Raw genomic sequence first — 229,922 nt, 5'->3', positions numbered from 1 at the left:
ACTTCTACTCCCTCGCCGACGAGCACGGCCTGCTGGTCCAGCAGGACTTCCTGTTCGCCTGCGCGGCCTACCCGGAGGAGGAGCCGTTCGGCACGGAGGTCGAGGCGGAGGCGCGGGAGCAGGTGACCCGGCTGGCCGGGCACCCGTCGCTGGTGCTGTGGACCGGCAACAACGAGAACATCTGGGGCTGGCACGACTGGGACTGGCAGGGGCCGCTGGCCGGGCGCAGCTGGGGGCGGGGCTTCTATCTCGACCTGCTGCCCCGGGTGGTGGGTGAGCTGGACCCGACCCGCCTGTACTGGCCGGGCAGCCCGTGGTCGGGTAGCGAGGCGGTCCACCCCAACGACCCGGCGCACGGCACCACGCACATCTGGGACGTCTGGAACACCGACGACTACACGAAGTACCGCGAGTACGTCCCCCGGTTCGTCGCCGAGTTCGGCTACCAGGCGCCTCCGGCGTACGCGACGCTGCGCCGGGCGTTGTCCGACGAGCCGCTCGCGCCCGACTCGCCGGGAATGGCCCACCACCAGAAAGCGGCCGACGGGGACGCCAAGCTGCGTCGGGGGCTCGACGCACACCTGCCCGCCCCGGCCGACTTCGACGACTGGCACTACCTGACCCAGCTCAACCAGGCGCGGGCCATCCAGCTCGGGGTGGAGCACTTCCGGTCGCACCGGGACGTCTGCTCCGGCACGATCGTCTGGCAGCTCAACGACTGCTGGCCGGTCACCTCCTGGTCGGCGATCGACGGTGACGGCCGCCGCAAACCCCTGTGGTACGCGCTGCGCCGGGCGTACGTCGACCGGCTGCTCACCGTCCAGCCCCGCGACGGTGGGCTGGTGCTGGTGGCGGTGAACGAGACCGGCACCCCGTGGCGGGCCCCGCTGACGGTGACCAGGTCCACCCTGCACGGCGAGCCGAGGGCGAAGACGTCGTACCCACTCGACGTGCCGGCGTACGCGGCGGTGACGGTGCCGCTGCCGGCGGACCTGGCGGTGGCCGAGGAGGAACGCCGGGAGCTGCTGGTCGCCGAGGCCGGTGACACCACCGGGCGGGCCCTGTGGTTCTTCGCCGAGGACCGGGACGTGCACTGGCCGGCGGCCCGCTACGACGCGGCGGTGGAGGCGGTCGACGGCGGCCGGCGGGTCCGGGTGACCGCGCGGACCGTGCTGCGGGACCTGACGCTGTTCCCGGACCGGCTCGACCCGGCCGCCGAGGTGGACACCGCGCTGGTCACCCTGCTGCCGGGGGAGTCGGTCACGTTCACGGTGAGTTCCGGGTCGCCGCTGGACCCGGCGGCGTTGACCACCCGGCCGGTGCTGCGCTGCGTCAACGACCTGGTCGACGACGCGACCGGGACCCCGGCGGGCTGACCGGACGGGGTGCCGCCCCGCCCCGGCTGTCAAGGGGCGGACCGCCCCTTGACAGCCCCGGTGCGATCAGCGAAGGTCGATGCATTCCGGGTGCGGCGGCGCGCTCCTTCCCCTCGCTCGAAGGGCAGCCGTGATGTCGTCCGCGTTCACCCGCCGCCACCTGTTCCGCCTCGGCGGGGCCACCCTCGTCGTCGCCGCCGGCACCGGTCTCGGCCTGCCCGCCCTGGCCGCCGGCACCGTCACCGTCGACCTGGTGGTCTACGGCGCGACCTCGGCCGGCATCATGGCCGCCGTGCAGATGCGCCGGCTCGGCGGCACCGCCGTGATCGTCGAACCGGGCCACCACGTCGGCGGGCTCACCACCGGCGGGCTCGGCTACACCGACAGCGGCACCAGCGCCGCCATCGGTGGCCTCGCCGGGGAGTTCTACCGCCGGGTGTACGCCCGCTACCAGGGCACCCCGGTCACCCCCGACTCGCCGATGCGGCTGGTCTTCGAGCCGCACGTCGCCGCCGGGGTCTTCGACGACCTGCTCACCGAGCACGCGGTCCCGGTCTACCTGGACGCCCCGCTGGCCACCGTCGAGCGGGCCGGCGACCGGATCACCGGGCTGGTCACCGCGCACGGGCAGCTCTTCACCGGCCCGATGTTCGTCGACGCGACGTACGAGGGTGACCTGATGGCCGCCGCCGGGGTGTCGTACACGGTCGGCCGGGAGGCCAACACCGCGTACGGCGAGACCATCAACGGGGTGCAACTGCGCGGGGCACACCAGTTCACCCTGCCGGTCGACCCGTACGTGGTGCCGGGCAGCCCGGCCAGCGGGCTGCTCCCCGGCATCTCCGCCGCCCCGGTCGCGCCCAACGGCACCGGCGACGAGCGGATCCAGGCGTACAACTTCCGGATGTGCCTGACCCGGGACGCCGGCCGGGTCCCGTTCCCGCGGCCGGCCGGCTACGACCCGGCCGACTACGAACTGCTGCTGCGGTACGTGCAGGCCGGCTACACCGGACCGTTCTTTACCACCCAGAGCGTCGGCGGCGGCAAGACCGACTCGAACAACACCGGGGCGTTCTCCACCGACTTCATCGCCGCGAACCACACCTACCCGACGGCGACCCGGGCCCAGCGGGACAGCCTGATCGCCGACCACCTGACGTACCAGCAGGGGCTGATGTGGTTCCTGGCCAACGACCCCCGGCTGCCGGCGTCGGTACGGTCCGGGGTCGCCAGTTGGGGCCTGGCCGCCGACGAGTTCACCGCCACCGGCAACTGGCCCCCGCAGCTCTACGTCCGCGAGGCCCGCCGGATGGTCTCGGCGTACGTGATGACCGAGCGGGACTGCCGGGGCAGCGTGCGGGCCGCCGACTCGGTCGGGTTGGCCAGCTACACCATGGACTCGCACAACTGCCAGCGGGTGGTGGTGAACGGGTTCGTGAAGAACGAGGGCGACGTGCAGGTCGGGGTGCCCGGCCCGTACCCGGTCAGCTACCGGTCGATCGTGCCCGCCGCCGGGCAGTGCGCCAACCTGTTCGTGCCGGTCTGCCTGTCGGCCACCCACATCGCGTACGGGTCGATCCGGATGGAACCGGTCTTCATGATCCTCGCCCAGTCGGCGGCGACGGCGGCGAAACTGGCGCTCGACACGGGCGTGTCGGTGCAGCAGGTGGACGTGGCGGCCCTCCAGGCCCGGCTGCGCGCCGACGGGCAGATCCTCACCTGGCCGCCCACCGTCGACGGCGAGATCGTGGTGGACAACCGGTCGGCCGGGGTCACCCGGGCCGGTGTCTGGGTGGGCAGCACCGCGATCGGCGGCTACTGGGGGTCGGACTACGAGCACGACGGCAACACCGGTAAGGGCGTCAACCGGCTGCGGTTCACCCCGTCCCTGCCGACGGCCGGGAGCTGGGCGGTCCACCTGCGCTGGACCGCCGACCCGAACCGGGCCGGCGCCGTCCCGGTCGACGTGGTGCACGGCGGCGGGGTGACCACCCGGGTGGTCGACCAGCGCACCTCGGGCGGGCAGTGGGTGTCGCTGGGGACCTACCAGTTCCCGGCGGGTACGGCCGGCAGCGTGCTGATCCGCACCGAGGGCACCGACGGCTACGTGGTCGCCGACGCGGCCCGCTTCGTCCCGGCCTGACGGTCGTCACTTCTCGAAGACGGCGAGGACGTTGAGCCCGGGGCCGGACTTCAGGGTGCCCACGATCCGCAGCCCGTGCTGGTTGCCGCGACGGATCATGGAGTACGCGTAGATTCCCGTCTCGAAGCTGCGCCGACCCCGTAGGGAGAGTTGGAGCGACCTGTCGTTGAGGTGGACCCGGTAATCCACCCACTGGACCGGGCCGCCGTCGCCGATGCCCCGTTCGAGCACGTTCATCGCGGCGATGGCGCTGTAGTTGTCCGAGAACCAGCGCCAGTACTCACGCCTCGTCGCGGGATCCTCGGTCGCCGGGTAGTGCGGCGGCAGCGTACGGACGGTGCGGGAGATCTCGGCCACCAGGTCGTCGAAGACCGCGATCACTCTTCCGGTCGCCAGTTCCGCCGCCAGCGGAATGATCGCCTGCCCGGCGGGAAGGTCGACGAAGACGAGTGCCCGGGGGCTGTCCCTGACGTAGGCCCGGTCGAGGTCGTCCAGCCAGCTCTGGTCCTGGACGAATGTCACCCTGTCGGGCAGGTGGGCCGCATAGTGCAGGGCGAGTTGGAGGAGTTGCCGGTGCGGATTCCTGATCGGGTGAAGCTCGATCGAGTCCCCCTGCTCGGCCTGCGTCGACTTCTCGCGACCGTGCGTCCCCTCCAGGGCGACGTGGGCATCGAGGAACGGGAAGAGGGAGGCCAGCAGGTCCCTGGTGCCGATGCGGGCCCCCAGCTTTCCGCTGGTGCTGCTCCTCGAAACCCGGATGTCCCTGGTCGACAGGGTGATCTTGCCGGTCTCGTGTTCGGGCATGACCACCGCGTCGTAAAAGGCTGACACCTGATCCCGGTCGATGAACAGCGGGGCGTCGGCAAGCCAGGAGAACGGGAGTTCCGGTTCTGCGTCCAGGTGCGGATGAGCGCTCATCTCTCTCCAACGGTGCTCGGTGACCCGTACTGTTTCCGGTCCTCACGGACCGTCCACCGTAGAACACGGCGTCAGCCCTGGACGGCCCCCACGGACGGTCGCCGCGAGAGCGGTGTTGCGGCCGTGCCGCCGCGTTGGGTACGTTTTCCGGCACGCCGTCGAGCCGGAAGGAGGTCAGAACGATGTCCGATGTTCTGCGCCCCCTCCGCGTCCCGGCGTCCACGCGGATCTGACCGGGGCGTTCGCCTTCCGGAGGATTCCCCATGACCCACCTGGTCATCCGCCCGCTCGTCGCGGGCGAGGAAGATCTGTTCGAGTCCATGCCCGACCCGCTGCCCAACCTGCGCAAGGTCCGTTACGCCGACGGTGTCGCCGGGGGTGGCTACCGGCCCGAGCGCACCTGGATCGCCCTGCGGGACGGCCGGGTGGTCGGTCGGGCCGCGTGGCTCCTGCCGCCCGGGGCCGCCGGTGCGCCCTGGCTGGACCGCTTCGACCTGACCGCCGAACCTGAGGTGGGGGCCGCGCTGCTGCGGGCGGCCCACGAGACGCTCGGTGGCCCGCACCCGTACCACGCCGGGCTGCCCGCGTACTGGCGGCGGCGGCCGGAGGTGCTCGCCGTGGTCCGGGCGCCGCTGGCGGCGGCCCGGCTCGCCGGGCTGGTCGAGCGCGGCGAGCGGCTCCGCTGCTCGTGGGCGGGCACCCCGCTGCCGACGACCTCCGGCCGCTACGCCGTCCGCCCGGCCGCCGATGGTAGCGAGGTCGACGCCCTCGTCGCCCGGATCGCCGAGCCGGACGTGCTGACCGGCCGGGAAATCGCCCGGGCGGTGGCCGGGGTGGACCTGGCCACCGATCCACGGGCCTGGCTGACCGCCGCGACCTGGCGGGTCGCCCTGGTCGACGAGGAGCCGGTCGGGCTCGCCGGGACGACCGGGGACGCCTGTTTCCCGCAGCTCGGCTACCTCGGGGTGGTGGACGGGCGAGTTGCTCGCCGACTCGGTCGCGGCGTTGGTGGCCGACGGTGCCCGGGAGTTGGTGGCCGACGTGGACGCCCACCGGGTCGCGGTGGTCGCCGAGATGGAACGCACCGGGTTCCGGCAGTTGCGTACCCGGCTGTTCTTCGAGCCCACCACGGCTGCGGTCGACTGACCCGTACGGCGTGCCCCCGGCGTACCGGCCGGGGGCACGCCACCTGACCGGCCACGAACCGGGAGTCACGAACCACACGACAGGTCAATTGAAGAGTTTCGCAACTGCTAAAGTGTTCATGACGTCGACGGAAGAAGGTCCCGGGTGTCGGTCCCGCTGTACCAGGCCAAGGCGGAGCTGTTCCGCACCCTCGGGCACCCGGTGCGCATCCGGGTGCTCGAACTGCTCCAGGACGGCCCGAAGCCGGTCCGCGACCTGCTCGCCGTCATCGAGGTCGAGCCGTCCAACCTCTCCCAGCAGCTCGCCGTGCTGCGCCGGGCCGGCATGGTCACCTCCTACCGGGACGGCCCGCTGGTGATGTACTCGCTGAGCACCCCCGACGTGGCCGACCTGCTGGCCGCCGGCCGACGCATCCTCGGCACCGTCCTCACCGACCGCGACGCCCTCCTCGACGAACTCCGCACCGCCACCGCCACCGCCACCGCCACCGCCACCGCCACCGCCACCGCCACCGCCACCGCCACCGCCACCGCCGACCCGGCCGCCGGCAGCCCCGCAGCCGCACCCGCCGCCGGACCGTCCGGTCCCGTCATGGCCGGCGACAGGCCCCGTAACCCCACGGACGGCTCGCCGACCCGGCCCGGCCGGTGAGCATCGCCGCCGTCGCCGACCGGGTCCTCGGCCTGCTGCCCGACCGCGCCGACTGGCAGGCGGTACGCCGCTCACCCCGGCGGGACCTGGCCGCCGGGCTGACCGTTGCCGTGGTGGCCCTGCCACTCGCCCTCGCCTTCGGCGTCACCTCCGGGCTGGGCGCGCAGGCCGGCCTGGTCACCGCCGTCGTCGCCGGAGCGGTGGCGGCCGTCTTCGGCGGCTCCCACCTCCAGGTCTCCGGCCCCACCGGGGCGATGACCGTGGTACTGGTGCCGGTGGTGCAGCAGTTCGGCCCGACCGGGGTGCTGATGGTCGGCGTGCTGGCCGGGCTGCTGCTGATCGCCCTCGCCCTGGCCCGCCTCGGCCGCTACGTCCGCTACCTGCCCACCCCCGTCATCGAGGGCTTCACCGCAGGCATCGCCGTGGTCATCGCCCTGCAACAGGTGCCCGCCGCGCTCGGCGTCACCGACGCGCACGGCGACCGGGTGTGGGCCGTCGCCGCCGACGCCGTCGCCCGGTTCGCCGTACACCCCCGGCCGGTGGCGCTGGCGGTCGCGCTCGGGGTGGCGGCGCTGATGCTGCTCGGCGCACGCTTCCGGCCCGGCGTACCGTTCTCGCTGCTCGGGGTGGCCGTTGCCACGGTGCTCGCCGAAACCCTCCCGCTCGACCTGGCCCGGATCGGTGCCCTGCCGCAGGGGCTGCCCGCGCCGTCGCTGGGCTTCCTCGACCCCGGCGCGGTCGGCGTGCTGCTGCCGTCGGCGCTGGCGGTGGCCGCGCTCGCCGCGCTGGAGAGCCTGCTGTCGGCCACCGTCGCCGACGGGATGACCGTCGGGCAACGGCACGACCCGGACCGGGAACTGTTCGGTCAGGGCCTGGCCAACCTCGCCGCACCCGTGTTCGGCGGCATCCCCGCCACCGCCGCGATCGCCCGTACGGCCGTCAACGTCCGCGCCGGGGCGGCGTCGAAGCTGGCCGCGCTCACCCACGCGGTGGCGCTCGCCGCGATCGTGCTCGCCGCCGCCCCGCTGGTCGGCCGGATCCCGCTCGCCGCGCTCGCCGGGGTGCTGCTCGCCACCACGGTACGGATGATCGAGGCCGGTTCACTCTGGGCGCTGGCCCGCGCCACCCGGGGCGACGCCCTGGTGCTGGTGCTCACCTTCGTCGTCACGGTCGCCTGGGACCTGGTCACCGCCGTCGCCGTCGGGGTCGCCGTGGCGGTGGTGATCGCGCTGCGCGCGGTGGCCCGCAGCGCCCGGCTGGAACAGGTCCCGCTCGACCGGGGCGAGCACAGCGACGAGGAACACGCCCTGCTGGCCGAGCACATCGTGGCGTACCGGCTGGACGGGCCGCTGTTCTTCGCCGCCGCGCACACCTTCCTGCTGGAACTGTCCGAGGTGGCCGACGTCCGGGTGGTCATCCTGCGGATGTCCCGGGTGTCGGCGCTCGACGCCACCGGCGCGCACGTGCTCGGCGACGCCATCGGGCGGCTGCGCGGACGGGGGATCACCGTGCTGCTCTCCGGCATCACCCCTGACCACGACCAGGTGCTTTCGACCCTGGGAGTGGCCGACGAGCTGCGCCGCGAGGGGCTGGTCTTCCCCGACACCCCGGCCGCCATCGCCCACGCCCGGGAACTGCTGCGGGGCACCGTCACCACGTGAGGCGGGTGTGACCCGATCGGGAGGACGGGTCGTCGCGCGGCGCGCGGAAACCGAGCCGGCGGCGATGCTCGGCGCAGCATCGTAATTGCCGTTTGTTCGGCGGGAAACGTGGTGGCAGATATACGACAGGGTCCACACGACTCGATGTGTCTTATCGGAATCGAATGTGCGACCGTCGAGGCCGTTTGCCGGCTGAATGTCCGACGGCAGCTCCCCGGATTGGTCGTTCGACAGGCAGACCCGTCGGGCGGCTCAGGCCAGCCGGACGACGATTACCGGGCGTCAACTATGGCACCGTGAGGGCCGCTTCGCTCATTGCGCGGCTGCTGCGCGAATCACGACCGGGGAGAAACCACTCAATGACGGCACCCTACGATCCTGCCCACAACCAGCCGCCCGCCGGCCAGCCGCCGATGCCACCGACCGCCCATCTCCCGCAGGTGCCCGCCGGGCAGTTCCCGCCGCCCCCGGTGGGCCAGTTCTCCCCGCCGACGCCCGGCCAGTTCCCGCCACCGCCCGCCCCGCGGAAGCGGGCCTCCTGGCTGGTGCCCACCCTCATCGGTGTCGGTGCCTTCGTGGTGCTGTGCTGCGGTGGTCCGATGGTGCTGGGCCTGGTCAGCGAGGACACGAAGCCCGAGGCTGCCTCCGTGGGCGGCGACGCTCCCGCCGCCAGGAGCAGTGCCGCACCGGCGGCGAGCACCGCGCCAGCTTCCCCGGCGGCACCGGCACCGGCCAAGAAGACCGAGGCACCCGTGCCGCCGAAGCCGAAGACCCCGGGTATCGGTGACAAGGTGCGCGGCGGGGACTTCGAATTCACCGTCAAGAGCATGAAGTGCGGGATCTCCCGTGTGGGCAACGATTTCCTCAACAAGAAGGCGCAGGGCACCTTCTGCAAGGTCAGTGTGACCGTCAAGAACGTCACCAAGCGCGCGCACACCTTCCACGCCGACGGCAGCCTCAGCGCCCAGGATTCCAGCGGCCGAGAGTACGAGGCCGACGGAGAGGCCGGAATCTACGGCAACAGCGACGGCCAGGGTTTCCTCGACGAAATCAACCCGGGCAACTCGGTGACCGCCAACGTCTACTTCGACGTGCCGAAGGGCACCAAGCTCAAGACGGTCACGCTGGATGCCGGCCTGTTCACCTTTGCGGAAGACGCTGTCGTCACCCTCTGAACCGCCACCGGCAGGCCATGCTCCGGGACGGCTACGGCTGTAGCCGGATGGCGGCCCGGTCCCGGTGTCGAGGTAGCGGTGTCCCGGTCGGGGGATACCGCTACCTCGCTGAGGTGGAGACGATCAACCCCACTCGGCCGGTCACTCCGGTACGCGGCGGTACGCGCCGTCGCTGGCCGACGTCGCCATCGAGGCGTACGCGCGCAGGGCGGCGGACACCGGGCGCTGCCGGTCGAGCGGGGTGTATGGCCGCTCCCGCTTCTCCTGCGCCACCCGGCGGGCCGCCAGCACGTCGTCGGGCACGTTCAGCTCGATCGACCGGGCCGGGATGTCGATGACGATCTCGTCGCCCGGCTCGACCAGGGCGATCAGCCCACCGGAGGCCGCCTCGGGGGAGGCGTGCCCGATGGACAGCCCGGAGGTGCCGCCGGAGAACCGGCCGTCGGTGAGCAGCGCGCAGGACCGGCCCAGCCCGCGCCCCTTGAGGAACGAGGTGGGGTAGAGCATCTCCTGCATGCCGGGGCCGCCCTTGGGCCCCTCGTAGCGGATCACCACGACGTCGCCGGCGACGATCTCCTTGGCGAGGATCGCCGCGACCGCGTCGTCCTGCGACTCGTAGACCTTGGCCGGGCCCCGGAAGGTCAGGCACTCCTCGGGCACCCCGGCGGTCTTCACCACGCAGCCGTCCGGCGCGATGTTGCCGTGCAGGATGGCCAGCCCGCCGTCGGCGCTGTAGGCGTGCGCCAGGTCCCGCACGCAGCCCTGCGCGGCGTCGGTGTCCAGGGTGGACCAGCGGTTGGTGGTGGAGAACGGCTCGACGGTACGCACCCCGCCGGGCGCGGCGTGGAACAACTCCACCGCCTCGGGGGTGGGTGAGCCGCCCCGGACGTCCCAGTCGGTGAGCCACTGGGCCAGCGAGGGGGAGTGCACGGCGTGCACGTCGCGGTGCAGCAGGCCGGCGCGGTCCAGCTCACCGAGGATGGCCGGGATGCCACCGGCGCGGTGCACGTCCTCCATGTGGTAGTTCGGCGAGTTCGGGGCGACCTTGGCCAGGCAGGGCACCCGCCGGGAGATGGCGTCGATGTCGGCGACGCCGAAGTCGAGTTCGGCCTCACGGGCGGCGGCGAGCAGGTGCAGGATCGTGTTGGTCGACCCGCCCATCGCCACGTCGAGGGCGACCGCGTTGTCGAACGCCCTGCGGTTGGCGACGGCGCGGGGCAGCACGGAGGCGTCGTCGTCGTCGTACCAGCGCTTGGCGATCTGGACGGCGGTCCGGCCGGCCTCCACGAAGAGCGACCGGCGCGCGGCGTGGGTGGCCAGCGTCGAGCCGTTGCCGGGCAGCGCCAGGCCGATCGCCTCGGTGAGGCAGTTCATCGAGTTGGCGGTGAACATGCCGGAGCAGGAGCCGCAGGTCGGGCAGGCGGAGCGCTCGATCTCGCCGAGCTGGTCGTCGGTGACGGCCTCGTTCGAGGAGGCGATCATCGCGTCGATCAGGTCGATCTTGGAGTGCACGATGCCCTCGATGGCCACCGTCTTGCCGGCCTCCATCGGGCCGCCGGAGACGAAGACGGTCGGGATGTTGAGCCGCAGCGCGGCCAGCAGCATGCCGGGGGTGATCTTGTCGCAGTTGGAGATGCAGACCAGGGCGTCGGCGCAGTGCGCGTTGACCATGTACTCGACCGCGTCGGCGATCAGCTCCCGGCTGGGCAGCGAGTAGAGCATGCCGCCGTGGCCCATGGCGATGCCGTCGTCGACGGCGATGGTGTTGAACTCGCGCCCCACCCCGCCGGCCTCGGCCACCGCGTCCGCGACCAGGCCACCCATGTCCTTCAGGTGGACGTGACCGGGGACGAACTGGGTGAAACTGTTCGCGATGGCGACGATCGGCTTGCCGAAGTCGTCGTCGGTCATCCCGGTGGCCCGCCACAGGGCCCGGGCGCCGGCCATCGTCCGACCGTGGGTGGAGGTCCTCGACCGCAGCTCAGGCATGGGTACCAGTCTTACACCGCCCGGCGGGCGGCTCCTACCGCTCGCGCCGTGTCCCAACAGTTGCACACCCGGTACCCCGTAGCGGGTGCCGATCCGGCACAGTTGAGGTCGTGCGTTTACCCCCGGGCATGGTCGCCGTGGCGGTGTTGAGCGGCCTGCTCGCCGTCGCCGCCGCCGCACTGTTGGCCGACTCGGCCCGGCGGCGCGGCGGGCCGCACCGCCAGGCGCACCTGTTGTTCGCCGTGGCCGCCACGATCGCCCTGGCCACCGTGGTCGCCGGCGTCGTCGCGGTGCTCGGCGCGACCGAGCACGGGGCGCACCGGCGCGGTCAGGGAATGGGCTGGGCGTCGCTGATCGCGGTCGGCACCGCGCTGAGCGGGCTGGGCTACTGCGCGGGTCTGCTCCGCCTGCCCGGCGCGATGGTGGCCCGGGCCGCCGCCGCGCGGCTGCTGCTCGACGGGCTGACCGTGGCCGCCGCGATCTGGTTCGTCGGCTGGGTGCTCCTGTCGGAGCCGACCCGGCTGCTCGGGCCGGCGACCCCGAGCTCCTGCCCGGCGATCCTGCTCGCCTCGGTGACCGCAGCGATCACCGCCGGCCTCACCGGCATGGTGGTGGCCCGCGCCGACGGCCCCCGGACCCGGCTGGCCGTGCTCGGTGTCGGCATCACCGCGACCGCCACCGGTGGCCTCGTCCTGGCCGCCGGGGTCTGCCAGGGCGGCTCGGCGATGGCGCTGACCGGTGCCGCACTGCTCGCCGTGGGCATGCTCGCCGGGGCGCTCGCCGTGCACCGGGTGGACGCCCCCGGCCAGGTCGACATCGACCTGATCAGCCGCGACGGCGAGTACGCCTTCATCCCGATGGTGGCGATGGCCGGTTCGGCGATGTACCACCTCGTCCAGGGCGGCCGGTTCGACGCGCTGGGCATCATCGCCGGCAGCCTGGAGGGCTTCGCCCTGGTCACCCGGCAGTACCTCACCCTCAACGACGTACGCAGCTACGCCCACCGGCTGGCCGACCGGGAGGCGCACTTCCGGGAGCTGGCCCACACCGACCCGCTGACCACCCTCGCCAACCGGCGTGGCCTGCTGCGGGAGATGCAGCGCTGCGCCACCGAGGGGGGTGGCTGCGTGCTGCTCGGCCTCGACCTGGACGGCTTCAAGAACGTCAACGACATGCGTGGCCACGACGTCGGCGACATGGTGCTGGCCGAGGTGGGCCGGCGGCTGCGGAGCAACCTGCGCCCCGGTGACCTGGCCGCCCGGCTCGGCGGCGACGAGTTCGCGGTGCTGATGCGGGGCCGGCCGACCGACGCGGACGTGGTGGCCGAGCGGCTGCTGGGGGTGCTCGGCCGGCCCTACGACCAGGAGGGCGGGGCGGTCTTCCTCTCGGTCAGCATCGGGGTGGCCGGCCAGGGCGGCGACGACCCGGACGTGGTCGGCCTGCTGCGCCACGCCGACCTGGCCCTGCGCTACGCCAAGCAGCGCGGCAAGAACCGGATCGAACGCTACGACGGCAGCTACGACCAGCTGCTGACCCGGCGTACCCGGCTGGAGCACGAGATGCGTGGCGCGATCGAGCGCGACGAGCTGCGGCTGGCCTTCCAGCCGGTGGCGTCGCTGCCCTCGGTCCGGCCGGTGGGTGCCGAGGCGCTGCTCCGTTGGCACCACCCCGAGTTGGGCAACGTCCGGCCGGACGAGTTCATCCCGCTGGCCGAGGAGTGCGGGATGATCGCCAAGCTGGGGGCCTGGGTGCTGCACCAGGCGTGCTGGCAGCTGTCCCGTTGGCTGGCCGACGGCCACGACGTCTGGGTGTCGGTCAACGTCTCCCCACGCGAGCTGCACGCCCCGGAGTACGTGGTGCAGGTGGCCGAGGCGTTGCGCGCCCACCACGTGCCGCCGCAGCGGCTGGTGCTGGAGGTCACCGAGCATGCCGTCGCCACCGACCTGGACGAGCTGATCCGCCGGCTGACCGCGCTGCGGCGGACCGGGGTGCGGATCGCGCTCGACGACTTCGGTGCGGGGTACTCGTCGCTGGGGCAGTTGCGTCGGCTGCCGATCGACATCCTCAAGATCGATCACAGTCTGGTCGCCGAGCACGAGCCGGTCCGCCCGGTGGGCCGGGACGGGCCGGCGTTCGCCCCGATGGTCGACATCGTCATGCGGCTGGGCCACCAGTTCGGCCTGGAGGTGATCGCCGAGGGGGTCACCAACCCGGCCGAGCTGGCCGCGGTGGTCGCCGCCGGCTGCCGGTTCGGGCAGGGCGCGCTCTTCGGCTGGGGGGTGCCGGCCGAGCATCTGGAGGCGATGCTGGAGGCGGCCACCTCGCCGGGCGCGCGCCCCGCGTCGGCTCCGCCGGCCCCGCCGCCCCCGCCGCTGCGACCCACCCCGTCGCCGCTGCTGCCCCGGCTGCGATCCCACCCACCGGCATCTCCGTCGGTGCCCGCCCCGCGCCCCGCGTATGAGGAGTCCACGCAGGCCGGGCCGGTTGACGAGACCCCGAACGGGGACGGCATCCCTCGTTCGTGAACCAACATGTGGGATCAGTTGACTCATCGCGTGAGATGCGTCAGGCTTGGCCCATGTCGTCGAACCGGTCGCTGCGAGTACTTACCTGAGCGCACTCTCCCGCTGTCGAGAGTGCGCTGGCCCCGTGCATCTGCACGAGGGCCGTTTTTATTGCCGTCGGAACCACCGGGGCGGGCCGCCGCCCCCGTCGCACCTGTCGTAGCAGCTCCACCCAACTCCAGCCGAAGGCCTGAACCGCCATGACGAGACCCACGCCAGAGACCCTCGCCCACTCCGCCCGGCGGGCCCGTACGGTCACCGAGCCGGCCGGCGACGCCGACCACACCACCCCGCCGCGCGCCGCCGCGCCGGCCACCCCGGCCGTAAAGCCGTCCGGGCCGGTCCCGGTCTCCGGTGCCGGCTCCCTGGTGCGGTCGTTGGAGGCGCTCGGCGTCGACGTCGTCTTCGGCATCCCCGGCGGGGCGATCCTGCCCGCCTACGACCCGCTCTACGACTCCTCGGTGCGGCACGTCCTGGTCCGGCACGAGCAGGGCGCGGGACACGCCGCCACCGGGTACGCGCAGGCCACCGGCCGGGTGGGCGTCTGCATCGCCACCTCCGGGCCGGGCGCGACGAACCTGGTCACCCCGATCGCCGACGCGTACATGGACTCGGTGCCGATCGTCGCGATCACCGGGCAGGTGGCCCGCCCGATGATCGGCACGGACGCCTTCCAGGAGGCGGACATCCAGGGCATCACTCTGCCGATCACCAAGCACAACTTCCTGGTGCAGAACGCCGAGGAGATCCCGCAGGTCCTCGCCGAGGCGTTCCACCTGGCCGCGACCGGGCGTCCCGGGCCGGTGCTGGTGGACATCCCCAAGGACGTCCTGCAGGCGGCGACCACCTTCTCCTGGCCGCCCACCCTGGACCTGCCCGGCTACCGGCCGACCCTGCACCCGCACGGCAAGCAGATCCGGGAGGCGGCGCGGCTGATCAGCGGCGCCCGCCGGCCGGTGCTCTACGTCGGCGGCGGGGTGCTCAAGGCCGGTGCGACCGAGTCGCTGCGCCAGCTCGCCGAGCTGACCGGCATCCCGGTGGTGACCACGCTGATGGCGCTGGGCGCGTTCCCCGACTCGCACCGTCAGCACCTGGGCATGCCGGGCATGCACGGCACCGTCGCCGCCGTCTACGGCCTGCAGAAGGCCGACCTGATCGTGGCGTTGGGGGCCCGGTTCGACGACCGGGTGACCGGCAAGCTGGACTCGTTCGCCCCGGACGCCACGGTGGTGCACGCCGACATCGACCCGGCCGAGATCGGCAAGAACCGGCACGCCGACGTCCCGATCGTCGGCGACGCCAAGCACGTCATCGACGAGCTGATCGCGGCGGTGACCACCGAGCAGAAGGCCGGCCGTCGCACCGAACTGCACGACTGGTGGCACCAGCTCGACGACCTGCGCGAGCGGTACCCGTTGGGCTACGACGAGCCGGCCGACGGCACCCTGTCCCCGCAGTACGTGATCAAGCGGCTGGGCGAGATCGTCGGCCCGGACGCGATCTACGTGGCCGGGGTCGGCCAGCACCAGATGTGGGCCAGCCAGTTCATCTCGTACGAGAAGCCGGGCACCTGGCTCAACTCCGGCGGCCTCGGCACCATGGGGTACGCCGTCCCGGCGGCGATGGGCGCGAAGGCCGGCCGGCCGGACACGGTGGTGTGGGCGGTGGACGGCGACGGCTGCTTCCAGATGACCAACCAGGAGCTGGCCACCTGCGCGCTGGAGGGCATCCCGGTCAAGATCGCGGTGATCAACAACGGCAACCTGGGCATGGTCCGGCAGTGGCAGACCCTGTTCTACGAGGGGCGCTACTCCAACACCGAGCTGGGCACCCACAAGCACCGCATCCCCGACTTCGTCAAGCTGGCCGAGGCGCTCGGCTGCGTCGGCCTACGCTGCGAGAACGCCGAGGACGTCGACAAGACGATCGAGGCGGCGATGGCGATCACCGACGCACCTGTCGTGATCGACTTCACGGTCGGCAAGGACGCGATGGTCTGGCCGATGGTGGCCGCCGGCACCAGCAACGACGAGATCATGTTCGCCCGGGGCGTCCGCCCGACGTTCGACGAGGACGACATCTGAGATGAGTGACCGATTCCCCGGGACCGTGCACCGGCACGGCCCGACCGAGCGAAGCGAGACGGTGGCATGACCCTGCACACCCTGTCCGTGCTGGTGGAGAACAAGCCGGGTGTCCTGGCCCGGGTCTCCGGCCTGTTCTCCCGGCGCGGCTTCAACATCGACAGCCTGGCCGTCGGTGAGACCGAGAACCCCGACGTCTCCCGGATCACCATCGTGGTCAACGCCGACTCGTCGCCGCTGGAGCAGGTCACCAAGCAGCTCAACAAGCTGGTCAACGTACTGAAGATCGTCGAGTTGGACCCGCAGGTCTCGGTGGCGCGGGAGCTGCTGCTGGTCAAGGTCCGCGCCGACCGCGCCGCCCGCGCGCAGGTGCTGGAGACGGTCGCCCTGTTCCGGGCCCGGGTGGTCGACGTCGCGCCGGACACCCTCACCGTCGAGGCCACCGGCACCCCCGACAAGCTCGACGCGCTGCTGCGCGACCTGGAGCCGTTCGGGATCAAGGAGATGGTCCAGTCCGGCACGGTGGCGATCGGGCGCGGCTCGCGGTCGATCACCGCCGGCCCGGCGCTGCGCGCCGCCTGAGCGCGCCGCCCACCCGCCACCGCACACAGTCCACGACGGTCGACGAGACCGCCGTACGAAAGGGAAGTCAATGAGCGTTGAGGTGTACTACGACGACGACGCCGACCTGGGCCTGATCCAGGGCCGCAAGGTCGCCGTGATCGGGTACGGCAGCCAGGGCCACGCCCACGCGCTGTCGCTGCGTGACTCCGGTGTCGACGTGGTGATCGGCCTGCCGGCGGGCTCCAAGAGCCGGCCCAAGGCCGAGGAGCAGGGCCTGCGGGTGCTCACCCCGGCCGAGGCGGCGGCCGAGGCCGACGTGATCATGATCCTGGCGCCGGACACCGCCCAGCGGACCATCTACGCCGAGTCGATCGCCCCCAACCTCGCCCCCGGCAAGGCGCTCTTCTTCGGGCACGGCTTCAACATCCGGTACGGCCTGATCACCCCGCCGGCCGACGTGGACGTGGCGATGGTCGCCCCGAAGGGCCCCGGCCACCTGGTCCGCCGCCAGTACGTCGACGGCAAGGGCGTGCCCTGCCTGGTCGCCGTCGAGCAGGACGCCAGCGGCAACGCCTTCCCGCTCGCCCTGGCGTACGCCAAGGGCATCGGCGGCACCCGGGCCGGCGCGATCAAGACCACCTTCACCGAGGAGACCGAGACCGACCTCTTCGGCGAGCAGGCGGTCCTCTGCGGTGGCGCGGCGGCCCTGGTGCAGACCGGGTTCGAGGTGCTCACCGAGGCCGGCTACGCCCCCGAGGTGGCCTACTTCGAGTGCCTGCACGAGCTGAAGCTCATCGTCGACCTGATGTACGAGGGCGGCATCGCCCGGATGCGGTACAGCATCTCCGACACCGCCGAGTACGGCGACCTGTCCCGGGGCCCGCGCGTGGTCGACTCGCGGGTCAAGGAGGAGATGCGCAAGATCCTCGGTGAGATCCAGTCCGGCGAGTTCGCCCGCGAGTGGGTGGCCGAGGACGACGCCGGCCGGCCGAACTTCGCCAAGTGGCGGGCCGAGGGCGCGGCGCACCCGATCGAGGAGACCGGGCAGAAGCTGCGTTCGATGATGAGCTGGGTGGACCGCCCGCTCACCGAGACCGCCTGACCCGTCGGTCCTGACCGGGTCGCCGGCGCCCTCGGGCGGGTCGCGGACCGGTCGACGTGGTTACGTGAAGCGGTATGACTGGCAGGCATATTTATGCCTGCCAGTCATACCGCTTTCTGCGTGACCATCTCCCGGGCGGCCGGCCCTGCGCCGGGGCCGGGTCACTGTCGCCCGTCCCGTCGGGCCGCCACCGGACCCGCCCCGGCTCACCCGTCCCGCCGGTCGCCGTCGCCGTGCGCGGTGGCCGGTTCACCAGGCGGGACGGGGTGATCGTCGCCTCATCGACCGCGATCGGCCCCCGCGCCGTGCTCCCGGACCGGATGAACGGGGGATGACAGGCGTGCGACAACCCTGTGTGAGGGCCCTCACCCCGTAGACCGGGACCTGCTGGCGGGAGCGACCCCTACCATCCTTGGTGAGGTGCGTGACCGGCACCTGACGGCCATGGCACGGATCGGCGCAGGGCGCATCGCGGCGCCCGGTCGCCCCGGCCGAACCTAATACGACGTCTACGAGGACCGATGAATCCTGTCGTACTGATCGCCGAAGAACTCGCCCCCGCCGCCATCGAGGTGCTCGCGCACGACTTCGACGTGCGCCACGTCGACGGCACCGACCGCCCGGCCCTGCTCTCCGCGCTGGCGGAGGCCGACGCGGTCATCGTGCGCAGTGCCACGCAGATCGACGCCGAGGCGGTCTCTGCCGCGCCGCGCCTGAAGGTGGTCGCCCGGGCCGGCGTCGGGCTGGACAACGTCGAGGTCCCGGCCGCCACCGCGCGGGGCGTCATGGTCGTCAACGCCCCCACCTCCAACATCGTCTCCGCCGCCGAGCAGGCCGTCGCGCTGCTGCTCGCCGTCGCGCGCAACACCGCCAGCGCCAGCGCCGCGCTCAAGGCCGGCGAGTGGAAGCGGTCCAAGTACACGGGTGTCGAGTTGCAGGGCAAGACCGTCGGCGTGGTCGGCCTCGGCCGCATCGGGGTGCTGTTCGCCCAGCGCATCGCCGCCTTCGGCACCCGGCTGATCGCGTACGACCCCTACATCCAGCCGGCCCGCGCCGCCCAGCTCGGCGTCCGCCTGGTGGGGCTGGAGGAACTGCTGCGGGAGGCCGACTTCATCTCGATCCACCTGCCGAAGACCCCGGAAACGGTCGGCCTGATCGGCGAGAAGGAGCTGTCGATCGTCAAGCCGGGCGTCCGGATCGTCAACGCCGCCCGGGGTGGCCTGGTCGACGAGCAGGCCCTCGCGGACGCGATCGCCGAGGGCCGGGTCGCCGGCGCCGGCGTCGACGTGTACGCCAAGGAGCCGTGCACCTCCTCGCCGCTGTTCGCCTTCGACAACGTGGTGGCCACCCCGCACCTGGGCGCCTCCACCCACGAGGCGCAGGACAAGGCCGGTCTGGCCGTGGCCAAGAGCGTCAAGCTGGCGTTGCAGGGCGAGTTCGTGCCGGACGCGGTGAACGTGCAGGCCGGCGGGGTCGTCGCCGAGGACGTCCGGCCGCTGCTGCCGCTGGCCGAGAAGCTGGGCCGGGCGTTCACCGCCGTGGCCGGCGGGGTGGCCGCCAGCGTCACCGTCGAGGTGCGCGGCGAGATCGTCAACCACGACGTGTCGGTGCTGAAGCTCGCCGCCACCAAGGGGCTGTTCAGCTCCGTGGTCGAGGACCAGGTCACCTACGTCAACGCGCCGCACCTGGCCGCCGAGCGGGGCGTCGAGGTGACCCTCGCCACCCTGGCCGAGACGGTCGACCACCCGAACCTGGTCACCGTGCGGGGCGCGCTGCCCGACGGTCGTACGGTCAGCGTCTCCGGCACGGTCGCCCACACCGGCGCCCGCGACGTCATCAAGCTGACCGAGGTGGACGGCTTCGACGTGGAGATCGGCGCGGAGGGCATCCTGCTCTTCCTGCGGTACGTCGACCGGCCGGGCGTGGTCGGCACCGTCGGCACGCTGCTCGGCGAGGCCGGCATCAACATCGCCGCCATGCAGGTGGCCCGTCGGGAGGCCGGCGGCGAGACCCTGATGACCCTCACCGTCGACCAGGCGCTCGGGGCGGACCTGCTCACCTCAGCCGCCGACTCGATCGGGGCGACCGCCGCCAGCGCGGCCGACCTGCGCGACGAGTAGTCGCACCCGCACGGTTCACCACGGAGGGCCCGGCCGCACGGCCGGGCCCTCCGCCGTCCACACCCGAGCGTCCCGGGTGGTGCGGTCAGCGGGCCAGGCGCGACGGCGGCGGGTAGACCGAACCGTCCTGCGGGTCGAAGAGCATCAGGTCGTACTCCCCGGCCAGCCGTTCGATGTCGAGCAGCACCTGGTCGTCGCAGGTCGGTACGAGGTTCAGCGCCACGTGGTCGGCCGCCGCGTGCAGCGGCGACACCTCCCACGGGGTGCCCTGATGGGCGGGCCGGTCGGGGTACGAGGCGGTGATGGCGCGGTAGAAGGCGACCACCCGGGGGTCCGGATACCGCTCGCCGTGCCGTCCCTCGTGGCACTGCCGCACCGCGGCCCGGACGTCCTCGGGCGTGGCTCCGTCGTGCAGGGCCCACACGCTCAGATCGAAACTCACGGCGGACAGCGTGCCATCACCCGGACGCCCGAGCGACACTGACCCGCCGTGATCGCCACGAGTGGTCGAGAGTGTACGGAGAAACACGGTCCGCTGTGGAGACTCTTGCGTCGAGTTGCGTCGATTCGCTAGCGTACCGGTGCGGTCATCGGGAAAGTCGGAAGTCGACCCGTCTTCGGGTGACGGGGCCGAGCGTCCGGCCGGCCGGTCCGCACCCCTCGAATGCGCGAGCCACGCGCACTCGTCGCTGACCGGCCCCCACGGTCGTTGCCGAGACCGTGGGGGCCGATCGCCGGCCCGTCGACCGCGCCACCCCGTGGACCCCCTCCACAGGTCGGCCGACACGCCGCGACACCGCTCAGCGGCGTCGGTGGGCGAAGAGAGCCTGATAGGCCGAGTCGGCGCGGAACCACGACAGTCCCACCGGCCCGGCCGCGTACAACGCGGTCGCGTAGGCGTCGGCCACCGCCAGGTCCGGGCCGACGACGGTCGCGGCGACCAGCTGTCCGGCCGGTTCGCCGGTGTGCGGGTCGACCACGTGCCCCTGCCGGCCGGTGACCCCGGAGGTGCCCACCGCGCCGGCCGTCATCTCCAGCACCAGCGGGGTCCGCCGGCCGTCGGTCGGGTGGTGCACCGCCACCCGCCACGGGCCGCCGTGCGCGGCGTGCCCGCGTACCGTCAGGTCGGCGCCGGAGAGCACCGCGTAGTCGGTGATGCCGGCGGCGCGCAGCCGGGTCGCGGCCCGCTCCACCGCCCAGCCGTTGAGCAGGCCGCCGGGGTCGAAGCCGCCGGGGACGGCCCAGGCGTCGAACCAGCCGTCGGTGGCGGCCCGCATGGCCGCGCAGCGGTCGACCAGGTCGGTCAGCGGCGGGTACGACTCGGGGCTGATCTCGCCGCGCCGCAGCCGGGAGACCAGGCTCTGCGGCCGGTTCGGCCCGTAGGTGAGGTCGATCGCCCGCAGTTCGGCGACGGCGTCGCGTAGCGCGTCGCCGACCGCCCGGCGGCCCAATTCCTCGGGGGCGTTGAGCAGGAGCGAGTATTCGGCGGTGCCGGTCCGGACGGAGTGCTGCACGGCGATCCGGCCGCCGGACGGGTCGCCGGCGCGGTCGAGGCGGTGGCTGCGGGTGCCCAGGCGCAGGTCGGGACGGCGGCGGGAGAACGCCTTCTGGTCCACCCAGCGGGTGCGCGGTTGCTCGTCCAGTCGGCCTGGCCCCCGCTGCTGCTCGGTCCGCATCATCCTGCTCCTTCGCCGACGGTGCCGCGCCGTCGCGGCCGGTCCGTCCCGGGCCCCCACGACCCGTCCTGCACCGACCCTAGGCAGTGGAGATGACCGCACCATGAATGCCGCCTGGGAGCCTGCTGAGCATTTCGTTCTCCCAGATGGTGGAAGGCGCGTACCGGGAGGCGGGACGGGGACGTACCGTTGCGCTCAGCGGACGAGGTGAGGAGCAGCAGGTGGCACGGATCGCGGTGGTGGCCGGGGACGGGATCGGACCCGAGGTGGTCGCGCAGGCCCTCAAGGTCCTCGACGCCGTGCTTCCCGGCGTCGAGGCCACCCGGTACGACCTCGGCGCGGCGCGGTACCACCGCACCGGCGAGGTGCTGCCCGACTCGGTGTTGACCGAGCTGGCCGGCCACGACGCCATCCTGCTCGGCGCGGTGGGCGACCCCACCGTGCCGCCGGGCGTGCTGGAGCGGGGCCTGCTGCTGAAGCTGCGCTTCGCCTTCGACCAGTACGTCAACCTGCGCCCGTCCCGGCTCTGGCCGGGGGTTCCCGGCCCGCTGGCCACCGTCAAGCCGGGCGAGGTCGACCTGGTGGTCGTCCGGGAGGGCACCGAGGGGCTCTACGCCGGGGCCGGCGGCAGCCTGCACCGGGACACCCCGGCCGAGGTGGCCACCGAGGAGAGCCTGAACACCCGGCACGGGGTGGAACGGGTCATCCGGGACGCCTTCGCCCGCGCCGGTCGCCGTGAGCGGCGCAAGGTCACCCTGGTGCACAAGACCAACGTGCTGACCCACGCCGGCTCGCTGTGGGCCCGTGCCTTCGCGGCCGTCGCCGCCGAGCACCCCGACGTCACCACCGAGTACCAGCACGTCGACGCCGCCGCCATGTTCCTGGTCACCCAGCCCCAGCGGTACGACGTGGTGGTCACCGACAACCTGTTCGGCGACATCCTCACCGACATCGCCGCCGCGGTCACCGGGGGGATCGGCCTGGCCGCCAGCGGCTGCATCAACCCCACCGGGGCGTACCCGTCGATGTTCGAGCCGGTGCACGGCTCCGCGCCGGACATCGCCGGCAAGGGGGTCGCCGACCCGGTGGCCGCGGTGCTCTCCGCCGCGCTCCTGCTCGACCAGCTCGGCCACGCCGACGCCGCCGCCCGGGTGACCGGCGCGGTCGCCGCCGAGCTGGCCGGCCGGACGCCGGGTGTGGCGTTGCGCACCGACGAGGTGGGGGACCGGCTCGCCGCGCAGGCGGTGGCCTGACCCCGCGGGACGTGGAGCTATCCACTGAACGACCGTTCGGGGTAGGTTTTCTGGGACGTCAGCCCGGTGCGTGGTTCCCGCGTGCCGTCGATCCGCAGGGAGGTCAGCGCGATGAGCGGTGGTGACATGCTCGATTTCGAGATCCGTCCGAATCCCGCGCCGGTATCCGCCGCCGAGCGGGCCGCCCTGCTGGTCGACCCCGGCTTCGGCCGGGTCTTCACCGACCACATGGTGACCATCCGGTACGCCGACGGCAAGGGCTGGTACGACCCCCGGGTCGAGGCCCGCGCGCCGATCCCGATGGACCCGGCCAGCGCCGTCCTGCACTACGCGCAGGAGATCTTCGAGGGGTTGAAGGCGTACCGCAGCGCCGACGGCTCGGTGACCATGTTCCGGCCGGAGGCCAACGCGGCCCGGTTCATCGCCTCCGCCCGGCGGCTGGCCATGCCGGAACTGCCTGCGGAGCTGTTCGTCGAGTCGCTGCGCAAGCTGGTCGAGATCGACCGGGACTGGATCCCCGACGCCGCCGACGCCAGCCTCTACCTGCGGCCGTTCATGTTCGCCAGCGAGGTGTTCCTCGGCGTCCGCCCGTCCCGGGAGTATCTCTACTGCGTCATCGCCTCACCGGCCGGTTCCTACTTCGCCGGCGGGGTGAAGCCGGTCACCGTCTGGGTCTCGCCGGACTACACCCGGGCGGCCCCCGGCGGCACCGGCGCGGCCAAGTGCGGCGGCAACTACGCGGCGTCGCTGTCGGCCCAGGCCGAGGCGATCGAGGCCGGCTGCGACCAAGTGGTCTTCCTCGACGCGGTCGAGCGTCGCTACGTCGAGGAACTGGGCGGCATGAACGTGTTCTTCGTCTACGACGACGACACCCTGGTCACCCCGCCGCTGACCGGCACCATCCTGCCGGGCATCACCCGGGACGCGCTGCTCGCCCTGGCCGCCGCCTCCGGGCACCGGGTCGTCGAGCGTCCGGTGAGCTTCGACGAGTGGCAGGCCGACGCCGCGAGCGGCCGGCTGCGCGAGGCATTCGCCTGCGGCACCGCCGCGGTGATCACCCCGATCGCCCGGGTACGGCACCCCGGCGGCGAGTTCGTGATCGGCGGCGGTGAGCCGGGCCGGGCCAGCGCGGCGCTGCGGGAGCAGTTGGTGGCGGTCCAGCGGGGTGACGCACCCGATCCGCACGGCTGGGTCACGCACATCCGCTGACCACCCCGGCCGTCCTCCGGCCCGCCCCTCGTCGCTGGCGTGGGGGTGGGCCCCGACGGTCGGCCGCCTGCGTCCGGAGCCGGAGCCGACGGGCTGCTCCGGACAGCGTGCTGTGGCACTCCCCGGCCGGGCAGGTAGCCATGTCTGTGCGTCCTTTCGAGCTGATGACGTCAACGAATCAGCCGAGCTGTGGCCGCTCTGCCTGCGCCAACGGTCGGGCCGGCGGTGACAGCCGGTAGGGGACGCCCGTCGCTCGGTGGGCTACGCCGCACCGGCCCACTCGGGCTGCGCCCTTCCACCCCGGCTGCGTGTCCCGCTTGGGCTGCGTGTCCCGCTCGGGCTGCGCCCTTCCACCCCGGCTGCGTGTCCCGCTTGGGCTGCGTGTCCCGCTCGGGTCGAGCGTCCCGCTTGGGCTGCGTGTCCCGCTCGGGCTGCGCCCTTCCACCCCGGCTGTGTGTCCCGCTCGGGCTGCGTGTCCCGCTCGGGCTCGTCCCGGCTCGCTTCGGCGTGCTGCGGGTGTCGCGGTCGCCGGGGTGATGCTGACTCGTTTGCGTCATCAGCTCTAAAGGACGCACCCGGGCATCTGGAGGGTCTGGGCCCCGACCTGTCACCCCGCCCCGCCGGTGGCGATTCTCAGGGCTGGCAGGGCGCGTCGGCACAAGCGGGCACGGGTGGCGCGGGGCGCGTCGGCAGAAGCGGGCGTCGGGCACCGACGTGCCCGACGCCCGCTGCCGGAACGTCGGCGGTGCGCTCACCGCAGCGCGGGCGGCTCCAGCAGGTGGTCGCGCAGGGCGGCGAGCTGGTCGTCGGTGACGCCCGCGTGCCGCAGGTAGTCCTCGATCGAACCGTGTCGCTGGCGCAGCTCGGCGAGGAAGAGCGACATCGCCTCGGCGGGGGAGCCCAGGAAGGGCGCGGGCGGTGCTTCGGCCTCCGGCATGGACGCCGCCAGCCAGGCGCTGAACCGCTGGGACGCCTCGCTGCTCAGCGCGTAGTCCTCGGCGATCTGCTCGTCGTCGACGCCGAGCACGGACAGGGTCAGCGCGCAGACGATGCCGGTGCGGTCCTTGCCGGCGACGCAGTGCACCAGGACGGGCGCGTTGGCGCTGTCGGCGATCAGCCCGACCGCCTCGGCCAGCCCGGCGGTGCCGGTCTCGGCGAGGTCGGCGTACCGGTCGGCGAGGTAGCGGGCCAGGCTGGCCTCCGGCTCGTGGCGGCTCAGCGCCCAGTCGGCGTGCTCGGGGTGGATGTGCCGGTAGGCGAGGCCGTCGAGGTCGGGCACCCGGCCGTCCCGGTCCACCTCGGTCGGGCGGCGCAGGTCGATCACCGTACGGATGCCGAGCGCGGCGAACGCCTCCCGGTCGGTGCCGTCGATGCGGTGCGGGGAGTCCGAGCGGTAGAGCCGACCCCAGCGGACGGTACGGGCGTCGTGGCCGGGATAGCCGCCGACGTCGCGGAAGTTGAACATCGCGGAGAACGGGATACGCCGGCTGTTCTCGGTGGGGTTCACCCGCACACGGTAACGGCCGGCGGGGCGAGCACGCCGCCCCGCCGGCCGTTACCGTCGATCGACAGTTGTGCCTGCCGGCTACCGGGCGGTGCCGGGCGGCAGGTTGCCGTAGGTGTCGTCGTAGTAGCCGCCCAGCTTGTCGCGGTAGGCCGCGTCGCCGTGGCTGGTCTCGTCGTACTCGGGAGCGGCCTTGATCTGGTCCCGGGTGCGGTCGACGTGGACCTTCCGGTCGTCGTGGTCGACCTGGTTGACGGTGCCGGCGGGGAGCATCACCTTCTTGCCGAAGATCCACGGGCCGGTGTCGACGACGAGGTAGCTGCCGCCGACCTCGTGGCTCGCCTCGTCGATCTTGCCGATGCCGCCGTCGGTCGCCTCGACCTTGTAGCCGACCAGGTCGGCGTCGGCGACCCCGGCCTCGTCGCGGTAGCTCCAGGGGTTGAACGCCCCGCCGGGGGCACCGCCGGCGATCGCGCCCTGGCCGTCGTCGACCATCGGGTCGGTGGTGCCGTGGGCGGTGTGCGGATCGAGCCTGTCCATGGGAACTCCTGCCTCGACTGTCGTAGTCGTTATCGGAGAAAAGCGCTTCGTGTCCGCATCTGAGGTACCCGAGGGGAGACGTCCCACACACCCCGTCCCGGGATGTGGATTCTGTCTCCCAGATTCGGGTGGGAGTGGCAGAGTGGCGACCGTGACCAGCTCCGCCCGCATTATTGGCAGCTAGCGCGCCGGCCTCCCCTCTGCCGAGCGCGCAGACCTCCCGCATCCGCGGGGGGTCTTTTTGTTGCCCCCGCAAGGTTCGACGGTCCGAAGGAAGGGACTCGCGATGACGTTCCAGGTCTACGACACCACGCTGCGCGACGGCGCCCAGCGCGAGGGGCTCAGCTACTCGGTGATCGACAAGCTGGCGGTGGCCCGGCTGCTCGACGAGTTCGGCGTCGGTTTCATCGAGGGCGGATGGCCGGGTGCCGTGCCGAAGGACACCGAGTTCTTCCGTCGGGCCCGCACCGAACTGGACCTGCGGCACGCCCTGCTGGTCGCCTTCGGGGCCACCCGCAAGGCCGGGGTCGCCGTCGCCGACGACCCGCAGGTGCGGGCGCTGCTCGACGCGCAGACCCCGGCCGTCGCCCTGGTCGCCAAGGCCGACATCCGGCACGTCGAACGCGCCCTGCGCACCACCGGCGCGGAGAACCTGGCGATGGTCCGGGACACGGTCGCCCACCTGGTCGCCGAAGGACGACGGGTCTTCGTCGACGGCGAGCACTTCTTCGACGGGTTCCGGCACGACCCGGCGTACACCGCCTCGGTGGTCGAGGCCGCGCTCGCCGCCGGTGCCGAACGGTTCGTGCTCTGCGACACCAACGGCGGGATGCTGCCGTCCCGGGTGACCGCCGCGATCGCCGACCTGACCGCCCGGACCGGCATCGCCCCGGAACTGTTCGGCATGCACGCCCAGAACGACACCGCCTGCGCGGTGGCCAACACCATCGCGGCCGTCGAGGCCGGGGTCCGGCACGTGCAGGGCACCGCGAACGGGTACGGCGAGCGCCCCGGCAACGCCGACCTCTTCGCCGTCGTGGCCAACCTCCAGCTCAAGCTCGGGCTGCCCGTCCTACCCGACGGCTGCCTGGAACAGATGGTGCGGGTCTCGCACGCCATCGCCGAGATCGCCAACATCGCCCCCGACACCCACCAGGCGTACGCCGGGGCCGCCGCCTTCGCCCACAAGGCGGGGCTGCACGCGAGCGCGATCAAGGTCGACCCGTTGCTCTACAACCACGTGGACCCGTCGGTGGTGGGCAACGACATGCGGATCCTGGTGACCGAGATGGCCGGCCGGGCCAGCATCGAGCTGAAGAGCCGCGAGCTGGGTCTTGACCTGGCCGGCCATCCGGACGCCGTGTCGAAGGTGACCACCCGGGTCAAGGAGCTGGAGGCGGGCGGCTGGTCGTTCGAGGCCGCCGACGCGTCGTTCGAGTTGCTGGTCCGCTCCGAGCTGCCGGACGCCGCCCCGGTGCGACCGTTCGCGCTGGAGTCGTACCGGGTGCTGGTCGAGCACCGGGAGGACGGCGCGGTGGTCTCCGAGGCCACCGTCAAGATCCGGGTACGCGGTGAGCGGGTGATCGCCACCGCCGAGGGCAACGGCCCGGTCAACGCCCTCGACGAGGCGCTGCGGGTCGGGCTGACCCGGTACTACCCGGAGCTGCGTCACTTCGAGCTGGCCGACTACAAGGTGCGCATCCTGGAGGGCACCCACGGCACCGGGGCGGTGACCCGGGTGCTGGTGGAGACCGCCGACGGCACCGGCCGGGACTGGACCACCGTCGGCGTGCACCCCAACGTGGTCGAGGCGTCCTGGCACGCCCTGGTCGACGCCCTCACCTACGGCCTCGACCGCGCGGCGGTGTGAGCCGACCTCCCGGCGTCAGGGGGCGGGCAGGCGCAGGGTGGCCAGCACGGCGCGGTGGTCGGTGGCGGGGACCCGGTGGACGGTGACCGCACGGACGGCGATCCGGCGGTCGACCAGGACGTGGTCGATGGTGACCGGCGGGATCGGGTCGCCGTCGTACGGGCCCCACGTGCCCACCAGCCCGGCCCCGACGGCGTCGGCGGCGTCGACGTAGCCGCTGGCCAGGAGGGCACGCAGCGGGGAGTGGTCGAGGGTGGCGTTGAAGTCCCCGGCGAGGATGCCGAGCTGTCCGTCGGGGGTGGCGCGCGGCTGGCCCGCCAGGTCGGTGCGCCACTCGTCGACCACCCCGACCGACCAGGGTGCCGCCGGGTGGGCCGACTCCACCCGCAGCGCCGGTGCGCCGGGCACCGCCACCGTCGCGTACGCCTGGGTGAACGCGAACCCGGTATTGCGCCGGAAACCGCCGCCGGTGAGGGGGAACCGGGCGTAGAGCCCGGAGCCGGTGGTGCCCACCTCGGGGTTGAGTTGGCGGTGGGGGAGCAGGTCGGCGAGGCCGGCCCGGTCGAGGGCGTCCCGCGCCGCCGGGGTGAACTCCTGCACGGTGAGCACGTCCACCTCGTTGCGGCGGACCAGTTCGACCAGGGTGGCCGCGTCGGCGTTGCCGGCGAGCAGGTTGGCGGTGAGCACCCGCAGTTGCGGCCCCCGGGTCGCCTGCTGCCGGTCCGGTAGCGCACGGGGTACCACCGCGCCGAGGAGGGCCAGCGCCGCCACCGCCGCGGCCACCGCCGGCCACCGGCACCGCAGGGCGAGGGCCAGCATCAGGGCCAGCAGGCTGCCTCCCGCCACGTACGGGGTGAAGGCGAGCGCCTGCACGAGCGGGCCCCGGTCCAACCCGACGAGGCGGACCACGGCCCAGACGAGGCCGGGTGCCACCGCCAGCCAGCAGATCAGCGGGACGGCGCGAGGGCGGGTGGTGGCCGGCGCCGGGGTCGTCAGCACGGCGGCCAGCCTAGCGGCCGATGCCCCCCCCGCCGGGCGCGGAGCCGTTCCGTGAACGGTCGAGACTTCACGTTTCGCAATTTCCAACATCGTTTTCGAGATGGCAAAACGGGTTGGTGTGCTATTGACGCTCCGCTTTTCGCGGTGCTACGTTCCTCCTCGTTGAGGTGCCGCAACAGAGCGTAGTTTTCCCAGCTCAGGCCGGTCGGAAATGTTTCTTCTTCACTATTTCCGGCGCGGGTGGAAGGCTTTCCGCCCGCGTCCATTCCGGCTCGATCGCACCATCTCCATCCGGCTCGCCGTACGGTGGGTCGGCCGTATTGCCACGGTCACAAAAGGGAGACCTGTCATGGCCACATTCTTCAGGCGTAAGGCGGCGGCGGTGACGCTCGGCGTCCTGGCGCTCACCCTGGCCGGCGGCGGGATCGCCGTCGCGCAACCGGCGACCAAGGCCCCGGCCGAGGTGGCTCAGCCCGGGGCGCGGCTGGCCGGTGCCACCGGCCAGCCGCCGGTGACGGCGGCCGAAGCCAAGCAGGCCCGCGCGGCGCTGAAGGCTTCGCTCGCCCCGCCGGCCTCGGGTTCGGTCGCCTGGGCGGTCGTCGCCAGCGACGGCACCCTGCTCCAGCACTCGGCGAACGTCGTGTCGTCGACCAAGTACGGCACCGGCCAGTACCAGGTGCTGCTCGACTACAGCGTGGTCGGAAAGGCGTTCCAGGCCACCATCGGCACCAACGACCAGTTCAACGTGCCGCCGGCCGGCGAGATCGCGGTCGCCCCGCGCAACCAGACACCGAACGGCGTCTTCATCCAGACGTACAGCTCCAGCGGATCGGTGTCGAGCAAGCCGTTCCACCTGTTCGTCGCCAACTGAGGCGCGGACCCGTCGGCGGTGCCGGCCCCCACCGGGGGTCGGCACCGTCCGTTGTGGACCTCCTGTCCGTGACGGGTGGGGCGCGGATCGTCCGGTGACACCCGCATTGCGCCGCCGCACGGCGTTGCCGCCCCGCCGGGCCGGTCGTCCCTGTCCGGGGCGAATCGGCCCGTCGGGGCCGGAAATTCCGACGTTTGCCGGGCGGTGACCCCGGGAAGCAAGCACCGTGACGGACATCTCGGACACCCTGGCCAGCCTGTCCCGCCCGGTCGATGCCGACGCGGCGGGCGCCGAGTTGGAACAGACCCTCTTCGAGGTCAAACGCGTGATCGTCGGGCAGGACCGACTCGTCGAACGGCTGCTCACCGCGCTGATCGCCGACGGCCACTGCCTCCTTGAGGGGGTGCCCGGCGTGGCCAAGACGCTGGCCGCGCAGACCCTCGCCACCGTCGTCGGCGGCACCTTCACCCGCATCCAGTTCACCCCCGACCTGGTCCCCTCCGACATCGTCGGCACCCGGATCTACCGGGCCTCGACCGAGAACTTCGACGTCGAGCTGGGCCCGATCATGGCCAACCTGGTGCTCGCCGACGAGATCAACCGGGCCCCGGCCAAGGTGCAGTCCGCGCTGCTGGAGGCGATGGCCGAACGGCAGGTCACCATCGGCGGGCGGAGCTGGCCGGTGCCGGAGCCGTTCCTGGTGCTGGCCACCCAGAACCCGATCGAGTCCGAGGGGGTCTACCAGCTCCCCGAGGCGCAGCGGGACCGCTTCCTCATGAAGATCGTCGTCGACTATCCGGGCGACGCCGACGAGCTGGCCATCCTCTACCGGATGAGCAGCGACCGGCCCCGCCCCCGCCAGGTGCTCGACCCGGTCCGGCTGCGTGACTACCAGCGCCGGGCCGCCCAGGTCTTCGTACACCACGCGCTCGCCGAGTACGTGGTCCGGCTGATCCTCGCCACCCGCGACCCGGGCCGCTTCGGGCTGCCGGAGATCGCCCCGCTGCTGGCGTACGGGGCGAGCCCCCGGGCCACCCTCGGCCTGGTCGCCGCCGCCCGCGCCCAGGCGTTGCTGCGGGGCCGCGAGTACGTGCTCCCCGACGACGTCCGCGAACTCGCGGTCGACGTGCTCGCCCACCGGCTGGTGCTCTCGTTCGACGCGGTCGCCGACGGGGTCAGCGCCGAGGCGGTGGTGCACCGGCTGGTCCAGGCGGTGCCGCCCCCGGTGCTCGCCACCGGCCACCCCGAGTACACGCCCGACCTGGCGGCGGCGTGAACGCCCCGGCACCCCTGGCCGGCCCGACGCTTGCCGACCTCGCCCCCGAACGGCGGCTGCGCCGCCTCGAACTGACCGTCACCCGCCGGCTGGACGGGCTGCTCCAGGGCCAGTTGCGTGGTCTGCTGCCCGGCCCCGGCAGCGAGATCGCCGGCAGCCGCGAGTACCGCCCCGGCGAGGACGAGGTACGCCGGATGGACTGGGCGGTCACCGCCCGTACCACCGTCCCGCACGTCCGCGAGGTCGACGCCGACCGGGAGCTGACCACCTGGCTGCTGGTCGACGCCAGCCCCAGCATGGAGTACGGCACCGCCGAACTGGACAAACGGGAACTCTCGGTGGCGGCCGTCGCCGCGGTCGGGTTCCTCACCGCCGGCACCGGCAACCGGCTCGGCGCACAGGTGCTCGGCCGCGACGGGCTGCGCCGGTTCCCCGCCCGCAGCGGGCGTACCCACCTGCTGAGCCTGCTCCGCGCGTTGCTGCACGCCCCCCGGGCGGACGCCGAGCCACCGACCGGCCCGCCGGTCGGCCCCGACCTGGCCGCGGCCTTCGCGGCGATGCACCGGACCGCCGTCCGGCGGGGGCTGGTGGTGGTGGTCTCCGACTTCCTCGACGGGCTGCCCGACGACCCCGACGCCCCCACCCCGTGGGAGCCGGCGCTGCGTCGCCTCGCCGCCCGGCACCAGGTGCTCGCGGTCGAGGTGACCGACCCACGTGAGCTGGAGCTGCCCGACGTCGGCCTGATCACCCTGGTCGATCCGGAGACCGGCCGGCGGCGCGAGGTGTGGACCGGTGACCCGGAGTTGCGCCGCCGGTACGCCGACGCCGCCGCCGCGCAACGCGCCCAGGTGACCCGCGCGCTGCGCCGCAGCGGGGCCGGTCACCTGGCGTTGCGCACCGACCGGGACTGGACCGCCGACATCGTGCGGCACGTGCACGCCCAGCGTCGGCTGGCGGCCGCGCCCGCCGCCTCCCGGGGAGGTGCCGCGTGAACTGGCAGTCACCCGTCCGGCTCCTGCTGCTGCTCGGGGTGGCCGCGCTGGCCGCCGGCTACCTGCTGGCGCAGCGCCGCCGCAGCCGGTACGCGGTCCGCTTCACCAACCTGCGGCTGCTCGACCGGGTCGCCCCGCAACGCCCCGCCTGGCGGCGGCACGTGCCAGCCGGGCTCTTCCTGGCCATGCTGGCGCTGCTGGTGGTCGGCTTCGCCAGGCCCACCGCCGAGGTACGGGTGCCCCGCGAGCGGGCCACCGTGATGGTCGCCGTGGACGTCTCCACGTCGATGCTCGCCACCGACGTGGAACCGGACCGGTTGACCGCCGCCAAGGAGGCCGCCCGGACCTTCGCCGACGGGCTGCCCGACGAGTTCAACGTGGGGCTGGTCGCCTTCGCCGGCAGCGCGGCGGTGCTGGTGCCGCCGAGCACCGACCGGGGTGCCCTGCACGACGGGATCGACCGGCTCGCCGAGGGGATCACCGGGGTGCAGGGCACCGCCATCGGCGAGGCGATCAGCGCCTGTCTCGGCGCGGTCAAGAGCCTCGACGAGAAGGCGGCCAAGCAACCGCCGCCGGCCCGGGTCGTCCTGCTCTCCGACGGGGCGAACACGTCAGGCGCGGACCCGATGGAGGCCGCCGCGGCGGCCGTCGAGGCGAAGGTGCCGGTGCACACCATCTCGTTCGGGACCCCTGGCGGGTTCGTCGACCGCGGTGGCCGCCCGATCCAGGTGCCGGTCGACGGGCAGACCCTGCGGGAGGTCGCCGACCAGACCGGGGGCGGGTTCCACGAGGCCGGCAGCAGTGCCGAACTGCGTGACGTCTACGAGGACATCGGCTCCTCCGTCGGCTACCGCAAGGAACGCCAGGACATCTCCGCCCGGTTCATCGGGCTCGGGCTGGTCTTCGCCATGGGGGCGGCGGCCGGGTCGATGCGCTGGTTCTCCCGCCTGCCCTGAGCGGGACGACGCGGGCCCACCTGCCCCTGATCCGTCGCAACAGTGAGGAGCGGACGTATGGCAGTACAGACCGGTCTGGGGGAACCCCGGGGTCCCTGGTTCCTCTCACCCGACCTGGGGCCGGACGGCCGGCACCGGTGGGACGTACCCGATCCGGGGGAGGACCCGTCCCGGCGGCGCTGGCGTGGCCGGTTGTGGACCGCCGTGGCGGTGGTCGCCCTGTCCACCGTCTCCGGGGCGGCGGCCGGCGGTTGGGTGGCCGGCCAGGGCGGGGCGGGTCCGACGGCGGCCTCCGCCGCCCCGGTGCCGGCGGAACTGGTCACCGCCGCCCAGAAGACCGTTCCCGGGGTGGTGTCCGTGCTGGTCGGCGGCGGTGCCAACGGGCAGTCGGCGACCGGCTCCGGCTTCGCCATCGACAACGAACAGCACATCGTCACCAACGACCACATCCTGGCCAAGGGGGGTGGTGGCGCGGTGACCGTGGAGATGCCCGACGGCCGCCGGTACGCCGCCGAGGTGGTGGGCCGGGAACCCGGCAGCGACCTGGCCGTGCTGAAGGTGCCGTCGGCCGCCGGGTTGGCCCCGCTGCCGCTGGCCAAGCCCCGGTCCACCCGGGTCGGCGAACCGGTGCTCGCGGTCGGCTCGCCGCTCGGCCTGGCCGGCACGGTGACCGCCGGGATCGTCAGCGCCCTCAACCGGCAGGTACGGCTGGGCACCAACCGGCGCAGCGCGGTGCAGACCGACGCGTCGATCAACCCGGGTAACTCCGGCGGCCCGCTGGTCAACGCCCGGGGCGAGGTGGTCGGGGTGAACACGGCGATCGCCACCATCGACGGCAGCGGCTCGATCGGCATCGGCTTCGCCATCCCCATCGACCAGGTGCAGCAGACCGCCGACACCATCATCGGCAAGGGCGGCTGAGCCCGGAGGACCCGGGCCGGGCCGCCGTGCCCACCGGCGCGGCGGCCGGTGCAGGTGGCGCTGACCGCCCACCGGCGGCCGGCGAGCGGGGGCGCTAACCTCGCCGGATGGACGACGGACTACGGGTGACCGACCGGTGGACCGTGCCCGCCGCCGAGCTGCGGGAACGGTTCTCGCGTTCGTCCGGGCCGGGTGGGCAGGGGGTCAACACCACCGACTCCCGGGTCGAGCTGAGCTTCGACGTGGCCGGCACCACCAGCCTGCCCCCGGCGCTGCGCGAGCGGGTACGGGAACGCCTCGCCGGCCGGCTCGTCGACGGGGTGCTCACCATCGCCGCCAGCGAGCACCGCGCGCAACTGGCCAACCGGGAGGCGGCCCGGGAACGGCTGGTCGCCCTGCTGCGCGAGGCCGTCGCCCCGCCCCCGCCGCCCCGGCGGCCCACCCGCCCCTCCCGGGGTGCCAAGGAACGCCGGCTGGCCGACAAGAAGCGCCAGTCCCAGCGCAAACGGGACCGTCGTGCCGACGGCGACTGACCGCCGCCCGCACCGGTCGGGTCCCGGCGGCGGCACCGTCGACGCGGTGCGGTGCGCCGGTGACGGAAAACCCGGGCCGGGGCGGGCCGGCGCTGCCTAGGCTGGCGGGCATGTCCACCGACACCCTGGTCACCCTCGCCGGCGTCACCGCGCTCGCCGGTGCCCCCGACGGGCCGAGGATCTGCGGCGGCGACGACGCCACCGACGTGATCGGCGCGGCGCTGGGTCACGGGGTCGACCTGGTGGTGCTTCCGGTACGCCGGCTCGCCGTCGAATTCTTCACGCTGCGTACCGGGGTGGCGGGCGCGGTGGTGCAGAAGTTCGTCAACTACCGGCTGCGGCTGGCCGTGGTCGGAGACATCTCGGGGCACGTCGGGCGGAGCACCGCCCTGCGCGACTTCGTCGTCGAGGCCAACCGGGGCGGCCAGCTCTGGTTCGTCGACACCATGGCCGAGCTGGAGGAACGGCTGCGTGTCGAAGCGCTTCGCCAGGATGCGGGAGGGCGTTGAGCCGGGGCGGCCGGTCTGGTGGGATGTCCGTGGGAGCAACCGGGCCGTCACCGACCGCACGTCGTCACGTGACAGGAGTCCCCTCACCATGCTCCGAAGGCCGTTCCTCTCCGCTCTGCTCGCCGCGTTCGCGGCAGTTCCGCTCACCCTGCTCGTCGGGTTGGTCGCCACCCCGGCGGCCCACCCTGCCGCCGCCATCCCCGTCCGTGTGATGCCGCTCGGTGACTCGATCACCGGCTCGCCCGGCTGCTGGCGGTCCCTGCTGTGGAACCGTCTCCAGTCCACCGGCCACACCGACGTCGACTTCGTCGGCACCCTCGGCCCGCAGGGCTGCGGGCAGCCGTACGACGGGGACAACGAGGGCCACGGCGGCTACCTGGTGACGAACGTCGCCAACCAGAACCTGCTGCCCGGCTGGCTCGCCGCGACCCACCCCGACGTCGTGCTCATGCACTTCGGCACCAACGACGTGTGGAGCAACATCGCCCCGGCCACCATCCTCGCCGCGTACTCGAAGCTGGTGGATCAGATGCGGGCCAGCAACCCGGCGATGCGGATCATCGTCGCGAAGATCATCCCGATGGCCCCGTCGAGCTGCGCCGAGTGCGGGCAGCGGGCGGTGGCCCTGAACGCCACGATCGACGGCTGGGCGGCGGGGAAGACCACCGCCGCGTCGCCGATCGTCGTGGTCGACCAGTGGACCGGGTTCAGCACCACCACCGACACCTACGACGGGGTGCACCCCAACGCGGCAGGCGACCAGAAGATGTCCGACCGGTGGTACCCGGCGCTGGTGGCCGCCCTCGGCGGGGTCACCCCGAGCACCACCCCGACCGGCTCGCCCACCCCGACCGGCCCGCCGAGCCCGACGGTCAGCCCCACGGTCCCGCCCACCGGGTCACCCACTGTCGACCCGCCGACCACCTCGCCGCCGGCCGGGGTGGCCTGCACCGCCAGCTACCGGATCACCAACCAGTGGCAGGGCGGGCACCAGGGCGAGGTGACCGTCCGCAGCACCGGCACCGCACGGACCACCGGCTGGCGGGTCACCTTCACCCTGCCCGCCGGACAGCAGATCACCCAGACCTGGAACGCCGAGCTGACCCAGACCGGCAGCGCGGTCACCGCCCGCAACGTGAACTGGAACGGGGCGCTCGCCCCGGCCGCCGAGGCCACCTTCGGGTTCCTCGGCACCCACACCGGCACCGCCACCGCCCCCACGGCGACCTGCACCGCCAGTTGACCCGCCCGGGGGTCCGGGCCCCGGCCCGGACCCCCGCCCGGGTCAGCCGGCAGCCGACATGGCGTGGTCGAGGGCGGTGAGCAGGCGGGCGCGCAGCACGGCGGCCCGCTCGGCGAAGCCGCGCTGCGCCGCCGCGTACTCGGCCCGGCCCTCGGCGGTCTCCACCCGCACCGGCGGGTAGCCGAGGGCGGCCAGGTCGTAGGGGCTGGCCCGCATGTCCAGCGTCCGGATCTGCCGGGCCAGCGCGAAACAATCCGCCACCAGCTCCGCGGCGACCAGCGGGGAGAGCTTGTACGCCCACTTGTAGAGATCCATGTTGGCGTGCAGGCAACCCGGCTGCTCCAACGCGTGCTGGGACTCCCGGGTCGGTTGGAGCACGTTCAGCGGTCGGGCCGGCGTGGTGAAGAACCGGAACGCGTCGAAGTGGCTGCACCGTACGCCCCGCTCGCGGACCACGGCGGCGGTGTCGTCCGGGCTGAGCCGCAGCGGCCAGGCGTTGTGCCGGACCTCCTCCTGGGTCTGCCGGTAGACCATCGCCCACTCGTGCATCCCGAAGCAGCCCAGGTGCGCCGGTCGGCCGGCGGTCGCGGCCAGCAACGCTCTGATCCAGCCGATCGAGTCGGCGCGGCGTCCGCGTACCGCCTCGGTGTCGAGGGTGACCCCGGCGGGGCCGGCGCGGTAGTCCTGGCCGAACTCGGCCGGGTCCGCGCCGCGCAGCAGTACCCCCGCGCCCGGATGCCAACGGCGCAACTGCGCCGGGCGGTAGGAGTAGTAGGTGAAGAGGAAGTCCTCCACCGGGTGCCGGCCGCCGGTGCGGCGGCGGGCCAGGTGCGGGTCCAGCCAGGTGGCCACCCGCGCCGCGTGGGCCGCCCGCCGGGCCTGCCAGTCGGCCGCGTCGAGGGCGGTGGGGGCGAGGGCGGCGGTCACACCCCTGAGGGTACGACCGCCGCCCGCCCCCGGTCAGGGCACGTCCACCCGGACCCCGGCGGAGAACACCCCGCTGCGCAACTCCAACTGCTTCGGCTTCTGCGCGCCGTGCACGGTGAAGACCAGCGGCAACACCACCCTGCTGCCCGCCGAGACGGGCTGGGCGAAGACGTCGCGTCCCAGGTTCGCCAGCCGGGTGGCGTCCTCGTCGGTGCTCACCCAGCTGCCACCCGGCAGGTACGCGCGCTGGAGCTGACCGTGCCAGCTCTGCTGCTCCGGGGTGAGGTTGCGCACCCCGACCGTGGCCTGGCACTGCTGGCTGGCCACCCGCGCGGTGGCGCAGGCCACCCGGTAGACGGTGAACTCGAACGCCTTCTCCCGCAGCGGGGTGCCCACCGGACCGGTCATCGTGGTGCCCGTCCACGCCCCGGCAGTCGGCTGCTTGGTGGTGTCGATGGCGGCGACCTCGCGGGTGGCCGTCCAGGCGGCGGCGAAGACCACCCCGGCCAGCACCGTCGCGGCCACCCCCACCACCAGCCACACCGACGGGCTGCGGCGTCGCCTCACCTGTCCGGGTACGGCGGGGCGCGGGTACACCGTCCCGCCGCCCGGGGCCGCCGGGCCGCCCGCGTACGGCGGGGTGCCGGCCGCCACCGGCGCGGTGCCGGTCGGCTCGATCCCGCCCGCCCGTCGCCGGGCCCGCCGCCACCACCAGAGCGCGCCGGCCAGCAGCGCCAGCACCACCAGGGCCGCGCCGAGCAGGATCGGCGGTTGCCGCCAGGTCGGCGTCGCGGGCACCATCGCCTCCGGGGTCGCCCCGCTGTGCCAGGTGGCCGTCGCGCAGTCGTACGGCTGGTCGCCGTCACCGGTGTACGCGCAGGCCGGCGCGGTGAGCGCCTGGCCCGGCGCGGCGGCGGCCAGGGCGGTGTCCAGGGTCCGGGTCGCCCCGGCCGGTAGGACGAGCCGCCAGGTGACCTCCCCGCCCGCGCCGGCCCCGCCCGGCCGGGTGACCAGGCCACCCGCGCTGACCGCGGTGGTCGAGGTGCCGGCCGGCAGCTCCTGCCGGACCATGGTCTGCACCGTCGAGCCGCCCGTGTTGCGCACCATGATCCGGTAACCCGGCACCGTGGTCGCGACGGGTGCCACGGCCACCGTGACCTGGGGTGCCGGCCGGGGCGCGCCCGGGTTGCCGGCGGTGGTCATCCCGGGGGCGGGCGCGGTCGGGGTGACCGGCACGACCGCGCCGCTGGCCGCCACGCCGGGTGCGGCCCGCGCCGGCCGGGGAGACGGCGTCTCCCGGGCGGCGAGGCGGGCCGGTACGGCGGGGCGGGCGATGGCCGTCGGCCGGGCCCGGGTGACCGGTTCCGCCGGTGCCGGACCCTGTCCTGCCGGTGCCGGACCCTGTGTCGGGCCCTGTTCCGCCGGGCCGGTGGGTGCCGCCGCCGGTGCCCGACCCGCTTGCGGGCCGGTCGACGTGGTGGCCGCCACCGGGGTGGCCGCCGGCGCGCGGGGCGCGGGGTCCGCGCCGGGCAGCGCCGGCACGGCGGCGAGAATGCCCAGGCAGTTCACGAAAACCGCGAGGGCCCTGTGGTGTCGTCTCGATGCAGGCATACCAACGAACCTCCGGAGCCGACGTTAGGAGCGCGCACCCTCCGGGCGGGTACGAAGCGCCGAACCCCGCCCGCCGCGCCGACCGATGGCCTACGCTGCGCCGACGTCCCGGTGGTCGACGGGCGACGCCGGGGGTGGGGATAGATTGGCCTGGTGCGTATCGCTCGTTTCGCTCATGCCAAGGGAATGTCGTTCGGGGTCGTCGAGGGCGAGCCGGAGGCCGGGCCGCAGGGCCTGACCGTCGCCGAGATCGAGGGCCATCCGTTCGGGCAGATCCAGTTCTCCGGCGCCCGGTGGGCGCTCTCCGACGTGCGGCTGCTGTCGCCGATCCTGCCCAGCAAGGTGGTCTGTGTGGGGCGTAACTACGCCGAGCACGCCGCCGAGCACGGCAACGAGGTGCCGAAGGAGCCGTTGCTCTTCCTCAAGCCGTCCACCTCGGTGATCGGTCCCCGGGACGCGATCCGGCTGCCGATCTTCTCCAAGCAGGTGGAACACGAGGCCGAGCTGGCCGTGGTGATCGGCGCGCCGGGGGCCCGCCGGGTCGACCGGGCCACCGCGGCGAAGGCCATCTTCGGCTACACCTGCGCCAACGACGTCACCGCGCGGGACCTCCAGCGTTCCGACTCGCAGTGGACCCGGGCCAAGGGCTTCGACTCGTTCTGCCCCATCGGCCCCTGGATCACCACCGGGCTCGACGTCTCCGACCTTGAGGTGCGCTGCGAGGTGGGGCGCGACCCGGACGAGATGGAGGTACGTCAGCTCGGCCGGACCAAGGACATGGTCTTCGACGTGCCGGCGCTGGTGTCGTACATCTCGCACGTGATGACGCTGCTGCCCGGGGACGTGGTGCTGACTGGCACCCCGGCCGGGGTTAGTCCGCTCACGGACGGGGATACGGTCACCGTACGGATCGAGGGGATCGGCGAGCTCACCAACTCGGTGGTGCCGGTCGCCTGACCCGTACGACACCCCTGTTTCCGCAGCTCAAGGGCGGTTTGGGGGATTGGATTTGGCCTGTTGGCGCGGGGAGGGTAAAGTTCCTTCCCGGCGCCACAAGGGGCCAATGGGGTATGGGGTAATTGGCAGCCCAACTGATTCTGGTTCAGTTAGTCTAGGTTCGAGTCCTGGTACCCCAGCGCAACCGCGGGTTCACCCGAATACGCGGACGCTGGATTCTGACGGCGATCGCTCCGTCCCGTTCGTCGGGGCGAAGTTGATCTCTGATAGAGTGCAGCTTCCCCGCCCGGCAGGGCAGGGAAGCACTAGCTATGTTCTGGCCCCGTCGTCTAGTGGCCCAGGACGCCGCCCTCTCAAGGCGGTAGCGCCGGTTCGAATCCGGTCGGGGCTACAACGCTGACAGCCCGTCCCACGTTCGCCTGGGACGGGCTTCTTCGCGTCCCGGGCAGTCCCGGCCTTGCGCGTGCCCGGCCGGCCCGATCGGCCGTCCCCGGCTCGTGCGCCCAGCCCCGCTCGTTCGGCCCGCTCGGCTTGTGCGGATCCGCTCGTGCGCCCGGCCCCGCTCGTGCGCCCGGCCCCGCTCGTGCGGCCCCGCTCGTGCGCCCGGCCCCGCTCGTGCGGCCCGGCTCGTGCGCCCGGCCCGGCTTGTGCGGCCCGGCTCGTGCGCCCGGCCCCGCTCGTGCGGGGCTGGGCGTGCGGCGGAGCCCGCTCGGGTGGTGATGTCGCGCTGTCCCGGCCGCTGGACACCCCTGTTTCGCCACCCGGGCACCGACCTCGCCGGGATGCCGACCCCCGTCTCGGGGGCCGGGTGCCGGTGCCGTTAGACTAATGCCGCACCGCCCCACGGGGTGGTGAAGCAGGAAAAAGTGCCTGGCCCCGTCGTCTAGTGGCCCAGGACGCCGCCCTCTCAAGGCGGTAGCGCCGGTTCGAATCCGGTCGGGGCTACCACACGATCGGCCCGTCTCGCCCCGCGAGGCGGGCCGATAGCCGTTTCCCCTCGCTTCCAGCCTTCCCCCGCGCCGCCCGCCCCGCCGGTCACACCGCCCCCGCCCCCGGTCTCACCTGCGCCCCCGCCGCTCTCGCCTCGGTGATCAAGAGGTTTGCGTCACGTGATCAAGAGGTTTGCGTCACTTTGATCTCTAAACATGACGCAAACTTCTTGATCACCGAGGCAGGGCGAGGCGAGGCAGGGCGCGGCAGGCGAGGCGAGGCGGGGCGGGGGAGGCGGGGCAGGGCGGGGTGGGCGGGGTGGGCGGGGTGGAGAGGGGGTGGGTGGTTAGAGGCCGGAGAGGCGTTGGCCGGCGCGGACGACGGCCATGGCGTGGCGTTCGCCGGGGCGGCGGCCGAGGCGTTCGATCGGGCCGGAGATGCTGATCGAGGCGATCACCCGGCCGGTGCGGTCCCGGATGGGGGCGGAGACGCTCGCCACACCGGCCTCCCGTTCGGCGACGCTCTGCGCCCAGCCCCGGCGGCGTACCTCGGCGAGGGTGCGGCCGGTGAACTTGGACCGGGGCAGCAGCGGCATGACCGCCTCGGGCGGCTCCCAGGCGAGCAGGATCTGCGCGGCGGAGCCGGCCGTCATGGGCAGCACCGAGCCGACCGGCACGGTGTCCCGCAGGCCGCTGGCCCGTTCGGCGGCGGCCACGCAGACCCGTTCGTCGGCCCGGCGCAGGTAGAGTTGGGCGCTCTCCCCGGTGGCGTCGCGCAGCGCGGCCAGGAGTGGCTCGGCGGCGGTCAGCAGGACGTCCGGTGCGGCGTTGGCCAGCTCGCCGAGCCGGGGCCCGGGGCGCCATCGCCCCTGGGTGTCCCGGACCAGCATCCGGTGGATCTCCAGGGCCTGGGCCAGCCGGTGTGCGGTGGCTCGGGGCAGCTTGGTGCGTTCAACGAGTTCGGCCAGGCTGGCGCCGTCGACACAGGCGGCCAGGATGACCACCGCCTTGTCGAGCACGCCGACACCGCTCATACTGTGTCCCACAAGCCGAAATTTACCTCCCAGAATTTAGGATGTCCAGATGGTGGGAGTCACTCAACCGAGGACCCTGGCCGAGAAGGTCTGGGACGCGCACGTCGTACGGACCGCCGAGGGTGAGCCGGACCTGCTCTACATCGACCTGCACCTGCTGCACGAGGTGACCAGCCCGCAGGCGTTCGACGGGCTGCGCCAGGCCGGCCGGCGGGTCCGCCGCCCCGATCTCACGCTCGCGACCGAGGATCACAACACCCCGACCGGGTACGACGATCCCGCGTTCCGGCTGCGCCGGGGCGACCTGCTGACGATCGCGGACCCGACCTCGCGTACCCAGATCGAGACGTTGCGCCGCAACTGCGCCGAGTTCGGCCTGCGGCTGCACCCCCTGGGCGACGAGAACCAGGGCATCGTGCACGTGATCGGCCCCCAGCTGGGCGTCACCCAGCCCGGCATGACGATCGTCTGTGGCGACTCGCACACCGCCACCCACGGCGCGTTCGGTGCGCTGGCCTTCGGCATCGGCACCAGTGAGGTCGAACACGTCCTGGCCACCCAGACCCTGCCGCAGGCCCGTCCGAAGACCATGGCGGTCAACGTCACCGGTCAGCTCGGCCCCGGCGTCACCGCCAAGGACCTGGTCCTCGCGCTGATCGCGCAGGTGGGCACGGGCGGCGGACGCGGCCACATCGTGGAGTACCGGGGCGAGGCGATCCGGGCGCTGTCGATGGAGGGCCGGATGACGGTGGCGAACATGTCCATCGAGTGGGGCGCCAAGGCGGGCCTGATCGCGCCGGACGAGACCACCTTCGCGTACCTCAAGGGCCGGCCGCACGCGCCGACCGGGGCGGACTGGGACGCGGCGCTGGCCCACTGGCGGACGCTGCCCACCGACGAGGATGCGACCTTCGACGCCGAGGTGACCCTGGACGCGAGCCGGATCACCCCGTTCGTCACCTGGGGCACCAACCCTGGTCAGGGCGCTCCGCTCGGCGCGGCCGTGCCGGACCCGGAGGAGTTCACCACCGACGCCGAGCGGACCGCCGCGCGCCGGGCCCTGGAGTACATGGACCTCACCCCGGGCACCCCGCTGCGCGACCTCGCCGTCGACGTGGTGTTCGTCGGTTCCTGCACCAACGGCCGGCTGGAGGACCTGCGGGCCGCCGCCGACGTGCTGCGCGGCCACCGGGTCGCCGACGGGGTACGGATGCTGGTGGTGCCCGGCTCCGCCGCCGTGCGGGAGGCCGCCGAGGCGGAGGGCCTGGACAAGGTCTTCGCCGACGCCGGAGCGGAGTGGCGGTTCGCCGGCTGCTCGATGTGCCTGGGCATGAACCCGGACACCCTGAAGCCGGGCGAGCGTTCGGCCTCGACCTCCAACCGCAACTTCGAGGGCCGGCAGGGCCGGGGCGGGCGTACCCACCTGGTGTCGCCGCCGGTCGCCGCCGCCACCGCCGTGACCGGCCGGCTCGCCGCCCCGGCCGATCTGTAGAAGGGCAGCCGAGAGATGGACAAGTTCACCACCCACACCGGCACCGCAGCACCGCTGCGCCGTTCCAATGTGGATACCGATCAGATCATCCCGGCCGTGTACCTCAAGCGGGTGACCCGTACCGGCTTCGCCGACGGGCTCTTCCGGGCCTGGCGCGACGATCCCGCATTCGTGCTCAACAACCCGGCGTATTCCGGGGCCACCATCCTCGTGGCGGGGCCCGAGTTCGGCACCGGGTCGTCCCGGGAGCACGCTGTGTGGGCGCTGCGCGACGGGGGTTTCCAGGCGGTCATCTCGCCCCGGTTCGGCGACATCTTCCGGGGCAACGCACTCAAGGAAGGGCTCCTCCCGGTCGAATTGGAACTGGCCGCGGTCGAGCAGATCTGGGACCTGGTGGAGGCCGATCCGACCACTGCGGTGACGGTCGACCTGACCACCCGTGAGGTCCGGGTCGGGGATTCCACCTGGTCGTTCCCGCTCGACGACCACAGCCGCTGGCGGCTGATGGAGGGCCTCGACGACATTGGACTCACCCTGCGGCACGTCGCCGACATTGAGGCGTACGAGGCCGGCCGACCGTCGTTCACCCCCGCCGTGGTCTAGCCGTACGCCGGGCCACGGCACCGTTTTCGCCCCCACCGGTTCATCCGGTGGGGGCGAATCCGTTACGACACAAGGGCTTTTTTCCACCGAATGTTTGTGTCCAGGCAGCACAGGGCATACGGTGCGCGCAGAATGGCTCGCGTCGAGTCAGTTGCACAATCGGGAGGAAGTCGTGAACAAGGCCGAGCTCATCGAGGCACTCGCCGCTCGCCTGGGGGACCGCAAGTCGGCGACGGCGGCGCTCGACGCGGTCCTCGCCGAGGTCCAGGCGGCGGTCACCAAGGGCGACAAAGTGGCGATCACCGGTTTCGGATCGTTCGAAAAGCGTGTCCGGGCGGCGCGAACAGCGCGCAACCCGCGTACCGGTGAGGCGGTGAAGGTCAAGAAGACATCCGTTCCGGCCTTCAAGCCGGGCGCCGGTTTCAAGGAGATGGTGGCCACCGGCAAGGTGCCGAAGACCGCCGCTCCGGCGAAGAAGACCACCACCACGGCGGCCGCCAAGGCCACCGGCACGAAGGCGACCGCCGCCAAGGCGACCGGCACCAAGGCCACGGGCGCGAAGGCGACCACGGCCAAGGCGACCACGGCCAAGAAGACGACCGCGGCCAGCAAGGCGACCGGAACCAAGGCCACCGCGGCCAAGAAGACGACCGCGGCCAGCAAGGCCACCGGTGCCGCCAAGACCACCGCGGCGAAGGCCACCAAGGCCGCCACCGCGACCAAGGCGGCCACGAAGAAGGCCGCTCCGGCGAAGAAGACCGCCACGGCGACCAAGTCGGCTCCCGCCCGGAGCGCGGCGGCCAAGAAGACGACCGCGGCCAAGAGCACCACCGCCAAGGCCACCACCGCGAAGGCCACCACCGCGAAGAAGGCGCCGGCGAAGCGGACCGCCGCCAAGCGCTGATTTCCCGGTACGACGCGACGGGCGCCCACCGCCATGGTGGGCGCCCGTTTCCGGTATCCAGCCCCGGTCGGCTCGCGAGTGTTCAGAGCCGGTCGGCTCGTGAGTGTTCAGCCCCGGTCGGCTCGTGAGTGTTCAGAGCCGGTCGGCGGCGAGCAGCCCGTCGGGGGTGAAGGCGAGCAGCCAGCCGCCACCCTTGGCGGTGCCGAAGTCGTCGTCGCGCCCCGCCAGCCGGGCCAACGCGCCCGGGATCACCTTGCCCTGGCTGCACACCCCGACCGGCTGCCCGGTGGCGGCCAGCTCGACCAGCCGGCCGGCGGCGGCCAACGCGCACTCGTCGACCTGCTGGCCCGGCTGCGGCTCGTCGAAGTCGCCGCACACCTCGATCGGCAGGTCCAGCAGGGCGGCTGCCGGATCCAGCGTCTGCACGCAGCGTCGGGGCGAGGCCGACAGCAGCCGTACCGGCCGGACCAGGGCGACCAGCGGGGCCAGCGCCCGCGCCTGGGCGACCCCCTCGGCGTCCAACGGGCGGCCGGTGTCCGGCCCCGACCAGGTGGCCCGCCTGCCGGCATGCGCGTGCCGCACCAGCGCCACCGTGCCGGTGACCGCCGGCAGGGCGGCGAACGCGGCCAGTACCTGCGCGTCGTGCGGGTAGCTCACCCGGTCGACTGCCGCGTCGACGTCGAGCCAGCACACGTCGTCGACCTCGGTGCCCGGCTGGAACCCGCCGGTGCCCACGGCCCGCATCGACCAGTAGTCGACAAGCTTCGGCCGGCCCTCACTGCGGTACCGCACGGTGGGCAGGCGGACCTGTGGCACCGCGCGTACGTCGGACTCCTCGGCCACCTCACGGACGGCGGCCAGCAGCGGATGCTCGCCCCGTTCCAGCTTGCCCTTGGGCAGCGACCAGTCGCCGTAGCGGGGCCGGTGCACCAGGCAGACCTCGACCCCGCCGCCGTCGGCCGGTCGCCACGCCACCCCACCGGCGGCCCGGATACCGACCGGTTCCTCGTCCACCATCCGATCACCCTACGTCCGTGGAATACCGCGTACCTGTCGCCCGCCGCGAGCACCTGGTGGATCAGCCGGCGGAACTGCCCACCCGGCGCAGCAGCAGCTCCTGCAGGTCGTGCAGCGGTTCCTCGGCGGTGCCGGTCCGCCGGGTCCAGCTGCCGTCGGCGGCGAGCTCGAACGCGTCCACGTCCGGGCTCATCGCGGTGGTCATCACCTGGTCCAGCTCGGCGCGGGCGACCGGGTCGCTGACCTGCACCAGCGCCTCCACCCGGCGGTCGAGGTTGCGGTGCATCAGGTCGGCCGACCCCATCCAGAACTCGGCGTCGCCGTTGTTGCCGAACCGGAAGATCCGCGAGTGTTCCAGGAACCGGCCGAGGATCGAGCGGACCCGGATGTTCTCCGACAGCCCCGGCACCCCGGGCCGCAGCGTGCACATGCCCCGGATCAGCAGGTCCACGTGGACGCCGGCCTGCGACGCCCGGTAGAGCGCGTCGGTGATCTCCTCGTCGACCAGCGAGTTCACCTTGAACTGCACCAGCCCCGGCATGCCCAGCCGGACGTGCGCGATCTCCCGCTCGATCCGCTCCACCAGCCCGCTGCGGATGCCCTGCGGGGCCACCAGCAGCCGCCGGTACGCGGTCTGCCGGCTGTAGCCGGTGAGCACGTTGAACAGGTCGGTCAGGTCCGCGCCGATCTCCGGGTCGGCGGTGAGCACGCCGAAGTCCTCGTACAGCCGGGCGGTCTTGGGGTGGTAGTTGCCGGTGCCGATGTGGCAGTACCGGCGGATCTGGTTGCCCTCCTGGCGTACCACCAGGGCGGTCTTGCAGTGTGTCTTGAGCCCGACCAGGCCGTAGACGACGTGGCAGCCGGCCCGTTCCAGGGTGCGCGCCCAGCCGATGTTGGCCACCTCGTCGAAGCGGGCCTTGAGCTCCACCAGCACCACCACCTGCTTGCCGGCGGCGGCGGCGTCGACCAGCGCGTCGACGATCGGGGAGTCCCCGCTGGTGCGGTAGAGGGTCTGCTTGATGGCCAGCACGTTCGGATCGGCGGCGGCCTGCTCGACGAACCGTTGCACGCTTGTCGCGAACGAGTGGTACGGGTGGTGCACCAGCACGTCGCCGTCGCGCAGGGTGGCGAAGACGCTGCGCGGCACCTCGCCTTCGGTCAGCCGGGGGTGGGTGGCCGGCACGAACGGCTTGTCCTTGAGGTCGGGGCGGTCCGCCTCGCCGTAGAGCTGCCACAGCGCCGACAGGTCCAGCAGGCCGGGGACCCGCAGCACGTCGTGGTCGTCCATGTCCAGCTCACGGACGAGCAGCTCCAGCATGTGGTCGGAGATGGAGGCAGCCACCTCCAGCCGGACCGGGGGGCCGAAGCGCCGCCGGGCCAGCTCCCGCTCCAGGGCCTGGAGCAGGTCCTCGTCGCGGTCCTCGTCGACCTCCACCTCGGCGTTGCGGGTGACCCGGAACAGGTGGCACTCGACCACCTGCATGCCGGAGAAGAGCTGCCCCAGGTGCACCGAGATGAGGTCCTCCACGGGCAGCATCCGCAGCCCCGGCTGGTCCCGGCCGACCCGGACGAAGCGCGGCACGTTGTTGGGGACCTTGACCCGGGCGAACAGCTCCGACCCGCCGTCGGGGTCCCGCACCGCCACGGCCAGGTTCAGCGAGCGGCCGGAGATGTACGGGAACGGGTGCGCCGGGTCCACCGCGAGCGGGGTGAGCACCGGGAAGATGTGTTCCCGGAAGTAGGTGCGCAGCCGCTCCCGCTCCGGGTCGTCCAGCTCGGCCCAGCGGATGATGCGGATGTCCTCCCGGGCGAGCTGCGGCAGCAGGTCGTCGACGAAGCAGGCGGCCTGCCGGGCGACCAGCCCGGCGGCGCACTCGGTGATCCGCTCCAGCTGGGTGCGCAGCGGCAGCCGGTCCCCGCCGCGTACCGGCAGGCCGGCGGAGAGCCGCCGTTTGAGCCCGGCCACCCGCACCATGTAGAACTCGTCGAGGTTGCTGGCGAAGATGGCCAGGAACTTGGCCCGTTCCAGCAGCGGCGTGCGCGGGTCCTCGGCCAGGGCCAGCACCCGGCCGTTGAAGTCGAGCCAGGACAGCTCCCGGTTGAGGAACCGGTCCGCCGGTAGCGGTGTGACGGCGGGCGGCCCGTCGGTCGCTGTCTCCTCGCCGCCGGCCGGCCTCTCGGCGGTGGCCGGGCGGTCGTCGGCGTCGAGCACCTCGTCCAGCCCGGCGGAGGCCCCGGCGGCGCTGGCACCGGGGGAGTCGGGGGCGGTGGCGGAGACCTCCTCCGGGGCGCGGCGGGTCCGGGAACCGGTGCGACGGCGGGTGCCGTTGCGGGCGGGGTCGGCGGCGGTGGACGGGCTGGTGGGGTGCTCGCGAGGGGTGCTCACCCGCTCATAATCACCCGATTACGGTTAACGCAAAATGAACTTGGGCTTGGTTGTTCAGACCATCGTCGGCAACGTCACCCGGACGACCGCGCCGTCCGGATCGGTGTGCACCGTCAACCGTTGGCCGAGGCGCAGCAGCCGCAGCCCGGAGGCGTCGAAGGCGCGGGCCGGGAAGGGCAGTTCGGTGCCGTCGTCGAGGAGCAGCACGCCGGTGCGGCTCTGCGCGTCGAAGGTCGCCACGGTGCCCTGCATGCCAGCACCGTACACCTGACCGTCGGTGCGCGGCCCCCGGCCGGTGCGGCCGGGGGCCGCCGGGACGACGCCGGTCAGCGCGGCGGTCGCCGGGCCGAGACCGAGCCGGGCCGCGTCGGCCAGGTCCGCGGCGGTGTCCACGTCGCGGCGCAGGCTCGGCCAGACGCCGGGCAGCGGGACCGCCCCGGAGGCCAGGTGCGCCGCCGCCGAGCCGGCCCCGAACCGGGGCGCAAGCGGCACCCCGGGGGGTGTGGTGAGCAGCACGGTGCCGGTGCCGGGGGCGTCGGCCACGAACCGGCGTACCCCCGTCGGGCCGATGCCGGCCGCGTGCAGCGCGGCGGCCAGTTCGGCCGGGCGCAGCGCCGGCAGGTCGGCGGTGAGGGCGGCCAGCCAGCTCCGGCCGTCGTCGGCCGCCGCCTGCACGCCGTGCCGTAGGGCGGCGTTCAACCCGGCGTCCGGATGGTCCGGCACCACCCGCGCGCCCGCCGCGCCGACCGTCGCCGCCACCTGCGGGTCGGCGGTGACCACCAGCACCTCGGCCACCGCCGGGCAGGCCAGCGCCGCGCCGACCGTGTCGGCCACCAGCGCCAGCGCCAGCTCCTCGTGCGGTACGGCCGGCAGCGCCCCCCGCAGCCGGCTCTTCGCCGCGCGGAGCCGCTTCACCGGCACCACCACCACCCACCTCGCCTGGCCCACGTCGACAATCCTGCCAGCGGCGGCGGCGGTACCCGCACTGGCCGTACCCGGGACGAGCAGGCATGATTTCCGCTGCGGGCACGCAACGGTGGGGGTGCGGCACGCGGGTGGGGTGACGAGGAGGCACGGTGGCGCGGCGCAGGCTGGGTTTCTGGCGACGGTTCGCCGTGGCGCTGGTCAAGCCCGTGATGCTGGCCTGGACCCGGCGCACCTGGCACGGTGTCGAGCAGCTGCGCCGCCCCGGGGGCGTCATCATCGTGCCCAACCACATCTCGCACGCCGACCCGCTGGTCTGCGCCCACTTCATCTACGACGCCGGCCGGTGGCCGCAGTTCCTCGGCAAGGCCAGCGTGTTCCGGGTGCCTCTGGTCGGCTACATCCTGCACCGTTGCCGGCAGATCCCGGTGGAACGGGAGACCGCCACCGCGGTCAAGTCGCTGGACCGGCTGGTCGCCGCGCTGGACGCCGGAGGCGCGGTGGTGATCTATCCGGAGGGCACCATCACCCGGGAGCCACAGCTGTGGCCGATGAAGGGCAAGACCGGGGCGGCCCGGCTGGCCCTGGCCACCGGCGCGCCGGTGGTCCCGGTGGTGATGTGGGGTCCGGAACGTCTCTTCGACCCGCGTACCAGCCGGGTGGGGCTGCGTCCCCGGACCCCGGTGACGGTGGTGGCCGGTCCGCCGGTCGACCTGGACCGGTGGGCGGGGGCCACCCCGAGCCGGATGGTGCTGGAGGAGATGACCGACCAGATCATGCTGACCCTGCGGGACCTGCTCGCCGGGGTCCGGGGCGGCACACCACCGCCGCTGTGGGAACGTCCCGTCCGTACGCGTACTCCCGAGGGGACCGAATGAGCGAGTGGATCGACCGGCGCGACGCAGGGGCAGGGGTGGCGTGAGCGGGCACGTGGCGGTGCTGGGGGCCGGTTCGTGGGGGACGGCGTTCGCCAAGATCCTCGCCGACGCCGGTCGGGAGGTGACCATCCTCGCCCGGCGCGAACAGGTCGCCGAGGCGATCCGCGTCCACCGGCGTAACCCCGACTACCTGCCGGAGCTGCGGCTGCCCGACCGGGTCACCGCGACCGGCGACGCGGCCAAGGCGATCTCCGGCGCGGAACTGGTGGTGCTGTCGGTGCCGTCGCAGACGCTGCGCGGCAACCTCGCCGAGTGGGCCGGCCACCTCGCCCCGGACGCCACCCTCGTCTCCCTGATGAAGGGGATCGAGCTGGGCACCACCAGGCGGATGAGCGAGGTGATCGTGGAGACGGCCCGGGTCACCCCGGACCGGGTGGTGGTGGTCTCCGGCCCCAACCTGGCCCCCGAGATCGCCGTCGAACAGCCGGCCGCGACGGTGGTCGCCGGCACCGACGCCCGCCGCGCCGAACTGGTGCAGCAGTCGATCCGCACCCCGTACTTCCGGCCGTACACCAACGACGACGTGATCGGCTGCGAGCTGGGCGGAGCAGTCAAGAACGTGATCGCCCTGTCATACGGGATCGCCACCGCGATGGGCTTCGGCGACAACACCCGGGCCATGCTGATGACCCGGGGGCTGGCCGAGACCGCCCGGCTCGGGGTGGCGCTGGGCGCCGACCCGATCACCTTTGCCGGCCTGGCCGGGATGGGTGACCTGGTGGCCTCCTGCTCGTCGCCGCTGGCCCGTAACCGCACCTTCGGCGAGCACCTGGGCCGGGGGGAGACGCTGGAGCAGGCACAGGCGGCCACCCGGCAGACCGCCGAGGGCGTGAAGAGCTGCCTGGCCATCCGGGACCTGGCCCGCGCGCACGGGGTGGAGATGCCGATCACCGAACAGATCGAGCGGATCTGCCACGAGGGGATGGACCCGAGACTCGCGGTGGACGCCCTGATGAGCCGGACCGCCAAGCCGGAGTCGTACGAGTGAGCGGCGGACCCGTCGACCCGGCGACGCCCTGGCACGACGGCACCCGGTGCGTGCACGCCGGGCTGCCCGCGCCGGAGCCGGGGCAGCCGTTCCTGCCCGGCCCGGTCTTCGCCGCGCCCTACCACCTCGACCCGTGGCAGGGGCCGGCCGCGACCCCGAACGGCTACGGCCGCCCGGACAATCCGACCCGACGGCTGCTGGAGGCGGCCATCGGCGAGTTGGAGGGCGGCGAATGCCGGGTCTTCGCCTCCGGTCAGGCCGCCATCACCGGGCTGCTGCTGGCCGTGCTGCGCCCCGGTGACACCGTGTTGCTGCCCGCCGACGGGTACTTCCCGGTCCGGGCGTTCGCCACCGCCACCCTCGCCGCCCTGGGGGTGCGGGTCGGGTTCGTGCCCACCGCCGGGCCGTACCCGTCGTTCGACGACGTACGGCTGGTGCTGCTGGAGACCCCGGCGAACCCGGGCCTGGACGTGGCCGACATCGCCGCGGTGGCCGACGTGGCGCACGCGGCAGGCGCGTTGGTGGCGGTGGACAACACCACCGCCACCCCGCTCGGGCAGCGCCCGTTGGACCTCGGCGCGGACCTGGTGGTCGCCTCCGGCACCAAGGCGTTGACCGGCCACTCCGATCTGCTGCTCGGCTACGTGGCCGCCCGGTCGACCGAGCTGCTGGAGACGGTGACCGGGTGGCGCACCACCACCGGCGCGGTGCCCGGGGCGTTCGACGCCTGGCTGGCCCACCGCTCGCTGGCCACCCTGGACCTGCGGCTGGCCCGGCAGTCCGCCAACGCGGCGGCCCTGGTCGAACTGCTCGCCGCCCGGCCCGACGTGACCGGGCTGCGCTGGCCGGGCCGCCCGGAGGATCCGGCGTACCCGGTGGCATCGCGGCAGCTGCGCCGGATGCCGGGGGTGCTCTCGTTCGACCTCGGTGACGCCGACCGGGTGGCCCGGTTCGTCGCCGCGTCCCGGCTGGTCGCCGCCGCGACCTCGTTCGGTGGCCTGCACACCAGCGCCGACCGGCGGGCGCAGTGGGGCGACGACACCGCCCCCGGGTTCGTCCGGCTCTCCTGCGGGGTGGAGGACACCGCCGACCTGGTCGCCGACGTGACCGCCGCACTGGACGACGCGGGGGCGGCCGGTCCGCTATCGTGATCCCGGCCCGCACGGGCCCCGACCGGAGGAGGTGAGTCCGATCCATCAGACGTCAGGACCGGCGCTCCCCGTCGAGTCCCGTCGCCGCGGCAACGGATCCCCGTCGCCGCGCTAGCGACGGTGGGAGCGCCGACGTGCGCTCCCGAAAGGCATCACCATGGCATCCGATCCGTTCCCCCACGACCCCGCCGCTCTCGTCGCCCGGCTGCGCGCCGCCGGCTGCGTCTACGCCGAGGACGAGGCCGCGCTGCTCACCGCCGCCGTCGACTCGCCGCAGGCGCTCGCCGCCCTCACCGACCGGCGGATCGCCGGTGAACCGTTGGAACACCTGCTCGGCTGGGCCGAGTTCTGCGGCCGGCGGGTCGCCGTCGACCCGGGGGTGTTCGTCCCCCGGGCCCGGACCGCGCTGCTGGTGGAGGCCGCCGCGTCGGTCGCCGGGCCGGCCCCGGCGCTGGTCGACCTCTGCTGCGGGTCGGGGGCGATCAGCGTCGCGCTGGTCGACCGGCTCGCCCCGCGCTGGCTCGCCGCTGTCGACGTGGACCCGGCCGCCGTCGCCTGCGCCCGCCGCAACCTGGCCGGCCGGGACGTCACCGTCGTGCAGGGCGACCTGTACGACCCGCTGCCGGCGCACTGGCGGGGCCGGCTGGACGTGGTGGTCGCCAACGCCCCGTACGTGCCGACCCCGGCGGTGGCGCTGCTGCCGCCGGAGGCCCGGCTGCACGAGGCGTCGGTGGCGTTGGACGGCGGCGTCGACGGGCTGGCCGTGCTGCGCCGGGTCGCCGCCGGTGCGGTCGACTGGCTGCGGCCCGGCGGTCACCTGGTGGTGGAGGTCAGCGCCGGGCAGGCCGAGGCGCTCAGTGCCGCGATGACCGACCTGGGGCTGCTGCCGACGGTCCTGCACGCCGACCGGTGGGACGCGACAGGCGTCCTGGCCCGCCGCCCGGAGTGAGCGCCGCGCCGGCCGGCCGCGTGCCGTCTGCGCCGGTCGACGCCGCCGTCCGCGCCGGTCCCGTGCCATACGCGCGGGGCCGGTCGCCCCGGTGTGGGCGGTCGGTCGGTGGGCTGGCCGCACGTGGGGCGTGACGGGCGCCGGGAACGGGAACTAACCTCGCATCAGGCCCGGTCGGAGGTGGCGGATGGTCAGCGTGGACGTGCCGGTGGTGGTCGGCCTCGACAACGGTGGCACCAGCAACAACGCCACGGTGCTCCGCCTGGACGGCCGGTTCCTGGTCGACGGCTTGGTGGAGACCCCCAGCAGGGTGACCGCCGGCCCGCAGGCGGCCATCGAGGCGCTGGCCGACGCGTTCGACGGGGTGCTGGCGCACGCAGGTGTCTCCCCCGGCCAGGTCCGGGCGGTGGGGCTGGACACTCCCGGCCCGGCCAGCGCGACAGGCGTCATCTCGTCGCGGGGCTCGACGAACTTCGCCCAGCCCGCCTGGCACGGCTTCGACGTGCGCGGCGCGCTGGAGCGGCGGCTCGGACTGCCGGTGATCTATCACAACGACGGCAACGCCGCCGCGCTCTACGCCCACCACGTCCATTTCGGAGCCGACGCGGCGGCCCGGTCGTCGGTGGCGGCGATCGTCGGCACCGGCCTCGGCGGCGCGGTGGTGGTCGACGGGCGGGTGGTCACCGGGGCCGCCGGCATGGCCGGCGAGTTCGGTCACGTGCACATCCCGCTGGCCGGACTGCTCGCCCCCGACCAGCCCGAACCGCGCTGCGCCTGTGGGTTCGCCGGGGACGCGGAGAGCGTCGCCTCGCTGACCGCGATCCGGCGCAACCTGCTGCCGTACTGGCTGTCGCGGTATCCGGGGCATCCGCTGGCGCAGGAGCCGCCGGATCGGGCCGCCACCCTGCTGCGTGGGTACGCCGAGCGGGGCGACGCGCTGGCCCGGGAGGTCTTCGCCCAGCAGGCGACGGCGCTCGGCCGGCTGTTCACCATCGCGGCCAACTTCACCGATCCGCACGCGTACTTCGTCGGTGGCGGGGTGGTGGAGGCGGCACCGGAGTTCCGGGACTGGTTCCTCGACACCGTCCGCGCACACACCGTGCTGCGGGAGGAGCAGGCCGCGCTGGCGACGTTCGCGCTGGTGCCGGACCGGGACATGGCCGGCGCGCGCGGGGTTGCCATCGCCGCCGCCGAGGCGGTCCGGTCCGCCGCGACCCGGCCCGGCTGACCCGCCGAAGGGCCGGCCCCACCCGCCGACGCGCCCGGCCCCGCCCCGCACCCTGTCATGACGGGTGCGGGGCGGGGCCGGGGTGTTCAGCGGCGCGGTGGGGCGGTGGCGAAGGCGGACCAGGCGGCGGGCGGGAAGAGCAGCACCGGCCCGCCCGGGTCCTTGGAGTCGCGGACCGCGACCCGGCCCGGCAGCGACGCCAGCTCGACGCAGGCCCCCTCGTCCCCGCTGTGGCTGCTCTTGCGCCAGGCGGCCCCGGACAGGGCCCCGCCGATCGTCGGTGTCATCGGTCTCCTACCGTCCCTTCATCAGTTGCACGAGTTGGTCGCGGCTGTCGGCCGGGCTGAGCGCGACGGTCCGCAGGTGTTCCATGATCTTGGTGCAGGTACGCAGGTCACCCGGCCGGTCCAGGACCATCTGACCGGCGACCGTCTCCACCGAGGCGATCAGCGGGTCCTCCGGGTCGGCGAACTCCAGGATGTGCAGCGAGCCCCGGGTGCCCCGGTGGTAGCCGGCGGCGAGCGGGATCACCTGGACGGTGACGTTCGGCAGCTCCGAGGTCTTGAGCAGGTGGCTGAGCTGTGCGTGCATCACCGTCCGGTCGCCCACCGGACGCAGCAGAGCGCCCTCGTCGATGATCGCGTCGAAGATCGGCGGTTCGGCGGAGGTGATCCGCTGTTGCCGGTCCAGCCGGAGTTTGACCCGCTGTTCGACCTGTTCGTCGGTGAGGGTGTGCGGCCCGCCCCGCATCACGCCCCGGATGTAGTCGGCGGTCTGGAGCAGCCCCGGGACGATGGACGGTTCGAAGTTGGCGATCGCGGTGGCCTCGGCCTCCAGCGCGATGAAGTCGATGGTGCGTTTGTCGAGCAGGTGTGAGTAGGGCACCCACCAGCCGGGCTTGCGGGTGTCCTTGGCCAGCTGGACCGCGGCGGCGATCTCGTCGGGCCGGACCCCGTAGAGGCTGAGCAGCGCGCGGACGGTGGCCGGGCTGACCAGCGTCTGCGCGTTCTCGTAGCGGCTGAGCGTGCTGCGGGTGCTGTTGATCTCGTCGGCGGCGGCCTCCAGGGTGAGGCCGGCCGCTTCCCGGTGGGCGCGCAGGGCGATGCCCAGGCGGCGAGCCCGGGCGGTCTTCGGTGCCATACGTCGATGGTGACACAGGTCTATGGGAAGACGTGCATGAGAGAAGGTCGATGAGAGTTGCATTCACGCCTGTCCACCTGTCACTCTGTAACGGAGTCCTCACCAGCGGTTGTCGTGGCGACGGCGATGGTGAGTGACCGGAGGGGATGAGGCGCGTGGCGATCGGGTTTACTCCCCCGTTCCCGATCGCCACGTGCCGCCGCCGCATGCGTCGAGAAAGGACTTCCAACAGTGAGGGGTCTGGTGACGGCGATGACGCGGTTCCTGGTGGTGCTCAGCGACGTCCGGCCGGTGGAGACACCCACCCGCGACGAGCGGGCCCGGCCCGAGCGTCGGCGGCAGGTGGTCGGCACCAGCAGCCGGGAGGCCGCCGACCGGATAGCCGGGGCGTTCATGGCCCTCGGCATGGTCCGGGCCGGGCGGCAGCGGGTGAAGGTGATCGCGGTCGGACGGGGGCGCGGCAACGGCCTCCACCGGCCCTGATCGTGACGTAACGTATCGGGTCGGATGACCGTTTGCGAGGGTCGCTCGCTTCCTGCCGGGTATCACCATCGGCGCCCCGCAACCCACAGTAAGGTCAGTCGGGTGAGCGCAACTGACGGCTCCGCAGTCGCGTACCGAGAGGTGACCCGAGTGACCACCCCAGGCAAGACCCGCGTGGCGATCGTCTTCGGCGGACGCAGCCCCGAGCACGGCATCTCCTGCGTCAGCGCGGGCAGCGTGCTCGGCGCGCTCGACCCCGACGAGTACGACGTGGTGCCGGTCGGCATCACCCGGCAGGGCCAGTGGGTGCTGACCAGCGGGGACCCGGGCGAGCTGGCGATCCGGGCGCGCAAGCTCCCGGAGGTCACCGCCGGGGCCGGGGCCGAGGTGGTGCTCCGCGCCGACCCGACCGCCGGTGGCCTGCTGGTGCTCGACCCGACCGAGGGCCCCCGCGCGCTCGCCGACGTGGACGTGGTCTTCCCGGTGCTGCACGGCGCGTACGGCGAGGACGGCACCATCCAGGGCATGCTGGAGATGGCCGACATCCCGTACGTCGGGGCGAACGTCTTCGCCTCCGCCGCCGCGATGGACAAGGAGTTCACCAAGAAGCTCTGCGCCGCCGAGGGCATCCCGGTCGGTCCGTACGCGGTGCTGCGCAACGGAATGACCCTCAGTGAAGCCGACAGGCAGCGGCTGGGCCTGCCGGTCTTCGTCAAGCCGTCCCGGGCCGGCTCGTCGTTCGGCATCACCCGGGTCGACGACTGGGCGCAGCTCGACGCGGCCGTCGCCACCGCCCGTGAGATCGACACCAAGGTGCTGGTCGAGGCCGCGGTCGTCGGCCGGGAGATCGAGTGCGGCGTGCTGGAGGGCGAGGCCGGCGGTGCGCCCGAGGCGTCCGTGCTGGCCGAGGTCCGGATGGTCGGCGACCGCGAATGGTACGACTTCGAGGCCAAGTACCTCTTCGCCGACGAGGTCTGCGAGTACGACGTCCCCGCCGGCCTGCCCGACCGGGTCACCCGCCAGGTCCAGGAGTACGCCACCCGCGCCTTCACCGCACTGGACTGCGCCGGCCTGGCCCGGGTCGACTTCTTCGTCACCCCCGACCTGGACGTCTACCTCAACGAGATCAACACGATGCCCGGGTTCACCCCGACGTCGATGTTCCCCCGGATGTGGGCGGCCAGCGGCCTGGAGTACCCCAAGCTGGTCAACCGGCTGATCCGCACGGCCCTGCACCGGCACTGACCAGCGCGCCGGCCGTCCCGCTGCCTCGGCGGCACTCGCCCGGTGTCCATGAACGGTCAGGGCCTGCGGGCCGTCGTGGGGTGGGCAGGCCGCCGGGTGGCGCTCTGCGGCGGCGGGTGCCCCGGGTCCGCCGGCCGCACCCCGGCGCGCCGCACGAAGATGCTCCGCCGGGTCACCGCCCGGTCCCGGGCGTCGAGCTGGTAGACCTCAAGCCAGACCCACCCGTCGTACGTCGGCCGGTCGTCGATCCGGATCAGCCGGCACCTGATCGGGCGGATGAACTGCACACTGGCGGCCCGGGTGATCAGCAGCAGGTCGCCGGGTCTCACGGCGTACCCCGGTCGGTCTGCGCAGGTCGGTGGGTCTGCGCGGGCCGGTCGGTCGACGCGCCGGGTTCGTGGGTGGTGGGTTCCCGGGGCTGCCGGTCGGGGCGGTCGCGCCAGACGCGGAGGGTTTCGGCGGCTGCGGCGAGGCGGCGGCAGGAGCCGTCGGGCAGGCAGCGGGTGCAGGCGTCGCGGTGGTGGAAGTCGACCACGTAGCCGGCCATCAGGACGCGGAACGGCGGTTCGGGCCGCCCCTCAAACACGGCCGGATCCCCGCCCGACTGGTCCGTCCACCCGGGCCGGTGCATCGGGCGGAACGGCCTGTCGCGCAGGGGACGGCTGGCCGATGACATCGATCGGATGATCTTTGCGCTGGAACCACTTCCGTCGGGCCACGTGGCCACCTCCATTGATCGTCGACAGGCCGCTCTGCCAGCCACGATCCGAGATCAGAGCTGATCCGTGCAATGCTCCCGATGAGACACTCGCCCGAACGGTGCGCCTTGCGGGTGGCGAAGCGAAAACCGTCGCACGGCACGTCTGGTGACGTGTCGTGGTGAGACAGGAAGGATGGTGTCCGTGACGGAGATCGGCTCGACCGTGCCGAGACGAGAACTCGGCCGGCTGCTCAGACAGGCCCGGGAAGTCGCCGGCTTCGGCCTGGAGGCCGCCGCGTCCGACCTGGAGTGGTCACGTGCCAAGATGTACCGGATAGAGGCCGGGCAGACACCGCTGCGCGCACTCGACGTCGACCAGATGTGCCGCCTCTACGGCACCCCGTCCGAGTTGACCGAGGTCCTGGTCAGCCTGGCCAAGGAGTCGAAGAGCAAGGGTTGGTACCACGCCTATGGCGCGGTCATCCCGCGCTGGTTCCAGTTGTACGTCGGCCTGGAGGTGGCGGCCAGTCGCATCCGCACCTACGAACACGCCCTGGTCCCGGGCCTGCTCCAGACCCCGGAGTACGTCGCCGAGGTGGCCCGCACCAGACCTGGTATCGCAGACGAGGACGTGGTGAAACTCGTCGAACTCCGACAGGAACGTCAACGCCTCCTCACCAGGAAGCGGCCCGCGGCTCCCGAGTTCGAGGCGATCATCGAGGAATCAGCACTACGTAAGCGGGTGCCTAGTATGGCTGGGCAGATAGACAGGCTGATCGAAGCTGGCCGGGCTGAGAACATCACTGTCAGGATCATTCCGGTCGCCTCGGGGCTGAGTCGCGCAGCGATCGCAGGGAGCTTCGTCATCCTGGATTTTCCCACCAAGGGAGCCCGGTCTGCCGAGCCGACGACGGTCTACAGCGAAGGGCTCTCCGGAGCGCTCTATCTCGATCGCCTCGACGAGGTCAAGGCTTACGCCCAGGTGTGGAACACGCTCAATCTTCAGGCACTGAGCGCGGAGGAGTCGTGCAGGCTGATGCAGAATATCAAGGAGGAGTGCCATGGCTGAACTCAACAGGCTGATCTGGCGTAAGAGCAGCCGTAGTAGCGACCAGGGCAACTGCGTCGAGGTCGCGGACAACCTGTCCGCTGTGGTGGGAGTGCGGGACAGCAAGGACATCGCTGGGCCGGTGCTGGTCTTTTCCGTGTCCTCCTGGCGGAATTTCCTCTCTGTCGTCCGTCAGGCCGACTGAGGAGCCACTCGGACGATCTCGCCCCTCTGCCCAGGCTCGTCGGCGGAGGGGCGCTCGATTGACGTGTAACGCGCGGCTACCGCTGACCGCTCTCGTCGGGTAAGTCATCCAGTAATTCCCCGATCTGCTCGATTATGGCAGTCGCGCCTATTTTTTCCGCAGCGGCGAGGCTGATTTCCCACAATTGGCGGGCCTGGTCGGTCTGGCCTGCGGATGCCATTAGCTGCCCGAATCTAAAACCTACGATCGCGATCCCGTCGGCACGTTGAAGCCAGCGCAGGATTAGTAGGCACTTGTCTAGGTGCTCGGTGGCCGACTGGTAGTTCTGCTGGGCCAGATCGATTTGTGCCAGGCCCCATCTCGCCGACGCGATACCAGCGAGATCGCCGTGCTGCTCGTGTACTTGAAGTCGATTTTGGTGCAGCTCTCTCGCTTTGTCATGGTTGCCGCGTTGGTAGTGGATGTCGGCGATTCGGCCGTGGGTGATGGCGGTTTCGCGGGTGTCGCCGAGTCGTTGGTAGACGGGTAGTTGTATTTCTTGGCGGATGCGGAGTGCTTCGTCGTAGTTGCCGCGTCGGTGGAGTATGTCGGCGATCTGGCCGTGGGTGATGGCGGTGGCGCAGGTGTCGCCGAGTCGTTGGTAGACGGGTAGTTCGATGTCGCGGCGGATGCGGAGTGCTTCGTCGTAGTTGCCGCGTTGGTAGTGGATGTCGGCGATTCGGCCGTGGGTGATGGCGGTTTCGCGGGTGTCGCCGAGTCGTTGGTAGACGGGTAGTTGTATTTCTTGGCGGATGCGGAGTGCTTCGTCGTAGTTGCCGCGTTGGTAGTGGATGTCGGCGATCTGGCCGTGGGTGATGGCGGTGGCGCGGGTGTCGCCGAGTCGTTGGTAGACGGGTAGTTCGATGTCGCGGCGGATGCGGAGTGCTTCGTCGTAGTCGCCGCGTTCGTGGAGTATGTCGGCGATTTTTCCGTGGGTGATGGCGGTGGCGCGGGTGTCGCCGAGTCGTTGGTAGACGGGTAGTTCGATGTCGCGGCGGATGCGGAGTGCCTCGTCGTAGTCGCCGCGATAGAACAGGATGTCCGCAATGTTGCCGTGGCAGGTCGCGGCCTCCTGCTCTGATCCCCCCTCGGTAAAGAGGCGTTGGGCGTGTCGCAGTAGTTGTTCGGCCCGGTCGGGTTGACCGCGGGTTATCAGAAAAGTGGCCCGCTCACCGATAGCCCGGGCCTGTTCGAGTCGATCCACTTCCGACGCTTCGGTGTTCTGCGCCTGCCGTACCGCACGGTCGAACATCTCCTCTGCGGCGTCGCCGTCACCGCTGGTCATCGCGGCGTCGGCGACCGCACGGAGCAGGTGGGTCGGCACCACGGTGCGATGTCGGTCGAGGAAGGCGATCGCCCCTTCACCGAGCCGGAAGGCATCCCCGGCATGGCCAGTACGTAGCTCCCATACCGCGTCGGTGCCGCAGGCTGCGACCACGGCGGCCGACGTGTCGGCGGTCAGGGCCAGGCGGGTTAGTTGTAGGCCCAGGGCCGAGTCTCGCCGTCGGGATGCGGTACCGCCCCAGGCGGTGAAGAGTGGTTCGACCGCCAGCGCGGCCAGCGTGGTGTGTTCCTCGTCGGTGAGCGGGGCGAGCCGGCCGGCGGCGAGCGCGTTGACGGCGACCGCCGGCCGTTGTGGGTCGTACCGGTCGGGGAAGGTGTCCAGCAGGCCGAGCCCGCGCAGCCGCTCCGTCGACCCGCCGACCTCGCCGGCCAGCGCGTCGACCACCGGCACGGGCACCGGCAGGTCGAAGAGGGTGACCGCCCGCAGCAGGGCGACGTGCGGCGGGCCGGCCTGCGCCAGCAGCTCGTCCAGGGCGAGGTTCTCCAGGAACGTCCGCACCTCGGCGTCCGGGGGCAGGTCACCCTGGCGCAGGTACGCCTCCATGCCGGCCACCGCCGCCTCGGACCGTTCCGTCGGCACCTGCTCGCTGTAGACCAGCCGCAGCACGATCAGGTCCTGAAGGCCGGGGTTGCCCCGGCTCACCCACAGTGCCCGTCGGGCCAGCCTGGCCCGTTCGGCCTGCCGGTCCGGTGGTACGAGTGCCTGCTGGCGACGGTGCAGCTTGCCCTGGGCCACCCCGGACAGCGGGCGCAACTGCACCGGGGTGAGCCGGCTTTCCAGCCCGTCGAGGGTGAACAGGAAGCGGCTGGTGAGCACCAGACGGCTGTCGGTCTCGGCGGCGTCGAACGCCCGCAGCACCGCCGCCAGCACCGGCGCGGCTTCGGCCGTCACCCGGTGCCGTCCCGCCGGGTCGGGACGGAGGATCTGTTCCAGGTCGTCGATGATCAGCAGCAGTGGGCGCTGTCCCTCGCCGGTCTGGGCGCACGGGCCGGTCAGCAGGTCGATGAGCACCGCCTCCAGCGCGTCGGGCCGGCTGCGCACCTCCGGCAGCCGCCTGGCGATCAGCTCCCGCGCCTGTTGGTTGGCCCGTACCGCGTCGGCGACCGCGTCCAGCACCGCCAGCGCGCCGTAGTCGCCGAAGACCACCCCGACGGCCCGGTCCGGGAAGCGGTCGACGATCCGGGCGGCCAGGCTGGACTTGCCCAGCCGGCCCTGCCCGTGCAGCAGCACGCCGGCCCGGTCGCCGGACCGCAGCGCCCGCAACGACTGCTGCAACTCCGGCCGTCGACCGACGAACATGTCCGCCGTGGCCACCGGCACGTGCTGCTTGCGGTCGAGGAACTTCTTGGTGCCGCGTACGGCGGACACCAGCGACCGTCGCCGGGTGCCCGCCACCAGCGGGCCGCCGCCGGCCGGCCCCAGCCACAGGCGGGCCAGGTGCCAGTCGGCCCGCAGCCGCGGTGTCGTCGACTCCAGCAACGTCCGACGGGCGTCGGCGACGGCCACCGCGAGGTCGGCCCGGTCGCCCAGCCGCCCGTACAGCCGCTCGGCGAACACGGTGGCCGACCGGTCGCCGACCGAGCCGTCCCAGCCGAGCACCGCCGGCACGCCGGCCGACACCAGGGCGGTGGCCAGTGAGTGGGCGAGCAGCTCGGCCCCGGCGGTCGGCGTAGCGGTGCCGGCACGCCGACCCGGTCCGGGCGGAAGTTGGCCGGTGGCGTCGGCGGCGGTCGCGGTGAGGCAGGCGGAGACGAAGACCAGCCGGGGCATCGTGGTGAGCAGCCCGACCAGGTCGGTGGCGGTGGTGGGGCGCTCGTCGCCCAGCTCGTCCTCCAGCATCAGCACCGGCTCGGCCTTCCGGTCGGGCTGCTCCCGCCAGTTGTTCTGCCCGTGGCAGGACAGGTGCAGCACGGGCAGGCCGCCCAGGTCGGCCAGCCGGTGCGCCAGCTGCGTCGGGTCGCCGGTGTCCTCGACCATCAGGTCGAGCCGGGCCTCGCCGACCGCACGCAGGATCGCCGCCTCCTCGGCCTCGAAGTCGAGTTCGCGCTGCCCGCGTGGTGCCGCCGCCATGAATCCCAACCCCAGCCGGTACGGGTCGAGGGCGGGCCGTACCCCGGGCGGCCCCAGCCGTCGGACGACACCGAAGCGCAGCAGGGCGTCCGCCGCGAGGAACCCGCCGTCGGGGCGGGCCAGCAGCTCGAACGGCGCCCGCAGCACCGCCCACTGCCGCTCGGACGGGGTGCGCGGCCCCTGCACCTCGAAGGTCAGCGGGGTCGCTGCCCGGTGCAGCAGGTCGGTCAGCTGCCCCAGCTCGCCGTCCAACCAGGCGTACAGCGACCGGCCCAACCCGGTCAGCACGTCGTCACCGGCGTCGGCCTGGACCGCCTGCGCGTAACGGGTGCCCAGGTCGCCCACCAGGGTGGCATCCTCGGGGCCGAGTGGTCGGCGCGGTCCGATCCGTTCGCCGTCGACCAGGATCTCGAAACCGGTGTCGTCGAGCACCAGACCAGTTGTCACGCGACCCTCCCCGTGCCGACGCCCACTCCGCTGCGCCGGGTGTTCCCGGTGGCAGGCCCCGTGTCGGAAGGCGACGAGTCGGAAGGGACGTGCCGTCGACGCGTCGACCGGCGTCAGGGAGGGGATTGATCGCCACATTACCCAGCGGGGGAGCGGGCACAACGAAAGTCGAGAAGCCGACAGTCATCGGCGGCGTGAAGCCGTCCCCTGTGGAGCTCGGTCGGGGAGTGGCGGTGCCGGGGCGGTCACCGGGGGCGGGCTCCCCGGAGGAACTGGTCGACGGCGGTTCGGGTGATCCCGTCGAGCAGTTCGGCTGCGACCAGGTTGCCGTTGACCAGCGTGGCGATGCCCTGCAAGGTGGCGAACAGCACGGTGCCGGCGCGGTCCGGGGGGCCGGGTTCGAGCATCCCCTGGGCCTGTCCCTCGACGATCAGGTCGTGCAGGAGCCCGAATGGTCCGGCGGCTGCGGCGACGAGGTGTTCGGCCCCCTCGCGGTGCTTGCCGGTGAACATCAGCTCCAGCAGGGCGGCGTCCTCGGTGGCGAACCGCAGGTAGGCGGCGGCGACGGCGTGCAGGCGTGCCCCGAAGTCCGTCCCGGCGTCGGTGAGCGCGGCGCGCAGTTCGGTGTGCAGCCTGGCGAATCCGGCCTCGGCGAGAGCGTCCAGCAGCGCCTGCCGGTCGGCGAAGTGCCGGCGCGGCGCGGCGTGGCTGACGCCCGCCTCCCGGGCCAGTTCGCGCAGCGAGAGCTGGCCCGCGCCGTGCTGGCGCAGGCTGCGCTCGGCGGCGGCGAGCAGCGTCGACCGCAGGTTTCCGTGGTGGTACGTGGGCACGGCGTCATCGTAGCCGGATTAAAGTCGCTGTTGCCAACATTGTTGTCGCCGGATACATTGTTTCCCATGACAACATTCACGACCGCCCAGATCCCCGCCCAGACCGGCCGCACCGTCATCGTGACCGGCGCGAACAGCGGCATCGGCCGGGTCGCCGCGACGGCGCTCGCCGCCCGGGGCGCCCGGGTCGTGCTCGCCGTCCGCGACCCCGCCAAGGGTGCCGCCGCCGCTGCGGGCATGACCGGTGACGTCGAGGTGCGCCGGCTCGACCTGGCCGACCTGGCTTCCGTCCGTGCCTTCGCCGAGGGCTGGACCGGGCCGATCGACCTGCTGATCAACAACGCCGGCGTGATGATCCCGCCGCCGACCCGGACCGCCGACGGGTTCGAGCTCCAGTTCGGCACCAACCACCTCGGGCACTTCGCGCTCACCAACCTGCTGCTGCCGCAGATCCGGGGGCGGGTGGTCACCGTCGCCTCGTCCGCGCACCGGGGCGGAAAGATCGACTTCGCCGACCTCAACTGGGTGCGCAGGCCCTACCGGGCGTTTCCCGCATACGCCCAGTCGAAGCTGGCGAACCTGCTGTTCACCGCCGAACTGCACCGCCGCCTCACCGAGGCCGGCTCACCGGTGCTGGCGACCGCCGCCCATCCCGGCCTGGCCGCCACCAACCTGCTCGGGCACCTCGACAACGACCGTACCTGGTGGAACCGGCTCCAGACGGCCATGGTCGACCGCTTCGCGCAGAGCGACGCCGACGGCGCGTCGCCCACCCTCTTCGCGGCCGTGGCCGACATCCCGGGCGGCAGCTACGCCGGGCCGGACGGCCTGTTCGAAGGGCGAGGTGCGCCGAAGCTCGTCGGCCGCTCGAAGGCCGCCCGCGACGGTGCCGCCGCCCGTCGGCTGTGGACGGTCTCCGAGGAGCTGACCGGTGTCACCTTCCCGTTGGCCGCCCAGCTCAGCCGGTAGGCGACCCGGGCCGGTCACCGTCCGTCGTTTGTGGAGGATGGAACCGGGGAACAGGGCCGGTATGGCGAACGGACAGATGAAGACCTTCGGTGGTCTGCTCATGCGGGTTCTCGGTGTGCTGCTGGTCGTGGTGGGTGTGCTGGGCGCGCTGGCCTCGTTGACCCAGGGCAACGTGGTCGGGGTGGTCCTCGGCGTCGGCTTCGTCGCGGGTGGCGCGGTGCTGCTCAAGCGTTCGGGGCGGGCCGGCCGACCGGGGGCGGTGGCGTCGACCCGGTGACCGCGCGGCGCGTGGTTAGGGTGGGGCCATGGTGTTCTGGCAACTGACTGTCGACGCGAACGACCCGGCCCGGCTGGCCCGGTTCTGGGCCCGGGCGTTGGGTTACCAGCCGACGCCGCCGGCCGAGCCGTCGACCACCTGGAACGCGCACTTCCGTGGCCGGTTGGGTGGGGCGGCGGCGTTCGAGGACCGGCTGTTCGACCCGGCCGGGCTGCGTCCGCCGCTGTGGTTCCAGCGGGTGCCGCAGGAACAGGCCGGGAAGAACCGGCTCCACCTGGACATCTACCCCACCGGTCGGGACGATGCCATGCCCCAGGCGCAGCGGATCGAGATCGTCGAGGCGAAGGTGGCCGAACTGGTCGCGTCGGACGCGACCGTGCAGCGCCGCACCCGGGGCGACGACCCGGCGGACCTCTACTACTACGTCACCATGCACGACCCGGAGGGCAACGTGTTCTGCGTGAGCTGACCCCGGGCCGGTCGACAGGTGCGCTGCGCCGGCACTCAGCGGCGGCGCAGCGCCGGGTCGAGCAGGGCCGGCGGGGTGTCGTGCTTCTCGCCGGGGGCGAGGTCGACGCCGGGGGCGACGATGGCGTCGATGGCGTCGAGCACGTCGGGGGTGAGCACGGTGTCGGCGGCGGCGAGTTGGCTGTGCAGGTGCTCCAGCGTCCGGGGACCGATGATCGCGCTGGTCACGGCGGGGTGTGCGGTGACGAAGCCGAGCGCGAGCTGGATCAGGGTGAGCCCGGCGGCGTCGGCGACCTTGGCCAGCTGCTCGACGGCGTCGAGCCGGGCCCGGTTGGCGGCGATGCTGAGGTCGAAGCGCTCGGGCAGGACGTCGGCGCGGTGGGTGGTGATCTCCCGGCCCGCCCGGACCGCGCCCGACAGCCACCCGGAGGCGAGCGGGCTCCAGGCGAGCACGCCCAGGCCGTACTGCGCGGTGACGGGCAGGACGTGGGCCTCGATGCCGCGTTGCAGGATCGAGTAGCTGGGCTGCTCGGTGACGTACCGGCCCAGGTGGTGTTCCCGGGCGGCCCACTCGGCCTGCACGAGGCGGTACGCGGGGAACGTCGAGCAGCCGAAGTAGCGGATCTTGCCGGCCCGTTGGAGGTCGGTGAGGGCGGACAGCGTCTCCTCGTCGCTGGTCGTCGGGTCCCAGCGGTGGACCTGGTAGAGGTCGATGTGGTCGACGCCGAGCCGGCGCAGGCTGCCGTCGAGCGCGGTGTGCAGCCAGCGGCGGGAGGTGCCCCGGTGGTTGCGTTCGTCGCCCATCGGCATGGCCGCCTTGGTGGCCAGCACGATGTCGTCGCGGCGGCCGGCGATGGCCCGGCCGACCAGTTCCTCCGACTCGCCCTGGCTGTAGCGGTCGGCGGTGTCGATCAGGTTGATCCCGCCTTCCAGGGCGGCGTCGATGATCGCGGTGGCCTCGGCCTGGCCGGTGCGGCCGATGACGCCGAAGTTCATTGCGCCGAGCACGAGGCTGCTGACCTGGACGCCGGTGCGGCCGAGGGTGCGGTACTGCATGAGGGTTTCCTCCACGGGGTGACGGGGTGACGGCCGGTCGGTGCCGCCGGGAACCACGGCGCGTGCGGACGCGCCGTGGGCTGATGGGGGAGGGGACGGGGCGCGGCTGGTGGCCGGCCGTCCGGCTCTGGCATCATGGTTCAAGCGGAACCGTGTTCCGCTCTGAACTATACGGAACGCTGTTCCGTTTGCCAAGGGTGTGTCCGGAGGTGACGGCGCGATGGTCGACGGTGAACCGGTGCCGCCCACCCCACCCGGGCGCACCGACGCGCCCCGGAAACGGGCCGACGCCCGACGCAACGAGGCGGCCCTGCTGGAGGCCGCCGCCGAGGCCTTCCTCGCCGCCGGGGTCGACGTGCCGGTACGCGACATCGCCGCGCGGGCCGGCGTCGGCGTCGGCACCATCTACCGCCACTTCCCGACCCGGGCCGACCTGATCGTCGGGGTCTACCGGCACCAGGTGCGGGCCTGCGCCGAGGCCGCGCCGGCCCTGCTCGCCGAGGGCGGCACGCCACACGCCGCCCTGACCGCCTGGATCGACCAGTTCGTCGACTTCCTGGTCACCAAGCACGGCCTCGCCGGGGCGATGAACTCCGACACCGCCGCCTTCGAGACGCTGCACGGGTACTTCCTCGACCACCTCGTCCCGGCCTGTGCCAGCCTGCTCGACGCCGCCGCCGCGGCCGGCGAGATCCGCCCCGGCACCGACCCCCGGGAACTGCTGTTCGCCGTCGGCAACCTCTGTGCCGGTCGTGCCCCCTACTACGACGCCCGCCGGATGGTCGGCCTCCTCGTCGCGGGGCTGCGGCTGCGCTGAGGGGCGACGTCCCCGGAGTCGGGGTCGTCCGCGCCGCGGCTCAGCGCGCGTAGTGCGCGGCGACCGCGGCGAACGCGGCCTTCGGTTCCCAGGGCAGACCGGGGTACGTGTCACCGGTACGACCGTCGAGCACCCTGACGATGCCGGGGCTGGCGAGGTCCAGGTCGTCACGCGGGTCGCCGTCCGGTCGGTGCGGAAGGCTGGGCAGCGCGAAGAGGTGGACGAAGGCGCTGTCGACGCCCTCGCTGTCGAAGATGTCGAGCAGTTCGCTGAGATACGCGGCCTGGCCGTGTTCGTCGCGTTCGTACACCCCGTTCAGCCGGTGGGGTCTGCCGCTCGGGTCGTACTCGATGATCTCCATGCTGCGCGGCGCGACGTCGCCCGCGCCGCGCCAGGTGGCGGTGCCGAAGCCGGTGACGGCGACCGGCTTGGGCTGGTCGACGAGCCGGCGTACGCCGTCGCGGAACTGGTCGGCGACCTCGGCGGAGCGGATCAGTTCGACGGTCACCACGTCGAACAGGTCCCAGTCGACGCCCTCGAACGGGATCGCGGCGTAGGTGACCCTGCCGTGGAAACGTTCGCGGACCGCCGCCACGGTGGCGCGCAGGAAGCCGTCGAGGCGGGTACGGACCCCGGCGATGCGCTCGGCCCGGCCGTCCGGATCGGTGAACAGGTGGGTGAGGCGGTCCGCGAGGCGCTCACCCTCGATGAATCCACGGTTCATGATGCTCAGCTCGGCACCGGTGACGAAGACGATCTCGGCCCCGGCCGCGCGGAGCCGCTCGGCCCGCTCGGCGCAGTCGAGGAACAGGGCGCGGATCAGGTCGGGTTCCAGCTCCAGGGGGTACGGCGAGAACCACACCTCCAGGCCGAGCCCGGCGGCGATCCGGGCGGCGGACTCCAGCCGCCCGGGATCGCCGCCGACCAGGTGGACGGCGGTGCAGTGCAGGTCGTCCCGGATGATGGCCAGCTCCCGCCGGACCATCTCGGGGTCCCACTGCGGCACCGAGCTGACGCCGTCGGTGACGAATCCGGTGTCGTAGGCCATGCCCTTGGCGCGCATGTCGGTCCCTTCGGTCGTGGTGCTCCCGCGGTTCGGAGGGACCGTAGCATAATTTTGCGCGCACGCAATTTTGCGTGCGCGTACCGAAGGTGGGACAGTGGCACCGTGACCGATCCATCGACGCTGCGGGAACGCAAGAAGCGGGCCACCCGGGAGGCCCTCCAGACGGCGGCGCTGCGCCTCGCGCTGGAACGGGGGCCGGACAACGTCCGCGTCGAGGAGATCGCCCAGGCGGCGGGCGTGTCGCCCCGGACCTACAACAACTACTTCCCGAGCCGGGAGCAGGCGATCGTCGCCGGGGTCGCCGCCGACCGCGCGGCAGGCGTCGCGGCGGCGGTGCTCGCCCGGCCGCCGGAGACCGGCCTCGCCGACGCGGTCGTCGACGCCGTCGTGGGCCTGTACGCCGACCCCGGCGACCAGCCGCCCGCCGCGTTGCTGATGATCGCCGCCAGCCCCGCGCTGCGGGCCTGCTACGTCGAGGCCGTCACCACGTTCGAGGAACCCCTGGCCGGGGCGGTCGCCACCCGCTGTCCCGGGATCGGACCGCTGGTCGCCCAGGCGCTCGCCGCCGCGGTCGGCGCGGCGACCCGGGTGGCGCTGCGGCAGTGGCTGAACGGCACGACCGAGGTGCCGACGATGGCCGGTTTCGTGGTGCCGCCCGAGCCGCTGCCGGACCTCGTCCGGGCCGTGCTGCGACCACTGGCCCCGGCGCTCGACGCCGCCGTGCCCTGACCACGACCACGGTGGGCCCCGCCCCCGCCGGGCGGACGCCGGTCGCGCGTGGTGCCGACGCGCGGTCCGGACCCGGCCCGACGGGGGCGGGGGTACCGCGGGGCGGGACCGCATCGGTCCCGCCCCGGGCGAGGTGGTCAGGTACGCGACAGGGCGCGGTCACTGACCGAGGACTGGAGCCCGAACTGCCGGGCCCGGCGCTCGGCGAAATCGGTCAGGCCCTGACTGTCGGCGTAGTCGAGGCTGTACAGGTCCAGCTCCAGCTGGAGCAGCTGCTCGGCGATCTGGGCGTGGAACTCCAGCACGTCGGGCGGCCACGGCGCATAACCCTGGTCGGTCCACCGGGCCGAGAACGACTCGAAGACGATCCCGTCGACGATTTCGGCCAGCCGGGGCAGCATGCCGAACCCCCGGTTCGCCAGCAGGTACGCCGGTTGCGCCTCCTCCCGGATCGCGGCGACCAGGGTGAGCAGGTGCGGCACGTCCTCCGGGAAGGTCAGCTCGACGTTGAGCGTGTCCAGGAACAGCCCGGCGAACCCCTGCGCGATCGCCCGCTTCGCCTGCCCCACCACGTGCGACACCCACAGCGGATGGTCGACGTGGACGAACGCGCCGCCCCAGTCCGGGTTGCGCTCCTGCCGCTGCCAGGGCGCGGGTGGCCCCTGGTCCTCCGACAGCGACAGGTACCCGAGGGTCTGCACGTCCTGCGCCGCGAGGTAGCGCAGCTCGGCCGGACGGTAGAAGTCCGGTTGCAGCACCACCCGTACGTAGCGGGTGAGTTCGGGCAGGCGACCGTCGCCGTAGTAGAAGCAGATCGGGCGGCGGTCCATCACGTCCACCCGTGTTCCCGGTACCAGGCGAACGTGCTGCGGACCCCCTCCTCCAGGCTGACGGCCGGCTCGTAGCCGGTCAGCTCCCGCAGCCGGGACAGGTCCGGGCAGCGCCGGGCGACCGATCCCGGCGGCGCGTTCCCGGGTGCGATGGCCGGGCTCACCCCGGCCACCCGCAGGACCAGCTTGGCCAGGTCGCCGATGTTGGTCTCCTCCCGGTCGTTGCCGATGTGCACGATCTGCCCGGCGGCGGCCGGTGCCGCCATCAGCCGCACCATCGCCTCGACCGCGTCGTCGACGTGGCAGAACGCCCGGAACTGGTCGGCCCCGGGGACGGGGAACGGGTCGGCCCCGCGCAGGGCGCGCAACGACATCTCCGGGATGACGTGGTCGGCACCCATCCGGGGGCCGTACACGTTGTGGAACCGGCCCACCACGGTCGCGAAGCCCTTGGCGCGGGCCGTGTGCAGGAAGGCGGCCTCGCCGAGCAGCTTGCTGGCCGCGTACGCGAACCGGGGCGCGGCGATGTCGGAGATCATCGGCGGCACGGTCTCGTCCGTCGGCACCGGCACCACCCCGGCGGTCACGCCCCCGGCGTAGACCTCGCTGGTGGAGGCGAAGAAGACCCGCTCGCCCGGGGCCACCCAGTCGAGCAGGTGCAGCGCCGACAGGGTGTTGACCCGGATCACCCGGGCCGGGTCCTGCTCCACGTTGCGTACGCCTACCACGGCCGCGAGCAGGTAGATCTGGTCCCAGCCGGTGGGCAGCGCCGCCCAGGTGTCCGGGCTGGTCAGATCGCCGGAGACCACCTGCACGGCCGGGTCGGCGCGCAGCCGGTCGAGGTCGGCGTCGTCGCGGCCCCGGGAGAAGTCGTCCACGATCGTCACCCGGTGCCCGTCGGCGACGAGCCGGCGGGCCAGGTGCAGGCCGATGAAGCCGGCCCCGCCGAGCAGCAGCGCCCTCATGCCGACACCGCCGCGGTGGCCGCCGCGTCCGCGCCGGCCGCCCCGGCGGGGGCGGGCGGCAGGTAGCCGAGCCCGGCGTAGCGGACCCCGGCGGCCAGCACCGCGTCGGCGTCGAGCACCCGCCACGAGTCGTAGACGAACGCCGGTGGCGTCGCGCCGAGCACCTCGGGCACCCGCAGCGCCCGGTAGTCCGGGTGGTCGTTGATGATCAGGACGGCGTCCGCCTCGGTGAACGCCTTGTCCAGGCTGACCGGTTCGCCGCCGTACTGGCGGATCACGTCGTCGGTGACCATCGGGTCGTGGCCGAGGACGGTGACCCCGGCGGCGGAGAACACCCGCATCATCGGCTCGATCGGCGTGCCGCGCATGTCGTCGGTCGCCGGCCAGCCCTTGTACGCCCAGCCGAGCACCGCCAGTCGGGCGCCGAGACTGCGCCCGCGCGCCTCGATCAGCATCCGGACCACGGTCTCGCCGACGTGGATCGGCAGGTACTCGTTGAGCTGGCGGGCCTTGCCGACGAGGAACGGCCGGCGGTCACCCGCGCTGTCGATCATGATGTACGGGTCCTTGGAGAGGCAACCACCGCCCACGTACCCGGGCTTGGCGAGATCGGGGCGCGGATAGTCGACGTTGGCCGCCCGGATCACCTCCAGCGGGTCGAGGCCGTGCCGCTCGGCGACCAGCGCGATCTCGTTGCCGAACGCGTAGATCAGGTCGGTGTGGCAGTTGTTGGACAGCTTCACCAGCTCGGCGGCCTCCAGGCTGGAGACCGGGACGATGGTGCGGACCAGCCCGTTGAAGAACTCGGTCGCGGCGACCAGGCTGTCGTCGTCCAGACCACCGATCACCTGCGGCAGCTCCACCAGTTCCCGCAGCGCCTGCCCCTGGATGGTGCGCTCCGGGGCCATCACCAGCTTCACCCGCTCACCCCAGGCGGCCTGGAGCTCCGGCAGCACCACCCGGCGGCTGGTACCCACCGGCACCGTGCTGCGCACCACCACCAGGGTGTCCGGGCGGCAGCTCGCCGCCACCACCCGGGCGGCGGCGGCCAGGTTCGCCAGGTTGGGCCGGTGGGTCATGTTGTCCACCGGCGTCGACACGCTGATCACCGCCACGTCGACGGTGTCCTTCGGCAGGTCGGCGGCGACGTGGATGCGGGTGCCGAGGTGGGCGGCGAAGACGTCCTCGATGCCCGGCTCGAAGATGTGCGGCCGGCCGTGCGACAGCGCGTCCAGCACCGCCGGTGACACGTCCGCGCCGTACACCGTGAAGCCCTTGTCGGCGAGGGCGGCGGTGAGGGTGAGCCCCACGTAGCCCAGGCCCACGACCCCGATCTTCATGCTCATCTGCTGTCCTCTCGTGTGCGGGTGTGTCGTGAAGGGGGAGCGGTCCGCCGGCTCACCGCGCCTCGCCGGCGGCCCAGATGTCCTTGATCGAGGTGGCCAGGTCACGCACCGGCGACCAGCCCAGCCCGGCGGCCCGGCCGATGTCGGCCTGGATCCAGCCGACCGCCTGCGAACGCTGCGGCCCGGACCCGACCTCGCGGACCCGGCCCCGGTAGCCCGCCGCGTCGGCCAGCAGGGCGACCGCCTCCCGGGCGGTCACGGCCCGGCCGCTGCCGGCGTTGACCACCCGGTGCCGCAGCTCGGGCGCGAGGACCGCCGCGACGATCAGCGCGGCCAGGTCCCGCACGTCGACGAAGTCCCGGTACGCCGACAGCGGCCCGAGGGTGATCTCGGCGGCCCCGTCGTCCAGGGCGGCCCGCAGCCGGGCCGCCGCCCGACCGAGCAGGTTCTCCTGCGACATGCCGGGGCCGATCGGGTTGAACACCCGCAGCGAGACCGCGTCGACCTCGCCGGCCTCCCCGGCGAGCTGGAACAGCCGGGTGCCGGCCAGGTGGCTGACGCCGTACGCGCTGACCGGCCGGGCGGGGGAGTCCTCGGTGACCGGGACCCGCTCCGGCACCGGCCCGTACTCGCCTGCCGAACCGAGCCGGACCAGCCGAGCCCCCGGTGCCGCGACGGCGGTCGCCTCCAGCAGTTTCGCCGCGACCAGGGTGTTCGCCGTGACCAGTTGCCCGGCGGAGCCGGTGAGCGCGCCCACGCAGTTGACCACCGCGTCCGGGGCGACCTCCCGCAGCAACCCGGCCAACGCGTCAGGCGTGCCGTCGAGCAGGTCGTGGGTGGTCCGTCCCGGGCAGACCACCTCGGCCACCCGGGGGTCCGCGGCCAACGCGTCGCGGGCGTGTCCGCCGATGAACCCGGACGCCCCGAACAGCAGCACCCGGGTCACGTCAGCTCCCCGGCGCCCACCACGCCCGTCAGGTCGACGTCCACCGGCTCCCCGACGGGCACCTCCACCGGTGCCGGTCCGGCCGGCAACAGGATCGGCTTGAGCTGGTGGAACGACCGGTTCGCCTCGTCGTAGTCCTCCGGCCGCCCGATGTCGAGCCAGAACCCGTCGAACGGGTACGTCATCGGCGGATCGCCGCTGGCGAGCAGGTCCAGCACGAGCTGGTCGAAACCGAGGGCCAGCCCGGCCGGGTAGGGCTCCAGGGTCCGCCGCGACATCCCGTAGACGCCCATGCTGACCGGGTAGCGCAGCGCCGGCTTCTCCCGGAACCCGACCACCCGGCCGGCGTCCACGTCTAGCACGCCGAAGTCGATCCGGTGCACCCGTTCGGAGGTGGCCAGGGTCAGCCCCGCCCCGGAGAGCTGGTGGCTGCGCAGCAGGTCGCCGTAGTCCAGGTCGGTGAGGACGTCCCCGTTCATCACCAGGAACTCCTCGGGCAGCCGGTCCTTGAGGCCGAACAGCGGGCCGACCGTGGACAGCGGCCGGTCCTCCTCGACGTAGTCGATGGCCAGCCCCCACCGGTTGCCGTCGCCCACGAACGCCCGGATCAGCGGGCCGAGATGGTTGATCGCCAGGGTCACCGAGGTGAACCCCCGCGAGGCGAGCTGGTCGAGCACGATCTGCAGGATCGAGTGGCTGTCCCCGATCGGCATCAGGGGCTTCGGCAGCGTCGTCGTGTACGGCCGGAGCCGCACCCCTTTGCCACCGGCAAGGATCACCGCGTGCAACCGGACCTCCCCATAGGTCTCAAGTGGAACTACCGGTAGTGCCGAACCTGCCCGATCACCGGAACCAGACCGAGCGCGAACAGCGCCTGGAGCAGCAGCACGCTGCCCAGGTGGAGCGAGGTGTCGGTGACCGGGTCGCCGCCCTGCCCGAGCAGCGGGGCGACGCCGAGCAACGCGCCGAGGCCGACGTGCAGCACGATCACCACCGTCATCGACAGGCACAGCCAGCCGTACCGGCCCTGCCCGGCCAGCAGGAACGCCAGGTAGTACGCCCCGGCCAGGGCCACGTGGGCGGCGGTCATCACCACCCCCGCCGTGGACAGCACGCCCGCCCGGCCGAGGACGACGAGCAGCAGCACCCCCAGTGCCGCCGGCACCGCGAGGCACACCACGAACTCCCGGCCGATGGTGCGCCAGATCCCGACGACGAAGGCGTGTGGGAGCCGGGCCCGCCGGGACAGGGCGACCCCGCCCGCCCAGAACCGGCTGGTCCGCCACTCGACGAACCCCATGGACAGGATCAGCGGCACCGCCGACGCCGCGACGTCCCACTGACCCAGCAGGTAGGGCGCCTGGGCGTGGAAGAGCAGCGTCGCCGAGCAGAGCCCGTACCCGGCGACGCCGAGCAGGGCGGGCCACGTCGGCCAGAGCGGGTCGCGGGGGGCCGGCTCCGTCGACCGGGCGGCGGCCCGGGTGGCCCAGAGCCCGGCGGCGAACGCGGCCAGCACGCCGAGGGCCGCCGCGCCCACCGCCCAGCGCCGCGCCACCATCCCGCCGTCGACCAGGAAGACCGCGCTGGCCAGGACGACCGGGACCAGCGCGGCGGCCAGCCACCCCTCCCGCCGGTAGAAGACCAGCAGGGTGCTGGCCAGCTGGTAGGCGAGTTGGCAGACCATCATCGTGGCCAGCGGCAGGCCGCCGTACGGCAGCATCAGGGCGCCGGCGGCCAGGCCGAGCAGCACGGCGGTCAACGCGGCGATCCGCAGCACCCGGCTGGCCGAACGGGCCCGGCCCAGACCGAGCAGGCGGAACGCCGCGTAGGCGACCACACCCGACCAGACCCAGCCGAGGGTCCCGGCGAGGATCATCCCGGCCACCAGGCCCGGTCGTCCCACCACCGACAGCACGGCCGGGAACGCGGCGCTCGGCAGCACGTACAGCAGGCCGTGGGAGATCGTCCGCAGGTCGCCCCGCCGGTCGCGGCCGGCCCCCGGCGCGGCGGCGGGCCGCTGGTCGGGTGCCGGGGCCGGACCCAGCCGTCGGAACACCTCGGCGGCGAGGACGAAGACGTCGCGGTAGCCGTACTCGACCTGGGCACCCCGGTCGGTGTGCCCGTCGGCCTCCAGGGCGGCGGCGACCTGGAGCGCGTCCACCGCGCGGGCCAACTGCGGCCGTACCCGCTCGACCAGGTCGTCCACCGGGTCGGTGGAGATCCGGGGCAGCAGGATGGTGCGTTCGGGGCCGTCGGACGACCCCGGCTCGGTGGTCATCGTGGCGACGGAGCGGAACAACGGATCGGTGACGTCCGGGTCGGTGGCCTCGGTCATCAGCGGCCACCGGGGGTACGCACGATGGCGATCGTCGTCTCGTCGTCGTCCGGTCCGGGCGCGGCCGGCTGCGGCAGCTCCGGCGTGGCCGAGTTCGGGTCGTGGCGGGTCCGGTACGCCGCCGCCGAGTACTGCTCGGGTCCCCGCTGGCGGGGCACCCGCCCGGCCAGCGGCGACACCTCGGGGCGGACGGCAGCGGGCGTCGGCTCGGGTCGGGCGGCAGCCGGCGTCGCGGCGGCGGGGGTGAGCCCGGGCCGGGCGGTGGGCACGGCAGCGGGGCGGGCGGTGACCGACGCCACCCCGGGGCGGGTCGGCCGGTTCGGGACCCGGACGAAGCCCTGGGCCTGACCGCGCAGGTGCTTCGGCGCGGGCGACGCCCCGCGTGGCGCGGCCAGCCCCTCGTAGATGTCGCGGTACGCCTGTAACGACCGTTGCAGGGTGAACCGCTCCAGCACCCGCTGCCTGGCGGTCGCCCCCAGCCGCAGCCGCAGCTCCCGGTCGTTGAGCATCCGTACGCAGGCGGCGGCGATCGCGGCGACGTCGCGCGGCGCGACGACGAACCCGGTGTCACCGACCGCCTCGGCGACCCCGCCGACGTTGGTGCACACGGTCGGCCGGCCGCACGCCATCGCCTCCACCACCGTGTAGGGGAAGCCCTCGGAGATGCTGGTGAGCGCCACCAGGCTGCCGGCGTGGTACGCCTCGACGGCGCTGCCGACCCGGCCCTCCAGGACGGCGTGCCCGGTCAGCCCGAGTTCGTCGATCAACGCCTCGCAGCTGGCGTGGTAGACCTTGTTGGCGGCCGGGGTTCCGCCGAAGATGCGCAGCCGGGCGTTCGGGATCTCCGCGCGGACCAGCGCGAACGCCCGGATCAGGGTGTGCAGGTCCTTGAGTGGGTCGATCCGGCCCATGAACGAGATGGTGGGCACGTCCGGTTCGCCGGCCGCGGGCGGGAACTCGTCCGGGTCGACGCCGTTGTACATCGTCCACATCCGCTCGGGGTCGGCGCCATTGTGCAGCTGCCACCGCCGGTTGTACTGCGAGTGCGGGGCGAGCGCGCCGGTGATCAGGTAGGCCGCCCCGGCCAGCGAGCGGAAGAAGCTCAGCACCAGCACCCGGACCGGGTGCGGGGCGTCGTCGTGCAGGTAGGAGATGTAGCGTTCGCGCAGGTAGATGCCATGCTCCGAGAGCACCAGCGGGGTGCCGTACGTCCAGGTGGCGGCCATCCCGACGAGGGTGGCGAGACCGTTCATCGACGAGTGCACGATGTCGGCGCGGACCGGGGGCGCGCTCAACGGCCGCAGCATGTGCGCGATGAGCCAGGCCGCCTCCAGCGCGTCGGCGACGGTGGGGGCGGGCCCGGTCTCCTCGACCCGCAGGGTGTGCCAGGCCTCCAGCATCATCCGCAGCGCCTCGTTGGACAGCAGGGCCGCACCCAGGTCACCGCCGCCGGAGGCGTACTCGAACATCCCGCGCAGGGCGAGCAGGAAGGTGCTGCGGTTGACCGCCCCGGCCTGGGAACGGGTCGATTCCAGCGGGGTGACCAGGGCCCGCAGGAACACCTCGTACGACTCGATGAACTCGGCGCCGGGCCGCCCGGAGGGGACCAGCACCCCCCGCCGGGGGCGGCGGCCTTTCGGCCGGCCGCCCCACAACGGGATCGAGTGCACGCGGTCGAGGTTGGCCGGCCGGTCGAACACCGGCTCCTCGGTGCCGTCCACGGTGAGCGCCACCACCTCCCACCGGTAGTCAGGCATTCCCCGGATGAGCTGTTCGCACCAGATGCTCACCCCACCCATCGCGTACGGGTAGGTGCCCTCCGAGACCAGCGCGATCCGCACCGGTTTCCCCCGTTCCTCTGTGCTTGTCTGAGCCGCTGTCCGCGCTACGGACGGGGAGCGGCGTTGAACGTCACGGCGGTGTTGGCCGCCAGCGTCACCGGCACGGTGACGTCGGTGCCGTAGGTGCCGGCACCGGTGGTGGTCGCGGCGACGCCGCCCAGTTGCAGCGAGCCGGCGGCAGGAGAGCTCACCGTGATCTCCCCGGTGGTCCGGTCGTAGATCGCCGACGCCCCGGCGGTCAGCGCCGCGAAATGGGCCGTCCGTGCCCTGCTGTAGGCGGCGATGTCGGTCCACGCCGAGTTGAGCAGCGGCACCGAATAGAACGAGTCGTACTTGGTCAGTACGGCGTCGAGCCAGTCGGTGAGCAGGGTGTTGCCCGAGCCGTAGTCACGCACGTTGGCGATGTGGAACGTGTGCGAGTAGATCGAGCCCGACGACACGTGCTGCAGGCCCACGGTGGACTCGTAGTCGAGGACCTGGGCGTACGTGCGGTCGGTGGGCCAGTACGGGAAGGCGCCGTTCGGGCCGTAGAAGGAGTTGTAGAAGTGCGCCTCCTCCGCCGGGTTGGTGGTGTGGTAGGCGATATTCGTCGGCCAGCACGGCACCACCGCGATGCTCGGGTCCAGCGGGTGTGGCGTCGACCCGTTGAAGTTCGCCGGCACGTGGCTGGCGAACGACATGTTGCCGGCGACCGTGTCGATCCCGAGATCCGCCGCCGCCTCGATCAGGTCCGGGTTGGACGCGGTGAGGCCGTGGTCGGTGAGCACCCCGCCGGAGTTGTTGTAGACGCCGAGACCTGAGTACTCGGGGGTCTTGAGCACGGTGGCCGGGGGGGTCAGCCCGATGGCGGTGCCCGCGGTCAGGTTCTCGGAGATCTCTTCGTGGTTGGTGGCGTAGTCCGTGGTGTTCATCGCGGGGTGGTTCAACGTGTGGTTGATCCACCGGAAGTTGTTCTTGAGGCACTTGGTGGTGGCGGTGAGGGTGTTGGCGTCGCCGTTCGGGCTGCACGTGTTGCCGGCGAACGGGTCGATCTGGGCGCCGTTGTAGGGGATGTTGAAGGTGAAGCCCGAGGCCAGCGGGTGCGCGGTGCGCAGCGCGGTCTGCTTCGCGTCGAGGTTGACCGCGTCGTGCCCGGTGACCCTGATCGCGGGGCCGTAGTCGACGGTGCCGTCGTCCATGTAGTGGGCCGAGGCGGCGAACCAGTCGTCGATGTCGACGTTGAGGTGGTGCTTCTGCTCACCGAGGAACAGGCCCTTGGTCGCCCACCGGAACAGGCCGTAGACCAGCAGGTCCGCGTGGAGGAGGTACTGGTTGGCGGTGAAGGTCAGCGCGATCCGCTCCCGGCCGTCGGTCGAGGTGGTGCTCACGGCCAGCACGTCGGACCCGTTGGTCATCAGGGCCTGGGCGTTGCAGCCGGCCCGGATCGAGGTGCGGTAGACGTACGACTGGGTGATCGGGATCTGGGCGGTGCTCTTGAGGTAGTCGAAGACCGCCGCGCCGCTGGTGGTCAGCGAGACGGGCAGCGGGGTCTCACCGACCGCGCCCTCCCCGGCGGAGTTGAGGCAGTAGTCCTCCGGCCAGGTGCCGTAGCTGGTGTAGAGGGCGACCTGGCGCACCTCGAAGTTGCGCTCGTAGGCCCAGAGGGTGTTCCACTCCGTGCTGGTCAGGCCGCTGAGGTAGTTACCGCCCGACTCGTAGAGCTGCATGCTGTTGGTGAGCAGGACCGCGTTGTACTTGCCCACCCCGTTGCCGTCGACGAGCGTGTTCGCCGAGAGCGTCTGGGTGGTGGTGTAGAGGATGTCGTAACCCGCACCGACCCGGTTGAGGGTAGTGGTGAGCGTGGCCACGCCGAAGTCCGCCGGGTCGGTGGCCAGGATCAGCGCCTTCAGCGCGACCTTGTCGTTGATCGCCTGGGTGCCCACGCCGCCGCTGCGGGCACCCGTCGGGGACGGGGCGACCTTGACGGTGCCGGCCCGGGTGGGCAGCGGGCCGGGCCGGGCCTCCTTCTTGCTCGCCACCTGGCCGAGGCCGGGTGCGCTCGGCGGCTGGGCCAACGTGCGCGGCGCGGTCGGCGGCTGGGCGAGGCCCGGGGTCTGGGTGCCGAGCAGGACCGTGAGTGCGGTCAGCCCGGCGAGGGCGAATCGGTTCGCGCGACGGCGCTTAGGTCCGGTGTGGACCATGTGGTGACCTCCGATGAGGAGATGTGAACAATGCCGCCGGTCCTGTATGGACGACGGGGTTGCCATCGAAGGCTAGCAATTGTTGGTGCGGATTCCGCGCATGATCCTGTCGTATGTGGAGCATTGACGCAAGCGGGGTCGGGTGTTAGTGCCGTTCGTCCGGAGGTGACTTCCGGTAACGCGCTTTCGGTTGATCTTGATGGTGTTGCTGGTCGGTTCCTGGTGTGTTGACGTGCTCTTTTCCGGAGGAGCCGAAACACCTCATTCACGTTCACTTCACACGCGTGAAGCCGGCCGTGGCCAGAATGTGGACCGTGGGCGGGTGCGGAACCGGGCGAACCTCAGCCATTCGCTCCGGCTGCGGCAATTGAGGTGCGGTAAGAGTGGCCGATCAGTCCATGCTGGCCCGCCGATCAGCCGATTACCCGACCATCCCTTCGGTTGACGGTGCCCCGCGCGGTCGGCACGGGGTGGGCCGGGGTCCGGAATGATCGCCGTTTTCCCAGTTCAGAGCACCTTCACGGGGGTGGGCCGGGGGTGGGACGTGCCTTTTGTCGGGCAATCGCTTGATCGACGGCACATCGTGGAGAATGTTGAGTTTCCGCGACCGGGACGGCGGGTTAACCCGTACGGAAATGGCGAATACCACGGCGCTGACCCTCGAATCAGCCAGTTTCGGCGGAAGCGGTTCCCAGCCTCAGGAGTTGCCCATTGCCGGTCACCGGAAGCCGTCCGCTGTCTCCCCTATCAACACCGTCCGGGCCAAATCGTTTTACTATCCGATCGGTTTCGTGGAACTTCCACGGGGCGCAAATGCAGGAGTGGATGTGCGCGTCCTGAGTCGACGGTGGTGCCGGGACAAAACGCCAGACGGCGGATCGGCGCATCCCCGGCGCGGTCCCACTCGGCGGCGCGGTGGAGAGGGCCCGACACCATCGGCCGTGCAGTTTCGTCCGGGCCCTGCCGCCCGGCTGTCCGCCCCGGCGAGGACCAGGCCCGGCGACGCGTGGGACAGCGGCCAGGCGAACACCGCGCCGGCCGGGACCGGCACCACCGACTCGGCGGCGGCACCGATCCCGGTCAACGCCCCCTGCACGGTGCTCTGCTCCTCGGCCCGGACGATCCGGGAGAGCCACGCCTGCACGGCGACGCCGCCGACCGTGGCGAGCACACCCACCGCCTCGCCACCCACGGTCAGCCGCAGGTACGGAGGATCAGATCATCGGTGCCGGCGCATGATTCTCCGGACCGTCGGGTCGCCGTCACCCCGGTCCGGTCGGGTGGGGCGGGCACGGGCCGGAGCCCGGTCGGGCGGAGTGGAACCTCAGCGTCGGCACCCGGACGGGCTGTCGCCGCCGGACGGCACGGACGCGACCACCGCGTCGGAGACCGGGGTGAGCCACTGCAACGGCCCCTCGTACGCCCGGGGCACCGTCACCGTGACCGCCGTCTCCCGGTCGAGCGTGGTGAGCACGGTGGCGTCCGACCGCTCGTCGGCGTACCAGCAGACCCCGTTGACGGTCCACACGTCGGCGGTGGCGTCCACGGTCGGCTCAGGGACACCGCAGGCGACGGTCAACGCCGGATCGCCATAGGCGGCGTTCTGCTCGGCACCGGCCGTGACCGGGCGCTGGGCGAGTTCCCGGACGGTGGCCGGCAACTGCGAGACCAGCGCCCGGCACACCACCCCGGGGCGCTCGGCCAGCGCCGGGGCGGCCATCTCGACCGGGGCGCCGGACTGGGGGCGCAGGCTGGTCGGCGACGCGCTCGGCGCGGCGACAGGGGTGTCCGGGGACAACTGGGCGAAGGTGAAGCCCGCCACGGCCACCGTCACCGGCACGGCGACCAGGGTGGCCCACAACGCGGCCCGCCGGGTCGACCGGTCCGCCGCAGGCCGGTCGGTGGTGGGTGCACCGGTGCTGGCCCGCTCGGTGCTGGTCTGCTCGGTGCTGGTCTGCTCGGTGCTGGGCACGGCGTCGGTCGGGATCTCGGGGGAGGAGGTCTTCTCGTCCACTTACAGGCGCACCACCGAACACGTGAGGGTGCGGGTGATGCCGGGCACCATCTGCACGTTGCTGACGATCAGTTTGCCGAGCTCGTCGACGGTGTTCGCCTCGGTGAGGACGACCACGTCGTACGGCCCGGTGACGGCGTCGACGCGTACCACGCCGGTAAGGTCCGCGATCAGACCGGCCACGTCCCGCGCCCGGCCCACCTCGGTCTGGATGAGGATGTACGCCTGTACCACGACTCGACCTCCGTCCGTCGCCGCCCAGGGGCGGCCCGAAGGGTGAAAATACCCTACGGAGCAGGCGTGATCCCTATCGGTGGTCGAGGTCAAGCAGCTAGCGAGCGTGTCGGAAGGAAGACATGGGTGTCGCGGACGTGGGCGAGTTCGGCCTCATCGACCGGGTGACCGCCCGGCTGACGTACGGATCGTTCTGCCTGCTCGGGCCGGGCGACGACGCCGCCGTGGTGGCCGCCGGCGACCGGCGGGTGGTCGCCTCCACCGACGTGCTGGTCGAGGGGCGGCACTTCCGGCGGGACTGGTCGAGCGCGCGGGACGTCGGGCACCGGGCGGCGGCGGCCAACCTTGCCGACATCGCCGCCATGGGGGCCACCCCCACCGCCCTGCTGGTCGCCCTCTGCATCCCCGCCGACCTGGACACCGCCTGGGTGGAGGAGCTGGCCGACGGGCTGGCCGCCGAGGCGGCACTGGTCGATGCGGGGGTGGTCGGTGGGGACATGTCCGCCAGCCCCACCCTGACCATCGCGGTGACCGCCCTCGGCGACCTGGCGGGCCGGGCCCCGGTGGTCCGCTCCGGCGCCCGGCCGGGTGACGTGGTGGCGCTCGCCGGCCGCGCCGGCTGGGCCGCCGCCGGGCTGACCGTGCTCTCCCGTGGGTTCCGCACCCCCCGGGTGCTGGTCGAGGCGTACCGGCGGCCGGAGGTGCCCTACCCGGCCGGACCGGAGGCCGCCCGGCTCGGCGTCACCGCCATGATCGACGTGTCGGACGGGTTGCTGGCCGACCTGGGGCACCTGGCGAAGGCCAGCGGTGTCGGTGTCGACCTGCGCCGGGACGCCTTCGAGGTGCCCCCGCAGATGCGGGACGCCGCCCAGGCGCTCGGCGTCGACCCGTACACCTGGATCCTGGCCGGTGGCGACGATCACGCCCTGGCCGCCACCTTCCCCCCGACGGTGGCGTTGCCGCCCCCGTGGCGCGCGGTGGGCCTGGTGGTCGAGGGCGGCGGGGTGACAGTCGATGGTGACGCGTACGACGGACCGGCCGGCTGGGACCACTTCCGGTAAGGGGCGGTCGTACCCTTCACCCCGTGAGTGAGATCGAGATCCGGCCGGTGGGCTTCGACGCGCCGGTGGCCCAGACGCTCATCCGGGCGACCATGGCCGACCTGGGCGTCCGCTACGGCGGCAGCGGCGACGAGACCCCCGTCGACCCCACCGAGTTCGTCCCGCCGCACGGCGAATTCCTCGTCGCCCACCTCGACGGCGAGCCGGTCGGCTGTGCCGGGTGGCGCAGCCACGGCGCGGACGCCGCCGAGCTGAAGCGGATGTACACCACCCCGGTCGTGCGGGGACGCGGGGTGGCCCGCGCCCTGCTCGCCGCCATCGAGGAGTCGGCCCGTCGGCACGGGCGCGAGCGGGTCATCCTGGAGTGCGGTGACCGGCAACCCGAGGCGGTCGCCCTCTACACCTCGGCGGGGTACGAGCGGATCGCCAACTTCGGCTACTACGCCGACGCCCCCGGCTGCCTGTCGTTCGGCCAGACACTCTGACCCGCCCGCCGGGGCCGGATGAATCCGGATTCACCCGGCCGGTGCGGCGGTGTCAGGCGACGGTGAACCGGAGCCGGTCGGCGCCGGCGCGGGCGGTGGCCGCCGCCTCGGCCGGGTCGACGCCCCAGGCCAGCACGTGCCCGCCCCGGCGTACCGACGAGGTGACCTCGCCGACCCGGTCCCCGACGGCCACGTCGAGCTGCACGGCGAGGACGCCGGACACCCGGCGGGCGTCGCGCAGCCCGTCGACCGCGGTCAGCGTCCCCGGCGGCGGCAGCAGGAACTCCACCGCCGCCGCCCCGGACGGCCGGGCCGGCAGCCGGGGCCGCTCGCCGCGCAGCGTCCGCAGGTAGGCGTCGATGAAACTGCACTCGTACGCCACCGAGATCAGCGCAGCGATCATGTCGCCGGGCAGCCGGGCGGCGCACTCCACCAGCGTCGGCACCCCGTCGGCGACGATCCACTCGCTGTGCAGCACACCGCTGCCGAAGCCGGCCGCCGCCGCCAGCCGGGTGGCCGCCGCGACGAGTTCCGCGCGGCCGTCCGCCGGCAGCGCCGAGGGGACCGTGTGCCCGGTCTCCACCGGGCGGCGACCGGGCAGCACCCGCTTGTCGGTGACGTTGCCGAAACACACCTCGCCGTCGGCGACCAGCAGTTCGACGCTGTACTCCGGACCGACCAGGGTCTGCTCGACAAGCACCTCGGTGGGCAGGTCGGTGGCCGCCTCCACCGGTGCCTCCGGGGCGGCGGTCGCCGACCAGGCCGCCGCCACGTCGTCGGCGGCGTCGACCAGCTGCACGCCGAGGCTGCCGGAGCGACGGGTCGGCTTCAACACGCACCGGCCACCGAACCGGGCCGCGAACGCCGCCGCCCGCTGCGGGGAGTCGACCAGCTCGTACGCCGGATTGGCCAGCCCGGCCCGGTCGGCCAGCAGGCGCATCCGGTGCTTGTCGGAGAAGACGTCGGCGGCGTGCGATCCGGCACCGGGCAGGCCCAGCCGTTCGGCGAGCCGGGCGGTGGCCCCGACCGCGTACTCCAGGCCGGGCATCACCAGCCGGGCGGAGGCCAGCCCCGGCTCACCGGCGAGCAGCTCGTCGACGTCCAGGCCGGTCTGGTAGCGGGCGGGCACCACCCGGGAGACCACCGGCAGCCGGGCGGCCGTCGTGGTGAGGTTCCGCCGGGCGATGATCTCCGGCTCCTCGACGAGCACCACGCTGCCCGGCGGCAACTCCTCGGCGAACCAGTGCAGCATGCCGAGCGAGGCGCCCACGACGATCATCTCGTCGCGGCCCAGGTCGAGGTCCAACGGTCGTCCTCCGTACGGGTCGGCCACCGGATTGCGGGGACACGACAGTACCGGCGGGCCGCAAGGCCCGCCGGTACTGATCGGAGCTGGGGCGGTGGAGGCGTCGCCAGGTCAGGCGCGGGTGACCTTGCCGGCCTTGATGCACGAGGTGCAGACCTGGAGCTTCTTGGTGGTGCCCCCACCGGCCGGGGTACGCACCGACTGGATGTTCGGGTTCCAGCGGCGGTTGGTCTTCTTCTTGGACCAGGGCACGTTGTGGCCGAAGCCCGGCCCCTTGCCACAGACGTCGCACACGCTAGCCACGGGATACTCCTGAGATTGATACGTTCATGAGGTCGCCGGCAGGCGCTGCCCGGACAACCTGGCCAGGGTACCCGATGCACTCCGGGCAGGACCAACCGCCCGTCCCGGCCCCCGCCGCCCGGCCCGGTCGGCCACCCCGGACCGGGACGTCACGCCCGAACCGGACCGGGACACGCCAGCCGACCCCGGCGGGTGTCGGTTGCCGCCAGTAGGCTTCTGGCCGTGCTGGACACCCTCGACGCCGCCGCGGTACGCCGCTGGTGCGCGAGCGGTCTCGCCGCGCTGCGCCGGCACCAGGGCGAGATCGACGAGCTGAACGTCTACCCCGTGCCCGACGGGGACACCGGCACCAACCTCGTGCTCACCCTCACCTCTGCCCAGCAGGCGCTGACGATGGAACCCGGCACCCTGCCCGAGGACGGCCCGACCGCGCACGGGCGGGCGCTGCGGCTGATGGCCCGGGGTGCGCTGCTCGGTGCGCGGGGCAACTCCGGGGTGATCCTCTCGCAGCTGCTGCGCGGCCTCGCCGACGCCCTCGGGGTGGTGCCCACCGTCGCCGGCCGGGCGCTGGCCGCCGCGCTGCGCGCCGCCAGCACCGCCGCCTACGCCGCGGTCGCCCAGCCGGTCGAGGGCACCGTGCTCAGCGTGGCCGCCGCCGCCGCGACCGCCGCCGAACGGGCCGACAGCGACGACCTGCGCACCGTGGTCCGGGCCGCCGCCGGGGAGGCCGCCCGCGCCCTGGCCCGCACCCCCGAGCAGTTGCCCGCGCTGGCCCGCGCCGGGGTGGTCGACGCCGGTGGCCGGGGGCTCTGCCTGCTGCTCGACGCGCTGGTCGAGGTGGTCACCGGGGAGGCCCCGCCCGGGCCGCCGCCGGTGGCCCGCCCGGTGCGCCCGGCGTCGACCGTCGTCCGGGAGACCGGTTCCCCCGAGTACGCCTACGAGGTGCAGTTCCTGCTCGACGCCCCACCCGAGGCGGTGAGCCGGTTGCGCGCGGAACTGGCCACCCTGGGCGACTCGCTGGTGGTGGTCGGCGACGACGGCTCACCCACCGGGTCCACCACCTGGAACGTCCACGTCCACGTCAACGACGTGGGGGCGGCCGTCGAGGCGGGGGTGGCGGCCGGCCGGCCGTACCGGATCTCGGTGACCCGCTTCGCCGACCAGGCCCCGCCGGCCCCCGACGGCCGGGCGGCCGTGGTGGTCGCGACAGGCGTCGGCATCGCCGACCTCCTCGGCGGGGAGGGGGCGACGGTGGTGCCGGGCAACCCGTCCACCGGCGAACTGCTGGACGCCATCCGGGCCACCGCCGCCGCCCGGGTGGTGGTCCTGCCCAACGACCCGAACACCCAGGCGGTGGCGAACGCCGCCGCCCGGGAGGCGTACCGGCTCGGGGTGAAGGTCAGCGTGGTGCCGACCCGTTCACCGGTGCAGGCGCTGGCCGCGCTCGCCGTCCGCGACCCGCAACGCCGCTTCACCGACGACGTCATCGCGATGGCCGAGGCGGCCGGTGCCTGCCGGTACGCCGAGGTGTGCCACGCCAGCCGGGAGGCGCTGACCGTCGCCGGCCCGTGCCGGCCCGGCGACGTGCTGGCGCTGGTCGAGGGGGAGGTGCACCTGATCGGCAGCGACCTGGTCGACACCTGCGCCGCCGTGGTCGACCGTATGCTCGGCGGCGGTGGTGAGCTGGTCACCCTGCTCACCGGCGCGGACGCCCCGGCCGGGCTCGCCGAGGCGGTCCGGGAGCACGTGGCCCGGCGTTGGCCCTTCGTCGAGGTGCAGGCGTACCCGGGTGGGCAACCGCACTATCCGCTCCTGGTGGGGGTCGAATGACGACGTCCGAGCCGGCCACGGTGGACACCGCGCTGACCAAGCTGGTGGGGGAGAAGACCGCCAAGGCGCTCGCCGGTCATCTCGACCTGCACACCGCAGGTGACCTGATGTACCACTTCCCGCGCCGCTACGACGAGCGCGGCGAACACACCGACATCCGTTCGCTGGACGTCGGTGAGCAGGTCACCGTGCTGGCCCAGGTGCAACGCACGGCGGTGCGCCCGATGCGGCAGCGCCGGGGCAACCTGCTGGAGGTGACCGTCGGCGACAACTCCGGCGGGACGCTGACGTTGACGTTCTTCGGCAACCAGGCGTGGCGGGAACGCGAGCTGCGCCCGGGTCGGTGGGGGTTGTTCGCCGGCAAGGTCACCGAGTTCCGGGGCAGGCGGCAGCTCAACGGCCCCGAGTACGTGCTGCTCGGCGAGGGGGGCGAGGGCGAGGTGGCGGCCTCCGAGGAGGTCGAGGAGTTCGCCGGGGCGCTGATCCCGGTCTATCCGGCCGCCGCCGCCGTGCCGACCTGGGTGATCGCCAGGTGTGTCCGGGTGGTGCTGGACACCGTCACCCCGCCCGACGACCCGTTGCCGACGTCGCTGCGGGTCGACCGGAAGCTGGTCGGCATCGGCACCGCACTGCGCGAGATCCACCGGCCGTCCAGCAAGGAGGAGCTGTACCGGGCCCGTCGCCGGCTCAAGTGGGACGAGGCGTTCGCCGTGCAGCTGACCCTGGTGCAGCGCAAGCTGCGGGCGGCCTCCTGGCCGGCGAAGGCGCGCCCGGCGAAGGCGGGTGGCCTGCTCGACGCGTTCGACGCCCGGCTGCCCTACGAGCTGACCCCCGGGCAGCGCGACGTCGGTGTCGAGATCGCCGCCGACCTGGCCACCCCGCATCCGATGCACCGGCTGTTGCAGGGCGAGGTCGGGTCGGGCAAGACGGTGGTGGCGCTGCGGGCGATGCTCCAGGTGGTCGACGCGGGCGGCCAGGCGGCGCTGCTGGCCCCGACCGAGGTGCTCGCCGCCCAGCACCACCGGGGCATGCTCGACCTGCTCGGCCCGCTGGCGCAGGCCGGTGAGCTGGGCGCGGCCGACGACGCGACCCGGGTGGAGCTGGTCACCGGCTCGCTGGGCGCGGCGGCCCGGCGGCGGGCGCTGGCCGAGGTCGCGCAGGGGCGGGCGGGCATCGTGCTCGGCACCCACGCCCTGCTCTACGAGGGGGTCGACTTCGCCGACCTGGGCCTGGTGGTGGTCGACGAGCAGCACCGGTTCGGCGTGGAACAGCGCGACGCGCTGCGCGCCAAGGCCGACCAGCCGCCGCACGTGCTGGTCATGACGGCCACCCCGATCCCCCGCACGGTGGCGATGACCGTCTACGGCGACCTGGAGACCTCCACCCTGTCCCAGTTGCCGCAGGGGCGCTCCCCGATCGCCTCGCACGTGGTGCCGGTGGCGGAGAAACCGGCCTTCCTGGACCGGGCCTGGCGGCGGGTCCGCGAGGAGGTCACCGCCGGCCACCAGGCGTACGTGGTGTGCCCGCGGATCGGTGAGGGGCCGGCGGCCGAGGAGGAACCACCGCGCGAGGACGACAACGGTCGACGTCCACCGCTGGCGGTGACCGAGGTGGCGCCGCTGCTCGCCGAGGGGCCGCTGCACGGGCTGCGGATCGGCGTCCTGCACGGCCGGCTGCCCGCCGACGAGAAGGACGCGGTGATGCGGTCCTTCGCCGACGGCGACCTCGACGTGCTGGTCGCCACCACGGTGGTCGAGGTCGGCGTGAACGTACCCAACGCCACCGTGATGATCGTGCTGGACGCCGACCGGTTCGGCGTCTCCCAGCTGCACCAGCTCCGGGGCCGGGTCGGCCGGGGGTCGGCCCCCGGGCTGTGCCTGCTGGTCAGCGAGGCGGCCGAGGGCTCGTCGGCGCGGGAACGGCTGGACGCGGTCGCCTCCACCACCGACGGGTTCAAGCTGGCCGAGCTGGATCTGGAGCAGCGCCGGGAGGGCGACGTGCTGGGCGCGACCCAGTCCGGCCACCGTTCCCACCTGCGGCTGCTCTCCCTGCTGCGCGACGCCGACCTGATCCGCGACGCGCGGGCCGAGGCGGTCACCCTGGTCGACCAGGACCCGGAGCTTTCGCGGCACCCGGCGTTGGCCGCCTCGGTCGCCGCCCTGGTCGACGAGGAGCGCGCGGAGTACCTGGAGAAGGGCTGACCCTCACCCGCGTCGGGTGCCGCCGTCGGGCCGCAGGTTGGGGCGGCACCCGGCCACCGGGTGCCGAAAACCGCCGCCTCTCCACCGGCCCGGCGGGCGTCTCAGGGCCGGCGTTTCTCGACGACGGTCCAGCCGGTCCAGCCCCGGTCGGCGACGAGCCTGCGCAGCCGCCTGACGACCGGATGCGCGGCGTCGGCGAACGCGTCCATCAACCGGACGAAGGCGGGGTCGGGGGTGACCTCCTTCTGTATCTCCAGTTCCCCGTCGGCCTCCGCCTGGGCGAACAGCTCGGCCATCAGGTCGGCCGTCTCGTGCAGCAACTCCTCGTCCTGCCAGTTCTCGGCGACCCGACCGATCAGCCGGTAGAGCTGGACGACCTGAGGATTGTCCAGCTGGGCCACCTTGTCGGCCATCAGCGTCGGGATCGCCTCCGGCCAGCGGGCCGCCATCAGGATCCAGCCGTCGCGTTCGGCCTGCACGGCGACCGGAGGCACCCCGGCGGCGCGCAGCCGGTCCAGGTAGCCGACCACCTCCGGGGGGACGGCGAGGGTGTCGCCGTCGCCGAGCCGGGCGATTCGCCGCCGGTGTTCCTGGAGCGTGCGGATCTGGCTCCGCAACTGGCGGTCGATCCCTTCGATCGCGGCGGCGAACGTCTCCGCGTCGGCGTCGAGCAGTTCGCGGACCCGGGCCAGCGGCACACCGGCCTCGGCGAGGGTGCGGATCCGGACCAGCCGCACCACCGCCGCCGCGTCGTACGTCCGGTAGCCGGAGGCGTCGCGTTCCGGCTCCGGCAGCAACCCGATCTGGTGGTAGTGCCGTACGGCGCGGATGGTCACCCCGGCGTACGACGCCAGCCGTCCGATCGTCAACATGGCCTCAGCCTGCCCGATTGGGGAGCACCGTCAACCGACCCGGCGGCGGTGCACGATCATCGCGCCGCCGTACGCGACGACGAGGAGGCCGGCGCACCAGGCGAGCGCGGTCCACACCTCGCCACCGGTCTGCTGCCCGCCGAGCAGCCCGCGCAGGGCGTTCACGATGGAGGTCACCGGCTGGTGCTCGGCGAAGGCCCGCACCGGGCCGGGCATGGTGTCGGTGGGCACGAACGCGGAGCTGACGAACGGCAGCAGGATGAGCGGGTAGGAGAACGCGCTCGCGCCGTCCACCGAGGTGGCGGTCAGTCCCGGGATGACCGCGAGCCAGGTCAGCGCCAGGGTGAACAGCAGCAGGATGCCGGTGACCGCGAGCCAGGCCAGCGGGCCGGCCCCGGAGCGGAAGCCCATGGCGAGGGCGACCAGCAGCACCACCACGAGTGAGATCACGTTGGCGACCAGCGACGTCAGCACGTGCGCCCAGAGCACGGCCGAGCGGGCGATCGGCATGGACCGGAACCGCTCGAAGATGCCGCCCTTGAGGTCCAGGAAGAGCCGGTACGCGGTGTAGGAGATGCCGGAGACGACGGTGATCAGCAGGATGCCGGGCAGCAGGTAGTTCACGTACCGGTCGGACCCGGTCCGGATCGCGCCGCCGAACACGTAGACGAAGAGCAGCAGGAACGCGATCGGCATGATCGTGGTGGTGATGACGGTGTCCGGGCTGCGGCTGATGTGTCGCAGCGAGCGCCCGAGCAGGGCGGCGGTGTCCGCCAGGAAATGTCTGGTCATCGGGGTCCTCAGTGGTTCGTGCCGGCGGGGCGGGCGGGATCCGGGGTGTGGTCGGTGGCGGCGGTGGGCGCGTCGTCGCCGACGATGGCGAGGAAGACGTCCTCCAGGGTGGGCTGCTTCTCGACGTACTCGACCGTGGCGGGCGGAAGGAGCTGCTTGAGCTGGGCCAGCGTGCCGTCGGCGATGATCCGTCCGTGGTGCAGCACGGCGATCCGGTCGGCGAGTTGTTCGGCCTCGTCGAGGTACTGGGTGGTGAGCAGGACCGTGGTGCCCCGGCGGGCGAGTTCCCGGACGGCCTGCCACACCTCGATGCGTGCCTGCGGGTCGAGCCCGGTGGTGGGTTCGTCGAGGAAGATCACCGGTGGGTCGCCGATGAGGCTCATCGCGATGTCGAGGCGGCGGCGCATCCCCCCGGAGTAGGTGCCCACCCGCCGCCCGCCCGCGTCGGTGAGCGCGAACCGGCCGAGCAGGTCGTCGGCGACCCGGCCGGGGTCGGACAGGTGGCGCAGCCGGGCGACCAGCACCAGGTTCTCCCGGCCGGTGAGGATCTCGTCGACGGCGGCGAACTGGCCGGTGAGGCTGACGGACTCGCGTACCCGCGCGCCCTCGGTGGTGACGTCGAAACCGTGCACGTGGGCCGTCCCGCCGTCCGGCCGGAGCAGGGTGGCCAGGATGCGGACCAGGGTGGTCTTGCCCGCCCCGTTGGCCCCGAGCAGGGCGAAGATGCTGCCCGGGGCGACGTCGAGGTCCACTCCGCGCAGCACGGGCAGTTCGCCGAAGGACCTGGTCAGGCCTCGGATCTGGATGGCGGGCCCGGGGGCTCGCGTCGAGTCTGTCGTGGACATGGCGTCAGCATGCGAGGTTGACGCTGCGGCAGGGTCAAGCCCGAACCACGCAGGGCGCGTCGACCGGTCGGTCGACGCGCCCTGCGGGCGTGCTGTGCGGGTCAGCGCCCTACGGGCGCGCCGCGGGTCAGACGGTGAAGCGGATCCGCCGACGTCGGGCGACGAGGAAGAGCACCGCCCCGGCCACCAGCAGGGTGGCCGCGCCGGCCGCGATGGCGCCGGCCGCCGCACCGGTCACCGGGAGGCCGCCGTCCTGGTCGCCGCCGCCACCGCCGCCGCCGGTGGACGGGCAGTCCTTCGGCTGCTCCCACTTCAGCGGGCCGCCGGAGTCGAGGTCACCGGTGACGGTGACGGTGAGCCCCTTGCTGGCCGGGAAGCTGACCGTCCCGGTCCGGCCGGGCTCGACGGTGAGCTTCTTCGGCTCGCCCTTGTTGGGGGTGAACACCGAGGTCAGCGGGGTGCCGTCCTCCGGGTTGCTGATCCGGAAGGTCATCTTGTCGCAGCTCGACTCGTAGCTGGCGTCGGGGGTGCCGGCCTCGGGCTGCTGGCAGTCGGCGGGCTTCTGCCAGCCGCCGGTGAAGTCCTTCATGCCGGGGGCGGTGACGGTGATCTCCTGCGCCTCGCCGGCGCTGAGCTTGCGGGTCTCGATCTTGCGGAGCGGGACGGTCACCTTCTCGGTGAAGCCGCCGCTGCCGACGATGGCGAAGGTCGCCTCGGCGTTGCCGCTGCGGTTGACCAGGGTCAGCTCGACGTTGCCGTCGCAGTCGGACTCGGCGATCACCTCCGGTGCCGCCGAGCAGGTGCCCGAGCCGCCGTTGTACCAGGCGCTCGGGCCGGTGGAGCGGGCGCCGATGCCGCTCGGGCTGCCGACCTTGCGGTCGCCGTACCGGTCGCTGGTGTCGGTCAGCGGGTCGATCAGCTTGCTGCCGAAGACGAAGTCGACCTGGGTGTAGCAGTTGGGCACCTCGACGGCGAAGTCGAGGGTGGCCACGCCCAGTTCGCCCGGGGCCACCCCGGTGAACTTCTTGACCGACTTGTCGAGCACGTACTGCGGGACGGCGAACTTCGCCGACGGCGTCACGTACGACACCAGGGCCAGGTCCTGCTCCTCGCCCCGGCACAGCGGGCCGTTGGTCAGCGTGATCGACGCCTTGCCCGCCGGCCCGTCGAAGGTGTGCGTGTAGCGCGCGTCGGCGGCGGCGACGCAGGACGGCGCGGGCTCCCCGCCGGGCGGGGTGGTGGCCGTCGCGCTCGGCGTGGCGGTCGCCGTCGGCGTGGCCGTCGGCGACGGTGAGGCTGAGGTGGCGCCCGCCGGGGCGGTCAGGGCGAGGACCGTGGCCAGGCCGGCCAGCGCGGCGGCGGTCACGGCGAGCGGTCGCCGTGGCGACAGCGGGGGACGGATCACGCGTACTCCCGGGGTGAAGATGCGTCAGGGCGCGGCGGGGGTGGCGTCTGCCGGGTCACGGCAGGATTTGGGAGTGCCGTGACGACGCCGGTGCGGCGCCCTGGCCGGCGGAGCGGCACCGGCACCGGGCCGACCCTAGTGGGCCCGTCGATACGGACACAGTGCACAGCCGGCACCCGGAGTGTTGTTATACATATGAGATCATTGATATACCCGAAGTGATCACTCCGTCACCCGGTCGGGGTGCACCGCGTCGCCGGCCCGCGCTGCCCGTCGCGTAGCGTCACAGGCATGCACAGGGGCAGACCGTGACCCGGATCGTGGCCGGCACGCTCGGCGGACGCCGGATCGCCGCACCCGCCGGCGGCGGCACCCGGCCGACCTCCGACCGGGTCCGGGAGGCGCTGTTCAGCGCCGTCAGCGCCGAGGTGGACCTGGACGGGGCACGCTTCGCCGACCTGTACGCCGGCTCCGGCGCGGTCGGCCTGGAGGCGTTGTCCCGGGGTGCGGCGCACGTGCTGCTGGTCGAGTCCGACCCCCGCGCCGCCCGGGTGATCCGGGAGAACGTCGCCGCGCTGCGGGCCGCCCCTGCCGCCCGGCTGGTCACCGGCAGGGTGGCCGGGGTGGTCGCGGCCGGGCCCGGCGACGCGCCGTACGACGTGGTCTTCGCCGACCCCCCGTACGCGGTGCCGGACGACGAGATCACCGCCCTGCTGACCGGGCTGGTGGAGCACGACTGGCTGGCCCCCGACGCGCTGGTGGTGGTCGAGCGGTCCACCCGGGGCGGCCCGGTCGACTGGGTGCAGGGCATCACTGCCGGGCGCAGCCGGCGTTACGGCGAGACCACTCTTTGGTACGGTCGCCGATCATGAGACGTGCGGTGTGTCCCGGCTCGTTCGACCCGGTCACCAACGGCCACCTCGACATCATCGGACGGGCCAGCCGGCTCTTCGACGAGGTGATCGTCGGCGTGCTGGTGAACCAGTCCAAGAGCGGCCTGTTCACCGTCGAGGAGCGGATCGACATGCTCCGCGAGGTGACCTCCTCGTACGGCAACGTCCGGGTCGCGTCCTTCCGGGGGCTGCTCGTCGACTTCTGCCGGGCGCAGGAGGCGAGTGTGCTGATCAAGGGCCTGCGGGCGGTCAGCGACTTCGACTACGAGTTGCAGATGGCGCAGATGAACATCGGCCTGGCCGGCGTGGAGACGCTGTTCATGCCCACCAACCCGCTCTACTCGTTCCTCTCCTCCAGCCTGGTCAAGGACGTGGCGAAGTGGGGCGGCGACATCTCCTCCCACGTGCCCGACACCGTCCGCCGGGCGCTGCAGGCCCGGCTGACCGTCCCGCGTCCCTGACCGTACGCCCCCGGCCAGCCGGAGGCGGGGCCGCAGCGGACCGGGCGGCGCGTCGGGGCGGGGTGGTGGCGGCGGTGGTGGCCGGGGCACGACATCATGTGGTGCAGCGCCGAAGTCGGGCGCAGGCCGCATCATGTAGGTCGGCAGACGAACGACAGGGGTGAGGTACCGGTGGACCCGCTCGATCGCATCGACGAACTGATCGGCGTGCTGGAGCAGGCGCGCTCCGTCCCGATGTCGCGCAACAACTGCATGGTCGACCGGGGCGAGATGATCGCCGCTCTCGACGAGATGCGCGCCGACCTCCCCGCCGACCTGCGCCGCGCCGCCGCCCTGCTGGAGGAGCGGGACAAGATCATGGAGGCCGGTAAGCGGGAGGCCGACCGGATCATCAGCGAGGGTGAGGCGGAACACGCCCGGCTTGTCTCGGTGAACGAGATCACCGTCTCCGCCGAGCACGAGGGGGCCCGGATCATCGCCGAGGCCCGCGCCGAGGCGCAGCGGCTGCGCGAGGAGGTCGACGACTACGTCGACACCGCGCTGGCGAACTTCGAGCAGTTCCTCACCCGGGCGCTGGCCTCGATCGAGCGCGGGCGGGACAAGATGCACGCGCTGCGGGAGATCGGCACCTTCGGTGGGGACGAGGCGGAACGCCCGTTACCCTTCTGAGCGGCACCTCATCCCACCGACGGACGGGTCGGGCGTCGCCCCCGGTTCGACGACCCGGCGGTCGCCCAGGTAACCTTTTTTGTCGGCCTCTCACCGGCCGGAGTCTGACTATGCCCAAACACTCGCCTTCATCACTCAACCCCAGGGCGCCGCTGGTCCTCGACACGAGGGACCTGCCGCGTCGCCCTGGCGCGTTGCGTACGCATCGGCGGGTCGTGCCGGCACCGGCGGACCTCGGCGTGGAGTTGATCAGCGTGCCGGAGGGCGCGGACCTCGACCTCGACCTGAGGTTGGAGTCGGTGTCCGAGGGTGTGCTCGTCTCCGGGACCATCACCGGTCCCGTCCAGGGCGAGTGCGGTCGTTGCCTGCGCGCGATCGACTACTCGTTGACCGTGAACGTCCAGGAGCTGTACGCGTACGAGAACAGCACCACGGACATCACGACCGACGAGGACGAGGTGGGCCGGATGCAGGACGATCTGATCGACCTGGAGCCGGCGCTGCGGGACGCGGTGGTGCTCACGCTGCCGACCAACCCGCTCTGCCGGGAGGACTGCCCGGGACTGTGCCCCGAATGCGGGGTGCACCGGGACGATCTGCCGGCCGATCACAGCCACCAGCAGATCGACCCGCGTTGGGCGAGCCTGTCGCAACTGAACCGTACAGAGGAGTAGGAACCGTGGCCGTCCCCAAGCGCAAGATGTCGCGCAGCAACACCCGGTCCCGCCGGGCGAACTGGAAGGCGGCTGTGGTCGCGACCGTGGCCTGCCCGCAGTGCAAGTCCCCCAAGCTGCCGCACGCGGCGTGCTCCGTCTGCGGCACGTACAACGGCCGCCAGGTCCTCGAGGTCTGACCTGGACGCCGAGTGACACCCCCGACCACAGGTCGGGTGGCGCGCGCACCCCGGCGATCGCCCGGTGCTCCGGCCCCCTCCGATGCCGTCCGGCCTGATCCGGCCGGCGCGACGAGGGGGCCGGGCACCGCGCGGATCGCCGTTGACCTCCTCGGCGGGGACGATGCTCCCGCCGTCGTGGTTGACGGCGCTCTGCGGGCGGTGCGGGCCGACCCGGACCTGCACCTGCTGCTCGTCGGCCCGACCGAGGTCGCGGCCGGGATCGTCGACGCCCTGACCCCGGCGCAACGGACCCGGATCACCATCCGCGCCACCCGCACCGCCGCCGGGCCCACCGAGCACGCGCCCCGCGCCGACAGCACCGTCCGGGCCGCCGTCTCCGCCGTCCGCGACGGTGCCGCCGACGCGCTCGTCTCCGCCGGGTCCACCGGCGCCACCGTCTCCGCCGCCGCCCTCGGCTTCGGCCGCTGGCCCGACGTGCGCCGGCCCGCGCTGGTGGCGACGCTCCCGGCCGTCTCCGGCCCGGTGGTCCTGCTCGACGTCGGCGGCTCGCTGGAACCCCGCCCGGCCACCCTGGCCCGGCACGCCGTGCTCGGCGCGGCCTACGCCGCCGTCGCCCACGCCGTCGCCGCCCCCCGGGTCGGCCTGCTCTCGGTCGGCACCGAGGCCGGCAAGGGGGACCGCCCGCGCCGCATTGCCGACCCCCTGCTCGCCGCCACCGCGCTGCCCGGCGACGCCCGCTACGTCGGCCTGGTCGAGGGGTACGACGTGACGTCCGGCATCCGCGCCGACGTGGTGGTCACCGACGGCTTCACCGGCAACATCCTGCTCAAGGCCATCGAGGGGGCGTACGCGATGGCCGGGGGCCCACCGACCAGCGGCGGGGCGCCGCGGGCGGCGGCCCTGCTCGGGGTCGCCGGGACGGTGGTGGTCTGCCACGGCGCGGCCACCCCGGACGACGTCGCCTCCGGTATCGCCCTGGCCGCCCACCTCTGGCGTCGCCGGGCCACCGACCAGGTCCGGGAGCAGGTCGCGCTCGTTCCCGCAGGCGACGGAGCCGACCCGGAGCGGGAGGACGCCCCCACCCGTTCCGCCGCCGACCGGGTCCACGGGGTGGCCGTGGACAGCGGACCCGCGCCGGCCGACCCGGCGGTCCAGAACGCACCCGTCGCCCGGCACGCGGGTCATCCGCCCGCGTACCCCGGCGGGACCGAAGCAGAGGTAGGAACATGAGCAACGACAAGCGGCGGCGTGCACCCGTCAGCCACCTGGAGGCGGCGTTCGGGGTGACACTCGACGCCGAGCTGCTGGAGCGGGCCCTGACCCACCGGTCGTACGCGTACGAGAACGGCGGGCTGCCCACCAACGAGCGGTTGGAGTTCCTCGGCGACTCGGTGCTCGGTGTGGTGATCACCACGGCGCTGTTCCGTAACCACCCCGACCTGCCCGAGGGGCAACTGGCCAAGCTGCGGGCCAGCGTGGTCAACATGCGTGCCCTGGCCGACGTGGCCCGGGGCCTCGGCCCGGACGGGCTCGGCGCCTACCTGCTGCTCGGCAAGGGCGAGGAGACCACCGGCGGGCGGAACAAGGCGAGCATCCTGGCCGACACCCTGGAGGCGCTGCTCGGCGCGATCTACCTCCAGCACGGGCTGGACACCGCGGCGGTCGTCATCCACCGGCTGTTCGATCCGCTGATGGCCGAGTCGGCGGGCCGGGGCGCGGCGCTGGACTGGAAGACCAGCCTCCAGGAGTTGACCGCCGCGCTGGGCCTGGGGGTGCCCGAGTACCGGATCGAGGGCACCGGCCCGGACCACCTGAAGACCTTCACCGCCTGGGTGGTGGTGGCCGGCAACCGCTACGGCGGGTCGGAGGGGCGCAGCAAGAAGGAGGCCGAGCAGCGGGCCGCCGAGGCGGCCTGGCGGGAACTCACCGCCCAGGCCGAGCAGGACCGGGCCGGCACCGGGCCGGCCGACGCCGACGCGTCGCCCGGGTCCGCCCCAGCCGGCCCGCCCGGGTCCACCGGCGATAGCCCGACCGGGTCCAGCGGCGACGGCACGGTGGGGGCCGACGGCGACGGACCGGCCGCCGACGCGGCGGTGCCGGCGGGGGACGAAACCGCCGAGGCGGGACTGGGTCGTGCCTGAACTGCCCGAGGTCGAGACCGTACGGCAGGGGCTGGCCCAGTGGGTCACCGGCCGGCGGATCGCGACGGTGGAGGTGCGTCACCCCCGGGCCGTGCGACGGCACCTGCCCGGCGCGGCGCACTTCGCCGACGTGCTGGCCGGCCGGACGGTGACCGACGTGCGGCGGCGCGGAAAGTACCTCTGGCTGCCACTGGACAGCGGTGACGCGATCGTCGGCCACCTGGGCATGTCGGGGCAGTTGCTGCTCCAGCCGGCCGAGGCGGCCGACGAACTGCACCTGCGGGTCCGGTTCCGGTTCGCCGACGACGGCCCACAACTGCGCTTCGTCGACCAGCGCACGTTCGGCGGGCTCGCGGTCAGCGAGGGCGGCGCCGAACTGCCCGCCGAGATCGCCCACATCGCCCGCGACCCGATGGACCCGGAGTTCTCCGACGCCGGGTTCGTCGCCGCCCTGCGCCGCAGGCGTACCGAGGTCAAGCGGGCCCTGCTGGACCAGACGCTGCTGTCCGGGGTGGGCAACATCTACGCCGACGAGGCCCTGTGGCGGGCCCGGCTGCACGGCGCCCGCCCGACCGACGCGGTGACCGCCCCCGCTGCGGGCCGGCTGCTCGGGCACGTGCGGGACGTCCTCGGCGAGGCGATCACGCAGGGCGGCACCAGCTTCGACGACCTGTACGTCAACGTCAACGGGGAGAGCGGCTACTTCGACAGGTCGCTGAACGTCTACGGCCGGGAGGGTGAGCCCTGCCGGCGGTGCGGCGCGCCGATCCGTCGGGAGGCGTTCATGAACCGGTCGTCGTACAGCTGCCCCCGCTGTCAGCCCCGGCCCCGGGGTGCCCTCAGGGGCTGACCCCGATCCGGTTCGGGGTTGCGCCGGTGTGCCGCGCCGACGCCACCCCGGGACGCCGCCGGATTTTCCCCGATCCACCCGATCGGTCGTCCCGGTCGGCCCGACCCGACCGCTCCCGCGTCCTCGGGGGCGGGCCGGGGCCGTTCCCCGATGTGCCCCGGCGTCGCCGTCCCTAGCGTCAGCACGGTCGGCAGGGCGCCGGCGGGAAGGGGGCCCGACTCAGATGGGCGGCAGACCGGTGACGGTGCGGTTGGCACGGTGGAGCGCGGAGCACCCGTGGCGCGCGATCGCGCTCTGGGTGGTCTTCGTGGCGGTGTGTTTCGTCGGGGGCAACGCCGCCGGCCTGAACGAGGCCACCCAGGCCGACCAGGCGATCGGCGAGTCCGGTCACGCCGACGTGATCGTCACCTCGGGCGAGTTCACCGACCCGGCGGTGGAGAACATCCTGATCACCCCGCGTACCGGCACCCTGGACCGGGCCGCCGCGCAGGCCGCGGCGACCGACGCGGCCGACCGGCTGCGGCAGGTCACCGGGGTGGCGTCGGTGGGCGAGCCGGTGCCGTCGGCCGACGGTGCCGCGCTGCTGGTGCCGGTCACCATGGCCGGTGACCCGGAGACCGCCGCCGACCGGGTGCAGCCGCTGCGCGACGCCACCGCCGGGGTCCAGACCGCCCACCCACAGCTGCGGATCGAGCAGGTCGGTGGGCCGTCGATCAACCAGGCGCTGGACGACACCCTGGGCCGGGACTTCAAGCGGGCCGAGCTGCTCAGCCTGCCGGTCACCCTGGCCATCCTGATCGTCGCGTTCGGCGCGCTGATCGCCGCCGGGGTGCCGGTGCTGCTGGCGCTCTCCTCGGTGGCCGCCGCGATGGGACTGTCCACCCTCGCCTCCCACCTGGTGCCCGCCACCGACACCACCTCCAGCGTGATCCTGCTGATCGGGATGGCCGTCGGGGTGGACTACTCGCTGTTCTACGTCCGACGGGAACGGGAGGAACGGGCCAAGGGCCGGTCCGGGCTGGACGCGGTGGAGATCGCCGCAGAGACGTCCGGGCACGCCGTGGTCGTCTCCGGCTTCGCGGTGATCATCTCGATGGCCGGCCTGATGCTCGCCGACGACGTGGTCTTCTCCTCCCTCGCCGTCGGTTCGATCCTGGTGGTGGCCGTCGCGGTGACCGGTTCGCTGACCGTGCTGCCGGCGCTGCTGGCCAAGCTGGGCCGCTGGGTGGACCGGCCCCGGGTGCCGCTGCTGTGGCGGCTCACCGCCCCCCGCGCCGGGCGGCACGGGCAGCCGGCCCGGCCCCGGTTCTGGCCGGCGGTGCTGCGGCCCGCGCTGCGCGCACCCCGGGCCACCCTGATCGTCTCGGTGGGGCTGCTGCTCGCCCTGGCCGCTCCGGCCCTCGGCATGAAGCTGAAGTTCCCCGGCATGGAGGACCTGCCCCGGACCACCCCGGCCATGCAGGCGTACGACCGGCTGACCGCCGCCTTCCCGAGCACCGGCACCAGCCACACGGTCGCCGTACGGGCCCCCGCCGAGCAGGCCGACCGGGTGCGGGCCGCGCTGACCGGGCTGGCCCGCACCGCCGCCGCCGACCCGCTGTTCGCCCCGGCCGAGGCGGACGGCCCGAAGATCGAGGTATCGGCGGACCGCCGGGTGTCCGTGCTGGAGGTGGCCACCCCGTACGCCAGCCGGGACGACCGGTCGGTGCGTTCCCTGCACGAACTCCGCGACGACCTGCTGCCGGCCGCGCTGCGCGGCATCCCCGGCGTCGAGTACGCCGTGGGCGGCGGGGTCGCCGCCAGCGAGGACTACGCCCGGCACATCAAGGAGAAGCTGCCGCTGGTGATGGCGTTCGTGCTGGCGCTGACCTTCCTGGTGATGACCTGGACGTTCCGGTCGGTGGTGGTCGCCCTCACCTCGATCCTGCTCAACCTGCTCTCCGCCGGGGCCGCCTACGGCCTGCTGGTGCTGGTCTTCCAGGGCGAGTGGGCGCAGGACCTGCTCGGTTTCACCTCGATGGGGGCGATCGTCTCCTGGCTACCGCTGTTCCTGTTCGTGGTGCTCTTCGGGCTCTCCATGGACTACCACGTCTTCGTGGTCAGCCGGATCAGGGAGGGCATCCGCGCCGGCCGGTCCAACGCCGACGCGGTCGCCTACGGCATCACCTCCTCGGCCGGGGTGGTGACCAGCGCGGCGATCGTGATGGTCGGGGTGTTCGCGATCTTCGCCTCGCTCAGCACGATCGACATGAAGCAGCTCGGCATCGGGCTGGCGGCGGCGATCCTGCTGGACGCCACGATCATCCGGGCGGTGGTGCTGCCGTCGGTGATGACCCTGCTCGGCGAGGCCAACTGGTGGGCCCCCCGCTTCCTGCGCCGCCGCGACCGGCAGGCCGCCACCCCGCCGGCCGAACCGACGCCGGAGCTGGTCGGGGCACACTGACCGGCCGACCGACCCGCCGCCGGTGGCCGCCCGCCCGGGTGGTGCAGCGCCGTGACCGGCGGCACGGGTGACCCGGACCGCACCGCGCGGTCCGGGTCACCGTGGTGTGCCGGGGACCGGCCCGCCGACGCCGGGACAGGGCACCCGCCAGGCGTCCAGCTGCCGGTGCTTGCGGATCGAGGCGAAGCCGTAGCCGGTGCTGGTCACGCAGAACTGCTCCGGGTCACCGGCGTACTCGACGTGGAACACCGGTTTGTGTGCGTCGGCGAAGGGGAGCAGCCGTGCACAGCGGCGCAACCTGACGCACTCCTGGTCGACCGCGAAGTCGAAGTCCGGTGCCAGGGCGGCCACCTGATCGACGTCGCCGACCAGGCCGGGGGAGAGGTCCAGGGAGCGGGCCAGCCCGGCCGTGCGCCGGTTGAACAGCAGTTGGTCGTCGAAGCCGAGCGGGAAACCCGACCGGTGGGCGTACCCGTCGGCGTCGATGAGGGCCACCGCGCCGAACCCCTTGCCCCGGCAGAGCCGGAACCGGTCGGCCAGGACGGGTCGCAGCAGGTCCCACCGCCTGACGTCCACCCACCGGGTGCCGGGCCGTCCGGCGGCACCGCCGCGCACCGCCGCCGGGTAGCGGTCGGCGTCCGGGTCCGTGCCGGCGTACGTCCCGACGGGCACGTGACAGATCAGCCGCCGGTCACGCCGACGTAGTTCCCCGGTCTCGGCGGTGCTCACCCGGACCGGGTCGAGCAGCACGACGTCGGCGTCGACGGTGGTGTCGACCGGGCCGGTGAGCTGCCACTGCCACCGCCACTGCCGGGCCACGCCGGGCGGCCACGGGGTCGGTGCACCGGGCGGTCCGAGGTCGGGACGGCAGGCGTACACCGGGGTCAGCAGGGCGAGCGCCAGCGTGGCCGGCAGCACCCGGCGGGCCGGGTGGTGGCGCGGCGGCCGGGTGGGCAGGGGCGACCCGCCGCGCGTCGCGGACGCTGACGGCCGGATGCGCATCGGCGGCTCCCGGGTCCCGTGCGGTACGCCGCACGCCTCACCCGGTCAAACGAGAAGCCCCCGGCGACGACGCGGTCACGTCGTCGCCGGGGGCCGGCCGTCCCCCGGTCAGCGCGGGGCGGCGAAGTCCTGCGTCCAGTACGGCCCGTTGCCGTTGGCCACCCCGACGCCGATCTCGGTGAACGCGCAGTTGAGGATGTTGGCCCGGTGGCCGGAACTGTTCATCCAGGCGTCCATCACCGCGGCCGGGGTCTGCTGGTTCCAGGCGACGTTCTCGCCGTAGGTGCGCCAGGCGTAGCCGGCCCGGTCCAGCCGCTGCCCGGCGTTGCTGCCGTCGCTGCCGGTGTGCGTCATGGTCTCGTGGTCGGCCTGGTCCTGGCTGTGCTGCTGGGCGGCGAGGGTCAGTTTGGCGTCCACCGTGACCGCCGCGCAGCCGGCCTTGGCCCGCTCGGCGTTGACCAGGTCGACGACCTGCTGGGCCTGGCTGCCCCCACCGCCGCCGCTGGCCGCCGCCCGGGTGGTGGTGGGGGCGGCCGGGGCCACGGTGCCGGAGCCGCCCCGGGCGGTCTGCCGCGACGCCGCCTGGGTCCGGCTCGGGGTGGGCGTCGGGGTGGCGGTCCGGCTCGGCGACGGGCTCGCCGACGTCGGTGCCGGGCTCGGCGACGCGCTGGGGGAGGCCGGGGCGCTGGTGTCCGGGGCGGTGTCCGGGATGACCGGCGCGGTGGCCACCGGCTCATCGAGGGCGGCCCGGTCGGCGTTGCCGTCGTCGTCGGGCAGCAGCAGCGCGCCCATGCCGAGGCTCACCACCAGGGTCGCCGCCGCGGCGGCCCCACCGATCAGCACTGGACGCTTCAGCCGGCGACGCGGCCGGCCGGGGCCGGTGGGTGTCGGCCGGCCGTTGCCGGTGGGTGTCGTCGGTCCGCCGGCCGGCACGACCGCCGAGGCAAGCACGGTGGCGTTCCGGTCGGCAGGCCCGGAACCGGCTCCGCTCAGGTACGCCTGCCGCCCGTCCGGTCCGCCCACCCAGGGCCCGTCCTGCTCGGTGGCCGGGTGCGTGTCCCCGCCCCACGTCCCGGCCGGTTCGCCCTGCCATTGCCCGGTCTGCTCGTCCTGCCACCGGTCGGCCGGCTCACCGTGGGTGTCCTGCCAGCGGTCGGCGGCATCGCCGTGCCACGGCCCGGCCTGCTCGCCACCCCACGTCCCGGCCTGCTCGCCGTGCCACCGGTCGGTCTGCCCGCCCTGCGTGTCCGGCCACCGGTCGGCGTGCCCGCCCTGCCAGCCACCGGCCGGTTCGCCCTGCCACTGCCCGTCGGTTTCGCCCTGCCACTGCCCGGTCGGCGTGTCCTGCCACGAACCGGCGTGCCCGCTCTGCGTGGAACCGGTCTGGTCAGCCTGCCAGCGGTCGGTCCGGTCGTCCTGCCAGGTCCCGGTCGGTTCGTCCTGCCGACGGTCGGTCCGGTCGGTGGCCGGCCACTGCTCGGCGGCCGCTGCGGTCCACCGGCCGGTCGGCTCGTCGCGCCACCGGTCCGCCGGCTCGTTCCGCCACGTTCCGGTCGGTTCCGCCGGGTGCTGGCCGGGTGCCGCGTCGGTCCGGTGGTCACCGGCGGGGGGCGGTCCGGCGGCCCAGCGGTCGGGTCCACCCGCGAAGCGCCCGGCGGAGGTGCCGGCCGGGTCGGGGCCGGTCCGATCCGGGCCGTCCGGCGTCGGGTCGTCACCGAAGAGGTACGCCGAGCGGGGCTCGGGACGGTCGGTCAGCCAGGCCGGGTCGTCCGTCGACGGCTGCGGCCGTCGGTATGCGGCGTCCGGGTCGTTCGGATCGGTCCAGCCGTACACGCCTGTCGCCTCCACGGGTCGCTTGCGGGCCGGGGTGACGCTACGGCGGCCACGGAACAGCGGCAATGTGGCTAAGGAAGAGTTAAGGCGGGGCGACCGTTCAGGGTCACCGTACCCGGCGGGGGAGGCGTAGAGTCAAGAAGTCCGGACAGAGAGTGTCCGAGCCTTGCGGCCCCCTCGGCACGTGCACAGGGCAGACGTGGAGATGATCTACGGCCTGCGAGAACTTGACGAACGAGGGGTTGTCGCTCAATATGTAGGTGTCGCCAGTCGCGCCCAGCCACGCCCGGATTCCGATGGCCTGGTAGTAGTCGCGAACACGAAATGGGCGCGCGTTGGCCGGCTTTTCCGGCAGCGCATATCAAGGAGTCAGCATGGCGAAGGCCCTCTACGGCCACGTAGGTGCAGCGCCCGACCGGCGTCTGCTCGACGAGGTCACCCGACTGCGTTCCAGGGTGCAGGCCCTGGAGTTCGAGATCACGCGCCTGCGTGCCGACAACGATCGGCTTGCGGCGGCTGCGGCGGAGGTGGACGACCTCCTCCGGCTGGCCGAGCCGGCGCTCACCTGATCCTCGGCATCGCAGAAAACTGAACAGCACCACCGCGAAAAAGCGCGCCGACACTTTTGTGCCGGCGCGCAGTGCTGTCCGCCACATTTCTACCGCCCACCAATTCGCGATCTTGCGAACCGATGTGGCGTGGCGCACTCCGATCAATTCCACCCCCGAGTGCGCGGTGCGACCGGGGACGCCGGGGCGGGTCGCGTGCCGGTCACCGCGTACCCACGGGTTAGTCTGCGGGTTCATCAGGTCCGCGCAGCCCGCGATGCCTGCGGTGGCCACCGGACGAGGATCGGACAGGTGCATCTCAAGAGTCTGACGGTGAAGGGGTTCAAGTCCTTCGCCTCCGCCACGACGCTGAAGCTGGAGCCCGGGATCACCTGCGTGGTGGGCCCGAACGGCTCCGGCAAGTCCAACGTCGTCGACGCGATCGCCTGGGTGCTGGGCGAGCAGGGTGCCAAGGCGCTGCGTGGCGGCAAGATGGAGGACGTCATCTTCGCCGGCACCGCCGGTCGGGCGCCGCTGGGCCGGGCCGAGGTCACCCTCACCATCGACAACACCGACGGCGCGCTGCCGATCGAGTACACCGAGGTCTCCATCACCCGCCGGATGTTCCGCTCCGGCGAGAGCGAGTACGAGATCAACGGCGACTCGTGCCGGCTGCTCGACATCCAGGAGCTGCTCAGCGACTCCGGCATCGGCCGGGAGATGCACATCATCGTCGGTCAGGGCCGGCTGGACGGCATGCTGCACGCCAAGCCGGAGGACCGCCGCTCGTTCATCGAGGAGGCGGCCGGCGTCCTCAAGCACCGCAAGCGCAAGGAGAAGGCGCTGCGGAAGCTCGACGCGATGCAGACGAACCTCAACCGGCTGACCGACCTCACCGCCGAGCTGCGCCGTCAGCTCAAGCCGCTGGGGCGACAGGCCGAGGTGGCCCGCCGGGCCGCCGCCATCCAGGCCAACCTGCGCGACGCCCGGCTCCGGCTGCTCGCCGACGACCTGCACACCCTGCGGGTCACCCTGGACAAGGAGATCGCCGACGAGACGGCGCTGCGGGAGCGGCGCGAACAGATCGAGGGTGAGCACGTCGAGGTCCAGGGCCGCCTCGGTGAGCTGGAGGCGGCGCTGGCCGAGGATGCGCCGCTGCTCGCCGCCGCCCAGGATACCTGGTACAAGCTCTCCGCCCTGTCCGAACGGTTCCGCTCGGTGGAGCAACTGGCCCGGGAGCGGCTGCGTCACCTCAGCGCCACCGGCGACGACGAGCGCCCCGGCCGCGACCCCGACCAGCTGGAGGCCGAGTCGCAGCGGGTCCGCGAGCAGGAGGAGGAGCTGCGCGCGGCGCTCACCGACGACCAGATCCGGCTCGCCGAGGCCGTCGAGCACCGGCAGGAGCTGGAACGGCAGCTCGCCGCCGCCGAGCGGGAACTGGTCGCCGCCGCCAAGGCGATCGCCGACCGGCGGGAGGGGCTGGCCCGGCTGACCGGGCAGGTGAACTCGGCGCAGGCGCGGACCACCAGCGCCGGTGAGGAGATCGACCGGCTCGCCGCCGCCCACGCCGACGCGCTGGCCCGCGCCGACCAGGCCCAGGCCGAGCTGGACGCGGTCGCCGAACAGTCCACCGAGGCCGACCGGGACAACGCCGAACTCGACGACCGGCACGCCGAGGCGGTGGCCACCCACGAGCGGGCGCAGGCCACCGTCCGGGCGCTGGCCGACACCGAACGGGCCGCCGAGAAGGACGCCGCGACGTGGAAGGCCCGCGAGGAGGCGCTCGCCCTGGGGCTGCGCCGCAAGGACGGTGCCGGGGCGCTGCTCGCCCGCGCCGACGAGGTGCCCGGTCTGCTGGGCAGCCTGGCCGGGTTGCTCACCGTCGCCGCCGGCCACGAGGCCGCGCTCGCCGCCGCGCTCGGCGGGCTGGCCGACGCGGTCGCGGTCACCGGTGTCGACGAGGCCGTCGAGGCGATGCGGCTGTTGAAGATCTCCGACGCCGGCCGGGCCGGCCTGCTGGTCGGCAGCCCCGCCGGCCCCGGCATGACCGGCTCCGCCGACGCGCTGCGCCCCCGGCTGCCGGAGACCGCCAGATGGGCCCCGGACCTGGTGGAGTGCGCCCCCGAGCTGCGTCCCGCCGTGCACCGGGCGCTGCGTGACGTGGCGCTGGTCGACGACCTCGCCGCCGCCGCCGAGCTGGTCGCCGGCAACCCGGAGCTGCGCGCGGTCACCCCGGACGGTGACGTGGTCGGGGCGTACGCGGCGGCCGGCGGGTCGGCCAAGGCGGCCAGCTTCATCGAGGTGCAGGCCGCCGTGGAGGAGGCCCGCACCAACCGGCACACCGCTGAGCGGACGGCCGCCGAGCTGCGCGACCAGCTCGTCGACGCCCGGGCCGAGGTGACTGCGGCCAAGGAAGCGGTGCAGCACGCCGCCGCCGCGAAGCGGGAAGCGGAGAGCCACCGTAACGCCGCCGCCCGCCGGCTGGCCGAGCTGGGCGCGGCGGCCCGGTCGGCGAAGGCGGAGACCGACCGGCTCGGCGAGAGCCGGTCCCGCGCCGAGGCGGCCCGGGAACGCGACCTGGCCGCCCTCGCCGAGCTGGCGGAGCGGCTGCGGCTGGCCGAGGACACCCCGATCGACGCGGAACCCTCCACTGAGGAGCGGGACCAGCTCGCCGCGATGGTGCCCCGGGCCCGGCAGAACGAGATGGAGGTCCGCCTCGCGGTGCGTACCGCCGAGGAGCGGGTGGCCTCGATCGCCGGCCGGGCCGACTCGCTGGCCCGGCAGGCCACCGCCGAGCGGGCGGCCCGGGAGCGGGCGGCGGCTCGGCGGGCGGCCCGGACCCGGGGCGCGGCGATCGCCCGCGCCGTGGTCGGCGGTGCCCGCGAGGCGCTGACCCGGCTCGGCACCTCCATCGCGCGGGCCGAGGAGCACCGCGACGCGGTCGCCCGCGAACGCGCCGCCCGGGAGGCCGAACTCCAGGAGGTACGCGGCGCGGCGAAGCGGCTCGGCGCGGAGCTGGAGCGGTTGACCAGCCAGGTGCACCGGGACGAGGTGGCCCGGGCCGAGCAGCGGCTGCGCATCGAGCAGTTGGAGGCGAAGGCCGCCGAGGACTTCGGCCTGGACGTGGAGACCCTGGTCGCCGAGTACGGCCCGACCCAGCCCGTCCCGCCGACCCCGGTGGACGTGGCGGCGGCCGAACGCGACGGCCTGCCGGTGCCCGAGCCGGTCCGCTATGAGCGGCCGGTGCAGGAGAAGCGGGCCGCCAAGGCGGAACGGGAGTTGGCCCTGCTCGGCAAGGTCAACCCGCTCGCGCTGGAGGAGTTCGCCGCTTTGGAGGAGCGCTTCAAGTTCCTCTCCGAGCAGCTGGAGGACCTCAAGGCCACCCGCCGTGACCTGCTCACCGTGGTCAAGGATGTGGACGAGCGCATCCTGGAGGTCTTCGCCAGCGCGTTCGAAGACACCGCCCGCGAGTTCGAGCAGGTCTTCACGGTGCTGTTCCCCGGCGGCGAGGGCCGGTTGATCCTCACCGAGCCGGACGACCTGCTCACCACCGGCGTGGAGGTGGAGGCCCGGCCGCCCGGCAAGAAGATCAAGCGGCTGTCGCTGCTCTCCGGCGGCGAACGGTCGCTGACCGCGGTGGCGATGCTGGTGGCGATCTTCCGGGCCCGGCCCAGCCCGTTCTACATCATGGACGAGGTGGAGGCGGCCCTCGACGACGTGAACCTGGGCCGGTTGATCACCCTGCTGGCCCAGTTGCGGGAGAAGAGCCAGCTGATCGTCATCACCCACCAGAAACGGACCATGGAGATCGCCGACGCGCTCTACGGCGTGACCATGCGCAGCGGGGTCACCCAGGTGATCAGCCAACGGCTCAACCGGACCGACGCCGAGCGGTCCGACGGACACGAGGAGAATCACTAGTGGCACGGGAACGGCCGACGGCGCTCCTGCTCGACTTCGACGGCGTGCTGCGGCACTGGGACCCGGCGGTGGCCGCCGGCGTCGAACGGGAGTACGGCCTCGCCGCCGGGGTGCTCGGCGAGATCGCCATGCACTGGGGGCGGCTGCAACCGGTGCTGACCGGGCAGGTCAGCCACGCCGACTGGATGTCCAGTGTGGCCGACGCGCTGAGCGAGTCGGTCGGGCCGGAGCGGGCGCGGGCGGCGGTCGAGCAGTGGCAGCGCTACCGGGGCGAGGTCGACGCCGACGTGCTTGCCCTCGTCCGCGCGGCGCGGGCCGGCGGCGTCCGGGTCGGTCTCGGTACCAACGCCACCGACCTGCTCGACACCGACCTCGCCGAGCTGGGTCTGGTCGGCGAGCTGGACGTGGTGGTCAACTCCTCGGTGGTCGGGGTGCACAAGCCGGCGAAGGAGTACTTCCAGGCCGCCTGTGCCGCCCTGGAGACCCCGCCCGCCCGGGTGCTCTTCGTCGACGACGAGGACTGGGCGGTCCGGGGGGCGCGGGCGGCGGGGCTGTCGGCGTACCGGTGGAGCGGGCCGGAGGGTCTGCGCTACCTGCGGGCGGCGCTGGGGCTCTGACCCCGGGCGGGCGGGTCACTCGTCGCTGATGATGTCGGACTGTTCATGCTGCCGCCAGTACGTCAAGGCGTCGGTGGCGTCCGCGGTGAGCCGATGGTCCGATCCGAACACCCGCAGGCAGGTGGCGAGCAGCTCCTCCAGGGCTTCGGTGGCACCCTGCGGGTCTCCCGTGCAGCCCTGCCACCAGGCCAGGTTCCGGTGCGCGGTCAGCGTCAGTGGATGTTCGACGCCGAGAATCCGGGTGTAGTCCGCGATCAGGGTCCGGGTCTCGGTAACGGCGGCGGCGTGATCTCCGGATGCGCCGAGCTGGAAGGCCAGGCCGCTGCGGGCTTTCAGGGTGACGTGGTGTTCGGGACCCAGTAGCCGCCGGCAGTCGGCGAGCAGTTCACGGAGTGCGACGACTGCCTCGGCATGTTCACCCGCCTCTCCCTGTAGCCAGGCCAGGCTTCCTCGGGTGTTCAGCGTCTCCGGATGGTCTGGGCCGTTCACGCGGAGCCGGTCGGCGAGGACCTCGGCGGTGGCTTCGGCGGCACCGGCGGGGTCGCCCGCCTCCCCCCGCCAGAAGGCGATGTTGTGCCGGGTGGTCAGGGTGAGGTGGGCGTCCGGGCCGAGCACCCGGACGCAGTCGGCAGTCAGCGTGGTGAACTCCTCCGCAGCCCTGGCGGCATCTCCGGCCCGCCCCTGGTAGAAGGCGTGCAGCAGGCGGAATGCGAGAGTGGCGGTATGGTCCGGCCCGTTCAGCCGGGCGGAGTCGGCGATGGCCTGCTCCGAGCCGGCGCAGGCGGCCCGGACCAGTCCAGCTTCCCCCAGGCTGCTGTAGAGGCGGATCAACACGTCGTGCAGGTCGTTGGCGAGCAGCAGGTCGCCGACGTGGTCGTGCAGCGCTACGGCGTTGGCCCGGAACGCCTGACTCACGGCGGGACGGGTCTCGGTCTCGGGCCACCGGCTCAGCAGCGCGCCGGCGGCGACCCGGGTGATCCGGGCGAGTTGCTTCTCGACGAGTTGGTCGCGTGTGGCGCGCTGCACCAGTGCATGCGCCCGCAGGGCACCCCCATGCGGATCGTGCGTGATCAGGTTGAGCCGGTGCAGGTTGTGCAGGGCTCGATCCACGTCGTCGACATCTGTCGTAACCGCGCCGTCGGCCCCGCGGGCGTCGGAGAGGTAGGCCAGGACGGGCGCGGTGGTGAGCAGCGCGGTGGGGACACCGTTGGGGTCGAGCAGCGCGACGAGGTTCAGCACCGGCCGGGCCAGGCCGGTGGGAACCGCCGCGTCCGCGACGTCGATAGACAGCGACCAGGTTGCCGCAACCGTCGCCCGGTGGTCGTCGGGGAGGGCGTCCGGCTGGGGCACCAACTCGTCGAGCCGCCGCCGGCGGTCGGTGAGTAGCCGGCGGTAGCCGGCGCAGTCGAGCCCCCGGTCCCGGATGAAGGCGGCGGCCTGGGCGACGGCCAGCGGCAGATGGCCGAGATCGGCGGCGAGTTGTCCGGCCTCGGCCAGCCGGCCCGGGTCGGCGATGGCCCGGTGCAGATAACCTGCGGCCTCGACCTCGCTGAAGAGCCCCACCTCGACCAGGACGCGTCCCTCGGCGGCGAGGACGGCGTCGCGTCGGCGGGTGGTGACGATCGTGCGCCCGTGGCGGTTGGCGGGCGGCCACCAGCCGGCCGCATGGGCCGGTGTGTCGAGGTTGTCCAGCACCACCAGCCAGCGGTGGTCGGTGCGTTCGCACCAGTTCAGCAGCGTCGAGGCGGCCTGCTCCGGGTCCACGGTCGGATCGACCAGGTGGAGTTGCCGGGCCGCCTGGGCGTAACCGGCGAGGATGGCGTCCCGGCTGATGGCGGTGATCCAGACCAGCAGGTCGAGTTCGCCGGTGTGGGCCAGCCGCCGGGCGAACTGGGCCGCGAGTTGGGTCTTGCCGACACCGCCCATACCGGAGAGCACCTGGGTGAGCACCGCGGTGCGACCGGTCCGGGCGACGCGGGTCAGGTCCAGCTGCGCGCGTCGGTCCTGGAACCAGGATGCGGACTGCGGCACTCGTCCGACCTGCACCAGACGGCCGGTCGCCGGTGCACGGTCGGATCGGCCGACGCGCAGGGCCTGTACGGCGGCGACGGTGCCGACCAGGGAGAACACCGCGCTGATGATGCCGGCGATCCAGCCGGCCTGCTCGGTGCCGGCCCAGCCGGGGCGCAGCGTTGTGCCATCGGCGGGACGACGGAGCAGCACGATGGCCACGGCGGCGGCCAGCAACGCCGCCACCAACAGCACCACCACCCGCCTGCCGGGCGGGCGGCGGCGGAAGACCTCACCCATGTCTCCATCATCCGGTGTGGACGCACGCCGCTCATCGGCGCTGCGGAGCGCTGCTGCCATCTCGCGGACGGTGATGGTCGGTCATCCGGTCACGACGGGTGTCCGCGGGCCGCGATCGGGTGCCGTGCCCACGGGCGGAGAGCGGTCAGGGGACCACGGTCGTCGGGGTGCACAAGGCCGGCCAGGAGTACGTCCAGGCCGGCTGCGCCGACCGGCGGCGGGATCACTCGCCGGTGACGCCGTCGAGGCGTTCCCGGATCAGGTCGGCGTGGCCGTTGTGCCGGGCGTACTCCTCGATCAGGTGCAGGTAGACCCAGCGCAGGCTGAAGGTCCGTTTCTTGGTGCCGACCTCGGTGAACGTCTCGTCGAGCGAGCGGCCCGCGACGGCGGCGCGGGCCAGTTCGACCTGCCGGTGGTAGGTGGCGAAGTCGGCCTCGGCGTCGGCATGGCTGACGTCGAGGTCGGCGTCCGGATCGTCGGGGGTGAAGTACGGGTAGTCGACCTGCTGGCCGGCGAAGTTCTCCCGGAACCACCAGGACTCCACCTCGCCGAGATGTCGGACCAGGCCGAGCAGGGTCAGTGTCGACGGCTGCACGCTCGGGGTGCGCAACTGCTCGGCGGTCAGCCCGGCGCACTTGAGCAGCAGGGTCTGCCGGTGGTAGTCGAGCCAGCTCTCCAGCATGGCCCGCTCGTCGCCGACGGGAAGTTCAGGGGTCCGGGTGATCTCCGGTGCACGCCAGGTCATGCCGGGCATCCTCGCCGACCGGTCCGACATTCCCCGGACCCGGTCCGGTCAGGGGACGACGAGGACCGGCCAGCGGCCGGTGCGGACCAGCCGGGTGGCGACGGAACCGACCAGCCGGTGCCCGGCCTGTTCGGAGGAGCCGACCACCACCAGGTCCGCCCGGGACTCGTCGGCCGCCGCCCGCAGCTCGGTGTACGCGTCCCCGCGCCGGCACAGGAACGTCACCGGCAGGCCCAGTTCCTCCGCACCCCGGCGGCACTCCTGCCGTAGCTCGTCGGCCAACTCGTCGTGGGTCTGCTGGACCGCCCCGGCCACCACTCCGGGCATCATGCTGGCGTAGCCGGCCGGGGCGCTGACGAAGACCACCACCAGTCCGGCGCACTGTCGACGGGCCAGCCCCGCCGCGTAGGCGGCGGCCCGCAGCGAGGTCCGGCTGCCGTCGACCCCGACCAGCACCACCCGGGGCCCGTCGGTGCCCCGCTCGAACTGCTGCGGGCGGGCCTGCGGGCCGTACTGTTCACGCTCGACGGGGATGCTCACCGGTCGGTCCCGGTACGGACCACCGCCGCCCCGGCGCCCGCCGCGACGGCGGACTCCTGCGTGACGGTGTCGGTCGCGGCGTCCCCGGTGTGCTGGCGCAGCGGGATCTCCTTGATGAAGATCACCGCGATCAGGGCGATCAACCCGAACGGGGCGGCGGCCAGGAAGATGTCCCCGGCACCGTGGCCGTAGGCGCTCTCCACCACGATCCGGATCGGGCCCGGCAGGGTGTGTACGTCGGGCAGGACGCCGCCGCTGCCCGAGCCGGAGGCCGGGATGCCCAGCGCGGTGAGGCCGTCGGCGATGTAGTCCTTGACCCGGTGGCCGAGGACCGCGCCGAGCACGGAGACCCCGACCGCGCCGCCGAGGCTGCGGAAGAACGCCACCACCGAGCTGGCCGCGCCGAGTTCGTGGGCGGCGACGGTGTTCTGCACGGCGAGGACGAGGTTCTGCATGGTCATGCCGAGCCCGAGCCCGATCAGCGCCATGTAGATGGAAAGGTGCCAGTACGGGGTGTCGTAGCGGATCGTGCCCATCAGCGCGAAGCCGGCGGTGAGCAGCGCGGATCCGGCGACCAGGTAGCGCTTCCAGCGGCCGGTCCGGGTGATGATCCGGCCGACGACGACGGAGGAGACCAGCAGGCCGAGGATCATCGGCATGGTCATCAGGCCGGACATGGTCGGGCTCTCGCCCCGGCTGATCTGGAAGTACTGGCCGAGGAAGACCGATGCGCCGAACATGCCCACGCCGACGGCGATGCTGGCGACGACGGCGAGGGTGATGGTGCGGTTGCGGAACAGCCGCGGCGGGATCATCGGCTCGCTGGCCCGGTTCTCCACCCGGACGGCGAGCGTGCCGAGCACGACCGCGCCGGTCACCATGACGGCGCTCTGCCAGGAGAGCCAGTCGTACTTGTCGCCGGCCAGGGTGACCCAGATCAGCAGCAGCGACACGGCGGCGGTGATCAGGGTCGCGCCCCACCAGTCGATCTTCACCTGGCGCTTGACGACCGGCAGGTGCAGGGTCTTCTGGAGCACCACCAGGGCGGCGATGGCGAACGGCACGCCGACGTAGAAGCACCAACGCCAGCCGAGCCAGGAGGTGTCGACGATGACGCCGCCGATCAGCGGGCCGCCGATGGTGCCGAGGGCCAGCACCGCGCCGAGGTAGCCGCTGTACCGGCCGCGTTCGCGGGGCGCGATCATCGTCGCCATGATCACCTGGGCCAGGGCGGTGAGGCCGCCGGCCCCGACGCCCTGGAGCACCCGGCAGGCGATGAGCTGCTCGGTGGACTGGGACAGCCCGGCCAGCACGGAGCCCAGCACGAAGATGACCAGGGAGAGTTGGACCAGGATCTTCTTGCTGGTCAGGTCGGCGAGCTTGCCCCAGATCGGGGTGGTCGCGGTGGTCGCCAGCAGGGTCGAGGTGACCACCCAGGTGTAGGCGGACTGGCCGCCCCTGAGTTCGGTGATGATCCGCGGCAGCGCGTTGGAGACGACCGTGGAGGAGAGGATCGCGACGAACATGCCCAGCAGCAGTCCGGAGAGGGCCTCCAGGATCTGCCGGTGGGTCATCTCGACGCCGGTCGCCCGGGTGGGCGCTGTCGCCTGGGTCATCGTCGCTGCCTCCGCTGGTGGTGAAAAAGGGTGCCTCGGGCAACCGTAAGCATTCGTTGCCTCAAGCAACAACCGGACGTGACGTGGCTCTATTCCCCGGCCCGGGGAACAGAGCCAGGGTTCAGAAGGTCTCGTTGAACCGGTGCATCAGGCGGGCGAACTCCTCGACGTCCCGTTTCGGCCAGGTCTCCATCGACCTGTTGATCTGGTCCATCCGGGCCGACCGGGCCGCGTCGAAGCGCCTGGTGCCCTCCTCGGTCAGCCGCAGCTGCGCCGCCCGCCTGTCGACCGGGTCCGGGTCGCGGCGCACCAGCCCCAACGTCTCCAACCCCTGGATCTGCCGGCTCAACGTGCCCTTACCGATACCCAGCTCGGCGGCCAGGTCGGTCAACCGGGTCGACCCGGACCGGCGCAGCCACAGCAGCAGGCCGTACGCGTTCGGCTCCAGGTTGGGGTGCACCTCCCGGGCGATCTCCCAGGACAACGCCCGCCCCCGGCGGAGCAACGCGGTCAGTTCGTGCTCCAGCACGCGCAGCGTCTCCGGCAGATGATCGTCCACGGCACCGAGGGTACGTGGCGGAGGTCACTTCGCCGAGGAGAGCCGTTGCCGGGCCACCTCACGCAGGTGCCCGTCGCTGGTGGTGCCCTCGATCAGCACCACCGCCTCGCGTCCGGTGTGGCGCAGCGTGCTCACCGCGTTGCCGAAGTACGGGCCGGCGAGCTTCTTCCAACGCACCGTCGGGCGGCGTACCCCGGCGGAGCGGGCCAGCGCCCGGGTGGCCGCCGCCGGCCCGGAACTCCAACCCAGCTTCATCAGCGGGCGCATCGCCGCCGGCACCTGGTTGTGGATCGGGGAGCAGGTGAGCTGGTGCACCGGGGTAAGCACCGCCGGATCGTCGAACCGGGCGCGGGCCACGTACGAGTGGTGCACGTCGCCGGAGAGCACGCTGATCGACGCCGGCGCCGGGTACGCGGGCCCCGCGCCGACCCGGTCACCGGCGGTGGCCGGGACGCCGCTGCCCAGCCTGACGAACAGCGCGCCGAGAGCGTCGAACGACCGGCGGAACGCGGCCCAGTGCTCCAGGTCCAGCGCCCGGCGCAGTTTCTCGGCCAGCCCGGCGACCCACGGCCGGCCCGAGTCGGCCAGCCTCTCGTTCCACGCCTCCACATGGTGGATGCCCGGCGGCAGCAGCCAGGGCAGCGACGCGCCGATCACCAGGTGGTCGTAGACCCCGTGGGCCCGGTCCAGGAACCAGGACCACTCGCCGGCCGGCAGCATCGACCGGGCACCCGGTTCGAGCACCCGGCTGCACCTGTTGTCCAGCATGACCAGCCGGGTGCGGCCGAGATCCAGCGCGTAGCTCCACTGGTACTGCACGGCCCGCCAGCGTTCGGTGTCGTGCGCCTCGTCGGCCTCCTTGTCGACCCGCTCGCCGAACTCGCGCAGCACGTCGGTGGCGTCCTCGGCGGCGACGACCTTGGCGTAGAGCGGGTCGGCGGCGATCTCGTCCGGGGCCAGGTTGCCCAGGTGCTGGTAGACCCAGTAGGAGGCCAGGCCGCTGCGGATCCGCTCGGCCCACCAGGCCTGCTGGCGCATGTCGGTCCGCCACGACTTCGAGGTGTTCCAGTCGTCGATCACCTCGTGGTCGTCGAAGATCATCACGCTCGGCACGGTGGACAGCAGCCAGCGGATCTCCGGGTCGCGCCACGACTCCAGGTAGAGCTTGGTGTACTCGTCGAAGCTGACCACCTGGTCGGCCGGGGCGTCCTTCGGCCGCCGCCGACGCCGCTTGAGCAGCCGCTTGACCGTGGGCGAGGTGACGTCGGCATAGACCTGGTCACCGAGCAGCACCAGCAGGTCGGGCAGGTCGTCCGGGTCGGGCGCGGCCATCAGCCGGCGGGCGTACGCGTCGAGCGCGTCCGGGGGCAGCTTGCGGGCGGTGTTGTGCTGGGTGGTCTCCCGGCACGACCCGAAGATCAGGCTGACCGGCTGGTCCCGGTCGTCGGTCGCCCTGGTCCGGATCACGCTGGGCGGGAAGCCGTCCCGGGCCACCGGCCAGACCAGCTCGTCGTCGACCAGCACCTCGTAGGTGGTGGCGTGGTCCGGGGTGAGCCCCTCCACCACCACCAGCGCGTAGTGGTGGTCGTACGCGGAGAAGGTCGGTGCGGAGCCGGTGGCGCCGTCGGCCGTGCGGACGGTGACCACCGCGGGCCCGCTGGTCTCCACCCACACCGTCGCCCGGGTGCCGACGACCCGGCGCAGCAACGGGCCGATGAGCAGGCGAGGCTCGGGCATGGGTGGCACCTCCGAGGAGAAGACGGTTCATCTCTGCTACCCCGCGGGCGGGTGGGTCACCCCCGGCAGCGGCGAGCGTACCCGCAGCTCGCCCGGGTCTGGAGGGCGTGAGTGGGACGCGGTCGTCGGCATCTGACAGGATTTCGGCATGACGGACTACCTCCTCGTCGCACTGGCCCTGCTCGGCGTGCTGATCCTCGGCGGCCTCGGCCTGGTCGTGCCCCGGCTGCGTCGGCGTGCCGAACCCCCGCTGCCGCAGACCGAGGTCGACACCCGGGCCGAGGAGGACCTGGCCGGGCCGCCCGTCGAGGCGGCCGGGTCCGACCTGTCCACCGGTGTCCTGGTCGAGCCGCCGGTGGCGACGGCCCCGCCGCTGGAGGTCCCCGAGCCGACGGCCGGCCGGCTGGTCCGGCTGCGGTCGCGGCTGGCCCGCTCGCAGAACGCCTTCGGCAAGGGCCTGCTCGGCCTGCTCGCCCGGGACCACCTCGACGAGGACGCCTGGGAGGAGATCGAGGACAGTCTGATCACCGCCGACGTCGGCATCGACGCCACCCGGGACATCGTCGACCGGCTCCGCGAGCGGACCCGGGTGCTCGGCACCCGCTCCGCCGGTGAGCTGCGCGACCTGCTCGCCACCGAGCTGGTCACCGCGCTCGACCCGGGCCTGGACCGTTCGCTGCGCACCACCGGCCGCGACGGCGTGCCGGCGGTGCTGCTGGTGGTCGGGGTCAACGGTGCCGGCAAGACCACCACCTGCGGCAAGATCGCCCGGGTGCTGGTCGCCGACGGGCGCTCGGTCACCCTCGGCGCGGCCGACACCTTCCGGGCCGCCGCCGCCGACCAGTTGGAGACCTGGGGCGGCCGGGTCGGCGCCGAGACGGTCCGGGGCGCAGAGGGCGCCGACCCGGCCAGCGTGGCCTTCGACGCGGTCCGCCGGGGCATCGACGCCGGCACCGACACCGTGCTCATCGACACCGCCGGCCGGTTGCAGAACAAGATCGGCCTGATGGACGAGCTGGGCAAGGTCAAGCGGGTGGTCGAGAAGCACGGCCCGATCGACGAGACACTGCTGGTCCTGGACGCCACCACCGGGCAGAACGGGCTGGAACAGGCGCGGGTCTTCACCGAGGTGGTGAACGTGACGGGCGTGGTGCTGACCAAGCTCGACGGGACGGCCAAGGGCGGCATCGTGATCGCCGTCCAGCGCAAGCTCGGCATCCCGGTCAAGCTGGTCGGTCTCGGCGAGGGCGCGGACGACCTGGCCCCGTTCGACCCGGCGCAGTTCGTCGACGCGCTGCTCGGCACCGAGCCGCTCGCCCGGGACGCGTAACCTCGCGGTGAGCAACGACGATCGCGCGTACGCCGGGTGGCGTGACCCCCGCCATGCGGCGCCGGGCCTGGGGAGACCGTACGTGACCTCGCAGGAGATCCCGCTGCACGGCGGGAACGTGAGCACCGTGGTCCGGGTCGGCGACACCGTCCGGCGCAACGCCGGCCCGTGGACGCCCTCGGTGCACGCCCTGCTGCGCCACCTGGAGTACGTCGGGTTCACCGGCGCTCCCCGGGCGCTGGGGATGGACGAGCGCAACCGGGAGGTGCTGTCCTACCTCGAAGGGGAGTGCGGGGAGTACCCGCTGGCCCCGCATTGGGTCACCGACGAGGCGCTGGTGACGGTGGCCACCATGCTGCGGATGTTCCACGACGCCCAGTACGGGTTCGCCCCGCCGCCCGGCGCGGTCTGGCGCTCGTTCGGGCCGCCGCCACCGGACACCGAGGTGATCTGCCACCACGACGCCGCCCCGCACAACGTGATCTGGCGGCCCGACGGCACCCTCGGCCTGATCGACTTCGACCTCGCCTCGCCCGGGGCCCGGATCTACGACGTGGCGTACGCGGCCTGGACCTGGGTGCCGATCTTCGCCGACCGGGACTCGATCACGCTCGGCTGGAAGCACCCGGACCGGCCCCGCCGGCTGCGGTTGTTCGCCGACGCGTACGGGCTGATCCCCCGGGACCGGCACCGGCTGATCCGGACCATCCGCAAGCGGATCGTCGACCACGTGGAGGGCATCCGGCGGATGGCGGCGGCGGGGGAGCCGGCGTTCGTCCGGATCGTGCACAAGGGTCACCTCCGTCGCCCGATGCGCGATCTGCGCCTGCTCGACTACGAACGGCACGCCCTGGAGTACGCCCTGCGCTGAAGTGCGGCCCCGCCGCGCGTGCGGTGCCCCGGAACACCCCTCCGACCGACCGCAACGGGGAAAGAGTGGCCGTTCGTTGCCGAACGGCCACTCTTTCGTATCCGAGTTTTCATGATCGGGGTTCTTCACACGCCGGAAACAACCCGTCACGTGTCGGAAATCGAGGGGTGTCGGTCCAGGAAACAGCAGCCGGCCAAGCTTCCGCGCAACCGGCGTACGGGCGACGCTGCCCCGGAAGCCGCGAAGGAGGGAACTTCACCTTTAGGAGGCCAGCGTGCCTGAAGCACCGACGATCGACGGCGGCAACACCGTTTGGCTGCTGGTTTCGACCGCTCTCGTGCTGCTCATGACCCCCGGACTGGCGCTGTTCTACGGCGGCCTCAACCGGGCCAAGGGCGTGCTCAACATGATGATGATGAGCTTCTCCGCCATCGGGCTCATCTCTGTTCTGTGGTGGTTCTACGGTTTCAGCATTGCTTTCGGGACCGACGTCAACGGTTTCTGGGGCGACCCCGGTGCGTACCTGGGCACCAAGACCTTCCTCGCCGAGACCGACCTGTGGGGCGCGACGGCGGAGAACCCCAGCGGCATCGGCGTCCCGCTGTACGTGTTCATGGCGTTCCAGATGGTCTTCGCGGTGATCACCGTCGCGCTGATCAGCGGCGCGATCTCCGACCGGGCCAAGTTCGGCGGCTGGCTGCTGTTCGCCTTCGGCTGGGCCACCCTGGTCTACTTCCCGGTCGCCCACTGGGTGTGGGGCGGCGGCATCATCGGTGCCAAGATCCACGCGCTCGACTTCGCCGGTGGCACCGCGGTGCACATCAACGCCGGTGCGGCGGCCCTGGCCGTCGCCCTGGTGCTCGGCAAGCGGCTGGGCTGGCCGCGTGAGGGCATGAAGCCGCACAACATCCCGCTGGTCGCGCTCGGCGCCGGCCTGCTGTGGTTCGGCTGGTTCGGCTTCAACGCCGGGTCGGAGCTCACCGTCGACTCGGTCGCCGGGCTGGCCTTCATCAACACCCAGCTCGCCACCGCCGCGGCGGTGCTCGGCTGGATCGCGGTGGAGTGGATCAAGGACAAGAAGCCGACCATGGTCGGTGCCTCGTCCGGTGCCGTCGCCGGTCTGGTCGCCATCACCCCGGCCTGCGGGTTCATCGCCCCCTGGGCCGCGGTCCTGCTCGGCATCGTCGCCGGTGTGGTCTGCGCCCTGGCCATCAGCCTGAAGTACAAGCTCGGCTACGACGACTCGCTCGACGTGGTCGGCGTGCACTTCGTCGGCGGTTGGATCGGGTCGCTGTGGCTCGGCCTGTTCGCCACCAACTCGGTCAACGCCGCGATCAGCGACGTGGTCGGCGCCTCCGACGGCCTGTTCTACGGCGGCGGTGTGACCCAGTTCGGCCGCCAGGCCCTCGCCGGCCTGATCGTGACCGCCTGGTCCTTCGGTGTCGCCTGGGTGCTCGCCTTCGTCATCGACAAGACCCTCGGTTTCCGGGTCAAGGCCGAGGACGAGGTCGAGGGCATCGACATCAGCGAGCACGCGGAGAGCGGTTACGACCTCTCCCCGAGCACCGGCGGTGCCGGTGGCGGGGCGTTCGCGATGGCCGGGATCACCCCGGGCGGCGCGAAGGCCTCCGAGCCGGCCGCCGCGCCGGTGGACGAGAAGGTCGCCGGTTAACGTTCGGAGAATGGAGGGCATGGACATGAAGCTGGTGACCGCGGTCATCAAGCCGTACCAACTGGACGCGGTGAAGGAGGCCCTGCACGCTCTCGGCGTGGCCGGCCTGACCGTCAGCGAGGTCCAGGGGTACGGGCGTCAGAAGGGGCACACCGAGGTCTACCGGGGTGCCGAGTACACGGTCGAGTTCCTGCCCAAGATCCGGGTCGAGGTGCTCACCGACGAGATGGACGTCGACAAGGTCGTCGACGCGATCGTGGCCGCCGCCCGTACCGGCAAGATCGGTGACGGCAAGGTCTGGGTGACCGGCGTGGAAGAGGTCGTCCGGGTCCGTACCGGCGAGCGCGGCCTCGACGCCCTGTAGGAGGACCTGTAGATGACCTCGTCGACCAGGAGGAACGCGTCGGACGACAGCACCGACGCAGAGACGGACCTCCTGGTCGACGGGGTCGTCGGGGTTCCCGCGGGCATCGGCGAACCGGCCCGGGTCGCCCGGGCCGGGGCGTTCGACGCCTGGCTGCACCACCTGCTGCCGGCCCGGGAGGGCATCGCGCTGATCGCCGTCGGCGGCCTCGGCCGCCGGCAGTGCGCCCCCTACGGCGACCTCGACCTGGTGCTGCTGCACGCCGGGGTGGCCGGGGTGGACGAGCTGGCGGCCTCGCTGTGGTACCCGATCTGGGACGCCGGGGTCCGGCTCGACCACTCCGTGCGGACCCTCGCCGAGGCGCTGTCGGTGGCCCAGGACGACGTCAAGGTCGCCCTCGCCCTGCTCGACGCCCGGTACGTCGCCGGCGACCGGGCGCTGGCCGACACCCTCACCCGGACCGCCACCGACCACTGGCGGCGGACCGCCGTCCGCCAGCTGCCCGCCCTGCGGGAGATCACCGAGGTGCGCTGGCGTACCCACGGCGAGCTGGCCTTCCTGCTCGAAGGCGACCTCAAGGAGGCCGCCGGCGGGCTGCGTGACGTGGGCATCCTGCGGGCCATCGCCACCGCCGGGATCACCGACGCGCTGCGTCCCGCCGTCCGCGCCGCCCACCTGCGGCTGCTGGACACCCGCGACGCCCTGCACCAGCAGGTGGGCCGCCGGGTCGACCGGTTGGTCGCCCAGGAACGCGCCGGGGTGGCGGCGCTGCTCGGGCTGCGCCAGTCGTCGACCGAGGCCGCCGAGACCGGGGCGCGGGCGGACTCCGGCGACGGTGACGCCCTGCTGCGCCGGGTGGCCGGTGACGCGCGCACCGTCAGCCACGCGCTCGACGACGCCTGGCGGGCCGCCGACCGGCTCCGCTCCGGCCGTCGCCGGGGCACCGACGGCCGGCCGCTGCGCCGCCCGGTCGCCCGGGACGTGGTCGAGCACGACGGTGAGCTGGTGCTCGCCCGGACCGCCATCGGGGCCCGCCCCGACCCGAGCCTGTCGCTGCGGATCGCCGCCGCCGCGGCCACCCACCGGCTGCCGATCGCGCGGGCCACCTGCGAGTGGCTGGCCGCGTACTGCCCGCCGCTGCCCGCGCCCTGGCCGTCGGCCGCCCGGGCCGCGTTCGTCACCCTGCTCGGTGCCGGCCCCGGCCTGGTGCCCGCCTGGGAGACCTGCGACCGGTACGGCCTGATCGACGGCTGGCTGCCCGAGTGGACCCGGCTGCGCAGCCTGCCCCAGCACAACCCGGTGCACCGGTTCACCCTCGACCGGCACCTGGTGCAGGCCGCGTACGAGGCGAGCCGGCACACCCGCGACGTCGAGCGCCCCGACCTGCTGCTGATCGGCGCGTTCCTGCACGACATCGGCAAGGGGCTGGACGGCGACCACTCCACCGTCGGCGCGCCGCTGGCCGAGGCGGTGGCCACCCGGATCGGCCTGCCCGCCGAGGAGGCGGCGCTGATCGGCACGCTGGTCCGGCTGCACCTGCTCCTGCCCGACGTGGCGACCCGCCGCGACCTGTCCGATCCGAAGACGATCGCCGGGGTGGCCGAGCGGGTCGGCGACACCACCACCCTGGAGTTGCTGCACGCCCTGGTGCTGGCGGACGCCGCGGCGACCGGCCCGGCCGCCTGGTCCGGCTGGAAGGGCCGGCTGATCGCCGAGCTGGTCGCCCGGGTCCGGACCACCCTGGACACCGGCGTGGTCCCCGCGCCGCCGGCCCCCGACCCGGCGCTGGTCGCCGGGCCGCTGCCGGTCGTACACCTGACCGAGGACCGGGTGGCGGTGGCCGCGGCCGACCGGCGGGGGCTGCTCGCCACGGTCGCGGGTTGCCTGGCCCTGCACCGGCTGGAGGTGATCTCGGCGGACGCCGCCACGATCGACGGCCGGGCCCTGGTCGAGTGCCGGGTGCAGCCGCGCTACGGGCTGGCCCCGGACCCGATCGCGCTCAGCGCCGACCTGCGGCGCGCGGTCACCGGTGACGTCTCGGTGACCCAACGGCTGCGTGGCCGGGCGCTGGCCGCCCGCAGCGCGGGAGCGGCCCCCCGGGTCGTCTGGCACCGGGAGGCGGCCACCGACGCGGTGCTGCTGGAGCTGCGCGCGGCCGACGCGGCAGGTCTGCTCTACCGGGTCACCTGCGCGCTGGACGAGGCCGGGGCGCAGGTGCGCGCCGCCCGGATCTCCACCCTCGGCGGCGACGTGGTCGACGCGTTCTACCTGGTCGGTGGTTGGCCGTCGGACGAGGAGCGGGACCGCGTCGAGGCCGCCGTCCTCGCCGCCGTGTAGGGCCGCCCTCCCCCCAACCGCGCCGACACGTCCCGGGCGGCCTCCGGGTCGCGGGCTACGCCCGTCGACGTCCGCCGGGGCACCCGCCGCCGGGCCGAGATCCGCCGCGTCCCCCGGTGATCAAGAGGTTTGCGTCAGTCTCGCGCCGGTTGGTGACCCGAACCTCTTGATCACCGACCCCCGGTTCGCCTGGGTGGGGCGGCGGCTGAGCCAGGTGGTGCCGGTGACCGGCGCGCGTCCGTCGCCTTCGGCATGATGCGGCGCGCGGGGCCGGAGCGGGCGTGCGGCCGGCGGGCTACCCTAACGGTGGGCTGGACAGCCGGCCCGGCCGCACCTGTGCCCGCCGCTGACGACATACGGGATGTTCGCGTGTTTGACACCTTGAGTGACCGCCTGTCCGGAATCTTCACCAAGCTCCGCGGCAAGGGCCGGCTCACCGACGCCGACATCGACGCCACCGCCCGCGAGATCCGCCTGGCGTTGCTGGAGGCGGACGTCGCGCTGCCGGTGGTGAAGGGCTTCATCGCCAACGTCAAGGAGCGGGCCCGCAGCGCGGAGGTCTCCCAGGCGCTCAACCCGGCCCAGCAGATCGTCAAGATCGTCAACGAAGAGCTGATCAACGTACTCGGCGGCGAGGGCCGTCGGCTCCAGTTCGCCAAGCAGCCGCCGACCGTGATCATGCTGGCCGGCCTCCAGGGCTCCGGTAAGACCACCCTCGCCGGCAAGCTGGCCCGCTGGCTCAAGGCCCAGGGGCACCAGCCGTTGCTGGTCGCCGCCGACCTCCAGCGTCCCAACGCCGTCGGGCAGCTCCAGGTGCTCGGTGGCCGCGCCGGCGTCGAGGTGTACGCCCCGGAGCCCGGCAACGGCACCGGCGACCCGGTGCAGGTGGCCCGCGCCTCGATCGAGCACGCGAAGCGGGCCGCCCGGGACATCGTCATCGTCGACACCGCCGGCCGGCTCGGCATCGACGCCGAGATGATGCAGCAGGCCGCCGACATCCGGGACGCGGTCGACCCCGACGAGGTCATCTTCGTCATCGACGCGATGGTCGGCCAGGACGCGGTCCGCACCGCCGAGGCGTTCCGCGACGGCGTGGGCATCACCGGTGTGGTCCTGTCCAAGCTCGACGGCGACGCCCGGGGTGGTGCCGCGCTGTCGGTGCGGGAGGTCACCGGCCAGCCGATCCTGTTCGCCTCCACCGGTGAGAAGCTGGAGGACTTCGACGTCTTCCACCCCGACCGGATGGCCAGCCGGATCCTCGGCATGGGCGACGTCCTCACTCTGATCGAGCAGGCCGAGCAGGCCTTCGACACCGATCAGAAGGAGAAGATGACCGCCAAGCTGATGGGCGGCGAGCAGTTCACCCTGGAGGACTTCCTCGACCAGCTGATCGCGGTGCGGCGGATGGGTCCGATCGCCAACGTGCTGGCCATGATGCCCGGCATGGGGCAGATGAAGGACCAGCTCGCCGAGCTGGACGACAAGCACTTCGACCGGGTCACCGCGATCATCAGGTCGATGACCCCGGCCGAGCGGACCAACCCGAAGATCATCAACGGCTCCCGGCGGGCCCGCATCGCCGGTGGCTCCGGGGTCACCGTGATGGACGTCAACCAGCTGCTCAACCGCTTCGCCGACGCGCAGAAGATGATGAAGCAGATGGGCGGCATGATGGGCCTGCCCGGTGGGGGTCGGCGCAAGGCCACCAAGTCGCCGAAGAACAAGCGCAAGGGCACCAAGGGTGGCAACCGGCCGCGCAGCGGCGCGGGCGCCGGGCTGCCGGGCGGCTTCCCGGGTGGCATGCCGCAGCTCCCGCCGGGGATGGACCCGAACGACCTGGCCGGCGGCCAGGGGCTGCCGCCGGGCTTCAAGCTTCCGAAGATCGACTTCAACAAGCTCGGCAGGGGCGACAACCGGCCCCGCTGACGCGTGTCGGTTACGGTGGGCGACGGGGTGGGCGCTTAGGGTGGTTCCGCCCCCTGGGAGGAGATGTCATGACCGCGGCCCCGATCCTGCCCGAACGGCACGAGTGGACGGTCGACGACCTCGGCGACCTGCCGAAGGACCTTCCGTACGAACTGATCAACGGAAGGTTGATCGTGCCGTCCCCCACGCCGCTACACCAGTTCGTCTGTGCCCGGGTGGTGTTCGCCCTCGAACTCCACTGCCCGGACGACTACTTCGTCAGCATGGACCAGTCCCTGTCGATCGACCGCCGCAACGAACCACGACCGGACGTGGTGGTCATCCGGGTCGAGCAGGCGAACCGTTCGCCGGTGCCGGTCCAGGACGCCCTGCTCGCCGTCGAGGTCATCTCCCCCGAATCGACCATCCGCGACCGGCACGAGAAGGTCCGCATCTACGCCAACGCGGGAGTGGAAGCCTACTGGGTCATCGATCCGCTGCGGGAGAAGATCACCTTTACCGAACTGCTGCTGAGCCCGAAGGGCGGCTACGAGCCCAGCGTGGAGACCGACGGCCTGGTCACCATCGACCGACCCTGGAAGGTGACGCTCGACCTCCCGGCGTGGACGCGGCGTCGGCAGGAGGTCCTCGAACGGGCGCGGAAGTGATCGGGTAGGACTGTGCGCATGGCTCTGCATGTGCGCGGTGTGCTCCTGCCCGACGACGAGGTCCGGGACGTCTGGCTCGACGGCGACCGGGTCACCTTCGACCCGGTGCCCGACGCCGAGACGGTCGCCGACTCCGGGTTCGTGCTGCCCGGACTGGTCGACGCCCACTGTCACCTCGGCATCGCCCGGGGCGCCACCCCGGTCACCTCGCTCGACCAGGCCCGCACGTTGGCCCGTACCGACCGGGACGCCGGGGTGCTCGCGCTGCGCGACGCCGGCTCGCCGTACCCGTACCCCGAACTCGACGACGAACCGGACCTGCCGCGACTGGCCCGCGCCGGGCGGCACGTCGCCCCGCCGAAGCGCTACCTGCGTGACATCGGGCTGGAGGTCGACGCGGCGGAGGTGACCGCGGCGGTCACCGCGCAGGCCGCCGCCGGCAACGGCTGGGTCAAGCTGGTCGGCGACTGGATCGACCGGGGCGTCGGTGACCTCGCCCCGGCCTGGGACGCCGACACGATGGCCGCCGCCGTGGCCGCCGCGCACGCCGCCGGGGTACGCGCGGCGGTGCACACGTTCAGCGAGTCGGCCGTGGAGATCATGGTGCGGGCCGGGGTGGACTCGGTGGAGCACGGCACCGGGCTGAGCCTCGACCTGATCGACCTGATGGCCCGGCAGGGCACCGCGCTGGTCCCCACGATGATCAACATTCGGACCTTCGGGGGCATCGCCGCCGCGGCCCGCCCCAAGTTCCCCGGCTACGCCGACCACATGCTCGCGCTGCGCGACCGCTTCCCCGAGGTGGTGCGGGCCGCCCACGAGGCCGGGGTACCGATCTACGTGGGCACCGACGCGGGCGGCGGGATCGACCACGGGCTGGCCGCCGAGGAGATGCTGCTGCTGCACGAGCAGGCCGGCATGCCCGCCGTGGACGTCCTCGCCGCCGCCTCCTGGCGGGCCCGGGAGTGGCTCGGCTTCCCCGGCCTGGTCGAGGGCGGCCTGGCGGACCTGGTCGTGTACCCGGACGACCCGCGCCGCGACCTGCGGGTGGTCCGGACGCCCAGCCGGATCGTCCTGCGCGGCCGGGTGGTGCGCTGACCGGCCGGGTCGACGGCGGCCCACCCGCGCGCCGGTTCCGCCGCCGACCACGGCGGTCGACGGCCACGGATGCCGCTCAGCGCACGTCGAGTTCGTACTCGGCCTCGACCCAGAACCGCGCGCCGTCGTGGCCGGCGAAGCTCAGCCGGTGCGTGCCCGGCGTCGGCGGCGGCACCAGCCCCCACAGCCCCCAGCAGGAGACCTGCACCGGCCACGGCCAGGCGGTGACGACGTTGTTGAAGAACCCGCGGACCGGGAACGAGGCGGCGGAGCCGGCCGGCCGTACCGGCACCGCGGCCCCGTCGAGTTCGGCGTGCCCGCTGGCGTCGGGCATCGGCTCGGCCGGCTCGTCGCGGCGGCCGAGCTGCCAGTAGCTGAACGCCGGGAAGAACAGCGGACGGCCCGCCGGCACCACACAGCGCCGGCTGACCCCGCCACCGAACGTGCCCGCGAGGAACCACACGTCGTCTGGCTGGTGACGCCCGCCGTGCCGGCCGGTGTCGTCCTTGACCGGGTTGATCGGCTGACGGTGCGCGGCCACCCAGGCCACCCAGCGGGCGGCGAGCGGGGCCAGGGCCGGTGCCGGGTCGCAGAGCATGACGGCAGATGGTACTGCGGGCGCGCCCGGCTGCGCCGACCTGTCGGGGGACGCATAGGATGTGCGGTCATGGCTCGCGTGCTCACTCCCCGTGCGGAGGACTTTCCCCGCTGGTACCAGGACCTGATCGCCAAGGCAAAGCTGGCCGACAACGGCCCGGTCCGGGGGACCATGGTCATCCGACCGGCCGGCTACGCCATCTGGGAGCGGATGCAGGCCGAGATGGACGCCCGGATCAAGGCGGCCGGCGCGGAGAACGCGTACTTCCCGCTGTTCATCCCGGAGAGCTACCTCAAGCGCGAGGCCGAGCACGTCGAGGGCTTCTCGCCGGAGCTGGCGGTGGTCACCCACGGTGGCGGCAAGCAGCTCGCCGAGCCGGTGGTGGTGCGTCCCACCAGCGAGACGGTGATCGGCGAGTTCATGGCCAAGTGGATCGACTCCTACCGGGACCTGCCGCTGCTGCTCAACCAGTGGGCGAACGTGGTCCGCTGGGAGTTGCGTCCCCGGATCTTCCTGCGTACCAGCGAGTTCCTCTGGCAGGAGGGGCACACCGCGCACGCCACCCGGGACGACGCCCGCGCCTACGCCCGCAAGATCCTGCACGAGGCGTACGAGGACCTGATGGTCAACGTCATGGGCATCCCGGTGGTGGTCGGGCTGAAGACCACCCGGGAGCGGTTCGCCGGGGCGACCGCCACCTACACCTGCGAAGGCATGATGGGCGACGGCAAGGCGCTCCAGCTCGGCACCAGTCACGAGCTGGGGCAGAACTTCGCCAAGGCGTTCGACATCAGCTACTCCTCGGCCGAGGGTGGCCGGGAGCACGCCTGGACGACCTCCTGGGGCACCTCGACCCGGATGCTCGGTGGGCTGATCATGGCGCACGGTGACGACAACGGGCTGCGGGTGCCGCCGCGACTGGCTCCGATCCAGGCGTACGTCATGATCGTCAAGGCGGGCGACGGCGTCGGCGAGGCGGCGGCCAAGCTGCGCGACGCGCTGCGCGACGCCGGCGTCCGGGTCGCGCTCGACGACCGGACCGACACCGCGTTCGGCCGCCGGGCCGTCGACGCCGAGCTGCGCGGCTATCCGGTACGCGTCGAGGTCGGGCCCCGCGACCTGGCGGCCGGCAACGCGGTCGTGGTCCGCCGGACGGACGGCTCGAAGGCCCCCACCCCGGTCGCCGACGTGGTCGGCGCGGTCCTGGCCGCCCTGGAGGCCGACCAGCAGGCGCTGCACGACGAGGCACTGGCCCACCGGCGGTCCCGCACCGTCACGGTGTCCACCCTGGCCGAGGCGATCGAGGCGGCGGCCACCGGCTGGGCCATGGTGCCCTGGTCCGCCGTCGGTGTGCCGGGCGAGGCCGAGGCCAACGGCCAGGGCGTCACCGTCCGGTGCCTGCTGCGCGCCGACGGCTCCGTCCCGGACAGCGAGGACGAGCCGGACCTGACCGCCATCCTGGCCCGCGCCTACTGATCCGGCCCCGGGGTCCCGCAGGCCGACCCGGCATGCGGGGTCCCGCAGGGCAGGCGTCCGGGTCCCGACCGGCCGTGGGCGCGGCGCTCCGCCTCGCTCCGCAACCGGCACCCGGAGCCGGCTGCACGTCGGTCCCGGCTGCACCGTCGCCCCGGGGGCGGGGCTGCCGGGCCGGAGCGTCGCGATCCCGTCCCGACCTGTGGAGGTGTGATGCGTTTCGAACCGGGTCAGTTGATCCTGCACCGGAACGTGCGGCGTGGCCGGATCGGGTGGGTCCGGCCGGCGCGGGTGGTGCTCGACGACGACCGGGGCCTGCTGCTCTGGGTGGCCCGGGACACGCCTGTGGCGCACGAGGTGTCCGAGGCGGGTCTGGGCATGCGGGCGATGCCATTCACCGAGTGGATCGCGTCGTCGTACCGGCTGGCCCGGGGCCGGTGGAACGGGCCGCCGCTGCTGGAGTTTCTGCCTGCGGGCGCGGCCCACTCGGTCTGGTTCTTCCGCGACGAGCAGGACCGGTTCGTCGCCTGGTACGTCAATCTGGAGGAGCCCGGCGTCCGGTGGGACGACGGACCGGTGGCCGGGGTGGACGTGGTCGACCAGGACCTGGATGTGGTGGTCCGCCCCGACCTCAGTTGGCAGTGGAAGGACGAGGGCGAGTTCACCGAGCGGCTCGCCTTCCCCGACCACTACTGGGTGGCCGACGAGAAGGCGGTCCGGGCCGAGGGGGAGCGGGTGATCGCCCTCGCCGAGGCGGGCGAGTTCCCGTTCGACGGCACCTGGTGCGACTTCGTCCCGCCAGCCGACTGGACGACCCCGACGGAACTGCCGCCCGGCTGGGACCGGCCACCCGCACGGTAAGTGTGATGCAGATCACTCTGGACGGATTGCCGTGAGGGTCGGGCCGGTCGGCCGTGCCGGTGGGCCGGCCCGATGTGAGTGTTCGGCGGGTGATCTGGCAGAATGGGTCGCTGGTATCCGGCGCGCGTCCGGCGCCCTCTAACCCGGGCGCGTCGCCAGTCCATCGAGCAGTCTCCGGCCCAACCCCACTGTGTCGGTCGACGCTCACCCGTGCACCGCCCGTCGCCGGGTCGGTGAAATCGCAACAGGAGCGAAACAACTGTGGCCGTAAAGATCCGGCTCCTGCGGATGGGCAAGATCCGCAACCCGCAGTACCGCATCGTCATCGCGGACTCGCGCACCAAGCGTGACGGTCGCGCGATCGAGTTCGTGGGCGTCTACCAGCCGAAGGAAGACCCCTCGATCATCGAGGTCAAGTCGGAGCGGGTCCAGTACTGGCTCTCGGTCGGCGCGCAGCCGAGCGAGGCCGTCCAGCGTCTGCTGGAGCTGACCGGCGACTGGCAGAAGTTCAAGGGCCTGCCGGCCCCGCCGCCGCTCAAGGTCGCCGCCGAGCGCGCCGACCGCAAGGCGGCGTACGAGGCCGAGGCGAAGGCCGCTGCCGGCCTGGCCCCGGAGACCCCGGCCAAGCCGGCCCGCAAGGCCGCCGCCAAGGCGGAGACCCCGGCCGAGACCGAGGCGCCGAAGACCGAGGCCCCGGCCGAGGCCCCGGCTGCTGCTGCCGACGCCGGTGAGCAGGCCTGACATGCCGCTGCGTCCCGCCCTGGAGCACCTGGTCAAGGGAATCGTCGACCACCCGGACGACGTGCGCGTCCGCATGGTCGACTCCCGTCGGGGCAAGCGGCTGGAAGTCCGCGTGCACCCGGAGGATCTCGGCACGGTGATCGGGCGGTCCGGGCGGACCGCCAAGGCGCTGCGTCAGGTGATCGGCTCCATCGGTGGGCGCGGGGTGCGCGTCGACATCGTCGACTCGTACTGATGCTGCTCATCGTCGGCAGGATCGGCAAGCCGCACGGCATCCGCGGTGAGGTCACCGTGGAGGTGCGGACCGACGAGCCCGAAGCGCGGTTCGCCCCCGGCGCGGTGCTCAGCACCGAGCCGGGGGCGACGCCCCGGGCGGCGGCACCGCGCCGGGGCGAGGCCGAACCGGCCCCGACCGTCGATCCCGGTGTGGTCTACGAGGTTCCCGGCGAGCTGACCATCGAGTCGGCGCGCTGGCACCAGGGGCGGATGCTGGTGGCCTTCGAGGGGGTGCTCGACCGGGAGACCGCCGAGGCGCTGCGCGGCACCCTGCTCGGGGTGGACAGCGCCTCCGTCGCCCCGCCGGAGGACCCGGAGGAGTTCCACGACCACCAGCTGGTCGGCCTGGCCGTGGTCACCCCGGCCGGTGAGCACCTCGGCGAGGTGGCGAAGATCGACCACGCGCCGGCCTCCGACCTGCTCGTCCTGCGCCGCCCGCAGGGGGGCAGCGCGCTGATCCCGTTCGTCAAGGCGATCGTCCCGGAGGTCGATCTCGCCGGCGGACGCGTCGTCGTCGACCCGCCGGCCGGTCTGCTCGACCTCTAGCCGGAAGCCACCCACATGCGCGTCGACATCGTGTCGATCTTCCCGGAGTACTTCGCCCCGCTCGACCTGTCCCTGATCGGGCGGGCCCGGGAGCAGGGCCTGCTCCGGCTGGCCGTCCACGACCTGCGGGACTGGACCCACGACGTGCACCGTACGGTCGACGACACGCCGTACGGCGGCGGGCCGGGCATGGTGATGCGGCCCGAGCCGTGGGGCGAGGCGCTTGACGCGTTGGCCCCCGACGAACTGGCCCCGGACGGCCTGACCCTGCCCCGGCTGCTGGTGCCCTCTCCGGCCGGTGTGCCGTTCACCCAGGCGATGGCGCACGAGCTGGCCGCCGAGTCGCACCTGCTCTTCGCCTGCGGCCGGTACGAGGGCATCGACCAACGGGTGCTCGACCACGCGGCCACCCGGCTGAAGGTCACCGAGGTCTCACTCGGCGACTACGTGCTCTTCGGCGGCGAGGTCGCGGTGCTGGTGATCCTGGAGGCGGTCACCCGGCTGCTGCCCGGGGTGCTCGGTAACGCCGGTTCGCTGGACGACGAATCGCACGCCCACGGCCTGCTGGAAGCCCCGATGTACACCAAACCGGCGAGCTGGCGGGGGCACGAGGTGCCCGACGTGCTCCGCTCGGGCGACCACGGGCGGATCGCCCGCTGGCGGCGCGACGAGGCGCTGACCCGGACGGCCCGCCGACGGCCCGACCTGATCGCCGCGCTGTCCCCGGAGATCCTCGACAAACGGGACGTGGCCGCGCTGGACCGGGGTGGCTTTCCCCTGCCCCCGGGGGATGTGGCAAAGTAGAGGGGTTGCCGCATCCGTCCGCGCCGCGGATGGCTGCGAGGATTCCCGACCGGGGTCGGCCCGCCGGCAACCACCCGGGGATCAGAATCACCCATCCGCGCACCGAGTGACGGTGCGCCGTGAGCATCACGAGGACGCAGCGATGAACATCCTGGACGCCCTTGACGCCCAGTCGAAGCGTACCGACATCCCCGACTTCCGGGCCGGTGACACCGTCAAGGTGCACGCGCGGGTCGTCGAGGGCAACCGGTCCCGGGTCCAGATCTTCCAGGGCGTCGTCATCCGCCGCCAGGGTGACGGTCTGCGCGAGACCTTCACGGTTCGCAAGGTCAGCTTCGGCGTGGGTGTGGAGCGGACGTACCCGCTCAACGGCCCGGGTATCGACCGGATCGAGGTCGTGACCCGCGGTGACGTGCGCCGGGCCAAGCTCTACTACCTGCGCGAGCTGCGCGGCAAGAAGGCCAAGATCAAGGAGAAGCGCGAGAAGCAGCCCAGCTGATCTCCGTTCGCCACACCGCCTGACCTGCGCGGATGTCGTATCGACCAGAGCGCATTACGCTGATCGGTACGGGCGCAGACCGGCGGGTGGCGTCGCGACGACAGGTCGCGGCGCTCCGATCGTCCCTGCCGCCCGTGGGGCCTCGACGAGGCCCCCGGGCGGTAGTGTCGTTTCTGCGGACCGGGGAGTGGCGTGGTGCAGGTGCTTGACTCGAACGGCACAGCGGACCCGTGGCGTCGGCGGGCCCGTCCCGCCCGTCGGCAGATGCCCCTCTGGCAGGAGCTGCCCCTGCTGTTGATCGTGGCCTTCTGCCTCGCGGTGCTGATCCGCACCTTCCTGCTCCAGGCCTTCTTCATCCCGTCCAGCTCGATGGAGGACACCCTCCTCATCGGCGACCGGGTCCTGGTCAACAAGGTCGTCTACGACATGCGCGACCCGCTGCGCGGCGAGGTCGTGGTGTTCCGGGGCACCGACAAGTGGGTCGCCCAGGAGAATCCGGTGCCGCCGGCCGGCGCCGCCGGCAAGATCGGGCGCACCCTCGGCGACCTGGTCGGGGTGAGCCGCCCCGGCGAGAAGGACTTCATCAAACGGGTGATCGGGGTGCCCGGCGACCGGGTCAAGTGCTGCGACGACCAGGGCCGGGTCATGGTCAACGGCATCCCGCTCGACGAGCCGTACGTGGTGCGCGACTCCCCGCTGGACGTGCCACCCAACCCGAAGGAGTGCCGGTCCCGCCGCTTCGACGAGGTGGTCGTACCCCCGGGGCAGATCTTCGTGATGGGTGACCACCGGCTGGTCTCCCAGGACGCCCGCTGCCAGGGCCCGGTGCCCATCGACAACGTGGTCGGCCGGGCGTTCATGGTGGTGTGGCCGTCGTCGCGGTGGACGTCGCTGCCGGTGCCCGCCACGTTCGCCAAGCTGTCCGACTCCGCCGCCGCGAACACCGCCCCGGCCCCGGTCCGGCCGACCCCGACCGGCGACGTGGTCCTGCTCCTCCCGGTCGCCGCCCTGCTCGCCGCCGTCACCCGGTCCGGGCGACGGGCGTGGGCCCGTGACCCCGCCCGGCCCGTTGGCCGGGGGCGGGTCCGACGACGGCAACGGCGACGACGGGCCGGGTGGCCGCAACACCTCCGGCGTTCCGGGCGGCCCCGTCGGCTCCGGCGACGTAGGCTCCACCCGTGATTGACGAGCAGACCGAAAAGCCGCGCAGCTCCTTCTGGAAGGAGCTGCCCATTCTCCTGGGCGTCGCGATTCTGGTGGCGGTGCTGGTCCGCGCATTCGTGCTGCAGACCTTCTTCATCCCGTCGCCGTCCATGGAGAACACCCTCAAGATCGACGATCGGGTGCTGGTCAACAAGCTGGTCTACGACTTCCGCTCACCGCACCGCGGCGAGGTGGTGGTGTTCAAGGCGCCGACCGAGTGGAGCGGCAACCCCGACGGTGAGGACTTCATCAAGCGGGTGATCGGGGTCGGCGGTGACCACGTGGTCTGCTGCGACGCGCAGGACCGGCTGACCATCAACGGCAAGTCCCTCGACGAGCCGTACATCTACTCCGCCAACGGTGAGCAGGACAAGCCCGCCGACCAGGAGTTCGACATCACCGTCCCGGCGGGGCGGCTCTGGGTGATGGGTGACCACCGCTCGGCCTCCGGGGACTCCCTGGAGCACTGGCAGCAGTCCGGCCGCAACATCGACAGCGCCACCATCCCCGAGGGCGAGGTGGTGGGCCGGGCCTTCACCGTGTTCTGGCCGTTCGACCGGGCCACCTGGCTGACCGTGCCGAAGTCGTTCGACGACATTCCCAACCCCTGACCGGCTGCGCCCGCCCCGGGCGTGGCCGACCGCCGGCACCGTCTGGCAGGCTGGTGCGGTGACCGTCTTCCACCCCCGTCGTGCGGCCCGGGTGCTGCTCGTCGACGCGTCCGGCCGGGTGCTCCTCTTCGAGGGCGTCGACCCGGCCCGCCCGGGTCACCGCTACTGGTTCACCCCCGGCGGTGGGCTCACCCCGGGGGAGTCCCCGGCGGTCGGTGCCGCCCGGGAGCTGGCCGAGGAGACCGGGCTGCGGCTGACGCCGGCCGACCTGGGCCGGTCGGTCCGCACCGAGACGATCGAGTTTCCCTTCGACGGCGTGTGGTACCGCCAGGAACAGGAGTTCTTCGTGGTCCGGGTGCCCACCTGGGACGTGGACACGGCCGGTTTCGACGCGATCGAGCGGGCCAGCGTCACCGGGCACCGCTGGTGGTCGGCGGCCGAACTGGCCGACACCGCCGATCGGTTCTACCCCACCGACCTGGCCGCCCTGCTCACCCAGGTGCTGGCCGCCACCCCGGCCCCGGAGGCGTCGTGCTGACCCCGCCGCGCACGGTGGTGCGCCGCGACGGTGGGCTCTACGCGCTGGAACGCGCCCTGCAACGACGCGGGTTCCGGCACGTCGCGGGCGCGGACGAGGCCGGCCGGGGGGCCTGCGCCGGCCCGCTGGTGGCCGCCGCCGCGGTGCTCCCCGAGGGACGACGCGGCGAGATCGAGGGACTGGCCGACTCCAAGCTGCTCACCCCGGCCAGCCGGGAGCGGGTCTACGCCGAGGTGGTCGCCCGCGCCCTGGCGTACGCGGTGGTGGTCATCCCGGCCGAGGAGGTCGACGCCCGGGGGCTGCACGTGTGCAACCTGGCCGCGATGCGCCGGGCCCTGGCCTCGTTGACCACCCGACCGGAGTACGTGCTCACCGACGGCTTCGGGGTGGACGGGCTGGACGTGCCGGGGCTGGCGGTCTGGAAGGGCGACCGGGTGGCGGCCTGCGTGGCGGCGGCCAGCGTACTGGCCAAGGTCACCAGGGACCGGATCATGGTGGAGCTGGACGCACGCCACCCGGGGTACGGTTTCGCCGAGCACAAGGGGTACGTCACGGCCGAGCACACCGAGGCGCTGCGTGAGCGGGGGCCCTGCGTGGAGCACCGGTTCTCGTACGTCAACGTGGCCGCCGTCTCCGGCCGGGAGGGTGCCCCGCCCCGGGCCCGCCGGCCGCTCGGCGCAGCCGCCCCCGAGCCGATGGAGCGCTCGGGGCCGACAGGGGGTACCGTCGGCGTGGCGTTGGGCGAGCAGCCTCGGCCTCCGGCACCGGTGGGGGAAGATGTGGTCATGGAAGGCGGAGTGCGATGAGCGCGGAAGATCTCGAAAAGTACGAGACCGAGATGGAGCTGCAGCTCTACCGGGAGTACCGCGACATTGTCCGTCAGTTCTCCTACGTGGTGGAGACGGAACGCCGCTTCTACCTGGCCAACCAGGTGGACCTGCACGTGCGCAACTCCGACGGCGAGGTCTACTTCGAGGTCGAGATGCACGACGCCTGGGTCTGGGACATGTACCGTCCGGCCCGCTTCGTCAAGAACGTCCGGGTGATGACGTTCAAGGACGTCAACGTCGAGGAGTTGGAGAAGCCCGACATCTCGCTGCCCGCCGACTCGGGCTTCGGTAGCTGACCGGCGGCCCGGCGTCGACGCCCCACCCGCCGACGCCGGGCCCCGACCAGCCCCGTACCGCCCTCACTCCCCGATGACCACCACGTCGACCCGCTGGACGAGGTTGTTGGCGAACCCGCCCCGGTTCCACGGCTGCTCCACCGGCTGCGTCCGCCCCGACGCGTCGGTCGCCCGCGCTCCCAGCGCGTAGCGGCCGGGTTGCGGCGTCCACTCGTACCGCCAACGTCGCCACGACCACCCGCCGCCGGCGGGCGGGTCCAGGATGGCCGGCGACCAGTTCGCCCCGCCGTCCGTGGTCACCTCCACCGCCACCACCGGGCCGTGCCCCGACCAGGCGCGTCCGTCCACCGTGCACGGGCCCGGCCGCAGCATCCGCGTCCGGGACATGAAATCCGGGAAACCTGGCGGCCGGACCAGCGCCCGGGGCTCGATCCGGGTCACCGGCACCCCCGGGTCGTCGGCGTCGCGCCGCAGCCGGTAGGCCACCGCGTTCTGGTAGCCGTCGAACTCCCGGGTCAGCACGCTGATCGTGCGCAGCCACTTGACGTGCGCCATGCCGTACCAGCCGGGGACGATCAACCGCAGCGGCGCGCCGTGCTGGGGCAGCAGGGGAGCACCGTTCATCTCGTACGCCAGCAGCACCTCGTCGCGCAGCGCGTCGTCCACCGGCAGGGCCCGCTGGTAGTCCTGCTCCACCCCGCGTTCCACGCCGTGGTCGGCACCGGTGAACACCACGTCCACCGCGTCGGAGGCGATCCCGGCCTCGCGCAGCAACGGCGCCAGCGGGGTGCCGGTCCACTCGGCGTTGCCCACCGCCTCCACCAGCCAGGGCTGGCTGACCGGGCGCGGGTGCAGCAGCGCCCGGCCGTTGCCGGCGCACTCCAGCGTCACCCGGTGGGTCACCCGGGGGCGTTCGCGCAGTTCGGCCAGCCCGAGCCGGAGCGGCCGACCCACCGCCCCGGCCACGGTCAACGTGTGGGCCGCCGGGTCGAGGTCGGGGATGTCGTAGTGGATGAGCAGATAGTGCAGGCCGGCCGGGGTGACGTCGTACCGCAACGCTTCGAGCGGTATGCCGTGGTTGCGGGCGGCCAGCTGGAGTTCCTCCGGGCTGATCGCCTCGTCCGGCCCGGCGACCCGCGAGGGCCGGCTCACGTCGTCCATGGTGGTCATCGGTGGCCTCCCGGTCCGCGCCGCACTGCGATCCCGCCAGCCTAGACCGGTCCGCCGGCCGGCACCGTGGTCGCTCCGCCCCGGCGACCGGCAGTGCTCCCTCCGCCCCGGCGGTGGCCGGCACCGTCGTCGTTCCGCCCCGGCGGCGGGCGGCATAGCAGATCCACCGGCCCGTCGGGCGTTTTCCACAGCCCGCCCCGTCATCCACAGCGGACACCGGGTGCGCGGCACGACGCGTGCGATCCCGGCATGCTGCGGTGATGCGCACAGGACTACGGCAGGTGACGGCCCTCGGGGTCGCCGTGCTCGTGTTCGGCTCACACGGGCTCCCCGTCCGGCCGCCCCCGCCACGATCCGCCCCCCTCCGGGCCGCGCCCACACCGGCGTTCCGGTGGCCACTCGACGGTCCGCCCCGGCCGGTACGCCCGTTCGACCCACCCCCAATGCCCTGGCTCGCCGGCCATCGGGGCGTGGACCTCGCCGCCGCGCCCGGTGTCGCCGTCCGGGCCGCCGGGGCCGGCACGGTGCTCTTCGCCGGCATGGTCGCCGGCCGGCCGGTGGTCACCGTCGGCCACCCGCAAGGACTACGGACCACCTACGAGCCGGTACGTCCCCGGGTGCGCACCGGTGACGTGGTGGCGGCCGGTGCCGCGGTGGGCGTGCTGCTGGCCGGGCACCCGGGCTGCCCCCTGACGGCCGTACCGGCCGAGGGCTGCCTGCACTGGGGTGCCCGACGCGGCCCGGAGTACCTCGACCCGCTGGCCCTGCTGGGGCTCGGCCGGGTCCGCCTGCTCCCGGTGACGGCCGGCCCCAGCCCCGGCATCGGACCGGGCTCCACCGTCGACGCCGGCTTCCACCCGACCCGCGAAACCGCCACGGGACGCCGTCCGGCCAGCGGCGACGCGCCCGCCCCCACCGGTGGTGGTCGACGATGGGGTGCCGGGCCGGACGGGGTCGCCCGGCGGGACGACGCGGCACCCTGCCGGTGCGGTCGGCGCTCCGCCGGCGTCGGCTCAGCCCCGCCCGGCCAGCAACGCCGGCAGTCGGGCCGCGAGCCGCTCGTACTCGTCGGGGGTGTTGTAGACCTGGCCGCACAGCCGCAGCCAACCCCGCCCGTGCCAGGCCATCACCGCGACCTCGGCGGCGAGGCGTTCGGCGATCAGGCCCCGCAGGGCAGCAGCCTCCTCCAGGGTGCCGGCGACACCCGCCGGCAACGGCACGATCCGCATCGCCACCCCCGGCCCGCCCGGGTCGGGCAGGTCGGTCGGGGCCACCCCGAGCGCGTCCCCGACCACCCGCTGCCCGTACGCCGCCAGTGCGGCATTGTGCTCCCGGACCCGCTCGATGCCGAGGCTGCGCAGCGCGTAGAGACCGGCCGGGGCGCTCAACCAACTCGTGTAGTCGAGGGTGGCCTGCCACTCGACGTTGCCCGGGAAACCCTCGGCCTGCTGCCAGGACACCACCAACGGCTCGATCCGCGACCGCCACGACGGGGCGACGACCAGCACGGCGGTGCCGCGCGGGGCGAACCCCCACTTGTGCAGGTTGCCCACCCAGAAGTCGGCCCCGATCGCGTCGACCTGCACCGGCAGCATCCCGGGCACGTGCGCGGCGTCCACCAGGACCGGAATGCCGTGCTCCCGGGCCACCGCCACCAGCGCGGCGACCGGCAGCACCCGGGCGGTGGCCGAGGTGAGCTGGTCGACCAGCAGCAACCGGGTACGCCCCGGCCGCAGGCCGGCCCGAACGATGTCCACGATCTGCGCGTCGGTGGCAAACCGGGGCAGGTGCAGGGTACGGGTGGTCGCGCCCGTGCGACGGCACTCCCGGGCGACGGAGTAGTTCACCGCGCCGTACCCGTGGTCGGTGCCGAGCACCTCGTCGTCGGGGCGCAGGCCGAGCGACTGGAGCACCACGGCCACCCCCGTGGTGGTGTTGCCGACCAGGGCGGTGCCCTCCGGATCGGCACCGAGGAAAGCCGCCAGGTGCCGTCGGGTGTGGGCGAACCGTTCGACCAGCGCCATGCCGAAGAAACGCTGCGGGTTGGCTTCCATCTCGTCGCGCAGCCGCTGCTGGGTGCGCTGCACGCTGAGCGGCACCGCACCGAACGCCCCGTGGTTGAGGTAACTGACCGAGGGGTCGAGGGTGAAGAGCAGTCGGGCCCCGGGAATCGACTCGGGTGGCGTCGGGACGCTCATCGGGCGATCGTAGCCCGCACCCCGCCGGGCGGCCGGACCGATCGTCGCCGCTCACCACACCCCGCGTGCGGCCGGCGGGGCGCTCAGGCCCGGGGGTGGGCCTGACGGTAGGCGGCGCGGAGCCGTTCCACCGACACGTGGGTGTAGATCTGGGTGCTCGCCAGGGACGAGTGCCCCAGCAGCTCCTGCACCGCCCGCAGGTCGGCCCCGCCGTCCAGCAGATGGGTGGCCGCCGAGTGCCTGAGCCCGTGCGGGCTGGTCGGCGGTAACCCGGCGGCCCGCGCGTACCCGGCGACGATCCGCCGGGCCATCGTCGGGTGCAGCCGCCCGCCCCGGGCACCGAGGAACAGGGCCGGCCCGGAGTCCGGACCGGCCAGTTCGGGTCGGCCGGCCGCCAACCACCTGTCGACCGCCCGCTGCGCCGGCAACCCGTACGGGACCGTCCGTTCCCGGTTGCCCTTGCCGAGGACGCGGATCACCCGACGTTCCCGGTCGACGTCCGTGGTGTCCAGACCGCACACCTCGCTGATCCGCGCGCCTGTCGCATAGAGCAGTTCGAGCAGCGCCCGGTCACGTACCAGGACCGCCTCGTCCGCCGGGTCCACCTGCGCCGAAGGCCCGCCGGCACCGGAGTGACCAGGCCCGCCGGGCCCGTCGCCCGGGGACCTGTGCTGCGGGGAACCGCCGTCGTGGCCCGGGGCGGCGGACCGGTCCCGGCCCGGTGCCTCCACCAGGGTGGCGACCTGGTCGGCGCGAAGCACCACAGGCAGTTCCCGCCGCGTCTTCGGGGTGGCCAGCGGGGCGGCCACGTCCGTCGCCGTCAGGCCGGACCGGTGGGCCCAGCCGCTGAAGGTACGCGCCGCAGCGGCCCGTCGGGCCGACGAACTGGATGCCGCGCCGGTGGTCCGTTGCTTCGCCAGCCAACTGCGCAACACGCCCAGATCCAGGTCGGCGGGGGCCGTGCAGCCCATCCGGACCGCATGGTCGAGCAGCGAGACCAGGTCGGCGACGTACGCCCGGACGGTGTGCGCGGAGCGGTTGCGTACCTGCGCCAGGTGCGCGGCGAACCCGTCGACCGCGTCCCGCATGGCCGGTGGCAACGCCTGATGGGTGGCCCGGGTCCCCGCGCCGTCCCGGCTCACCGCGCCGTCCCGGCCGGGACGGCCCTGCGTCGGCGGATCGACGGTCGCCGTCCTGTCACCGCGCGGTCGTCCGGGTCCATCGGGCCAGCTTACGGACGACCACGGGTGGCGACAGGCCCGGACCCGGCCAGGTTCCCGGCGGTGGCCACCGGAGACCGGTCCGTCCGCCGGGCAGGTGCGGATTCCCTTGCAGCGGCCCGCCCGGCGGGATGCGCGAGCGGGCGGCACCGACGCCGACCTGCGGTCAGGCGAACGTGTCGGCCACGGCGACCCGGGCCGGGTCCGGGTCGGCCCAGCTCCAGTTCGGGTGGGCGCGGTTGGTCAGCAGCACCAGCACCCGGCGACGGTCGGGCTGGACCAGGAACGAGGTGCCGGTGAACCCGGTGTGCCCGAAGGTGGCGGGTCGGGCGAGCCTGCCCATGAACCAGGGTTGGTTGAGCACCACGCCGAGGCCGTGGTCGGAGGTGCGTCCCGGCCGGTCCGGGTCGACGGCGGGCAACCCGGTGTTGGCGTTGCGCAGCATCCGGGCGACGGTGTTCTCCGCGAGGATGCGCTTCCCGCCGTGGCTGCCGCCGTCGAGCAGCAGTTGCCCGATGACCGCCACCTCCCCGGCGGGGGCGAAGATCCCGGCGTGGCCGGCGACCCCGCCGAGGTGGTTGGCGACGTCGTCGTGCACCACACCCCGCAGCAGTCCGCGGGAGGAACGGGCGTCGGTGGCGACCAGGCGGTTGGCCCGGTCGGCCGCGCTGAGCCAGGTGTTGGGGTTGAACCCGGTGTAGCGCAGCCCCAACGGGGTGGTCAGGTAGGTCTTCAGCGCCCGGTCGAGGGTGAGCCCGGTGACCTGCTCGACGATCTTCCCGGCCACCATCAGACCGACGCTGGAGTAGCGGAACACCGTGCCCGGGGTGGCACCGCTGACCAGCGGGGTGGCCAGCACCGCCTGCCACCGCTGCGCCATCGTCGAGTAGCCGGTCACCTTCGCCCCGACCGGTAGGCCGCTGGTGTGGGCCAGCAGCATCGCCACGGTGACGGTGGACTTGCCGACGCCGGTGAACCCGGGCAGGTACCGCACCACGGGAGCGTCCAGATCGATCCGGCCACTGTCGACCTGTTGCAGGGTGAGGATCGCGGTGTAGACCTTGGTGAGCGAGGCCAGATCGAAGATCGAGTCGGGGCGCATGGCGACCCGCTTCGCCGCCGGCAGCAGCACCGGCCCGGCGTCGTAGCGCAGCGCCTCACCGACGGCCAGGTGGTCGGTCGGCTCGCCGTCGGTCGTCGCCAGCACCACCGCCCCGGCGTACGTCGGATGCTTCGGGTTCTCGGCGGTGGGCTGGAGGTAACGCTGGAGCGCCACGGTGAGCGTGCGCGGCTTGCTCGCTGCGGTCGGGGCGGCACCCCGGGCGGCGGCCCCCGGCCGGCCGGCCGCCGCGCCCTGTCCGCCCTGCGGGCCGTCACCGGGGGAGGGGGTGGCCCAGGAACCGGCCGACCCGGCGGGCGGGTGTTGCGCGCAGCCGGTCAGCCCGAGGGCGGCGGCGAACCCGAGACCGAGGACGGAACGACGGGGAATCGACACGGCAGCGATCATCGCACTCCAACCCGTCCACCGGGGTGGCACCTTCGGGTGGCATCCGTCGCCTCCACCTCAGCGTGACGGGGGCCGGGTGAGGGCATAGCCGTCGTCCCGGCGGGCCACCAGGCCCAACTCCTCCAGCAGGGCGAGTTTGCGTAACGCCGTCCGGACCGGAACGCCGGCCCGGGCGGCGAGCACGTCCGCGCCAACCGTGCCGCGTCGGGGCATCGACTCGCGCACCATGGTCGCCTCGTCGTCGAGGATGTCGGTCGGGCGGGCCGCACCCCGGGCGGGCGGCGCCAGGTCGACTCCGATCCGGCCCACCTCCTCCAGCACGTGCGCGAGCCCGGTGACGAGCCGGGTGTCCCCGTACTCGCGGAGCAGCTCGTGTGCGCCGACGGACAGCGCCGAGGTGACCGGGCCGGGCACCACCATCGAGGGACGGCGGAGGGCGATCGCCCGGTGCATGGTCTGGGCCGCTCCGCTGCGGGCCGCCGCCTCGACCAGCACACTGCCCCGGGTCCCGGCGGCGATCACCCGGTTGCGGACCAGGAAGCGGGGACGCAGTGGCTCGGCACCCGGCAGCCACTCGCTGACCAGCAGGCCGGTCTCGGCTATCCGGTCGAACAGCGCGGAGTTGCCCATCGGGTAGGGGCGGTCCACCCCGCAGGCCAGCACCGCCACCGTCACCCCACCGGCGTTCAACGCGCCCCGGTGGGCGGCAGCGTCGATGCCGAACGCGCCGCCGGAGACCACCGTCCACTCCCGGTCGGCCAAGCCGTACCCGAGTTCGGTGGCGACGTGCACGCCGTACCCGGTGGCGGCCCGTGCGCCGACCACCGCGACCGAGCGGTCCAGCACCTCGGCCAGCGGCCATCCACCGCGTACCCACAGGCACAGCGGTGGGGCGGTCTCCCGGTCGACCTTCCGGGTCGCCCCGGGCAGTTCGAGCCGTTCCAGGTCACCCAGCGGGGTGGGCCACTCGTCGTCGGTCGGACAGACGATCCGCGCGCCGAGCCGGTCGACGAGTGCCACCGCCTCGGCGGCCACCGCCCTGGGGTCGCCGGCCTCCAGCCGGGCCGCCACCGTCGCCCGCAACGTGTCGTCGGGCGCCCCACCGTCGAGCAGCAGCTCCAGGGTGTCCACCGCACCCAGCCGACCCACCAGCTGGTGGACCGACCGGGTGCCCGGCTCGGCCAGCCAGGTCAGCGCCACCCGGGCGTGCAGGTCCTCGATGCTGGTCACGCTTCCTCCCCTGTTCTGAGGCCGATGGCCTCCCGGACGTCGTCACGGTCGGGCCGGGTGCGGCCGTCGAGGTCGGCGATCGTCCAGGCGAGCCGGATGATCCGATCGAAGCCCCGGGCCGAGAGCGAACCCCGGTCGAGCCGACCACGTAACTCGGTGGTCGCCCCGGCGGCGAGCCGCCACGGTGGGCGGCGCAGTAGCGGCCCGGGCACTTCCGCGTTGAGCCGGTGCCCGACCGCAGCCCACCGTTCGGCGGCTGCCCCGCGCGCCGCCGCCACCCGGGCGGCGACCGCCGCCGACGGCTCACCGTCCGGGTCGGTGCCCATCAGCTCGGCCGCCCGCACCGGCAGCACCCTGACCTGTACGTCGATCCGGTCGAGCAGGGGACCGGAGAGCCGGCCGAGATACCGCCGGCGCGCCAGCGGACTGCATTCGCACAGCGTGTCGCCCCCGGGCCGGGCGCAGGGGCAGGGATTGGCGGCCAGCACCAACTGGACCCGGGCCGGATACCGGGTGCCGCCCCGGGCCCGGGTCAGGTGCACCTGCCCGCTCTCCAGTGGTTGCCGCAACGCCTCCAGCGCGGCCTTGCTGAACTCGGCGGCCTCGTCGAGGAAGAGCACACCCCGGTGCGCCAGCGACAGCGCCCCCGGCCGGGCCAGTCCCGAGCCGCCGCCGACCAGGGACGCCACGGTGGCCGAGTGGTGCGGTGCCTGGAACGGCGGACGGCGCAGCAGCCGGCCGTCGGGCGGCAGGATGCCGGCGATCGAGTGCAGCGCGGTCACCTCCAGCGCGGCGGCGTCGTCGAGTTCCGGCAGGATCGACGGCAACCGTTCGGCCAGCATCGTCTTGCCGGCACCGGGTGGCCCCAGCAGGGAGAGGTGGTGTCCGCCGGCCGCCGCCACCTCCACCGCGCGTCGGCCCAGGCCCTGCCCGGCGACGTCGGCGAGATCCGGCCCGGCCACCGCCTCGACGGGGCCGGGTGGGGGTGGTTCGAGCAAGGGAGTGCCGTCCCGGATGAAGGCCACCAGCCGGTGCAGGGTGTCGACGGCGCGGACCCGTACCCCGGGGATCACCGCCGCCTCCGCCGCGTTGCCCACCGGTACGACCACCCGGTCCAGCCCGGCGCGCACGGCGGCGGTGACCATCGGCAGTACGCCACGGACCGGCCGGACCGTCCCGTCGAGCCCCAACTCGCCGAGCACCACCACCCCCTCCACCGGCAGCAGCGGCAGTTCACCGGCGGCACCGAGCAGGGCGACCGCGATGGCCAGATCGAAGGCCGAGCCGTACTTGGGCAGCGTGGCGGGCAGCAGGTTGAGGGTGATCCGGCGGTTGGGCCAGCGCTGCCCCGAGTTGACCACGGCCGCCCGGACCCGGTCCCGTGCCTCGTGCAGGGCCGTGTCCGGCAGCCCGGAGATGACCACCGCCGGCAGCCCGGGGGAGAGGTCCGCCTCGACCTCGACCAGGTGGCCGGTGACGCCGACCAACCCCACCCCGAGCACCTTGGCGTAGCTCACCGTGCCACCCCCGACCGGACCCACCCGCCGGTCCGCCGGTCGTCGTCCTGGCTCCCGCCGGTCATCAGAAGGCCCCCTTGAGGTGCTCGACCCGGGCCGGCCCGGCCGATGGCAGCCGAACCGACAGGACGTCGAACCGGATCTCGTCGGCGGTGGTCCCGGTCTCGGCCAACCAGCGGACGGCGAGCCCGCGCAACCGTCGGGCCTTGGCCGGGACGACCGCCTCGGCGGGACTGCCGTAGGTGTCCCCCCGGCGGGTCTTCACCTCGCAGAAGGCGAGTACCGGGCCGTCCCAGGCGATGACGTCGATCTCGCCCGCGCGGCAGCGCCAGTTGCGGGCCACCGGGCGCAGCCCGGCCCCGATCAGATGGCGTACGGCGCACCGTTCGCCGTACGCGCCGATCGCCTGGTTCCGGTTGGTCATGACCGCCAGGGTCCGGGTGGTGGTGGGCGGGACGCGACCCCCGTGGTCCCGGCTGTGGACAACCCGGGGGCCTGTGGACGAACGGACGATCAAGGCCGCGACGTGCTATGGAAACCCGGATATGCCCTGCTCCGGGGTGGGTCGGCCACCGGGGATGATCCGTCCGATCGGTCCTGCCGAGCGGCCCGACCTGCGAATGGCGTCGGACGGGTCGGTCGCATACGGTGCCGGACGTGGACGCACGACGGAGCTACCCCGAAGATCAGGAGTCGCGTTGGTACCCGGCCGGCCGGGACCGCGCATACGACGACCCGGACTGGCGGACGGCGAGCGGGGTGCGCCGGTACGACGAGTTGCGCACACCCGACCAGCGGGCCGCCGAAGAGGGCCGGTACGCGGACGCGAACCGCCTCGATCCGGGGCGCTTCGACGCGGCCGACCCGTTGGGTGACGGTGGGGGCGACTCCGCCGGATACCGGCCGACCCGGCTCCGTCGGGACGAACCGGAGGTATCCGGCGAACTTCCCACCGACCGGGTGGGTCGACGGGCCGCCCGCGAGGCCGGCGTCGCCGACTCCGGTCCGCTCGGGGACACCGGCACGGGAGCGCTCGGCGGCTCGCCCCGGGGCATAGGCGACACCGGGACCGGCCGGCTGGCGGACACCGGCCTGGGGCGGAGTGTGGGTGATACCGGGACCGGCCGGCTGGCGGACACCGGCCTGGGGCGGAGTGTGGGTGATACCGGGACCGGCCGGCTGGCGGACACCGGCCTGGGGCGGAGTGTGGGTGATACCGGGACCGGCCGGCTGGCGGACACCGGCCTGGGACGGAGCGTGGGCGACACCGGGACCGGCCCGCTCGGCGTGGCCCGGTCGAGCGGCGACACCGGTGTCGGGGCGCTCGGTGGCCTCCCGGTACGGGGCGCCGGTGACACCGGGGCGGGCCTGCTGACCGGCCCCGGGGTGGACCGGGGTGGCGGCGACCCGGGCCGGTCGGGTGGTGCCGGTCGGCTCGGCGCGGCTGACGGCGGCACGGGTCGGTTCGCCGCCGACTCCGGCGTGCTGGGGGGCGGCGGGGCCGGTCCGCTGGCCGGCTCCGAGCCGGCCCGGCCGGCGGCGCTGGGCAACTATCCGATCGTCGAACCGAACCGGTCGGCCGAGCCCTCCCCGTTGGAGGTGCCGACCGGCCCGATGACGCCGGTCGTGCCCCGTCCCGACGGCGTGGCCGGCCCCGACGGGGCGTACCGGACGGGTGGGCCGGCCTCCGACGGCGTGTACCGCACCCGGCGGCCGGCGCTGGCGGCGCTGCTGGGCCTGTCGGTGCTGGTCTTCGAGATCCCGGCGATGCGGGTGCTGCTGCACGGCCTGACCGGCGATCCGGTCCCGGTGTCACACGTCGTCGTGGGCATCTTCCTGGTGGTCGGGTCGCCGATCTTCGCCGGTGGCCTGTACGGGTTGCGTGCCGGCGGGCTGGCGATGGCCGACGGCGACCGGGGCTGGCTGCGCCCGCCGACCGCCTACCTCACCGTCGGGCTGGTCCTCTTCGTCGCCGCCGCACTGGCCGCCCGCTGACCCCCTGCACCGTCCGGCGTGCCACCACCGCCGGGACCGCCGGTGCGCGGGAAGCCCGCCCATACCCCACCAGCCGGGACCGGTCGATGCGGGGGGAAACAGGCCCACCAGCCGCCCGTGCCGGGGCCGTCCTTTCGCCGGAGGGGAGCCCGGGGCCGGGTGGCGGGGTGGGGGCGTACACTGGGCTCTTGGCGACCGCCTTGCGCGGTCGACCTCGCGTGCCCTCCCCACGTCTCGTCGTGGGGCGACGGCCTCCCTGGTCCCGATCCCGTCGGGCCCACCATGGCCGGCGACCAGGCACCAGGACGCCCGGCCACCGGTCGGGCGGAACAACCAGGGATCTTGAGGAGTACCCCACCATGGCCGTCGTGACCATGCGTCAGCTGCTGGAGAGCGGTGTCCACTTCGGGCACCAGACCCGGCGCTGGAACCCGAAGATGAAGCGCTTCATCATGACCGAGCGCAACGGCATCTACATCATCGACCTGCGCCAGACCCTCGACTACATCGAGAAGGCGTACGACTTCGTGCGCAACACGGTGGCCGAGGGCGGCAGCATCCTGTTCGTCGGCACCAAGAAGCAGGCTCAGGAGGCCATCTCCGAGCAGGCGACCCGGGTCGGTCAGCCGTACGTCAACCACCGCTGGCTCGGTGGCATGCTGACCAACTTCCAGACGGTGTACAAGCGGCTGCAGCGGATGAAGGAGCTGGAGGCGCTGGGTGACCTGACCGGCACCGCCGCCGGCTACACCAAGAAGGAGACCCTTCAGCTGTTCCGCGAGAAGACCAAGCTCACCAAGACCCTCGGTGGTCTGCGGGACATGCAGAAGCTCCCGGCCGCGGTCTGGATCGTCGACACCAAGAAGGAGCACATCGCCGTCGACGAGGCCCGCAAGCTGGGCATCCCGGTGATCGCGGTGCTGGACACCAACTGCGACCCGGACGAGGTCGACTTCCCGATCCCGGGCAACGACGACGCGATCCGCTCCGCCGAGCTGCTGACCAAGGTCGTGGCCGCCGCCGTCGCCGACGGTCTGATCGCCCGTTCCGGCCGGCGTCGTGGTGGCGACGAGAAGCCGGAGGGCCAGGTCGGCAGCGACGAGCCGCTGACCGAGTGGGAGCGCGAGCTGCTCGAGCCGAAGAAGGCCGAGGAGCCGGCTGCCGCCGAGCAGCCCGCCGTCACCACCGAGCAGCCGGCCACCGCCGCCGCCGAGTGACCGCGCCGCCGCATCCCGCCGCCGGTTCGGGCGGCGGGATGCGGCGGTCACTGCCGGCAGCTCCGGCCCCGGGGCCGGGTTGCCCGCCACCTCAGACCACCCACCGCAGTCTCAACACCGAAGAGAGAGTCATGTCCAACTTCACCGCCGCGGACGTCAAGAAGCTCCGCGACCTCACCGGCGCCGGCATGATGGACTGCAAGAAGGCGCTCACCGAGGCTGAGGGCGACTTCGACAAGGCCGTCGAGATCCTGCGCGTCAAGGGCGCCAAGGACGTCGGCAAGCGGGCCGGCCGGACCGCCGCCAACGGCCTCGTCGCGCACTCCGGCAAGGCGCTGCTGGAGCTCAACTGCGAGACCGACTTCGTGGCCAAGACCGACGCGTTCGTCGCGCTGGCCCAGCAGTTGGTCGAGCACGGGGAGCGCAGCGGCGTCGGCACCGCCGAGGAACTGCTCGCCACCGAGCTGGACGGCAAGACCGTCGCCGACCTGATCCAGGAGCAGTCCGCCAAGATCGGCGAGAAGCTGGTGCTGAACCGCTTCGCCAAGCTCGACGGCACCGTCGCGGTCTACCTGCACCGCAAGAGCCAGGACCTGCCGCCGGCCGTCGGCGTGCTGGTGGAGTACACCGGCAAGTCCGACGAGGCCGCCGACGCCGACGCCCGGGGCACCGCGATGCAGATCGCCGCGATGCGCCCGAAGTACGTCACCCGCGACGAGGTGCCGGCCGAGGTCGTCGAGTCCGAGCGGCGCATCGCCGAGCAGACCGCCCGCGAGGAGAACAAGCCCGAGGCGGCCCTGCCGAAGATCGTCGAGGGCCGGGTGAACGCCTTCTTCAAGGACTACGTCCTGATCGAGCAGGCGTCGGTCTCCGACAACAAGAAGACCGTCAAGCAGGTGCTGACCGAGGCCGGCATCGAGGTGACCCGCTTCGTCCGGTTCGAGGTCGGCCAGGCCTGAGCCGCCACCGTCCGGGCGCGTTGCGCGCCGGGACGGGCACGCAACGTCGACGAGGAGGCCGCTGGTGTACGCGACAGGCACCGCGGCCTCCTCGTCACATAGGGTCGGCATCGGGCAGGTACGCGGTGACGCGGCGCGGTCGACGCGCGCGCGGGAGGGGCGGGGCGGATGACGCAGGTTGTGAACGACCGGAGCCTGGAGGCGGACGACCCGACGGCGCCGCCGCCCGGCCGTGCCCGTCGGGTGGTGCTGAAGCTCTCCGGTGAGGTCTTCGGCGGTGGGGCGATCGGCGTCGACCCCGACGTCGTGCAGGCCATCGCCCGGCAGATCGCCACCGTGGTCCGCCGTGGTGTGCAGGTCTCCGTGGTGGTCGGTGGCGGCAACTTTTTCCGCGGCGCGGAGTTGCAGAAGCGCGGCATGGACCGGGCCCGCGCCGACTACATGGGCATGCTCGGCACCGTGATGAACTGCCTGGCGTTGCAGGATTTCCTGGAGAAAGAGGGCATCGAGACGCGCGTGCAGAGCGCGATCACGATGGCCCAGGTCGCCGAGCCGTACATTCCGCTGCGGGCGATCCGGCACCTGGAGAAGGGTCGGGTGGTCATCTTCGGGGCCGGTGCCGGGATGCCGTACTTCTCCACCGACACGGTGGCCGCCCAGCGGGCACTGGAGATCCGCGCCGACGTGGTGCTGATGAGCAAGAACGGCGTGGACGGCGTCTACAGCGCCGACCCCCGGATCGACCCGGCCGCCAGCAAGTTCGACTCGATCACCTTCTCCGAGGTGTTGCAGCGAAACCTGCGGGTGGCCGACGCGGCGGCGTTCAGCCTCTGCATGGAGAACGGGCTGCCGATGCTGGTCTTCGGCGCCCAGGGCGAGGACACGATCATCCGGGCGGTCGGCGGCGACAAGATCGGTACGCTGATCACCGCCTGACCGATCCCGCCGGCCACCGCAGCGGTCCTCCGCACCAGATCAGCAGATCAGCCCACGACGAGCAACAGAAGGAGGCGAGGAGACCGGTGATCGACGACACCCTCCTCGAGGCCGAGGAAAAGATGGAGCGTGCGGTCGAGCACGCCAAGGAGGAGTTCGGCGCCATCCGTACCGGTCGCGCCAACGCCGCCATGTTCTCCAAGGTCGTCATCGACTACTACGGCACGCCCACCCCGCTGCCCCAGATGGCGTCCATCGGGGTGCCGGAGCCGCGCATGGTCATCATCAAGCCGTACGACAACTCGCAGATCAACGCCATGGAGAAGGCGATCCGCGACTCGGATCTCGGGTTGAACCCGAACAACGAGGGCAACCAGCTGCGCATCCTGCTCCCGCAGATGACCGAGGAACGCCGCCGCGAAATGATCAAGGTGGCCCGGCACAAGGGTGAGGAAGCCAAGGTGGCGGTCCGCAACATCCGCCGCAAGGGCAAGGAAGAGCTGGACCGGCTGGTCAAGGACGGCGAGGTCGGCGAGGACGACGGCCGCCGCGCCGAGAAGGAACTCGACGACCTGACCCAGCGGTACGTCGCCACCGTCGACGAGTTGGTCAAGCACAAGGAGTCGGAGCTGCTCGAAGTCTGACCTCCCGGCTGCCACGGCACCGGCGCGGCACCGCCTCACGGCGGCGTCGCTCCGGTGCCGTCGTCGTCGAGGGGCACCGGCCGGCGGGGGCACCACGCGGGGGGCCCACCGGTTCCGTGCGGCGACAGGCCGACGGCACGGGGCCGTCGGTCGGGCGGCACGGACGCCACCGCTGGCCGCCGGGCCCGGCGTCCACCGTGCCCGGCCGGCCCGTGCAGTAGGCTCGGCACGATTCCCGGCCACCGGGCGGTGAACGGCGGGGATCGACCGGCCGTCGGGCCGGTCAACCGACGTTGTCACGCGGGTAGGGGATGGTTGTGGTCTTGCGTCATGTGGTGGCACTCGTACCGTCGTCCGGCACGTGATGTCCCCCCTCGACCCCTACAGCGGCACCGAGCCCCGTGGTTGGGAGCGGTCCGACAGTCCCCCGGCGCTGCCCTGGCCGGACCGGGAGGTCGAACCGTGGTCCCCCCGGCAGTCAGGCACCGAGCTGTCCGCGGTGCCGCAGGCCCCGCCCCGGCCCCCCGTGCGTCGGCACGACGAGTCGCCTGACGGTCCGTACGATCCGGCGGCCGGCCGGCCGTTCGCCGACGACACCCCGACCTCGCAGCTGCCCCCGGTCCGCGCCGACGAGGCCCCGACCGCCCACCTGACGCCGGTCCGCGACGACGCCGCGCCCACCTCGCCGTTCGTCCCGGTCCGCGACGACGCCGCCCGGCCGGGGGACGACGCCGACCCGCCGGAGCCGCCGCCCGGCCGGCGGTCCCCGGGGCGGCGGCGGGCCAGCGCCGACCGGCCGGCCACCCCGCAGCCGTCGACCGGCCGGGCCGGGCGCAACCTGCCGGCCGCGATCGGGGTCGGTCTCGGGCTCGGTGCGCTGGTCCTGGTGCCGCTGTTCTTCTTCCTCCCCGGTTTCCTGGCCGTGCTGGCCGCCGCGATCGGGGTCGGCATCTGGGAGATGGCCCGCGCGGTGCGGCGCAGCGGCGCCCATCCGCCGCTGGTGCCGCTGCTCGCCGGTGGCGTGCTCACCATCGGGCTGGCCTGGTTCGCCGGCCCGGACGCGCTCAGCCTGGGCCTGCTGGTCACCGTGCTGGGCACGATGATCTGGCGGTTGGGGGACGGCCCGGCCGGTTTCCAACGGGACATCACCGCGGCCACCCTGATCGCTGTCTACGTGCCGTTCCTGGGCGGTTTCGCGGCGCTGCTCGCGGCTGCCCCCGGCGACGGACACCTGCGGGTGCTGGTCACGGTGGTCGGCGTGGTGCTCTCCGACACCGGCGGGTACGCCGCCGGGGCGAACTTCGGCAAGCATCCGATGGCGCCGCGGATCAGCCCGAAGAAGTCCTGGGAGGGGTTCGCCGGTTCGCTCGTCGCGGCGGCTGTCGGCAGTGCCCTGCTGCTCTGGCTGCTCTTCGACGTGGCTCCCTGGTGGGGCGCGCTGTTCGGCATGGCGGTCTCGGTGGCGGCGGTGCTGGGCGACCTCGCCGAGTCCATGATCAAGCGGGATCTGGGCGTGAAGGACATGAGCAGCCTGTTGCCGGGGCACGGGGGGCTGATGGACCGGCTGGACTCGATTCTGTTCGCCGTACCCACCGCCTATCTGCTGCTGGCGGTCCTCGTTCCGGTGGTGGGCTGAGGGATGAATCACGCCGTACCACCCGGGCGGTCCCGGCGGTGGCTGTCGATTCGGCACCTCCGGCCGGGCGGCTGCGGCACACGGCGTGACAGACTGGACCAGCCATGACGAGCCTGCCTGTGATCCCCGTTGACCCCGACGCCCCCGGCCGCCGCCCGGCGATGCCGCCCCGGCACCTCGCCGATCTCGATCTGCCGGGCCGCAGGGCGCTCGTCACCGAGCTGGGTGAGCCGGCCTTCCGGGCCCGGCAGATCTCCCACCACTACTTCGGTCGGCTAGTCCGCGACCCGGCCGAGATGACCGATCTGCCGGCGGCCAGCCGGGACCGGCTGGCCGGGGCGCTGCTGCCCCGGCTGCTCACCCCGGTCCGCGAGTTGGCCTGCGACGACGGCGCCACCCGCAAGGCGCTGTGGCGGCTGCACGACGGTTCGCTGGTGGAGAGCGTGCTGATGGGCTACCCGGACCGGGTGACCGTCTGCATCTCCAGCCAGGCGGGGTGCGGGATGGCCTGCCCGTTCTGCGCCACCGGCCAGGCCGGGCTGACCCGTAACCTGTCCGCCGCCGAGATCGTCGACCAGGCGGTCTACCTGGCCGGGGTCGCCGCCTCGGGCGCGGTGGCCGGGTCGCCGCCCCGGCTTTCCCACGTCGTGTTCATGGGCATGGGTGAGCCGTTGGCCAACTACTCCCGGGTCGTCACGGCGATCCGGCGGCTGGTCGCGCCGGCCCCCGAGGGGTTGGGTCTGTCGCAGCGTCACATCACCGTCTCCACGGTCGGCCTGGTGCCTGCCATCCGCCGACTGGCCAGCGAAGACCTCTCGGTGACCCTTGCGTTGTCGCTGCACGCGCCCGATGATGAGCTGCGCGACGAACTCGTGCCGGTCAACCAGCGCTGGAAGGTAGCCGAGGTGCTGGACGCAGCGTGGGACTACGCGGCGACGACGGGGCGCCGGGTGTCGATCGAGTACGCGATGATCAAGGACGTGAACGATCAACCGTGGCGGGCCGACCTGCTCGGACGCCTGTTGGCCGGTCGGTCGGCGCACGTCAACCTCATCCCGCTCAATCCGACGCCGGGCAGCCGGTGGGACGCCAGCTCCAAGCCGGTGGAACGGGAGTTCGTCAGAAGGTTACGCGAGTCCGGCGTGTCCACCACGGTGCGTGACACCCGGGGGCGTGAGATCGACGGTGCGTGCGGGCAGTTGGCTGCGGCGGGGGACAGTGACAGCGAGGCGGCGCGTGGGGCGCGACCGGGCGTAGCGGTACGAGACCAGGAGACATAGTGGCGAGTCAGGGTCAGCGTTTCCGGCGTAAGGCGCTCCGCCGGGGCTACAAGGTCGACGAGGTCGACGCCTTCCTGGATCGGGTTGAGGCGACCCTCGCCGGTCAGCCGGTCGGTGCTCCGGTGGCCTCCCAGGAGGTGCACGACGTCGTCTTCCGGGTCCGCTTCAACGGCTACGACGAGTGGCAGGTCGACCTGCACCTGGACCGGGTGGAGCGGCAGTTGGCCGAGCTGGAGGAGCGGTCCACCCCGAGCGGCCGCGGTGCCGACCCGCGCGGCGCGGACCGACTCGCCCCGCCGATGCGTGACGACCACCGGGGCCTCCCGCCGGCCCCAGCGCCGATGCCGCCGCGTGCCATGCCGGCGCAGCCCGGCCCGCCCGACCGTTACGGCAGCCGCTACGACGAGCCGACGGGTGCCTTCGCCGGTGGCTACGACGCCCCTCGTGGCGGCTACGACGCCCCGCGCGGCCAGTTGGGGCCGGGTCCGGGTGGGCCGCACGGTCCGGGTGGGCCGATGGGCCCCGGTCCGGGTGGGCCGATGGGGCACGGCGGTCCGCCGCCGCGTGGCCTGCCGGCCGGTCCGGGCAGTGGCTACGGGCCCCCCGACGAGCAGCGGTTCGACGGGTTCGAGGCCGGTCGGCACGGCCGCGCCGACATGACCGCCGAGATCCGGATGTCGGACCGGGACCGGATGCCCGAGCGGGACCGGTTGCCCGAGCGGGACCGCATGCTGGACCGGGACCGGATGCCCGAGCGGGACCGCATGCCGGACCGCATGCCGGACCGCATGCCGGACCGGATGGCCGAGCACGACCGCATGCTGGACCGGATGCCTGAGCACGATCGGATGCCCGAGCGGGACCGGATGCTTGAGCGCGACCCACGGGACATGCGTGGCCGGGGTCCGGTGGGCCCGCCGCCGATGCCGCCACAGCCGCTGGGTGGTCCGCCGCTGGGTGGCCCGCCCGCGCCGATGGGTCCGCCGGTCGGTGGCCCGCCGATGGTGGGCCCGCCGATGGCCGGCCCGCCGGGCAGCGAGCTGTACCGGGTCGACCAGATCCGACGCAGCTTCCAGGTGCGCCGGTTCGGCAGCGGGTACGACCCGGACCAGGTGGACCGGTTCTTCGAGAGCCTGCTCGGGGGCATGCAGGGCCGCAACCAGATGCCGGTGAACCCGAAGGACCTGGACACGTTGCGCTTTCCGCTGGTGCCGGGCGGCTACTTCGAGGCCGAGGTCGACGCCGCGCTCAAGGACGTGCAGGACATCCTCTTCGGCAGGTGATCCACCACACGTGACGAGGGCCCATCCCCGGCCGGGGATGGGCCCTCGTGGCGTTGCGGGGGCGGTGCGTCAGGAGCGCAGCCCGCTGCGACGCAGCACGGCGTCACCGACGACGATCGCCAGCAACAGCACGGCCAGGCCGACCAGCCAGATCTCCTCGACCTTGCCCTCGTGGTTGCCGCACAGCATCGCCAGCAGCGCCAACGCGGAGAGCACCGCGCCGATCCGCCCGGCCTTGCGGTGCCCGGGCCTGTGCTGATCTGGCGCGGTTACCGGCTCGCTTCCTGCCACTGTCGGTCCTTCCCTCGCGATCGGATCTCCGGTTAGTCTGGCACGCCCCGCCCCGGGCCCGGTGCGGGGTCCGCCCTGCTGGGGGCGCGCTGCGGCGCAGGACCACGCGACCGGGTGGGCGGCTGGCCGGGGCGGCACCCGGGCCGATGGACCCCTTCCCGGTGGGGCGGGTCGGCTCTACCGGCGTCGCGGGTCGTCGACCACACTGCCTCCGGTAGCGTTCTGACGTACACCTTGATTGTCTGTTTGAGGGGGACTGCGGTGCGAGTGACCGGTACGGGACACGCCAGCATGCGGATCGACACGGCTGCGGGCAGCATCCTGTGCGACCCGTGGGTCAATCCGGCCTACTTCGCCTCGTGGTTCCCGTTCCCCGACAACTCCCTGCTCGACTGGGAGTCCCTGGGCCGGGTCGACTACCTGTACGTGTCGCACCTGCACCGGGACCACTTCGACGCCAAGCACCTGCGCGAGTTCGTGAGTAAAGACGCCACCGTCCTGCTGCCCGAGTTCCCCACCTCCGAGATGGAGGACGAGCTGCGGGCGCTGGGCTTCACGAAGTTCCTGCGGGCCCCCAACGAGCAGGTGGTGGAGCTGGACGGCGGCCTGAAGATCATGATTCAGGCGTTGACCAGCCCGACCGACGGCCCGATCGGCGACTCGTCGCTCTGGGTGGAGTACGACGGGGTCCGGCTGCTCAACCAGAACGACGCCCGACCGACCGACCTGACCGTCTTCGCCGAGCTGGGCCACGTGCACGCGCACCTGCTCCAGTTCTCGGGCGCCATCTGGTACCCGATGGTCTACGAGCTGCCGCAGGCGGCCAAGACCGCGTTCGGCAAGCAGAAGCGGGAACGGCAGTTCGACCGCACCTGGCGCTACATCGACGACCTGAAGGCCGATCACGTCTTCCCGATCGCCGGCCCGCCGTGCTTCCTCGACGACGCGCTGTGGCAGTTCAACGACATCCACGGCGACGAGGGCAACATCTTCCCGGACCAGTCGGTGTTCCTGTCCGAGTACGCGAAGGTCGGCGGCACCAACGGCATCGTGCTGCTGCCGGGCAGCGTCGCCGAGGTGACCACCTCCGGCGCGACCACCACCCACCCGCAGCCGGTCGAGGAGTTCTTCGCCAACAAGAAGGCCCACCTGGAGGAGATGCGGGAGCGTAAGCGCGGCGTCATCGAGGCGGAGAAGGCGTCCTGGCGGCACCCCGAGATCGATGTCCTGGCCGGGATGAAGCGCCGGATCGAGCCGCTGCTCGACGAGTCGATCTACCTGGCCAAGGGGGTCGGCGGCCCGGTCCGCTTCGACCTGGTCGGCTACGACGGTTCCGAGATCGAGTCGATCGTCGTGGACTTCCCGGGCAAGCAGGTCCGGCCGTACGCCGACGAGAAGGTCCGGTACCGGTTCCGCACCGAGCGGGCGCTGATCGAGCACCTGCTGTACATCGACGAGGTTGACTGGGTCAACTCGCTCTTCCTGTCCTGCCGGTTCTCGGCGGCCCGGATCGGGCAGTACAACGAGTTCGTCTACGCCTTCTTCAAGTGCCTGTCCACCGAGCGCCTCCAGTACGCCGAGGGCTGGTACGACGAGCACGAGCGGGCCGTCGACGCCGAGGACGTCACCCTGGGCGACTGGGTGGTGCAGCGCCGCTGCCCGCACCTGAAGGCGGACCTGACCCGGTTCGGCATCGTCGAGGGCGACCAGCTCACCTGCCAGCTGCACGGCTGGAAGTTCGACCTCCCCTCCGGCCGCTGCCTGACCAGCGTCGGCCACAAGATCCGCGCCACCCGCCCCTAACCCCCTCCCTCCCCCTCCCTCCCCTCCCGTCCCCCACCCCGTCCCACCCCCGTTTCCGGCGATCATGGAGTTGTGCTGGGCCACAAAGGCCCTGAACCGGCACATCCCGGGCACCACAACTCCATGATCGACACAGGCAATGGAGGGGGGAGGGTGAGGGGGTGGGGAGGGTGGGGGGTGAGGGGGAGGGGGAGGGGTATGAGTTTGGGCAGCGGCGGGAGAAGGAGCGGGATGCGTCGCGGGTGGAGGCGTTCAGCGACGCGGTGATCGCGATCGTGCTCACCCTGATGGCGGTGGAGCTGCTCCAACTCAGCCCGCAGCGGCCCGAGGGGCAGGATCTGCCCGGGGCGCTGTTCCACGAGTGGCCCGCCTACCTGGCGTACGTGATCACGTTCGTGATCGTCGGGCAGGTCTGGCTGACCCACCACAACATGTGGCGGTACGTGGTCAAGGTCGACCAGTTGCTGCTCGTGCTCAACCTGCTGTTGCTGCTGTTCGTGGCGGCGATCCCGTTCGCGGCCAGCCTGCTCGCCGACAACCTGCGGGGCACCGTCGCCGACCAGCGGCTGACCGCCGCGCTCTACGTGGGCACGGTGCTCGGTGAGGCGCTGTTCTTCAACCTGAGCTGGTGGTGGGCCCGCCGCCGCCGGCTGCTCGACCCGGGGCTGGACCCCCGGCTGGCCCGCGCCGTGGCCCGCCGGTTCCTGCTCGGTCCGGTGCTCTACGTGGTCGCGTTCGGCATCTCCTTCGTCGACCCGGTGCTCAGCCTCGCGGCGTACTTCCTGCTCACCGGGCTCTACCTGATCCGGGGTCCGGGCGACCTGCCGTCCTCCCGCCCGGCCCCCACGTGAGCGGGGGCACGGGCCGGGCGGGTGTCAGCGGCCGGGCGGGTGTCAGCGGCCCAGGTCGGCGAGGATGCGTCGGGCGGCGTTGTGGCCGGCCGCGCCGATCACGCTGCCCGCCGGGTGGCAGCCGGCACTGCCCGCGTACACCCCGTCGATGCCGGTGGCGTACGGCATCCGGTCGGTGAACGAGACGGTGTTGTCGACGTGGTGGATGTGCCCGCCGGTGATGCCGAAGTGCGCCTCGATGCCGGGCGGCGGCAGCGGCACCGCGTCGGCGATCAGGTCACCGGTGCCCGGGGCGTACCGTTCGCAGATCTCCACCAGCCGGGTGACGTAGCCGGGCAGCGCGGTGTCCCAGTCGGTGCCGGCCAGCGTGTAGGGCACCGACTGGACGAACAGCGCCGACGAGTGGTGCCCGGCCGGGTCGGACAGCGACGGGTCGACGGTGGTGTGCAGGTACCACTCGATGGTCGGTTCGTCGGGCAGCCGCCCGGCCTGCACGTCGGCCCACATCGCCCGCAGCGCCGCCATCGGCGACTCGCCGCCGGCCCCGACCAGCGACGCCGACCCGGGCAGCAGGTGGATGGTGGACCCGAACGGGCTGGGCGCGTCGGCCGGTAGGCAGGAGAAGCGGGGCAGCCCGGTCAGCGCCAGGTTGAGCTTGAGGGTGGTGCCGGGCCGGCGGACCGCCGCCATCCGCGCGCCCAGCTCCGCCGGCAGCGCGCCGTCGGGCACCAGCTCCATCAGCCGGTACGGGTCACACGCGCCGAGCACCACCTCGGCGGCGACCTCCCGACCGTCGGCGAGCCGGACGCCCGACGCCGCGCCCCCGGACAGGGTGACGGCGTCGACCCGGGCACCGGTCAGGATGGTCGCCCCGGCCGACCGGGCGGCCTCGGCGAAGGTACGCGAGACGGTGCCCATCCCGCCCTCGGCGATCATCCAGGTGCCGTCCGCGCCGGGCAGCCGGCACATGTTGTGCACCAGGAAGTTGTGGCCGGTGCCGGGGTCGTCGGGGCCGGCGTTGAGGCCGGACAGTCCGTCGGTGACCGCGTACATGCTGACCAGCAGCTCGGAGCGGAAGTCGAAGCGGGCCAGGTAGTCGGCGACGGAACCACGCACCAGGTCGACGAAGACCTGCCGCAGGGCGGGGCGGACGTGGCGTTCGGCGGTCTGCTCCACCGGCAGCGGCTCGGCCAGCCAGGCCGGGGCCAGGTCGGCGCGCAGCTGCGCCAGCTCGGCCTGGAGCGCGTCGTCGGCGGCCACGTCGGCGGGGGAGAAGAACTCGGTGAGCTGCCGCCGGGTCGCCGTGGTGTCGCTGCCGAACAGCAGGTAGGGCGCACCGGGCCCACCCGGGGTGGGCAGGAAGTAGTGCGGGTCGCGGCGCAGCACCGGGATGCGCACGTCGAGGGTGGCGAGCAGCTCCGGCGGCATCAACCCGAGCAGGTACGACCCGGTGGAGTGGCGCAGCGCGGGCACCTTCGGGAACGGGTTCTCGGTGCGGGTGGCCCCGCCGATCACCTCCGCCGCCTCCAGCACCAGCACGTCCAGCCCGGCGCGGGCCAGCAGGACGGCGGAGACCAGCCCGTTGTGCCCCGATCCGACGATCACGACGTCGGCGCGGGACGGCAGCTCACTCGCATCGCTCATGCCTGCGCAGCCTAGTGCGGCGCGGGGCGTGAAGTATGCCGCCTCGACCGGCTGTCGCGGGCCGCCCGGCTGATCCGGGTCGGCCTGCTGACCCGGGCCGGGGTCCGGCTGACCCGGGGCGAGCGGGTGTCGGCAGCATCAGGCGCGGAACACGGTATGCCTGAGCGGCATAAACATGACCCACAGGCATACCGGTCACCACGGGAAGCGGTGCCCCGCCCGCTCCGGCACCCGGGGGCGACCGGCCCGGCCCGTCGAACGTGAACGGTTGTTGCAATAGTGGACGGCGATCGCTGCGGGGCCGACGCCGGCCGGCGGCCCGGAGGCGGGCGACGACGGGTCGGCGGGTCGACGAGGGGAGAGGCCGATGTTCGCCTGGTGGGGGCGGGTGGTGGTGCGCGCCCGTTGGGTGGTGCTGGCCGTCGCCGGGGTGTTGATGGCCGTCGGGGCGACCTGGGGTGCCGGGGTGTTCGGCGAGTTGAGCGGGGGCGGCTTCGACGATCCGTCGAGCGAGTCCAGCCGGACCGTGCAGCGGGTGACCGTCGAACTCGGCCGGCAGGGCGCCGACGTGATCGTCCTGTGGTCCAGCGACACCGTCACCGTCGAGGACCCGCGGTTCCGTGACCCGGTCACCGCCACGGTGGCCGCGCTGCGCCAGCGTGCCGAGGTGGCCGAGGTGACCACCTGGTACGACGCGCCCGCGCCCGCGCTGGTCGCCACCGACCACCGGGCCACCTATGGGCTGGTCAAGCTCACCGGCGGCGACGAGGACGCCCGCTCGGCGCAGTTCACGGCGTTGCGGCCCGCGCTGGACGCACCCGGGCTGCGGACCGACGTCGGCGGGCTGGTGGCGTTCCAGGAGGCGGCCACCACCCAGAGCACCGAGGACATCACCCGGGCCGAGCTGCTGTCCATGCCGGTGCTGCTGGTGCTGCTCGTGTTGATCTTCGGTGGGCTGGTCGCCGCCGGCACCCCGCTGCTCGTGGGCGGGCTGGCCATCCTCGGCGCGTTCATCGCGGTCCGCCTGGTCAACCTGGTCACCGACGTGTCGATCTTCGCGATCAACGTGATCACCCTGATCGGCCTCGGGATGGCGGTCGACTACGCACTGTTCGTGGTCAGCCGGTTCCGGGAGGAGTTGGCCGCCGGTCGGCCCGTCGCCGAGGCGATCCGGCGCACCATGCTCACCGCCGGCCGGACCGTCTTCGTCTCCGGGCTCACCGTCGCGCTCGCCATGGCCAGTTTGTTGATCTTCCCGCAGCCGTTCCTGCGCTCGATGGGCTTCGGCGGGATGGCCGCCGTGCTGATCGCCATGCTGGCCGCGCTGACCGTGCTGCCGGCCCTGCTGGTGGTGCTCGGCCACCGGGTGGACGCGGTGCGCGTACCGCTGCCGTGGCGGCGGGGGTCGCGGGGTGGGCGGCCGGCGGCGGGTGCGGCGGGCGGTGCCTGGGCCCGGATCGCGCGCAGCGTGATGCGCCGGCCGGTGCTGTACCTGGTGGGGGTCGCGGTGCTGCTCGGCGTGCTGGCCACCCCGTTCGCGCGGATCACCTTCGGCGGGGTCGACGAGCGGGTGCTGCCGGCCGACGCCGCACCCCGGGTGGTCTCCGAGCGGATCGCCGCCGAGTTCCCCGGCGGCACGATCGCCCCGGTCGAGGTGCTGGTCTCCGGCGCGTCGGCCGATGCGGTACGCCCGTTCGTCGACCGGATCGCGGCGCTGCCCGGGGTGACCGGGGTGCAGGTCACGGCGGCGAAGGGGGAGTCCACCCTGCTGTCGGTGAGCTACCCGGGGGAGCCGACCGGCGACGCCGCCCGGGACCTGGTGCGGACGCTGCGCGACCTGCCCGGCCCGGCCGGGGCGCAGGTGCTGGTCGGCGGCCGGCCCGCCGCCGACGTCGACCTGCTGGACAGCCTCGGCGACCGGCTGCCGTGGATGGCGCTGCTGATGGCCGGCGCGACCCTGCTGCTGCTCTTCCTCGCCTTCGGCTCGGTGGTGCTGCCGGTCAAGGCGGTGCTGATGAACCTGCTGTCGATCGGCGCGTCGTTCGGCGTGGTGGTCTGGATCTTCCAGGACGGCCACCTGTCCGGGCCGCTCGGTTTCACCTCCACCGGGTTCATCGAGCCGAGCAACCTCATCCTCATGCTCGCGGTGCTGTTCGGGCTGGCCACCGACTACGAGGTGTTCCTGCTCAGCCGGGTCCGCGAGGAGTGGGACCGCACCGGCGACAACACCGCCTCGGTCGCCGCCGGCCTGCAACGCACCGGTCGGATCATCACCGCCGCCGCGCTGCTGCTGATCATCGTGGTGGCCGGCTTCACCACCGGCGGGATGGCCTACATCAAGCTGATCGGCGTCGGCATGATCGTGGCGATCGTGGTGGACGCAACCCTGGTCCGGGCGCTGCTCGTGCCGGCCACCATGCGGCTGCTGGGCCGGTGGAACTGGTGGGCCCCGACGCCCCTGGCCCGGTTCTGGGCCCGCTACGGCCTGCGCGAGACCGACGCCCCGGCGGCGTCGCCGACCCCCGACGCCTCGGAGCCGGACGCCGACCCGGAGGCGGCGGCGCGGCCGACCCGCCAACGGGACAACGCGAGGGTGGCCGAGTAGCCGGCCAGCACGATCACGTGGAACAGGTAGAGCCAGAGCAGCACCGCGACGCCGGCCCCGACCGGGTCGAACCCGCCGAACGGCACCCCGAGATCCAGCGGGAGCGAGCAGAACAGCACGAAGCCGTGCAGGAAGCCGGAGAGGTTGGCGGCGGTGAACGAGCCGACCGCCAACGTCGACAGCCAGTCCGGTGAGGCCGGCCCGACCACCCGGAACACCCACATCAGCACCGGGGTGAGCACCAGCCACACCGCCAGGAACGACAGCACGATGCCCAGCGCGGCGACCCAGCCACCCTGCCGGATCAGCCGGGTGGTGGTGGGCAGCGCGATGAGGATCGACAGCAGCAGGGCGGGGGCGGGGGCGAGCAGCGGCAGCAGCAGCAACCGCCCCCGCCAGCCCACCAGCGACTCGTCCGGGTTCGGCGCGGTCGCCACCGAGACGAACGCCCGGCGCAGCCCCTCACCGTAGAGCGAGGCGGGCAGCAGGGAGGCCAACGCCAACAGCGGGGTCAACTGCACCCCGGCGTTGACCAGCGCGTCCACCGCGTCGGGCGCACCGATCGCGTCCGGCAGCGTCTCCACGGCGTACGCGGTGAGCCGGCGTACCCGGTCCGCCCCGGCCACCAGTGAGGTCAGCCAGATCGCCAGCAGGGCGACGGGCACCACGGCGATCGCCCCGTAGAAGGTGATCGCGGCGGCGTGCAGGGATAGGTCCCGTCCGCGTACCGGCCGGAACGCCGCACTGGTGATCCGCTTCGTACGCTGCCATGCGTCGCCCATCGCGATGTTCTTCCCCCTGTCACCCGCCGCCACGCATCACGATCCCGCGTCACGCCCGTGTGCCGGCCGTGATCGGTTCAACTGGGCCGATGTTGCGGTGTCATGGCGCCGGGATGGCGCAACATCGGCCCCAGCGAGTGGATCACTAGCGGCTGGCCGGCGGTTGGGCGGTCATTAGCCGCATTCCGGACGACATCTTGCGGTATCGATAGACGCCACCCTATCCTCGCTTGTGGAAAGCGCTTTCCAGATGCTCAGTGCGGGTGCCACGGCGAGTTCCACCACCGCCGCAGGCGCCAGTTCGCCGTGCGCGGCAGCACGGCGAGCGGGTCGACCCGACCACCGGCGCAGACATCCCTGGCCGGCCGTCGACTCCGCCTGACGGCCGCGAAGGCCCGGCCCGTCCCCGGCGCGCAGAGGTCCGACAGGACCACCGTCATCACCGCCGCCCGACCGGGCACCACACCACCCGGCAGCGGCACCACCACCAGGTAATGAGAAAGGTGACGCGAGGATGAGACGACCAGTTGCACGACGAGTCCAGGCGGGGCTGGCCACGGCCGCCGTCGGTGCCGCGATCTGCGTGGCCCTGCCGGTGCACCAGGCGTCGGCGGCGGCCGGCAGCGCCAGCGGCTACGCCACCCAGAACGGCGGCACCACCGGCGGCGCGGGCGGCCAGACCGTACGGGCCACCACCGGCACCGCGATCCACGCGGCGCTGTGCAACCGGGCCAGCAGCAGCACCCCGATCGTCATCGAGGTGCAGGGCACGATCAACCACGGCAACACCACGAAGGTCTCCGGCAGCAGCTGCAACACCGCCGCCGACAAGATCGAACTGAAGGAGATCAGCAACGTCACCATCGTCGGGGTCGGCAGCGGGGCGGTCTTCGACCAGCTCGGCATCCACATCCGCGACTCCCGCAACATCATCATCCAGAACGTGACGGTCCGGAACGTCAAGAAGTCGGGCTCGCCGACCTCCAACGGTGGGGACGCCATCGGCATGGAGAGCAGCGTGCGCAACGTCTGGGTCGACCACACCACCCTGGAGGCGTCGGGTGGCGAGTCGGAGGGCTACGACGGGCTGTTCGACATGAAGGACGACGTCCAGTACGTGACGCTGTCGTACAGCATCCTGCGCAACTCCGGCCGGGGTGGCCTGATCGGCTCCAGCGAGAGCGACCGGGGCAACGGCTTCGTCACCTTCCACCACAACCTCTACCAGAACATCGACTCCCGGACGCCCCTGCTGCGGGGCGGGATCGCGCACGCCTACAACAACTCGTACGTGCAGTTGAACGAGTCGGGGATCAACTCCCGGGCCGGTGCGCGGGCCAAGGTGGAGAACAACTACTTCAAGAACTCCCGGGACGTGCTGGGCACCTTCTACACCAGCGAGGCCGGCTACTGGCAGGCCAGCGGCAACATCCTGGACAACGTGACCTGGTCCTCGCCCGGCAGCGAGACCAACCCCGCCGGCCCGAGCATGCCGTCCAACACCAGCGTCAGCATTCCGTACTCCTACCGGCTGGACGGGGCGAGCTGCGTGCCGGACATCGTCCGGCAGACGGCCGGCGCCAACATGGGCCTCAAGGAGTCCACCGGGAGCTGCACGCCGACCACCCCGAACCCGACCACCCCGGGTCCGACCACGCCCGCGCCGACCACCCCGGCCCCGACCACGCCCGCGCCGACCACCCCGCCGCCCACCAGCACCCCCGGCGGGACCAACCTCAGCATCGGTGCCGGCTCCGACGGCTCCAGCAAGGCCAGCGGTACGAGCTACGGCGACGTGCGGGACGGCAACATGGGCACCTTCTGGTCCCCGGCCGGGTCGACCGGTGACATCTCGATCAAGTGGGGCTCCGCCACCAGCATCTCCTCGATCAACATTCGGGAGGCGTCCGGCTCGGTCGGCAGCGTCACCTCGTGGCAGGTGCTCAACGGCGACACCGGCGCGGTGCTGGCCTCCGGCAGCCGGGCCGGTGTGATCACCTTCGCCCGTACCTCGCTGAAGAAGGTCACCTTCCGGATCAACAGCTCTGCTGCCACCCCGAAGGTCGCCGAGTTCGAGACCTACGCCTGACCGTCGTCCCCGGCCCGGTCCCGGGACGATGATCGACACAGTGGGGCCGAGGTAGGGGTGTCCGGTCGGCGAGGACACCCCCACCTCGGCCCTCTTGTGTCGATCAACCCAGGTCGACGGGCGACGACTCGGATGGCGTGCCGGGTGGTGGCCGGTCGTGGCGGGTCCAGGCGAGGAACCGGGTGAAGTAGGCGGCCGGGTCGACCGGGCCGGTGCCGACCCGCAGCGCATCGCTGATCGCGTCGTGCATCAGCAGGCAGAGGTAGATGGCCAGCGCCGGCCGGTCGTGGGCGTACTCCCGCCGCAGGCCCAGCTTGGCCGGCTGGCAGGGCCACGGGGCGGCACAGGCCCGGCACCGCCAGGCGGGCCGCGCGAAGACGTGCCGACCGAAGCCGTCCGGCCGACCGCCCGCCGGCCACCTGCGCCGCGCGTCACCCTTCGGCGAGGTCACCGGTGCCGGCCGCCCCTGCCGTGAGCTGTCCGTCGGTGGGGTCACCGGTGGCGGCCGTTCGCCCGGCGGGCCTGGCCCCGGGTGACCAGGCCCGCCGCGCCCACCCAGTACACAGCGGTGGGACCGTTCCACAGGTGGTGCCGGGGCGCGGGCAACGTGGGCGGTGGCGGTTCCCGCAGCGGTACGGCGACCAGCCGGTCCGGGCACGGCCAGCGCAGCCCGCAGGCGCAGTACCGACCCCACCGGGACCAGTCCCGCCGATGCCGTGGCGTCACCGGTACCGGCCTGTCGCGCTTCCTCATCCGCCTGCTCCCTCCGTGAGCCTGTTCACACTCTGCTGTGGACGCGGCTACTGTCTGAAGGGGGCGCGGGGTCTCAGCATCGACTGTGCCGACCGGGTCCGGTGCAGTGGTCGTCGCTGGCGGCGGATGGCAGACGTGTGGTGGAGGTGTGATGACCGGCGGACCGATGTCGACGCTGGAATTCCTCGGGGCGGAGTTGCGCCGGGCGCGCAGGGAGCGCGGGCTGAGTCAGGAGGACCTGGCCCAACGGATCAGCTACTCGTCGTCACTGGTGGGCATGGTCGAGATCGGCCACCGTACGCCCTCGCAGGACTTCATCACCCGCGCGGACGCCGCCCTGGCGGCCGGCGGCCTCTTCGAACGGCTGCTCGCCCTGGTCCGCGCCGACTCCGCGCCCCCGTGGCTACGCGAGTGGATCAGCGTGGAGCGGGAGGCGACCTTGATCCGCTGGTTCGAGCCCTCCCTCATCCCCGGCCTCCTGCAAACCGAGGCGTACGCCCGCGCGGTCCTGGAGTGGGGCGGCCTCCTTCGTCCGCCGGAGGTGGAGCAGAGTCTGACGTCACGGATGGAGCGGCAGGGGGTTCTGCTCAGGGACAGCGCTCCCCAGTTCATCGCGTTGGTGGACGAAGCTGCACTACGCCGGGTCGTTGGTGAGCCCGCGTTGATGGTCGAGCAGTTCGAGCACCTGTTGAAGGTGACCGGGATGCCGCACGTTCATGTGCATGTGGTGCCGGCTGGGGCTGGTGCCCACGCCGGCCTGGCTGGTCCCTTCATCCTGGCAAGGACACCAGAGGGGCTGGACGTGGCTCACCTGGACAACCAGCTTCGCGCGCAGGTCACGGACAGACCCGAGGACGTTGATACCCTTCAGCGCAAGTGGGAGACCGTGCGCGGCGAAGCACTGCCCCGTCGAGCATCCCGAGACTTCATACAGGAGTTGGCGAAGTCATGGATTTGACCGGCGCTGTCTGGCGCACGTCCACTCGAAGCGGAAACGGTGGCTCCACCTGTGTGGAGGTGGCGACGAATCTGCCGCTGGTGGTCGGGGTGCGGGACAGCAAGGACCGTGGTGGCCCCGCGTTGACCTTTCCGCCCGCCTCCTGGGCCGGCTTCGTGGCCGCGACCAGGGCGGGCACCCTCGGCGTCCGCCAGTGACCGACTCGTCGCGGCCCGATGACGTCGATGTGTCAGTGTGAGGGCCGTCCGTGTCCCGGGATCTCGTACGGGAGTTGTGGAGTCATGGAGCTGATCGGCGCGATCTGGCGCAAGTCGACCCGCAGCGACAACGGTGGCTCCACCTGTGTGGAGGTGGCGACGAATCTGCCGCTGGTGGTCGGGGTGCGGGACAGCAAGGACCGACGCGGCCCCACGCTGACCTTCGCGCCCGCTGCCTGGTCGAGCTTCGTAGCCGCGACCAGGGTGGGCACCCTAGCGAGTCGCCGGTAGCCGACGCACATCTGCGGTGTCGGGGCAGGGGGTGCCGCCGTGGACGAGTCGGGGAATTCATCTCCGTCTGACCGTTGGGGAAGCGGAACCCGGATCACGTACGTGTGCACCGTCTCCGACGGATTCGGTGACACCGGTCTTCGTCGGTGTCGGCCGCACCTGCTGTGCGACCGCTCTGGCGGATGCTGTGTGACGGTGGTCCATGCGGCCCGCAGTTCGCGTCGACCGGCCTCGTGGGCAGGGTATAGGTGCGTTCCCGGGGGCAGGTTGCGGCGATGAGGGCCACGCACGACAAAGCGCTGTGGGAGCGTAACGAGGCATGGACCGCGCGGCGGGCGCTCGACCTTGTGCCGCCCCACAACGGCCCCCGGGTGGAGGTGCTTCGCGGCAGTGTCGTCATCTCACCCGATGGCGACTACGATCAGCGGACCGCCCAGCGGGAGCTGATGTATCTGATCAGCCGGGCCTGCCGACCCCACGGGTGGTGGGCGGGCTGGTCGGTGAACCTGACCGCACAGGATGATCTCCTGGTTCCGCACCTCGCGGTGTTGCGCCAACCGGGAAGAGGCCGACGAGCCATGCCGGTGGCGGCGGCGGTGCTGCTCGGCGAGATCGGCCCGTCCCAGGTCGCAGGTCCCGGCGTGATCGACCGCCCCCGGGAGTACGCCGCCGCCGGGGTTCCCTTCTTCCTCCGGGTCGACCTGCGCAACCGGGTCCCCACCCTGGCGCTCTACGAGCTGGCCGACGGGGAGTACCGACCGGTCGCGGCGGCTGCCGCCGGGACGACGTTCGTCATGCGGCAGCCCTTCGCGTTCAGTATCGATCCGGCCGACCTGCTGGGTGAGGAGGCACCGGTCGAGGAGGCGGAACCGCTGGGGCAGGGGGCGGGCGGGGAGGGTGACGTCGAGGGGTGAGGCTCCCAGCCGGCGCACAGCGCGTACGGGGCAGAATGGCCGGGTGACAACTCCCCGGGATCTCGTCCTGCTCGGCTCCACAGGTTCGATCGGCACCCAGGCGATCGACATCGTCAGGCGCAACCCGGACCGGTTCCGGGTGGTGGCGCTCGGTGCCGGCGGCGGCAACGTCGACCTGCTCGCCACCCAGGCGCTCGAACTGGGCGTGGACGCGGTCGGGGTGGCCAAGGCGTCCGCCGCGCAGGATCTCCAACTCGCCTTCTATGCCGAGGCGAGCCGGCGCGGCTGGGCCACCGGGGACTTCAAGCTTCCGAAGATCATCGCCGGCCCGGACGCCATGACGGAGCTGGCGCAGTGGCCCTGCGACGTGGTCCTCAACGGGGTCGTCGGGTCGCTCGGGCTCGCGCCGACGTTGGCCGCGCTGCGCTGTGGTCGTACCCTCGCGTTGGCCAACAAGGAGTCGTTGGTGGCCGGCGGCCCGCTGGTGAAGGCCGCGGTGACGCGGCCGGGGCAGATCGTGCCGGTCGACTCGGAACATTCGGCGCTGGCCCAGTGCCTGCGCGGCGGGACGCGCGGCGAGGTGCGGCGGCTGGTCGTCACGGCCAGCGGCGGACCGTTCCGGGGACGGCGGCGCGACGAGCTGGCCGCTGTCACCCCGGAGCAGGCGCTCGCCCACCCGACGTGGAACATGGGGCCGGTCGTCACGATCAACTCGGCCACCATGGTCAACAAGGCGCTGGAGGTGATCGAGGCGCATGAGCTGTTCGACGTGCCCTACGCCGACATCACCGTGATGGTGCACCCGCAGTCGGTGATCCACTCGATGGTTGAGTTCGTCGACGGCTCCACGCTGGCCCAGGCGAGCCCGCCGGACATGCGGCTGCCCATCGCGCTCGGCCTCGGCTGGCCCGACCGGGTGCCCGACGCCGCCACCGCCGTCGACTGGACCACCGCCCACACCTGGGAGTTTGCCCCGCTCGACGACGAGGCGTTCCCGGCGGTGGCGCTGGCCAAGGCGGCCGGCATGGCGGGCCGCTGCCGTCCGGCGGTCTACAACGCGGCCAACGAGGAGTGCGTGGCGGCGTTCGTCGCCGGCCGGCTACCGTTCCTCGGCATCGTCGACACCCTCGGGCGGGTGTTGGAGGAGGCTCCCGATTTCGGTGAACCAGGTACCGTCGAGGACGTGCTCGCCGCCGAATCGTGGGCGCGCGCGCACGCGCAGGAGATCATCTCGGGGTCGGGGAAGGAAGCCTGATGCTCTATCTGCTCGGGGTGGTGGTGATCGCCCTGGCGATCCTCATCTCGGTGAGCCTGCACGAGGCCGGTCACATGTTGACCGCCAAGGCGTTCGGCATGAAGGTCACCCGCTACTTCGTCGGCTTCGGGCCGACCATCTGGTCGTTCCGCCGGGGTGAGACGGAGTACGGCCTCAAGGCCATCCCGCTCGGCGGATTCTGCAAGATCGTCGGCATGACGCCGCAGGACGACGACGTCGAACCGGGCGACGAGAAGCGGGCGATGTGGCGTTACCCGGTCTGGAAGCGGACGATCGTGATGTCCGCCGGCTCGGTCACCCACTTCGCGCTGGCCGTCGTCGCGATCTGGCTGGCCGCCATGTTCATGGGCCTGCCCAACAAGAACCTTCCCAACCCGCTCCCGGCGCACGTCAAGGTCGTCGAGTGTGTCGTCCCCACCGACGCGGTCCGCGAGTGCGCCCCCGGTGACCCGGTCAGCCCCGCCAAGCAGGCCGGGCTGCGCGACGACGACAAGATCGTCGCGATCAACGGGGTGGCGGTCGCCGACTACACCGCGCTGGTCAAGACCGTCCGCGACCTGCCGCCGGGCCAGCCCGCGACCATCAGGTACGAGCGCGACGGCGTGTCCGGTGAGGTCCGGGCCGACCTCGCCGCCGTGCAGCGCAGGCCGCTGGACGACCCGAACGGCGCCCCGGTCACCGTCTCCGCCCTCGGGGTCGCCGGCCCGATGCTCCCGCCCGGCGTCCCGGCGAACGTCACCTACGGCCCGGTCGAGGCCATCCCCGCCACCGCCGGCTACACCAAGGACCTGGCCGTCGGCACCTACGAGGCGATCAAGCGCATCCCCGACAAGATCCCCGCCCTGTGGACGGCCGTCACCGGCGGCGAACGCGACAAGGACACCCCGATCAGCGTCGTCGGCGCGAGCCGGCTCGGCGGCGAAGCCCTGGAGAACGGCGTCTGGCAGCTGCTGGTCCTGCTGTTCATCTCGCTGAACTTCTTCGTCGGCGTGTTCAACCTGCTGCCGCTGCTGCCCCTGGACGGCGGCCACATCGCCATCGCCTGGTTCGAACGGGCCCGCTCCTGGCTCTACGCCCGGATCGGCCGGCGCGACCCGGGCCGGGTCGACTACCTCAAGCTGATGCCCATCACGTACGCGGTCATCCTCATCGGCGGCGCGTTCACGCTGCTCACCGCCACCGCGGACATCGTCAACCCCATCACGCTCTTCACAAGGTGAGTGCCTGAAGTGACCGCTGTCAGTCTCGGTATGCCCGCAGTACCGCCCCCGCCGCTCGCCCCGCGCCGGGCCAGCCGCCAGATCATGGTCGGCTCGGTGCCGGTCGGTGGGGGTGCCCCGGTCTCGGTGCAGTCGATGACCACCACCCTCACCTCCGACGTCAACGCCACCCTCCAGCAGATCGCCGAGCTGACCGCGTCCGGCTGCCAGATCGTCCGGGTCGCCGTGCCCAGCCAGGACGACGTGGAGGCACTGCCGGCGATCGCCCGCAAGTCGCAGATCCCGGTGATCGCCGACATCCACTTCCAGCCGAAGTACGTCTTCGCCGCGATCGACGCCGGCTGCGCGGCCGTCCGGGTCAACCCGGGCAACATCCGCCAGTTCGACGACAAGGTCAAGGAGATCGCCGCAGCCGCCTCCGCCGCCGGTACGCCGATCCGGATCGGCGTCAACGCCGGCTCGCTGGACAAGCGGCTGCTCGCCAAGTACGGCAAGGCCACCGCCGAGGCGCTCGTCGAGTCGGCGCTGTGGGAGTGCTCGCTGTTCGAGGAGCACGGCTTCCGGGACATCAAGATCTCGGTCAAGCACAACGACCCGGTGGTGATGATCCGGGCGTACCGGCAGCTCGCCGAGCAGTGCGACTACCCGCTTCACCTGGGGGTGACCGAGGCCGGCCCGGCGTTCCAGGGCACCATCAAGTCGGCTGTCGCCTTCGGGGCGCTGCTGGCCGAGGGGATCGGCGACACCATCCGGGTGTCGCTGTCGGCCCCGCCGGTCGAGGAGATCAAGGTCGGCAACCAGATCCTGGAGTCGCTGGGGTTGCGCGAGCGCGGGCTGGAGATCGTCTCCTGCCCGTCCTGCGGCCGGGCCCAGGTGGACGTCTACAAGCTCGCCGAGGAGGTCACCGCCGGCCTGGAGGGGCTGCCCGTCCCGCTGCGTGTTGCCGTGATGGGCTGCGTGGTGAACGGGCCGGGCGAGGCCCGCGAGGCCGACCTCGGGGTCGCCTCCGGCAACGGCAAGGGGCAGATCTTCGTCAAGGGTCAGGTCGTCAAGACCGTCCCCGAGGGGCAGATCGTCGAGACGCTCATCGAGGAGGCGCTGCGGATCGCCGACGAGATGGGTGCGGAGATCCCCGAGGAACTGCGCGACCTCGTCCCCGGCCCTACGGTCACCGTGCACTGACCCACCGTCGAGAAGGGCGGTCCTCCCACCGGAAGGGCCGCCCTTTCGGGTACGTGGTTGAGCGTCGCCGGGATGCTTCGGCACCGGTGGGCGCGACTTTCAAGGTGGCCCGCACCTTCGAGGAGATCCGGCTCGGGCGGTTGTGGTGGTCCTGGCCCGACCGGCGGGGTTCGCCGTGCCGGGCCAGGGCGTCGCGGGTCGCCGGGGTGCCGGGTGCCCGGCGGTCACTCCGATTCGGCGAGGATCGCGTACAGATTGCGGCGGGTCTCGTCGAGCACCTGGGCAGCGCGTTCCCGCTGGTCGTCGGTGCCGGTCATCATCACCTGGCGCAGCGCGTGCATGGCCTGCGCGCCCGCGTCGCGGATGTCGTGCCAGCTGTTGACGGTGTCCTCGGCGAACTCCGCCCAGGGCGGGGTCTGCGCGGCCGTGGTGGCCTCCTCCCGACCGGCATCGGTCAGGTCGAACCGCTTGCGCCCGCCGCCGGCCGCGTCGGTGCTGGCTGCGATGACGCCCTCGTCCTCCAGCAGTTGCAAAGTCGGGTAGATCGACCCGGGGCTGGGCCGCCAGGCCCCGCCGGTGCGGGAGTCGATCTCCTGGATCATCTCGTAGCCGTGCATCGGCCGCTCGGTGAGCAGGGCCAGCACGGCGGCCCGGACGTTGGGTCGGCGTCCCCGGCCCCGCCCGCGCCCACCCCGGCCGCCGCCCCAACCGCCGTGCCCGTGCGGGCCGGGGGGCATGGGCGGGAAGCCGAAGCCGCGCTGCCGGGCCTCCTGCAGTGCGTGGATCCGACGGTGGAATCCCATCATGTCGTCCCTTCATCGTGCTGTCGCTGATGCATCAACGATATATCGGCAATGTGTTGTCGACAAGTCCTCTGGTGGCTGTGCCGGTCACCCGGCGAAGCACCGCCCTGATCTGGCAGGCTGGTAACCGTGCTGACGGTGCCGGTACGCCAACTGGGAGAGTCGGAGCGGCGTGCCGTCGAACGGCTGCTCGACCTCGACCCGTTCGCAGGCGCGCAGGTCGCCGAGCGGGTCGCCGCGCGCGGTCTCGCCTGGTGGCGGGCCGAGGGCCGCATCCTCGGCTACGGCACCCGCCGCAACCTGGAGTCGATCTGCTGGCTCGGTGGCAACCTCACCCCGATCCTCGCCACCGACTCCGCCGTCGCCGCCTTCGCCGAGCAGCTCTCCGGCGAGGAACGGCTCTGCTCCTCCATCGTCGGACGCGCCGATGCGGTGCTCGGCCTCTGGGACCGGCTCGCCGACCAGTGGGGGCCGGCCCGCGACGTCCGCCCCAACCAGCCGCTCCTGGCCGTCGACACCCTGCCCGCCATCCCGGTCGACCCCGAGGTGCGCCGGGTCCGCCCCGACGAGGTGCACCTGCTCTTCCCCGCCGCCGTCGCCATGTACGCCGAGGAGGTCGGCGTCTCGCCGCTGGCCGAGGACGGCGGCCGGGCCTACCGCCGACGGGTCGAGGACCTGGTCCGCGCCGGCCGGGCGTACGCCCGCATGGTCGACGGCGAGGTCGTGTTCAAGGCCGAACTGGCGGTGGTGACCCGCCGTACCGCCCAGGTCCAGGGCGTCTGGGTGGCCCCCACCTGGCGCGGACGCGGGATCGCCAGCGCCGCGATGGCCGCCGTCGTCCGCGACGCGCTGCTCCGGGTGGCCCCCACGGTCAGCCTCTACGTCAACGACTTCAACCGCCCCGCCCGCCGGGTCTACGAACGCTGCGGCTTCCACCGCGTAGGCACCCTCGCCACCATCCTCTTCTGACCCATCACCGCTTTCGTCGCCGCTCCGGTCCCTGTCGCTTTCCGGTCCCTGCCATCTCCCGGACGCTTGCCCACCCACCCGGCCTTCCCGGGCACCCCACCCCGCCCCTCACCCGTTCACTCGCTCATCCGCTCCCCGCCCCGACCTCTCCGCCCCGCCCCGACCTCTCCGCCCCGCCCCGACCTCTCCGCCCCGCCCCGGCCTCTTCGCCCCGCCCCGACCTCTTCGCCCCGCCCCGACCTCTTCGCCCCGCCCCGACCTCTTCGCCCGCCTCGTCCCGGCCTCTCCGCCCCTCCGGTTGGCCGCGGCCCCACTCTGTTGGTCACCCTCTCGCCTTCTCGGCCCCCGCCCCGTCCCGGTGATCAAGAGGTTTAGGTCAGTTGATCAAGAGGTTTAGGGCAATTTGAAGATCAACATTGACGCAAACCTCTTGATCACCGGGGCGGGGCGGGGTGGGGCGAAGCGGGGCGAGGCGGGGTGGGGTGGGGTGGGGTGGGGGGTCGGGGGTGGGTGGGTTGGTGGTAAATGCGTTGAGGGGAGGGGGGCGGGGGGTCAGGCTGGGGGGTACCGCCACCCCGAGTTCCGGAGGGAATTTCCATGCGCCTGCTCCGTGATCTCTGGGCGTCCGCGCCACGCCGCGTGACGGTCGTGATCGTCCTCGTCGTCCTCGGTGCCGCCGGTCAGGCCGCCGCCTCGGCGGTCGCCGGCCCGGTGCTGGTGCACCGCTCGGCCGGGTGGTTCGCCGCCCTGGTCGTCGCGCTGGTCGTCGCCGTCTTCGGCGAGTTGGTGATCGCGCTGTTGATGGCGGGCATCACCGCCGACTGGTCCGCCGACGTGCGTCGCCGGCTCTGCCGGGTCGCCCTCGGGCAGGATCTGCCCACCCTGGAGGGCACCCCGGTCGGCGAGTTGCTCGACCGGATCGACAACGACGTCTACCAGGTCGCCTCCGAGCTGCGGAACACCGGCGTACGGCTGGTACAGGGGTTGGTGCTCTGTCTGCTCGCCACGGTCAGCGCGCTGTTCGTCTGGTGGCCGGCCGGGGTGGCGATGCTGCTGCTCACGGTGCTGCTCGTCGCGCTACTGCGCCGGCCCACCGCCGCCATCGCCCCGGCCCGGATGTCCGAGGAGGAGGCCTGGTCGGACCTGGCGGCCGTGATGGAGGAGGCGGTACACGGCCAGGACGACGTCCGTACCAGTCTGGCCCAGCCGTACGTGCTGCGGTTGTACGCCCGACGGGCCGCCGAGGTGCTGGCCCGTTGCCGCCGGGTCTTCCTGATGTCGGCGCGGGTCACCGCCTTCGCCGCCGGCACCATCCGGGTCGGGATCGCCGGGGTGGTGCTCGCCGGGGCCTGGGCGTTGACCACCGGCCGGGTCGACGGGGCCCGGTTGACGGCGATCTGGCTGCTCGCGTTGAGCTTCGGCGCGACCGTCGAACACCTCGCCCGCTGGGTGCCGCACCTGCAGTACGCGCTCGGTGCCTGGGCCCGGGTGCTGCTGCTCTCCGACTCCAGGCAGGAACCCTCCGGCGGCCTCACCCCCACCGACGGCGACCTGACCCTGCGCGGGCTCACCTTCCGCTACCCGGCCACCGGCGAGGACGAGCGCGCGCCCGCGCTGCGCGACGTCCGGCTCAGCTTCGTCCGCGGCCGGTCGTACGCGTTGGTGGGGCGGACCGGTTCGGGCAAGTCGACGCTGGCCAAGGTGCTCACCCGGGCGGTCGAGGTGCCGCGCGGGACCGTGCTGCTCGGCGACACCGACCTGTGTGACCTGGACGTCGAGGAACTGCGCCGGTGGATCGCGGTGGTGCCGCAGCGTACCGAGATCCTCGCCGGCACCCTCGCCGAGAACGTGGCCCTGTTCGACCCGGACCTGCTCGACGACGCGCCCCGGGCGCTGGCCGAGCTGGGGCTCACGGAGTGGGTCGCGGAACTGCCCGACGGCATCCGGACCCGGCTGGGCGAGGGCGGCCACGTGCTCTCCGCCGGCCAGGAACAGCTGGTGGCGTTCGCCCGCATCCTGGTGCGCGACCCGCACGTGGTGATCCTCGACGAGGCCACCGCGCGGCTGGACCCGGTCACCGAGACCCGGGTACGCGAGGCGACCGAACGTCTGCTCACCGACCGGATCGGCATCATCATCGCGCACCGGCTGTCGTCGGTGCGGCGCTGCGACGAGGTGGTGGTGATGGCCGACGGGGCGGTCCTGGAGGCCGGCCCGCTGCGCTCCTCGGCCCGCTTCGCCGAGTTGCTCGCCACCAGCCACGCCGCCGCGTACACCCCGGTCGGTGCGGGCCGGTCCGCCAGCCGGGGCGGCGTGGACCTGCTGGACGGCCCTGCCGGCTGGCCGGACGCCGACGCGACGTCCCCGGCCCGGCCGGACGACACCGGAGCGGGTCTCGACGGGGCGGATCCCGACGGGCCGGGCCGGGTCGCCGCCGTGCGGGGGACCGGGCCGGCCGGGCGGGCGGCGGTGGCCGTACCGAAGCAGGACCCGCCGCCGCTGCCACCGCTGCCGCCCGCGCGGACCATGCGGGAGATCCTGCGTCTGGGCCTGAACGACCCACGCTTCGGCATGCTGTCGGTCGCACTGTTCATGGTGATCACCGTGCTCGGCCTGGACGGCAGCGTGCTGCCCTGGCTGTGGGCGGACGTCGTCGACGGCGGTGACCCGTGGCTGCCGGCGCTGGGCATCGCCGCTGCGCTGGTGATCGTGCTGCCGCTGCCCTACTGGACCAACCTGCGGTTCCCCCAGTGGTGGGTACGCCAGATGCTGCGGATGAGCCTGCGGCTGGTGCACGGTCAGACCGGTCCGCGCCGCACCAGCCGGCACACCCCGGCCGAGGTGGTGGCGCAGAGCGGGGACACCGAACGGGTCGTGCAGCTCGCCGACAACCTGATGGACCAGCTCATCGCCCTGGTGACGATGGTGACCATGACGCTGATCACGGGCAGTCTCGTGCCGGCGTTGTTCTTCGTGGGCACGATGGCCGTGTCCGGGCTCGCCGCGACCCTGTTCGGCCCCCGGTTGGAGCGTTCCGCCCGGGACACGGTGGCGGCCCGCGCCGCCTTCGCCACCGCGCTGGTCTCCTCGCTGTCGGCGGCCCGGACGGTCAAGCTCGCTGGGGCGACCCGGCCGGTGCTCGACCACCTCTCCGCGCTGGACCTGGTACGCAGCGACCGGCAGCGGCGGGAGATCGCCGTGCAGGTGTGGGCGCGTTCCACCCCCTCGGTGGCCAGCGGTCTGCTGCCGATCGCGGCGTGGGCGCTCTACCTGACCGGCGGACTCTCCGCCGGTGCCACCCTGGTCGCCGTCTCCACCCTCGGGGCGGCCCGCTGGTTCGCCTGGACCACCGCGTCCCTGGTCTCGCAGTACCCGTCGGCGCGGGTGTGGACCCGCCGGACGGTGGCGATGGCCGGGATCGGGGCGTACTCGGCGGAGGTGCCGGGGGTGGACCTCGCCGCCGGTACCGCCCCGACGCCGCAGCCGCCGCCGCGCCGGCCGCTGCGCCGCCTGGAACTGGCCGGCTTCGGGGCGCTGCACTCCGACGGCACCCTCGCCGTACGGGACGTCGACCTGACCGTGGACCGGGGCCGGCTGGTGCTGGTGGTGGGGCCGGTCGGCTCCGGCAAGTCGTCGCTGCTGCGGGCGCTGGCCGGGATCGTGCACCACGTCGGTGAGCTGCGCTGGAACGGCGAGCCGGTGACCGAGCCGGAGCTGTTCCTGCGCCCCCAGCAGGTCGGCTACGTCGGTCAGCTGCCCCGGGTGCTCTCCGGCACGGTCGCCGACAACATCGCCCTCGGTCACGACGTGGACGCGGCCGGGGCGGTGGGCACCGCCCAGCTGGAGCACGACCTGGCGGGCGGCGGTGGGCTGGGGCTGCTGATCGGGCACAAGGGCACCCGGCTGTCCGGCGGGCAGTTGCAGCGGCTGGCGCTGGCCCGGGCGCTCGCCCCGCGTACCGAACTGTTGGTCGCCGACGACGTGTCGTCCGCGCTGGACGTCACCACCGAGCTGGCGCTGTGGGCGGCGTTGCGGGAGCACGGGGTGACCGTGGTCGGCTCGACCTCGAAACGGGCGGCGCTGGTCCGCGCCGACCACGTGGTGGTGCTGGTCGACGGCACGGTCGCCGCCCAGGGCGGGTGGCGGGACCTGGAGGACGACTGGGGTCACCTGGCCGGCTGACCCGGGCACCCGCGCCCGCCCCCGTCCGGTCGGGCGGGATCGGGGAGAGTTGTCTTCGCTTCAGCGACGACAACTCTCCCCTCGACGGTCGCCGCCTGCCGGTCGGCGGATGGTCAGAAAGCGCGGGCGTACGGGTCGGGCCAGTCGGGGCCGGCACCGAGCTTCGCGGCGGCCCGGCGCGGCCAGTACGGGTCCCGGAGCAGTTCCCGACCGAGCAGCACCAGGTCGGCCTCACCGGCGACGACGATCTGCTCGGCCTGTTCCGGCTCGACGATGAGGCCGACCGCACCCGTCGGTACGCCCGCCTCGCGCCGGATCTGGGCGGCCAGCGGCACCTGGTAGCCGGGACCGACCGGGATGGTCGCCCGGGCCGACGCCCCGCCGGAGGAGACGTCCACCAGGTCGACGCCGGTCGCGGCCAGCTCGGCGGCGAGGGCGACGCTGTCGTCCGCCGTCCAGCCGCCCTCGACCCAGTCGGTGGCGGAGATCCGGGTGAGCACCGGTACCTGCTCGCCGACGGTGGCGCGGACCGCGCGGGCGACCTCCAGGGTGAGCCGCATCCGGGCGGCCCGGTCGCCGCCGTAACCGTCGGTGCGGTGGTTGGTCAGCGGGGACAGGAACTCGTGCAGCAGGTAGCCGTGCGCGGCGTGGATCTCCACGACGGCGAAGCCGGCGTCGACGGCCCGGCCGGCGGCGGTGGCGAACGCCGACACCACCCCGGCGATCCCGGCCTCGTCCAGCGCGGTCGGCCGCCGGTAGTCGGGCAGGAACGGTTCGACGCCGGGGCCGACGGGCGTCCAGCCGCCCTCGTCGTCAGGCACGCCGCCGCGCTCGGCCGCCCACGGCCGCCAGGTGCTGGCCTTGAACCCGGCGTGGGCGAGCTGCACGGCGGGCACCGCCCCCTGGCCGGCGACGAACGCGGTGACCGGCCGCCACGCGTCGACGTGCGCGTCGGACCAGATGCCCGTGTCCTGGGGGCTGATCCGTCCCTCGGGAACGACCGCGGTGGCCTCGGTGACGACCAGGCCGGCACCGCCGACGGCCCGGGACCCGAGGTGCACCAGGTGCCAGTCGGTGGGCAGCCCGTCCGGGCCGGCGCTGTACTGGCACATCGGCGCGAGGGCGATCCGGTTGGGCAGGGTGACGCCGCGCAGAGCGAGCGGGGTGAACAGGGCACTCATGCGGGTGATCCTCCGGTACGGGCGGGTGGCGGTGCGGGGCGGGTCGGCGTGTCCGGGGGAGGGCCCGGCCGGGGCTGCGGCCGGCGTGCTCAGGCGGGCGTCGGCGCGAGGTCGTCGCGGCGGGCCGGCCGGCCGGCGGTCCCGTCGGCGTCGGCCGGGTCGGCGTCGGTCAGGTCGCGCCGGCCGGCGGCGGCGTAGGCGTCGCGGTCCAGGATGCCCTCGCGGGCGGCCACGATGGTCGGCACGACGGCCTGCCCGGCCACGTTGGTGGCGGTGCGGATCATGTCCAGGATCGGGTCGATCGCCAGCAGCAGGCCGGCGCCGGCCAGCGGCAGGCCCAACGTGCTCAGGGTCAGGGTCAGCATGACGATGGCACCGGTCAGACCGGCGGTGGCGGCCGAACCGACCACCGAGACGAAGGCGATCAGCAGGTAGTCGCCGATGCCGAGGTCCACCCCGAAGACCTGGGCCACGAAGATCGCGGCGAGCGCCGGGTAGATCGCGGCGCAGCCGTCCATCTTGGTGGTGGCACCGAACGGCACCGCGAAGGAGGCGTACTCGCGGGGGACGCCGAGCCGCTCGACGGAACGCTGGGTGACCGGCATGGTGCCCACCGAGGAGCGGGAGACGAAGGCCAGTTCGATCGCCGGCCAGGCACCGGCGAAGAACCGCAGCGGGTTGAGCCGCCCGGCGGTGACCAGCAGCAGCGGGTAGACCACGAACAGGACGATGGCGCAGCCGACGTAGACGGCGGTGGTGAACTTCGCCAGCGGGGCCAGCAGGTCCCAGCCGTACGCGGCGACGGCGTGTCCGATCAGGCCGAGGGTGCCGATCGGGGCGAGCCGGATCACCCACCACAGCGCCTTCTGCACGATGGCCAGCACCGCGCGGTTGACCTCGACGAACGGCTCGGCGGCCGCGCCGACCAGCAGCGCGGCGGCACCGACGACCAGGGCGAGGAAGACGATCTGGAGCACGTTGCCCTCGACGAACGCGCCGACCGGGTTGGTCGGCACGATGCCGGTGAGGAAGTCGGTCCACGAGCCGGTGGTCTTCGGCGCGGTCGCGCCGCCGACGTCCAGGCTCACCCCCCGGCCCGGGTCGGTGAGCAGGCCGATGCCGATGCCGAGGCTCACCGCGATCAGCGCGGTGACGCCGAACCAGAGCAGCGTCTTGAGCGCCAGCCGGGCGGCGTTGGCCACCCCGCGCAGGCTGACCACGCTGACCACGATCGCGGTGAAGACCAGCGGCGGGACGGCCAGCTTGAGCAGCTGGACGAAGAGCCCGCCGACGGTGTCGAGGGTGCTGGCCAGCCAGCTCAGGTCGTTGGCGCGGGCGAGGAAGCCCAGCGCCGCGCCGAGCACGAGGCCGAGCAGGATCTGGGCGGAGAAGGGGAACTTGCGCAGGGTGGAAGCCATCAGGGCGGGTCCAATGTCGGTAGGGGTCGGTCGGCGGCAGCGTCAGGAGCGTGGCTGCGCCGGACAGACCCCACTGGCCTGCCGTCGGAGGTCGACGTACAGGCGCACGGTGAGGTGCCAGACATTGGTCATCGCCTGTCGACGCTACTCCCGGCCGGGCGCGAGCTGGAAGGACCGATCCGGGTGAGGCTCCTTACACGGACGTTGTCGACCCGGTGACCCGTTCGTCACGTTCGACGTGCTCACGGGCACCGGGCACGACGGGCCCGGCCCGGTCGGCCGGTCCGTCAGCGGTCGGCCGGTGCCGGGACAGCAGCAGCGCGGTGCACAGGCCCCAGCCGGCGCAGAGCACCAGCAACACCCGTTCCAGCCCGGCCACCAGGTCGCCCCGGCCCACGGTCAGCAGGCCCAGCGCGACCGCCCCGGCCACCGGCAACGCCACCACCCCGGCGACCCGGGCCACCCGGCGCAGCCCCGGCGTCGCCGGCCGGAGGAACCCGACCACCAGCATCGCGAGCACGGTCACCCCGGCCGCCACGATGCTCGCCCCGGCGTGCACCAGGTCGGCCGGGGTCGCCGCCTCGAACGGCGGCAGCGGGCAACCGGCGCTGCACGTCACCGCACCGGAGAGCACGGTGCCGGCCGCGCCGGTCAGCAGCAGGCCGGCCGCGAGCCGCAGCGTCACCGGCAGCGCCGCGGCCAGCGACAGCAGCGCCGCCGCCAGGGCGAACACCCCCATCCGGTACGTCGAGGCAAAGGCGCTGTCGCTGACCCCGGCCTCGCTGACGTACCCGCGCCACGGGCCACCCGGACCGGCCCCGACGGCGACGGTTACCGCGACCGCGCCGAGCAGCACGAAGCCGGCGGCGACCCGGCCGGCGACGGCACGGGCGGCGTCAGGCACGGCCGTGCGAGGTGAGCCAGCCGGAGGTGTCCGGTCCCGCCGGCACCACGCCGGTGGGATTGATCTCACGGTGGGTGGCGTAGTAGTGCCGCTTGATGTGGTCGAAGTCCACCGTCTCGCCGAAGCCCGGGGTCTGGAACAGGTCCCGGGCGTACGCCCAGAGCACCGGCAGCTCGGTCAGCTTCTGCCTGTTGCACTTGAAGTGCCCGTGGTAGGCCACGTCGAAGCGGACCAGGGTGGTGAACAGCCGCACGTCCGCCTCGGTGATCGCGTCACCCATCAGGTACCGCTGCCCGGCCAACCGCTGCGACAACCCGTCCAGCCGGGCGAACAGCGCCGCGTACGCCTCGTCGTACGCCTGCTGGGAGGTGGCGAAGCCGCACCGGTACACGCCGTTGTTGACGTCGGTGTGGATCTCGGCCATCAGCGCGTCCAGTTCCGGGCGTAGCGCGACCGGGTAGAGGTCGGGCGCGTCCGGGGCGTGCAGGCGTCGCCACTCGGTGGAGAAGTCGAGGGTGAGCTGCGGGTAGTCGTTGGTGACCACCCGGCCGGTGAGCGTGTCCACCAGCGCCGGCACGGTAACCCGGCCGGTGTAGTCCGGATCGGTGGCCAGGTACGCCTCGGAGAGGAAACCGATGCCCAGCGCCGGGTCGAAGCCGTCCGGGTCGAGGGTGAACCGCCACCCGCGTTCGTCGCGGATCGGGTCGACCGTGCCCAGCGAGATCACCCCGTCCAGCCCGAGCAGGCCCCGCACGATCATGGCCCGGTGTGCCCAGGGGCAGGCCCGGCACCAGATCAGCCGGTACCGGTCGGCCTCCAACGGCCAGCGCCCCTGGTCGTCCGGCCCACCGCCCTCGGGTGAGGTGGAGTGCGGGGTGACCCGGCCGGTGAACCGGTTGGGCTGGCGGACGAACGCCCCGCCGCCGGAGGTCTCTGCGCTGAACTGGGCCCGGGTCATACCGCCAACCTATCCGGCGTACGCCCGCCTGACCTGTCGTGCGACCCGGCCGGGGCGGCGTCCGGCGCGGGCGTGGATATCCTGACGGCGGACGTCCCCCGTGACCCGGGTGACGCCGGGACCGCCAGCCCCTTCCCATCCCCGAAGGACGTGCGTCGATGACCGTGGCCTACCTCGTGTCCGGAGTCCGTACCCCGATCGGCCGGTACGCCGGCGTCCTCGCCGGGGTGCGCCCCGACGACCTGGCCGCCCATGTGCTGCGCGAACTGGTCGCCCGGCACCCGGCGGTGGACTGGGAGCGGGTCGACGACGTGGTGCTCGGCTGCGCCAACCAGGCAGGTGAGGACAACCGCAACGTGGCCCGGATGGCGGCGCTGTTGGCCGGCCTGCCCCAGGAGGTGCCGGGCAGCACCGTCAACCGGCTCTGCGGCTCCGGCCTGGACGCGCTGGCCACCGCCGCCCGTGCCGTGGTGGCCGGGGAGGCCGACCTGGTGCTCGCCGGTGGCGTCGAGAGCATGAGCCGCGCCCCGTTCGTCATGCCGAAGGCCGCCACGCCGTATTCGCGGGCCGCCGAGGTGTACGACACCACCCTCGGCTGGCGGCTGGTCAACCCGCTGATGGCGGCGGGGTGGGGTACCGACTCGATGCCCGAGACGGCCGAGAACGTGGCCGCCGAGTTCGGCGTCGACCGGCGTGCGCAGGACGAGTTCGCGCTGCGTTCCCAGCAGCGGGCCGCCAAGGCGCAGGCCGACGGCCGGTTCGCCGAGGAGATCGTGCCGGTGACCGTGCCGGCCGGCCGGCGGGAGACGAAGCTGGTCGAGGTCGACGAGCACCCCCGGGAGACGACGCTGGCGAAGCTGGCCGCGCTGCCCACCCCGTTCCGGGCCGGCGGCACCGTCACCGCCGGCAACTCCTCCGGGGTCAACGACGGCGCGGTGGCCCTGCTGGTCGCGTCCGAGGCGGCGGTGGCCCGGTACGGCCTGAGCCCGCTCGCCCGGGTCAGCGGCGCGGCGGCGGCCGGCGTACCGCCCCGGATCATGGGGATCGGGCCGGTGCCGGCCACCCGCCGGCTGCTCGACCGGCTCGGCGTCGCCCTCGCCGACGTCGACGTCGTCGAGCTGAACGAGGCGTTCGCCGCGCAGGGGATCGCGGTGCTGCGCGAACTGGGCCTGCCGGAGGACGCCGAGCACGTTAACCCGAACGGCGGGGCGATCGCCCTGGGGCACCCGTTGGGGGCCAGCGGGGCCCGGCTGGCGTTGACCGCCGCCCTGGAACTGCGTCGCCGGGGCGGCCGACGGGCCCTGGCGACCATGTGCGTCGGGGTGGGGCAGGGCATCTCGCTGTTGCTGGAATCCGTCGACTGAGGCATCCGGACGCGCCACGGTGGCCTGTGGTGCGCGGACGGACGCACAGCGTGACCACGGTTCGTCCGGCGGCTCCGACCTGCCGGTCCCGGGCACAGATCGGGCTCCGCTGATCTCCCGTACCTGGGCGGACGGGCCTAGAGTGGTCAGCACCACACGATCCGCGGGTCGGCCGGTGCGGCTCCGCGTGCCCGCGCACGCCGTCGACACCGGTGCCCTCCCGCACCGCGGCGACGAACTGGGGGCCAGCGATGCAGACGTCGGACGGACTTCCCGCCGAGATCGACCTGAGCCGGCCCAGCGCCGCCCGGGTCTACGACTACTTCCTCGGCGGCGCGCACAACTTCGAGATCGACAGGCGGCTCGCCGAGCAGATCGCCAGCATGACCCCGAACCTCGCGGCCACCATGCGCTCCGGGCGGGAGTTCCTGCGCCGTGCGGTGCGGGCGCTGCTCGACGCCGGCATCGACCAGTTCCTCGACATCGGCTCGGGCATCCCCACCGTCGGCAACGTCCACGAGGTCGCCCAGGCGGCCAACCCGCAGGCCCGGATCGTCTACGTCGACATCGACCCGGTCGCCGTGGCGCACAGCCGGGAACTGCTCACCGGCAACGACCGGGCCGTCGCCGTGCACGCCGACCTGCGGGAACCGAAGCTGATCCTCGACGAGGCCCGGTCCAGCGGCCTGATCGACTTCGACCGGCCGCTGGGTATCCTGCTCGCCGGGGTGGTGCACTTCGTCCCCGACGCCGACCGCCCGGCCGACGTCCTCGCCACCCTGCGGGCCGCCGCCGCACCCGGCAGCTTCCTGGTCATCTCCCACTCCACCTTCGAGGACCAGCCCCAGGAGATGCTCGACGCGCAGCGCCTCTCGGCGCGCACGGACACCGAGATCACCCTGCGCTCCCGTGCCGAGATCACCGGCTTCTTCGGCGACTGGACGCTGCTTGAGCCCGGCGTGGTGCACATGCCGCTGTGGCGGCCCGACTCCCCGTCCGACGTGGACGAGCATCCCGAGCGGTTCGGGGCGTTCGGCGGCGTCGCCCGGTACGACCGTCCCGCCGGCTGAGCCGACCATGTCCGCCGTTCCGGACCCCGGCGGCACCGACGCGTCCCGTCCGGGCGCACAGGGCTACGCCGCCGACTGGGCACGGGCGGTACGCCGGCTCGGGTTCGTGCCGATGAGCACGGACGAGACCGAGCGGCTGCTGCTGACGCACACCGTACGGCTGGCGCGGGCCCTGCTCGCCGAGGACTTCTCCGCCGCCCCGGCGGAGGAGGTGGGCCGGGCGCTGGTGGAGGCGCACCTGACCGAACCGCGCATCCTGGACTGGTCGGTGCGGGCGCTCGGCGAACAGCTACCGCAGCGGGTGCTGCCCCCCGACGACCCGCCGCCCGACCTGGCCGTCCGGGTGGCCGCGTTGCAGGGTGGGCTGGCCGCCGGGTTCGGCCGGGCGCTGCGCGACCGTACCTTCAGCCAGCAGGAGCGGATCGCCCGCTCGGCCTGGCAGGCGCGGGACTCGGTGGAGCGGGCGCTGCGCGACAGCGAGGCGCGGTTCCGGGCGGTCTTCACCGGGGCGGTCATCGGCATCGGCATCGCCGGCATCGACGGCCAGATCATCGACGTCAACCAGTCCTTCGCCGACATGCTCGGCTACACCCCGGAGGAGCTGCGGCAGACCAACGTCGCGTCGCTGTTCCACCCCGACGACGCGGCCGGGATGTGGGAGCTGTACCAGGAGCTGATCGAGGGCAAGCACGACAGCGTCCGGGTGGAGAAGCGCTACTACCGCAAGGACGGCAGTGTCGTCCTGACCGACCTGGCCGTCTCGCTGATCCGGCACGACGACGGCCGCCCCCGGTTCACGGTGGCGATGATCGAGGACATCACCCAACGGTACGAACTCCAGCAGCGGCTGCGGTTCCAGGCCCTGCACGACCCGCTCACCGGCCTGCCCAACCGGACGCTGTTCTTCGAGAAGCTCGGCCAGGTCTTCGCCGACGCCGGGCCCGAGCAGCGGATCGGCGTCTGCTTCCTCGACCTGGACGGGTTCAAGGCGGTCAACGACAGCCTCGGCCACGACCTCGGTGACCGGCTGCTGGTCACCATCGCCAGGCGGCTGTCCGACTGTGTCATCGGCCAGGGGCACCTGGTGGCCCGGATGGGTGGTGACGAGTTCGTCATCCTGGTCAACGGCGGCGAGGGCATCGACGACGCGGTAGGTGTCGCCGAGTTGGCGCTCGCCGCGGTGGCCGCCCCGGTGCTCGTCGGCGACCATCAGCTCGCCGTGTCGGCGAGCGTCGGGGTGGTCGAGTGCCCGGCCAGCGAGACCAGCGTGTCCGAGCTGATGAAGGCCGCCGACACCACGCTGTACTGGGCGAAGGCGGAGGGCCGGGGCCGCTGGGCGGTGTACGACCCGGAGCGCAGCGCCGCCGACATCGCCCGGTCCGCGCTGGCCGCCGGCCTGCCCGCGGCCCTGGACCGGGGCGAGTTCGTGGTCCACTACCAGCCGATCGTCTCGCTGCTGGACGGCTCGATGATCGCGGTGGAGGCCCTGGTCCGCTGGGCCCACCCGGAGTTGGGCCTGGTCGGCCCGGACCGGTTCATCGGGCTGGCCGAGGAGACCGGGCTGATCGTCAGGCTCGGCGAGTGGGTGCTGCGGCAGGCGTGCCGCGACGCCCGCGCCTGGCACCGGGAGTTCCCGGAGGCCAAGCTGGTGGTCAGCGTCAACCTGGCCGCCCGGCAGGCCGACGACCCGGCCATCGTGGACACCGTCGCCAGTGCGCTGAGCCGCAGCGGCCTGCCGGCGGAGCTGTTGCAGCTGGAGCTGACCGAGAGCGCCGTGATGGGCACCGCCGGGGAGCCGTTACGGTCGTTGTACCGGTTGGCGGATCTGGGCGTACGGTTGGCCATCGACGACTTCGGCACCGGCTACTCGAACCTGGCGTACCTGCGGCGGCTGCCGATCCACTGCCTGAAGCTGGCCGGCCCGTTCGTCGAGGGCATCCGGGGTGACGGCGGCGACTCCTCGCCCGACCATCGGGACGTACGGATCGTCGACGCCCTGGTCCGGTTGGCGCACGCGTTGGAGTTGTCGGTGACCGCCGAGGCGGTGGAGACGGAGGAACAGGCCGAACGGCTGCGGGCGTTGCGCTGCGACACCGGGCAGGGGCGCTGGTTCGGCCCGCCCGCCCCGGCGGACCAGATCACCGCCCGGCTGCGCGGCGGGACCGGGGCGGGACCGGGCGGGGGAGAGGTGGCGGGGTGAGCCTGACCGACGGTGAGGCGGCGTTCTCGGTGATCGCGGCGATCGCGATCGTCGCCGGGTTGGCCGGGGTGGTGGTGCCCGGCCTGCCGGCGCTGCCGCTGTGCTGGGGCGGGGTGCTGCTCTGGGCGATCTTCGGCGGCGCCGGGCCGGGGCGTTGGGCGGTGCTCGCCGCCGCCACCGTGGTCGCCGCCGCCGGTGCCGTGATCAAGTACGCCTGGCCGGGGCGCAACCTCAAGCGCACCGGGGTGCCGACGTCGTCGCTGCTCGTCGGGGGTCTGCTCGGGCTGGTCGGGTTCTTCGTCATCCCGGTGGTGGGCCTGGTGATCGGTTTCGTCGGTGGGGTGTGGGGGGCCGAGCGGCTGCGGCTGGGCAGTAACCAGCTCGCCTGGCCGGCGACCGTGCAGGCGTTGAAGGCGGCCGGCCTGTCGATGATGGTGGAGTTCCTGGCCGGCCTGGTGATCGCCGCCCTCTGGGTGGCCGGCCTCCTCTTCGCCTGACCACCTCGGCGGCGAGCCGGCGATGGTCGGGAGAAGGTCAGGCAGCGGGGCCGATCTGCTTGGCCAGGTCGACGAACGACTGCCAGGTGTCCGGAGCGAAGGCGAGGGTGCCGCCGGCACGGTCCTTGGTGTCGCGGACGAGGACGACGCCGGGCAGATTGTCGGCCACTTCGACACACGAGCCGCCGTTGCTGCCGCTCTTGGTGCTCTTGCGCCACTGTGCGCCGGTCAAGTCCATGTGTGCGCCGCTTCCTTGATCAGTTTGAGTGATTGCCTGCGGGAGAAGGCTTCGCCTCTGATCATCTCCCACGTTCGCTGGAGGGTAACAAGGTCATCGGTCTCATCCACCACCTGTGCTCGCACTTGGTGATCGAGATGCGCGACTACTGAGCCGTCGGCAAGAGTGCCAAGGATGAAGCCGCCCTGTAGTCCAGGGTAGAGCCCGGTTTCCTCACTCACCACGAGGATCTGTACGTGCGGTAGCTCGGCCATCTCGGCCAGGTGGATGAGCTGTTCCTTCATCGCGGCGGGGTGACTCTTCATGGGGCGGCGTAACGCCGCCATGTCGATGACGGCGACGAGTTGCGGTGGCCTGCCGCCGGTGAGGATGGAACTGCGATCGAGCCGTGATGCCACGCGCTCATCGATCTCGTCCGGGGGTAGCAGGTTGTGTGCCAGCGTGGCTCGGGCGTACCCCTCGGTCTGGAGTAGGCCGGGAACCCAGGTGTGCTCGTACCACCGCAGCGCGACCGCTTCGCGCTCCCAGTCGACCCATTTTCTCAGCCACTGTGGCTCGCGGCGTTTGAGGACGTCGGGCCATAGGTCACCAACGTCCCGGCCCAGGATCGCGGCCACGGTCACACGTCGGCGGGGCTGCGGCACACGTCCCGGCGATATCCAGCGCGCTGCCGTCTTGGGGTCGACTCCTGTTTGAGCAGCAAGACTCTCTGCTGTCTCGCCGACCTCGGCCATGGCCTCCTGAAGTGCGTGGTTCATCCCGCCTCCATCGTGGATGTCACGAACGTCCCTGAGCATAGATTAACGTCGTGTACTGATCCCGTCGCGCTGGGCAAGGTTGCCTCAGGTGGGTCGGCTCTGGCGGGACGGTGTCGGGGCCGACTTCGCGGGGGCCGCTCCCTTACTGGCCAGTGGGAGCGGCCCCTTCCCAGACACGCGAGGAGGTCGACATGAAGGGTTCGGTCATGTGGTGGAGGATCATCAGGACGCTGCCCTGCCGGATGGTCGGGAGCGTCGGTCGGTTCCTGTGGTCGGCTGACCTGATCGACGACGAGGCGCAGGCCGCCGCGCTGTGGGGGCGGTGATGGTGGTGGTTCGTCCGCCTGTCCCGCACGTCGCGATGCGTCCGCTGTGGCGCTGTCGTAACTGCGGCCGGCAGTGGCCCTGCCAGCCGGCCAAGCTCGCGCTGCTCACCGAGTACCGGCACGACCGGATGTCCCTGCTGATCTATCTCGGCACCCTGATGCACGAGGCCACCAACCAGCTCACCCAACTCCACCCGGCCCACCCGCCCACCGGGATGACCGAGCGCTTCCTGTCCTGGGCCAGGGCCCGGGGCTGAGGGCCGTGCAGGCGGGAGGGGGTGGCGGGGCGGGACGCCCGTCGGGTACGGCACGACGCCGTACGTGAGAGAGAGGTGGGCGTCCCGCGCCGCCGTGGTGCCGGGCTCCTGCCGAGTGCCCGGCGTCGGCCCGTCGCGATCGGGCCTGGTCACGGGCTCAAGCATGCGTCGGTGCGAGGTGCGGGGCAACCTGATTACCGTCCGGTCGGGTGACATTATGTAACGGGTTCGGTACCGGGAATGGATTGACCGTCGTGATCGGCGGGACGAGACTCGGGCGCACCCGGGGATCACCCGGGTAGTTCCGGGTACCACCTCAGGGAGGTGTGCTGTGGCCACAACGCCCCCGCCGACCACCGGGCAACCGCCGACAGCCGGGAACGGGCAACCGCCGGCAGCCGGGCCGCACGCGCCGGACGACGACGCCCGACGGCTCGCCGAACTCGGCTACCAGCAGGAGTTGCACCGGAAGTGGAGCGGCTTCTCCAACTTCGCCATCTCGTTCTCGATCATCTCGATCCTGGCCGGCTGTTTCACCACCTTCGGCCAGGCGTGGAACAACGGCGGGCCGGTCGCCATCTCCTGGGGCTGGCCGCTGATCTCGCTGTTCATCCTGATCATCGGGTTCTGCCTGGCCGAGCTGGTCTCGGCGTACCCGACCGCCGGGGGGATCTACTGGTGGGCGGCGAAGATGGGCCGGCCGGTGCACGGCTGGTTCACCGGCTGGCTCAACCTGATCGGTCTGGTCGCGGTCACCGCGTCGGTGGACTACGGCTGCGCCACCTTCCTCAACCTCACCCTGTCGGCGCTCTTCGACGGATGGGAGGGGACGCTGCGGCAGGCATTCGTCCTCTTCGTGATCATCCTGGCTCTGCACGGGCTGATCAACATCTTCGGGCACCGGATCATCGACGTACTCCAGAACGTGTCGGTCTGGTGGCACGTGGCCGGCGCCGCCGCCGTGGTGGCCATCCTGCTGCTGGTGCCCGACCGGCACCAGAGTTTCCAGTTCGTGTTCACCGAGCGGTTCAACAACTCCGGATTCGGTGACGGCGACACCGGCGGGTTGACGTTCTGGTTCTATGTGCTGCCGCTGGGATTCCTGCTCACCCAGTACACGATCACCGGATTCGACGCCTGCGCGCACGTGTCCGAGGAGACCCGGGGCGCGTCGCAGGCCGCCGCCAAGGGGCTGTGGCGGTCGATCTTCTATTCGGCGGTGGGCGGGTGGATCCTGCTGCTGGCGTTCCTGTTCGCCGCCATCGACGTGGACGCGGTCAACGCGGCCGGCGGATTCTCCGGTGCCATCTTCGAATCCGCGCTGACCCCGTTCTTCTTCAAGACGGTCATCATCATCTCCACCATCGGGCAGTTCTTCTGCGGGATGAGCTGCGTGACCTCGATGAGCCGGATGACGTACGCGTTCAGCCGCGACCGGGCGGTGCCGGGCTGGCGGCTGTGGTCCAAGGTCGACCGCAACGGCACCCCGGCCAACGCGATCATCGGGGCGACGCTGGCCGGCCTGGTGCTCACCCTGCCGGCGCTCTACGAGAGCCCGTCCGGCATCCCGGTCGCCTTCTACGCGGTGGTGTCGGTGGCGGTGATCGGCCTCTACCTGTCCTTCGTCATCCCGATCGCGCTGCGGCTGCGCCTCGGCGACCGGTTCGAGCCGGGCCCGTGGACGCTCGGCCGGAAATACAAGCTGCTCGGCTGGATCGCGGTGGTCGAGATCGTGATCATCTCGGTGTACTTCGTGCTGCCGATCGTGCCGGCCGGGGTGCCCGGCAACGCGGAGTTCAGCTGGTCGGCGGTGAACTACGCGCCGCTGGCCGTCGGCGGGGTGCTGCTCGGGGTGGGCATCTGGTGGTACGCCTCGGCCCGGAAGTGGTTCACCGGCCCGCGCCGGACGGTCGACGTACCCGAGCCGACGGCACCGACGGTGGACGCCGCCCGGGTCGACGGACCGGCCTGACCACGAGCCCTGCGGGGCGACCACGGACAGCCCCCGGCCGGAACCCTGACGGGTTCCGGCCGGGGCCGCCCGGCGTGACCGTCAGAGATAGACGCTGTTGCTGAAGGTGAGCGGAATGAACGTGGTCGGGCCGCCGTAGTTCCAGGTGATGAAGGCGTCCGCACCCGTCTTGTACTCGCCGGTGTACCGGGGGTACTCGGTGTCGACGTTGCCGAGGACGGTGCTGTAGGCCGTCTTGGTGTTGTAGGTGACCTGGGTGCCGTAGCGGAACAGGGCGACCTCGACCTGGATCGCCCAGACCGGATAGGTGCACTGCACCGCCGCCAGGCCCTCCTCGCCGCCGCCGTACGGGCCGCCGTAGTAGACGAACGGGGTGCTCGGGGTCAGCGTGCAGGTGACGGTGATGGAACCGACGGTCCCCGTCACCGAGGTCGAGGCGAGGGTGCCGGCGGAACCCGCCGACACGCCGGTGGCCCCGGTGGACAGCGGCGCGAGGCGACCGGCCCGCGCGCCGTCGGTGGCGGACGATCCGGCCGCCGGCCGCGCGGCATCGGCACCGGCGGTGCGGGGGGCCGCCTGGGTCGGGCTGGCCACCGCGAGCAGCGCGGCGGAAACGGCGATCGCCACCAGGGCGGCAAGGGCCCGGGGCTTCCCACTGGGACGTACTCTCGTCATTACGCGTCCTTCGGTGCGTCGTGATGGAGCAGTTCGGGTGTTTCTGGGCCGGCCGGCCCGGTGCGACCGAGAGGGCCGAACATCCACGCTCCGGTGACCGGTCGACGCATTGCGCGCGAATACGCGGCAGGTCAGGGGAAGTGGTCGTGCGGATCGGCCGACAAAATGCCGTGCGTCGCACCGGCCGGCTCAAATTCTGGCAAGGGTTCCAACTTCCACGCAAGGTCGCCGCGCGATTACCGATCGGTGTAGTCGGCTATGTGTCCGAACGGATGAGTGGCGTGTCGCGGCGCTTCTTTCCCGCCTTTGGGAAAAGCGTTTCCGTCGTTGTGCGTACGACAATTTCCGCTCGTTCCGCGCGTCGGGTCGCGTCCGGCTCCGGGGCGCGGGCGGGCGCTCGCGGACCGGGCCGCCGGGTCCGGACCGGGACCGGCCGGACCACCCCGGCCCGGGGGGTTTGCCGGCCCGCCCGGACGGGGCATTGACGGTGATCCGCTCGGCCCGGTAGACCTTGGTGATGGAGGCGCACGGATGAGGAAAGCCCCGCTCACGTTGGAACAGCTCCGGGTCGCCGTCGCCGAGGGCGAGATCGACACGGTGGTGCTCGCCCTGACCGACATGCAGGGCCGCCTCCAGGGCAAACGGTTCCACGCCCCGTTCTTCCTCGACCAGGTGGTCGCCAACGGCAGCGAGGGCTGCAACTACCTGCTCGCCGTGGACGTCGACATGAACACCGTCGACGGGTACGCCATGTCGAGCTGGGAACGCGGCTACGGCGACTTCGCCATGCGCCCCGACCTGTCCACCCTGCGGCGGATGCCGTGGCAGCCGGGCAGCGTCCTGCTGCTGGCCGACCTGGAGTGGCTGGACGGGTCGGGCCCGGTGGTCGCCTCACCCCGGCAGATCCTGCGCCGGCAGCTCGACCGGCTGGCCGACCACGGGCTGACCGCGTACGCCGGCACCGAGCTGGAGTTCGTCCTCTACCGCGACTCGTACGAGGAGGCGTGGCGGCGCGGGTACCGCGACCTCACCCCGGCCAACCAGTACAACGTCGACTACTCGCTGCTCGGCACCGCCCGGGTGGAGCCGCTGCTGCGTCGCATCCGCACCGAGATGGCCGGCGCGGGGCTCACCCCGGAGAGCGCCAAGGGGGAGTGCAACCTCGGCCAGCACGAGATCGCCTTCCGTTACGACGAGGCGGTGGCCTGCGCCGACCACCACGTGATCTACAAGAACGGGGCCAAGGAGATCGCCGCCCAGGAGGGCGTGTCGATCACGTTCATGGCCAAGCCCAACGCCCGGGAGGGCAACTCCTGCCACATCCACTTCTCGCTGCGCGACGTCGACGGCCGCTCGGCGATGCTCGGCGACGGGCCGGCGCAGCTCAGCGTCACCGGGCAGCGGGTGCTGGCCGGGCTGCTCGCCACCATGCGCGAGATGAGCGTGCTGTTCGCCCCCAACATCAACTCCTACAAGCGTTACCAGCCCGGCTCGTTCGCGCCGACCGCGCTGCGCTGGGGCACCGACAACCGCACCTGCGCGCTGCGGCTGGTCGGCCACGGGCAGGGGATGCGGGTGGAGAACCGGGTGCCCGGCGCGGACGTCAACCCGTACCTGGCGATCGCCGCCCTGGTCGCCGGGGCGGTGCACGGCATCGAGCAGGAACTGGAACTGGCCGACGAGTGCACCGGCAACGCCTACGACGACCCGGCCGCCGAGCGCGTCCCCGCAACCCTCCGCGACGCCCTGACCCTCTGGCAGGGTTCCGAGATCGCCCGCTCGGCCTTCGGTGACGAGGTCCACGCCCACTACACCAACCAGGCCAAGGTCGAACTGGCCGCCTTCGACGCCGCCGTAACCGACTGGGAACTAACCCGTGGCTTCGAACGCCTCTAACCCCCACCCCCACCCCCACCCCCTGCCCCCACCCCTTGCCCGTGTCGATCTTGGAGTTGTGGTGGACGATATGTGGCGGTATGTGGTTTGTGCGGGGTACCACAACTCCATGATCGACGGGGAAAGGGGTGGGGCGTGACGCGGGTGGTTGATCCGGCTAGTGGGGATGTGGTGGGGGAGGTGGGGGAGACCGGGCTGGGGGAGGTGGATGCGGCGATCGGGCGGGCTGCTGGTGCGTTCGAGGGGTGGCGTCTGGTTGCGCCGGGGGAGCGGGGGCGGGTGCTGCGGAGGTTCGCCGGGCTGGTCGACAGCCACCTGGAGGAGTTGGCGCAGCTGGAGGTGCGTAACGCCGGGCACACCATCGGCAATGCGCGGTGGGAGGCGGGCAACGTCCGTGACGTGCTCGACTACTACGCGGGTGCGCCGGAGCGGTTGACCGGGCAGCAGATTCCGGTGCCCGGCGGGTGGGACGTCACCTTCCACGAACCGCTCGGCGTGGTCGGGGTGATCGTGCCGTGGAACTTCCCGATGCCGATCGCCGCCTGGGGTTTCGCCCCGGCGCTGGCCGCCGGCAACACGGTCGTGCTCAAGCCCGCCGAGCTGACCCCGCTGACCGCGCTGCGCCTGGCGGAGTTGGGGCGCGAAGCCGGCCTGCCGGAGGGCGTGTTCACCGTGCTGCCCGGCCGGGGCGACGTGGTCGGCGAACGGTTCGTCACCCACCCGGCCGTCCGTAAGGTCTGCTTCACCGGCTCCACCGAGGTCGGCACCCGGATCATGGCCGGCTGTGCGGCCCAGGTGAAACGGGTCACCCTGGAGTTGGGCGGCAAGAGTGCCAACCTGGTCTTCGCCGACGCCGATCTGGAGAAGGCGGCGGCCACCGCGCCGTACGCCGTGTTCGACAACGCCGGCCAGGACTGCTGCGCCCGCTCCCGGATCCTGGTGCAGCGCCCGGTCTACGACAGGTTCCTGGAGTTGCTGGAACCGGCGGTCCGGGCGCTGCGGGTGGAGAACCCCGCCGCCGAGACCGCCGAGATGGGACCGTTGATCTCCGCCGCCCACCGGGACCGGGTCGCCGGCTACCTCGACGGCGCGACTGTCGCGTTCACCGGCACCTGCCCCGACGGCCCCGGCTTCTGGCACGCCCCGACGGTGCTGCTCGCCGACTCCCCGGCCGACCGGCACTGGCGGGAGGAGATCTTCGGGCCGGTCGTCTCGGTGCTCCCCTTCGACGACGAGGCCGACGCGGTCCGGCTCGCCAACGACACCGAGTATGGCCTGTCCGGTTCGATCTGGACCCGGGACGTCGGCCGGGCGTTGCGGCTGGCCCGCGCGGTCCAGGCGGGCAACCTCAGCGTCAACTCGCACTCCTCGGTGCGCTACTGGACCCCGTTCGGTGGGATGAAGCGTTCCGGGCTCGGCCGTGAGCTGGGCCCGGACGCGTTGCACGCCTTCACCGACGTCAAGAACGTCTTCATCAGCACAGAGGAGTGATGCGCGTGCAGGGTCGGCTACAGGACCGGGTCGCCGTGGTGACCGGGGCGGGCAGCGGGATCGGCTTGGCCACCGTGCGGCGGTTCGCCGCCGAGGGGGCCCGGGTGGTCTGCGTCGACATCGACGACGAGGCCGGCGGGCGGGCCGCCGAGGAGGTCGGCGGGGAGTACGTGCACACCGACGTCGCCGACGAGGCGGCCGTGCGGGACCTCTTCGACGGGGTGGTGCAGCGGCACGGCCGGGTCGACGTGGCGTTCAACAACGCCGGCATCTCCCCGCCCGACGACGACTCCATCCTCGACACCGGGCTGGACGCCTGGGAGCGGGTGCTGCGGGTCAACACCACCAGCGTCTACCTGTGCTGCAAGTACGCGATTGCGCACATGCGCCGGCAGGGCAAGGGTTCGATCATCAACACCGCCTCCTTCGTGGCGCTGATGGGGGCGGCCACCTCGCAGATCGCGTACACCGCGAGCAAGGGCGGGGTGCTGGCGATGACGCGGGAGTTGGGCGTGCAGTTCGCCAGGGAGGGCATCCGGGTCAACGCGTTGTGTCCCGGCCCGGTCGCCACCCCGTTGCTGATGGAGCTGTTCGCCGCCGACCCGGAGCGGGCCGCCCGCCGGCTGGTGCACGTGCCGATGGGCCGGTTCGGCGCACCGGAGGAGATCGCCGCCGCGGTGGCGTTCCTGGCCAGCGACGACGCGTCGTTCATGACCGCCGCGCAGTTCGTCGTCGACGGTGGCATCACCGGCGCGTACGTCACCCCCCTGTGAGCGGATCCGACCGGCCCGGCCCGCCAGCCCGCGTCACCCGGCCCCGGGGGTCCGGCCGGCGGGCCCGTCCGCTGATCGGCATCACCGGGTACGTCGAGCCGGCGAGCTGGGCGGTCTGGCGGGACGTGCCGGCGTCGCTGGTGCCGCAGGCGTACGTCCGCTCGGTGACCGCCGCCGGGGGCCGGGCCGTGGTGCTGCCCCCGGACGAACTGGACGCCGACGTGGTCGACGTGCTCGACGGGCTGCTGCTGGCCGGGGGCGCCGACGTCGGCCCGCACCGGTACGGCCAGCCGGTGGACCCGCGTACCGAGCCCCGGCCCGACCGGGACGCCGGTGAGTCGGCGCTGCTGGCCGCCGCGCTCGCCGTGGACCTGCCGGTGCTCGGGGTGTGCCGGGGCATGCAGTTGCTGGCCGTCACGTACGGCGGGTCGCTGCACCAGCACCTGCCGGACGTGGTGGGTCACGACCGGCACCGCCCCGCCCCCGGGGTGTACGGGGCGCATCCGGTCCGGTTTGCGCCGGGGACCCGGACGGCGTCGGTGCTGGCCGGGGTGGACCGGGTCAACTCGTACCACCATCAGGCGGTGGCCGATCCGGGCGGGCTCACCGTCACCGGCTGGGCCGACGACGCGGTGGTGGAGGCGGTGGAGGACCCGGCGCGACGGTTCCTGCTCGGGGTGCAGTGGCATCCGGAGAACGACGACGACCCGCGTCCGGTGACCGCCCTGGTGAGGGCGGCCCGGGAGGGCTGACGCTTCCCATAAAGCGGGAAATCTGTCCCGAAATGCGGTCAGCGGCGGCAGGATGACCGCATGGGGACCGCGTATCCGGCGCTGGACGGGCGACTGCGGGAGTTCGTCGAGGCGCAGCCGATGTTCTTCGTGGCCACCGCGCCCAGCGGCGGCGACGGGCACGTCAACGTCTCACCCAAGGGCATGCGGGGCACCTTCGTCGTGCTCGGCCCGCACCGGGTGGCCTGGCTCGACTACCACGGCAGCGGCGCGGAGACGATCGCCCACCTGCGCGACAACGGCCGGATCACGCTGATGTTCTGCGCCTTCGACGGCCCACCCAAGATCGTCCGGCTGCACGGGCGGGGCGTCGCCACCCCGGTCACCGACCCCGGCTACGCGGCGCTGCTGGCCGACTTCCCCGAGCCGCCCGACGTGCACGCCGTCCGGGCGGTGATCGGGGTGACCGTGGAGCGGGTCAGCGACTCCTGCGGCTACGCGGTGCCCCTGATGGACTACCGCGGCGACCGGGACCTGTTGCTCATCTCACACTCCCGGCGCACCGCCGAGGATCTGGTCACCTACCGGGCGACCAAGAACGCGGCCAGCATCGACGGCCTGCCGGTCTTCTGAGCGGACCGCCCCTCACCGTGCGCTGTCGGGCAGATGACGGCAGGATGAGGCACGGGTTACCAGCGTCCGTTCGAACCCATGCGTTACGTTCCTGATCCGTCGGGGTAGAAGACGGACGCGACCGGCGTGAGCCGAGGCGTTTATGGGGGGCACGACCGGCCGAAGCAGGGGGCGCGGATGAGCTCGGCCCGTGGGGGCGAGGACGGACGAGGGCGGTCCGCGCTGTCGTCCGTCGACCCCGTGCTGCCGCCGTGGCTGGCCGGGGCGTTCACGGCCGGCGGCGAGATGGGCCGCCGGCTGCGCGGACACGACTGGGCGGCCAGCCCGCTCGGCAGCCCCGACACCTGGCCGGCGGCGCTGAGTCACGCCATCGGCATGATGCTCTCCTCGCGGGCCCAGATCGTGATGTTCTGGGGCCCCGACCAACTGGCCTTCTACAACGACGCCTACCGGCCCACCATCGGCGACAAGCATCCCGTCGCGCTCGGCCGGCCGGCCCGGGACCACTGGGCCGAGACCTGGGACGTGCTCGGCCCCCTGCTCGACGGCGTGTGCCGCAGCGGTGAGTCCTACCGGGCCGAGAACCACCCGTTCCTGCTCGACCGGCACGGCTTCGTCGAGCGGGTCTACTTCGACATCTCCTACGACCCGATCCGCGACGACGACGGCAGCGTCAACGGCGTCTTCTGCTTCGTCAACGAGACCACCGGCCGGGTCGTCGGGGAACGCCGGCTGCGGGCCCTGGCCGAACTCGGCTCCCGGCTCGGCGCGGCCGGCAGCATGGCCGAGCTGGGGCAGGCCACGGCGGCGGTGCTCGACGGGCACCGGGCCGACGTCCCGTTCGCCCTGGTCTACCTCACCGACGAGACCGGCCGGCCGGTGCCGGCCGGAGTCAGCGGCGTCGATCCCGCCCGGGTGCCGGCCGAGCTGCCGGCCACGCTGGCCCGGGTCGCCGCCGGTGGGGTGGCCGCCGAGATCGAGGTGGCCGAACTGCTCGGCGCGGTGCCGGGCGACGCCGCCACCCGGGCCATGGTGCTGCCGCTCACCGCCACCAGCGAGCCCGCCGGGGCGCTGGTGGTCGGCCGGTCCGCCCGGCTGCCGTTCACCGACGAGTACCGCGACTTCCTCGGCCTGATCGCCGCGCAGGTGTCCCGGGTGGTCGGCCAGCAGCGGGTGTACGAGCAGGAGCGGGCCCGCGCCGCCGAGCTGGCCGCGCTGGACCGCGCCAAGACCAACTTCTTCGCCAACGTCAGCCACGAGTTCCGCACCCCGCTGACCCTCGTCCTCGGCCCGCTGGAGGACCTGCTGGCCGACCCGACGCTGTCCGCCGCGCACCTCGACCGGCTGACCGTGATGCACCGCAACGCGCTGCGCCTGCTCAAGCTGGTCAACACGGTGCTCGACTTCTCCCGGCTGGAATCCGGCCGGCTGGCCGCCCACTACCAGCCCACCGACCTGGCCGAATACACCTCCCGGCTGGCCAGCACCTTCCGCTCCGCGACCGAGCGGGCCGGGCTGCGGCTCGTGGTCGACTGCCCGCCGCTGCCCGCGCCGGTCCTCCTGGACCGCGACATGTGGGAGAAGATCGTCTTCAACCTGCTCTCCAACGCGGTGAAGTTCACCTTCGACGGCGAGATCCGGGTCCGGGTGGCCGCTGCCGACGGCGCGGCACGGCTGGAGGTGACCGACACCGGGGTCGGCATCGCCGCCGAAGAAGTGCCGCACGTCTTCGAACGGTTCCACCGGGTGCCGGGGGTCCGCTCGCGTACCCACGAGGGCACCGGCATCGGCCTGGCCCTCGTCCGTGAACTGGTCGAGATGCACGGCGGCACGGTCGCCGCCACCAGCCGGGTCGACCACGGCACCACGGTCACCGTGACCGTCCCGTTCGGCTCCGCGCACCTGCCGCCCGACCGGGTCGCCGCCGCCGCACCGCTGCCCACCGGCGAGTCGGCGCAGGCGTCGCTCCACGTCGCGGAGACCGCCCGGTGGACCGACCGGCCCGACCAGGCCGGCGGGCGGCCCGACCCGGCCACCGGCGAACCCGGGAGGTCCGGCCGGGTCCTGCTCGCCGACGACAACGCCGACCTGCGCGAACACGTCTCCCGGCTGCTCAGCCCCGAGTACGAGGTGGTGGCCGTGCCGGACGGCGCGGTGGCCCTCCAGCAGGCCACCGCGGGCCCGTTCGACCTGGTGCTCACCGACGTGATGATGCCCCGGCTGGACGGCTTCGGCCTGGTCACCGCGCTGCGTGCCAACCCGGCGACCCGGCACGTGCCGATCGTGCTGCTCTCCGCGCGGGCCGGTTCCGCCGAGGCGGTCGCCGGCCTGTCGGTGGGTGCCGACGACTACCTCACCAAGCCGTTCTCCGGGGCGGAGCTGATCGCCCGGGTCCGGGCCAACGTCGAGCTGGGCCAGCTGCGTGGGCAGATCATCCGCCGGCTGCGGGCGCTCGCCGACGCCGCCGTGGCGGTCAACACCGCGAAGTCGACAGCCGACGTGGTCCGGGTCGCCGCCCGGCACGCCCTGCACCTCGCCGATGCGGCCCGGGTGTCGGTCACCACGGTCACCGGCGTGCGGCACGAGGCCGACGGTGGCGGCCCCGGCACCGACCAGCCGTCCCAGGTGCTGCCGCTGACCGGCAGCACCGGTGGGCAGCTCGGCGAGCTGCGGGTCTGGCGGCGGGAGGGCGACGGCACCGAGCACGTCGCCGTCGGGGAACTGGCCCGCCTGGTCGGCGTACGACTGGAGAACGCCCAGCTCTACGAGGCCGAACACCGGATCGCCACCACCCTCCAGCACAGCCTGCTGCCGCGTTCGCTGCCCCAGCTCCCCGGCGCGGTGGTGGCCAGCCGCTACCTGCCCGGCAGCACCGACGTCGAGGTCGGCGGCGACTGGTACGACGTGATCGGCACCGGCGACGACGAGGTGGTGCTGGTCATCGGCGACGTGGTCGGCAAGGGCGTCCAGGCCGCCGCCGCGATGGGTCAGCTCCGCAACGGCCTGCGGGCCTATCTGCTGGAGGGCTACGACCCGGGGCAGGCGTTGACCCGGCTCAACCGGCTGGTCGGCTCGACCGAGCGGCAGTCGTACGCCACGGTGTTCTGCCTCTCCTTCACTCCGCGCACCGGCCGGCTGCGGTATGCCAGCGCCGGTCATCCGTCCCCCCTGCTGATCCGAGGAGACGACGTGGCCTTCCTGCACGAGCGGGCCCTCGGGCCGCCCATCGGCGCGCTCACCGGCACCGACTACCGCACCGTCGAGGGTGGACTCGCCCCCGGCGGTCGGTTGCTGCTCTACACCGACGGGCTGATCGAGGACCGGCAGGCCGGCATCGACGCGGCGCTCGCCCAGCTTCGGGCGGACGCCGGCGCGGGCACCGGCGGCGGGCACGTCGCCGATCTGGTGGACGCCGTGGTGGAGCGGGTCGACGGGCGTGACCGGCACGACGACGTCGCGGTGCTGGCGCTGGAGGCCGCCGAGCTGAACCGGTTCGCGTTGCGGCTGCCCGCCGACCCGACCCGGCTCAGCGTGCTGCGTAAGCGGCTGGAGGATTTCCTGGTTGCCCACGGCGTCGGCGAGAACGACCTGTTCGACCTGATCGTCGCCGTGTCCGAGGCCGCCGCCAACGCCATCGAGCACCCGGTCGCGCCGGCGGAGCCGACGATCGGGGTGGAGGTGTCGATCGTCGACCGGACGGTGGTGGCGACGGTGCGTGACAGTGGCCGCTGGCGGGAGTCGACCGGGGCCGGGTTCCGGGGCCGCGGGCTCGCGTTGATCGAGGCGCTGGGCGAGCTGACGGTACGCCGTACCGGCGAGGGGACCGAGGTGTCGCTGCGCCGCCGGCTGGCCGACTGAGCCGGAGCCCGGGTCAGAGTGGGCGCAGCCACTCCTGGTCGCCGAGGCCGGAGATCTCCAGCACCCGGCTGACCTGCCGGGACGGGAACACGGTAAGTGTCTTCGGGAAACGCCGGGCGAGCTGGACCACCGCGTGGATGGCGGCGGAGTCGAAGAAGGTGACCGCGCGCAGATCCAGGGTGACCTGCCGGGCCGGCTCACGGAGGGTGGTCTGGACCATGGTGTCGGCGGTGGCCATGTCGACCTCGCCGGTCACCGTGACGCGGACGTGGTCCCCGGTGACCTCCGCGCGCGCGGAGAACACCGGCGGTGCGCCCCCTGGATCCACCCCGCCACCATTGCACAGCCCGGTGGGCGGCAACAACCGCCGGGCCGTGCGGGAGGCCCTCCGCCCTACGGAGATAGGCTGTCGTCATGACCGTCCGTGCCCCGCTCACCCCCGGCACGCTCTCCCCGTGGCGAGCGGTCCCCGACCACATCGCCCGCCCGGAGTACGTGGGCCGCAAGCAACCCCAGCAGTGGCGCGGCTCGCACGTGCAGACCCCGCAGACCATCGAGAAGATGCGGGTCGCCGGCCGGTTGGCGGCGCAGGCCACCCAGCTCGCGGGGGAGCACTGCAAGCCCGGGGTCACCACCGACGAGATCGACCAGGTGGTGCACGAGTTCCTCGTCGAGCACGGCGCCTACCCGTCGACGCTGGGCTACCGGGGCTTCCCCAAGTCCTGCTGCACCAGCATCAACGAGGTCATCTGCCACGGCATCCCCGACTCGACGGTGCTCGCCGACGGTGACATCGTCAACGTCGACGTCACCGCCTACCTCGACGGGGTGCACGGCGACACCGACGCCACCTTCTGCGTGGGTGAGGTGAGCGAGGAGGCCCGGCTGCTGGTCGAGCGCACCCACGAGGCGATGATGCGCGGCATCCGGGCGGTGCGCCCCGGCCGGCAGATCAACGTGATCGGGCGGGTCATCGAGTCGTACGCCAAGCGGTTCGGCTACGGGGTGGTCCGCGACTTCACCGGCCACGGCATCGGCGAGGCCTTCCACAGCGGCCTGTACGTGCCGCACTACGACAGCCCCCGGCCCACCGACGTCATGGAACCGGGCATGACCTTCACCGTCGAGCCGATGATCACCCTCGGCACCTACCAGTACGACATGTGGGACGACGGCTGGACGGTCGTCACCAAGGACCGGAAGTGGACGGCCCAGTTCGAGCACACCCTCGTCGTCACCGACGACGGCTTCGAGATCCTCACCCTGCCGTGACCGACACCCCGGCCGCGCTGCGCGAGGCGCACCACGCGGACGTGTCAGGCGGCTGGCTGCGGCCCGCCGTGTTCGGCGCGATGGACGGCCTGGTCACCAACATCGCCCTGATCGCCGGGGTCGGCGGCGGTGGGGTGTCGGCGCACAGCATCGTGCTGACCGGCACCGCCGGCCTGGTCGCCGGCGCCATCTCGATGGGGCTGGGCGAGTACACCAGCGTCCGGTCGGCCAACGAGCAGGTCGCCGCCGAGGTGGCCAAGGAACGCCGCGAGCTGGAACGCCACCCGGAGGCCGAGGCCCGCGAGCTGTCCGACGCCTGGGTGGCCCGGGGCCTGCCCCGCGACCTGGCCAACCAGGTCGCCGAGGCGGTACGCCGCAACCCGGAGGAGGCGCTGCGGGTGCACGTCCGGGAGGAGTTGGGCGTCGACCCCGACGAGCAACCCAGCCCCTGGGCGGCGGCGATCTCGTCGTTCCTCTGCTTCTCCGTCGGCGCGCTGATCCCCCTGCTGAGCTACCTGCTCGGCTCCACCAGCCTGGCCCTGGCGCTCGCCGTCGGTGGGGTGGGGCTCTTCGCGGCCGGCGCGGTCGTGGCCCGGTTCACCGGTCGCCCGTGGTGGGCCGGCGGGCTGCGGCAACTGCTGCTCGGTGCGGCGGCGGCCGGCGCGACCTACCTGATCGGGATGCTCATCGGGGTGCAGGGCGGGCTCGGCTGACCTCGGGCTCAGCCGGCGAGCAGGTCGTCCACCGTGCCGTCGACCGGGCGGCCCCGGGCGGCCAGCTCCTCGGCCTGCCCGGTCAGCACCCGGCCCACCTCGGTCATGTCCGCGCCGGCCAACCCGGTACGCCGCACCGCGTCGCCCGGGTCACGGAAGTAGGTGCGGCTGAGCAGGCCGCTGACCGTGGCCGCCGCCAGCCGCGCCTCGCCCAGCATCACCAGCGCCTGGTCGGTCTCGTACCACTCGGCGAGCCGGGCCGCGCGGGCGTGCGCCGCCCAACCCCGGTACCAGGCCGCCCGCGCGGCGGCACTGAACTCGGCCGGCCGGGCCCGGGCCAGCCGGCCCAGGTGCTCGTCGCGCAGGGTACGCAGCCAGCCGGTCGGATCGTGGAGCGCGACGGTGGTGACGTACCGGTCGGCGGTCAGCGGCCAGGCCGGGGTCAGCGTCCGGGCCTGCCGCAGGTAGCTCTCGGCGTCGACCACGGTCAGCGCGACCAGCACCCCGTCCACCCGCCGGGTCGACGGGGCCGGCCCGCCGCCCGCCCGGTAGGTGACCAGCAGCAGGCCGACCTCGGCGTCCCCGCCACCGTCGTCGTCGCCGTGCGCCAGCGGGCCGTGCACGGCCACCGCCAGGATGTCCGCCGGGAAGCGTCGCCGCGCCGCGTCGGCAGTCCGACCGGCGACCCGCCAGCGTGGATCGTCCGGGTCCACCCCGGCCGCCGGCTCCGGCACGGTCACGACAGGTCGGGACCGGTCGGGGCCAACCGGAAGATGTGGATCTCCCGGCCGCCGGCCCGCTGCACGTACGTCCGGTACGCCGGCCACTCGGTGACCAGCAACTGCCAGAGCCGGTCCCGCTCGGCCCCGGCGGCCAGGTCGGCGCGGACGGCGAGCCGGCGACCCTTGACGGCGACCTCCGCCTGCGGCCGGGCGAGCAGGTTCAGCACCCAGCCGGGCTGGCGTGGCTGGCCCCAGTTGGAGCCGATCACCACGAACCCGTCGCCGTCCGGCACGTACAGCAGGGGGTTGCTGCGCGGCAGGCCGGAGCGGTGGCCGGTGGTCGTGATGATCAGCGAGGGGACCAACCCGAGCGCGACCACCCGGCCCCGGGTCAGCCGCCCGACCAGCCGGTCGGCGGGGACCAGCAGGCGCATGGTGGCACCGAACCACTCGTGGTGACCGAGCCGCCGGGTGAGGGTTCCGAGTACGGGCATCCGGCCAGTCTGCCTGGTCGACGCGGTGCGCGCACCCACCGGTTCCCCGCGGGCCGCTCAGTCCAGCCGGCGTTCGACAGCCAGCCGGGACCTGGTGAACAGCCCGGCGCCGAGCATCGCCACCAGCGGCACCACCACCAGCACGCCGAGGGTCTGCCAGGGCACCACCACCGGGTACGGCGTCTGGACCGGCCAGGTCTGCGCGTACTGGCGGTTCGTCGAGGTGAGGATGATCAGCGCGGAGCCGAGTCCGGCCGCGATGCCGAGCACCGAGCCCACCACGGCGATCACCCCCGCCTGGCAGAGCGAGAGCACCCGACGTACCCGGGGACTGGCCCCCACCGCCGCGAGCGTGGCGAGATCCCGACGGCCCTCCGCCGCGGCGAGCCCGGTGGCCACCCCGGCCGCACCCAGGGTGATCACCCCGGCGGCGGCCGCCAGCAGGAGCAGCACCGGCCGCTGCTCCGAGCGGGGCGGACCCCGCTCGATCTGCGCCGTCACCGGCAGCAACGGCCGTAGCGCGGTGACCACCCGGTCGAGTTGCGCGGTGGTCGGCGCGGACCGGGTGTCGACGGCGAAACCGAGCGGCTCCGTGCGCAGGCCGGCCCGGGTGGCGGCGGCGGGGGAGAGCACCAGCCGGTCCACCGGCAGCCCGTCGCGCAGCAGGTGACCGGGGAGGGTGACGGTGGTAGCCACCGTCGGGCGGGATTCGTCGACCGACCGGTCGACCCGGAGCGTCACCCGGCCGTCGACCAGGTAGCGGGGGTCGGTCACCACCACGCCGCCGGCCCGCAGCACGGCGGTCGCCGCCGCCACCTCGGCCGCCGGGGCACCGCTGAGCACCCCGAGGGCGGCGCCGTCGTCGACCATCGCGGGCAGGTAGAAACCGCTGACGATGCGGACCGGCGGGACGCAGCGCGGGTCGGCCAGCGCCTCGCGGCGGACCTCGGCCGTCCGGTACGACTCCGCGTCGTACGGGCAGGCCCGGCCGGCGGGCAGCACCGGCGCGACCGTGCAGTAGGCGCTCGGGCGTCGCACCTGGGTGCAGCCGGGCACCGCCACCGGCAGCACGGCGTCGGTGCCCAGCTCGGCCCGGACCCGCTCGGTGATCAGCGGAAGCGGGGGCAGCGGGGCGGTGGAGTCCCGGTCGCCGCGCAGCAGCAGCACCCGCCCCGGCGGCAACCCCGGCTGCCACTCGGCCTGGTTGCGGGCATCGTCGCTGGCCACGTAGACGCCCAGCGCGACGCTGCCGGCGACGGCGGCCATCACCGCGGAGATGGCCGGGGCGGCCGACGAGCGGTTGCGGCTGGCGTCGCGCAGCGCGATCCGGGGCGCTGGCGGCAGCAGCCGACCGAGCCGGGCCAGCAGCCCGATCAGGGTGGGCGTGCAGAAGACCAGGCCCAGCTCACCCAGGACCAGCCCGGCGAGGATCACCGGGGTGTCGCCCCCGGTGGCACCCAGGGCGGCGGCCCCGCTGCCCAGCACGGTCAGCGCCACCCCGATGAGCAGCCACCGGCGGCGGTGCGGTGGCGCGGTCCGGCGACCGGCCAACCCGGCCACCACGTCCTGCCGGGCGGCGGCCAGCGCCGGTGCGAGCGCGGCCAGCACCCCGGCCAGCACCGCGACCGCCGCGATCGCGGCGAGCGCCGCCGGGAAGACCCGGTATCCCCCGCTGCGCGTCCCCAGCAGGTGCTCCTCGACCAGCGACCGGCCGGCGAGCGCGGCGGTGACCCCGAGCAGCAGCCCGCACGCGGCCCCGAGCCCACCGAGGACCACCCCGTCGGCGAGCACGATCCGTCGCAGGTGCACCGGGTCGCCGCCGGCCACCGCGACCAGCGCCAGGTCCCGCCGCCGTCGCCGGACCCCGACCGCGAAGGCCGGGCCGACCAGCAGGACGACCTCCAGCAGACCGAGGCCGCCGACCAGCACCGCGTTGCTCGCCAGCACCGGGTCGGGCAGGTCGAGCGTCGACCCGTCGGGGGATTGGGCACCCGGCACCGGGTTCCGGGCGCTGACCAGCACGCCGTGCGCGTTGAGCCGGTCCACCAGCGCGGCGTCCACCGGGCCGGGAAGGTCGACCAGCCAGCTCTCGTCGTAGCTCCGTTCGTCCCGGGACAGCCCGGCCGGGGGTAGGGCGACGATCTCCCCGAGCTGGTCGGGGAACTCGACCACGCCGACCACCCGCCACCGGCGGGTGCCGTCGGCCGCGTCGACCGACCCGCCCACCCGGACACCCATCCGGACGGCGGCCTGGGCGCTCACCGCGACCTCGTCGGGCGCGGTGGGGACCCGCCCGGACCGCAGCCGCACCGTCGAGCGGGCCACCGGATCCGTCAGGTCCAGCGCCCGCCCGTCGAGGGTCCTGGTCCGGTCGCCGATCCTCACCTCGAACGGCACCCACCAGCTCACCCGGCTGGCCCGGCTGCCGGCCGGCAGCAGCGCCTCGATCTCCGCCCGGCCCACCGGCCGCTCCCGGGTCACCTGATCACCCGTGCGGGCCCAGTTCGTGTCCCCCCAGGAGTCCTGGTGGATCGGGTTCTCCGCCACCCAGTTCAGCTCGACGTCGGCGGTGCCGGCCCGCTGGACGAAGCTCTCCTCCCGGGTGAGGTCGGCCATGTCGTAGGTGACCGCGACGAAGCTCAGCACCACCACCGGCAGCGCGATCATCGTCAGCACCAGCGCGGTACGCCCCCGCGCCCGCCACGCCTCCCGCCGGGCGATCCGCAGCGCCGCCCGCCACGACCCGACCGTCCCGGCGAGCCGACCGGGCGGTCCCACCCGGTCCCTCACGTCGGGCCGCGCCGCCGTTTGGGGCGGGGCGGTCACCGGCCGATTCCGGAGAGCAGGTGCTCGACCCCGGCCAGCGGCGCGGTGGAGTCGACCATGACACCGTCGCGGAGGAACACCACCCGGTCGGCCCAGCCCGCGTGCCGGGCCTCGTGGGTGACCAGCACCCCGGCCGCGCCCGCGTCGACCCGGCGGCGCAGCAGGTGCAACACCGCCTCCCCGGTCTGCGAGTCCAGCGCCCCGGTCGGCTCGTCGGCCAGCACCAGCCGCCGCTCGCCGACCAGCGCCCGCGCGATCGCCACCCGCTGCTGTTGCCCTCCGGACATCTGGTCGGGGAAGCGTCCGCCGAGCCCGTCCAGGCCGACCTCCTCCAGCGCCGCCAGGGCCGCCCGCCGGGCCGGCCGTACGCCGACCCCGTCGAGTTCCAGCGGTAGGGCCACGTTCTCGGCGGCGGTGAGGCTGCCGAGCAGGTTCAGATCCTGGAAGACGTAGCCGATCCGGCGACGGCGCAGCCGGGCCAGCCGCCGCCCGTCGAGCGTGCCGAGCGTCTCCCCCTCGACCAGCACCTCCCCGGCGGTCGGCCGGTCCAGCCCACCGGCCAGGGTGAGCAGTGTCGACTTGCCCGAGCCGGAGGGACCCATCACGGCCACCAGCTCGCCGGGTCGTACGGCGAGGCTCACCCCGCGCAGCGCGTGCACGGCGGCCTCCCCACCCCCGTGGGTGCGGTGGACGTCGCGCAGTTCGAGCACCGCGCCGCCGGGGCCGGTCACCGGTGTGCCTCCTCGCCGGCCCGCTCCACCACCTCCGGCGGTGACCCGCTGCGTGCGGTCGGGGCCGCCGGCCGGTGCCGGACCAGGCTGGTCTCGCAGTGGTCGAGCCAGCGGATCTCCGCCTCGGCCTGGAACATCATCGCGTCCAGCACCAGCCGCCAGGGCAGGTCCTCCGGCCGGTCGCTGGTGTACTTGAGCCGGGTCAGCTCCTGCAACGTGCGCATGGTCGCGCCACGCTGGGTCTGCACCACCGCCCGCACGTCCACCCCGGGGGTGGTCAGCGCCAGGGCCAGCTTGATGGACAGTTCGTCGCGGGGGCGGTCGTTGCGGCTGATCGGGGTGACGAACCACAGCGCCAGGTCCGCCCGTCCGGCATCGGTGATGGCGTACGGCCGCTGCCCGCCCTCGTGCTCGGGCAGCGAACGGACCAGGCCGTCCCGCTCCAGCCGGTTGAGGGTGGTGTAGACCTGACCGATGTTCAGCGGCCAGGTCGAGCCGGTCGACTCCTCGAACGCGGCCCGGAGCTGGTAGCCGTACATCTGGCCGCGCTCCAGCAGGGCGAGCAGGCCGTGACGGATGGACATGCGACGGAGTATGCATACCCCGTATGCGGACCGCAACCGCAGGGTACGGCCGGTGGGTCAGGTGGGGCTGCCGGGGAACGGGACGGTCAGTGGGGTCAGGCCCGCGCTGCGCCGCCACCGGGTGGCCCGTACCGCGCAGTCGGTCAGCGCGTTGAGCGCCCGGGTGCGGTCCGCGCCGGTGGTGACCGGCAGCGCCGCCCGCCAGAACGCCGCGGTGCGCTCCTCCACCTGCACGGCCAGCCGCAGCGCGGCGGCCCGGTCGGTGACCGGGAACGGCAGGGCGTAGCCGGCCTGGTCGGCCGGGACCGTCCCCCCGGCGGAGCTGAGCTGGAGCACCAGCGCGTCACGCCGGGACCGGTGGGCCGCCTCGGCGGCGCGGGCCGCTCGCCGGTCGGCGTCGGTGAGGTGCACCCCGATCGGGCCGTAGGCGTAGATCGCGGCGTACTCGGCGGTCAACGCCCCGGCGAGCGCGTCGCCAGGCGTGGCGGGGGCGGTGGAGCGGCTCACTTCAGCGCCTCCAGGTGGGTGGCGCGGGCGGCGGCGATCGCGCCGAGCAGCGCGGCCCGGTCGCCCGGCGCGTCGGCGCACGCCTTCGCCGCGTTGTCCCGGCCCTGCTGCTCGGCCGAGCGCAGCGCGGCCAGCACGGCGGCCCGGTCACCCCCGGCGGCCGACGGGTCCGGCGACGCCGCGGCGGAGGGTTCGGGGCGGCCGATCACCCGACGCAGCTCGTCGGCGTGCGCGGCGTGCGCGTCGGCGATCGGGGTGAGCCGGGCGGCGAGCCCCGCGTCGGCGGCGATCGCGGCCCGGTGCCGGTCGGCCAGCGACCGGGCCTCCGCCGCGAGGGGTTCCAGCGGGTCGGGCGGCGGGGGCGGGTCGTCGCGGTCGAGAAGACCGCAACCGGTCAGCGGTACGGCGGCGACGCCGGCCGCCAGGAGCGCGCCGGCCCGCAGCACGGTACGCCGGGACTGCCCCGTTCCGTCGTGGTGCGTCGTTGTTCTGCCCGTGGCCACCGGACAAGTCAACACCATCCCCGCCGTCCGCCGGGCGACCGCCGTCGGTGCGCCGCCGGGGCCGCCGTACCGACGGCGCGTTACGCTCTGCGCAGCCACCGGCGCTGCCGCCCCGGTGGCGTCCCGGCGTGCCGGTCCGACGACCGCCGCCGACCAGGAGAAGGGTGCCCAGATGACGCAGCGTGGCCGTGCCATCAGGCCGACGGCGCCGGCGGGACGCTCCCGCCGCACCGACGGTCCCCGGGGCGGCGACCGTGCCGGCGCATCCCGGGGTGACCTGGCCGCCCGTCGTGACCGGTTGCGCGCGGTGATCGAGCCGGTGGTCGCCGGGGCGGGCTACGACCTGGAGGACGTCTCGGTCTCCCGGGCCGGCCGCCGGCACGTGGTCCGGGTGATCGTGGACGCCGACGGCGGGATCAACCTGGACGCGGTCGCGGTCGTCTCCCGGGCGGTCTCGGCGGCGCTGGACGCGGCCGAGGAGTCCGGCGGGGACATCGTGGCGGGGGAGTACCAGTTGGAGGTCAGCTCCCCCGGGGTGGACCGCCCGCTGACCCTGCCCCGGCACTGGCGGCGCAACGCCGGCCGACTGGTCAAGGTGACCGTCCGGGCCGGGGAGCCCGCCGTGGACCGGCAGGTCACCGGTCGGGTGGTGGCGGCCGACGACGAGCGCGTGGTGCTGGAGACCGAATCCGGTCCGGTGGAGCACCGGTACGCCGAGCTGGGCCCCGGCCGGGTGCAGGTCGAGTTCCACCGCCTCGACGAGATCGACGAGGCGGACGAGATCGACGAGGTCGGGGACGACACCGACGAAGATGACGACGATGATGTGGAGGACGAGGAGAGGTGAACATCGACCTCGCGGCGCTGCGCGCACTGGAGCGCGAGCGGGAGATCCCGTTCGACACGATCCTCGCGGCGATCGAGACCGCGTTGCTGACCGCCTACCGGCACACCGACGGCGCCGAGTCGTACGCCCGGGTGGAGATCGACCGCAAGAACGGCGCCGCCCTGGTCTACGCCCAGGAGCTGGACGACGACGGCAGCGTGGTACGGGAGTGGGACGACACCCCGCACGACTTCGGCCGGATCGCGGCGATGACCGCCAAGCAGGTGATCCTCCAGCGGCTGCGGGAGGCCACCGACGAGGTGCACTTCGGCGAGTACGTCGGCCGCGACGGCGACCTGGTCACCGGCGTGGTGCAGGCGCATGAGGCGCGCAGCGAGAAGGGCATCGTCAGCGTCGACCTGGGCAAGCTGGAGGGCGTGCTGCCGCAGTCCGAGCAGGTGCCCGGCGAGCGGTACACCCACGGCGAGCGGATCCGCTGCGTGGTGGTGCACGTGACCAAGGGGATGCGTGGGCCGCAGATCACCCTGTCCCGCTCGCACCCGGCGCTGGTGAAGAAGCTCTTCGCGCTGGAGGTGCCGGAGATCGCCGACGGCACCGTGGAGATCGGGGCGATCGCCCGTGAGGCAGGTCACCGCACCAAGATCGCCGTCCGGTCCACCGTGCAGGGCGTGAACGCCAAGGGCGCCTGCATCGGGCCGATGGGCCAGCGGGTCCGCGCGGTGATGAGCGAGCTGCACGGCGAGAAGATCGACATCATCGACTGGTCGGACGACCCGGCGACCTTCGTCGGCAACGCGCTTTCGCCGGCCAAGGCGCTGCGGGTCGAGGTGGTCGACCTGGCCACCCGTACGGCCCGGGTGACCGTCCCGGACTTCCAGCTCTCCCTGGCGATCGGCCGGGAGGGGCAGAATGCCCGACTTGCCGCCCGGTTGACCGGTTGGCGGATCGACATCCGGTCCGACGCGGAGCAGCCGGGCACCGGCGGTCGGGGCGGCGGCGAGCACGTCCCGGAGCCGGGCGGAGCGATCTCGGGCGGCTAGGGGTAGACTTCTTCCAGTGGTACGACGCGCGCATCCGGAGCGCACCTGTGTGGGTTGCCGGAAACGTGCGCCGGCCAGCGAACTGCTGCGGATCGTCGCGGTCGGTGACGAGGATGGTCACAGTCTCCGGCCTGATCCGAGCCGCAGTCTGCCGGGTCGGGGAGCGAACATGCACCCGGATCCGGCCTGCTTCGCGCTGGCGGTGCGGCGTCGCGCCTTCGGGCGGGCGCTGCGACTCACCGGGGTCCCCGATCACGGTGCCGTCGCGGAGCACGTCGATGCGTCAACCACTACGTCCGGTCAACCCGATCGGGCGAGGGTCGCTAGCAAGGTAGGACGACCGACATGAGCACACGATGAAGTCCCTGAAATGACCAGGCTTCAAGTGCACGAGTGAGGTCGCTGCGGGTGCTGCCCGCACGACCTCGGAGTGAGGAGTGCAGTGGCAGGTAAGGCCCGCGTACACGAGCTTGCTAAGGAGCTCGGGGTCGAAAGCAAGACAGTGCTCGCCAAGCTGAAGGAAATGGGCGAGTTCGTTAAGTCCGCGTCCAGCACCGTCGAGGCGCCCGTCGCCCGACGCCTGCGTGGCGCATTCGTCGCGTCCGCCGGTGGTTCGTCGGCACCGTCCGCTCCGGCGGCGGCCCCGAGCCCGGCACCGACCCCGACGCCGCCCCCGACCCCGGGTGCCCCCCGGGTCTCGGCCCGACCGATGCCGCCCCGGCGGCCGGCCGCGCCGACCCCTGGACCGAAGCCCAAGGGCCCGGTCCCCGGCCCGCCGCAGCCGGTGACCCCGGTCGCCAAGCCGGCGAGCGCACACGACATCGAGGTGGCCGCCGCCGAGGCGCGCGCCGCCGCGTTGAAGGCCGAGCAGGAGGCCGCGGTCAAGGCCGCCCAGGCCGCCCGGCAGCAGCAGCGGGACAACGTCCGGCGGGAGCCGCCCACCGAGGGTGGCCCGCGTCCGGGTCCGCGTCCCGGCCCCAACGCCGTACCGCCGCGTCCGGGCACCCCGGCCGCTGGCCGGCCCGGTGGTCCCCCGGCGGGCCCCGGTGCCCGTCCCGGTGGTCGTCCGCCGGCGCGCGGTGCCGGTAACAACCCGTTCGGTATCCAGGGTGGCCAGCAGCAGCGGCCCCCGGCGGCCGGCGGCGGCGGTCCCCGGCCGAGCCCGGCCGGCATGCCCCCGCGGCCGAGTCCGGCGTCGATGCCCCCGCGGCCCAGCCCGGCCTCGATGCCGAGCCAGCGGCCCACCACCGGTCGCCCCGGCGGTCCCGGTGGCGGTCGTGGTGGCCCCGGCGGCGGTGCCGGTCGTCCCGGTGGCGGTGGCGGTGGCTTCCGTCCCGGTGGCGGCGGCGGTGGCGGTGGCTTCCGTGGCGGTCCCGGTGGCGGCGGTGGCGCCGGCGGCGGTGGCTACCGTGGTGGCCCCGGTGGCGGCGGTGGCGCTCCCGGCGGTGGTTTCCGTCCGGGTGCCCCGGCCGGTGGCGGTGGTCGTCCCGGTGGTGGCGGTCGTGGCCGTGGCGGCGGTGCCGCGGGTGCCTTCGGGCGTCCGGGTGGCCGGCCGACCCGTGGCCGCAAGTCCAAGAAGCAGCGCAGACAGGAGTTCGACAACCTGTCGGCCCCGACCATGAGCTCGGGCGCGCCCCGGGGTCAGGGTCAGGTCGTCAGGCTCTCCCGTGGCGCCTCGCTGTCGGACTTCGCCGACAAGATCAACGCCAACCCGGGTTCGCTGGTCCAGGAGATGTTCAACCTGGGCGAGATGGTCACCGCGACCCAGTCCTGCTCTGACGAGACCCTGCTGCTGCTCGGTGAGCACCTCGGTTTCGACGTGCAGATCGTCAGCCCGGAGGACGAGGACCGCGAGCTGCTCGCGCAGTTCAACATCGACCTCGACGCCGAGGTCGCGGAGGACCGCCTGGTCAGCCGTGCGCCGGTGGTGACCGTCATGGGTCACGTCGACCACGGTAAGACCAAGCTGCTCGACGCGATCCGTAAGGCGAACGTGGTGGCCGGCGAGGCGGGTGGCATCACCCAGCACATCGGCGCCTACCAGGTCCACGTCCCGCACGAGGGCGAGGACCGCGCGGTGACCTTCATCGACACCCCGGGTCACGAGGCGTTCACCGCCATGCGTGCCCGTGGTGCCCAGGTCACCGACATCGTGGTGCTGGTGGTGGCGGCCGACGACGGCGTCATGCCGCAGACGATCGAGGCGCTCAACCACGCCAAGGCGGCCGAGGTGCCGATCGTGGTCGCGGTCAACAAGGTCGACAAGCCGGAGGCGAACCCCGACAAGGTCCGCCAGCAGCTGACCGAGTACGGCCTGGTCGCCGAGGAGTACGGCGGCGACACCATGTTCGTCAACGTGGCGGCCAAGCCGGGCATCGGCATCGACGAGCTGCTGGAGGCGGTCCTGCTGACCGCCGACGCGTCGCTGGAGCTGACCGCTCCGATCGACGGGCCGGCGCAGGGTGTGGCCATCGAGGCGCACCTGGACAAGGGTCGTGGTGCGGTGGCGACGGTGCTGGTGCAGAAGGGCACCCTGCGGGCGGGCGACTCGATCGTCGCCGGTGGGGCCCACGGCCGGGTCCGCGCCATGCTCGACGAGAACGGCAACCAGGTCGCCGAGGCCGGTCCGGCCCGTCCGGTCCTGGTGCTCGGTCTGACCGCGGTGCCGGGTGCGGGTGACACCTTCCTGGCCGCCGAGGACGACCGCACGGTGCGGCAGATCGCCGAGCAGCGGCAGGCACGACGGCGGGCGGCGTCCTTCGCCAACTCCCGTGGCCGGGCCACCCTCGAAACGCTCATGGAGCAGCTCAAGGAGGGCGAGAAGACCTCGCTCAACCTGGTGCTCAAGGGCGACGTCTCCGGTTCCGTGGAGGCCCTCGAGGACGCGCTGTTCAACCTCGACATCCCCGAGGAGGTCCAGCTCAGGATCATCCACCGGGGCGTGGGTGCGATCACCGAGAGCGACGTCATGCTCGCGAGCGCCTCGTCCGAGGCGGTCACGATCATCGGCTTCAACGTGCGGGCCGCCAACAAGGTCCGCGAGATCGCCGACCGCGAGGGCGTGGAGATCCGGTACTACACCGTCATCTACCAGGCCATCGAGGAGATCGACGCCGCGCTCAAGGGGCTGCTCAAGCCGGAGTACGAGGAGGTCGAGCTGGGCACCGCGGAGATCCGCGACGTCTTCCGCTCGTCCAAGATCGGCAACATCTCCGGTTGCATCGTCCGGTCCGGCATCATCCGCCGCAACGCCAAGGCGCGGCTGCTGCGGGACGGGGCGGTCGTGGCGGACAACCTCACGATCAGCTCGCTCAAGCGGTTCAAGGACGACGCGACGGAGGTCCGCGAAGGCTTCGAGTGTGGTCTGACTCTGGGCGGTTTCAACAACGTCCAGGTCGGCGACACCATCGAGACCTTCGAGATGCGGGAAAAGCCGCGCGCCTGACAACAGTGCTCAAGGGGTTTACGCCATCCGGCGTAAACCCCTTGAGCATGTCCGGGCCGGTTCCGTAACGTCCGTGGCGATGTATACCGGAACCGCACTCTTCGACCTGCTCCTGCCGGGTGACTCCCGCTCGCTCAAGGCGAAGCGCTCCTACGTCCGGCCCATCGTGGCGGCGCTGCGCCGGTTCGAGGTGTCGGCCGCCGAGGTGGGCGCGCTCGACCTGCACGGTCGGGCCGAGATCGGGGTGGCCGTGGTGGCCGCCGAGGCGACCCACGTCCGCGACGTGCTCGACTCCTGCGAACGGCTGGTCGCCGCCCGCCCCGAGGTCGACCTCCTCTCTGTCCGCCGCCACCTCCACACCCCCGAAGACTGACCACCCTCGCCGCCTGCCCCCCGCTGATCCCGTACACCCTCCCCACCGGCCCCCGCTGGTGCCCGCCTGCCCTCGTGGACCCCGAGTGTCTTCGTTGACCCCACAGCTCCTCGTTCACCCCTGGGCCCTCGTTGAACTCGCCTGCCCTCGTTGATCAAGAGCTTTGCGTCAGCCTCGACGGTGATCAAGAGCTTTGCGTCAGCTTTGATCTTCAGGTTGACGCAAACCTCTTGATCAGTTGACGCAAACCTCTTGATCACCGGGGCGGGTTGGGCGGGGCGGGTTGGGCGGGGTGGGGAGTGGGGCGGGAGTGGGGTGGGGCGGGGTGGGGGCGGGCGGGTGGGGGTGGCGCGCGGGTAGTGTTCGAGGTGTTGGGTGGTTGGTCCCGGTGACGTCCGCGTCGCCGTTCCGGCCGCGGAAGGAACGCCCTGGAGGTGGGGGACATGACTGATCCGGCCAAGGTTCGCCGGCACGCCGAGCGGATTCGCGAACTGGTCGCCTCGGTGGTGCGGAGCCAGATCAAGGACCCCCGGCTCGGGATGATCACCATCACCGACGCCCGGATCACCGCCGACCTGCGCGACGCCACCGTCTTCTACACCGTCCTCGGTGACGCGGCGGCCCAGGCCAGCACCGCCGCCGCGCTGGAGAGTGCCAAGGGCATGCTGCGTAGCACCGTCGGCAAGGCCCTCGGGCTGCGTCACTCGCCCTCGCTGGCCTTCGTCCTCGACGACGTGCAGGACCAGGTCAAGCAGATCGACGACCTGCTCGCCCAGGCCCGGCACGCCGACGCCGAGGTGCAGCGGCTGGCCGCCCAGGCCAAGTACGCGGGCGACGCCCAGCCGTACCGGGTCGACGACGAGGACGACGAGGCGGACGACGACGTCAGCACCGACACGTCCGCGACGGACCGGCGGTGACGGCCGCCCCGGGCACGGCCGACGAGCTCCGTACCGGGTCACCGTCCGCGGGCCCCGGCGAGGATGACTGGGCTGCCGCCGTCGCGGCGGTACGTGGCCTGTCGGCCGACGCCCGGGTGCTGCTGATCTGTCACGTCAACCCGGACGGCGACGCGCTGGGCAGCATGCTCGGCTTCGGGCTCGGGCTGCGCCGGCTCGGCGTCCACCGGTTGCAGGCCACCTTCCCGGGGCCGCCCGAGGTGCCGGAGCCGTTCCGTTGGCTGCCGGGCCTCGACCTGCTGGTGCCGGCGGCGGAGGCGTACCCGGACCCGGACCTGGTGGTCTGCTTCGACGCCGCGAGCGAGTCGCGGCTCGGTGACCTGGTCGACCGGCTCGACACCGCCGGCACCTCGATCGTCCTCGACCACCACGCCTCGAACACCGGTTTCGGTGCGGTATGCCTGGTCGACCCGGTGGCGGCGGCGACCTCGGTCGTCGCCGAGCAGTTGCTCTCCCGGCTCGACGTGCCGCTGGACGCCGAGATCGCGACGGGTCTCTACGTCGCGCTGACCACCGACACCGGCTCGTTCCGGTTCGCGGCCACCACTCCCGAGGTGCACCGGCTCGCCGCCCGGCTGCTCGCCACCGGCCTGCGCCCCGGTGACATCTCCCGTCAGGTCTTCGACACCCGGCCGTTCGGGGCGGTCCGGCTCTTCGGTGAGGTGCTGGGCCGCGCCCGGCTCGAACCGGAGGCCGCCGCCGGTCACGGCCTGGTCTGGACCGACGCCACCCTCGACGACCTGGCCCGGCACGACCAGCAGCCGTACGTGCTGGAGTCGCTGATCGACTCGGTCCGCTGCACCGCGGAAGCGGACGTCGCCTGTGTGCTCAAGCAGGTCGGGCCGGTCGAATGGGCGGTGTCGATGCGCAGCAAGGGTGCCGTCGATGTCAGCGCGGTGGCGGTGGCGTTGGGTGGCGGAGGCCACCGCTTCGCCGCCGGTTTCACCGGATCGGGCGACGCCGAGCAGGTCATCGCCCTGATCAGGGCCGAGTTGGCCGGTGCGCTGACCGGTGGCCCCGCCGATGCCGACGGGTGTCGGTCTTCCCGCACGCAGTGACCCCGGGGAGAATCGGACGATGGAGCAGCCGCACGAGATCGCCGTGGACGTCTCCCGCGCCTGGGACAGGCCGGTGGTCACCGTGCCGGTGCTGGCCTGCCTCTCCCTGGTCGGTGGGCAGTTCCCGTCGTTCTCGGCGCAGGCCAACATCTGGACGCTGGGAACCGGCGGTGCGCTGATCTGGCTCGGGCTCGGCAACCGGGTGCAGCGTCGGCCGGCACCGCGTCGGCTGGGCCGGGGCGCCGTCTGGTGGCTGCTCCCGGCGGCGCTGTTCGGGGTGCTCGAAGGGGCCACCTTCGTCATGGCGGTCGGCGACGAGTTCCCCACGTTCTCCCGCCTGGCCGATCCGCTGCTGGAGGACGACCTGGTCCGTTCAGCGGCCTGGTTCGCCTGGCTGGCCGCGTTCTGGGGGCTGGTACGGCGATGATGCGGACCCTCGCCATCAGTGGCTTCCTCGCTTCGCTGGTGCTTTTCGCGGTCGTCGAGTGGGCGGCCCGCCGGGCGGGTTCCCGGATCCCCTCCCTGGGCGACATCTGTGCCTACGTGATGCGGTACGAGGTCGGGCCGGTGCCGGTCGGACGGATCGGCGTGTTCGGGTTCTGGTGGTGGCTGGGCTGGCACTTCCTGGCCCGCTGACCGCCTACCTCCCGGCGGGTCCCGGCCGCTGCGGGCCGGGCAGGAGCGGCGGCTAGGGGTCCGGGCCCGGTGCTACCTGTTCGGCTGGGGCTCGGGTCTGGCCGGCGGGTTCGGCCCGGTGTCAGGTGGTTGGTCCGGGCCGGCCTTTCCTCCCTCGTGCGGTGCGTCCGCCCGGCCCGGTTCTGCCGGGTTCGAGCTGCCCGGTCGCACACCTCGTGCGGGTTCGACCCGATTGAGGCTCGTCTTCGGTCGGGGTCGGGCCGGTTCGGCGGTGCCGTTCCGTGGTCGGCGTGTCCTGCTCGATCGGACGGGTCACGGGGGCTCCGGCGGAGTCCGGTTCCTGCGCGGTGCGGGTGTTCGTGCCGCGTCGGTCGGGTCGGGGTGCTCCCGGGGTGCTCGCCAGGCTCGTCCAGATGACGGGAAGAGTGGGCACTATTTGGAAAGTAAACGTTAACTTGGGAGAGGCCGACGTCACGCCGTGACGCAGGTCGCGGGCGGTGGTGCCACACCCGGTGCCGCCTCCCTCCAGGGTCTGACCGACCCGGGCTCACGCTGCCAGGCGAGCCGCTCCGGTGATCCCGGGCTGCCTTCCCGGCGCTCAGCAGGACCGCCCGTCCGGGCCACCTGTTCAGTGGTCCGCACCCTGGAAGGACACACCGCCATGGCGACCAAGCCCAAGACCGAGACCACCGACGAGGCCCGCGAGCAGATGCGCCGCGCGTTGCAGACCTCGATGGACACCCGTCAGTGACCCTGCCCCACCGCCGGTGACCCGCCGCCCGGCTGAGTCGTGACTCAGCCCGGCCCGGTGGTCGTGCTCGGTTCCGCTAGGCCCGGTGCCGTTCGTCCCACCCGGGTCAGCCCCGGGTCGGGGTCCCGGCGTGGCCCGGCTCCACCCCGGCCCAGGTGCGGTCCGGCTCGGCCGTAGCGCCGACTCCGGATCGTCCCGACCCTGGCGTCAGCCGGGTACGGGCCGGTCCAACACCGGCTGCGCTCAGCTCCATCCCCTCCCGGCCCTCGGCCCGGCTCCGGTTGCGCTCGGCTCCACCCTGGCCAGGGCCCGACTCTGGCCGCGACCGGTGCCCCAGCAGGGCCAGACTGTTCAACCCACCCGGCCGAACCGTGTTCGACCGGCTCCACCATGCGGTGTCCAGGGTCGCCCGGCTCAGGCCGCGTCCGACCGCAATGATGGGACGACATCCAGAGATCACTCGATCGGTCGGTGCACCCCGCGGTGACCGAAACCGTCCCATCGGCCGGCCGGTCGGGTCCTGGCCAGAGCCGGGCCGCCCGTTGGCCCGCATCCGCCGGGCCGCGCCGGCCGGGGCACCCCCGTCGCGTCCGTCGGGCCGACCGGCCAGGGCACCCCCCGTTGCCTCCGTCGGGCCGACCGGCCGGGGCACCCCCCCGTCGCCTCCGGGCCGCGCCGCCTCCGCCAGCTCGGCCCATGTCAGTCGCGCCCGGCTCGGTCCACGTGAGCCGCGCCGGCTCGGTCCACGCCGGTCGAACCCCGCCGTTCGGGCCAGGGACGCCAGGCCAGGGACGCCAGGCCAGGGACGCCGGGCCGGGCACGCCGGGCCGGGCACGCCGAGCCGGGGACGCCGGGCAAACCATGCCCCGCAATCCCGCCCCCCGCTGAATCCGCCCGGCCCAGACATTCCGCCTCACCCACTCCATCACCCGGATGCCCGGCCCCTACGGTCGCGTGCGTCGCCGGGTCGTTTCCGTCGACGCCGTTCGGTAAGTGATGCTGACGCTTGCGTTCCTTACCGCAGGCATGCCAGGATCGGCGGCGATGAGCCAGTCCACCGCCACCGCCACCGCCACCGCGCTCGCCTCGCCGCGCCGGATCGCCGCGCTCGCCCTGCCCGCCCTGGTGGTGCTCGCGGCCGAACCGCTCTACGTGCTGGTCGACACCGCCGTCGTGGGGCACCTGGGCCGGGTCCCGCTGGCCGCGCTCGCCGTCGGCGGCACGGTGTTGACGCTCACCGCCTGGCTCGGCACCGTGCTGGCGTACGGCATCACGGGGCGGGCGGCCCGCCGGTTCGGTGCCGGTGACCGGGCTGCGGCGCTGGCCGAGGGCGTCCAGGCGTCCTGGTTGGCGTTCGGGGTGGGCGTGCTGGTGGCCGTCGGCATGCAGGTCGGCGGTGACGCGCTGGCGCGTACCCTCGCCGGTGGTGGTGGCGAGGTGGCCGACACCGCCGGGCAGTGGCTGCGGATCGCGGCCCTGGGCGCGCCCGGCCTGCTGCTGGCCGCCGCCGGCAACGGCTGGCTGCGCGGCATCCAGGACACCCGCCGCCCGCTGCTGTTCGTGCTCGGGCCGAACCTGCTCTCCGCACTGCTCTGCCCCCTGCTGGTCTACCCCGCCGGGCTCGGGGTGACCGGCTCGGCGGTGGCCAACGCGATCGCCCAGACCGTCTCGGGTGCCCTCTTCGTCGGGGCGCTGCTGCGGGAGCGGGTGGGCGTGCGGCCCCGGCCGGCGCTGATCCGCCAGCAGTTGGTGCTCAGCCGGGACCTGCTGATCCGGGGGCTCGCCTTCCAGGCCAGCTTCCTGTCCGCCACCGCCGTCGCCGCCCGGTTCGGCGCCGCCGCCGTGGGGGCCCACCAGATCGCGCTGCAGCTGTGGTTCTTCACCGCGTTGCTGCTCGACGCGTTGGCGATCGCCGCGCAGGCGTTGATCGGCGCGACACTGGGTGCCGGCGACGCCGCCGGGGCGCGCGCCCTGGCCCGCCGGTTCGCCCTGCTCGGCGGGGTGTGCGGGGTGGCCTTCGCGGTGCTGATCGCCGCCGGGGCCGGCGTCGTGCCGTCCCTGTTCAGCTCGGATCCCGAGGTACGCGGGCAGGCGATGGTGGCGTGGCCCTGGTTCGTGGCGATGCAACCGTTCGCCGGGGTGGTGTTCGCCCTCGACGGTGTGCTCATCGGTGCCGGCGACATCCGCTACCTGCGCAACCTGACCGTGGTCGCGGCGGTCGGCGGCTTCCTGCCGGCGATCTGGCTCTCCCACGCGTTCGACCTCGGTCTGGGCGGCATCTGGGCCGGCCTCACCCTGCTCGTGGTGATCCGGCTCGTCGGCGTGCTGCTGCGACTGCGGTCCGGCAGGTGGGCGGTGGTCGGCGCGGTGCGCTGACCGACGCGCGGCGACCGGTGACGGTTCTCCGGCCGGCCAGCTCCCGTCGTGGACGTCGCCCGTCGGGGCCGGTGCGGTCCGCCGGCGCGCGGTCCGGCCCCGACCAGCTCGGCAACCGCCGGCCGAGGGTACGACGGGTGACGCATCCACTCGGGGAGTCCGACCCGGGCACGGTGCCCGGGTGGGGGCGGTGTGGTCATGCCGCTCCTGACGACCGACGAGGCGTCTGCGGGGTGGCACGGCATGGTGCCGTGCGGTGGCGGGCGGGATGGACCCGTCTGGCAGGCTTGGCGGTCGTGAACGGTGACGGTCTGATCGTGGTCGACAAGCCCGGCGGCATGACGTCGCACGACGTGGTGGCGCGCATCCGCCGGTTGGCCCGTACCCGCCGGGTCGGGCACGGCGGCACCCTCGACCCGATGGCGACGGGGGTGCTGGTGATCGGGGTCGGCCGGGCCACCCGGCTGCTGACGTACGTGATCGGGGCGGGCAAGAGCTACACCGCGACGGTCCGGCTCGGCCAGTCCACGGTCACCGACGACGCCGAGGGCGACGTGATCGGGACCACGCCGGCCGGTGCGCTGACCGACGCCGCGATCCGGGCCGCGTTCGTGCCGTTGACCGGCGAGATCGACCAGGTGCCCAGCGCGGTCAGCGCCATCAAGATCAATGGGGAGCGGGCGTACAAGCGGGTCCGGGACGGCGAGCAGGTCGAGCTGCCCGCCCGGCGGGTCACCGTCTCCCGGCTCGACGTGTCGGCGATCCGCCGGGACACCCCGGACGTGGTCGACGTGGACATCGACGTCGACTGCTCGTCGGGGACGTACATCCGGGCGCTGGCCCGGGACGCGGGCCTGGCGCTCGGCGTCGGCGGGCACCTCACCGCGCTGCGGCGGACCGCTGTGGGCAGTTTCACCCTGGCCGAGTCGGCGACCCTCGCGGCGCTGGAGCAGCGCGCGCCCGAGGTGGTCACCCTGCCCCTCGATACGGCCGCCGACAGGTACTTCTCCCGTCGGCAGGCCAGCGCCGACGAAGCGAAGGTGCTCTCCCACGGCGGCCCGCTGGACCCGGTGGGCATCGCCGGACCGTACGCCGTCTTCGGACCGGACGGTGGCCTGATCGCTATCGTCAGCGAGCGGGACGGCCGGGCCCGCGCGGAGATCGTGCTCGCCCCGGCCTGACCGGGCCGCCGGCCGGCGCGGTGGGGACGGGTGGGCAACGACGGCCGGGACGACCGGCGGCGGGTGGTACGGGTGTGAGCCGGTCAGCGGCGGAGCAGGAAAGGAGCGGCATGCAGCGGTGGCGGGGGTACGAGGCGACGCCCGGTGACTGGGGGCGGTCGGTCGTCACCATCGGCGTCTTCGACGGTGTGCACCGGGGGCACCAGGCGACCATCGGGCACGCCGTGGCGCGGGCCCGTGAGCTGGGCGTACGGTCGGTGGTGGTGACCTTCGACCCGCATCCGGCCGAGGTGGTCCGCCCCGGCGCGCACCCGGCCGTGCTCACCGAGCCCACCCGCAAGGCGGAGCTGATCGAGGCGCTCGGGGTCGACGTGCTGTGTGTGGTGCCGTTCACCGCCGAGCTGTCCCGGTTGCCGGCCGAGGCGTTCGTGCACGACATCCTGGTCGAGCACCTGCACGCGGCGCTGGTCGTGGTGGGGGACAACTTCCGGTTCGGGCACCGGGCCGCCGGGAACGTGGCGCTGCTCGAACAGCTCGGTGGGACCTTCGGCTTCGGGGTGGAGAACGCCCCGCTGGTCGCCGCCGACGGCACGGTCTTCTCCTCGACGTACGTCCGGGCCCGGATCGAGGCCGGGGACGTGGCGGCGGCGACCGTCGTGCTCGGCCGGCCGCACCGGCTGGAAGGGGTGGTGGTGCTGGGCGACCAGCGCGGCCGGGAGCTGGGTTTCCCCACCGCCAACCTGCGCTGCCCGCCGCACGCGGCGGTGCCCGCCGACGGGGTGTACGCCGGCTGGCTGGTGCGCGGGGGCATCGAGCGGCTGCCGGCGGCCATCTCGATCGGCACCAATCCGACGTTCGCCGGCCGGGAGCGCCGGGTCGAGGCGCACGTGCTGGACTTCGCGGGCGATCTGTACGGCGAGCAGGTCGCCCTCGACTTCGCCGCCCACCTGCGTGGCCAGATCCGGTACGACGCGATCGAACCGCTGCTGGTGCAGATGGCCGAGGACGTCGCGCGGACCCGGGTGGCGGTCGGCTGACCGGCCCGGCGGGCCGGGTCGGCGGGCCGCCGACGCCCGCCGCGCGGGCCTTGACCGGGCGGTTCCGCGACGGGCTGGTAGTGTGGCGGTGACGTCGGATGACCGACGCGGGGCCTCGCGTGCCTGCACGACGCCGCGGGTGCGAGGTTCGTCCGTCCCCGGTCCGTTCGGACCCGAACGACGGACACCAGTTGTCAACCCACCGAAACAGGGAGAACATGGCGCTCGACCAGGAAGCCAAGGCCAAGATCCGCTCGGAGTACGCGACCGCCGAGGGCGACACCGGTTCGCCGGAGGTCCAGGTCGCGGTCCTCACCAAGCGGATCGCGGAGCTGACCGAGCACCTGAAGGTGCACAAGCACGACCACCACAGCCGCCGTGGGCTGCTGCTGCTGGTCGGTCGGCGCCGTCGGCTGCTCAACTACGTCCAGAAGAAGGACATCAACCGCTACCGGTCGCTGATCGAGCGGCTCGGCCTGCGCCGATGACGTGACGGGGGAGCGGCCACCTGCCGCTCCCCCGTTCCGCGCACCACCAGAAGAAGAGGGCCGCGCGACCACCCGAGAGGGAGCCGGTCAGCGTACCGGTCTCCGGTAGTGGCCCCCGGGCATCCCGGCAACCTGCCGGCCACCCGGGCGCTTCGATCGAAGACCGGCCGTCTGAGCAGCTCCGGTGTCGTGGGCCCACGACGCGAAGGAGTACCGCCGCACATGACCGAGACCAACCTCGGCACCGAATCCCGCACCGCCGTGATCGACAACGGGTCCTTCGGCACCCGTGAGATCACCTTCTCCACCGGCCGGCTGGCCCGCCAGGCCGCCGGCTCCGTCATCGCCCAGCTCGGCGAGACGGTCGTCCTCTCCGCCACCACCGCCGGCAAGCACCCGAAGGAGCAGTTCGACTTCTTCCCGCTGACCGTCGACGTCGAGGAGCGGATGTACGCCGCGGGCCGCATCCCCGGCTCGTTCTTCCGCCGCGAGGGCCGGCCCAGCGAGGACGCGATCCTCACCTGCCGGCTGATCGACCGGCCGCTGCGCCCGTCGTTCGTCAAGGGCCTGCGCAACGAGGTCCAGGTCGTCGAGACCGTCCTCGCGCTCGACCCGCAGCACCCGTACGACGTGGTCGCCATCAACGCGGCCTCGATGTCGACGAAGCTGTCCGGCCTGCCGTTCTCCGGCCCGATCGGGGCGACCCGGGTGGCCCACGTCGACGGTCAGTGGGTGGCCTTCCCGACCCTGGAGGAGCTGGCGCGGGCCACCTTCGACATGGTGGTGGCCGGCCGGGCCCTCGACGACGGCGACGTCGCGATCATGATGGTCGAGGCCGAGGCGACCCCGCACGCGGTGACCCTGATCGCGGCCGGCGCGACCGCCCCGACCGAGGAGATCGTCGCCAGCGGCCTGGAGGCCGCCAAGCCGGCCATCCGCGAGCTGTGCCGCGCGCAGAGCGAACTGGCCGAGGTGGCCGCGAAGCCGGTCACCGAGTTCCCGGTCTTCCTCGACTATCAGGACGACGTCTACCAGGCGGTGGCCGAGCTGGTCCGCGCCGAGGTGGCCGAGGCGCTCCAGATCGCCGGCAAGGCCGACCGCGAGGAGGCCCTGGACCGGGTCAAGGCCAGGGTCGCCGAGGAACTGACGGCCCGCTTCGAGGGCCGGGAGAAGGAACTCTCCGCCGCCTTCCGGTCGCTGACCAAGTCCGAGGTCCGCAACCGGGTGCTGCGCGAGCAGGTTCGCATCGACGGCCGGGGGCCGCGCGACATCCGGCCGCTGACCGCCGAGGTCGGCGTGCTGCCCCGGGTGCACGGTTCCGCGCTGTTCGAGCGGGGCGAGACCCAGATCCTGGGCGTCACCACGCTGAACATGCTGCGCATGGAGCAGATGGTGGACACCCTCTCCCCGGAGAACCGCAAGCGTTACATGCACAACTACAACTTCCCGCCGTACTCGACCGGGGAGACCGGCCGGGTCGGCTCGCCGAAGCGGCGGGAGATCGGCCACGGCGCGCTGGCCGAGCGGGCGTTGCTGCCGGTGCTGCCGTCGCGCGAGGAGTTCCCGTACGCCATCCGGCAGGTGTCCGAGGCGCTCGGCTCCAACGGCTCGACCTCGATGGGGTCGGTCTGCGCCTCGACGCTGGCGCTGCTGTCGGCAGGTGTGCCGCTCAAGGCGCCGGTGGCCGGCATCGCGATGGGCCTGATCTCCGACGAGGTCGACGGCAAGACCCAGTACGTGACGCTGACCGACATCCTCGGTGCCGAGGACGCGTTCGGTGACATGGACTTCAAGGTCGCCGGTACGCCGGAGTTCGTCACCGCGCTCCAGCTCGACACCAAGCTCAACGGCATCCCGTCGGACGTGCTGGCCGCCGCGCTCCAGCAGGCGAACGAGGCCCGGCAGACGATCCTCGGGGTGATGCAGGCGGCGATCGAGGCCCCGGCCGAGATGTCGGACTACGCGCCCCGGGTCACCACCGTCAAGATCCCGGTGGACAAGATCGGCATGGTGATCGGCCCGAAGGGGCAGACCATCAACGCCATCCAGGACGAGACCGGTGCCGAGATCTCCATCGAGGACGACGGCACGATCTACGTCGGCGCGACCAACGGCCCGTCGGCGCAGGCCGCCGTGGACCGGATCAACGGGATCGCCAACCCGACCCTGCCCAAGGCCGGCGAGCGGTTCCTCGGCACGGTGGTCAAGACCGCCGCGTTCGGCGCGTTCATCTCGCTGCTGCCCGGCCGCGACGGCCTGCTGCACATCTCCAAGGTGGGCGACGGCAAGCGGGTCGAGCGGGTCGAGGACTTCCTCAACGTCGGCGACAAGGTCGAGGTGGAGATCGCGGACATCGACGCCCGCGGCAAGATCTACCTGGACAAGGTCCGGCCGGAGGGCGCCGAGGCGCCGGCCGCCGGTGAGGCCGCCGGTGGCGACCGACCGGCCGGCCGGGGCGGTGACCGGGGCCCGCGTGACCGCGGTGACCGGGGTGGCGACCGGGGCGGTCGTGCCCCGGAGCGCGGCGAGCGTGGCCCGGGTGGCGGCGAGGGTGGCGACGGCGGCGAGCGTCCGCGTCGGCGTACCCGGCACAGCTGAGCAGTGACCGGCCGGGTGACGACGTCGTCGTCACCCGGCCGGTGTGTTCCCTCCACCCCTCGTCGCACCGAGAGCAGGTCTGCGTGAGCCGTTCGCCGTTCCCCCCGGCTCGACGGCCGGTGGCGTCGCCCGGCGTCGTCCGGCACGCCACCGCCGGGCAGGCCGGCCGCGCCGGTGCGGCGTCCCGGGCGGTCACCCGCACGATCAGTGACGACCCGTTGGGCGGCACCGTGCGGCGGACCGTGCTGCCGAGCGGGCTGCGGGTGCTCACCGAGGCGATCCCGACGATGCGCAGCGTCTCGTTCGGCATCTGGGTCACCGTCGGCTCGCGGGACGAGACGGGCCCGCAGGCCGGTGCCGCGCACTTCCTGGAACACCTGCTGTTCAAGGGCACCCACAAGCGCACCGCACTGGAGATCTCCGCCGAGATCGAGGCGGTGGGTGGCGAGACCAACGCCTTCACCACCAAGGAATACACCTGCTACTACGCGCGGGTGCTCGACGAGGACCTGCCGCTGGCCATCGACGTGATGTGCGACGCGGTCGCCGACTCGCTGCTGGAACCGGCCGACGTGGAGACCGAACGCGGGGTCATCCTCGAAGAGATCGCCATGCACGACGACGAGCCCGGCGACGAGGTGCACGACCTGTTCGCCCGCGCCGTCTACGGTGACCACCCCCTCGGCCGGTTGATCTCCGGTACCGAGGAGACGGTCACCCCGATGACCCGCCGGCAGATCCAGAGCTTCTACCGTCGCCGCTACACCGCGCCGCAGATCGTGATCGCCGCCGCCGGCAACCTCGACCACGCCGCCGTGGTCCGGCTGGTCCGCCAGGCGCTGCGCGGCACCCCGCTGGACACCGACCCGGCCGCGCCGGGCACGCCCCGACGCAACACCCCGGCGGTACGCACGAAGCCGGCCGCCGTCCTGGTCGAGCCGAAGGAGACCGAGCAGGCGCACGTCATCCTCGGCTGCCCCGGCATCGACCGGGTCGACGAGCGGCGGTTCGCCCTCGGGGTGCTCAACAACGTCCTCGGCGGCGGCATGTCCAGCCGGCTGTTCCAGGAGATCCGCGAGCGGCGTGGCCTGGCCTACTCGGTCTACTCCTACGCCAGCCAGTACGCCGACAGCGGCCTGTTCGCCGTCTATGCCGGCTGCGCGCCGGGCAAGGTCGACGAGGTGCTCCAGCTGACCCGCGCCGAACTGGCCCGGGTGGCCGCCGACGGGCTCACCGAGGCGGAGGTGGCCCGGGGCAAGGGGATGAGCAAGGGCTCGTTCGTGCTGGGCCTGGAGGACACCGGGTCCCGGATGAGCCGGCTGGCCAAGGGCGAGCTGCTCTACGGCGATCTGATGCCGGTGGACGAGTTGCTGGCCCGGGTCGACGCGGTGACCGTGGCCGACGTGAACACCCTGGCCGCCGAGCTGCTGGGCCGGCCGATGTCGCTGGCGGTGGTCGGCCCGTTCGGCGAGCACGACTTCGCCGGCTGAGCCCGCCACCCACCACCCTCCGCCGGGCCGTCCGGGCGGCGGTCGACCCGTCGGTGTCCGGGGTGCGCGGCGACCCGCGATACGGGTCCGGAGCGCGTGCCGGGACCGGCCGGTGGGACGGTGGTGGTCCGGCGGTGGCCCGCGTCCCGATTGGGATAGGTTGTGCCGCGTGACTGACGAGCAGGAGAAGGTTCCGGGCGGGGCGGTCCGGGTCGGCGTGCTGGGGGCCCGGGGCCGGATGGGTGCCGAGGTGTGCCGGGCGGTCGACGGGGCCGACGACCTGGCGCTGGTGGCCGCCGTCGACCAGGGTGACGAGCTGTCCGCCGCCGCCTCCGCCGAGGTGGTCGTCGACTTCACCACCCCGGACGTGGTCATGGACAATCTGCGCTGGTGCATCGACCAGGGCGTGCACGCGGTGGTCGGCACCACAGGCTTCACCGGGCAGCGGCTGGAGCAGGTGCGCGGCTGGCTCGCCGCCCGGCCCGACGTCGGGGTGGTGATCGCCCCCAACTTCGGCATCGGCGCGGTGCTGATGATGCAGTTCGCCGCCCGCGCGGCCCGGCACTTCGAGTCCGTGGAGATCATCGAGCAGCACCACCCGCGCAAGCTCGACGCGCCGAGCGGCACCGCCACCCACACCGCCCGGCTGGTCGCGCAGGCCCGCGCCGAGGCCGGCCTCGGCCCCGCCCCCGACGCGACCAAGGACGAGGTGCCCGGCGCGCGGGGCGCCGACATCGACGGGGTACGCGTGCACGCGGTCCGCGCCACCGGCCTGCTCGCCCACCAGGAGGTGCTGTTCGGCACCCTCGGCGAGACGCTGACCATCCGGCACGACTCGTACGACCGGGTGTCGTTCATGCCCGGGGTGCTGCTGGCCGTGCGGGCGGTCCGGCAGCGGCCGGGCCTGACCGTCGGCCTGGACGCCCTGCTCGACTGAGCCCTGCCCGACTCGCCCCGCCCGGCCGAGGGGCCGGCGGTCGGTGTCGCGTCGACACCGGATGCGGCGGCGGCGAATTCGTTGGCGGTGCGCCGGACCGGCCCCTAGGCTGCCCCGGTGCTGGATTCCGGACATACCGATCGGCTCGGGCGGCGGGTCACCCTGCGTCCGGTGGACGACGACAACTGGCGGGCGGTGGCCGACCTGGCCCCCCGCGACGACCAGCGGGACTGGGTACCGGCGCTGGCGGCCCGCTACCTGGTGCTGACCGCGCGTTCCGAGGTCTGGACGTCGCTCGCGGTGCACGCCGACGAGACCGTGGCGGGCCACGTCATGTGGGGCGTGGACGACGACGGGTCGCGGTGGATCGGCGGGATGCTCATCGACGCCGCCGAGCAGGGCCGGGGGGTGGGCCGGGCCGCCGTACGCACCCTCGCCGACTGGCTGGCCGGGCCGGACGGCGGGCACCCCGTCCGGTTGTCGTACCACCCGGACAACACGGCCGCCGCCCGGCTCTACACCGCGCTGGGTTTCGTCCCCACCGGCGTGGTGGAGGACGACGAACTGGTCGCCGAACTGCGCCGCTGACCCGGCGGTGGGATCACTCCTGCTCGATCACCGACAGGATGTTGCCGGCCGGGTCGGTGAACCAGGCGATCGTCGGCCCGTTGTCGCGCATGATCCCCCGGTCGTCCTGCGGCAGCCCCGGGTAGCGCGCGAACCGCACCCCGCGTGCGGTCAGCTCGTCGACCGCCCGGTCGACGTCGGCCACCGGGAAGTTGAGCACGGTGAACGTCGCCGGCACGTGGTCGGCCTTGGGATAGACCACCACGTCCCGGTCGCCGGCCAGGTGCAGCATCAGCAGCCCACCGGGGCCGCCGAGCTGCGACACCCGCAGGTCGAGGGTGCCGGCGTAGAACTCCCGGGCCCGGTCGGTGTCGTCGGCCGAGAACCCGCTGAACGCCTTCGTCTCCCGGAACATGCCCGTCTCCCTCACCGTCGGTGGCGTACCGCCGCCTCCGGTCTACCAGGACGGGCCGACAGAACCGGCCGGATCAGGGCGTGTCGTCGTCCGGCTCGGTGGGCACCGCGACGTGCAGCCGTACCTGGGGGACGAGCATGTCGTCGACGTCCAGCGCGCGGGCCGCGCCGTCCGGCTCCCAGCCGGTGCTGGTGAGGAACCTACGGGTCGCCTCGTCGCCGTCGAACGCCCAGGCGACCGCATGGGTGAACCCGTCGCCGCGCCAGGCGTCCACGGCGGCGGTGAGCAGCCGGCTGCCGTGCCCGCGCCGGCCCCAGCGCGGCTCGACCAGCAGGTCGGTCACCGCGACCACCTCGGCCCCCAGCGCGGTGGCCGGCTCGCCCGGGGCGAGCGCTTCGGCGTCCGCCGGCCCGGAAGCCGCGAACCCCACCAGATAGGATTGCTCGGCCTGTTCCACGGCGACGAGCACCCGGTGTGCGGCCGAGGGCGGCTCCTGCACCGCCGCGCTCCACCGCCGGGCGAGCCACGCCTCGTCCAGGTTGTCGAGCACGTGCCGGGGCAGCAGCCGACGGTACGCGACCCGCCAGGTCGCGAGCTGCACACGGGCGATCTCGGCGGCGTCCTCGGGACGCGCCGGGCGGACGTACCCCAGAGCCATGGCACGAAAGCCTAGGCCACAGCGAGGGAGACGACGGTGGCG

Annotated in this window: 202 protein-coding genes, 3 tRNA genes and 6 pseudogenes (2 of these 211 only partly in view); 134 read left to right on the top strand and 77 right to left on the bottom strand. The window is 73.1% G+C overall.

The window, feature by feature from the left end:
* Together ACWCHM_RS21065 and ACWCHM_RS21060 are read left to right on the top strand one after the other, a co-directional pair.
* Positions 1-1,376, top strand: partial view of a glycoside hydrolase family 2 protein gene (locus ACWCHM_RS21065; RefSeq protein ID WP_454219479.1) — the 3' portion only. The gene continues 1,096 nt to the left of window position 1, outside the view; 1,376 of the gene's 2,472 nt are visible here — the last part of the coding sequence; its start codon lies off the left edge, out of view; it ends in the stop codon at positions 1,374-1,376.
* A gap of 133 nt (positions 1,377-1,509) precedes the next feature.
* Positions 1,510-3,519: an FAD-dependent oxidoreductase gene (locus ACWCHM_RS21060; RefSeq protein ID WP_454219477.1), complete on the top strand. Its 2,010-nt coding sequence runs from the start codon at positions 1,510-1,512 to the stop codon at positions 3,517-3,519.
* A 6-nt stretch (positions 3,520-3,525) separates the two neighbouring features.
* On the opposite strand, the gene ACWCHM_RS21055 is transcribed toward ACWCHM_RS21060, so the two are convergent.
* Positions 3,526-4,437: a hypothetical protein gene (locus ACWCHM_RS21055; protein WP_454219476.1), complete on the bottom strand. Its 912-nt coding sequence runs from the start codon at positions 4,435-4,437 to the stop codon at positions 3,526-3,528.
* A 263-nt stretch (positions 4,438-4,700) separates the two neighbouring features.
* Here ACWCHM_RS21055 and ACWCHM_RS21050 point away from each other — a divergent pair, with 263 nt between their 5' ends.
* The 4 genes and pseudogenes from ACWCHM_RS21050 to ACWCHM_RS21035 all read left to right on the top strand — a co-directional run bounded on the left by ACWCHM_RS21050 (position 4,701) and on the right by ACWCHM_RS21035 (position 9,070).
* Entirely contained in the window at positions 4,701-5,630 is a 930-nt protein-coding gene (locus tag ACWCHM_RS21050) for an acetyltransferase (protein ID WP_454219475.1), read from the top strand.
* A gap of 97 nt (positions 5,631-5,727) precedes the next feature.
* Positions 5,728-6,051, top strand: a pseudogene (locus tag ACWCHM_RS21045) (ArsR/SmtB family transcription factor); the annotation flags it as partial.
* A gap of 179 nt (positions 6,052-6,230) precedes the next feature.
* Complete coding sequence (locus tag ACWCHM_RS21040) at positions 6,231-7,895, top strand: SulP family inorganic anion transporter (protein WP_454219473.1); 1,665 nt, start codon at positions 6,231-6,233, stop codon at positions 7,893-7,895.
* Between the two features lie 359 nt (positions 7,896-8,254).
* Positions 8,255-9,070, top strand: coding sequence for a DUF4352 domain-containing protein (locus ACWCHM_RS21035; RefSeq protein ID WP_454219472.1), 816 nt, complete (start codon positions 8,255-8,257; stop codon positions 9,068-9,070).
* A gap of 141 nt (positions 9,071-9,211) precedes the next feature.
* Here ACWCHM_RS21035 and ilvD read toward each other — a convergent pair whose 3' ends face one another.
* Positions 9,212-11,059, bottom strand: a complete 1,848-nt coding sequence (gene ilvD / locus ACWCHM_RS21030; RefSeq protein ID WP_454219471.1) for a dihydroxy-acid dehydratase — start codon at positions 11,057-11,059, stop codon at positions 9,212-9,214.
* Between the two features lie 110 nt (positions 11,060-11,169).
* On the opposite strand from ilvD, the gene ACWCHM_RS21025 reads away from it, so the two are divergent.
* The 5 genes from ACWCHM_RS21025 (at position 11,170) to serA (ending at position 19,493) form a co-directional block, all read left to right on the top strand.
* On the top strand, positions 11,170-13,584 hold the full coding sequence (locus tag ACWCHM_RS21025) for a putative bifunctional diguanylate cyclase/phosphodiesterase (protein ID WP_454219470.1): 2,415 nt from the start codon (positions 11,170-11,172) through the stop codon (positions 13,582-13,584).
* Between the two features lie 239 nt (positions 13,585-13,823).
* A complete protein-coding gene (locus ACWCHM_RS21020) occupies positions 13,824-15,707 on the top strand; it encodes an acetolactate synthase large subunit (RefSeq protein ID WP_454219468.1) in 1,884 nt (627 codons plus the stop codon).
* Between the two features lie 66 nt (positions 15,708-15,773).
* Positions 15,774-16,289: an acetolactate synthase small subunit gene (gene ilvN, locus ACWCHM_RS21015; RefSeq protein ID WP_204923742.1), complete on the top strand. Its 516-nt coding sequence runs from the start codon at positions 15,774-15,776 to the stop codon at positions 16,287-16,289.
* A gap of 70 nt (positions 16,290-16,359) precedes the next feature.
* Positions 16,360-17,373, top strand: coding sequence for a ketol-acid reductoisomerase (ilvC, locus tag ACWCHM_RS21010; protein ID WP_454219466.1), 1,014 nt, complete (start codon positions 16,360-16,362; stop codon positions 17,371-17,373).
* Positions 17,374-17,894: 521 nt separating this feature from the next.
* Positions 17,895-19,493 (top strand): phosphoglycerate dehydrogenase, encoded by a 1,599-nt coding sequence (serA, locus tag ACWCHM_RS21005; RefSeq protein WP_204956793.1) that lies wholly within the window; start codon positions 17,895-17,897, stop codon positions 19,491-19,493.
* 85 nt (positions 19,494-19,578) lie between these two features.
* Here serA and ACWCHM_RS21000 read toward each other — a convergent pair whose 3' ends face one another.
* Together ACWCHM_RS21000 and ACWCHM_RS20995 are read right to left on the bottom strand one after the other, a co-directional pair.
* Positions 19,579-19,935 (bottom strand): hypothetical protein, encoded by a 357-nt coding sequence (locus ACWCHM_RS21000; RefSeq protein ID WP_204956794.1) that lies wholly within the window; start codon positions 19,933-19,935, stop codon positions 19,579-19,581.
* 358 nt (positions 19,936-20,293) lie between these two features.
* The gene (locus tag ACWCHM_RS20995) at positions 20,294-21,169 is read right to left on the bottom strand and encodes an FAD:protein FMN transferase (protein ID WP_421489152.1); all 876 of its coding nucleotides are present in this window, start codon (positions 21,167-21,169) and stop codon (positions 20,294-20,296) included.
* A 221-nt stretch (positions 21,170-21,390) separates the two neighbouring features.
* On the opposite strand from ACWCHM_RS20995, the gene ACWCHM_RS20990 reads away from it, so the two are divergent.
* Both ACWCHM_RS20990 and ACWCHM_RS20985 read left to right on the top strand, forming a co-directional pair.
* Complete coding sequence (locus ACWCHM_RS20990; protein WP_454219465.1) at positions 21,391-22,422, top strand: 3-isopropylmalate dehydrogenase; 1,032 nt, start codon at positions 21,391-21,393, stop codon at positions 22,420-22,422.
* A gap of 111 nt (positions 22,423-22,533) precedes the next feature.
* Positions 22,534-23,631, top strand: coding sequence for a branched-chain amino acid aminotransferase (locus tag ACWCHM_RS20985; RefSeq protein ID WP_454219463.1), 1,098 nt, complete (start codon positions 22,534-22,536; stop codon positions 23,629-23,631).
* 751 nt (positions 23,632-24,382) lie between these two features.
* On the opposite strand, the gene ACWCHM_RS20980 is transcribed toward ACWCHM_RS20985, so the two are convergent.
* Together ACWCHM_RS20980 and ACWCHM_RS20975 are read right to left on the bottom strand one after the other, a co-directional pair.
* Positions 24,383-25,138 (bottom strand): tyrosine-protein phosphatase, encoded by a 756-nt coding sequence (locus tag ACWCHM_RS20980; protein WP_204956798.1) that lies wholly within the window; start codon positions 25,136-25,138, stop codon positions 24,383-24,385.
* A gap of 78 nt (positions 25,139-25,216) precedes the next feature.
* Complete coding sequence (locus ACWCHM_RS20975) at positions 25,217-25,675, bottom strand: PRC-barrel domain-containing protein (protein ID WP_204956799.1); 459 nt, start codon at positions 25,673-25,675, stop codon at positions 25,217-25,219.
* Between the two features lie 286 nt (positions 25,676-25,961).
* Here ACWCHM_RS20975 and cimA point away from each other — a divergent pair, with 286 nt between their 5' ends.
* Entirely contained in the window at positions 25,962-27,545 is a 1,584-nt protein-coding gene (cimA, locus tag ACWCHM_RS20970) for a citramalate synthase (protein WP_454219462.1), read from the top strand.
* Positions 27,546-27,560: 15 nt separating this feature from the next.
* Here cimA and ACWCHM_RS20965 read toward each other — a convergent pair whose 3' ends face one another.
* Positions 27,561-28,541, bottom strand: coding sequence for an endonuclease/exonuclease/phosphatase family protein (locus ACWCHM_RS20965; protein ID WP_454223129.1), 981 nt, complete (start codon positions 28,539-28,541; stop codon positions 27,561-27,563).
* A gap of 352 nt (positions 28,542-28,893) precedes the next feature.
* Between ACWCHM_RS20965 and ACWCHM_RS20960 the strand changes: the two genes are divergently transcribed.
* From ACWCHM_RS20960 to ACWCHM_RS20925, 8 genes are all read left to right on the top strand, one after another.
* Entirely contained in the window at positions 28,894-29,415 is a 522-nt protein-coding gene (locus ACWCHM_RS20960) for a hypothetical protein (protein WP_204956802.1), read from the top strand.
* Between the two features lie 226 nt (positions 29,416-29,641).
* Positions 29,642-30,691 (top strand): AAA family ATPase, encoded by a 1,050-nt coding sequence (locus tag ACWCHM_RS20955; RefSeq protein WP_454219460.1) that lies wholly within the window; start codon positions 29,642-29,644, stop codon positions 30,689-30,691.
* Positions 30,688-31,683, top strand: coding sequence for a DUF58 domain-containing protein (locus ACWCHM_RS20950; protein WP_421489150.1), 996 nt, complete (start codon positions 30,688-30,690; stop codon positions 31,681-31,683). The genes ACWCHM_RS20955 and ACWCHM_RS20950 overlap by 4 nt, the downstream gene beginning before the upstream one ends.
* Positions 31,680-32,639, top strand: a complete 960-nt coding sequence (locus tag ACWCHM_RS20945; RefSeq protein ID WP_454219459.1) for a VWA domain-containing protein — start codon at positions 31,680-31,682, stop codon at positions 32,637-32,639. The genes ACWCHM_RS20950 and ACWCHM_RS20945 overlap by 4 nt, the downstream gene beginning before the upstream one ends.
* A 57-nt stretch (positions 32,640-32,696) precedes the next feature.
* On the top strand, positions 32,697-33,560 hold the full coding sequence (locus ACWCHM_RS20940) for a S1C family serine protease (RefSeq protein ID WP_204956804.1): 864 nt from the start codon (positions 32,697-32,699) through the stop codon (positions 33,558-33,560).
* A gap of 107 nt (positions 33,561-33,667) precedes the next feature.
* Positions 33,668-34,093, top strand: coding sequence for an alternative ribosome rescue aminoacyl-tRNA hydrolase ArfB (arfB, locus tag ACWCHM_RS20935; RefSeq protein ID WP_088641642.1), 426 nt, complete (start codon positions 33,668-33,670; stop codon positions 34,091-34,093).
* 110 nt (positions 34,094-34,203) lie between these two features.
* Positions 34,204-34,602 (top strand): DUF4180 domain-containing protein, encoded by a 399-nt coding sequence (locus ACWCHM_RS20930; RefSeq protein ID WP_281899912.1) that lies wholly within the window; start codon positions 34,204-34,206, stop codon positions 34,600-34,602.
* 88 nt (positions 34,603-34,690) lie between these two features.
* The gene (locus ACWCHM_RS20925; protein ID WP_454219457.1) at positions 34,691-35,845 is read left to right on the top strand and encodes a cellulose binding domain-containing protein; all 1,155 of its coding nucleotides are present in this window, start codon (positions 34,691-34,693) and stop codon (positions 35,843-35,845) included.
* Positions 35,846-35,887: 42 nt separating this feature from the next.
* On the opposite strand, the gene ACWCHM_RS20920 is transcribed toward ACWCHM_RS20925, so the two are convergent.
* Together ACWCHM_RS20920 and ACWCHM_RS20915 are read right to left on the bottom strand one after the other, a co-directional pair.
* Positions 35,888-36,772 carry a 3-methyladenine DNA glycosylase gene (locus tag ACWCHM_RS20920; RefSeq protein ID WP_454219455.1) on the bottom strand — a complete coding sequence of 295 codons (885 nt, stop codon included), beginning with the start codon at positions 36,770-36,772 and terminating at the stop codon, positions 35,888-35,890.
* A gap of 33 nt (positions 36,773-36,805) precedes the next feature.
* Positions 36,806-38,383, bottom strand: a complete 1,578-nt coding sequence (locus tag ACWCHM_RS20915; protein WP_454219453.1) for a hypothetical protein — start codon at positions 38,381-38,383, stop codon at positions 36,806-36,808.
* A 153-nt stretch (positions 38,384-38,536) separates the two neighbouring features.
* Here ACWCHM_RS20915 and ACWCHM_RS20910 point away from each other — a divergent pair, with 153 nt between their 5' ends.
* From ACWCHM_RS20910 to ACWCHM_RS20895, 4 genes are all read left to right on the top strand, one after another.
* Positions 38,537-39,340: a fumarylacetoacetate hydrolase family protein gene (locus tag ACWCHM_RS20910; RefSeq protein ID WP_204956810.1), complete on the top strand. Its 804-nt coding sequence runs from the start codon at positions 38,537-38,539 to the stop codon at positions 39,338-39,340.
* A gap of 107 nt (positions 39,341-39,447) precedes the next feature.
* Positions 39,448-39,519 (top strand) — tRNA-Gln (locus ACWCHM_RS20905).
* A 139-nt stretch (positions 39,520-39,658) separates the two neighbouring features.
* Positions 39,659-39,731: transfer RNA gene (locus tag ACWCHM_RS20900), tRNA-Glu, on the top strand.
* A gap of 481 nt (positions 39,732-40,212) precedes the next feature.
* Positions 40,213-40,288, top strand: a tRNA-Glu gene (locus ACWCHM_RS20895).
* 328 nt (positions 40,289-40,616) lie between these two features.
* Here ACWCHM_RS20895 and ACWCHM_RS20890 read toward each other — a convergent pair.
* Positions 40,617-41,303, bottom strand: coding sequence for an IclR family transcriptional regulator (locus ACWCHM_RS20890; RefSeq protein WP_088646078.1), 687 nt, complete (start codon positions 41,301-41,303; stop codon positions 40,617-40,619).
* Positions 41,304-41,352: 49 nt separating this feature from the next.
* Here ACWCHM_RS20890 and leuC point away from each other — a divergent pair, with 49 nt between their 5' ends.
* From leuC to ACWCHM_RS20875, 3 genes are all read left to right on the top strand, one after another.
* Positions 41,353-42,795, top strand: coding sequence for a 3-isopropylmalate dehydratase large subunit (leuC, locus tag ACWCHM_RS20885; RefSeq protein ID WP_454219450.1), 1,443 nt, complete (start codon positions 41,353-41,355; stop codon positions 42,793-42,795).
* 15 nt (positions 42,796-42,810) lie between these two features.
* The gene (gene leuD / locus ACWCHM_RS20880; protein ID WP_204956812.1) at positions 42,811-43,398 is read left to right on the top strand and encodes a 3-isopropylmalate dehydratase small subunit; all 588 of its coding nucleotides are present in this window, start codon (positions 42,811-42,813) and stop codon (positions 43,396-43,398) included.
* 172 nt (positions 43,399-43,570) lie between these two features.
* Positions 43,571-44,302, top strand: a complete 732-nt coding sequence (locus ACWCHM_RS20875) for an HU family DNA-binding protein (RefSeq protein ID WP_281903191.1) — start codon at positions 43,571-43,573, stop codon at positions 44,300-44,302.
* A 132-nt stretch (positions 44,303-44,434) separates the two neighbouring features.
* On the opposite strand, the gene ACWCHM_RS20870 is transcribed toward ACWCHM_RS20875, so the two are convergent.
* From ACWCHM_RS20870 to cofC, 3 genes and pseudogenes are all read right to left on the bottom strand, one after another.
* The gene (locus ACWCHM_RS20870) at positions 44,435-45,319 is read right to left on the bottom strand and encodes an NUDIX hydrolase (RefSeq protein ID WP_454219449.1); all 885 of its coding nucleotides are present in this window, start codon (positions 45,317-45,319) and stop codon (positions 44,435-44,437) included.
* Between the two features lie 61 nt (positions 45,320-45,380).
* Entirely contained in the window at positions 45,381-47,540 is a 2,160-nt protein-coding gene (locus ACWCHM_RS20865; RefSeq protein WP_239484816.1) for an RNA degradosome polyphosphate kinase, read from the bottom strand.
* Positions 47,541-47,999: 459 nt separating this feature from the next.
* Positions 48,000-48,653: pseudogene (gene cofC / locus ACWCHM_RS20860) on the bottom strand (2-phospho-L-lactate guanylyltransferase); the annotation flags it as partial.
* Positions 48,654-48,781: 128 nt separating this feature from the next.
* Between cofC and ACWCHM_RS20855 the strand changes: the two are divergent.
* The 5 genes from ACWCHM_RS20855 to ACWCHM_RS20835 all read left to right on the top strand — a co-directional run bounded on the left by ACWCHM_RS20855 (position 48,782) and on the right by ACWCHM_RS20835 (position 53,883).
* Positions 48,782-49,507 carry a lysophospholipid acyltransferase family protein gene (locus tag ACWCHM_RS20855; protein WP_204956816.1) on the top strand — a complete coding sequence of 242 codons (726 nt, stop codon included), beginning with the start codon at positions 48,782-48,784 and terminating at the stop codon, positions 49,505-49,507.
* A 40-nt stretch (positions 49,508-49,547) separates the two neighbouring features.
* Positions 49,548-50,555, top strand: coding sequence for an NAD(P)H-dependent glycerol-3-phosphate dehydrogenase (locus tag ACWCHM_RS20850; protein ID WP_145918311.1), 1,008 nt, complete (start codon positions 49,548-49,550; stop codon positions 50,553-50,555).
* Entirely contained in the window at positions 50,552-51,706 is a 1,155-nt protein-coding gene (locus tag ACWCHM_RS20845; RefSeq protein ID WP_454219447.1) for a cystathionine gamma-lyase, read from the top strand. Before ACWCHM_RS20850 ends, ACWCHM_RS20845 begins: the two co-directional genes overlap by 4 nt.
* A 157-nt stretch (positions 51,707-51,863) precedes the next feature.
* Complete coding sequence (locus ACWCHM_RS20840; protein ID WP_454219445.1) at positions 51,864-52,655, top strand: putative protein N(5)-glutamine methyltransferase; 792 nt, start codon at positions 51,864-51,866, stop codon at positions 52,653-52,655.
* 187 nt (positions 52,656-52,842) lie between these two features.
* Positions 52,843-53,883 carry an ROK family protein gene (locus ACWCHM_RS20835; protein ID WP_454219444.1) on the top strand — a complete coding sequence of 347 codons (1,041 nt, stop codon included), beginning with the start codon at positions 52,843-52,845 and terminating at the stop codon, positions 53,881-53,883.
* 86 nt (positions 53,884-53,969) lie between these two features.
* On the opposite strand, the gene ACWCHM_RS20830 is transcribed toward ACWCHM_RS20835, so the two are convergent.
* Positions 53,970-54,170: a DUF397 domain-containing protein gene (locus ACWCHM_RS20830; RefSeq protein ID WP_145918315.1), complete on the bottom strand. Its 201-nt coding sequence runs from the start codon at positions 54,168-54,170 to the stop codon at positions 53,970-53,972.
* 7 nt (positions 54,171-54,177) lie between these two features.
* Positions 54,178-55,023, bottom strand: coding sequence for a helix-turn-helix domain-containing protein (locus ACWCHM_RS20825; RefSeq protein ID WP_204956820.1), 846 nt, complete (start codon positions 55,021-55,023; stop codon positions 54,178-54,180).
* 252 nt (positions 55,024-55,275) lie between these two features.
* On the opposite strand from ACWCHM_RS20825, the gene ACWCHM_RS20820 reads away from it, so the two are divergent.
* Positions 55,276-55,506, top strand: coding sequence for a hypothetical protein (locus tag ACWCHM_RS20820; protein WP_454223126.1), 231 nt, complete (start codon positions 55,276-55,278; stop codon positions 55,504-55,506).
* A 150-nt stretch (positions 55,507-55,656) separates the two neighbouring features.
* Complete coding sequence (locus ACWCHM_RS20815) at positions 55,657-56,751, top strand: D-alanine--D-alanine ligase family protein (protein ID WP_281899893.1); 1,095 nt, start codon at positions 55,657-55,659, stop codon at positions 56,749-56,751.
* A gap of 56 nt (positions 56,752-56,807) precedes the next feature.
* Here the strand turns inward: ACWCHM_RS20815 and ACWCHM_RS20810 are convergent, their stop codons facing one another.
* Both ACWCHM_RS20810 and ACWCHM_RS20805 read right to left on the bottom strand, forming a co-directional pair.
* Positions 56,808-57,080, bottom strand: coding sequence for a hypothetical protein (locus ACWCHM_RS20810; RefSeq protein ID WP_454219443.1), 273 nt, complete (start codon positions 57,078-57,080; stop codon positions 56,808-56,810).
* Positions 57,077-57,337, bottom strand: a complete 261-nt coding sequence (locus ACWCHM_RS20805; protein ID WP_454219442.1) for a hypothetical protein — start codon at positions 57,335-57,337, stop codon at positions 57,077-57,079. The genes ACWCHM_RS20810 and ACWCHM_RS20805 overlap by 4 nt, the downstream gene beginning before the upstream one ends.
* A 316-nt stretch (positions 57,338-57,653) precedes the next feature.
* Between ACWCHM_RS20805 and ACWCHM_RS20800 the strand changes: the two genes are divergently transcribed.
* Both ACWCHM_RS20800 and ACWCHM_RS20795 read left to right on the top strand, forming a co-directional pair.
* Positions 57,654-58,520, top strand: a complete 867-nt coding sequence (locus tag ACWCHM_RS20800) for a helix-turn-helix domain-containing protein (protein ID WP_454219441.1) — start codon at positions 57,654-57,656, stop codon at positions 58,518-58,520.
* On the top strand, positions 58,513-58,704 hold the full coding sequence (locus tag ACWCHM_RS20795; RefSeq protein WP_454219440.1) for a DUF397 domain-containing protein: 192 nt from the start codon (positions 58,513-58,515) through the stop codon (positions 58,702-58,704). The genes ACWCHM_RS20800 and ACWCHM_RS20795 overlap by 8 nt, the downstream gene beginning before the upstream one ends.
* Positions 58,705-58,780: 76 nt before the next feature.
* Here the strand turns inward: ACWCHM_RS20795 and ACWCHM_RS20790 are convergent, their stop codons facing one another.
* On the bottom strand, positions 58,781-62,605 hold the full coding sequence (locus ACWCHM_RS20790; RefSeq protein ID WP_454219439.1) for a tetratricopeptide repeat protein: 3,825 nt from the start codon (positions 62,603-62,605) through the stop codon (positions 58,781-58,783).
* A 245-nt stretch (positions 62,606-62,850) separates the two neighbouring features.
* Positions 62,851-63,435, bottom strand: a complete 585-nt coding sequence (locus ACWCHM_RS20785; RefSeq protein WP_281899887.1) for a TetR/AcrR family transcriptional regulator — start codon at positions 63,433-63,435, stop codon at positions 62,851-62,853.
* A 66-nt stretch (positions 63,436-63,501) separates the two neighbouring features.
* Here ACWCHM_RS20785 and ACWCHM_RS20780 point away from each other — a divergent pair, with 66 nt between their 5' ends.
* From ACWCHM_RS20780 to ACWCHM_RS20770, 3 genes are all read left to right on the top strand, one after another.
* A complete protein-coding gene (locus tag ACWCHM_RS20780) occupies positions 63,502-64,404 on the top strand; it encodes an oxidoreductase (RefSeq protein WP_204956828.1) in 903 nt (300 codons plus the stop codon).
* 61 nt (positions 64,405-64,465) lie between these two features.
* Entirely contained in the window at positions 64,466-64,681 is a 216-nt protein-coding gene (locus ACWCHM_RS20775) for a hypothetical protein (protein ID WP_281899886.1), read from the top strand.
* A 28-nt stretch (positions 64,682-64,709) separates the two neighbouring features.
* The gene (locus ACWCHM_RS20770) at positions 64,710-65,150 is read left to right on the top strand and encodes a VOC family protein (RefSeq protein ID WP_454219438.1); all 441 of its coding nucleotides are present in this window, start codon (positions 64,710-64,712) and stop codon (positions 65,148-65,150) included.
* 35 nt (positions 65,151-65,185) lie between these two features.
* On the opposite strand, the gene ACWCHM_RS20765 is transcribed toward ACWCHM_RS20770, so the two are convergent.
* Positions 65,186-66,205, bottom strand: coding sequence for an aldo/keto reductase (locus ACWCHM_RS20765; protein ID WP_454219437.1), 1,020 nt, complete (start codon positions 66,203-66,205; stop codon positions 65,186-65,188).
* Positions 66,206-66,425: 220 nt separating this feature from the next.
* On the opposite strand from ACWCHM_RS20765, the gene ACWCHM_RS20760 reads away from it, so the two are divergent.
* Positions 66,426-67,022, top strand: a complete 597-nt coding sequence (locus ACWCHM_RS20760; RefSeq protein WP_204956832.1) for a TetR/AcrR family transcriptional regulator — start codon at positions 66,426-66,428, stop codon at positions 67,020-67,022.
* A gap of 40 nt (positions 67,023-67,062) precedes the next feature.
* Here the strand turns inward: ACWCHM_RS20760 and ACWCHM_RS20755 are convergent, their stop codons facing one another.
* Entirely contained in the window at positions 67,063-68,085 is a 1,023-nt protein-coding gene (locus ACWCHM_RS20755; protein ID WP_454219436.1) for a hypothetical protein, read from the bottom strand.
* Positions 68,086-68,190: 105 nt separating this feature from the next.
* On the opposite strand from ACWCHM_RS20755, the gene ACWCHM_RS20750 reads away from it, so the two are divergent.
* Positions 68,191-68,817, top strand: coding sequence for a TetR/AcrR family transcriptional regulator (locus ACWCHM_RS20750; RefSeq protein WP_454219435.1), 627 nt, complete (start codon positions 68,191-68,193; stop codon positions 68,815-68,817).
* Positions 68,818-68,954: 137 nt separating this feature from the next.
* Here the strand turns inward: ACWCHM_RS20750 and ACWCHM_RS20745 are convergent, their stop codons facing one another.
* The 10 genes from ACWCHM_RS20745 to ACWCHM_RS20700 all read right to left on the bottom strand — a co-directional run bounded on the left by ACWCHM_RS20745 (position 68,955) and on the right by ACWCHM_RS20700 (position 81,508).
* A complete protein-coding gene (locus tag ACWCHM_RS20745; protein WP_454223125.1) occupies positions 68,955-69,647 on the bottom strand; it encodes a hypothetical protein in 693 nt (230 codons plus the stop codon).
* Positions 69,647-70,612, bottom strand: coding sequence for an NAD-dependent epimerase/dehydratase family protein (locus tag ACWCHM_RS20740; protein WP_204956834.1), 966 nt, complete (start codon positions 70,610-70,612; stop codon positions 69,647-69,649). Before ACWCHM_RS20740 ends, ACWCHM_RS20745 begins: the two co-directional genes overlap by 1 nt.
* Positions 70,609-71,958 carry a nucleotide sugar dehydrogenase gene (locus tag ACWCHM_RS20735; RefSeq protein WP_281899881.1) on the bottom strand — a complete coding sequence of 450 codons (1,350 nt, stop codon included), beginning with the start codon at positions 71,956-71,958 and terminating at the stop codon, positions 70,609-70,611. Before ACWCHM_RS20735 ends, ACWCHM_RS20740 begins: the two co-directional genes overlap by 4 nt.
* Positions 71,959-72,010: 52 nt before the next feature.
* A complete protein-coding gene (locus ACWCHM_RS20730) occupies positions 72,011-72,904 on the bottom strand; it encodes an NAD-dependent epimerase/dehydratase family protein (protein WP_454219434.1) in 894 nt (297 codons plus the stop codon).
* Positions 72,901-73,659 carry a sugar phosphate nucleotidyltransferase gene (locus ACWCHM_RS20725; RefSeq protein WP_454223123.1) on the bottom strand — a complete coding sequence of 253 codons (759 nt, stop codon included), beginning with the start codon at positions 73,657-73,659 and terminating at the stop codon, positions 72,901-72,903. Before ACWCHM_RS20725 ends, ACWCHM_RS20730 begins: the two co-directional genes overlap by 4 nt.
* Before the next feature lie 62 nt (positions 73,660-73,721).
* Positions 73,722-75,239, bottom strand: a complete 1,518-nt coding sequence (locus ACWCHM_RS20720) for a hypothetical protein (RefSeq protein ID WP_281899879.1) — start codon at positions 75,237-75,239, stop codon at positions 73,722-73,724.
* A complete protein-coding gene (gene pelF / locus ACWCHM_RS20715; RefSeq protein ID WP_454219432.1) occupies positions 75,239-77,080 on the bottom strand; it encodes a GT4 family glycosyltransferase PelF in 1,842 nt (613 codons plus the stop codon). The genes ACWCHM_RS20720 and pelF overlap by 1 nt, the downstream gene beginning before the upstream one ends.
* A 44-nt stretch (positions 77,081-77,124) precedes the next feature.
* Entirely contained in the window at positions 77,125-79,260 is a 2,136-nt protein-coding gene (locus tag ACWCHM_RS20710; protein ID WP_454219431.1) for an Agd3-related carbohydrate-binding protein, read from the bottom strand.
* Positions 79,261-80,584: 1,324 nt separating this feature from the next.
* Positions 80,585-81,274, bottom strand: coding sequence for a DUF3515 family protein (locus ACWCHM_RS20705; protein WP_454219430.1), 690 nt, complete (start codon positions 81,272-81,274; stop codon positions 80,585-80,587).
* Positions 81,275-81,508, bottom strand: a complete 234-nt coding sequence (locus tag ACWCHM_RS20700; RefSeq protein WP_067305404.1) for an Lrp/AsnC ligand binding domain-containing protein — start codon at positions 81,506-81,508, stop codon at positions 81,275-81,277.
* Positions 81,509-81,630: 122 nt separating this feature from the next.
* Between ACWCHM_RS20700 and ACWCHM_RS20695 the strand changes: the two genes are divergently transcribed.
* Together ACWCHM_RS20695 and ACWCHM_RS20690 are read left to right on the top strand one after the other, a co-directional pair.
* Positions 81,631-82,569 (top strand): thiamine-phosphate kinase, encoded by a 939-nt coding sequence (locus tag ACWCHM_RS20695; RefSeq protein WP_454219429.1) that lies wholly within the window; start codon positions 81,631-81,633, stop codon positions 82,567-82,569.
* 23 nt (positions 82,570-82,592) lie between these two features.
* Positions 82,593-83,054, top strand: coding sequence for a GNAT family N-acetyltransferase (locus ACWCHM_RS20690; RefSeq protein WP_204956842.1), 462 nt, complete (start codon positions 82,593-82,595; stop codon positions 83,052-83,054).
* 52 nt (positions 83,055-83,106) lie between these two features.
* On the opposite strand, the gene ACWCHM_RS20685 is transcribed toward ACWCHM_RS20690, so the two are convergent.
* Positions 83,107-84,360 carry an ATP-grasp domain-containing protein gene (locus ACWCHM_RS20685; RefSeq protein WP_454219427.1) on the bottom strand — a complete coding sequence of 418 codons (1,254 nt, stop codon included), beginning with the start codon at positions 84,358-84,360 and terminating at the stop codon, positions 83,107-83,109.
* Positions 84,361-84,471: 111 nt separating this feature from the next.
* A complete protein-coding gene (rpmB, locus tag ACWCHM_RS20680) occupies positions 84,472-84,663 on the bottom strand; it encodes a 50S ribosomal protein L28 (RefSeq protein WP_046569512.1) in 192 nt (63 codons plus the stop codon).
* A gap of 222 nt (positions 84,664-84,885) precedes the next feature.
* Between rpmB and ACWCHM_RS20675 the strand changes: the two genes are divergently transcribed.
* Positions 84,886-86,493 carry a DAK2 domain-containing protein gene (locus tag ACWCHM_RS20675; protein WP_204956844.1) on the top strand — a complete coding sequence of 536 codons (1,608 nt, stop codon included), beginning with the start codon at positions 84,886-84,888 and terminating at the stop codon, positions 86,491-86,493.
* Positions 86,490-88,694, top strand: coding sequence for an ATP-dependent DNA helicase RecG (recG, locus tag ACWCHM_RS20670; protein ID WP_454219426.1), 2,205 nt, complete (start codon positions 86,490-86,492; stop codon positions 88,692-88,694). Before ACWCHM_RS20675 ends, recG begins: the two co-directional genes overlap by 4 nt.
* Positions 88,695-88,795: 101 nt before the next feature.
* Here recG and ACWCHM_RS20665 read toward each other — a convergent pair whose 3' ends face one another.
* The 4 genes from ACWCHM_RS20665 to ACWCHM_RS20650 form a co-directional block, all read right to left on the bottom strand.
* Positions 88,796-89,566 (bottom strand): MerR family transcriptional regulator, encoded by a 771-nt coding sequence (locus tag ACWCHM_RS20665; protein WP_454219425.1) that lies wholly within the window; start codon positions 89,564-89,566, stop codon positions 88,796-88,798.
* A 30-nt stretch (positions 89,567-89,596) separates the two neighbouring features.
* Positions 89,597-90,358 carry an ABC transporter permease gene (locus ACWCHM_RS20660; RefSeq protein WP_454219424.1) on the bottom strand — a complete coding sequence of 254 codons (762 nt, stop codon included), beginning with the start codon at positions 90,356-90,358 and terminating at the stop codon, positions 89,597-89,599.
* 8 nt (positions 90,359-90,366) lie between these two features.
* Complete coding sequence (locus ACWCHM_RS20655) at positions 90,367-91,203, bottom strand: ABC transporter ATP-binding protein (RefSeq protein ID WP_454219423.1); 837 nt, start codon at positions 91,201-91,203, stop codon at positions 90,367-90,369.
* A 127-nt stretch (positions 91,204-91,330) separates the two neighbouring features.
* A complete protein-coding gene (locus ACWCHM_RS20650) occupies positions 91,331-92,608 on the bottom strand; it encodes a hypothetical protein (RefSeq protein WP_281899870.1) in 1,278 nt (425 codons plus the stop codon).
* A 308-nt stretch (positions 92,609-92,916) separates the two neighbouring features.
* Here ACWCHM_RS20650 and rsmD point away from each other — a divergent pair, with 308 nt between their 5' ends.
* The 9 genes and pseudogenes from rsmD (at position 92,917) to ACWCHM_RS20605 (ending at position 100,921) form a co-directional block, all read left to right on the top strand.
* Positions 92,917-93,480: a 16S rRNA (guanine(966)-N(2))-methyltransferase RsmD gene (rsmD, locus tag ACWCHM_RS20645; protein WP_204956847.1), complete on the top strand. Its 564-nt coding sequence runs from the start codon at positions 92,917-92,919 to the stop codon at positions 93,478-93,480.
* Positions 93,477-93,962, top strand: coding sequence for a pantetheine-phosphate adenylyltransferase (coaD, locus tag ACWCHM_RS20640; protein ID WP_088646035.1), 486 nt, complete (start codon positions 93,477-93,479; stop codon positions 93,960-93,962). The genes rsmD and coaD overlap by 4 nt, the downstream gene beginning before the upstream one ends.
* Before the next feature lie 171 nt (positions 93,963-94,133).
* Positions 94,134-94,631, top strand: coding sequence for an SPFH domain-containing protein (locus tag ACWCHM_RS20635; RefSeq protein WP_204956848.1), 498 nt, complete (start codon positions 94,134-94,136; stop codon positions 94,629-94,631).
* Between the two features lie 110 nt (positions 94,632-94,741).
* Positions 94,742-95,305 carry a YceD family protein gene (locus tag ACWCHM_RS20630; protein WP_454219420.1) on the top strand — a complete coding sequence of 188 codons (564 nt, stop codon included), beginning with the start codon at positions 94,742-94,744 and terminating at the stop codon, positions 95,303-95,305.
* A 5-nt stretch (positions 95,306-95,310) separates the two neighbouring features.
* Complete coding sequence (rpmF, locus tag ACWCHM_RS20625) at positions 95,311-95,484, top strand: 50S ribosomal protein L32 (protein WP_088646032.1); 174 nt, start codon at positions 95,311-95,313, stop codon at positions 95,482-95,484.
* Between the two features lie 135 nt (positions 95,485-95,619).
* Positions 95,620-96,567, top strand: a pseudogene (locus ACWCHM_RS20620) (phosphate acyltransferase PlsX); the annotation flags it as partial.
* Positions 96,568-96,713: 146 nt separating this feature from the next.
* A complete protein-coding gene (rnc, locus tag ACWCHM_RS20615; protein ID WP_454219419.1) occupies positions 96,714-97,628 on the top strand; it encodes a ribonuclease III in 915 nt (304 codons plus the stop codon).
* A complete protein-coding gene (gene mutM / locus ACWCHM_RS20610; protein ID WP_454219417.1) occupies positions 97,621-98,478 on the top strand; it encodes a bifunctional DNA-formamidopyrimidine glycosylase/DNA-(apurinic or apyrimidinic site) lyase in 858 nt (285 codons plus the stop codon). Before rnc ends, mutM begins: the two co-directional genes overlap by 8 nt.
* Before the next feature lie 223 nt (positions 98,479-98,701).
* The gene (locus ACWCHM_RS20605) at positions 98,702-100,921 is read left to right on the top strand and encodes an MMPL family transporter (RefSeq protein ID WP_281899859.1); all 2,220 of its coding nucleotides are present in this window, start codon (positions 98,702-98,704) and stop codon (positions 100,919-100,921) included.
* Positions 100,922-101,017: 96 nt separating this feature from the next.
* On the opposite strand, the gene ACWCHM_RS20600 is transcribed toward ACWCHM_RS20605, so the two are convergent.
* Both ACWCHM_RS20600 and ACWCHM_RS20595 read right to left on the bottom strand, forming a co-directional pair.
* Positions 101,018-101,923 carry an endo alpha-1,4 polygalactosaminidase gene (locus tag ACWCHM_RS20600; protein ID WP_454219416.1) on the bottom strand — a complete coding sequence of 302 codons (906 nt, stop codon included), beginning with the start codon at positions 101,921-101,923 and terminating at the stop codon, positions 101,018-101,020.
* A 108-nt stretch (positions 101,924-102,031) separates the two neighbouring features.
* Positions 102,032-103,822 (bottom strand): CAP domain-containing protein, encoded by a 1,791-nt coding sequence (locus ACWCHM_RS20595; protein ID WP_454219415.1) that lies wholly within the window; start codon positions 103,820-103,822, stop codon positions 102,032-102,034.
* Between the two features lie 308 nt (positions 103,823-104,130).
* Here ACWCHM_RS20595 and ACWCHM_RS20590 point away from each other — a divergent pair, with 308 nt between their 5' ends.
* The 3 genes from ACWCHM_RS20590 (at position 104,131) to ACWCHM_RS20580 (ending at position 108,842) form a co-directional block, all read left to right on the top strand.
* A complete protein-coding gene (locus ACWCHM_RS20590) occupies positions 104,131-104,325 on the top strand; it encodes a hypothetical protein (RefSeq protein WP_067305353.1) in 195 nt (64 codons plus the stop codon).
* Positions 104,326-104,616: 291 nt separating this feature from the next.
* Positions 104,617-108,225 carry a chromosome segregation protein SMC gene (gene smc, locus ACWCHM_RS20585; RefSeq protein ID WP_454219413.1) on the top strand — a complete coding sequence of 1,203 codons (3,609 nt, stop codon included), beginning with the start codon at positions 104,617-104,619 and terminating at the stop codon, positions 108,223-108,225.
* Positions 108,225-108,842, top strand: a complete 618-nt coding sequence (locus ACWCHM_RS20580) for an HAD family hydrolase (RefSeq protein ID WP_204956854.1) — start codon at positions 108,225-108,227, stop codon at positions 108,840-108,842. Before smc ends, ACWCHM_RS20580 begins: the two co-directional genes overlap by 1 nt.
* Before the next feature lie 15 nt (positions 108,843-108,857).
* Here the strand turns inward: ACWCHM_RS20580 and ACWCHM_RS20575 are convergent, their stop codons facing one another.
* The 6 genes from ACWCHM_RS20575 to ACWCHM_RS20550 form a co-directional block, all read right to left on the bottom strand.
* On the bottom strand, positions 108,858-111,152 hold the full coding sequence (locus tag ACWCHM_RS20575) for a tetratricopeptide repeat protein (RefSeq protein WP_204956855.1): 2,295 nt from the start codon (positions 111,150-111,152) through the stop codon (positions 108,858-108,860).
* Positions 111,153-111,375: 223 nt separating this feature from the next.
* Positions 111,376-111,897 (bottom strand): DinB family protein, encoded by a 522-nt coding sequence (locus tag ACWCHM_RS20570; RefSeq protein ID WP_421489127.1) that lies wholly within the window; start codon positions 111,895-111,897, stop codon positions 111,376-111,378.
* A gap of 48 nt (positions 111,898-111,945) precedes the next feature.
* On the bottom strand, positions 111,946-112,437 hold the full coding sequence (locus ACWCHM_RS20565) for a universal stress protein (protein ID WP_281899848.1): 492 nt from the start codon (positions 112,435-112,437) through the stop codon (positions 111,946-111,948).
* Positions 112,434-114,053, bottom strand: a complete 1,620-nt coding sequence (locus ACWCHM_RS20560; RefSeq protein ID WP_421489125.1) for an MDR family MFS transporter — start codon at positions 114,051-114,053, stop codon at positions 112,434-112,436. Before ACWCHM_RS20560 ends, ACWCHM_RS20565 begins: the two co-directional genes overlap by 4 nt.
* 121 nt (positions 114,054-114,174) lie before the next feature.
* A complete protein-coding gene (locus tag ACWCHM_RS20555; protein WP_281899846.1) occupies positions 114,175-114,612 on the bottom strand; it encodes a MarR family winged helix-turn-helix transcriptional regulator in 438 nt (145 codons plus the stop codon).
* A 24-nt stretch (positions 114,613-114,636) separates the two neighbouring features.
* On the bottom strand, positions 114,637-116,349 hold the full coding sequence (locus tag ACWCHM_RS20550) for a DUF7800 domain-containing protein (protein ID WP_454219410.1): 1,713 nt from the start codon (positions 116,347-116,349) through the stop codon (positions 114,637-114,639).
* Between the two features lie 148 nt (positions 116,350-116,497).
* Here ACWCHM_RS20550 and ftsY point away from each other — a divergent pair, with 148 nt between their 5' ends.
* From ftsY to ACWCHM_RS20510, 8 genes are all read left to right on the top strand, one after another.
* Positions 116,498-117,679: a signal recognition particle-docking protein FtsY gene (gene ftsY / locus ACWCHM_RS20545; protein ID WP_204956859.1), complete on the top strand. Its 1,182-nt coding sequence runs from the start codon at positions 116,498-116,500 to the stop codon at positions 117,677-117,679.
* A gap of 7 nt (positions 117,680-117,686) precedes the next feature.
* Entirely contained in the window at positions 117,687-118,550 is an 864-nt protein-coding gene (locus ACWCHM_RS20540; protein WP_194822858.1) for a phosphotransferase, read from the top strand.
* A 274-nt stretch (positions 118,551-118,824) separates the two neighbouring features.
* Positions 118,825-120,222 carry an ammonium transporter gene (locus ACWCHM_RS20535; protein ID WP_204923816.1) on the top strand — a complete coding sequence of 466 codons (1,398 nt, stop codon included), beginning with the start codon at positions 118,825-118,827 and terminating at the stop codon, positions 120,220-120,222.
* A gap of 25 nt (positions 120,223-120,247) precedes the next feature.
* Complete coding sequence (locus tag ACWCHM_RS20530) at positions 120,248-120,586, top strand: P-II family nitrogen regulator (protein WP_067307311.1); 339 nt, start codon at positions 120,248-120,250, stop codon at positions 120,584-120,586.
* A gap of 12 nt (positions 120,587-120,598) precedes the next feature.
* A complete protein-coding gene (locus ACWCHM_RS20525; RefSeq protein WP_454219408.1) occupies positions 120,599-122,923 on the top strand; it encodes a [protein-PII] uridylyltransferase in 2,325 nt (774 codons plus the stop codon).
* A gap of 369 nt (positions 122,924-123,292) precedes the next feature.
* Positions 123,293-124,849: a signal recognition particle protein gene (gene ffh, locus ACWCHM_RS20520; protein WP_204956862.1), complete on the top strand. Its 1,557-nt coding sequence runs from the start codon at positions 123,293-123,295 to the stop codon at positions 124,847-124,849.
* A gap of 68 nt (positions 124,850-124,917) precedes the next feature.
* The gene (locus ACWCHM_RS20515; RefSeq protein ID WP_454219406.1) at positions 124,918-125,496 is read left to right on the top strand and encodes a Uma2 family endonuclease; all 579 of its coding nucleotides are present in this window, start codon (positions 124,918-124,920) and stop codon (positions 125,494-125,496) included.
* 18 nt (positions 125,497-125,514) lie between these two features.
* The gene (locus tag ACWCHM_RS20510; RefSeq protein WP_454219404.1) at positions 125,515-126,594 is read left to right on the top strand and encodes an amidohydrolase family protein; all 1,080 of its coding nucleotides are present in this window, start codon (positions 125,515-125,517) and stop codon (positions 126,592-126,594) included.
* A 76-nt stretch (positions 126,595-126,670) separates the two neighbouring features.
* Here the strand turns inward: ACWCHM_RS20510 and ACWCHM_RS20505 are convergent, their stop codons facing one another.
* Positions 126,671-127,192, bottom strand: a complete 522-nt coding sequence (locus tag ACWCHM_RS20505; RefSeq protein WP_281899831.1) for a hypothetical protein — start codon at positions 127,190-127,192, stop codon at positions 126,671-126,673.
* Between the two features lie 69 nt (positions 127,193-127,261).
* Here ACWCHM_RS20505 and proS point away from each other — a divergent pair, with 69 nt between their 5' ends.
* From proS to ACWCHM_RS20445, 12 genes and pseudogenes are all read left to right on the top strand, one after another.
* A complete protein-coding gene (gene proS, locus ACWCHM_RS20500) occupies positions 127,262-128,668 on the top strand; it encodes a proline--tRNA ligase (RefSeq protein WP_204956866.1) in 1,407 nt (468 codons plus the stop codon).
* Positions 128,669-128,878: 210 nt separating this feature from the next.
* Positions 128,879-129,526 (top strand): DUF402 domain-containing protein, encoded by a 648-nt coding sequence (locus ACWCHM_RS20495; RefSeq protein WP_204956867.1) that lies wholly within the window; start codon positions 128,879-128,881, stop codon positions 129,524-129,526.
* Between the two features lie 261 nt (positions 129,527-129,787).
* Entirely contained in the window at positions 129,788-130,267 is a 480-nt protein-coding gene (rpsP, locus tag ACWCHM_RS20490) for a 30S ribosomal protein S16 (RefSeq protein ID WP_204956868.1), read from the top strand.
* Positions 130,242-130,502: an RNA-binding protein gene (locus ACWCHM_RS20485; RefSeq protein ID WP_172862164.1), complete on the top strand. Its 261-nt coding sequence runs from the start codon at positions 130,242-130,244 to the stop codon at positions 130,500-130,502. The genes rpsP and ACWCHM_RS20485 overlap by 26 nt, the downstream gene beginning before the upstream one ends.
* Before the next feature lie 2 nt (positions 130,503-130,504).
* Positions 130,505-131,089, top strand: a complete 585-nt coding sequence (gene rimM, locus ACWCHM_RS20480; RefSeq protein ID WP_204957309.1) for a ribosome maturation factor RimM — start codon at positions 130,505-130,507, stop codon at positions 131,087-131,089.
* Between the two features lie 15 nt (positions 131,090-131,104).
* Positions 131,105-131,893: a tRNA (guanosine(37)-N1)-methyltransferase TrmD gene (gene trmD / locus ACWCHM_RS20475; RefSeq protein WP_454219401.1), complete on the top strand. Its 789-nt coding sequence runs from the start codon at positions 131,105-131,107 to the stop codon at positions 131,891-131,893.
* Positions 131,894-132,035: 142 nt separating this feature from the next.
* Positions 132,036-132,392: a 50S ribosomal protein L19 gene (gene rplS / locus ACWCHM_RS20470; RefSeq protein WP_088646705.1), complete on the top strand. Its 357-nt coding sequence runs from the start codon at positions 132,036-132,038 to the stop codon at positions 132,390-132,392.
* A 192-nt stretch (positions 132,393-132,584) separates the two neighbouring features.
* Positions 132,585-133,406: pseudogene (gene lepB / locus ACWCHM_RS20465) on the top strand (signal peptidase I); the annotation flags it as partial.
* A gap of 164 nt (positions 133,407-133,570) precedes the next feature.
* Positions 133,571-134,206, top strand: coding sequence for a signal peptidase I (gene lepB / locus ACWCHM_RS20460; protein ID WP_204956871.1), 636 nt, complete (start codon positions 133,571-133,573; stop codon positions 134,204-134,206).
* A gap of 58 nt (positions 134,207-134,264) precedes the next feature.
* On the top strand, positions 134,265-134,744 hold the full coding sequence (locus ACWCHM_RS20455) for an NUDIX hydrolase (RefSeq protein ID WP_454219399.1): 480 nt from the start codon (positions 134,265-134,267) through the stop codon (positions 134,742-134,744).
* Entirely contained in the window at positions 134,738-135,550 is an 813-nt protein-coding gene (locus tag ACWCHM_RS20450; protein WP_421489120.1) for a ribonuclease HII, read from the top strand. The genes ACWCHM_RS20455 and ACWCHM_RS20450 overlap by 7 nt, the downstream gene beginning before the upstream one ends.
* Positions 135,547-135,870: a DUF2469 domain-containing protein gene (locus ACWCHM_RS20445; protein WP_011905215.1), complete on the top strand. Its 324-nt coding sequence runs from the start codon at positions 135,547-135,549 to the stop codon at positions 135,868-135,870. The genes ACWCHM_RS20450 and ACWCHM_RS20445 overlap by 4 nt, the downstream gene beginning before the upstream one ends.
* A 63-nt stretch (positions 135,871-135,933) precedes the next feature.
* Here the strand turns inward: ACWCHM_RS20445 and ACWCHM_RS20440 are convergent, their stop codons facing one another.
* A complete protein-coding gene (locus tag ACWCHM_RS20440) occupies positions 135,934-137,040 on the bottom strand; it encodes a sulfite oxidase (protein WP_421489119.1) in 1,107 nt (368 codons plus the stop codon).
* Positions 137,041-137,300: 260 nt separating this feature from the next.
* Here ACWCHM_RS20440 and ACWCHM_RS20435 point away from each other — a divergent pair.
* Positions 137,301-137,849, top strand: a pseudogene (locus ACWCHM_RS20435) (M23 family metallopeptidase); the annotation flags it as partial.
* A 204-nt stretch (positions 137,850-138,053) separates the two neighbouring features.
* Here ACWCHM_RS20435 and ACWCHM_RS20430 read toward each other — a convergent pair.
* The 6 genes from ACWCHM_RS20430 to ACWCHM_RS20405 all read right to left on the bottom strand — a co-directional run bounded on the left by ACWCHM_RS20430 (position 138,054) and on the right by ACWCHM_RS20405 (position 145,136).
* Complete coding sequence (locus ACWCHM_RS20430) at positions 138,054-139,238, bottom strand: aminotransferase class V-fold PLP-dependent enzyme (protein ID WP_204956875.1); 1,185 nt, start codon at positions 139,236-139,238, stop codon at positions 138,054-138,056.
* Positions 139,239-139,321: 83 nt separating this feature from the next.
* Positions 139,322-140,326 (bottom strand): tyrosine recombinase XerC, encoded by a 1,005-nt coding sequence (locus tag ACWCHM_RS20425; RefSeq protein WP_421490435.1) that lies wholly within the window; start codon positions 140,324-140,326, stop codon positions 139,322-139,324.
* 298 nt (positions 140,327-140,624) lie between these two features.
* Positions 140,625-141,953 carry a serine hydrolase domain-containing protein gene (locus ACWCHM_RS20420; RefSeq protein WP_421489118.1) on the bottom strand — a complete coding sequence of 443 codons (1,329 nt, stop codon included), beginning with the start codon at positions 141,951-141,953 and terminating at the stop codon, positions 140,625-140,627.
* Positions 141,954-142,022: 69 nt separating this feature from the next.
* Complete coding sequence (locus tag ACWCHM_RS20415) at positions 142,023-143,195, bottom strand: DNA-processing protein DprA (protein WP_421489117.1); 1,173 nt, start codon at positions 143,193-143,195, stop codon at positions 142,023-142,025.
* Positions 143,192-144,712: a YifB family Mg chelatase-like AAA ATPase gene (locus ACWCHM_RS20410; protein WP_454219395.1), complete on the bottom strand. Its 1,521-nt coding sequence runs from the start codon at positions 144,710-144,712 to the stop codon at positions 143,192-143,194. The genes ACWCHM_RS20415 and ACWCHM_RS20410 overlap by 4 nt, the downstream gene beginning before the upstream one ends.
* Before the next feature lie 64 nt (positions 144,713-144,776).
* Entirely contained in the window at positions 144,777-145,136 is a 360-nt protein-coding gene (locus tag ACWCHM_RS20405) for a YraN family protein (protein WP_204956879.1), read from the bottom strand.
* Between the two features lie 233 nt (positions 145,137-145,369).
* Here ACWCHM_RS20405 and ACWCHM_RS20400 point away from each other — a divergent pair, with 233 nt between their 5' ends.
* The 8 genes from ACWCHM_RS20400 to ACWCHM_RS20365 all read left to right on the top strand — a co-directional run bounded on the left by ACWCHM_RS20400 (position 145,370) and on the right by ACWCHM_RS20365 (position 154,662).
* Complete coding sequence (locus ACWCHM_RS20400; RefSeq protein WP_454219393.1) at positions 145,370-146,707, top strand: hypothetical protein; 1,338 nt, start codon at positions 145,370-145,372, stop codon at positions 146,705-146,707.
* Positions 146,708-147,066: 359 nt separating this feature from the next.
* The gene (gene rpsB / locus ACWCHM_RS20395) at positions 147,067-147,924 is read left to right on the top strand and encodes a 30S ribosomal protein S2 (RefSeq protein ID WP_204956881.1); all 858 of its coding nucleotides are present in this window, start codon (positions 147,067-147,069) and stop codon (positions 147,922-147,924) included.
* Between the two features lie 131 nt (positions 147,925-148,055).
* Positions 148,056-148,883 (top strand): translation elongation factor Ts, encoded by an 828-nt coding sequence (tsf, locus tag ACWCHM_RS20390; RefSeq protein WP_204956882.1) that lies wholly within the window; start codon positions 148,056-148,058, stop codon positions 148,881-148,883.
* A gap of 168 nt (positions 148,884-149,051) precedes the next feature.
* The gene (pyrH, locus tag ACWCHM_RS20385) at positions 149,052-149,819 is read left to right on the top strand and encodes a UMP kinase (RefSeq protein WP_239484643.1); all 768 of its coding nucleotides are present in this window, start codon (positions 149,052-149,054) and stop codon (positions 149,817-149,819) included.
* A gap of 86 nt (positions 149,820-149,905) precedes the next feature.
* Positions 149,906-150,463, top strand: coding sequence for a ribosome recycling factor (gene frr, locus ACWCHM_RS20380; protein WP_204956883.1), 558 nt, complete (start codon positions 149,906-149,908; stop codon positions 150,461-150,463).
* A gap of 364 nt (positions 150,464-150,827) precedes the next feature.
* Entirely contained in the window at positions 150,828-152,099 is a 1,272-nt protein-coding gene (locus ACWCHM_RS20375; protein WP_204956884.1) for a phosphatidate cytidylyltransferase, read from the top strand.
* A 104-nt stretch (positions 152,100-152,203) separates the two neighbouring features.
* Complete coding sequence (rlmN, locus tag ACWCHM_RS20370) at positions 152,204-153,379, top strand: 23S rRNA (adenine(2503)-C(2))-methyltransferase RlmN (protein ID WP_204956885.1); 1,176 nt, start codon at positions 152,204-152,206, stop codon at positions 153,377-153,379.
* Entirely contained in the window at positions 153,379-154,662 is a 1,284-nt protein-coding gene (locus ACWCHM_RS20365; RefSeq protein WP_454219390.1) for a DivIVA domain-containing protein, read from the top strand. The genes rlmN and ACWCHM_RS20365 overlap by 1 nt, the downstream gene beginning before the upstream one ends.
* A gap of 69 nt (positions 154,663-154,731) precedes the next feature.
* Here ACWCHM_RS20365 and ACWCHM_RS20360 read toward each other — a convergent pair whose 3' ends face one another.
* Complete coding sequence (locus tag ACWCHM_RS20360) at positions 154,732-154,953, bottom strand: DUF2631 domain-containing protein (protein WP_204956887.1); 222 nt, start codon at positions 154,951-154,953, stop codon at positions 154,732-154,734.
* A gap of 261 nt (positions 154,954-155,214) precedes the next feature.
* Between ACWCHM_RS20360 and ACWCHM_RS20355 the strand changes: the two genes are divergently transcribed.
* A complete protein-coding gene (locus ACWCHM_RS20355) occupies positions 155,215-156,756 on the top strand; it encodes a Rieske 2Fe-2S domain-containing protein (protein WP_454219388.1) in 1,542 nt (513 codons plus the stop codon).
* Between the two features lie 170 nt (positions 156,757-156,926).
* The gene (locus tag ACWCHM_RS20350) at positions 156,927-157,607 is read left to right on the top strand and encodes a TMEM175 family protein (RefSeq protein WP_454223122.1); all 681 of its coding nucleotides are present in this window, start codon (positions 156,927-156,929) and stop codon (positions 157,605-157,607) included.
* 42 nt (positions 157,608-157,649) lie between these two features.
* Here ACWCHM_RS20350 and ACWCHM_RS20345 read toward each other — a convergent pair whose 3' ends face one another.
* A complete protein-coding gene (locus ACWCHM_RS20345; RefSeq protein ID WP_421489112.1) occupies positions 157,650-159,251 on the bottom strand; it encodes a phytoene desaturase family protein in 1,602 nt (533 codons plus the stop codon).
* Positions 159,252-159,618: 367 nt separating this feature from the next.
* On the opposite strand from ACWCHM_RS20345, the pseudogene ACWCHM_RS20340 reads away from it, so the two are divergent.
* Positions 159,619-161,703: pseudogene (locus tag ACWCHM_RS20340) on the top strand (MMPL family transporter); the annotation flags it as partial.
* A gap of 26 nt (positions 161,704-161,729) precedes the next feature.
* Here ACWCHM_RS20340 and ACWCHM_RS20335 read toward each other — a convergent pair.
* Positions 161,730-162,638 carry a YhjD/YihY/BrkB family envelope integrity protein gene (locus ACWCHM_RS20335; RefSeq protein ID WP_239484645.1) on the bottom strand — a complete coding sequence of 303 codons (909 nt, stop codon included), beginning with the start codon at positions 162,636-162,638 and terminating at the stop codon, positions 161,730-161,732.
* 254 nt (positions 162,639-162,892) lie between these two features.
* Positions 162,893-163,171 (bottom strand): hypothetical protein, encoded by a 279-nt coding sequence (locus ACWCHM_RS20330; RefSeq protein WP_454219385.1) that lies wholly within the window; start codon positions 163,169-163,171, stop codon positions 162,893-162,895.
* Between ACWCHM_RS20330 and ACWCHM_RS20325 the strand changes: the two genes are divergently transcribed.
* Positions 163,153-164,727 carry a pectate lyase family protein gene (locus ACWCHM_RS20325; RefSeq protein WP_454219383.1) on the top strand — a complete coding sequence of 525 codons (1,575 nt, stop codon included), beginning with the start codon at positions 163,153-163,155 and terminating at the stop codon, positions 164,725-164,727. The genes ACWCHM_RS20330 and ACWCHM_RS20325 overlap by 19 nt on opposite strands.
* Before the next feature lie 103 nt (positions 164,728-164,830).
* On the opposite strand, the gene ACWCHM_RS20320 is transcribed toward ACWCHM_RS20325, so the two are convergent.
* Positions 164,831-165,178 carry a hypothetical protein gene (locus ACWCHM_RS20320; RefSeq protein WP_454219381.1) on the bottom strand — a complete coding sequence of 116 codons (348 nt, stop codon included), beginning with the start codon at positions 165,176-165,178 and terminating at the stop codon, positions 164,831-164,833.
* Between the two features lie 41 nt (positions 165,179-165,219).
* Positions 165,220-165,480, bottom strand: coding sequence for a hypothetical protein (locus ACWCHM_RS20315; RefSeq protein ID WP_281899792.1), 261 nt, complete (start codon positions 165,478-165,480; stop codon positions 165,220-165,222).
* Positions 165,481-165,631: 151 nt separating this feature from the next.
* Between ACWCHM_RS20315 and ACWCHM_RS20310 the strand changes: the two genes are divergently transcribed.
* The 7 genes from ACWCHM_RS20310 to ispG all read left to right on the top strand — a co-directional run bounded on the left by ACWCHM_RS20310 (position 165,632) and on the right by ispG (position 171,518).
* A complete protein-coding gene (locus ACWCHM_RS20310) occupies positions 165,632-166,438 on the top strand; it encodes a Scr1 family TA system antitoxin-like transcriptional regulator (protein WP_454219379.1) in 807 nt (268 codons plus the stop codon).
* Positions 166,429-166,635 (top strand): DUF397 domain-containing protein, encoded by a 207-nt coding sequence (locus tag ACWCHM_RS20305; RefSeq protein ID WP_421489107.1) that lies wholly within the window; start codon positions 166,429-166,431, stop codon positions 166,633-166,635. The genes ACWCHM_RS20310 and ACWCHM_RS20305 overlap by 10 nt, the downstream gene beginning before the upstream one ends.
* Before the next feature lie 84 nt (positions 166,636-166,719).
* Positions 166,720-166,926 (top strand): DUF397 domain-containing protein, encoded by a 207-nt coding sequence (locus ACWCHM_RS20300; RefSeq protein ID WP_454219378.1) that lies wholly within the window; start codon positions 166,720-166,722, stop codon positions 166,924-166,926.
* Between the two features lie 275 nt (positions 166,927-167,201).
* Positions 167,202-167,840, top strand: coding sequence for a Uma2 family endonuclease (locus ACWCHM_RS20295; protein ID WP_454219377.1), 639 nt, complete (start codon positions 167,202-167,204; stop codon positions 167,838-167,840).
* Positions 167,841-167,883: 43 nt separating this feature from the next.
* Positions 167,884-169,095: a 1-deoxy-D-xylulose-5-phosphate reductoisomerase gene (gene dxr, locus ACWCHM_RS20290; protein WP_421489104.1), complete on the top strand. Its 1,212-nt coding sequence runs from the start codon at positions 167,884-167,886 to the stop codon at positions 169,093-169,095.
* Positions 169,095-170,336 carry a M50 family metallopeptidase gene (locus tag ACWCHM_RS20285; RefSeq protein ID WP_204956898.1) on the top strand — a complete coding sequence of 414 codons (1,242 nt, stop codon included), beginning with the start codon at positions 169,095-169,097 and terminating at the stop codon, positions 170,334-170,336. Before dxr ends, ACWCHM_RS20285 begins: the two co-directional genes overlap by 1 nt.
* Before the next feature lie 9 nt (positions 170,337-170,345).
* Entirely contained in the window at positions 170,346-171,518 is a 1,173-nt protein-coding gene (gene ispG / locus ACWCHM_RS20280; RefSeq protein WP_204956899.1) for a flavodoxin-dependent (E)-4-hydroxy-3-methylbut-2-enyl-diphosphate synthase, read from the top strand.
* A 224-nt stretch (positions 171,519-171,742) separates the two neighbouring features.
* On the opposite strand, the gene ACWCHM_RS20275 is transcribed toward ispG, so the two are convergent.
* Positions 171,743-172,321, bottom strand: coding sequence for a PadR family transcriptional regulator (locus tag ACWCHM_RS20275; RefSeq protein WP_454219376.1), 579 nt, complete (start codon positions 172,319-172,321; stop codon positions 171,743-171,745).
* 129 nt (positions 172,322-172,450) lie between these two features.
* On the opposite strand from ACWCHM_RS20275, the gene ACWCHM_RS20270 reads away from it, so the two are divergent.
* Both ACWCHM_RS20270 and ACWCHM_RS20265 read left to right on the top strand, forming a co-directional pair.
* The gene (locus ACWCHM_RS20270) at positions 172,451-173,290 is read left to right on the top strand and encodes a GNAT family N-acetyltransferase (RefSeq protein WP_204956901.1); all 840 of its coding nucleotides are present in this window, start codon (positions 172,451-172,453) and stop codon (positions 173,288-173,290) included.
* 597 nt (positions 173,291-173,887) lie between these two features.
* On the top strand, positions 173,888-177,472 hold the full coding sequence (locus ACWCHM_RS20265; RefSeq protein WP_204956902.1) for an ATP-binding cassette domain-containing protein: 3,585 nt from the start codon (positions 173,888-173,890) through the stop codon (positions 177,470-177,472).
* Between the two features lie 113 nt (positions 177,473-177,585).
* On the opposite strand, the gene ACWCHM_RS20260 is transcribed toward ACWCHM_RS20265, so the two are convergent.
* The 4 genes from ACWCHM_RS20260 to ACWCHM_RS20245 form a co-directional block, all read right to left on the bottom strand.
* Positions 177,586-178,653 carry an NADH:flavin oxidoreductase/NADH oxidase gene (locus ACWCHM_RS20260; protein WP_421489102.1) on the bottom strand — a complete coding sequence of 356 codons (1,068 nt, stop codon included), beginning with the start codon at positions 178,651-178,653 and terminating at the stop codon, positions 177,586-177,588.
* A gap of 89 nt (positions 178,654-178,742) precedes the next feature.
* On the bottom strand, positions 178,743-180,059 hold the full coding sequence (locus ACWCHM_RS20255) for a dicarboxylate/amino acid:cation symporter (protein ID WP_281903175.1): 1,317 nt from the start codon (positions 180,057-180,059) through the stop codon (positions 178,743-178,745).
* 205 nt (positions 180,060-180,264) lie between these two features.
* A complete protein-coding gene (locus ACWCHM_RS20250; RefSeq protein ID WP_421489101.1) occupies positions 180,265-180,975 on the bottom strand; it encodes a DUF998 domain-containing protein in 711 nt (236 codons plus the stop codon).
* Complete coding sequence (locus ACWCHM_RS20245; protein ID WP_454219373.1) at positions 180,968-181,933, bottom strand: glutathione S-transferase family protein; 966 nt, start codon at positions 181,931-181,933, stop codon at positions 180,968-180,970. Before ACWCHM_RS20245 ends, ACWCHM_RS20250 begins: the two co-directional genes overlap by 8 nt.
* 158 nt (positions 181,934-182,091) lie before the next feature.
* Between ACWCHM_RS20245 and pcaF the strand changes: the two genes are divergently transcribed.
* From pcaF to ACWCHM_RS20225, 4 genes are all read left to right on the top strand, one after another.
* Positions 182,092-183,297 (top strand): 3-oxoadipyl-CoA thiolase, encoded by a 1,206-nt coding sequence (gene pcaF, locus ACWCHM_RS20240; protein ID WP_454219372.1) that lies wholly within the window; start codon positions 182,092-182,094, stop codon positions 183,295-183,297.
* Positions 183,298-183,548: 251 nt separating this feature from the next.
* Positions 183,549-184,367, top strand: coding sequence for an SAM-dependent methyltransferase (locus ACWCHM_RS20235; RefSeq protein WP_204956907.1), 819 nt, complete (start codon positions 183,549-183,551; stop codon positions 184,365-184,367).
* A gap of 7 nt (positions 184,368-184,374) precedes the next feature.
* Positions 184,375-186,567, top strand: a complete 2,193-nt coding sequence (locus tag ACWCHM_RS20230) for a putative bifunctional diguanylate cyclase/phosphodiesterase (RefSeq protein WP_454219371.1) — start codon at positions 184,375-184,377, stop codon at positions 186,565-186,567.
* Positions 186,564-187,064: a DUF456 domain-containing protein gene (locus ACWCHM_RS20225; RefSeq protein WP_454219369.1), complete on the top strand. Its 501-nt coding sequence runs from the start codon at positions 186,564-186,566 to the stop codon at positions 187,062-187,064. Before ACWCHM_RS20230 ends, ACWCHM_RS20225 begins: the two co-directional genes overlap by 4 nt.
* A gap of 37 nt (positions 187,065-187,101) precedes the next feature.
* Here the strand turns inward: ACWCHM_RS20225 and ACWCHM_RS20220 are convergent, their stop codons facing one another.
* Both ACWCHM_RS20220 and ACWCHM_RS20215 read right to left on the bottom strand, forming a co-directional pair.
* Positions 187,102-187,302, bottom strand: a complete 201-nt coding sequence (locus ACWCHM_RS20220; RefSeq protein WP_357758667.1) for a DUF397 domain-containing protein — start codon at positions 187,300-187,302, stop codon at positions 187,102-187,104.
* Positions 187,293-188,060: a DUF5753 domain-containing protein gene (locus tag ACWCHM_RS20215; protein ID WP_454219368.1), complete on the bottom strand. Its 768-nt coding sequence runs from the start codon at positions 188,058-188,060 to the stop codon at positions 187,293-187,295. Before ACWCHM_RS20215 ends, ACWCHM_RS20220 begins: the two co-directional genes overlap by 10 nt.
* Positions 188,061-188,251: 191 nt before the next feature.
* Between ACWCHM_RS20215 and ACWCHM_RS20210 the strand changes: the two genes are divergently transcribed.
* The 3 genes from ACWCHM_RS20210 to ACWCHM_RS20200 all read left to right on the top strand — a co-directional run bounded on the left by ACWCHM_RS20210 (position 188,252) and on the right by ACWCHM_RS20200 (position 190,615).
* Positions 188,252-188,386 carry a hypothetical protein gene (locus ACWCHM_RS20210; protein WP_454219367.1) on the top strand — a complete coding sequence of 45 codons (135 nt, stop codon included), beginning with the start codon at positions 188,252-188,254 and terminating at the stop codon, positions 188,384-188,386.
* Positions 188,387-188,391: 5 nt separating this feature from the next.
* Positions 188,392-188,643 (top strand): flavin reductase, encoded by a 252-nt coding sequence (locus tag ACWCHM_RS20205; RefSeq protein ID WP_363820276.1) that lies wholly within the window; start codon positions 188,392-188,394, stop codon positions 188,641-188,643.
* Between the two features lie 331 nt (positions 188,644-188,974).
* On the top strand, positions 188,975-190,615 hold the full coding sequence (locus ACWCHM_RS20200) for an amino acid permease (protein ID WP_454219365.1): 1,641 nt from the start codon (positions 188,975-188,977) through the stop codon (positions 190,613-190,615).
* 81 nt (positions 190,616-190,696) lie between these two features.
* Here the strand turns inward: ACWCHM_RS20200 and ACWCHM_RS20195 are convergent, their stop codons facing one another.
* Positions 190,697-191,290, bottom strand: coding sequence for a hypothetical protein (locus tag ACWCHM_RS20195; protein ID WP_204956913.1), 594 nt, complete (start codon positions 191,288-191,290; stop codon positions 190,697-190,699).
* 531 nt (positions 191,291-191,821) lie between these two features.
* Between ACWCHM_RS20195 and ACWCHM_RS20190 the strand changes: the two genes are divergently transcribed.
* From ACWCHM_RS20190 to ACWCHM_RS20165, 6 genes are all read left to right on the top strand, one after another.
* On the top strand, positions 191,822-193,186 hold the full coding sequence (locus tag ACWCHM_RS20190; RefSeq protein WP_454219364.1) for a glutamine synthetase family protein: 1,365 nt from the start codon (positions 191,822-191,824) through the stop codon (positions 193,184-193,186).
* A 144-nt stretch (positions 193,187-193,330) separates the two neighbouring features.
* A complete protein-coding gene (locus ACWCHM_RS20185; RefSeq protein WP_372445909.1) occupies positions 193,331-194,677 on the top strand; it encodes an aldehyde dehydrogenase family protein in 1,347 nt (448 codons plus the stop codon).
* On the top strand, positions 194,677-195,450 hold the full coding sequence (locus ACWCHM_RS20180) for a 3-oxoacyl-ACP reductase (protein WP_239484647.1): 774 nt from the start codon (positions 194,677-194,679) through the stop codon (positions 195,448-195,450). The genes ACWCHM_RS20185 and ACWCHM_RS20180 overlap by 1 nt, the downstream gene beginning before the upstream one ends.
* A 71-nt stretch (positions 195,451-195,521) precedes the next feature.
* Positions 195,522-196,202: a gamma-glutamyl-gamma-aminobutyrate hydrolase family protein gene (locus ACWCHM_RS20175; protein ID WP_204957315.1), complete on the top strand. Its 681-nt coding sequence runs from the start codon at positions 195,522-195,524 to the stop codon at positions 196,200-196,202.
* A 60-nt stretch (positions 196,203-196,262) separates the two neighbouring features.
* A complete protein-coding gene (locus ACWCHM_RS20170) occupies positions 196,263-196,814 on the top strand; it encodes a pyridoxamine 5'-phosphate oxidase family protein (RefSeq protein ID WP_454219363.1) in 552 nt (183 codons plus the stop codon).
* 177 nt (positions 196,815-196,991) lie between these two features.
* Positions 196,992-200,672 (top strand): SpoIIE family protein phosphatase, encoded by a 3,681-nt coding sequence (locus ACWCHM_RS20165; protein WP_454219362.1) that lies wholly within the window; start codon positions 196,992-196,994, stop codon positions 200,670-200,672.
* 13 nt (positions 200,673-200,685) lie between these two features.
* Here ACWCHM_RS20165 and ACWCHM_RS20160 read toward each other — a convergent pair whose 3' ends face one another.
* A complete protein-coding gene (locus tag ACWCHM_RS20160; protein ID WP_204956918.1) occupies positions 200,686-201,000 on the bottom strand; it encodes an STAS domain-containing protein in 315 nt (104 codons plus the stop codon).
* 86 nt (positions 201,001-201,086) lie between these two features.
* Here ACWCHM_RS20160 and map point away from each other — a divergent pair, with 86 nt between their 5' ends.
* Positions 201,087-201,944 (top strand): type I methionyl aminopeptidase, encoded by an 858-nt coding sequence (map, locus tag ACWCHM_RS20155; RefSeq protein WP_454219361.1) that lies wholly within the window; start codon positions 201,087-201,089, stop codon positions 201,942-201,944.
* On the top strand, positions 201,941-202,657 hold the full coding sequence (locus tag ACWCHM_RS20150; RefSeq protein ID WP_204956920.1) for a VIT1/CCC1 transporter family protein: 717 nt from the start codon (positions 201,941-201,943) through the stop codon (positions 202,655-202,657). The genes map and ACWCHM_RS20150 overlap by 4 nt, the downstream gene beginning before the upstream one ends.
* An 8-nt stretch (positions 202,658-202,665) precedes the next feature.
* On the opposite strand, the gene ACWCHM_RS20145 is transcribed toward ACWCHM_RS20150, so the two are convergent.
* From ACWCHM_RS20145 to ACWCHM_RS20115, 7 genes are read right to left on the bottom strand one after another with little or no spacing between them, the layout of a single operon-like run.
* A complete protein-coding gene (locus ACWCHM_RS20145; RefSeq protein WP_281899743.1) occupies positions 202,666-203,397 on the bottom strand; it encodes a nucleotidyltransferase domain-containing protein in 732 nt (243 codons plus the stop codon).
* Positions 203,394-203,873, bottom strand: a complete 480-nt coding sequence (locus ACWCHM_RS20140) for a nitroreductase family deazaflavin-dependent oxidoreductase (RefSeq protein WP_204956921.1) — start codon at positions 203,871-203,873, stop codon at positions 203,394-203,396. Before ACWCHM_RS20140 ends, ACWCHM_RS20145 begins: the two co-directional genes overlap by 4 nt.
* Before the next feature lie 57 nt (positions 203,874-203,930).
* Entirely contained in the window at positions 203,931-206,651 is a 2,721-nt protein-coding gene (locus ACWCHM_RS20135; RefSeq protein ID WP_454219359.1) for an FtsX-like permease family protein, read from the bottom strand.
* A gap of 44 nt (positions 206,652-206,695) precedes the next feature.
* Entirely contained in the window at positions 206,696-207,430 is a 735-nt protein-coding gene (locus ACWCHM_RS20130) for an ABC transporter ATP-binding protein (protein WP_204956923.1), read from the bottom strand.
* Entirely contained in the window at positions 207,427-208,014 is a 588-nt protein-coding gene (locus ACWCHM_RS20125) for a PadR family transcriptional regulator (RefSeq protein WP_281899738.1), read from the bottom strand. The genes ACWCHM_RS20130 and ACWCHM_RS20125 overlap by 4 nt, the downstream gene beginning before the upstream one ends.
* Before the next feature lie 57 nt (positions 208,015-208,071).
* Entirely contained in the window at positions 208,072-208,521 is a 450-nt protein-coding gene (locus tag ACWCHM_RS20120; RefSeq protein ID WP_454219358.1) for a ferritin-like domain-containing protein, read from the bottom strand.
* Positions 208,518-209,024 carry a hypothetical protein gene (locus tag ACWCHM_RS20115; protein ID WP_454219356.1) on the bottom strand — a complete coding sequence of 169 codons (507 nt, stop codon included), beginning with the start codon at positions 209,022-209,024 and terminating at the stop codon, positions 208,518-208,520. Before ACWCHM_RS20115 ends, ACWCHM_RS20120 begins: the two co-directional genes overlap by 4 nt.
* A 172-nt stretch (positions 209,025-209,196) precedes the next feature.
* Between ACWCHM_RS20115 and rimP the strand changes: the two genes are divergently transcribed.
* The 17 genes from rimP (at position 209,197) to ACWCHM_RS20030 (ending at position 228,828) form a co-directional block, all read left to right on the top strand.
* Positions 209,197-209,871, top strand: coding sequence for a ribosome maturation factor RimP (rimP, locus tag ACWCHM_RS20110; protein WP_454219355.1), 675 nt, complete (start codon positions 209,197-209,199; stop codon positions 209,869-209,871).
* A complete protein-coding gene (gene nusA, locus ACWCHM_RS20105; RefSeq protein WP_204956927.1) occupies positions 209,868-210,911 on the top strand; it encodes a transcription termination factor NusA in 1,044 nt (347 codons plus the stop codon). Before rimP ends, nusA begins: the two co-directional genes overlap by 4 nt.
* Positions 210,912-210,927: 16 nt before the next feature.
* Positions 210,928-211,260 carry a YlxR family protein gene (locus tag ACWCHM_RS20100; protein WP_204956928.1) on the top strand — a complete coding sequence of 111 codons (333 nt, stop codon included), beginning with the start codon at positions 210,928-210,930 and terminating at the stop codon, positions 211,258-211,260.
* A 93-nt stretch (positions 211,261-211,353) separates the two neighbouring features.
* The gene (gene infB / locus ACWCHM_RS20095; RefSeq protein ID WP_204956929.1) at positions 211,354-214,356 is read left to right on the top strand and encodes a translation initiation factor IF-2; all 3,003 of its coding nucleotides are present in this window, start codon (positions 211,354-211,356) and stop codon (positions 214,354-214,356) included.
* A 79-nt stretch (positions 214,357-214,435) separates the two neighbouring features.
* A complete protein-coding gene (locus ACWCHM_RS20090) occupies positions 214,436-214,729 on the top strand; it encodes a DUF503 domain-containing protein (RefSeq protein WP_204956930.1) in 294 nt (97 codons plus the stop codon).
* A 443-nt stretch (positions 214,730-215,172) separates the two neighbouring features.
* Entirely contained in the window at positions 215,173-215,649 is a 477-nt protein-coding gene (gene rbfA / locus ACWCHM_RS20085; RefSeq protein WP_454219354.1) for a 30S ribosome-binding factor RbfA, read from the top strand.
* On the top strand, positions 215,646-216,746 hold the full coding sequence (locus ACWCHM_RS20080; protein ID WP_454219352.1) for a DHH family phosphoesterase: 1,101 nt from the start codon (positions 215,646-215,648) through the stop codon (positions 216,744-216,746). The genes rbfA and ACWCHM_RS20080 overlap by 4 nt, the downstream gene beginning before the upstream one ends.
* 19 nt (positions 216,747-216,765) lie before the next feature.
* Positions 216,766-217,173, top strand: coding sequence for a hypothetical protein (locus ACWCHM_RS20075; RefSeq protein WP_281899725.1), 408 nt, complete (start codon positions 216,766-216,768; stop codon positions 217,171-217,173).
* Complete coding sequence (locus ACWCHM_RS20070) at positions 217,173-217,382, top strand: DUF6186 family protein (RefSeq protein ID WP_204957318.1); 210 nt, start codon at positions 217,173-217,175, stop codon at positions 217,380-217,382. The genes ACWCHM_RS20075 and ACWCHM_RS20070 overlap by 1 nt, the downstream gene beginning before the upstream one ends.
* Positions 217,383-219,177: 1,795 nt before the next feature.
* Positions 219,178-220,509, top strand: coding sequence for an MATE family efflux transporter (locus ACWCHM_RS20065; protein WP_204956934.1), 1,332 nt, complete (start codon positions 219,178-219,180; stop codon positions 220,507-220,509).
* A gap of 296 nt (positions 220,510-220,805) precedes the next feature.
* Positions 220,806-221,690: a tRNA pseudouridine(55) synthase TruB gene (gene truB / locus ACWCHM_RS20060; RefSeq protein ID WP_204956935.1), complete on the top strand. Its 885-nt coding sequence runs from the start codon at positions 220,806-220,808 to the stop codon at positions 221,688-221,690.
* A 110-nt stretch (positions 221,691-221,800) separates the two neighbouring features.
* Complete coding sequence (locus tag ACWCHM_RS20055) at positions 221,801-222,727, top strand: bifunctional riboflavin kinase/FAD synthetase (RefSeq protein WP_204956936.1); 927 nt, start codon at positions 221,801-221,803, stop codon at positions 222,725-222,727.
* A gap of 218 nt (positions 222,728-222,945) precedes the next feature.
* On the top strand, positions 222,946-223,215 hold the full coding sequence (gene rpsO, locus ACWCHM_RS20050; RefSeq protein WP_067302624.1) for a 30S ribosomal protein S15: 270 nt from the start codon (positions 222,946-222,948) through the stop codon (positions 223,213-223,215).
* 222 nt (positions 223,216-223,437) lie between these two features.
* Complete coding sequence (locus ACWCHM_RS20045) at positions 223,438-225,813, top strand: polyribonucleotide nucleotidyltransferase (protein ID WP_204956937.1); 2,376 nt, start codon at positions 223,438-223,440, stop codon at positions 225,811-225,813.
* Positions 225,814-225,932: 119 nt separating this feature from the next.
* Positions 225,933-227,303 (top strand): M16 family metallopeptidase, encoded by a 1,371-nt coding sequence (locus tag ACWCHM_RS20040; RefSeq protein WP_204957319.1) that lies wholly within the window; start codon positions 225,933-225,935, stop codon positions 227,301-227,303.
* 169 nt (positions 227,304-227,472) lie between these two features.
* Complete coding sequence (dapB, locus tag ACWCHM_RS20035; protein ID WP_204956938.1) at positions 227,473-228,240, top strand: 4-hydroxy-tetrahydrodipicolinate reductase; 768 nt, start codon at positions 227,473-227,475, stop codon at positions 228,238-228,240.
* Between the two features lie 117 nt (positions 228,241-228,357).
* Positions 228,358-228,828: a GNAT family N-acetyltransferase gene (locus tag ACWCHM_RS20030; protein WP_421489090.1), complete on the top strand. Its 471-nt coding sequence runs from the start codon at positions 228,358-228,360 to the stop codon at positions 228,826-228,828.
* Between the two features lie 13 nt (positions 228,829-228,841).
* Here the strand turns inward: ACWCHM_RS20030 and ACWCHM_RS20025 are convergent, their stop codons facing one another.
* The gene (locus ACWCHM_RS20025; protein ID WP_145918428.1) at positions 228,842-229,222 is read right to left on the bottom strand and encodes a VOC family protein; all 381 of its coding nucleotides are present in this window, start codon (positions 229,220-229,222) and stop codon (positions 228,842-228,844) included.
* 73 nt (positions 229,223-229,295) lie between these two features.
* Positions 229,296-229,880, bottom strand: coding sequence for a GNAT family N-acetyltransferase (locus ACWCHM_RS20020; protein WP_204956940.1), 585 nt, complete (start codon positions 229,878-229,880; stop codon positions 229,296-229,298).
* A gap of 36 nt (positions 229,881-229,916) precedes the next feature.
* Between ACWCHM_RS20020 and ACWCHM_RS20015 the strand changes: the two genes are divergently transcribed.
* Positions 229,917-229,922, top strand: partial view of a glycosyltransferase 87 family protein gene (locus ACWCHM_RS20015; protein WP_454219350.1) — the beginning only. Its footprint extends 1,332 nt past the window's final position; the window shows 6 of its 1,338 coding nt (coding positions 1-6); it begins with the start codon at positions 229,917-229,919; the stop codon falls past the right edge of the window.

The organism is Micromonospora sp. SCSIO 07396 (assembly GCF_053667945.1).
Note: the sequence above shows the minus strand (reverse complement) of the source record. Positions and strands in the feature narration are given on the sequence as shown.

What these genes read in the sequence shown, in the direction of transcription:
- ACWCHM_RS21060 (WP_454219477.1), top strand. Translation starts at nt 1,510, where the DNA reads ATGTCGTCCGCGTTCACCCGCCGCCACCTGTTCCGCCTCGGCGGGGCC.
- ACWCHM_RS21055 (WP_454219476.1), bottom strand. Translation starts at nt 4,437, where the DNA reads ATGAGCGCTCATCCGCACCTGGACGCAGAACCGGAACTCCCGTTCTCC.
- ACWCHM_RS21050 (WP_454219475.1), top strand. Translation starts at nt 4,701, where the DNA reads ATGACCCACCTGGTCATCCGCCCGCTCGTCGCGGGCGAGGAAGATCTG.
- ACWCHM_RS21035 (WP_454219472.1), top strand. Translation starts at nt 8,255, where the DNA reads ATGACGGCACCCTACGATCCTGCCCACAACCAGCCGCCCGCCGGCCAG.
- ilvD (WP_454219471.1), bottom strand. Translation starts at nt 11,059, where the DNA reads ATGCCTGAGCTGCGGTCGAGGACCTCCACCCACGGTCGGACGATGGCC.
- ACWCHM_RS21020 (WP_454219468.1), top strand. Translation starts at nt 13,824, where the DNA reads ATGACGAGACCCACGCCAGAGACCCTCGCCCACTCCGCCCGGCGGGCC.
- ilvN (WP_204923742.1), top strand. Translation starts at nt 15,774, where the DNA reads ATGACCCTGCACACCCTGTCCGTGCTGGTGGAGAACAAGCCGGGTGTC.
- ilvC (WP_454219466.1), top strand. Translation starts at nt 16,360, where the DNA reads ATGAGCGTTGAGGTGTACTACGACGACGACGCCGACCTGGGCCTGATC.
- serA (WP_204956793.1), top strand. Translation starts at nt 17,895, where the DNA reads ATGAATCCTGTCGTACTGATCGCCGAAGAACTCGCCCCCGCCGCCATC.
- ACWCHM_RS20995 (WP_421489152.1), bottom strand. Translation starts at nt 21,169, where the DNA reads ATGCGGACCGAGCAGCAGCGGGGGCCAGGCCGACTGGACGAGCAACCG.
- ACWCHM_RS20985 (WP_454219463.1), top strand. Translation starts at nt 22,534, where the DNA reads ATGAGCGGTGGTGACATGCTCGATTTCGAGATCCGTCCGAATCCCGCG.
- ACWCHM_RS20975 (WP_204956799.1), bottom strand. Translation starts at nt 25,675, where the DNA reads ATGGACAGGCTCGATCCGCACACCGCCCACGGCACCACCGACCCGATG.
- cimA (WP_454219462.1), top strand. Translation starts at nt 25,962, where the DNA reads ATGACGTTCCAGGTCTACGACACCACGCTGCGCGACGGCGCCCAGCGC.
- ACWCHM_RS20960 (WP_204956802.1), top strand. Translation starts at nt 28,894, where the DNA reads ATGGCCACATTCTTCAGGCGTAAGGCGGCGGCGGTGACGCTCGGCGTC.
- ACWCHM_RS20940 (WP_204956804.1), top strand. Translation starts at nt 32,697, where the DNA reads ATGGCAGTACAGACCGGTCTGGGGGAACCCCGGGGTCCCTGGTTCCTC.
- arfB (WP_088641642.1), top strand. Translation starts at nt 33,668, where the DNA reads ATGGACGACGGACTACGGGTGACCGACCGGTGGACCGTGCCCGCCGCC.
- ACWCHM_RS20930 (WP_281899912.1), top strand. Translation starts at nt 34,204, where the DNA reads ATGTCCACCGACACCCTGGTCACCCTCGCCGGCGTCACCGCGCTCGCC.
- ACWCHM_RS20925 (WP_454219457.1), top strand. Translation starts at nt 34,691, where the DNA reads ATGCTCCGAAGGCCGTTCCTCTCCGCTCTGCTCGCCGCGTTCGCGGCA.
- ACWCHM_RS20915 (WP_454219453.1), bottom strand. Translation starts at nt 38,383, where the DNA reads ATGCCTGCATCGAGACGACACCACAGGGCCCTCGCGGTTTTCGTGAAC.
- ACWCHM_RS20890 (WP_088646078.1), bottom strand. Translation starts at nt 41,303, where the DNA reads ATGAGCGGTGTCGGCGTGCTCGACAAGGCGGTGGTCATCCTGGCCGCC.
- leuC (WP_454219450.1), top strand. Translation starts at nt 41,353, where the DNA reads ATGGTGGGAGTCACTCAACCGAGGACCCTGGCCGAGAAGGTCTGGGAC.
- leuD (WP_204956812.1), top strand. Translation starts at nt 42,811, where the DNA reads ATGGACAAGTTCACCACCCACACCGGCACCGCAGCACCGCTGCGCCGT.
- ACWCHM_RS20870 (WP_454219449.1), bottom strand. Translation starts at nt 45,319, where the DNA reads ATGGTGGACGAGGAACCGGTCGGTATCCGGGCCGCCGGTGGGGTGGCG.
- ACWCHM_RS20840 (WP_454219445.1), top strand. Translation starts at nt 51,864, where the DNA reads ATGGCATCCGATCCGTTCCCCCACGACCCCGCCGCTCTCGTCGCCCGG.
- ACWCHM_RS20835 (WP_454219444.1), top strand. Translation starts at nt 52,843, where the DNA reads ATGGTCAGCGTGGACGTGCCGGTGGTGGTCGGCCTCGACAACGGTGGC.
- ACWCHM_RS20830 (WP_145918315.1), bottom strand. Translation starts at nt 54,170, where the DNA reads ATGACACCGACGATCGGCGGGGCCCTGTCCGGGGCCGCCTGGCGCAAG.
- ACWCHM_RS20825 (WP_204956820.1), bottom strand. Translation starts at nt 55,023, where the DNA reads ATGGCACCGAAGACCGCCCGGGCTCGCCGCCTGGGCATCGCCCTGCGC.
- ACWCHM_RS20820 (WP_454223126.1), top strand. Translation starts at nt 55,276, where the DNA reads ATGACGCGGTTCCTGGTGGTGCTCAGCGACGTCCGGCCGGTGGAGACA.
- ACWCHM_RS20795 (WP_454219440.1), top strand. Translation starts at nt 58,513, where the DNA reads ATGGCTGAACTCAACAGGCTGATCTGGCGTAAGAGCAGCCGTAGTAGC.
- ACWCHM_RS20780 (WP_204956828.1), top strand. Translation starts at nt 63,502, where the DNA reads ATGACAACATTCACGACCGCCCAGATCCCCGCCCAGACCGGCCGCACC.
- ACWCHM_RS20775 (WP_281899886.1), top strand. Translation starts at nt 64,466, where the DNA reads ATGGCGAACGGACAGATGAAGACCTTCGGTGGTCTGCTCATGCGGGTT.
- ACWCHM_RS20770 (WP_454219438.1), top strand. Translation starts at nt 64,710, where the DNA reads ATGGTGTTCTGGCAACTGACTGTCGACGCGAACGACCCGGCCCGGCTG.
- ACWCHM_RS20765 (WP_454219437.1), bottom strand. Translation starts at nt 66,205, where the DNA reads ATGCAGTACCGCACCCTCGGCCGCACCGGCGTCCAGGTCAGCAGCCTC.
- ACWCHM_RS20760 (WP_204956832.1), top strand. Translation starts at nt 66,426, where the DNA reads ATGGTCGACGGTGAACCGGTGCCGCCCACCCCACCCGGGCGCACCGAC.
- ACWCHM_RS20755 (WP_454219436.1), bottom strand. Translation starts at nt 68,085, where the DNA reads ATGCGCGCCAAGGGCATGGCCTACGACACCGGATTCGTCACCGACGGC.
- ACWCHM_RS20745 (WP_454223125.1), bottom strand. Translation starts at nt 69,647, where the DNA reads ATGGACCGCCGCCCGATCTGCTTCTACTACGGCGACGGTCGCCTGCCC.
- ACWCHM_RS20740 (WP_204956834.1), bottom strand. Translation starts at nt 70,612, where the DNA reads ATGAGGGCGCTGCTGCTCGGCGGGGCCGGCTTCATCGGCCTGCACCTG.
- ACWCHM_RS20735 (WP_281899881.1), bottom strand. Translation starts at nt 71,958, where the DNA reads ATGAGCATGAAGATCGGGGTCGTGGGCCTGGGCTACGTGGGGCTCACC.
- ACWCHM_RS20720 (WP_281899879.1), bottom strand. Translation starts at nt 75,239, where the DNA reads ATGACCGAGGCCACCGACCCGGACGTCACCGATCCGTTGTTCCGCTCC.
- ACWCHM_RS20710 (WP_454219431.1), bottom strand. Translation starts at nt 79,260, where the DNA reads ATGGTCCACACCGGACCTAAGCGCCGTCGCGCGAACCGATTCGCCCTC.
- ACWCHM_RS20695 (WP_454219429.1), top strand. Translation starts at nt 81,631, where the DNA reads ATGGGTGTCGCGGACGTGGGCGAGTTCGGCCTCATCGACCGGGTGACC.
- recG (WP_454219426.1), top strand. Translation starts at nt 86,490, where the DNA reads ATGACGACGTCCGAGCCGGCCACGGTGGACACCGCGCTGACCAAGCTG.
- ACWCHM_RS20665 (WP_454219425.1), bottom strand. Translation starts at nt 89,566, where the DNA reads ATGTTGACGATCGGACGGCTGGCGTCGTACGCCGGGGTGACCATCCGC.
- ACWCHM_RS20660 (WP_454219424.1), bottom strand. Translation starts at nt 90,358, where the DNA reads ATGACCAGACATTTCCTGGCGGACACCGCCGCCCTGCTCGGGCGCTCG.
- ACWCHM_RS20655 (WP_454219423.1), bottom strand. Translation starts at nt 91,203, where the DNA reads ATGTCCACGACAGACTCGACGCGAGCCCCCGGGCCCGCCATCCAGATC.
- coaD (WP_088646035.1), top strand. Translation starts at nt 93,477, where the DNA reads ATGAGACGTGCGGTGTGTCCCGGCTCGTTCGACCCGGTCACCAACGGC.
- ACWCHM_RS20630 (WP_454219420.1), top strand. Translation starts at nt 94,742, where the DNA reads ATGCCCAAACACTCGCCTTCATCACTCAACCCCAGGGCGCCGCTGGTC.
- rnc (WP_454219419.1), top strand. Translation starts at nt 96,714, where the DNA reads ATGAGCAACGACAAGCGGCGGCGTGCACCCGTCAGCCACCTGGAGGCG.
- ACWCHM_RS20605 (WP_281899859.1), top strand. Translation starts at nt 98,702, where the DNA reads ATGGGCGGCAGACCGGTGACGGTGCGGTTGGCACGGTGGAGCGCGGAG.
- ACWCHM_RS20600 (WP_454219416.1), bottom strand. Translation starts at nt 101,923, where the DNA reads ATGCGCATCCGGCCGTCAGCGTCCGCGACGCGCGGCGGGTCGCCCCTG.
- ACWCHM_RS20590 (WP_067305353.1), top strand. Translation starts at nt 104,131, where the DNA reads ATGGCGAAGGCCCTCTACGGCCACGTAGGTGCAGCGCCCGACCGGCGT.
- ACWCHM_RS20575 (WP_204956855.1), bottom strand. Translation starts at nt 111,152, where the DNA reads ATGGGTGAGGTCTTCCGCCGCCGCCCGCCCGGCAGGCGGGTGGTGGTG.
- ACWCHM_RS20570 (WP_421489127.1), bottom strand. Translation starts at nt 111,897, where the DNA reads ATGACCTGGCGTGCACCGGAGATCACCCGGACCCCTGAACTTCCCGTC.
- ACWCHM_RS20560 (WP_421489125.1), bottom strand. Translation starts at nt 114,053, where the DNA reads ATGACCCAGGCGACAGCGCCCACCCGGGCGACCGGCGTCGAGATGACC.
- ACWCHM_RS20550 (WP_454219410.1), bottom strand. Translation starts at nt 116,349, where the DNA reads ATGCCCGAGCCTCGCCTGCTCATCGGCCCGTTGCTGCGCCGGGTCGTC.
- ftsY (WP_204956859.1), top strand. Translation starts at nt 116,498, where the DNA reads ATGACGGACTACCTCCTCGTCGCACTGGCCCTGCTCGGCGTGCTGATC.
- ACWCHM_RS20530 (WP_067307311.1), top strand. Translation starts at nt 120,248, where the DNA reads ATGAAGCTGGTGACCGCGGTCATCAAGCCGTACCAACTGGACGCGGTG.
- ACWCHM_RS20525 (WP_454219408.1), top strand. Translation starts at nt 120,599, where the DNA reads ATGACCTCGTCGACCAGGAGGAACGCGTCGGACGACAGCACCGACGCA.
- ACWCHM_RS20515 (WP_454219406.1), top strand. Translation starts at nt 124,918, where the DNA reads ATGACCGCGGCCCCGATCCTGCCCGAACGGCACGAGTGGACGGTCGAC.
- ACWCHM_RS20510 (WP_454219404.1), top strand. Translation starts at nt 125,515, where the DNA reads ATGGCTCTGCATGTGCGCGGTGTGCTCCTGCCCGACGACGAGGTCCGG.
- ACWCHM_RS20505 (WP_281899831.1), bottom strand. Translation starts at nt 127,192, where the DNA reads ATGCTCTGCGACCCGGCACCGGCCCTGGCCCCGCTCGCCGCCCGCTGG.
- proS (WP_204956866.1), top strand. Translation starts at nt 127,262, where the DNA reads ATGGCTCGCGTGCTCACTCCCCGTGCGGAGGACTTTCCCCGCTGGTAC.
- ACWCHM_RS20495 (WP_204956867.1), top strand. Translation starts at nt 128,879, where the DNA reads ATGCGTTTCGAACCGGGTCAGTTGATCCTGCACCGGAACGTGCGGCGT.
- trmD (WP_454219401.1), top strand. Translation starts at nt 131,105, where the DNA reads ATGCGCGTCGACATCGTGTCGATCTTCCCGGAGTACTTCGCCCCGCTC.
- rplS (WP_088646705.1), top strand. Translation starts at nt 132,036, where the DNA reads ATGAACATCCTGGACGCCCTTGACGCCCAGTCGAAGCGTACCGACATC.
- ACWCHM_RS20445 (WP_011905215.1), top strand. Translation starts at nt 135,547, where the DNA reads ATGAGCGCGGAAGATCTCGAAAAGTACGAGACCGAGATGGAGCTGCAG.
- ACWCHM_RS20440 (WP_421489119.1), bottom strand. Translation starts at nt 137,040, where the DNA reads ATGACCACCATGGACGACGTGAGCCGGCCCTCGCGGGTCGCCGGGCCG.
- ACWCHM_RS20430 (WP_204956875.1), bottom strand. Translation starts at nt 139,238, where the DNA reads ATGAGCGTCCCGACGCCACCCGAGTCGATTCCCGGGGCCCGACTGCTC.
- ACWCHM_RS20425 (WP_421490435.1), bottom strand. Translation starts at nt 140,326, where the DNA reads ATGCGGGACGCGGTCGACGGGTTCGCCGCGCACCTGGCGCAGGTACGC.
- ACWCHM_RS20405 (WP_204956879.1), bottom strand. Translation starts at nt 145,136, where the DNA reads ATGACCAACCGGAACCAGGCGATCGGCGCGTACGGCGAACGGTGCGCC.
- rpsB (WP_204956881.1), top strand. Translation starts at nt 147,067, where the DNA reads ATGGCCGTCGTGACCATGCGTCAGCTGCTGGAGAGCGGTGTCCACTTC.
- tsf (WP_204956882.1), top strand. Translation starts at nt 148,056, where the DNA reads ATGTCCAACTTCACCGCCGCGGACGTCAAGAAGCTCCGCGACCTCACC.
- pyrH (WP_239484643.1), top strand. Translation starts at nt 149,052, where the DNA reads ATGACGCAGGTTGTGAACGACCGGAGCCTGGAGGCGGACGACCCGACG.
- ACWCHM_RS20375 (WP_204956884.1), top strand. Translation starts at nt 150,828, where the DNA reads ATGTCCCCCCTCGACCCCTACAGCGGCACCGAGCCCCGTGGTTGGGAG.
- rlmN (WP_204956885.1), top strand. Translation starts at nt 152,204, where the DNA reads ATGACGAGCCTGCCTGTGATCCCCGTTGACCCCGACGCCCCCGGCCGC.
- ACWCHM_RS20345 (WP_421489112.1), bottom strand. Translation starts at nt 159,251, where the DNA reads ATGAGCGATGCGAGTGAGCTGCCGTCCCGCGCCGACGTCGTGATCGTC.
- ACWCHM_RS20335 (WP_239484645.1), bottom strand. Translation starts at nt 162,638, where the DNA reads ATGGGCGACGCATGGCAGCGTACGAAGCGGATCACCAGTGCGGCGTTC.
- ACWCHM_RS20325 (WP_454219383.1), top strand. Translation starts at nt 163,153, where the DNA reads ATGAGACGACCAGTTGCACGACGAGTCCAGGCGGGGCTGGCCACGGCC.
- ACWCHM_RS20315 (WP_281899792.1), bottom strand. Translation starts at nt 165,480, where the DNA reads ATGAGGAAGCGCGACAGGCCGGTACCGGTGACGCCACGGCATCGGCGG.
- ACWCHM_RS20310 (WP_454219379.1), top strand. Translation starts at nt 165,632, where the DNA reads ATGACCGGCGGACCGATGTCGACGCTGGAATTCCTCGGGGCGGAGTTG.
- ACWCHM_RS20305 (WP_421489107.1), top strand. Translation starts at nt 166,429, where the DNA reads ATGGATTTGACCGGCGCTGTCTGGCGCACGTCCACTCGAAGCGGAAAC.
- ACWCHM_RS20300 (WP_454219378.1), top strand. Translation starts at nt 166,720, where the DNA reads ATGGAGCTGATCGGCGCGATCTGGCGCAAGTCGACCCGCAGCGACAAC.
- ACWCHM_RS20295 (WP_454219377.1), top strand. Translation starts at nt 167,202, where the DNA reads ATGAGGGCCACGCACGACAAAGCGCTGTGGGAGCGTAACGAGGCATGG.
- ACWCHM_RS20285 (WP_204956898.1), top strand. Translation starts at nt 169,095, where the DNA reads ATGCTCTATCTGCTCGGGGTGGTGGTGATCGCCCTGGCGATCCTCATC.
- ACWCHM_RS20275 (WP_454219376.1), bottom strand. Translation starts at nt 172,321, where the DNA reads ATGGGATTCCACCGTCGGATCCACGCACTGCAGGAGGCCCGGCAGCGC.
- ACWCHM_RS20265 (WP_204956902.1), top strand. Translation starts at nt 173,888, where the DNA reads ATGCGCCTGCTCCGTGATCTCTGGGCGTCCGCGCCACGCCGCGTGACG.
- ACWCHM_RS20260 (WP_421489102.1), bottom strand. Translation starts at nt 178,653, where the DNA reads ATGAGTGCCCTGTTCACCCCGCTCGCTCTGCGCGGCGTCACCCTGCCC.
- ACWCHM_RS20245 (WP_454219373.1), bottom strand. Translation starts at nt 181,933, where the DNA reads ATGACCCGGGCCCAGTTCAGCGCAGAGACCTCCGGCGGCGGGGCGTTC.
- pcaF (WP_454219372.1), top strand. Translation starts at nt 182,092, where the DNA reads ATGACCGTGGCCTACCTCGTGTCCGGAGTCCGTACCCCGATCGGCCGG.
- ACWCHM_RS20235 (WP_204956907.1), top strand. Translation starts at nt 183,549, where the DNA reads ATGCAGACGTCGGACGGACTTCCCGCCGAGATCGACCTGAGCCGGCCC.
- ACWCHM_RS20230 (WP_454219371.1), top strand. Translation starts at nt 184,375, where the DNA reads ATGTCCGCCGTTCCGGACCCCGGCGGCACCGACGCGTCCCGTCCGGGC.
- ACWCHM_RS20220 (WP_357758667.1), bottom strand. Translation starts at nt 187,302, where the DNA reads ATGGACTTGACCGGCGCACAGTGGCGCAAGAGCACCAAGAGCGGCAGC.
- ACWCHM_RS20215 (WP_454219368.1), bottom strand. Translation starts at nt 188,060, where the DNA reads ATGAACCACGCACTTCAGGAGGCCATGGCCGAGGTCGGCGAGACAGCA.
- ACWCHM_RS20210 (WP_454219367.1), top strand. Translation starts at nt 188,252, where the DNA reads ATGAAGGGTTCGGTCATGTGGTGGAGGATCATCAGGACGCTGCCCTGC.
- ACWCHM_RS20195 (WP_204956913.1), bottom strand. Translation starts at nt 191,290, where the DNA reads ATGACGAGAGTACGTCCCAGTGGGAAGCCCCGGGCCCTTGCCGCCCTG.
- ACWCHM_RS20190 (WP_454219364.1), top strand. Translation starts at nt 191,822, where the DNA reads ATGAGGAAAGCCCCGCTCACGTTGGAACAGCTCCGGGTCGCCGTCGCC.
- ACWCHM_RS20180 (WP_239484647.1), top strand. Translation starts at nt 194,677, where the DNA reads ATGCGCGTGCAGGGTCGGCTACAGGACCGGGTCGCCGTGGTGACCGGG.
- ACWCHM_RS20170 (WP_454219363.1), top strand. Translation starts at nt 196,263, where the DNA reads ATGGGGACCGCGTATCCGGCGCTGGACGGGCGACTGCGGGAGTTCGTC.
- ACWCHM_RS20165 (WP_454219362.1), top strand. Translation starts at nt 196,992, where the DNA reads ATGAGCTCGGCCCGTGGGGGCGAGGACGGACGAGGGCGGTCCGCGCTG.
- map (WP_454219361.1), top strand. Translation starts at nt 201,087, where the DNA reads ATGACCGTCCGTGCCCCGCTCACCCCCGGCACGCTCTCCCCGTGGCGA.
- ACWCHM_RS20140 (WP_204956921.1), bottom strand. Translation starts at nt 203,873, where the DNA reads ATGCCCGTACTCGGAACCCTCACCCGGCGGCTCGGTCACCACGAGTGG.
- ACWCHM_RS20125 (WP_281899738.1), bottom strand. Translation starts at nt 208,014, where the DNA reads ATGTCCATCCGTCACGGCCTGCTCGCCCTGCTGGAGCGCGGCCAGATG.
- rimP (WP_454219355.1), top strand. Translation starts at nt 209,197, where the DNA reads ATGACGCAGCGTGGCCGTGCCATCAGGCCGACGGCGCCGGCGGGACGC.
- ACWCHM_RS20090 (WP_204956930.1), top strand. Translation starts at nt 214,436, where the DNA reads ATGTATACCGGAACCGCACTCTTCGACCTGCTCCTGCCGGGTGACTCC.
- rbfA (WP_454219354.1), top strand. Translation starts at nt 215,173, where the DNA reads ATGACTGATCCGGCCAAGGTTCGCCGGCACGCCGAGCGGATTCGCGAA.
- ACWCHM_RS20075 (WP_281899725.1), top strand. Translation starts at nt 216,766, where the DNA reads ATGGAGCAGCCGCACGAGATCGCCGTGGACGTCTCCCGCGCCTGGGAC.
- ACWCHM_RS20070 (WP_204957318.1), top strand. Translation starts at nt 217,173, where the DNA reads ATGCGGACCCTCGCCATCAGTGGCTTCCTCGCTTCGCTGGTGCTTTTC.
- ACWCHM_RS20065 (WP_204956934.1), top strand. Translation starts at nt 219,178, where the DNA reads ATGAGCCAGTCCACCGCCACCGCCACCGCCACCGCGCTCGCCTCGCCG.
- ACWCHM_RS20055 (WP_204956936.1), top strand. Translation starts at nt 221,801, where the DNA reads ATGCAGCGGTGGCGGGGGTACGAGGCGACGCCCGGTGACTGGGGGCGG.
- rpsO (WP_067302624.1), top strand. Translation starts at nt 222,946, where the DNA reads ATGGCGCTCGACCAGGAAGCCAAGGCCAAGATCCGCTCGGAGTACGCG.
- ACWCHM_RS20045 (WP_204956937.1), top strand. Translation starts at nt 223,438, where the DNA reads ATGACCGAGACCAACCTCGGCACCGAATCCCGCACCGCCGTGATCGAC.
- ACWCHM_RS20025 (WP_145918428.1), bottom strand. Translation starts at nt 229,222, where the DNA reads ATGTTCCGGGAGACGAAGGCGTTCAGCGGGTTCTCGGCCGACGACACC.
- ACWCHM_RS20020 (WP_204956940.1), bottom strand. Translation starts at nt 229,880, where the DNA reads ATGGCTCTGGGGTACGTCCGCCCGGCGCGTCCCGAGGACGCCGCCGAG.